Consider the following 230,686-nt stretch of genomic DNA (forward strand, 5'->3'; position numbering starts at 1 on the left):
TCCACCTGAAATGGGGGAGTTACATAAAGGTTGTCCCCTGTTTTCCCAAAAACTTGCCGTTCTAAAGCAACGATTGTTTCTTTTTCTTCAATCGGAGTATTATTGATTTTTTGGATAATCTTCTTGCCGTGGATGGATTTATTTTCTGGTAAAATATTTCCAGCAAGATATAAGTTGCCTAACAACATCTCTTGATAATCAAAATCAACTTCCAAAGCTCCTTACCCACTCTCTATTTTTTATGTTCTTCATCTAGCGTTGTCGTGAGTTCAATCAAATTCCCTTCAGGATCTTGAATAACTGCTTCATAATAGCCATCCCCCGTAGTACGAGGGCCGTTGAGTAATGGATATCCATCTTTTACAAATCTTTCAGCATATTTATCTACTGCTTGTTTATCACCTACTGCAATGGCGATGTGGGCATATCCTAAACTCTCAGCAATTCTATTTGATAAGAATTTTTTTGTTGTGACTTCCATTCGACTTCCTGAGTCAAAGGTTAAAAAGTAAGATTTGAAGCTTGTTTTTTGATTATGGTATAAATCACTTGAAGTGACATTAAAATATTTTTCATAAAAAGCTTTTATTTTTTCAATATCCTCAGCATAAATCGCTACGTGTTCGATGTGCATTCTGTTTCTCCATTTTCTAGCTAGCTTTATCCAATTGCTGGATAATCTTTTAAAAATAGTGGTATAATGATTCTAATGGCAATGATTGCTCCTTTTATTAAGAATAATAAGAGCAGGCCGATTTTTTTAAATAAACTTTATTAACAAACTTTAATAAGTTGATTTCATTATATCTTTTTTATCAAAATTAGTAAAGCGTTTTTATTTTGAAAAATGATCATATAAGGAGAATTATGAAAGCCTATAAACCTAAAAATATCAAAGAACACAATAAGGAACTAATTTCTGATTACATTAAAAATGCTCATTTACCACTTACAATTCGTCAAATATCAGACGGGACTCAACTAAGTGTTGTTACAATTAATAAACTTATTGTGGAACTGATTGAAAGTGATACCATTAAATCTCTTGATAAACATGCTAAAACTGGCGGTCGCTTCGCAACAGCCTATGAATTTAATACTACTAAAGAATTAATACTAATCCTTCAATTTATCGAAAATGATAAAAATTTAGTGGTCAATTATCATATTGTCGATCTTCTGGGAAATGTCATTGAACAAAAAAATTTAAAGACTAATAATTTAGACGAACTTCTGCTTAATATTAATCATTTTAGAAGTGTTTTTCCTCAAATCGTTTTAATTACTTGTGGTATTACTGGAGTTGAGATTGATGGAGAATTACGAATTATGGATTTTTCACCGCTTAAAAATATTAATCTCGCTAAAGAAATTAGAGATTCAACTCAGATTGAAACCATTATTGAAAATGATATTAACGCCGCTACACTAGGTTATGCTTTAGAGGATAATGAGGTTTTATCAGGCGTTTATTTTCCAGAAAAATTTCCGCCGGGTTCTTCTTTAATTATTAATCAAACTATTTTTAAAGGAAGCAATAATATTAGTGGGGAAATAAAATATCTTCCTACTTTTAGAAATGCTGAATTTCCATTGAGTCAAAACGAGATTTATCTAAAAGTATTTGATTCGATTCAAACAATTATCGCAATGTATGCCCCTCATCAATTAATCATCTTTATTCCTCAGGTTTGGGAGAAACTCTTAAATATAGACAAGATAAAGGATGAACTCAGAGAGATTTTTCCTAAAGGAACTCTTCCGCAAATGGAATTTTCTTCCAACTTCTCTAGTTTATATTTGGCAGGCTTAATTAAGTTGTCTTTGAGAAACTAAGGTTTTCTAAAGAAAGAGACAATTGATTTAGTCAACAAAAAAACATTAGGTATTTCCTAATGTTTTTTACTATTTAGAAATTATGATTTATTTTGTTCAGCAAATAGTTTGCCCATTTTTTTCAGTACTTTTGGTGCATCTTCTTTTGCCAAAATTAACTCAATCCAGTACATTCTATTTGGATCTGCTTGAGCTTCTTTCATGACAGACACAAATTCATTTTCAGTTCTAACGATTTTTGAGACTACTCGATCTTCTGTTGCCCCAAATGATTCTGGTAATTTTGAGTAATTCCACATTGGAATATCATTGTAGCTTTGATTTGGTCCATGAATTTCTCTTTCGACTGTATAACCATCATTATTGATAATAAAGCAAATTGGATTAATTTTTTCTCTAATTGCTAATCCTAATTCTTGCACAGTAAGTTGAAGTGAACCATCACCAATAAATAAAAGGTGTCTGCTTTCTTTATCTGCAATTTGGCTTCCTAATGCTGCTGGGAAAGTATATCCAATTGATCCCCATAAGGGCTGACCAATAAAATGACTCTTTGGTTTTAAGAAAATTGATGATGCGCCAAAGAATGATGTTCCTTGTTCAGCAACGATTGTTTCATTGCTTTGAGTTAGGTTTTCAACTGCTTGCCATAGGCGGTCTTGTGATAAAAGCGCATTTGATGGAACAAAGTTTTCTTGCTTTTTATCAATATATTTTCCTTTGTATTCTATTTCGCTTAGGTTTAAGAGAGAGGAGATGAGGGATTCAAAATCAAAATTTTGGATGCTTTCGTTAAATATTTTTCCTTCATTTATATTCAGTGAAATCATTTTATTTTCATTTAAATGATGAGTGAAGGCTCCTGTTGAAGAGTCTGTGAGTTTAACTCCAAGCATCAGGATGAAGTCGGCTGATTCCACGAATTCTTTAAGATTAGGCTCTGAGAGTTTACCATTATAGATTCCTAAAAATGAAGGGAGAGTTTCATCAACTGAACTTTTTCCAAAGTTTAATGTCGTAATAGGGAGTTTTGTCTTTGAAATAAATTGAGTGACTGTTTTTTCTAAGCCAAAACTAATTATTTCATGTCCTGTAATCACGATTGGTTTTTTGGCATTTTTCAAGCTTTCTTGAATTTTATTCAAAATCTCTTGGTCACTTGTATTTGAAGTTGGATTTTCTTTTTTCAAAGGGAGTGAGGGTTTCTCTGCTTTTGCAGCAGCAACATCAACTGGTAAGTCGATATAGACAGGTTTTCTTTCTTTTAATAGTGCAGAAAGTACTCGATCAATTTCAACGGTTGCATTTTCTGCTGTCAGTAAAGTTCGAGCTGCTGTAACAGGTTCGTGCATTTTCATAAAGTGTTTAAAATCGCCGTCAGCCAGCGTATGATGAACAAATTTTCCTTCATTTTGGACTTTTGATGTAGGTGATCCCACTATTTCTACTACTGGTAAATTTTCGGCGTAGCTTCCTGCTAATCCATTAACTGCACTCAATTCACCTACTCCAAAGGTTGTAAGAAATGCGGCAGCTTTTTTAGTACGAGCATAGCCATCAGCCATATATGAAGCATTTAATTCATTAGCATTTCCGACCCATTTCATATCCTTGCGGGAAATAATTTGATCTAAAAATTGTAAGTTATAGTCTCCAGGGACTCCAAATATTTCTTCAATTCCTAACTCGTGTAATCGGTCTAATAGGTAATCTCCTACTGTATACATCGCATTCCTCCATATTTTATTATATATTGGTCAATCAACTTGACATTTATAGAATAACGCTTTTCTTTAAATAAGTCAACGATATTGACTTATTTAAATTATCAAGTATAATAGACTAATAAAAGGAGTGGGTTATGACTAAAGAAAACTCAGAAGTAAACGATAACTTAAATTTTACTAGAGATTTGGCTTTATTTTACTTCGGATACCGTGCATTTATTAAACAAGAGGACGACCTAGTACTTTCTTACGGAATTCGTCAAGTGCATCGACGAATTATATTTTTCATTGGAAGACTTCCTGGCTTGACCGTTAATGAATTACTTGAAGTGCTTGATATTTCTAAACAAGCTTTGAACGGTCCTATGAATGATTTGAAAGAAAAAGAATTGGTTCATTTCAAGCCAAATGAAAATGACAAAAGAATCAAACAGCTTTATCTGACCGAACAAGGAAACATGTTAGATGAACGTATGAATGAAAATCAAATCAATAAAATGAAGCAATATTTTAGTGAATCTGGCGATAAAGAGGGCAGTTTTTGGACTAAGGTCATGGAATTATATGCCAATGAAATTGGTGAAAAATATGTCAATCGTTTATAAGGTCTTAATCAGACTTCTATCAATTACAAGTGAAAGTTAAATAGACATCAATGAATACACATCAGCTTGAAATTTTTTATCATGTCGCAAAATTTCAGTCAATATCAAAGGCAGCCGAGGCACTTTATATCAGTCAGCCAGCTGTCAGTAGCCAAATCAAAAAACTTGAGTCTGCTTATGGCGTTCACCTAATCGAAAAAAATGGTCAGGGAATCCAGCTGACAGCTCTTGGAATTCAGCTTTATGAAATTATTCGCTCCTTTTTTGAGAACGCAATTGTTTCCGCAGAATCGCTCTTAAAAAATTCTTCTGTTCTCCGGATTTCAGGAAATTTTTTAATGACAAATTTTGTGATTCCTCAAATTTTCGAGCATGAAACTAATCAGGCTAACATAATTATCAAAAGCACTTCTTCTTTTAATGCGCTGACAGAATTGAAAAATGGTTACTGTGATTTGGCACTTATTAGTGCTTCTAGTCAGCCCGTTCTGTCAGCAGATATTTCGGTCAAAAAAATCTTTGATGACGAAATTATTTCTGTCAGTAAAAATCCACTAGAAAGAGAAGTCACTTCTCTTATTGTCAGTAAAAGTAAAATTGATGTTTACAAAATATTAGTAAAAAATAATCCATTATATTCACATTTACCTTATACTGCAGTTGAGTCAACTCAAGATGCCCTCTCAAATATTAATATTAATAAAAATAGTGCAACTTTCATTTCTGCTCGTTTTCTAAAATATTTTGAAAAAGATTATAACTATCGCTATACTGGAGTTAAAAATGGTTTTTATGCCCTCTATAAATCAAATAATTTTCATACCGATGAGATTTTAAAGCTTATCGAAATGATAAAGTCTTCTACTAAAGAAATAAAAAAACAATCAACTACTGAGTTGATTGTTTTCATTATTAGATATAACGTTTCAAAAAGTTCAAAAGATTAGGCCAAATGTCATCAATATAAGCCTCTCCATGTCGTGAACCGCTAAGTAGGCAAGTTTCTACGGGAATTTGCTCTTGTCGCAATAGTTCTGCTAATTTTTGATGTTCATAAGCAGGAACAAGCTCATTCATTGAGTTGCAAAGCAAGCCCGGTCCACTCTTTTTAGTTACTTTAGAAAAAATAGAGGCCTTTTCTAAACTATCGTCATTTATTGACGTCAGTAAGTTTTCGATAATCCACTTATAGTAAGAATCATTGGCTCCTGCTTGGTCAATCTTCTTACTGGGTAAGTCTGGAGCAATGATTAATTGTTTAGGAATCGTTTCCTTATGATTTTCATAGAATCCCTTTAAATCTAAAAGTCCTGACAGGCTGACAAAGGGGCGACCTTTTGTCAATCCCAAATAAGCAGCTAAATGTCCACCTGTTGAGCCACCAATAAAAGCGATGTTATCAGCCTTGAAATCTGGGATATTTTTAAGAAGCCAAGTGTAGGCGGCTTCAACATCCTCATCTTGGGTTGGAAAAAGATTTTTAGCTTGTATGGCCAAACGATAATTCAGAGCTGCAACCTGATAACCTTCAGCAGCTAATCCTGTGGCACCTTCTTTTTCTTTACCTTTGTCTCCTTGCCACCAACCGCCGCCATGAATCAATACTAAAGTTTTTCCGTTCCATTCCTTTGGTTGATAGAGGTCAAGCGCTTGTAATTCATCTTCACCATAATTAAAAGTTTTCATCTTATTTCCTCCTAAATAAATTGTATTTTCTAATTTAACTATCACAAGACCTCCCCAAAGTTAGTTTGAGAAGGTCATTTTGTTTCTTAATTTCGTTTGTAAATAGATTATTTGTTTAATTTGAAGTACAAATCAGCAATATTTCCTGTAAAATCATAAGGTTTTTCATCGATAAGAACTTCAACTACTTTTGCAGAATCATCAATTGCTGGAATTTCAAGATTTTGTTGACGAATAAAGTCATTAGCATCAATAAATTCTTTGTTCAATGTGCGACCATCCAAAGTTTTAAATGTAATTTTCATTTTATTACCTCTTTCTAATCGATTATATTCCTAAAAAATGATGGAGTCAAATAATTACGAATATCTGGTTTGGAGAGAATATCCAACTAAATCTATAAGAAAATTATCGATAAGTTCTTGTGAAAATCTTAATTTTGGCTGTCATTTTGAAAAGGCATTCAAAAATGATAAAATATACTTAATATATTCAAGGAGGGATTATAATGGCAAGAGCTCAATCCAAAGAGGAATTAATTACTTTTTCTGAAGAAAGTTGGCAGAAATTATGTTCACTAATCAATTCACTAAACGAAGAAACAAAAAATGCAAATTTTACTTTTAATGATGAAGATAAAAAAGAAAAGCATTGGGCAAGAGATAAAAATCTAAGAGACGTCATGGTTCATCTCTATGAGTGGCATCAGTTATTAATCAACTTTGTCGAAAAAAATAAAAGAGGAGAGAAAACGTCCTTTCTGCCCTCTCCTTATAATTGGAAAAATTATGGTGAAATGAATGATAATTTTCAAATAAATGGGCAAAAAAAATCATTATCTGAGATAACACAACAACTTTCTGAAAGCCATATGAAGCTAATCACCCTCATTGAAAATTTTTCAAACAAAGAACTGTTCACCAAAAAATATTTTGATTGGACAGGTTCAACTAGTCTGGGGCAATATTTTCAGTCTTCTATGTCATCGCATTACGAGTGGGCTTATAAAAAAATTAAATTACACAAAAAAACCTCAGAACTATGAGGTTTTTTATCTTTATTATTAGTTTCTTGAATTTAATCATTTCTGTCAGTAAATTTTACTGACAAGAACAGTCCTGACAGTCTTCTTCACATCCAAGATTTTGAAAACTTAAGCCCGTGATTTCTGTCAAGTCTTCCACCGTTGGATAGTCACCAATCAATGTGATTTCTCCATCTACAAGGGTCAGAGGTAAAACATCCTTTTTTTCCAACATCTGTGTCACTTGAGGATAGTTTTGAAAAATTTCTGACTGATTTTTTAAATTGTAACGTGCCATTTGCAAGTCTTCACCACATTTAAAAGTGGCAAAAACTTGGGTTAATGTCATCATTTCATTACTAAATTCGGGAATATCTTCCTCAAAAAGTTCAATTTTCATCTTAATGTCCTGTCTTTTGTCATTAAAATTATTATATCAAAAGAGCAGGTCAAATTCACTAACGGAGACGCCAAGGAATAAAGGTCCGAATATCTTCGTTATTATAACCTATAAGTAAACGACGGTCATCAAAAGTAATTGGTGAACGTAATAATTGCTGATTTTTCAAAATAAATTGAATCATTTGCTCCGTCGAAATTTGGTCCATATCACAAGAACTTCTTAATTCTGAATAAAGTTTGGGTGCTTTTGATTCAGAAACAATAATTTCTTCAAAACCTTTATTTGAAAGCTCTAAAACTCTGACAATATCTTCTTTACACAATGACGTTTTGGAAATGACAACATAAGGAATATTTCGCTTTTTAAACCAACTGGTAACGCGCTCAGCTGACTGGTTTGAACTTGATTTTTGGTAGATTTTAATCATCTTCACGCTCCTCTCCTTTATAAAATCTATTGTAACTCATTTTTGCGATTAAAAATTCAGACTTGAGATGTATTTCTTAATTATAATTTATTTTTGTCAGTAAATTTTTAGAATATTTTTACTGACAGATTCTGTCAGTAATTTTTGTCCCAAAAAAGCCCTTGGTCAGTAAAACCAAGGCCTTATATTAGGAAATTCCGTCAATTTTAATTTCAACTAATCCTCTGACAGCATTTGTCATATAAAAACGGTCGTAAGTTTTCAAATCAGAAATCGCAATATCTTTATATATTAGCGTATGATTTTTCGCAAATAAATCTAAAAAAGTTCCTTTTAGGGCATATTTGGCTGGCGTTTCGTACTGATTCCCCTTTTTTGCCACAAAATTTCCGATTGATAATTCACTGACCAAACCATCTGTATGAAATAGAATATCTTGAAACCCTTCTTTTTTCGCTTCTAAGACTTCCTGACGAAAGACCTTTTGAAAATCTGGGCCTGAAAGTTTAAAGTTAGACAAAAGACTAGGTTTGTCATTAATTGACGACAGTTTAACTCGATAGACCTCATTTGAATGCGTCAGCTGACGAATCTCAGGGTTCAAAGTATCTCCGTCAGTACTGACACGTAAAACTCCGTCAGTAACATTTTGGGCAAATATTCTCAATTTTTCTTCCAAATCTGGATGATGGTATTGTTTTTTCAAGCGATTGACATGACCCTCTAAATTTAACAATTCACCATTTTTAACAAGACCTGTTGTAAATAAAATACTTGGAACATCTTTCAGGCCTAAAATATCTAAAAAGGGTTTTGCTTTTAGTAAGATCTCTGAAAACTCTGCTTCTGCTTCGCTCTCGAACGTAATTCCACCGCCTACACCAAGCTGATAATGCTCACCGTCATGAACTAATGTCCGAATCACGATGTTCATATCCAAATCCATTTCTCGACTTAACCAACCCTGCATCCCTGTATAAATTCCTCTAGGTTGTTTTTCAACTTCCTTAATAATCTCCATTGCCCGCTTCTTAGGTGTACCTGTGATTGACCCTCCCGGGAATAAAGTCGTCATAAATTCTGAAAAAGTCAAATCTTCTTTAATTCTACTTTTTATTGAAGTCACCAGTTGATGAACATGAGAAAAAGTTTCAATTTCTGCAAATTTAGGGACTGACAAAGAAAAAGGTTGGCTAATTCGGGCAATATCATTACGCAATAAATCCGTCACCATCAGTAACTCAGTCCGTTCTTTACTACTGTTGGAAAGTATTTCCTTTTGTAATCTATCAGTTACAACATCTTCTCCTCTGGCAATTGTTCCTTTAATTGGTTTTGAAATTAATGCTCCATCATGAATAGAAACAAAGCGTTCCACAGAACTTGATATTTGCGTCATTTTCCATTCAGGATATTGTAAAAATGATGAGAAAGGAGCAGGAATTTGTTTCCTTGTTTTCTTAAAAACATCAATAGGTTTTTGATCGGACCAAATTTCAAATTGTTGCGTCAAATTGGCAACATAAATATCGCCGGCCTTCATATAGTCTTGTAATTTTTTTATTGAAGCAATATATTCTTGCCTCGTTTGGTCAATAAAAACAGCTCCTATGCCATTCTGACCATCAAACTCAATCTCTGAATCCACTTCAATTTCTTCCGATTCAGTCAGCCAATATTGGCCATCAGTTTGTTCAAATTGCACGACACGTAACAGTTTTGTTCTATGGTCAAAAAGTAAAACTTCATCATAAACTGCAAAACAAGCCGGATCTTGCTCATAACTTACAAAACCCAATAATTCTGGATAAAAAGGCCAATTTTTAGGCCGTTCAACTCTCTCATCCTTCAGCAAATCTACCGCATCTAAAAAACTCAACTTCTTTTTTTCACCATTAAAAAACACTTGCCCCTTATATTTTGAAACCTTTTTATAAGGTTTATGAGCTAAAATACTATAATGCTCCTTTTCGGTCACTTGACTACTATGTAAAAAAACAATTTCTTCATCTGACCGATAATATTTTAGGAAAATTTTCCAAATATCCGTATTTTTTATTATAAATTCATTCAAAAGACTACACCACTTTCAAAAAATTATTTAACATTTCATGACCATATTCAGTAACTAAACTTTCTGGGTGAAATTGTAAAGCCCACAATTTTAATTTTGGCTGATGAATGGCCTGAATAACACCATCCTCACTCTGCGCATCAATTTCAAAATCATTAGGTAGTTTGTCAACAATCAATGAATGATAACGTGCAACTTTCAAATTTTGTGGAAGTCCTTTAAAAATTCCTTGACAATTATGACGAATGACAGAAATTTTTCCATGCATTGGCCTCTCACCAAGAACAACATTTCCCCCAAAACATTCAGCAATGACTTGCTGACCCAAGCAAATTCCCAACATAGTAATTTTTCCAGCGTATAGTTGAACTACATCCCTACTAAAAACGGCTTCTTTTGGTGTTTTTGGACCTGGAGAAATGATAATCGCATCATAATTTTCACAAATAAAATCCGGAGAAATTCTAATTTTCTGACTCATTTTATCTTGGTCATTAACCACTGTTACACTACAATCTAATTCCTCGAAATACTGTACCAATAGATAAGTAAATGAATCATAATTATCAATTAAAAGCAATTTCATTTCAGCCTCCTTCTTTAATTATACTAAAATATTTATTAAGTTAAGTATTTTAATCAGTCTAATTTCAAATCTATAAAGCGAATATTTCTTCATAAATTAATTAATTTACATATTTCAAAAAAGAACTTAAATAAGTTCTTTTTTGAAAGTATATGAATTTTAAAGACTATTTAGCAAGACCTTTATAAATTTGATCTAAATTCCATTTCATCATACTATAGTAGCTATCCCCATTTTCCCCTTTTTTCGCCACTGAATCTGTAAATATTGTTGAATAAATTGGAATTCCTGTATCCTTAGAAACAGTTTTCATTGGTCGATTATCAACACTACTTTCTACAAAAAGCGATTTGAGTTCAGTAGCTCTTAACTTTCTAACCAGATTTTTTATTTGGTCTGGCGTGCCTTCTTCTTCTGTATTTATCTCCCAAATATAAGCAGAGGGAATATTATAAGCCTTAGAAAAATATTTAAAACAACCTTCGCTCGTTACAATCATCTTTTCATTTTCAGGTATTAAAGAAAATTTAGATTTTGCTTGCTGATTAAGATCAGATAATTTTTTAACATATTTATCTAAATTATGTTTATAAAAATCCTTATTAACTGGGTCTTTTTTAGATAACTGTTGTTCAATATTTTTTGCATAAATAATCCCATTCTCTAAATTGAGCCAAGCATGCGGGTCTTCTTTTCCTTCAGTGTTCTTTCCTTCAAGATAAATGACCTCAACTCCAGTACTTACAGGAAAATAATCAATATTTTCTTTTTTATTTGCATTATTCACTAGTTTTGTAAACCATGCATTTCCACCTGTTTCCAAGTTTAAACCATTGTAAAAGATTAAATCTGCTCTAGAAGTTTTTTGAACATCTACAGGCAAAGGCTCATATTCATGCGGGTCTTTGCCAACAGGAACTATACTATGTAAATTGATTTTATCATCAGCAATATTTTTTGTAATATCTGCCAAAATTGAATTAGTCACGACCACATTTATTTTTTTATCTGTGACTTGGTCTGTTTTTTTATTTGAGCAACCTACTAGAAAAACGATAGCAGCTAGTGCTATAAAAGTTATCAATATGTTTTTATATTTTTTGATCATCAATTTTAACCTTCTTTTTTATAAAATTTTGTTTTGGTGAAACTAAAAAACTAATTGCAAAAATGATAGATGAAGTAATGACAATGCTTGAACCGACAGCAATATTAAAGCTGTAACCTATAAATAAACCTAAAACGGAAGAAACTGCCCCTAGTGAAGAGGAGAGAATTATCATTTTCCTCAAGCTATTTGTATATAAATATGCTGTTGCTGCTGGCGTAATTAACATAGCAACAATTAAAATAGTTCCGACGCTTTGCATCGCAGTTACGGATACTAACGTCAATAAAACCATCAAAAGATAATGATAAAAATTCACTTTCATTCCAATTGCTTTTGCCATCAATGGGTCAAATGATGTAATTAAAAGTTCCTTAAAAAAAAGAATGATTACTATTAAAACAATTCCTGAAACTCCTATTGTCAGCCATTTATCAATATCTTGTACAGCTAAAATATTTCCAAAAAGAATATGGAACAAATCTGTTGAACTATTGGCAACTCCGATTAATATAACACCTAAGGCTAGAAACGAACTAAATGTAATTCCAATTGCAGTATCACCTTTGATAATACTATTATTTTTTATGAAAGTAATAATTATTGACGACAATAATCCAAAAATAATTGCCCCTACAAAGAAATTTATTCCTAAAATATAGGAAATAGCAACACCAGGAAGTACTGCATGAGAAATCGCATCACCCATTAAGGACATTCCTCTCAAAATGATGAAACAACCAACTGCTCCTGAAACTACGCCTATCACAACTGCTGTAACTATAGCATTCTGTAAAAAATGGAATTCATATAAACCATTTATAAAATTCTGTATCATTTGATTCTTAATCTCCTATAAATATATTATCTCCATATGCCGCTTTTAAGTATTTTTGATTAAAACTATCTCTTACTGAACCATAAGAAATTAATTCTCTATTTAAAATAACAATGTCATCAAAATACTCTCTTACTTTACTTAGATCATGATGTACTATTAAAATAGTTTTCCCTTGACTTTTTAAATCTTGAAGAATATTCATAATAATCTTTTCACTTATTGAGTCTATCCCTACAAATGGTTCATCTAAAAAGATATAGTCTGCTTCTTGAACTAAACACCTTGCCAACAAAACTCTTTGAAATTGACCACCTGATAGTTCACCTATCTGCCTATTTTCATATTCTGATAAGTTAACTTTTTGTAAAGCGTTAGAAACCCTTGACCATTCTTTATTTCCAAGTTTTTGAAACAGCTTTAATCCCGTATAAGTACCAAGAGATACGCACTCCTTAACTTTAATTGGAAAAGTATGATCAATATCACTTTTTTGCTCTACATAAGCTATATTTTTCAGTTCCTTTTTACTTACCTTACCATTTATTAATATTTTTCCAGAATGTGGAACAATATTGAGAATAGCCTTGATTAAAGTAGATTTTCCTGCACCATTTGGTCCTATAATACCAGTGATTTTCCCAGGTTTAACTTCTAGTTGAATATCCTTCAGGACTTTATTTTCATTATAGAATACATCTAAATGTTTAGTACTTATCATCGTTCTCTCCTTATGCTAGTAAATAAAAACTTATAAATCTTTTCACAATTATAGCATATGCTAAATATTTAATCAATATATTTCGTCCAGGCTATTCATCTTTTAATATTAATTAATATATTTGAAAACTCACAGTTTTCTTTCCATACTAAATTGCAGATTTCGTTCTCAAAAAGTTTAAGTCATAAGTTTGGATTCCTGCACTATTATCTGTTATACTTCAAGTAAGATTGTTTAGAGAACGTTTTCATTTACACAAGGAGGCAAACAATATGACAACTATGGTTTTTGTAAATTTTCCAGTATCTGATATTGAAGCATCAACTAGTTTTTATGAAAAAATAGGTTTTAAAAAGAATCCCAATTTCTCAGATGAATTGGTTAGTTGCATGGTTTGGGATGAAAATTTTTTTATCATGCTACTATCACATGCTCGTTATAAAACATTCATTGGTGAAAAAGAAATTGCGGATACAAAATCATCAAGTGCTGCATTAATTTCATTTACTTTTTCAAGTGCGCAGAGTGTAAAGGACTTTGGTAAATTGGCAGATGAAAATGGCGGAAAAAGCCTTTATTTAGATAATGGTATTTCTGAAGAAATGATGTATGGTCTTGAAGTCCAAGATCTAGACGGCAACTGTTTAGAGCCTGTTTGGATGAATTCTGAGATGGGAAAAAATTGATTTCATGAAAAAATTTCTCTAACTAATAAAAAGGCTCTCACAAACGAGAGCCTTTTTTTTATTTTAAAAAAGAAATCTTATATTTTATTTTCAAAAGAAACTAGTTAATTATCTTTCAAATTATTCTTTCTCCATGCAATTCCTCCAATTGTCAATACTGAAAGCAAACCTAAGCCAAGTGCCATCAACTCTGAACTCATTAATTCATCTGAGCCTGTAGTAGGAAGTGAAGCTCCAAACGGCTCCGATACTATAGGCGTACTAAGAACATTCACCTTGTTACGAAGAGCTGAATTATTACCAGTTGATGTTGTAGGAACAGAGAGTGCAGTGTTCCCAACTTTTGAAAATGGTACTTTTTCTATTACTTTTACGCTCATATTATTTCCAAGAGTGTCATCTGTATTCACTCCATCTTTACCATTTTGACCATTGGCACCATCTTTACCCGCTACACCTGCTGGCCCTTGCGCTGAAACTCCCGTATCTTTTCCATTGATAAAGATATCTCCATTATTTCCAATTGTAAGTGTTGGACTTTCTCCATCTTTACCATTTGTTCCATTTTGACCATCAGCACCATCTTTACCTGCTACACCTGCTGGCCCTTGCGCTGAAACTCCCGTATCTTTTCCATTGATAAAGATATCTCCATTATTTCCAATTGTAAGTGTTGGACTTTCTCCGTCTTTACCATTTGTTCCATTTTGACCATCGGCACCATCTTTACCTGCTACACCTGCTGGCCCTTGTGCTGAAACTCCCGTATCTTTTCCATCAATATACCAATCACCATTTTCTCCAATGCTAATATCTGGCTCTTTACCCTCAGGACCTGTTGGACCAGTTACTCCTGGATCTATTGTTCCGGTAGGAGGGACAACCGTGAGTGATCCTTCACCAGGAAGTGTTACACCTCCTGTTGCAGCTGAACTACTTATAGAACTTGAGGAACTACTAGCCATACTTGAATTATTAGTTGCACTAGAACTTTCAGCACTGTTATTAGAACTAGATGCAACATTACTGCTATTACTTGTCGAGCTAGAACTATTTGAATTGTTTGGTGCAACAACCGTCAAGCTTCCTGATCCGGGCAGAGTAATTGGGTCGGCAAAAGTAACTGTACTTGTCAATATGTCTCCCACAGGAATACTTGAAGCATCAAAGCTATAAGTCAAAACAACATGACCAGCACCGATATTATCAACTACCATATTTCCATGGGCGGTAGCAATAATTTTACCTGTATGGGTGTCATAAAGGGTCCCTTCCGTAGGTTGAGAAGTATTTGCGTCCATCATATCATTTTCAACTTGAACAAAATCATAGGCTAGTTGGTTTCCATCCGCATAAATTTGTCCTTGTAAATACACTCCCGCAAGTTGGTGATTACCAGAAGCAACATAAACTGGCGCAGATGATTTATAAATTTTACCAGTTATAGGATCAATGTAACTATAATCTACTGTATAAGTTCCGACTGAGTTTGTATTAACGTATCCAGATACACTGAGTTCATCCAATGATAAACTATTACCTCCAGTGATAATTGCAGAAACGAAGCCAGCATCTGGAGAATATTGATCCCCAACAAATACGGTTTGAGATTGGGTCGTAATTGTTATAGCACTAGTTGGAGCAATTATAGGGTTAATATTTTCATTGTTCATTTGATAGACAATTGTTGTATAACCAGCCTGTGTAGGAGCGCTGTTTAAACTTACTCCCGCAGTATTCCCTCCTTGCGTAGATGCTGCAGCAGTCCCCATTGTTGTAGTTGCTCCATTTAAAGTTGGTTTAACTACAAACGTTTCGGGTACAAACATACCATCCTGATTTGATCCTGTAACAGCTTTTTGACCTTGATAATAATAGTTTTCGTATGCAAGGTTTTGACTAATCTGACTGCTTGGGTCTTGTGCTGTAAACCCAACTGTCATAGTTGCAGATGCTGTTATTGTAGGAATAGCAGCTGTTCCTGTACCATTTGCACCAACATTCCCACCAAGGCTGAGAACACCATCAATCACACCAATACCAAATTGGATAGCATCAAGTGGGCTGCTTAGATTTCCTTGTATTGAACCAGCAATAGCAGAATTTGATAAATTAGCAATATTGCCTATTCCTGCTAAAGTTTGACCTAAAGAATACCCTATACTATTAGTTCCGCTTGTTAAACTATTTGTAATATCTGCTTGTAATCCTTGGACAATAGAATTATATCCTTTTAAAGCGGTACTATAAGCTGCCGTGGTTGTATTGAGTATACCATTCAAAAAGTTATCTACAATAGCAAGCCCTGTATAAGAAGTATTACTTGAGTAATCATCAAATAGATTTGTAATCGAACTTGGTAGAGTAACAATCGTTCCCAGTTCATTACCTACTGATTGGGTATAATTTGTCACAAGATTAGTTGCCCAGTTAGCTACAGCTGTAATAAAGCCATGACCACTTCCTTGAACGGTAAAGGTACCATCACCGTTATCAACAACTGGTGCAAGATAATTTTCAGTAAATATTCCGCTCGTTGGGGAGCTAGCATTTGCCAATACCTTTCCAGATTCATTAATAGAATTTATTGCAAACTGAACATTATTACCATACTGTTGTAAAGCTGTCGCTGCAACTGTAGTTATAGACTGAATCTGAGTAGCAACATTATAAATTCCTTGTTCAAAACTAGTAGGATTAATTTTTAAAAGTTCACCAATAGTAGGTCCAGAGAAAAGTGCTCCTCCAGTAAGTGGATTTGGAATAGATATTTCAGTACCTAAAACTGTAGTAATTAAATTATTAAGTTGTTGTTGACCGCCATTTAAAATAGAATTAAATGATAACTGGTTAAAAGGCGAAAGAATAGTAGTTACTGAACTTGAAATAATTCCATTCACATAATCTGTTGCTGAGAGTCCAACATACTTAAGGACGTTGTCTGGAACACTTACAGCTGGATCAATAACAGCCTCTAAAGCACCAGTAAAATATGTTGCAAGAGAGGAAGCTAAGTTACCATTCAAAATTTGATTGATTGTATCAGTAGTTGAAACCCAAGCAGAGCCTGCACCTGCAGCTATATCATTTACAAGGGAAGCCACACTTCCTACTGCACCTCCAAGAGTATTAGCTAAAGCTTCTGTCGTACTTGAGTCAGCAGTATATTGAATGCTAACCATTGCAGTACTTGCTGCTGAAGTGACGATATAGCCAGTTTCTTCTGCGCTCATCATATTTTGCATTGAAGCAATGGCTGTACTATTTGCAGTAATACTAGTCAATAGATTCGTCATCTGTGTAAGTAAAGAAGCTGCACTTGCATTAAATCCACCCGCTGCAATTGCTTGTGATTCTGCGGCAGACAATGAAGCATAATCAATCGCCATAGAACTAGTAGTTTTTGACAAATCAGCAATTGAGGATGCAATAGCAGAATTTTTTGCAGTTGTAGAAGTTGATTGAACAAACCCTTCACTTCCCACCACATCGTTCGGATAGTAACTTTGAGCTCCTTCATTTATTATTTGATAAGAACCACCAATTGTTTGTGCCGTTGCATTATTTTTTACAGCGAGAGTTGTTGTAGTCCGTTGTAAATTAGCTGTCGATTCCTGATTTGCTACATAAATTACTTTGGTATCTGCTACTGATAGACCAGCCTCTACTAAATCAGAAGGGGCTTCAACTGTCCATGAATAATTTCCCCCAGACAGAATATCATTAGCTGGTTCTCCTGAAGGTATTATTTGAGTTTGCTTAATATCAAATGATGTTGAAGAGTTTGCACTACTACCAGCTTGTACTGCCCCATTATTATTCAAAGCTGTGCTATTTGTAACTCCTAAAGCTGGTGAGGCTGAGGAATCAACTCTGTTAACAGAACTATTAACACTATAAGTTCCGTCAGTATTAGTTGTATTTTTAGTTTCTGGAAGTCCTGTTGGAGCTGCAGTAGAGCCTAAAGTGTTTGAAATGACTGAAGTTCCATCTTGTCTTAAAACAACGTTACTCGTACTCGTTACAGTTGTAGAACTAGCCACACTTGAGGTAGCTGCTACACTACTTGCAACCACCATATTTGAAGAAGTGATTGAACTTTGCAATGAATTAGCATATGAGGCATTATCAGCGCCTGCGGTGGCATTAGATCCTAAACCTCCGGTTGCGGTATTTTCCGTCCCAGTAGCACCCGCTGAACTAAGAACTTGTCCATCTGCATGTACGTCTAGTTCAGTTCCTAAAGCACCTACTAATATAAATGCAATAACTGCAGAACTATAAAGCCAAGTTTTACCAGATTTCCAAGTACGAAATTGAGTGTTTACTTCTTTGAGATTTTCTTTCTTAAGTTTCTCCATAGTTTATTCCTTTTCGTTTAAAATAAAATTGTTTCACAATAACATAATACATTTAAATTAATAATAATTCAAGTCTTTGGAAGTATTATTCATGATTCACTTTTATAAATAGTTTCCTTTTTTGATATTTTTTCAAGACAAAAACCTTCTATTATAAACATTTATATATAGATTACACTATAGACAAATAGTTTCTATTCATCAAAAAACCCCACTTTCTATAATGTATAATTATTCATAATTATTAAAAAATCGAGTAACAGCCTAATATCAACCTAATAGTTGCTATAAACAAATTATTTTCTTTCATTAAGAATCCAATAGTACTTGTTGTATTTTTTTTAAAGCGAAATAAAAAGATTTCGACATACAAAAATTCTTATTTTTTGCCATCAACAGTAATTGTAGACAATGAAAAAAGCAAAAGATATAAAACCTCCTGCCTTTTCATAGAACTAACTCCATAATCTTTTCAATTAATTATCTAAAAAACCCATTTGAAAAATATAAACAACTTCTTCTTGATTAAAATAACGAATCGATTTGAGATTTTTATATCCTTCTGGTATTACTATTGCTGAATAGTCCAGCTCACTATTTGAATCTAACCCTACTTGCTTATAACCAATGATCATCAATTTTTCACTTCCCCCAGCAAGTAAAACTACACTCCCAAGTGGCAGAAAATCCTTTAACTCCCTCATAATTTACAATTTCCCTTATTGCTTCTTCCTATAACTCTTATACCTTAGAGTAATTATAACATTTACTTGAACACAAAGCTACAACTGAAATAGAAATATTACATCATTTTTAGTTAGCATAAAAAAATTATTTAATGACAGGTTTAATATTACTTCTACCATCCCCCATTTTATTTATGATAATTTGTTGTCCAATAGTTGCTTTCATTTCCTCTACATGGCTAATTACTCCAACTAATCTATTTTCACCAATTCGTTCAAGAGCTTGCATTGCTTTTTGTAATGTTTCTTGATCAAGAGAACCAAATCCTTCATCAATAAATAGTGCCTCTATTTGGACACCATTAGCTGTATTTTGAACTACTTCACTTAAAGCCAAGGCAATTGACAATGCAGCTATAAATGTTTCTCCACCCGATAAGGTATCAGCTGAACGAGCCGCCCCTGTTTCATTATCATAAATATTAATATCTAAGCCATGATCCATTCGTCGATTATTTCCTTCGCTAGCAAGTTCAAATCGATATCTATTGTTTGACAACTGATTAATAAAATGAAGGTTAGCATAATCAAGAATTTTTTCTAAATAATTTTGGACCACATATGTTTCAAGCCTTAGTTTATCTTCGGAAGCTCTACCTGAAATTGCATTATAAAGCTTAGTAATTGCAGCTTTTTTGCTAGCATCCTTATCTTGTTCTTTTATGACTTTTTTTAATTCACTAAGAATCAACTTCGCTTGCTCTACTTCATTTTCAGCAGATACCAATTTTTTTTGCAAAAAAACATAGTTTTCATTTGTCTGTTTCTTTTCTTCTTCAATCAATGCAAGAATTGGTCGCTTTTTATTTTGAATTATTTGTTGAATATTTTTAATTTCGACTTTCAATCTTGCTTTATCTGCTTTATACTGTTCGACTTCTTGGGAAATCTGGATTAAATCATCATCATAAGCCCACTCTTTTAATACTTGAAATTCTGTCGTGAATGCCTCTTGCTCAGAAAATTTTTCTTTTATTTTTTCTTTATTGGTGCTTATCCTTTCAAGTAATGTTGCTTCTTGACTTTCCAATGAATTTAAGCTGGCCGTTTGTGAAGAAATTTTTATTTTAATATCCGTAAGTTGGGCCATTAGTTCTGACAGATTTTTTTCAAATAAATCAGTTTCTTCTATTAGCTTATCTCGCTTCCTTATCAAATTATAACTTGTTTCAATAATCCCTATCTCTGTTATTTCGGCGATTAAATTTTCTATCTGTCTATTAAACTCTTGAGTACTATATTCAAAGTCTTTCACCTTTTCCTGTAATTCAAGTTTTTTTGACTCCAAATCAGCAAGCTTTGCTTTTATTTCATCATTTTTTACCTCTTCCAACTCTAACGATTTCGTTAAATTTAAAAGACTTTCCTCAATAGATACTTCATCAAAGGAATCCGGAAATATTTGTGAATAATCAGCAATAAATTCACTATAAAGAATTGAAAGTTCTTTTTCAAACTCATCTGCCTCTATTTTTTTCAAATCAAGACTAGTTTTAAGTTCACTCTTTAATTGTTGTAATTGTTTATCTTTCTCCAAGAGGACTGTTTGTTTCTTTTGTGATTCATCAATCTCTTTCAATAAATTTCCAAGTTCTTTATAAGAGCTTTCTTCAATAGTTTCTGTAAACGGATGTTCTAATGCACCACACACGGGACATGCTTCGCCTTCTTGCAACTCAGATTGCAACTGTGCGATCATCAAGCGCCTTCTACCTTTTAATTTTTCATTATAAGCAAATTTAGCCTTTTCTAGATTGTCCTTATTTTCAGAAAGCGCTATTGTGTTTTCTTTTAATTTTAATTCTAACCTAACAATATCATCTTTTGAATGTTTCACTTTCTGAAAGGTCGGAATTAATTTCCCACGAAATGTCACTTCTAATTGATTTCTCTCTTCTCTTTTATTAATAAAGTAATCATCAGAAATAACATCATTTTGAAGAGTTGAAATATTTTTGGCTGCTTGTCCCAAGTTAGCTTTAAAACTTTCTAGTAGTGTGAGATTATCAGCTTGCTCTAACTTTAATTCCTCTACCTTTGATTGCTTTCTTTCTACCTGAAGTGATAGCTGAATCTGGACAAATATTTTTTCTGCTTTTTTTTTATTCTCATTAATATTTTCTTGCTGTTTATTTAAGTCCTCTTTTTCTTTTGTTAATTTTTTCAAAAGAATTTCATCTTTTGCTTTTTCAGAAATTACCCCAGCAATATTACTTTTCAAGCTTTTTGACTGTTTTATATCTTGTTCTAATTCATGAATACTTTCTTTTAAGGGGGAGGCCCATTTCAATTTTTTTAAATATTCGGAATTTTCTTCAAAAATAGCTGACTTTTCAATAATATTCTGCTGGTAATCTTTTTCTAAATTATTTAGATTTTTAAACTGATTTTCTAATTCCAACGCGGATTTATAAGCTATTTCTAGCGAAGTTACTTTTTCTTCTTGTTCAAAAGTTTGACCTTCTATCTCATTTTTTCTCGCAACACGATCCTTCCATAGAGACGTGACTAGATCCAGTTTTTCTTGTTCAGCTGCATCTTCTAGTTCTTTTAACTCAAAAGGGTTCCAAATTGATGACTCATATAAATTTTGTTGTTTTCGATCATGTTCTAAATATACCGCGTTCATCTCTGAATTTTTAGCCTTTATCTCATTGCTAAAAGATGTAAAAATATAGGTGCCAAATATTCTTTTTAATATTGCCTCTTTATCTGGAGTAGAAGACTTCAAAAATCTCGAAAAGTCATTTTGTGGTAGAAGAATTATTTTTTTAAATTGTTCGGCATTCAGATGTAAAAGACGAGTGATTTCTTCTCCAACGTTTTTAGGATTTATTGCAATATTATTTTTCTCAATCCCTTTTACTCTATCTACAATAGCTAATTTCGCTGTTGATTTTTGAAGAGTTGATCCACTGCCTCGTTTCTTTGAGAGTTTTTGTTCAGGACTTCTTTCAATTCTGTATAAAAGATTTCCTTGTTCAAAATAAAAAGTCACGCTTGTCCTATCATCAGCTGTTGCAAACTGACTTCTCATTTCTTTGGCATCTCTATCACCCGTTGTTGTTCCAAACAACGCATATGTCATCGCGTCAAATATCGTGGATTTTCCAGCGCCTGTGTCCCCACTAATTAGAAATATAGGAGATTCATCTAGCAGTCGAAAATCTACGACAGAATTCTCATGGGGGCCAAAATAATTCATTTCCAAATATATAGGCTTCATTTTTATTTTTCTCCTTCTAATTCATTAAATGTACTTTCGATGATTGCTGTTTGTACATCATCTAGCGTTTCCCCTGTAGTAAATTTATAAAAACTAGAAAGAATTTCCACATTATCTAACGTTTCAATATCTTGACTCCTACTTCTTTTTAATTGTTTTTTTTCAAATTGATAGTCAAGTTCTATAATTGTTCCATAAATCTTTTGGAGTTGGGCACGTAAATTTTGTCCCACGAGTTTCGTCCGATCAAAATTTTTAATTGTAATCGCAAACCAAGATTTATTTAGTGGTTGCTTTTCATAAAAATCACGGTTTATGAGTTGCTCCCATTCTTCTTCAAGAACTACTAAATCTGTTTTTACTTGTAATGGAAGAAAGTTAGAGTTGAGCATTTTTTCTTTAATTTCAACAACAAAGATTCCTTTTTGCGTTGACGCTTCTTTGGTATTAAATTTTACTGGACTCCCCGAATACTGTACTTTATCACTTGGGGAAGCTAACCTAGTATGAATATGACCTAACGCAACATAATCAAAATCTGAAAATTGTGAAACATTTAAGGTCGATAATCCACCTACTTTAGATGGGGTTTCACTTGTTAAATCAATTTCTTCTTTATGAGGACTCACCGCAAAATGAGTGACTAAAACCTGATTTTTCTTATTATTGAACTGACTTTTCATCTTAGAAATTACCAACGTCATCGCATCATCAATTGTCTTAATTTGCTTTGTGTCTTCTTCATCTAATCCCTGATTCGAAAAATATATTCTTGCATCCATTGGGTCAAAAAAGGGGAGTAAAAAAATCTGAGTTTCTTTTGTTTCCACTGGAATAAAGGCTTCCTCAAGAGATGTTCGTAGATGTAAATTATTAAAATCCAACCAGTCCTTAGCGTAACTTAGTCTTTTGGCTCCATCATGATTCCCTGAAATCATATAAATAGGAAACTTTTCTATAATATTCATCTCTCTCAGCATCTGATTGAATGTTATAACTGATTCTGCACTCGGAACTGTTCGGTCATAAAGATCTCCAGCAATGATAATTCCATCAACTTGATTTTGTTTTGCCAAAGATAAAATTTGCTCAAATGCATATTTTTGTTCTTCCAATAAAGAAAAACCATTGAGTGTTCTTCCAATATGCCAGTCTGATGTGTGTAAAAATTTCATATCTCTATCCCCCAAAAATAATCTTAATCCTTGTAATATTCATCTTTCATTATAACATTATCAAATAGTTTTATATCATTCATTGATAGAATATCTGATAAAACAAAAATACTAGCATTAACACTAGTATTTCAATGAATCCAATTATTTATTATTTTGCTTTTAATAACTCTTCTTTGCTGTGAACTAATTGTGTTAAAAAATCACAATAAGGTGTGGCTACCTTATATTTTTTACCTTTACGTGAAACAGCACCATTAATATAGTCAATCTCTGTCAATCGATTATTTTTAATCAAATCCTGATACATGGAAGGGTAATGTAATCCAATTGTGTCACGATCAAAACAGGTTTCAACATGCTGAACTACTTCAGCAACATCAAGGTTTACATTCTCAAATTTTGCTACTGCTGAAAATTCATTAACAATAGTAACAACCATATCATGTGCTGGTTTTGTTTTACCTAATCCGGCCATATTAGTGTCTAAAATAGTACAAAGTCCATTCATTGTTCCATTAACACAAGCTTTTCTATAAATAGAATAATGAATATTGTTAGAATATTTAGCATTCAGTTTCGATTCTGATAATATTTCTGCTAACTTTTTAGCCGTTTCTTCCTCACCTGAAATAAGATTTTGCAGCTCAACCGAACCATTACCAAATAATTTAGCTTTACCTGGACCTTCTAATCCAGCAGTCCACATAGTATTACCAATAAATATATTATTTTTCGAAACATATTTTTCAATAGTATCTTCGTGGCCAATTCCATTTAGTAAGCAAAGTACCTTGGTATGCTCGTCAATTAACGGTTTAATATCTTGTAGCATCTTATCTAATTGCATGGCTTTTGTAAACAAAATAATTAAATCTGTTTTTTCTTTAGAAGAAATCTCAGATTGTAACTCAACCGATAGATGTGCGGTCAGTTCTTCTCCGTTGTAATTAGCATGCAAACCATGCTCTTTAATCGCTTTAACGTGTTCAGGCCATCCATCTATAAGGGTTACTTCATTGCCACCTTTATGAAGCATTAAACCAAAGCGACTCCCCATCGCTCCTGCACCGGCAATTGTAATTCTCATTTTTTCTCTCAATCTACATATTTTCCATAAAATAACTGAATTCGCTATTTTAAACGAGTTCAGTTATAGTAATTTATAGATAACAAATTATTTATAGTTAAAATTGTAGCTTTTTATTAGTCAAAAATCAAAAATTAACTTTTAAAAAATAAGATAGAGATATTCAGAAAATCCAACAAACCCTCACTAGATATTCTTATTTTGCCTGATCCCAAATTCGAACATTTTCAATAGCGGTCATCAGGCCAAGCTGCCTAACTTTTCGTGGAAGAAATTTACGAATATCATCTTCGTTATAGCCTACTTGCAACCGATGTTCATCCACCACAAGTGGACGACGCAGTAATTTTTGATTCTGAACAATTAGCTCTACGAGTGAATTTAGAGTGAGCGCATCAAAATCAATGGTTTTTGATAGTTTTTTATAAGCACTACTTCTTTTAGAAATAATTTCCTCAACTCCATTTTCCGTTAATGAGAGTATTCTTAAAATATCTTTTTTTAATAAAGTATTTTCTAAGATACTTATTTCCTCAAATTCTAATTTGTTTGTAATTAACCATTGTTTCATTTTTTTACTTGAGCTACAGTTTGTCGAAGAAAATAATTTAATCATGGCATAATTTCCTTTTTTGTTTTTTTGTTATTTTTTTCTCATTTATAAATATATTATATTAAATATTTAATTTTTTGTCAATATATATTATTTTTATTTAATTTTTTTGTTATTTAACTAAAGTTTGTATGCATACCCTATTAAATAATAAAAGCCATCATTTTGATGGCTTTTGTTTAATACTTATTTTCTCCCCCCAGAAGTTAATGTCTTAAATTTATGCTTCCATTCGTTTTGGAACCATCGATTTTCAAAGGTGTCTGCAAGCAGAGTATTTCTCTCTGTTTGTTGTTTACTATTTTTGACCACTTTTACTGATATTTTTTTAGACAATTGATTTCCTCCCATTAGTGCTCTTAGTTGATTAACCGAACAGGTCATCTCTAAAACTACTATATAGCTTAAAAAAATCTAAAGGATACAGAGAATCATTTCATTCTCTTAACGTAATTATACCAAAAAAATAACATTTTATGAAGAAAAAAGTTTACTTTTTGATATAGATAATTTGAATACCCCATTAAACAAAAAAGCCAGTCGAATGAACTGGCTCAATGTTTGTAATTTGAAAAGAATTTCAGAGATGTCAAGGTTGGATGTGCCTCGACTCTTTTATTCTATCGTATTTTATAAACTTTAACTAATTATTTGTTTGAAAAATTTTATTGATGTTAGCTTTCATCCTTCTTTTTATTCTTACGCCAGAACAAAAGACTACCAAGCAGAGATTAAATGACTGTTCCAATTACACCAAGCCAGCCAGTATTTGCATCATTTGTTACTGGTAATTTACCACTTGAAAAACACTTACTTCCATATTATTCCCAGTATTACCTATTGTCATTCTAGAAGTCAAGACCGGAATAATAAAGTTTGTTGGATCACTTACATTTCCCGAAGTATCAGTTGTGATACCTGAAAGTTAGGTCCTCGATTTAATCTCCATCGGAAGTTTGATGCTATAGTTTCCATTTCAAAATAAAAAAATACTAATGATAGCATTCTTTATTTTTGTATTTTTATTTTAGTTGATTTTATTTTGTATTTTATTTATTTCTCGGAACTTTCTTCTAACATTTTCATTCTTCGTAAAAGTTGATGTTCTCCAAATAAAATTAGCAATAAAACCAAGCTCCAACCTCCAATCAGTCCTGCCGAATCGATGAGCGGTCGCCCAGTCTTTGAAATAAAAATACGAGTAGGATGGTCTTCAACCACATATACTTTAATCTTTTCACCGGCGTTTCCTAATTTTCGAAAATAAACATCTAAAGGCCGCTTTTGATACTCTTTTCCTTCAAAAACATATGACACTTCATGAATGGCTTTAACCTCTGTTCCATATACAATTTGTCCTGAAACAGCTGTCTTTTCTAAGTTTTTATTCGTTTGATGAATACCTATTAAAAAGAGAGCTCCTCCAAGCATTGCTACAGCAACGACAAACATGACAATCCGTAGAATACGCTCAACTATGCCGACAATTTTATTCATTTAATTATCCTATATTTTCTAATTTACTAATTTTCCTGAACTTATTTCTATTTTATTTTAACATTTTTTACTGATAAAAGTTACTTTATCACTTATCCAAAGTTTTTTCAAAATTTTTTAAAGAAATACTAGCCCTTCTTCAATAATAGAAGAAAAATTATTTTTTTTTTGGTAAAATTGGCATAGAAATAATTATAAAACTCATCATATTTACTGACAGGTTTGTCAATAAATTGAAAAGATATAATCACTCCCTAATTAACAGTGAAAACTGCTTATAAGAATTATAAAACGAAAGAGGCACTTAATGTCCTTTGATGGTATTTTTTTACACCACATGACGGCTGAACTTCAACCGTTGGTTGGTGGACGTATTCAAAAAATTAATCAACCTTTTGACCAAGAACTTGTTCTAACAGTTCGGTCAGCTGGTAAATCTCATAAAATTTTACTCTCAGCCCACCCTGTTTTTGGTCGTGTTCAGCTGACCAAAACTGATTTTCAAAATCCACAAAATCCAAATAATTTTGTGATGATTTTACGCAAATATTTGGCGGGCGCTTTTATTGAACAAATTGAACAAGTGGGCAATGATCGTCAGATTATTTTCCATATTTCAACCAAAGATGAAATTGGTGACAGTTTAAAAATTGCTTTGATTACAGAAATTATGGGTAAACATAGTAATATTATTTTACTAGAAAAAACCTCGCAAAAAATTATTGAATCCATTAAACATATTGGCTTTTCACAGAATCAATATCGCACAATTCTACCAGGTTCAACTTATATTGCACCACCTTTAAATACTGCTATTGACCCTTTCAAAGCTACTGACGAAGAAATTTTTGAAGCTTTACAAACTGAACAATTACAACAAAAATTACAAGGAATCGGACGTGATTCTAAAAATGCGTTGACAGGTCTGTCAGTAAAAGAATTCAAAGAAAAATTACTGACAGTCACTCCATCAATTTATCCTAACGATACTTTTTCCAGTATCAAACTTGCTGACGAATTTGTAAGTTTTGACAGTCTCTCTGAAATGCTTGATACTTATTATGCGGATAAGGCCGAACGTGACCGTGTTAAACAGGTTGCTGCTTCTGTCATTAAAAAAATTCAAAATGAACTGAAGAAAAATCGTGATAAATTAAAAAAACAAGAACGAGAATTACTTGCGACTGACAACGCTGAAATTTTCCGTCAAAAAGGTGAACTGCTTAATACATTTTTAAATCAAGTTCCTAATGATAAATCAAATGTAACTTTGGAAAATTACTATACTAATGAACCAATTGAAATTGCTCTAAATCCAGCTTTAAGTCCTGTTCAAAACGCTCAACGTTATTTCCATCGTTATCAAAAATTGAAACAAGCCGTCAAATTTTTAGGAGAGCAAATTGCCAAGACCAAGGAAACGATACATTATTTAGAATCTGTTGAATCAAATCTTGAAAATGCTGACGTGGCTGAAATTGCTGATATTCGTGAAGAATTAATTCAAACAGGCTATATTAAGCAAAAATATCGTAATAAAAAGCAAAAAATGCTCCCACCAGAAAAATACCAAGCTGAAGATGGAACAATTATTTTAGTAGGTAAAAATAACTTACAAAATGAACAAGTCAGTTTCAAACTTTCACGCCGTGGCGATCTTTGGTTTCACGTTAAGGATATTCCGGGAAGCCATGTTTTGATTACAGGAAATACAAATCCATCTGATGAAACAATTACTTTTGCTGGGGAATTAGCAGCCTATTTCAGCAAAGCACGCTATTCCAACCTTGTCCAAGTGGATGTTTTAGATGTAAAAAAATTACACAAACCAACAGGAACAGCTCCAGGGTTCGTTACTTACGACCGTGAAAAAACGATTCGAGTGACTCCTGACGAATCTGTCATTAAATCTCGCAAAATTGGTAAGTAAATTTTACTGATAAAACTTAATTTTTATATTGGAGAACAAATGTCTGAAATCATCAGCTGCCCTGTATGCAGCCACTTGCTCATAAAGGAACAAAATACTTATAAGTGTGAAAATAACCATACTTTTGATTTAGCTAAGGAAGGTTACCTCAACCTTCTTTTAAATGCTAAAAAAACTTCTGGCGACTCAAAAGAAATGATGGCAGCCAGACGCGACTTTCTCGCCAAAGGCTATTATGAAAAACTATCAGATAGAGTTAATCAAAGACTTAAAAAATCTCATTCAATTGACCAAGCTATCCTTGATATTGGTTGCGGCGAGGGCTACTACCTTTCACGCTTCCAAAAAGAAATTGCTCCGGGAGCTTCTAATTTCTATGGAATGGATATTTCTAAATTAGGAATTCGCATGGCAGCTAAAAAAAATCCAATGATTCATTGGTTAGTCGCTAATTTTGCCAAACTTCCTTTCAAAGAAAAATCTGTCAGTACCGTTTTATCAATGTTTGCCGAATACTCTGTTCCAGAAATCGACCGAATCCTTACTGACGACGGAAATATTATTATTGTCAGAGCCGCAAACAATCATCTTATCGAATTAAAAAATATTATTTATCCTGAAATTCATGAAAAAATAAAAACTTCTTCTATCAAATCTTTTCCCGGTTTTTCCGTTGAACAAGAAAATTTTTCATATAATGTTACCATCCAATCTATCGAGGATTTATTAAGTCTGCTATTGATGACACCACATTATTGGAAAATCAAACCAGAAGGAATTGAAAATTTAAAGAAATTTGAATCCTTGGAAGTAACAATCAGTATTGAAATTGATTTATTAAAGCGACAAAAATAAATCTTTTTAACTGAAAAATAACTGTATTTTAACCAAGGATTTTTAAAAACCAATTATTAGGAAAAACACTCTCATTATTGGAATGACGGGGCTTTCATAAATTGGACAAATTTGATATAATTAAATTTGTAATTTTTACAATTTACATTATTATATTATTTTATAAGAAGGAGCCAATATGGCAAATGAAACTGTCATTCAAATGATTGATGTCACCAAACGTTTTGGTGATTTTGTCGCTAATGACAAAGTCAATCTTGAGTTGAAGAAAGGTGAGATTCATGCTTTGCTCGGCGAAAATGGAGCCGGTAAGTCAACCTTGATGAATATTCTCTCAGGACTCCTCGAGCCTAGCGAAGGTGAAGTCCACGTTAAGGGAAAGCTCGAAAATATCGACTCTCCGTCTAAAGCAGCAAACCTCGGTATCGGAATGGTTCACCAACACTTCATGTTAGTTGACGCCTTCACAGTTACTGAAAACATCATCCTTGGTAATGAAGTTACTAAAGGAATCAATCTCGATTTAAAGACTGCTAAGAAAAAAATACTTGAACTTTCTGAGCGTTATGGTCTTTCTGTTGAACCTGATGCGCTCATCCGTGATATTTCTGTCGGTCAGCAACAAAGGGTTGAAATCTTAAAAACACTCTATCGTGGAGCTGATATCTTAATTTTTGATGAACCAACAGCGGTTTTGACTCCAGCTGAAATTTCTGAATTGATGCAAATCATGAAGAATTTAATTAAAGAAGGCAAGTCAATCATCCTCATCACACATAAATTGGATGAAATCCGTGCGGTTGCTGACCGTATCACAGTTATTCGTCGTGGTAAATCAATTGATACTGTTGAACTTGGTGACAAAACAAACCAAGAACTTGCAGAATTAATGGTTGGACGCTCAGTTTCATTCATCACCGAAAAAGCTCCTGCTCAACCTAAAGATATTGTCCTCGAAATTAAGGACTTAAATATCAAAGAAAGTCGCGGTTCTCTAAAAGTTAAAGGATTATCACTTGATGTTCGTGCCGGTGAAATTGTAGGGGTCGCCGGAATTGATGGAAATGGTCAAACAGAATTAGTGAAAGCTATTACTGGTTTGACAAAGGTTGATTCAGGTTCTATTAAACTCCGCAACAAAGACATTACCAATCAACGTCCTCGTAAAATCACGGAACAATCTGTCGGGCATGTCCCAGAAGACAGACATCGGGACGGTCTTGTTTTGGAAATGACAGTAGCCGAAAATATTGCTTTGCAAACCTACTACAAACCACCAATGAGCAAATATGGTTTCCTTGATTATAACCAAATAAATAGTCACGCTCGCAAACTCATGGAAGAATTTGACGTTCGTGGTGCTGGTGAATGGGTTTCTGCTGCTTCTCTTTCTGGTGGTAATCAGCAAAAAGCAATTATCGCCCGTGAAATCGACCGAAATCCTGACCTCCTAATCGTATCACAGCCCACTCGTGGACTTGATGTTGGTGCGATTGAATATATTCATAAACGTTTAATCCAAGCTCGTGATGAAGGAAAAGCAGTTCTTGTTATTTCTTTTGAACTTGATGAAATTCTAAATGTTTCCGACCGAATCGCTGTTATTCACGATGGTCAAATTCAGGGAATTGTAAGACCTGAATCAACCACAAAACAAGAGCTCGGTATTTTAATGGTTGGAGGAAACATAAATGAATAGTAAAACGAAAAAAGTCCTTGTTCCTCTGGTAGCCATTGTTTTTGGTTTCTTATTGGGAGCAATTATTATGCTAGCCTTTGGCTACAATCCAATTTGGGGTTATGAAGACCTCTTCATTTCTGCTTTAGGAAATGCAAGAGCAATCGGTGAAACCTTACAAACAATGGGCCCACTAATTTTGACAGCTTTATCTTTTGCGGTAGCAATGAAAGTAGGGCTCTTCAATATCGGAATGTCTGGTCAAGCACTTGCTGGTTGGATTAGCTCGATGTGGTTTGCTTTGAGTTTCCCAGATATCCCACGTCTATTGATGATTCCTTTAGTTGTAATCATTGGAATGTTCTTCGGAGCATTTATGGGATTCATACCAGGTATTCTTCGTGCTCTCCTTGGAACATCAGAAGTTATCACCACAATCATGCTGAACTATATCATGTTGTTCTTCTCAACATTTATGATTCATAGCATGTTCCAAAAAAGTATCCTGATGGATAATACTACTGACCAAACAAAACTAATTAGTGCCAATGCTTCTTTCAGAACAAATTGGATGTCGTCATTAACTGATAATTCAACCTTAAATATTGGATTAATTATCGCATTGATTGCCCTTGTGATTATGGCGATTATCTTTACAAAAACAACTCTAGGATTTGAAATCAAAGCTGTTGGTTTAAATCCTGATGCTTCGGAATATGCTGGTATTTCAGCAAAACGTACCCTTATCTTATCTATGGTTGTTGCTGGTGCCCTTGCTGGTCTTGGTGGTGTTGTTTACGGATTTGGATACATGCAAAACTTTGTTTCTCAATCGGCATCGCTTGATATCGGATTCAACGGTATGGCTGTTGCCCTTCTTGGTGGTAATAGTCCTATCGGTATTCTCTTTGCCTCTCTTCTTTTCTCAGTTCTTCAAACAGGTGCTCCTGGTATGACAAATGATGGTATTCCACCAGAAATCGTTAAAGTCGTTACTGCATCAATTATTTTCTTCATCGCGGTGAAGTTTATTATTGAAGTCATGTTACCAAAAGCTAAAGAAATCAAAGCATCAGAAGCTGCTAAGAAGAAAGGAGAAAAAGCATGAATCTTGTAAATACTTTACAAATCATTGTCGCTAATATGCTCATCTATTCAACTCCTCTGATCTTTACAAGTATTGGTGGTGTCTTCTCTGAACGAGGCGGTATCGTCAATGTCGGTCTTGAAGGAATAATGACTATCGGAGCTTTCAGTTCCGTTGTATTCAACCTAACTACTGCCGGAATGTTTGGAAGTATGACTCCATGGCTCTCAATCCTTTTTGGAGCTTTAATTGGGGCACTCTTCTCTTCTCTTCATGCGGTGGCTACAGTAAACTTAAGAGCAGACCATATCGTATCTGGTACTGTACTCAACTTGATGGCTCCAGCACTCGGAGTTTTCCTACTTCAAGTTTTCTATCAACAAGGTCAAATTAATATCAATGAACAAATCGGTTATTGGAACGTTCCACTACTATCAAATATTCCTGTCATTGGTAAAATCTTCTTTAGTCAAACTTCTCTACCAGGGTTTCTTGCAATTGTTGTAGCCATTCTCGCTTGGTACGTTCTATTTAAAACGCGGTTCGGTCTTCGCCTTCGTTCAGTTGGTGAAAACCCACAAGCAGCTGATACCCTTGGAATTAACGTTTATGCCTACCGTTGGGCTGGGGTGCTTCTCTCAGGTGTCCTCGGTGGTGTAGGTGGTGCAATTTATGCTCAAGCAATTTCTGGTAACTTCTCAGTTTCAACAATTGCTGGTCAAGGGTTCATTTCACTTGCAGCTATGATTTTCGGTAAATGGAATCCTATTGGAGCAATGTTATCATCACTTCTCTTTGGGCTTTTTACCTCACTTGCTGTTGTCGGTGGTCAAATCCCTGGAATCAAAGAAATCCCTTCTTCATTCCTACAAATGGCTCCGTATGTCTTTACAATTATTGTCTTGGCACTCTTTCTTGGAAAAGCAATTGCGCCTAAGGCTGATGGTGTTAACTACATCAAATCTAAATAAATTTACAAAAATAAAAAAGTCTGTTCATCAACAACAGACTTTTTTATTATATTTTTAGCTTAAGAACAAATTTAATTTAAAATAAAAAAAGAACTAGTTGAAATCTCAACCAACTCTTTTTATTTTTAGTTTTTAACTGCAGAAGCAAATTCTTCTTTAGCAAAAGCTTCGTCAATGATTGCTTTCAATTGAGCACCAGAAGCTTCCATTTTTTGCATTTCAGCATCGTTCAATGGAATGTGGATTGGGTTAACAACACCCTCAGCACCAACTACTGCTGGTTGACCAAGGTAGCAGTCGCTTACGCCATATTGTCCATCTTGGAATACTGATACAGGAAGTACTGCATGTTCATCATCAAGAATTGCTTTAGTAATACGAGCAAGAGCTACAGCGACACCGTAGAATGTTGCACCTTTTTTAGCGATGATTGAGTAAGCAGCATCACGTACAGATTCAAACAATTCAACAATTTCAGCTTCGTTAAGGTAGTCATTTTCTTGGAACCATTGTTCCAATTTAACACCCGCAACGTTAGCATGTGACCAAACGGCAAATTCTGAGTCACCGTGTTCACCCATGATGTATGCGTGGATTGAACGAGCGTCAACATCAACTTTTTCTGCCAATGCTTGACGGAAACGTGCAGTATCAAGTGAAGTACCTGAACCTACAACGCGGTTTTTAGGGAAACCTGAGAATTTCCAAGTAGCGTATGTCAAGATGTCAACTGGGTTAGCAGCAACAAGGAAAATTCCTTTGAAACCTGAAGCAACAATTTTAGTGACAACATCTTTAGTAATACGAAGATTTTTTTCAACAAGGTCAAGACGAGTTTCACCTGGTTTTTGTGGAGCACCAGAAGTCAAGACAACGAGGTCAGCGTCGCTTGCATCAGAGTAGTCTGCAGAGTAAATCTTTTTAGGTGAAGTAAATGCCAAGGCATGAGAAAGGTCTTCTGCATCTCCTTGAGTTTTTTCTTTAAAAAGGTCAACAATTCCCAATTCTTGTGCAATCCCTTGGTTTACAAGAGCAAAAGCGTATGATGAACCTACAGCACCGTCACCTACAAGGATAACTTTTTTACGTTGTTTATCAGCCATGATTTTCTTTAATTCCTTTCAAATTATAAACGAGTATTTTATAAAATATAATCTTTTCAACAATAGGGCCTGTCGATAGCGGCAGGCATTATTGTTTTAAGATTCTTAATTGACAAATTATTTAACAGTACGGATACGCATTGTATTTGTGCGACCAGTACCAACTGGAACACCAGCAACGATGATGATATTGTCACCAGATTCAACTAAACCTGAAGCCAAAGCAACTTTTTCAGCGACTTCAAACATGTCATCTGTAGATGAAGGTTTTTCAGTCATCGTTGGGATTACACCCCAGTTAATCATCAATCCACGTTCAACTTTTTCGTCAAATGTAATAGCCAAGATATCAGCATTAGGACGGTGTTTAGAAATCAAACGAGCAGTGTTACCAGATTCAGTCAAAGCAACAATCAATTTGATATCCATAGCTTCTGCAGCATTTTTAACTGATGCAGCAACTACTTCTGTTACAGTTGATTTGTCGTAACGTTCTGGGTGAAGACGTCCGTATTCTTTCAACATTGTTTGAGCGTTTTTGTTAACAGTAGCCATTGTACGAACTGATTCGCGTGGGTATTTACCATTAGCAGATTCACCTGAAAGCATTGTTGCGTCAGTTCCGTCAATAACAGCGTTGAATACGTCTGAAATTTCTGAACGTGTAGCACGTGGATTGTAAGTCATTGATTCAAGCATGTTTGTTGCAGTAACAACAATTTTACCTGCTTTGTTAACTTTGCTGATGATCAATTTTTGGTAAACTGGAACCATTTCAAATGGAACTTCGATACCCATGTCACCACGAGCGATCATGATACCATCAGCTGCTTCGATGATTTCATCAAGGTTTTCGATACCTTGTTGGTTCTCAATTTTAGCCAAAAGTTGTACGTGTGGATTTCCAGTTTCTTCACAAATACGACGTACTTCGTTAACGTCATTTGCAGTACGTACGAATGAGATAGCGATAAAGTTGATTCCACCAGGTTGTGAAAGTCCGAAACGGATATCCGCATCATCACGTTCAGCAAGAGCTGGGAAAGGAATTTTAGTGTTAGGAATATTAACACCTTTTTGTTTACCAATAACACCATCATTTTGTGCTTCAACTTCAAATTCACGAGTTGCTGCATCTTTACCAGTCAATGACAAACCAAGCTTACCATCGTCAATCAAAATAGTTTGACCGATTTCAACATCATCAAAGATATCAAGACCACCAGCTACGTTCAAAGCAATCAATTCAGGAGTTGATTTAAGACCTTGTTTAGTTGCAACGCGGAATTTATCTCCAGTAACAACGCTGATTGCATCAGCACCGTCAGCAAAGAGTTCTGTACGCATTTCAGGACCTTTAGTATCAAGCAAGAAACCTACTTTATGACCAGCGATTTCTTCAGCGCGGTGAACTGTTGCCATACGAGCACCTTGTTCAGGATGGTCACCGTGTGAGAAGTTGAAACGGAAGACATTTGCGCCTTCTTCAATCAAAGCTGCAATGTTTTTTGCTGATGCTTCGACGTCAAGAGATTCTCCCCAATAGCCGCTTTCACCAAATTTTTTGCCACCACGAATTTCGACAGCAGGTCCAAGAGTTGAGACGATTTTTACACGTTTATTCATTTTGTGTTTTTCTCCTATAATGATTAATTATATATCTCTGCCCTAATTATGCGTTTAACACTTAACTAGAAACAGATTTGCAGTAACTTAGTTAAGGTTAAGATTGTTGAGTGCTGAGTTAAGACGGTAAAGTTCAAGACCAGCTTTATGCGGGTTATTTACTTTGATTCCACCTTCAGTAGTCAAACTAAAGAGTGCTCCTTCTTCAGCTGTTCCGAGAATTGGACTTTCTACAAGTTCTTCATTGCGGATACCAACGGCTACACCACCGATTCCATCACGAAGCAATTCAACAGCACGAGCACCCATACGTGAAGCAAGAACACGGTCACGAGCGGTTGGTGAACCACCACGTTGGATGTGTCCAAGGACAGAAACGCGAAGGTCTCCTTTATAACCAGCTTCTTTAAGTTTTGTAGCAAATTCTTCACCAGTCATTACACCTTCAGCAAGAACGATGATGTGGTGATTTTTACCTTTTTCGTAGCCTTTGTTAATGTTGTTAACTACGTTTTCAAACTTAAATTCTTTTTCTGGAATACAAATATCATCTGCACCAGCAGCGATACCAGCATTCAAAGCGATATCTCCAGCATTACGTCCCATTACTTCTACAACGAAAGTACGGTTATGTGATGATGAAGTATCACGGATTTTATCCAAGGCATCTACAACTGTTGAAACAGCTGTATCAAATCCAATTGTAAAATCAGTTCCTACGATATCGTTATCAATTGTTCCTGGAAGTCCGACAGCTGGGAAACCATGTTCTGTAAGACGCATAGCTCCATGATAAGAACCATCACCACCAATTACAACGACACCTTCGATACCGAATTTTTTAAGTTGCTCAATCCCAGCAAGTTGTCCTTCTACTTGAGCAAATTCTGGGTAGCGTGCTGAGTACAAGAATGTACCACCACGACCGATTTTATCACCAACTGAAGCTGACGTAAGCGGGAAAATATCTCCCGCAACCATGCCCGCATATCCGTGATTGATACCGTAAACTTCGATACCTTCAGAAATTGCTTTGCGAACAACTGCACGAATAGCCGCATTCATTCCTGGGGCATCACCACCAGAAGTCAAAACTGCAATGCGTTTCATTTAAATCTGTCCTCCGAAATTGAGATACATAGCAAAAATACGTAAACGTTATTAATATTTCTACCATGTTCATTTGTTGTCTAGTTCATTATATCACGTATTTATAAAAAAATCTCTTTACAAACTGTATGAAACGTTTTCATTGTTTCTTTTTTTCTAAGCCTTATTTTGCAAGGGTTTTCTAGCATTTTCAAATAAAATTTATAGACTTCATTTGCTCTTAATTCTTCTATAATATGACATAATAATAGCTATTCTACTCTTTTATATTTTAACAAAAAAGTAAATAATATTTTACCTTTTTGTTTATTTTTCTGATTATTCAACTTGAAAAATGAAATATTTTCATAAAAAAAATGAATTCCTTGCGAAATTCATTTTTTATATTACGCTTCGTAGCGTTTTTCACCATCAAGGTAAGTTGCAACTAAATCAAAATCATTGTCTAAAACGATAAAATCAGCTGACAAACCTGGTTTTATTTGACCACAAACATCATCAATGTTTACAGATTTTGCTGGTGTCAATGAAGCCATCATAATTGCTTCTGCTGGTGTGGCAATCCCCCAGTCAATGACATTTTTAACAGCTGTCTTAAGTGTTAAAATTGAAGCAGCAGGACGTCCTGTTGGAAGCCATGCGGCTCCATCACGAACTTCTACTTCGTATTCGCCAAGCATATAAGGTCCATCAGGAAGTCCTGCGGCACGCATTGAGTCTGTGATCAAAACAACATGGTCAGCGCCTTTCATTTTCATTACAATTTCAGCTGCTTCTGGACGAACATGGTGACCATCACAAATTAACTCAGCATAAGTGTTTGGTGTATTTAAAATTGCTCCAACCATTCCTGGTTCTTGGTGAGTCATCCCAGACATTCCGTTAAAGGTGTGAACCCAAACAGATGCTCCAGCTTGAACACCAGCAACCGCTTGTTTGTAAGTCGCATTTGAATGTCCCAATGCAATAACAACACCTGATTCAGTCGCTTTACGGATGAAGTCTTCTGAACCATCACGTTCTGGGGCAAGACCGATTTTTTTGAGCATTCCATGCGCTGCTTCTTGCCAATCTTCAAGTTCCCACATTTTGGCATCGCGCATGTATTTAGGGTTTTGAGCCCCTTTCTTTTCTTCTGTAAAGAATGGACCTTCAAAGAAAATACCACGTACTTTGGCTCCGCGAGCTTCTTGGTAATGTTCTCCTACGACCGTACAAACTGCTTTCAATCCTTCGTGGTCATCTGTCAAAGGACTTGGTAAAAATGAAGTAACCCCTGCTGACAACAAACCTTCTGACATTGTTCCCATAATTCCTTCAACTTCAGCATCTTGGGCATCAGCTCCTCCAAAACCATGGATATGTGTTTCAACAAGACCTGGGGCAATTGATTGACCTGAATAATCTAAAACATCAGCTCCTGCTGGCGCTTCTTCTGTCCACTCTCCAAATTTTCCATCAGTAATTTCTAAGAAACCACCTTTTTTTGTTTCATAAGCGTAGAAAAATTGATCTGCTTTAATATAGTAAGTCATAAATATCTCCTCTTCTTTTTCTTTAATTTTAGCACCCTTTATCTTTTTTGTCAATAAACAGTATATACCAATTAACGCTATAAAAATTACTGACAGATTTTGCCTGAGCCTATACAAATCATACTTTAGCAGATGAAAATAGCGCTCAATTTCTGTCAGTAATTTTAAAATTTAATTTAATTGTTTATTATTTGATAATTGTAACAATTTTTCTTTAATTTCTTCTTCCATTTTAGAAAGTTCAACTTCACCTTGTTGACGTTTTTGACGTCCTTCAGCCTGAATTCTCATAGTTTCTTGAATAGTATCAACTAAGTTTTGTTGAGTTAATTTTAATGTTTCAATATCTACTAAACCACGTTCATTTTCAGTTGCAGCCTCAATTGTTGATGCTTTAAGCATTTCTGAATTTTTACGCAACAAATTGTTGGTTGTTTCTGAAACAATACGTTGACTTGTCAAAGCATCTTTTTGCTTTAATAGGGTCAAAGCAATCGCAACCTGATTTTTCCATAGTGGAATGGCAGTGTTAATTGAAGTTTGGATTTTCTCAGCTAATTCTTGATTGGTATTTTGAATGAGACGAATTTGTGGCGCTTGTTGAATTGTCAGCTGACGAGCAAGACGCAAGTCATGAGCTCGTTTTTCTAAGCGATTTTTATATGATTCTAAATCATTCACTTTTTGAACAATCAAGGCATTGTCAGTAGAATCTTGAGCTTCTTTTCGAGCTTGCGGAATAATTTCTGTATCTAATTCCTGGACTTTTAATTCAGCACCAGCAATATAAACATTCAAAGCCTTGAAATAATTCAAGTTTTCATCGTAAAGTTTATCGAGCATTTCATTATCTTGCAAAAGTCCTTGTTGCTCATTGTTCAATTTTGCAGAAATTTTATCAATACCTGCTCCAATTTTTTGGTATTTTTGCGTCACTTCAAAAATTGAACGTTTAACTTTACCAAACATTTTGGTAAAAATCCCTTTATTTTCAGCTACCAATTCGTTTGGATTGGCTTGTTGTAAGTTAAACATCAAATCTGTCAGTGAAGAACCAACTTCACCCAAATCTTGTGCCTGAACTTTATTTAAGACACTTTGTGAGAAAGCCGAAATCTTATCTTGGGCGCTTGCTCCATAGTTAATGACAGATTGAGCACTTGATTCATCCAACTGTTTTGATAATTCTTTTGCTTTTTCTAATTCTTCAGTAGAAAGAACTTCTACTGCTGCTAAAGAGGCTTTTTCGTGCATTTTTACAATTTCTGACTTTTGTTGTTCATCTAATTGCTCTGCCTCTTTAATGACTTTATCATTGGTCATCAAATCATCTAAAATTGGATTATCCATATCTTTAATTTCCTTTGCTATACTTATATTTCTTTACTCTTAATTATAAATGATTCCTGCCAAAATTGACAGGAATATTTGTTTTTTTACTGACAGAATCATCAGTTTTACTGACAAGAATTTTAAAAATGTCTGTCAGTAAAATTATTTGTCAAAATCAACTTGATGTTTGATGACATTGACATCGTCCATCAAAATTTCATGGTAGTTTTTAGAAATTGAATGTGAGAGTGTTTTTATCAAAAGTAAGGTTTCATCTAAATCACGATTGATTTCTTCTGTCCTTACTGATTGTTTTTTCATTTCAATGAATTTCTCTGACAATTTGACCATGTTTGGCAAGTCTTTATATAGAAACTCATTTTGTTTTGTGAGTTCTTGTGGATTTTGAACAATATATTTAAACGTTTGTTTGCTGGCTTCTAAACCACCTGTCACTGATTCAACAACTTGTAAATCATCTTCTTTTTTCAGTAATTTTTCCCAAGTTTTGATATTTTCTTTTGCTTCTGACAAGTTTTCACGGAAAATTTTAATATCCGTATCTGAGAGTCCTGCTTCGTGGTAACGTTCAATATTTTCTTTTTTGCTCATTCCTTTATCCTTATATCCTTCTTCTCTTTCATCGGGGTTTTTTCGCATAAAACTAATTCCGATAATCATTTTTATAATTAAGAAAAAGAGAACTAATCCAAAAATCACATTCACGATTCCTAGATGACCATAACCGAACATCATGTCCTGATGATTCATAAATAAACTGACTGGCATATTTTTTTCCTCCCGCTTGCGTCCTGTTCTCACAAGTTTCTAATTTTTAAATTTCATTTTTAAGAATAACCTTTCGGATATATCTCTATTTTATCATAATATTTGAACCCTAAATCATACTTAGGGCTGATTTTTATTCTTGCTTATGTTAAAATGTAAAGGAAACCAAAACGAAAGAAAGGATCATTTCTATGAATCCACAAAAAATTGCAGTTTTAGGCCCAGGTTCGTGGGGAACTGCACTTTCACAAGTTCTTAATGATAATGGTCATGAAGTTCGTATCTGGGGAAATAACCCAGAACAGATGGCTGAAATTAATGAAAAGCATACAAATACACGCTATTTTAAAGATGTTGTTTTGGATGAAAAAATAAAAGCATTTGATCGTTTAGATTTAGCTTTAGAAAATGTTGACGCCATTTTATTTGTTGTACCAACTAAAGTGACACGTTTGGTCGCAAAACAAGTAGCCGAAGTCCTCGAACACAAAGTCCACATCCTTCACGCTTCTAAAGGGCTTGAACAAGGGACACATGAGCGAATTTCTACTATTCTTGAAGAAGAAATCCCCGCTCAATTTCGAGGAGAAATTGTGGTAGTTTCTGGACCTTCTCATGCTGAAGAAACAATTGTTCGTGATATTACTTTAATTTCTGCAGCTTCTAAAGACCATGACGAAGCGAAATACGCTCAAGCAATCTTTAGCAACGACTACTTCCGTCTGTATACTAATACTGATGTTATTGGTGTTGAAACAGCTGGCGCCCTTAAAAATATTATTGCCGTAGGCGCTGGTGCTCTTCACGGTCTTGGTTTTGGTGATAATGCTAAAGCAGCAATTATTACGCGTGGTCTTGCCGAAATTACTCGTTTGGGTGTGGCAATGGGAGCTGAACCTTTAACTTATAGCGGTTTGTCTGGTGTTGGTGACTTAATTGTAACAGGTACTTCAATTCACTCACGAAACTGGCGTGCGGGTGATGCTCTTGGTCGCGGCGAAAAGTTAGCTGATATTGAAAAAAATATGGGAATGGTTATTGAAGGTGTTTCAACCACTAAAGCTGCTTTTGAGCTTGCTCAACAGTTAGGTATCGATATGCCAATTACCGAAACAATTTACAAAGTTCTCTATGAAAATCTAGATGCAAAAACTGGAATTCTTGATATCATGCGCCGCGAAACTCGTGCGGAAAATGAATTCATTAATAATAAATAAAAAGTAAATACGATTTATCTAACTATAAAGGAGTTATTATCCATGAAACAAAACACTATTCCAACTAAAGCCAGAAAAGTACGTAAAGCTGTTATTCCTGCCGCTGGTCTAGGAACTCGCTTTTTGCCAGCAACTAAAGCGATAGCTAAAGAAATGTTGCCAATCGTTGACAAACCTACTATTCAATTTATCGTTGAAGAAGCCTTGAAATCAGGAATCGAAGATATTTTGATTGTTACTGGTAAAGCAAAACGTCCTATTGAAGACCATTTTGACTCAAACATTGAGCTTGAACAAAATTTGCTTGAAAAAGGAAAAACAGAATTACTTAAACTTGTTGAAGAAACAACAGATATTAATCTTCACTTTATCCGTCAATCTCATCCAAAAGGATTGGGACATGCCGTTCTTCAAGCTAAAGCTTTTGTTGGAAATGAGCCTTTTGTAGTCATGCTTGGCGATGACTTGATGAATATTACCGGAAATGAAACTCCTTTAACTAAAGACCTAATCAATGATTATGAAAAAACTCACGCTTCAACAATTGCGGTTATGAAAGTTCCTCATGATGATGTTGATAAATATGGTGTCATTGACCCTAACGGTGAAGTTTCTAAAGGCCTTTACAATGTTGAACGTTTTGTCGAAAAACCAAATGTTGATGAAGCTCCTTCTGACCTTGCAATTATCGGTCGTTACCTCTTAACTCCTGAAATTTTTGATGTTTTAGAAACACAAGTTCCCGGTGCTGGAAATGAAATCCAATTGACTGATGCTATCGAACGTTTGAATAAAACACAACGCGTTTTCGCTCATGAATTTACTGGAAAACGTTACGATGTTGGTGATAAACTTGGTTTTGTTGAAACAACAATTGAATATGGTTTAGAACACCCACAAATCGGTGCGAATTTGAAAAACTACATCATTGAAAAAGCAAAAGAGCTTTCTAAAGATGACTCAAAAAATATCACTAAAAAATAAGAAAGAGCCGAAAGGCTTTTTCTTTTTGATTTCGTGAATTTTTTCATTAATTTTGCTATAATTAATCTTAATGAACTTCTTTAAAAACACGGTTAATTTTTTTAAAAGCATAAAGACAAAACCGCTTGATTTTGTTATTATTTTTCTACTGTTCATCGCTTCTTTTTCAACTTTGTTCTTCTTCGCTACTGGTTCCAAAGGAGCTCAAGCCGAACTAAGAATTAGTGGTAAGGTGATTAAAACTTTTGATTTAAATAAAAATCAAACTTGGACCTACCGTGATAAAGATGGCGATTATAATAAAATACAAGTTAAAAATGGTGAAATTGCGGTTGTCGAAGCCAATTGTAAAGACCAAATTGACGTCCAAAGGGGCTATATTTCTAAGACTGGGGAAACTATCGTCTGTTTACCTCATAATTTAGTGATTGAAGTTATGAGTGGTCAAAAGGATGAACAGGTAGATTATAAAGTATGAATATTAAAGAATACGTTTATGTTTCTCTATTGACAGCTGCTGCGGTAGTTATGGGAATTATTGAAAGCTCTTTACCTCCTTTTTTTGCTTTTGCACCTGGAGCTAAAGTGGGCCTTGCCAATTTGGTAATGATTATTGCAGTTTTCACTTTAAGATGGCGACAAGTTTGGGTCATGCAAATTCTTCGTCTATTAATTACAGCACTTTTTACTGGTTTTTCCGTTTTTCTGTACTCTTTTGCAGGCGGAATCTTATCTCTATTAGCCATGTATTTGATGAAGCAATTTGGACCAAAACTGGTTTCAATGATTGGAATTTCGACTGTTGGTGGATTTTTTCATAATTTTGGCCAATTAGCAATGGCTTCTCTTTTAGCTAAGACAACTTCTGTTATGCTTTATTTGCCTTGGCTTGCCTTTTTTGGAATACTTGCTGGTTTTGCAATAGGCATTGCTGGAAATCAATTAATTACACGTGTTAAACCTATTCAAGAACTATTTATTAAAGAAAGTAAACAATGGACTTAAAAAATAACTTTTGGAAAGACTATCCAGAGCTTGAAAAAGAATTGGTTCAAGTTCAACAATTAATGAAAAGCCACGTTACCATCAAAAATTCAGATGTTAAATCGGCTATTTTTGATATATTTGATGCAGGCGGAAAAATGTTGCGTCCAGCTTATTTACTTTTATTTTCAGGATTTACTGATCTTTCTGAAAGTGAAAGATTGGCACTTGCGGCTTCTGTCGAAATGATGCATACAGCGACTTTAGTTCATGATGATGTCATTGACCACGCAGACACACGGCGTGGCGTAGCTACTTTGTCAGCAAAATACGGACCAGAAATTGCCGTCTATGCTGGGGACTATTTATTTATTGCTGTCTTTCGTCTAATGTCTGAACACTCATTAGAATTATCAAATTTAACCAAAAATATTGGTTCTATTGAGCGTTTATTAGGTGGTGAGCTTGGTCAACTTAATCATCATTTTAATCTGCAACAAACTTTAGATGATTATATTGAAAATATTTCAGGAAAAACAGGAGAACTTTTTGCGCTTTCTGCTTCTGTCGCTCCTTTAATTTCTAAAAATAATACATTGACCAAACGAGCTTATAAAATCGGAATGAATATTGGGATTTCTTTCCAAATTATGGATGATTATTTAGATTATGCATCGACTGCTCAAACGCTTGGCAAACCAGTACTTGAAGACATTAAACAAGGCATTTATTCTGCTCCTGTTCTCTTTGCTTTACAGGAAAACAATGCTCTTGTTTCTGAATTAATTAAAAATAAAAAATTTGATGAAGTTTATGATTTTATCAAAATTTCTGATGCCCTTGAAAAAACCAAAGCACTTGCGAAATCTTACACCCTTTCAGCATTAAATTTAATTGATAAATTACCAAAAGGTAAAAATCGTGAGCTGATTGCTGAAATTACTAGAAAACTTTTGGAGCGAACTTTATGACCCCTGATGAATTTTTGTCAGCACTGACAGAATTTGATATTCAACTCTCTGATAAACAAATCAAACAGTTTGAACGCTATTTTGAACTTTTGGTTGAATGGAATGAAAAAATTAATCTGACAGCAATTACTGAAAAAAATGAAGTCTATTTAAAACATTTTTATGATTCTATTGCACCAATTTTATATGGATTGATTACTGACCAACCTGTCAGCATTTTAGATATTGGTGCTGGAGCTGGTTTTCCTAGCTTACCAATGAAAATTATTTTCCCTGAATTAAAAGTGACTATCATTGATTCTCTCAATAAGCGAATTAATTTTTTAAGTTTACTGACAGAGGAATTAGGTCTCGAAAATGTGACTTTACTTCACGGACGAGCTGAAGATTTTGGTCAGGATGCTAATTATCGTGGAACATTTGATTTTGTTACTGCCCGTGCGGTTGCTAGACTTTCTGTTTTGACTGAATTTACGATTCCCTTTCTCAAGAAAAATGGTATTTTATTGTCATTAAAAGCAGCTCAATTTGAAGAAGAATTGAATGACGCTAAAAAGGCAATTGCTACACTTGGTGGAAAATTTATCAAAGAAGTCGCTTATGAATTGCCTAACGGTGATGAGCGTCACATTGCTCTGATTGAAAAGAAAAAAGAAACCCCTAAAATATACCCACGCAAAGCCGGAACTCCTGCAAAAAATCCAATAAAATAAAAAAATCGGCTAATCTTTGCCGATTTTTTTGCTGAGATTAATCACCAATACTGAAATAGAAACAATCGCAGTAAAACTATTCATGACCATTGCAGGTGCCGTCAGTGAAAGGCTAGTAAAGATTGAGAGTAAGATAAAAGTAATATGTATTGACCGATAGCGAAACCAAAATTTAGTAAATTTATTCTTCCACACTTTTTGACTTTGTTTTTGACTTTTATTTTGAATTTTAAACCATGACCTTACGACGACAACAACAATTAAGTCTAATAAAATCATGTAAGCAAAAACCATCGCAAAAGTAATCCCAACTGATAAATAATCAATCTCAGCTAAAACTTTATAGAGGGTGATTGTTTTATTATCAACTTGTAAATAAACATCACCAACAATCGTATAAATTTCTATGAATAATCGAGCCAGTATAAAAGCTACAAATATTCCAAGTAACACAACCAAAAAGTGAAGTAATTTTTTCATTTTATTGATTCCATTCTGCTTTTATCGCATGATAGCTAGCTACTGGATCTTTTGCTTGGGTAATTGGACGGCCGACAACAATATAATCTGAACCAATTGTTCTTGCTTCTTTAGGTGTCATTACTCGTTTTTGGTCGCCTTTACTTGCACCTTCTGGGCGAATTCCTGGTGTGAGACAAATGAATTCTTTCGATGTCGCTGCTTTAATTTTTTCAACTTCATGTGCCGAACAAACGACACCGTCAAGTCCTGCTTGAGCGGTTTTTTGTGCGTAATTAATAACCGATTCTTCAAGACTAGTCATAATTTTTTGGTCATTTTGCATAATTTCCTCAGAAGTTGAGGTTAATTGTGTAACCGCAATTAATTTTGGTCTTTGCCGTCCAAGAGGTGTTCCAGCTTCTAAACCACGTTTAGCTGCAACCATCATTTCAACACCACCAGCGGCGTGAACATTAACCATATCCACTCCCAATCGTGCTAAAACACGCATTGAAGATTCAACGGTGTTTGGAATATCATGGAGTTTTAAATCAAGGAATACACTGTGACCGAGCGATTTTACATAGTAAACGACTTGGGGTCCAGCCGTGTAAAAAAGTTCCATTCCTAGTTTAATATACAATTGTTCTGACGGGTCAAATTTTTCGAGAAAATCTTTTACGTCTGAGAATTCAGGGAAATCAAGGGCAATGACAGGTCTATTTTCTTGCATTTTTTCTACTTTCTTTTTTAATATTTACTGACAGAATTGACACTTTACTGACAAAAACTATATCTTATCAATTAATTACTGACAGAGCTGACGATGTTTTTAGCTACTGATATTTCATTCTCTAATTATTGACAGAATTAATTTTTGGATTTTTTAACTTCTTGAATCAAGTTTTCTAAGCTATCAATTCCATATTGGTCCATCACTTCTGGTAATTTTTCAATGATTTTTGGACAGACAAATGGATCAGCAAAATTGGCAGTGCCAACGGCAACGGCTGAAGCTCCTGCCATATACATTTCTAAAACGTCTTGAGCACTTTCAACCCCACCCATTCCAATGATTGGAATGTCAACCACTTGAGCCACTTGATGAATGAGTTTGAGTGCAACTGGTTTAATTGCAGGACCCGACAATCCACCTGTGATATTTGCTAAAACAGGTTTTCGTGTTTTCAAATCAAAACGTACACCCATCAGTGTATTTATCATTGTCAATCCATCTGCGCAAGCATGCTCAACTGCTTTTGCAATCGGAACAATGTCGGTCACGTTGGGTGAAAGTTTCACATACAAAGGCACCTTACTGACCGCTTTACAAGCTTTGACTAGCGCAGCTGCAACATCTGGATCTGTCCCAAAAGCTTGTCCGCCGTGTTTAACATTAGGGCATGAGATATTTAATTCAATGGCTTTCACATTGGGTGCATCTCCAATTTTTGCACAAACAGCCACATAATCATCTTCTTCAGAACCAGCTACATTAGCAATAATCGGAAGGTCTGGAAAATTTTCATTGAGCCAAGGCAATTTTTCGGCCATTATAACTTCTAATCCTGGATTTTGTAGTCCAATTGCATTAAGCATGCCACTCGATGTTTCAGCCACACGGGGTGTCGGATTGCCAAAACGAGGATGAAGGGTTGTTGCTTTGACCATGATTGACCCTAATTTGTTCAAATCATAATATTTGGCATATTCTTCACCAAAGCCAAAACAACCTGAAGCTGGAATGATTGGATTTTTTAAATCAAGTCCGGGTAATTTTACTGACAGACGATTATTTTCGGTCATTTTTTCTCCTAATTTTTTGTGACAATCATCAGCTCTACTGATGATTATTTCACTGATTGAATAGTCCAATTATAGTGATAGTTGTTTTCCTAAAAATACAGGACCATCTTCACAGACTTTAAGGGCATGATTCTCATCTTCTTTATCATGTTCAACGCAAGCATAACATGCTCCGATTCCACAAGCCATCCGACTTTCCATTGAAATATAAAGTCGTTCCAACTGGTCATATTTTTTTGCAACAGCTTTGAGCATGGCTGGCGCACCACAAGTATAAAGAGCATCAACTTCAAAATCAACTTCTTCCATTAACATCCCAACATGACCTTTTGTTCCATAAGAGCCATCGTCAGTTACAATTTTCAAGCTTACATTTTTTAATTCAGCAAATTTCTTCTCTAAAATCTTGACCTTTTCAGAAGCAAAACCCAGCAAAATGGTCATTTGGCAGTTTTTTTCTTCAAGTTGTTTAGCCAATTCATAGAGAGGGGGAACTCCAATTCCTCCGCCGACAATTAAAATTTTATCAGTCGAAACTACCTCATCTACTGGAAAACCATTTCCCAGTGGGCCCATTACATCAATTTTTGCACCTGTTTGTAATTTTGAAATTTCATAAGTTCCACTTGTTTCGTCACCACTTCGATAAAGAATCGTACAAGTTTTTGCGACTTTATCCCAACTGGAAATAGAGATTGGGCGACGTAAAAGCATACTAGCATTAGGTACAGCAAGATGTAAAAATTGTCCCGGCAAATTCATCTCTTCTACTAACTCTCCTTTAAGAACCATCTCGAAAATATTAGAAGCAACCTCACGTTGGCTGACAATCGTCATCATCTCTTGTAACTTAGGCATTATTTCTCCATTCTTTATTCGGACAGAAGCTACAGCTTACTGAACCTTCTTTTATTCACCAATAAAATGCTCATGTTAATCGCATTACTGACAGAAAGTTCAGATTGCTGAACCTTCTTTTATTCATCGATAAAATGCTCATGTTAATCGCATTTTACTGACAGAAAGTTCAGATTTACTGACAACTCCTTAATTGACACAAAAAAACACTTGTAAGAGAACTTACAAGTGTACTAAAAAACTGGTAATTTACTGACAGAATAAATGCGCTAAAGAGTAGTTCATCTTTAAGCTGTCAGTAAGCCAAATTAAATTTTCCGTATCCTTGCAAGCCTCTCTGGACTTAGTTAAAGGTTTTAAAATATTATAACGAAAAAAGTGTCATTCGTCAAAGATTTTTTTAATGATTGGCTCTAATTTTTTTCAAATTTGGGAAACTGACAATTAAACTCACGATAATCAAGATGAAAAATAGAGCTAAAATAATTGAAGTTCCATGACTCGTTCCAACTTTGAAGCCATTGAGTCCTTGGAAAATTGAAAGTGTCGTTGCGACAACTGCTGTTGCCACCGCACCGATAAATTGTTGCAAAGTATTGACCAAAGCATTTCCATCAGAAAGTTGGTCAGTAGCTAAAGTGCTCAAGCTACAAGTCATTAAGTTACTATATGAAATCCCAAGACCTAACATCAAGACAATATGTGCCACCAAGAGTAAAGCAAGACTTTTTGTTGGTAAAAAGATGAAGAGCAATGCAAGACCAAGAGCTGCTAAAATCAAACCAGTCGTAATTGGTTTTCTGGCACCAATTTGGTCCAAAACTTTCCCAGAAATTGGTGCTAAAACTGCGCCAATCAAAGCTCCAGGAAACATAAATAATCCCGCCACTGATGAACTAAATCCAGCAGAAACTTGAATAAAACTTGGTAAAACAAAAGATAGACCTAATAGCAAAGCTTGATATACCAAAAGACTGAAAATCAGTGCCACAAATCGGTGATTTTGCAAAATTCCTAAATCAATTAAACTTTCTTTGCGGTTGAATCGAACAAACAAGAAAGCTCCAACCAATCCTACAATAAAGAGTAAGGCGAAAGTCATTAAATGCTCTGCACTTAGAGCCGAAATGAAAGCAAAGAACATGATTGATAATGCAATAACTGGACGAAGCGCCAATTTCTTTGGCGTTTTTGCCCCTTCTCTTGGAAGACAAGCCAAACCAAGCACTAAAGAAATTACCACCAAAGGTAAAAGGAAAATATAGATATAACGCCAATCAAGCGAATTAGAAATAATTCCTCCATAAGTTGGACCAATAGCCGGAGCGATGGAGGTCGTTAAAGTCCCAATTCCCATCATCATTCCTCTTTTATGAAGTGGTGCTTTAGTCAAAATCAGGTGGAACATCAGAGGTAAGCCAATCCCAGTTCCCACCCCTTGTAAAAGTCGGCCCAGTAATAGCATGGCAAAATTTGGTGAGAAACAGTTGGTCAAAACCCCAACTAAAAAGATAAGATTAGCGACCAAGAAAAGTTTTCTTGCTGAAAATCGCTCATTAAAATAAGAAGAGAGCGGAATCGTAATCGCAATCACAAGCAGATAAATCGTCGTTACCCATTGTATTTTTGAGGTAGAAAGTCCAAACTCATTAATCAGCGTTGGAAAAGTCACATTCATCGCCGTTTCAATCAAAACGCCAGAAAATGACAAAATCCCTGTAGCAATCACTGCCCCTAATAAGTGGAAATGGTTGTTTTTATTCATGCAATAAAATCTCCTAAAACTAAACAAAAAGAGACGAAATTATTATCCTAAAATAATAATTTCGCCTCTGTATAATTCAACATAATTTATGTTATCTGTACGAAAGTTATAACTTGTCTATTATATCTATAAATCTGATAAAATGCAAGCCTTAACTTAAATTTAGTTTTTATGCATTAGAACTGTTTCAAAAGCGTATTTATCATAACGATGAACATTCGTCGAAAACTCAAAAGTTCTCCCATCTGATAGATAACCAACCTGTGATACTAAAACAATTGGATCTCCAGACTTTCCTCCTAACTCAGACAATTCTTCATCAGTCCCTTTTCGGGCTTCAATTTTACGATGAGCACTTCCAATCGTTAAACCAAGTTCATCTTCAATATACTCATAAATTGATCCTGAACAAATTTCAAAAGTTAAATTTTTGATTAAATCAACAGGCATATAGGTACTCTCAATAACATATGGATCTTCGTCTATCAAGCGAGTCCGAACGACATGGTATAAATCGCTAACTTCGCTTAGCCCCAATCGTTCCATTATTTCTGGCTCAGACTTTACTACTTCAAATACTAAAATACGACTTTCTACCACTTTATCAGCAAAGAATGCACTTGAACCCTGAAACTGATTGACCACCTTTAATTTTTCAATGTCCTCAGTACTTAATCCTTTAACAAATGTTCCACTTCCTCTTCGCTTAACAATTAAACCTTCATTGACAAGCTCATCCATTGCTTTTTTTATCGTTAATTTGGAAGCACTATATTTCATGATCATTTCCGATTCTTTAGGGAGCAAAGTTCCAGGTTTATATTTTCCAGAAATAATTTTATTTCTTACATCGTTTCGGATTTTTGCGTATTTATTCAAATACCTCTCCTTTCAAAACCTTCTCTATTATTAACCGAATTATAGCACTATTTACCTCAAAAACGAAATGTTTTATTAAATTTATCAAAGAATTCCTCAGAGAGCTCTAATCCCGAATTTTCTGTTAAATTTTTAAAGAAATGAGCCGATTTTTTCAAAGTCTTTTCTTGTGTATGAATATTCACCGAAATCAAACCATAACGATTACGATAAGAATTACGCCAACTAAAACAATCAATTGGTGTCCATAGATGAAAGCCAAAACAAGAACTTCCCTCCTCGATTGCTTGATGCAACCAATACAAATGTTCTTGAATAAATTGAATCCGATAATCATCATCAATCTGTCCCTCTTCATTCAAATATCGCTCCTCATTGCTAACTCCCATACCACATTCTGAGACAAACCAAGGAATATTATCATAATTTTTTTGGATATTTTTAGCAATTTCATATAATGCTCGAGGATAAATTTCCCAACCCTTATCAACATTCATTCGCGCACCATGCATTTGATAATTAGCAAAATATTTATTAGGTAACCAATCTACAGCTAAGCTATTTGGTGAATAATAGGGCTTTTGTGCTCGATTTGGATGATAATAGTTAACTCCAAGTCTATCGACTTTATTATTTTTTATAATGGCTAGTTCTTCTTTAGTTGATTCCCAAATCACTTTATCTTTAGTCAAGAGTTCAACCAATTCCTTAGGAAATTCTCCTTTGACAGAAGCATCCATAAATAGCTGATTTTGCCATAAATCCGCAATATGAGCCGCAGCAATATCTTCTTTAGCCTGTGACGCTGGATAATTTGGACTTAGATTTAATACAATTCCTATTTTACCATTAGGATTTTGATTGATTTCATGAAATTTTTGAATTGCTAAACTTGAAGCTAATTGCAAATTATAAGCTACTTGTACTGCAAGTTTTCCATCAACCAAATCTGGATAATGAAATTGATAGAGATAACCCCCTTCAACCACTACCATTGGCTCATTATGGGTAAACCAGTCACTCACTCGATCGCTAAAGAGTTTAAAACATTGCTCAGCAAATTTTACATACAATCCAATCACATGTTTATTTGTCCATCCTCCATATTTATGAAGCAAATCAACTGGTAAATCAAAATGATGTAGATTGATGACTGGGCAAATCCCATTGGCTATAAATTCATCAATGACAGCATTATAAAAGTCGACTGCATCTTGATTTACTGTTCCCTCTTCTAAATCATCAATTAAACGTGACCATTGAATGCTTGTTCTCACCGAATTTAAACCCGCTTTTTTCATCAACTTAATGTCTTCTCGGAAATCATTATAAAAATTACTAGCCATATCAGGACCAATCTCATGCCAAAAACGTTCAGGATTTTTTTCAAAATCATAATCAAAAATATTGGCGTGTTTCTTTTTAAAACGGCCTTCAGTCTGTGGACCACTTGTCGCCGCTCCCCACCAAAATTCTTTTGGAAATATTATTTTAGTCATTTACTTTCACTTTCTTTTTATCTAAGTGTTTAAAGGAAATATCAATCATTTTAAAGAATAATCCAGGAACAAAAAACAAGAACCAAACTCGATTAAAACCAGTCAAAAAAATGGCTAACAAAATGAGCATTAAGCTATAAATTGCCATTGACCAATTTTCCATTAGTTTTTGCATGACATCTGTAAATTTTTCAAGTCTATAATAGGTCTTGAAAATAATATATATCAAAGTCAGAACAAAATAAGCCGAACTAACCAAAATTAAAAATGTCCCTAAGTTACTTAAAGGAAAATGGCTAGCCAAAACAAAAACTCCAATTATAAAAAGAAGAATCAAATTGCTCCATTCAAATTTTAACTCAACCTCTTTTGTCCTTTCACGATATTTGTCATAATAATTCCCTCCAAGGTAAGCAAACGTCCTTTTAAAAGAAAAAGTTGTCCCTAAAAAAACAAAACCAAGCAGAATATTTAACCAGAACATTAAAGAGGCAATAATTATCATATAAACCTGTTGAATCAACCAAATAAAACCTGATACTTTCATTTAACAGCTCCTGTTACCCCATTATAAATATATTTTTGTAAAACGATAAAGACAATCAAAATCGGAATAATTACAATCATAACTCCGGCCAAAATGACTGGCCATTGCACAACTGATGAACCTTTGAAAGCAAAAAGTGCCGTCGAAATGACCTGTAAGCTAGGGTCAGGCATATAGAGATAAGGATTATAAAAATCATTATATACACCAACGCCAGAAATAATGACCATAGTCACAATCGGTGCTTTCAGATTTGGCAAAATGATTGACCAAAAGATTCTAAAGTATGATGCTCCATCTAGCAAAGCAGATTCATCTAAAGAATAAGGAATTTCTTGTAAAAATTGGAGAAAAATGTAAAGTGCAATCACATTTGTCCCAATATAAAGGATAATCACTGACCAACGTGTCCCTACTAAACCAAGTTTATTAACCAATTGAAAGACTGCAACTTGAGAAGTAATCGCTGGAATCAACATAGCTATTGTAAATAAAGCTAAAATAAGCTTTTTAAGCCGAAATTCAAACCGATTCATCACATAAGCAAATGATGAGGAAATCAAAAGTTGTCCAACCATTGATACCACGAAAATAATCACAGTATTCTTAAAGCCAGTCAACATATTCCCTTCGGTAAAAGCTTTAGTATAATTATCTATTGAAAAATGTTTTGGCAAGGTCAATACACCAGAATTAGTAAATTCTGTCATTGATTTAAATGACCCTATAAACACGACTAAAAGCGGTAAAACTGCTACAATAGCAGCTAAAACTAATGGAATATATTTTAGAACGTCACCAATATGAAAGACTTTCTTGTTCGTTTTATTCATCATGCACCTGCTTTCTTTTTAGCATCACTTCTGTCTTGCGTTAAAATAAATTGAGCTGCCGAAACGAGGACGACAATAATCAAAAGAATAACAGCCATTGCTGAAGCTAGTCCCACTTGATTATAATTAAAAGCTGTTTGTACCGTTTGAATGACGAATGTCATTGTCCCATTTGCACCTCCTGTCATGATGTATGGCACTTCAAATACTGAAAGTGATCCCGAAACAGATAAAATAATATTCAAAAATAAGATATTTCTGATTGCTGGAATAATGATATATCGAAATTGATTCCAACGATTCGCACCATCAATTTCTGCTGCTTCATAAATTTCAGGGTCAACTGATTGAATGGCACCAAGAAAAATTAAAAAATTAAATCCCATATAACGCCAAATAGATACAAATGATAAAGAAATATTATTGATTGATTGATTTCCTAACCAGAGCGGAAGGTGATGGATTCCAAACAGATGTAAAAGAGAATCTAATGTTCCACCAGTTTTATAAAAATATAAGAACATAAAACCAATCGCTACCCCATTAAGTAAGTAAGGGAAAAATAAAATTCCTTTCCAAAAATTTGTAAATTTAACTTTGAAAGATAAAATTGTCGCAAAAAGTAGGGCAAGTCCAAGTTGCGGAAAACTTGATAAAAAATAATATAAACTTGTCTTAAAAACACCAAAATAATTGGGATTTGAAAAAACTTTTTCATAATTAGCAAATCCGACATAGTTTGAGCTTGGCGAAATTCCGTTCCAATCGGTCAGCGAATATTGAACCATTTTCACCAAGGGATAGTAGGAAAACATTAAAAGCAAGACAATAGGGACAATAGTAAATGAAAAAATAATTAATCTTTTCTGCGCTTTTTGCGATAACTTACTCAAGATAAGAACCTCCAAAATGAAAGGTTGGAAAATAAATTTCCAACCCAGCACCTTTCTTTTTTCTAAAAATATATTTAAATTATGAAATTTTCTACTTTTTATCCGGATTATATTGTTTTACATTTTGTGACCAAGCAGTATTTAATCCATCCATAATAGAGGAAAAAGACTTCTTAGATGAGCCAACTCCTGAATCAATAATTTGTTGTTTAACAGTTTGAGTTGTACCAATTCCGACTTGCGAACCATTATTAATATTTGAGAATAAGTCTGCTTTATCTGCTGGTGTGGAACCTGCTTCAAAGAAGACGACGCCATTTTTCTTAGCATCATTTAAATCTGTTGGGTAAGGTTGATTTTTCATAGCTGTCATTCCACCATTATCTTTAGCGAAGTCAGATTTATCTACCAGCCATTTAACCCAATCCTTAGCCGCTTCTTGATTTTTACTGTTTTTATTAACTCCCCAGTTATAGTCGCCGCCAACAAGCATATATGTTTTACCATCAGGAGCAGTTTGTGGGAAGGGTTCGACGTTAATCGCATCTTTATTTGATGACATTTGAGCTTGAACTTGAGGAACAGCCCATGTCGCAAGCATCATCACTGCAACTTTATTTTTAGCCATTTGCGAAACTGAAGTATTCCAATCATCTGTCGTTGGATCATGATTAATCAAGCCATCTTTAGCCGCGGTGTAAAGTGTATTGTAAATCGTATACATGGGCTGACCTTCTGTGAAAGGTTTATCTGTTTTGGCAAGTGCTAAATCAAAGTTTGGATCTCCAGCTACTGATGAACGTTGGAAATCCCAATCAACTAATGCCCAACCACAAGCATAGTTGGTATACAAAGGAGTAACATCAGGTAATTTTGCTTTAATTGTTTTTAAATCTTGGATAAATTCATCTGTGGTCGTGGGCCATTTATCAATACCAGCTTTTTTGAAAACATTCCAATTGACGACAAAACCATTGGCATTGACTTCTGAAGGAAGTCCGTATTGTTCTCCTTTGTAAGTACGGTCTTGTAGACTAGTATATTTCTTTTCTAAATCCTTGGTTTTACCTAGTGAGCTAAAGAAATTAGGATAGTCTTTTGGTGCAACTGCTGCTGGAATCGCAACGACATCACCAAAATTTTTCGATGACATCCGTGTTTGCTCTGTTTGGTCATAGTTATTTAAGGCTTGTTCTTTAATAGTGATATTAGGGTATTCTTTATTAAACTCAGCAATATACTTTTTCCACATTCCATTGGAGTGCATGTCGGTTTTTTGATTAACAAAAGTAATGGTTGCCTTGATATTCTTTCCAGTCCCCGACGAAGAGGTTTTGCTACCGCAAGCTGCAAGCGTTAGTGCTGCCAGACCTGTAATAGCGAGTGAACCAAAAATATACCGTTTTTTCATGATGACTTTCTCCTTATCCGCTTATTTTGTAAGCGTTTTTATTTTATGGTATAAGTATATACTTTTAAAATATTTTTGTCAACACTTTTTTTGATTTTATTACACTATTCGTTCTTTAAGGTTTATCATAATAATCTTTGATTAATTTTTCAGCTGGTTTGTTGTAAAAAGCATAATCTTTGTCAAATCTTGCCTGATCCTCAGAATAAACTTGAGCTTTCCAATCCCAGAGACCAAAACCTAAGACAAAATCTACCTTGGCACAAGCGGTGAGCATTCCTTTATAATACCGCGTTTGAGCTTCAAGATTTACTTCTCCTTTGATGGTCCAATCATTTGGCAATAAATCTCCACCATCAATACTGGGAGCACCTGCTTCACAGAAGAAAAATGGTTTATCATATTTTTTTATGACTTTTTCGATTCGCCTTAGCTCTTTATCCCATTGATCAAAGGGATAATATCCAGAACTTGAAATGACGTCAACTGCATCCCACCAAGTCAAATGATTTTCTTGGTATTTGTCACAATTATAAGTAATCAAACCTTTATAAATCTCACGAACATCGTCAATCAACTTCCGCCATTCTTTTTCTCGATGGTCTGAGCTAACGAGCTCACAGCCTACAACAAACATTGTAGCTCCACATTCTTGAGCGATTTTAGCATAATGAAGCTGAAATTCAGTATAAGCTGCAAACCAATCTGACCATTTTGGCTCACAAATAACATCAATATCAAAAAAATTAATATAAGCTCGCCAAGTGCCATCAGTACAATTAATCATTGGTTTTAAAATGACGTCTAGTCCCAGACTTTGAGCATAGCGAATTGTCGCTTTTACTTCCTCATCTTTTGGTGGCATAGTCTGCCAATTAATGCTTGTTGTGTGAGCATTTGCTTGCTCAGCTACAATGGTTAAAACAATCGTATTAATATTTGTTCGTTCTTTCAGAATTTTCATCGACCGCTGAGCATTGCAATTATTTAACTCTCCTGGTTTAGCATAGTATCCAAAACTTGCTGCTTTGATTGCTTTCATTTTTCTTGCCTTTCTCTCATCAAAAGTATATACTTATATTAAACAAAATAAGCGTAAACCTTTTCAAAAAGAATTGCAAGACTAAATCGGAGAGTATTATGACAAAAATAAACAATTGGCAGGATTATCAAGGAAGTTCACTTAAACCAGAGACTTTTGAAAAATTTTGGGATGAAAAAATTAATTTGGTTTCGAATCATCATTTTGAATTTGAATTAATAGAAAAAACCCTTTCCTCTAAGGTAGCAAAGTTTTATCATTTATGGTTTACAGCTATTGATGGAGCTAAAATTCATGCTCAATTAATTGTTCCCAAAAATATGAAAGAGAAACACGCAGCCATCTTACAATTCCATGGTTATCATTGTGATAGTGGAGATTGGGTCGATAAAATAGGGATAGTGGCCGAAGGGAATGTAGTTCTTGCGCTTGATTGTCGAGGGCAAGGTGGTTTAAGTCAAGATAATAGTCAAACTTTTGGAATGACGATGAAAGGACTCATTGTTCGAGGAATTGATGAGGGATATGAAAACCTCTATTATGTTCGTCAATTCATGGACTTGATGAGTGCGACAAAGATATTATCCGAGTTTGATTTTGTTGATGAAACAGATATCAGTACACAAGGTGCTTCTCAAGGCGGGGGACTTGCAATTGCTTGCGCCGCACTTTCTCCACTTATTAAAAAAGTAACTGCCACTTATCCATTTCTTTCAGATTATCGTAAAGCTTATGAGGTTGGTGCCGAGGAATCTGCTTTTGAAGAGCTCTCCTATTGGTTTCAGTTTAAAGATCCACTTCATCTAAAAGAAGACTGGTTTTTTAATCAGTTGGAATACATTGATATTCAAAATTTAGCACCAAGAATTAAGGCTGAGGTCATTTGGATTCTAGGCGGCAAAGATACTGTTGTTCCTCCGATTACGCAAATGGCGGCTTACAATAAAATACAAAGTAAAAAATCTCTCTATGTCTTACCTGAATATGGACATGAATATCTTCCAAAAATTAGCGATTGGTTAAGAGAGAATCAATAAATTCCGACTTTAGTCTGATTTTAGTAAATTTTCAAATAATTGATAGGTTTCGTCAGAGAAATTTGATATAATTAAGTCAAATAGCTGAGCTATTCACTAAAGGAAAGGAAGGCAAATTCATTCTCTAAAATTTTGTTTTGAATTGAATTTGTTTGTAAAAGAATACATGGGAATTATTAAAGCTGCAACAGGTTCACTCGGTGGGGCGTTGGCTGACCAATGGCTTGAGGTCATTGAGCCAAATGAAATGTCAGACCAAACGGTTTTCACTAAGGGAATTAAAGTAAGAAAAGATGCAAAACGTGGTTCTAATCGTAAAGGAACCGAAGACGTAATTACTGACGGTTCTATCGTTCACGTTTATGAAAATATGATGATGATTCTTGTGGATGGTGGTAAAATTATTGATTACACCGCTGAACCTGGATATTATACTGTCAAAAACGACACTGCGCCAAGTCTTTTTAATGGTGATTTGCGTGATTCAATTCAAGAAAGCTTCTTCCGTTTCAAATTTGGTGGAACAACTCCTCAAAAACAAGAAGTTTATTATGTCAATCTTCAAGAAATTAAAGGCATTAAATTTGGAACAGCAACACCTCTACAATACTTTGATAATTTTTATAATGCGGAACTTTTCTTGCGCACACATGGAACTTATTCAATAAAAATCACCGATCCTCTTGCTTTTTACGCAAACGTCATTCCTAAAAATGCTGATCATGTCGAAATTCAAGAAATTAATGACCAATATTTGGCTGAATTTTTAACGGCTTTAAATACATCAATTAATCAATATTCTGCTCAGGGCGAACGGGTTTCATTCTTAACTTCAAAAAGTATGGAGCTCAGCAAATACATGGCCTCTGTTCTTGATGAAGACTGGAAACAGTTGCGAGGAATGGAAATTGTTTCTGTTGCTGTCGCTAGCATTTCTTACACTGATGACAGTCAAAAATTGATTAACATGCGTAATCAAGGCGCAATGCTTGGTGACCCTTCTATCCGTGAAGGTTTTGTCCAAGGAGCTGTTGCTCGTGGTCTTGAAGCCGCTGGTTCAAACACTGGTGGTGCGACAAATGCATTTATGGGAATGAATATGGGTGGACAAAATCTAGCTGGTTTTTCACAAACTAATCAAGCTCAAATGCAATCTCAAGCAGAGAACAAGGCCGATACTTGGACTTGTCCTGAATGTAATACTAAAAATACCGGTAAGTTCTGTTCAAATTGTGGGCAAGCGAAACCCTCAGCAACTCCTGTTATGCCTGAATTAAATATGGCTTGTAACGAGTGTGGAGCAGTCGTTAATTTGGCGAATGGTGTTCCAAAATTCTGTCCTGAATGCGGTAAACCTTTTGTGGCCAAAGCGCTCTAAAACATGTAAATAATGATTTAAGATAAAGTAGTTCTAAATTAGGGCTGCTTGTCTTTGCGTATTTTTAAGAATTTATTTCTGATGAAAATTCTTTTAGTTTCTAACTGAATTTCCCCTGCTAAAAAAGCAGGTTTCATAACTTAAAAGTAAGGAGTAACGATGAGCGAAAGCCAAGTTCTTACACATAAATGTCCCAATTGTGGAGGCCCACTGCTTTTTGAACCCAAAAATCAAAAATTTCACTGTGAGTATTGTGGTTCAACATTTACGGAACAAGAAGTTTCTGATTTCGAGGCCAAGCAAGAGGCAGTAAAAGTTACTGACAGTCCTATCAGCTCGGTCAGTAACGCTGAAACGACTGACGAAAAGGAAAAAATTACTGACAGCGACCAAAAAAAAGCTGACAAAAACACTGACGAAGAAATTGGACTATTTCTCTGTCCATCTTGTGGTGCAGAAATCGTCACTGATGCGACAACTGCTTCAACTTGGTGCTATTATTGTCATAATCCAGTTGTTCTGACCGAGCGATTGTCTGGTAAATTTCTTCCTGAAAAAATTCTCCCTTTTCAAATTGAGAGAAAAGCGGCTGAAGAACAATTTTTAGACTGGGTGGGCAAGAAAAAATTTGTTCCCAAGGCCTTTTTTGACAAAAAACAAATTCAAAATCTGTCAGGTGTTTATTTTCCTTATTGGGCTGTTGATGCTGAATTATCTGGCGGTATTTCGGCGCAAGCCACCAATTTACGCGTTTGGATAGTTGGAGACACTGAATACACTGAACATTCTCAATATGAGATTCAGCGGGGTGGAGAGACAAAATTTAAGAATTTAATCAAAAATGCCTTGAAAAAAAATCTGTCAGACAAAATGGTTGGCGCTGTTCAACCTTTTGATATGACTGCTGCTATTCCTTTTAAAAATCAATATCTTTCTGGCTTTTTAACTGAAAAACGAGATATTGAATTCCCTGATATGAAAGAAAATGTTGAACGGGAATTTCGGCAATATGCTGACGGATTAATGGAATCAACAATAGTCGGTTATACTTCTGTCAGTAATTTACAGAGTAATCAGCAGATTAAAAATATCGATGAAGATTACGTTTTACTCCCAATCTGGCTGGTTACTTATAAAGAAGCTGGCAATGACCGTCTCTTTTATTACGCGATGAATGGTCAAACTGGTAAAGTAGCCGGACTTCTACCCATTGATAAGAAAAAACTTTGGACAGTTGCCATTGGAATCTTTATTCTAGTGCTTCTTCTTGGAATTATTGTGGGGTATTTGCTATCATGAGAAAAAAATTAGTTATTCTTTCTTTATTTTTCTTAAGCTTCTTCTTTTTACTCATTGCACCAAAAACATCAGCGGCGACGTTCTCATCAGGAGTTGAAGATAATCTTCAACTTTTAGGTGGAAATGTAACCCTCCTTGAACAAGAAGCTCAGAAATTGGCCAATGAAACAAAAGCGGGTGTCTATGTTGTCACGACAGAAAGCTCTACCCCTGCTAGTCAAATGGCAAAAACTTATTTAGCTGATAAAGTAGGCGCTAAAAACAACGGTGTCGTTTTGGTCATTAACATGAACTTACGTAAAGTTTATATTTGGGCAACAGGAAATCTTAAATACTACCTGCCTTCAAGTCGAATTGAAAAAACCTTAGACATTGTCCAACCCGAATTGACTGACAATAATTATTATCAGGCTGTCAGTGGATTTTTTGACCAAGTTTCTAAGTATTATCAAGCAGGAATTCCAACATCAAGAAAGTATTCTATCAATTCCGAAACAGGAGCTGTAACTTTCCATCGCAGCTTTCAACCCTTATCAATTTTGATTGCTCTTATCATTTCTTTGCTTGCAGCTGGCGGCTTCGTTTGGACCATCTATCGTCGTTATCAAATGAAAGACGCTCATGCCGTATGGCGCTACGATTACGGCCGAAATGGTAATTTAGAACTCCATCAACGTGAAGATATTTTAGTCAACACATTTATAACTACAAGAATTATCCCTCGTCCTTCTTCTGATAACAATAATTTCAGTGACGGTTCTGGTGGCGGACGTTCTTTCTAAATAAAAAGGAATCACAAAATGATTCCTTTTTATTTTTGAATAATTTTATATTCCCCAGATTTTATATTTCCCAGTGAATATTGACCAATTGACCAACGAATTAATCGAAGCGTTGGGAAGCCAACCGCTGCCGTCATTCTTCTAATTTGCCGATTTTTTCCTTCTTTGATTGAAATTTCAACCCAGCTTGTCGGAATTGCCTTTCGCTCACGAATTGGTGGAGTACGCTCCCAAAGCCAATCCGGTTCATCAATTAATTTTACTTTCGCAGGCAATGTTTTTCCATCTTTTAATAAAAGACCTTTTTGCAACTTTTGCGCTGCTTCTGACGAAAATTCTCCCTCAACTTGAACCAAATAAGTCTTGTAAGATTTTGATTTTGGGTCTGTCAGTAAATGATTAAGCTTCCCATCATCTGTCAGTAAAAGTAGACCTTCACTATCTTTATCCAATCTTCCAGCAGCATAAACATTTGGTATTTTAATATAATCTTTTAAAGTTTTCCGACCCTCTCCGTCAGTAAATTTTGTTAGTACATCATAAGGTTTATTAAATAATATAATCATAATTTTTTTGCAAAAGTTCATCTTTCTCAAATCTATTTCTATTAATTATTTTACCAAAAAAAATTATTATTAGCTTACAAACAGAGTCATAGCTAAGACTGATGGAGGAATTTTAATTGATTTACTGCTTTAAGACCAATAATAGAATAAAATATTAGAATGTTTAATATTAATATAAGCCCCTAATAAAATAATAAAAAACTCTCCTTTAAAATGAAAGTTTTTTATTTTAGAGTAAAAGGAAGTTTTTTTACTAAGCATTCGTTTCTTCTCTTTTTGAGTTTTTTATGTTTCCACAACAAAATAATGAAAATAAGACAAGTAGTAATAAACTGACGACTAATAATCTCCTTGTTCAGGGATAGTAATCCTTAGAACATTCTTTCTTATAATGGTTTTGTTATAGACAAATTAAATTTTGAAACTTTTTATTCGTTAAATATTTTTTGTTGTGAAACTCCGGCTTTGCATCACTTTTAAAATTGCAGCAACAGTATCTAGTGATGTGAAAAGTGGAATACCGCGACTAATTGCTTCTTGACGAATACGGAAACCATCGGTAGCCGTTGTTAATGAGGCACGAGTATTTCCCATTGTGTTCACAACTGCTTGAACGCGTCCCTGACGAATATCTTCAACTAATGTTCCTTCTTCATCTTCTCCACCAGCTAGTTTTTCAACTTCACGGACATAAAGTCCATTTTCCTTAAAGAATGCAGCTGTTCCTTGAGTTGCTACTAGTGAATAACCTATTTCTGCGAAATCTTTAGCAAGTGCAAGCGTTTCTTTTTTATCTTCATCAGCAACTGTAAATAAGACCGAACCATAATCTGCCATGTGCAGTTTAGCGGCTTCAAATGATTTATAAAGTGCTTTTTCAAGGGTCACATCTGAACCCATTGCTTCACCTGTTGATTTCATTTCTGGACCAAGTAAACTGTCAACTTTTGCTAGTTTTGTAAAGCTAAAGACTGGTGCTTTCACGTGAACCATATCAGGAGTTTCCGCTAAGCCCTCTGTGTAACCTAAGTCCTTCAAGTTTTTCCCTAAAATCATTTGTGTCGCCAATTGCGCCATTGGAATGTTTGTCACTTTAGATAAAAAGGGAACAGTCCGTGACGCACGTGGATTTACCTCAATGACATAAACTTGTTCTTCAAAAATAACAAATTGAATGTTCATCATTCCGATGCAGTTCAAACCAATTGCTAATCGTTTAGTGTAATCAACAATTGTATCAATAATTTCTTGTGAAAAAGTTTGTGGTGGATAAACAGCCATTGAGTCACCTGAGTGAACCCCTGCTCGTTCAATATGTTCCATAATTCCTGGAAGAAGAACTTCTGTGCCATCACAGATTGCATCGACTTCGCATTCACGTCCTTGTAAATAAGAATCAACGAGTACTGGATGTTCAGGTGAAGCTTTTACCGCACGATTCATGTAATCACGCAGGTCTTTTTCATTATTAATGATTTCCATTGCTCGACCACCCAAAACAAAAGATGGGCGAATAAGGACTGGATAACCAATTTTATTAGCGTTAGCAACAGCTTCTTCTTCATTTGTTGCTGTAGCTCCTGGTGGTTGTGGAATCTCTAAATCTTGTAATGCTTTTTCAAATAAATCTCTATCCTCAGCACGGTCTAAATCTTCAACTTGCGTTCCTAAAATTTTAACTCCAGCTTTAGAGAGAGGTTCCGCTAAATTGATAGCTGTTTGACCGCCAAATTGAACAATCACACCTTCCGGTTGTTCTAGGTCAATGATATTCATCACATCTTCAAAAGTTAGTGGCTCAAAATAGAGCTTATCTGAAATTGAGAAATCTGTCGAAACGGTTTCTGGATTAGAGTTGATGACAATGGCTTCTTTTCCAAGGGCTTGAAGTGCTTTTACACAGTGAACTGTCGCATAATCAAATTCAACTCCTTGTCCAATACGGATGGGACCTGAGCCAAGTACAATTATTTTCTCTTTGCTTGAACGTTTAGATTCATTTTCCCATTCATAAGTTGAATAGAAGTAAGGCGTTGAGCTTTCAAATTCAGCTGCGCAAGTATCAACCATCTTGTAAACTGGAATAATTTGATTTTCTTGTCTACGACGTCTTACTTCTTCTGGACTAACGTTCCATAATTTGGCAATCTGACGGTCAGAAAATCCATTTTTCTTAGCCGTTTTTAAGAGTTCTGGTTCAAATATATTTACTTTTAATTGATCTTCAATTTCGACGATATGGAGTAATTTATCAAGAAAGAAAATATCAATCTTGGTTAAATCAGCAATTTCTTCAATCGGAATTCCACGACGAATCGCTTCTGAAACATAGAAAAGTCGGTCATCTTGTGTTTTAACCATTTTTTCATAGAGGATTTCATCATCTGCATCTTGTGCTTCTTGTAAATCATTATGAAAAACACCAATTTCTAATGAACGTACGGCCTTTAGAAGACTTTCTTCGATGTTACGTCCAATTGCCATGACTTCGCCTGTTGCTTTCATTTGTGTTCCTAGGTGGCGGTCACCATTTTCAAATTTATCAAATGGGAAGCGAGCGATTTTTGCTACAACGTAGTCAAGTGCTGGTTCAAACATGGCATAAGTTTTATTAGTGACTGGATTAATGATTTCATCTAACGTCATCCCAATCGCAATTTTAGCAGACATTTTTGCAATTGGATATCCTGTTGCTTTAGAGGCTAAGGCTGATGAACGACTTACCCGTGGGTTAACTTCGATTACTCGATATTCATAAGAGTGTGGGTCAAGGGCAAGTTGAACATTACATCCCCCTTCAATTTTTAGGGCACGAATAATATTTAGTGAAGCGTCACGAAGCATTTGATATTCGTTATCTGAGAGCGTTTGGCTTGGTGCGAAAACGATTGAGTCACCTGTGTGGACTCCAACTGGGTCAAAATTTTCCATATTGCAGACAACAATTGCATTGTCAGCAGAATCACGCATAACTTCATATTCGATTTCTTTATATCCAGCAATTGATTCTTCAATTAGGCATTGTGTTACTGGAGAAAGTTTTAGTCCATTTGCCACAATCTCACGAAGTTCTTCTTCGGTATCACAAATTCCTCCACCTGTTCCACCCATGGTAAATGCTGGACGGACGATGATAGGATAACCAATTTTGTCAGCAATTTCAACTGCTTCATCAACCGTTGTTGCAATATCACTGGCACAGAGTGGCTCACCAATTCTTTCACATAATTCTTTAAAGAGCTCACGGTCTTCTGCTTGGTCAATGGCGCTTAATTTTGTTCCAAGAAGTTCAACATTAAGCTCTTCAAGAATTCCTGTTTTGGATAATTCCATTGCCATGTTAAGTCCTGTTTGTCCACCAAGTGTTGGCAATAAGGCATCAGGACGTTCCTTACGCAAAATTTTACTGACAAACTCTAAAGTAATTGGTTCAATATAGACAGTGTCAGCTATTTCTCTGTCAGTCATGATTGTTGCCGGATTTGAATTGACTAAAACAACTTCGTAGCCTTCTTCTTTAAGTGCAAGACAGGCTTGTGTTCCTGCATAATCAAATTCTGCGGCTTGACCAATAATGATTGGTCCAGAACCGATAATCATGATTTTTTTGATATCATTGCGTTTTGGCATTTGTTTTCTCCTTTGTAGTAAAGCATAACTTCGTTGCAAATGATTCACAACCCGCTTCGCTCCTTGCGCACTTTATTTTCAACATTAAAATGTCATAAATAAAGCAAAAACATCTGCCAGAAACCTAGCAGATGTGTCCTAAAATGCCTTAGCAACTTACTGACAGTTCTGTCAGTAAGTTTTAAGGGTAATATTTCTTGTTCACAACCTTGCTAGCCTCTCTGGACTAGATTAAAAGTTTTATTGTTTATTAGTTTAGCAAAATAATTGAGCTTTTACAAGTTTTAAAACACTTTTCATTAAGAAATTAATTAAAGTAATTTTTGGATTTCTTCTTCCATTTCTTTAGGTTCCGTTTTTGGTGCAAAACGTTCAATAACATTTCCTTCTCGGTCAATTAAAAATTTTGTGAAATTCCATTTAATGGTCCCGCTAAGTGCCCCTTTTGCTTCTTTTTTCAAAAATTGATAAAGGGGATGTGCTTCTTTACCATTGACTTTAATTTTTTGAAACATGGGGAAAGTGACCCCATAATTTAATTGACAAAATTCATTGATTTCCGAATTTTCGCCAGCGTCTTGATTTGCAAATTGATTACAGGGAAAACCTAAAATTTCCAATCCTTGGTCTTTATAGTTTTCATACAACTTTTCAAGTCCTTCAAATTGCGGTGTAAAGCCACATTTACTTGCAGTGTTGACCACAATTACAACTTTGCCTTTAAAATCAGACATTGAAACAGTTTCGCCGTTCATTTTAACGGCACTAAAATCATAAAAATTCATTTGATTGCCTCCATGGCTTTTATTTAATTATTTATTGACAATACCGATTCTGTCAGTAAAAATTTATGGCTGTCAGTAAAATTTTACTGACAGAAATTTTATCGCTTACTTCTTAACTAATTTTAGTATAACAAATATTGATTTTTAAGCCAAGAACTTGAATTTTATGTTAAACTATTTTTATGAAATATAAAACTCGACGAAGAAAACCAAATCGACGTCAATCCTTGTTAAAACAGCTCATCTTTATTTTCCTAGTTATTTTAGGAATCTTAGTCTATAATAAAATTTTTAATAATCAAGCACAAAAGCCGTCTGAAGCACAACTTCAAGAAATTAATGAACATAAATTCATCAAAGAAATTGCTCCACTCGCTCAAAAATCACAAAAAGAAAGTCAAGTACTCGCTTCTATCACCATTGCTCAGGCCTGCCTTGAGTCTAATTTTGGCAAAAGCGAACTTGCAAGCAAATATCATAATCTTTTTGGTGTCAAAGCCTCTGGTGATGTGCCAAAGGTTTCGCTTGCTACGCAAGAATATGAAAATGGTCAGTGGGTCACTGTCCAAGGTGTTTTCCGTGTTTATCCTAATTTTGCTGACTCAGTTTCGGCTCACACCCAGCTTTTCCTTTACGGAACAACTTGGAATTCTAAACAATACGCTTCGGTTCTTAGTGCAACTGATTATAAAACTGCTGCTAAAGCCGTTCAAAACTCTGGCTATGCAACAGACCCCACTTATGCTGACAAACTTATCAATATGATTGAAACTTATCATTTAAATCAATATGATAAAAGTTCAAGTATTTAAAAATCACTGACAGATTTTTGTCAGTGATTTTTTTTAAAATTTTAATGTTTTTCAAAAACGCCTTTAATTGACTTGAGAATTTCCATACAGATTACAGCAATTACGGCAAGCCCTGCTGCTACAACCCATTGAGACCAACCAAAAGAGGCTGGAATTGAGAAAATTTCTCTGAGGAATGGAAGAGTAGTCAAGCTGTATAAAGCAAGACAGAAGGTCACAGCCATCAAAACATATTTATTCGTTGTAAAACCAAGTTTTAAAATATTTTGTGAATTTGAACGTGCAGCAAAAGTTTGCAAAGTACGTGCCAAAATCAATGTTGTAAAGGCCATAGCCACACCCATTTCAGGTGATGTTTTTTGTCCAACATATTGCGAAATAATCGCCGCAATCCCAATCAATGAACCCCGAATCAAAATAACCCGCATTAACCCATTGGCAAAGATTCCTTCATTTAACTGACGAGGAGCTTTTTCCATAACATCTGGTTCTGCTTTTTCCATCCCTAAGGCAATTGCTGGGACAGAGTCATTGACCAAGTTAATAAATAAAAGTTGCAAAGCAGTAAATGGATTGACCCAGCCCACGACCAAAGCAAAGACAATCGCAATAATCGCTCCTAAGTTTCCAGAGAAAAGGTAACTAATTGATTTTTTGATATTATCATAAACCACACGACCAATTGATACAGCAGAAACAATTGATACGAAATTATCATCAGTCAAAATCATACTTGACGCATCTTTTGCTACATCTGTCCCTGAACCCATTGCAATCCCAATATTAGCTTGTTTCAGGGCTGGAGCATCATTTACACCATCACCGGTCATCGCGGTTACTTGATGCTCATTTTGCCAAGCACGAACAATCCGAATTTTATTTTCAGGAGACACACGAGCATAAACTGAAATCTTTTCTAAGTTTTCACGAAGTTCTTCCTCAGTCAGTGCGTCAAGTTCTTGACCAGTGAGCGCCATATCTCCTTCGTTCATCAAACCAATATCTTTGGCAATGGCTTGTGCTGTCGTTTTGTGGTCACCCGTAATCATAATCGTTTTAATACCGGCTTTTTTTGCTTCAGCAATAGAATCATAAACAGCCTCACGCGGTGGGTCAATCATTGCTGACAGACCAATCAGAATCAAATCATTTTCGTCATTAAGTGTGAGTTCAGTCTTATCATCACTGACAGGTTTGTAAGCATAAGCTAATACACGAAGCGCTTTTTGACTGAAAGCTTCATTTTGAGCTTGAAATTTCTCTTTCAATTCAGGAGTAAATTCTTGCACTTTTCCATCCAAGAAAACTTGATTACAGCGATTAAAGAGTACATCTGGGCCACCTTTAACAAAAATTGTTTTCTGACCTTCAAAATCATTGATTGTACTCATTAATTTACGTTCTGAATCAAATGGAAATTCAGCCAGACGTGGTGATTTTTCTCTTAAATCTTGATATGGATAGCCGATTTTGTCACTGTAAGCAATTAAAGCCACTTCAGTAGGGTCACCCAGTGCTTGACCTTCTTGTGAAAATGATGAATCATTACAAAGCACCATTGCATTAAGTAACAATTTTTGGTCTGCCTGTGTTAAATCTGTCAGTTCTTTACTGCCTTGCGTTGGTAAGTAAGAATCAACAACGGTCATTTTGTTTTGAGTCAAAGTTCCAGTTTTGTCAGTACAAATGACCGAAGTTGAACCCAATGTTTCTACAGCTGGCAAATTACGCATAATCGCATGCTGTTTTGCCATTTTATTTGTTCCAACAGATAAAACAATTGTAACAACAGATGAAAGAGCTTCAGGAATTGCAGCAACCGCAACTGCAACTGCAAACATGAATGAATCAAGAACAGCCTTTTGCATATCAGCCGTTTGATTTGTCGTAAAGAGTCTCAGAATTTGAACAGCAAAAATTAAAGCACAGAGCGCTAAAATTGCCCAACCTAATTGTTTCCCAAATTTTTCCAATTTTTGTTGAAGTGGCGTTTGTTTAGCTTCTGCAGTCTCCAACATTTGAGCAATTTTACCAATCTCGGTTTGCTCAGCAATTGCTGTTACAAGAAAATCTGCCCGTCCATAAACAACAAGACTTGAACTGAAGACCATATTCTTGCGGTCACCAAGTGCAACTTCTCCCTCAATGACATCTGAAAATTTTTCAACCGGTTCAGACTCACCTGTCAGCATTCCTTCTTCAACACGTAAGTTTTGAACATCAATTAAACGTCCATCTGCTGGAATAAAATCACCGGCCTCAAGTGAAACAATATCACCGACAACAAGCTCACGCGCAGGAATTGATATTTTCTCTCCATTACGTAAAACTTTAGCTGAGGGTGCCGACATCTGTCTCAGAGCATCTAAAGAACTTTCTGCTCGTTTAGTTTGCACAACCGCAACCACTGAATTAATCATCAAAACAATGAAGATAACGAGTGATTCAACAAATTCCCCCAAGAAAAGTTGAACAAACGCAACTAAAAGTAAGATGATAACCATTGGGTCTTTCAAAGTGTCAATAAAAAGTTCCCAAGTTGAAGTCTTTTTCTTTTCTTTCAACTCATTAAAACCATCTTTAGCTTGACGATTTTCAACTTCTTTTGGACTCAAACCTTCGAATTGACTTTTAGTTTCCTCTAAAACTTCATTTACGGATTGATTGTAAGACTGCATAATGATTCTCCTTTATTTCTAACTGATATCATGAGAGGTTTTACAAAAAAAGACCTCTGCCAGATATCAAAACTGGCAAAGGTCTTGCTAAACATACATAAGTATGTCAACAAAGCCGGTGAGAATCTCACGAATTGACGACTTTGTTTCGGTCTTACCGACGCTACTCCCCTTTGGAATATTTAAGTTATTCCCATTTTATTAAAAATGGGACTTTTTGTCAAGTTATTTTCTTATTTTTTAAATACAAATCTATGATTATGTTTGATTTCTAATAAATTTAATAGCTTCTCGATTCTGTTCTTTTAAATCAATCCCTTGAGCTTTAGCCGCAAAAATACATCCACAATAGCATTGACGATAAACATCGTATTCTTTACACATCTCTACAGAACGTTTATAGCCATTATTCTTCTTAAAATCACTTGGAAGATAATTCACATCATAAATCTTTTGAATATCAAGACCAATTTCATTAATTAATTGACTATTCTTCTTTGGCGATAAAGTCAAAGCACTACCAAAATAATCAAAACCAAGTTCTAAAGCCTTCTCAGCAACTATATCCAATCGCATTTCAAAACAAGAGGTGCAACGTTTCCCACCCTCAGGTTCATTCTCTAAATGTTTTTGACGAACCATTTGTAAAAAGACATTTGGTTCATATTCGGCAGCAATAAATTGAACATTATTTCCTGTCCGTTCATTAAAATCTTTTACAAATTGTTCTTGAACCATCTTTCTTCTTGTATATTCAGTTGACGGATGAATATTTGAATTAGCAAAATAAATCGTCACATCGGCTGATTGTGTAAGGTATTCTAATGAATAAGTACTACAAGGGGCACAACAAGAATGAAGTAAAATTTTGGGACGAACAGAATCTCTTTCCCAACTTTCGCGAACTTTTTGAAAAACACGATCATAATTTATTTTTTGATTAGGATTCATTTTTTCAATGATATTTAAACTGTTTTCCATCATTACATCCTTAAATTCTCTCTATTTCTGTCAATTATTATATCATATTTTGAAATAAAAAATGGCCTCATTTAAGAGGCCACAATTGGTTATTATATCTGTTACATCAAATTCTTGGAAATTTGAAAAATCTAAGAGATATTGGATAAGATAATTCTACCCATTTTCGACTTTGCTTTCAATACCATTTATTGGTAACTTTTGTTAATCACAAAAATAATCTCCTCACTAAAAGAACTATTTTTTCTTCTTCTCGCTAAACTTTTTTCTAATTTTTTATTTTTACTTTTTATAAAAGCAGTAAAAGTTAAACTTGAAACTCCTGTTATTAACCAAATTTCCCAACCATCTTTAGCATTAAATCTGGCAAATATTGAAATTTCTTTAACTATTTCTTTCCAGAATTCCGTCACAACTTCTTCCACTTCCATGTGTGAATTTGAAAAAATGAGCACCAATTATATAATTCCGGTCTGGTAAATTTTTCAACTTCAAACAAATGTTTCGATAACCTAAAATTCAAAACGCTTCTCGAACTTTTGAATGATTCTCAGAAAAAATAACCTTAAATAATTTATGAAAATCTTAAAAATTATTTAGGTTATTTAAAAAATATTATAATCTATCAGACCGTAGAAGTATCCATATAGACTTTAGAAATAATTCTGTAACCAGCATCACTATTTACATCTTTAATTTCTAAATTACCATCAGAATTAATTCTAAATTCGTTAACTAATGTTTTATTAGCATTATCAGCACCACCATTAGACGTTGGTGAATAATCTATTTTAAAAACCTTCACATTTGCAATATTACCATCAGTAGCCGTTTCTAAATCATAGACCACATCAATCCCAGGTTTCAACCCCTTTTGTTCAAATAAAGCATCTTGAACAGCTACTACCCACATATTTATTTGATTCGTTGTTAATTGATTTTGTTTAATATCTGGAAAACTTTGTGATACAACTTTCATTGCCGGATAATGTTCAAAGTCAATCGCTTCAAGTTCTCCTGAACTATTAACTTCATAAGCGTTAACGGAATCAATTTGCGTCGCAGTATAATCTATTTTTGCTTGATACAAATTATTATCATTTTTAGAAACAGTAATTCGAAGAGGATGAGTATCTTTCATTTGATTGCTCTGTGTGATTGCTACCCATTGCTCAAATTGATTTTCAGTTAGATTTTTTGTATCCACACTCAACTGACTTTGAGTTGTTTCTTCTTGACTGCTACTTGATGGTTGGCTGCTTGAACTTTTCTGGCCTTCATTTATTTCACTAGTTTTTGAAGTGATTTCCTTTTTTGAGCTATTTTTTAAACTAGAAGCATTTGTTTTTACTCCACCAGTTTCATTATGTTTTACTAATGCAAAGCTTAGTCCACCAATAATTAAAACCGACACCACTCCAATAGCAGCAGATTGCCTTTTTGTTAACTTTTTCATCTAATACTCCTCCTAAAATCATTCTAACTTAAATTAATCTAAAAATCTATCATTTAGATGTATTTCTTTGTATTTCTTTTGATACAATTCTTTTAGTGGGACTTTATCAAGTTTTGCCAGATGGGAATTTCTATCTAGTCACTCGCGGTTCAACTAACAACACCTATATAAGATATTAATAAAAAGCTAATAAGCTCTTTCTATAACAAAGTTTATTAGCTTTTTTTTGCTATAATTATAAGTATGAATAAAAGCAGAATAGAGGCGCTTACCGACGGAATATTTGCCGTAGTAATGACCCTAACAGTTTTAGAATTTAAAGTTCCAGAAGACGGAAATCTTTTTTCACCAAATGTATTACTGATGCTCCTTATTTATATCACTACTTTTGTTGCCCTTGCTTCCATTTGGAACTCACTACACCATGTAATGACATTTATCAAATCAAATAAAGTTGATGAGTTAATTCTCTGGTCTAATCATTGGATTCTACTTATTGTTTGTCTCTTCCCCTTTTCAACTGTTGCACACGCAGAACATCCAAACTCTCTGACTGCAAGTTTAGCCTATGTTTCAACTTACTTAATTCCTTGGATTAGTTTGATTGTTTTCAGTCAAATGATTTATAAACAATACAATGGAAGTGCAACTCTTCGAAAGAGAAATCTGGAGAGAATTAAAATCTTTCTAGTCTTTTTACTACCTGGAGCTCTGATATCACTGGTTTGGTTGTATGCTCTACCAATAGTGACTATTTTAATGTCAATAAATTGGGGGAGACATAGTAATTTTGATTAAGCGTCTAAACAACGTTTTTTTTATTTCTGTTTTACGATTTATAGATTTCTTGACTCCAAACAATTTATTTTTGAAACATAAATGAGTATTTCTTCAAAACTGACCTTGCATAAACGTAAATTATCCCTTTTATTTTCCATGTTAAAATTGATAAGTAAAATATATTTTTGTGAGGTACTTTTTTGAAAAAACATTTTGGTTTATCTGGCTGTCAACTTAAAATAACAGCAATTGTAATCATGCTACTTGACCATATTTACCTAGAAGTTCTTCTAGGACTTCTTGGGATACCCGAAGTCGAAAAATAATAACACGCCTTCTAGTTGCTGGAGCAGTCATGACCCTAGGAAATTTAGTCATACATTATCTCATGAATGTCTCCATAAGCTTTTTTACTATCCTTAATCCAAATATCTTTCTGAGTTTAGCTTGTGGTTTTAATGCTGTATGGCTCCTTGATACTATTATAGAAAAGAAAAAATATTGCTAATTTTTCCGCTCATTTTCGTTTCAGCTCTTTCAATATTTACAGAAGCAAGTTTAGTTGTGCTAATCCTTCCATCTTTAATGTACTCATCACGTAAAAATAGAAAAGGTTGGATTCTTTATATTGGTAAAATACTTTTATCAATCTTATTTCTTCTATAGGTTTTTTCTTTTGATACTTCCATGTCGCTCTGGCAAAGTATTTCTCTTAACCCAGAATTCCTAATCATCACCGGTCTACTTTTTATTTACCTATACAACGGCAAAAAGGGTGGTCGCTCTTCAGCCTTTGAAAAACATTTTTTCTATGGTTTTTATCCAATTCATATCTGGATCTTGTTTATTATTGGTCACTTACTAAACAACAAAATAGATTTGAAATAAAAAACGCTAATCTAAGCGTTTTTTATCTTTAAAGAAGTTAATTTTAAGTTCAAAGCGATAGCAAAAGAGCTATTAAAGTTACAAGAGCCGGCAAAGCTTGGGCAAATAATATTTTTTTCGTCACTGTCAAAGCACCATAGATTCCAACTAAGATGACAAAAAGCATCGCAATAATAAAAACGGTAGTAGCTGCATTCATTATGGCTAGCACTATAATCATCAAACCAAAACCAAGATTATAAATTCCTTGATTGGAGAGCGCAACCTGCAATGTCTTATTTTTTAATTCAGATTCATCAAAACCAAAAGCATCAGCTTGTAACTTTGTTCCTCCAAACATCTCAATAAATCCAAACAATAAATGCTCTATTCCCACAATAATTATTAAAATAAGTGATATCATAAATTTCTCCTCAACTAGATTATATCAGCATAAATTAGATATAAAAAACAAAAAGAACTGTCACTAGTGATAGCTCTTTTTTTCAAAAACTAATTTTTATCCTTGTACAATAGTTACACCACAAGGTGCATGATTTACAACGTAGTTAGTCGTAGATCCTGCAAGTAATCTATCAAATGCTCCTGCACCAGTAGCTCCCATAACAATCAAATCAATATCATTATCTTTAGCGTACTGAACGATTTCTCGCTTTGGAGAACCTGATAAAATTTGAGTTTTAAAATTAAACTCAGCTGGAATAATAGAGCCTACTTTAAGTAAAATATCACTTGCCAATTGATCCAAGCCTGGTGTTTCAACTATACCATAGTTTGCAATACCATAATATCGCACCAAATCTTTAACAGTCAACACTATTAATTCTGCTTCGGACCACTGAGCTAGCATAACTCCTTCTCGAACTGCATTATAAGCTTGGTCAGAGCCGTCAACAGGGACCAATATTTTTTTATACTGTTTCGCCATAATAAAACCTCCACCTATTCTTATAATTTTATTATAATACTAACACTAAAAAAATGAAAGCGATAAACAAAATATTTTATGAAAAAAGAGCAACAAAAAATCCCTGATAAAAATCAGGAATAACTTATTTATTTTTTGTACTCTTTAAGTTCTTCTTCTTTGAGATATGATTGTTAACTTCCATTAGTTCTAACTAAGTTTCATGCTTTATTTTCAATGATTACCGTACCGATAATTCCTTTATATTTCGCATCTAATAAACTCAATAATTGTCCGATTTTATACTTCATTTCCCGTTTTTTTATAGATGAAACAAATCACTTTTGAATCATTTTAACTTGTTCTTTATTAAATCTCTTGTTTTTCCAAATTCAGACAAAATTACTGCTTCTGTTCCTAGAGCACTAGCTTGATCTTCTGAAACACAATGTTCATTCAGGAATCATCAGACGTTTATCCAAAGCATCTCTACAAAGAGCATTAATTAAATCACTCTCATTAAAACACTTCACATCAATTAAATCTGATTAATGGTTAGAGAGAGATCTACATCATCCTCAGCCATCACCTGGACTGCACGAGAGTTAAATCCATGAGTTTCTATCCTCACAGAATGAACTTCCCATCTTTTAGAAATTTATACCCATAGCCTTCTGCCATCTGAGAATGATAAGAATTCCCTGTCCAAAAAAAATAAACCTTTTTCAAAATGACGCTCCACTTCCTTTTTACTAACTTATTATATACTATTTTTATTTATCTATGTATAACTAGTTTTTGCTTACTAATTTTAAAAATTTAAAAATTAATACCCATTTATATTGATCCTCACTTTTTTATTTTTTCATCATCAAACTCTTGAAGTATTTTTTTCTTATTTTTTTAAATGATTCTATCAGAAGAAGACTGAAGAAAATTGGAAATAACTCCACCATGAACTGATAAAAACCTATTACTGAGCCCAAATAATTTATTCCAACACCAATAAGTGCCACACCAAAAATTAAGCCTGCGATTGATACTACTATACTTCTTTTTTCAGAATCATCTTCCATTAAATTTCTCTCCTTGTTACCTAATTATGTAGCAAAGTTTTACTATAATTCAAATCTCATAAACTTCGCTTTTGCTAACCTGCTGAACATGATAAGTTTGGCTTTAACTTGTTTGAGACCTTTTTAATCATTTAGTGTTTGGCAACTATTTTTATTTCTGTCTTTAAATATTATCTATCCACCAAACGGATATCTTTATATTATAAAATATAAAGATACCAATAAGATTAGGGCGACTACCACAAACCAAGCAAAATTATATTTTGTCGACATCAGTCAAAATTCAACCTGTGAGAATTTTTATTTGGTTACATTTAATTCAGAGAATTAAAAAAACCACTCCGAAGAGTGGCTAATATGAATAAATGGGAAGAGCCAACCGAAGCTCATCCTTGTAAAGAACTGACAGGACTGTGAGGACTTTACAGCATTTATGTAAGCGATTAAATTATACTATAGTAACCTATTTTTGTCAACCTATAAAAACGTCATCCTGTCTGAGGCATTTCTATCTATTATATCAATATCACTCGCATAAAATGATATGACCCTTGTTAGTATTTCCATTTATTTTGTCGTAAGCAATAATATTCGTTAACAAATTATTAATTGATAAAAAGAAAATATCAATGGACATCAAATACTCGAAGCAATAACAACAGCTCAATGATGGTTAAAGTATTTTCGAAATAATTAGCGTGAAAATTATAAAATGAATCATCTATTTTTGAATTTATAGTCTTCTTTTCTTCTAAATTTTTACACAATGCATTTCTTTTGACACCGTTATCATTTATTGGTATTCTTAAATTATCAATTAAGAAGGAAACCCGAAAATGGTTGGGAGAATATTAATATTTAGTGGGTTCAAATCCCACCTCCTTCATTATATACTCTGAAGTACTTTGCCATAATTACCCATTTAGATTAACCTACTAGTCCACAACTAGTAGGTTTTTTTGATAAAAAGAAATACCCGACGAAGCGAGGGTGATTCCTATAAAAAATTAACTTAAACTAACTAAATTAACTCGACAGATGGAGTTACATAATTTCATTTTTTATGCTTTTATAACTGCTTTAATCTGGTCTGGAGTATCATAGTGGTTACATGGAAATAAACAAATACAAATTGATGATGAAGCATTGCTAATATATTTTATTATAGTAAGGACATCGACAATTGTTAAAGCCCTGACCGAAGTCGGGATTGAATACCAACTACTATTTTTTATTCGAAACATCTTTTGCTGTAATCTTCTCCGACTCTTTTCTATCTTATTCTTTTTTGCCTCTTTTCCGCTTTCATAAATCGTAACAAGTACAAAAAAACTAGGAATGACATAAATATATCTTTAAAATTAAATCCTAATGTCCACTCCTATAAAAAGAAAGCTAAAAGCTCAGAAATATTATAGGAAGGATAGAACCAGATGTTTATTTCCAATATATCCACAAAATGTTTGAATAGCTATAATAGCAACAATTATTAAAATTTCTACTCAATTTTCATCGTTACTCTACTTATATTTTCTGACAGTTTTATCGTTTAAATAAATTTATTTACCTATCTAAAGATTTGCAAAATCATGTAAAACAACTTGGTAAGAATAAAATTTATGTGTATATGATTTGACAGCTGGGACTACATTAGTAATAAGCGTTATTGATTCTTCTATCAGAAGGATTAGAATCCTATGAATTTAGCTATGCATTGGAGGACTGGAAAGGAATGAATCATCCAACTGAAAATGTAAAATAATAGCCAACCTATAGAAATAATCCTAAGTCAATATAAATTTTTAAAAATAACCCTAACATAGTGATATACCTCTAATAACTAGACTTTTAAGTCTATTTATTAGGGGTCAAATCACTATGTCAGGGCTTTAATCATATGTTTTATTGTGCATCTTTAACAGCTTGGTCTGACTTTGCTCTAGTATCTTGTACCTCACGTAAAGCTTGGTCATTACTTTGACTGGACTGTTGACGCAAATCATTAAGTTGTTGATTTAATTGGGCAATTGTTTGATTTGCTGAATCAACTTCTTTTTGTTTATCGGCTACTTTTTGATTGCCTTCTGCAATTTTAGCATTGATTTCATTAATCTTAGCTTGAATTTCATTTTGTTTATCCACATTTGCTTGTGCTAACTGAGCTTGAAGTGCACTTACTTGTGAATTTTGAGAATCAACTGAACTTTTTAAGTTTGCAATTGTATTATTTAAATCAGAAATTGTTTGATTTTTTGTCTTAACTCGATTTGAAAGTGTATCGATGTTATTGTTAATGGTCTGAATTTCTCCATGTCCAGTCCAATAATTGTCTGCTAATGTTTTAACACCGATAGTTGCGCTAAATACAATAGCAAATGTTGCTGCTGCAATGATAATCTTTTTGATTTTCATTTTTAAAGTTTCCTCTTTTTTTCAAAATTTACACACAAAAAGTATTGTAGCATATGCATTACGTTTTAGCAATACCAATTATTAAAAAAACTGTATTTTTTAGTTATATAAAAAAACTATACCCCCAAAAACCGCTTAATAGCCCAACTTATCTAATTCATAGAATGAATAATTATCTTAATATACCAAAAATCGATTTATACAAGTGTAATAAAAAAATTACTAAACAAAAATCAAACTTAATTCATAATATTTGTAAGATTTGACCAATATAGAGTAAATTAGAATTTGAAATGCTGTTCTTGGTGAAGAAAAATTGTAGAATCTTTTTAAATTTGCAATAACATACCCTAAATCAAAACAAATTTTTGATCCGAAAATGGCTTTCAGAGATAACTACAGCTAAATATATTGCACTTATTAGTATTCACGCATTAAGACATACCCAAGCAAGCTTACTTATTGAATCTGGCATGAGTTTGAAATAAGTTTAATATCGCCTAAGCTATGAGAATTTAAAAACTACAGTGAACATTTAAACTCACATTACTAAATTTTCTAAAGATAAAAAAAGGACAATAATTTTCCGATTATATTGATTTTTAACCAGTGTATATAAACCGTTTTTTTATTTTCCACCTCCCTTTTATCAGATTGTATCGTATCATATCGGATTAGAGAAAAGAAAAACCGCTCTGTTGAGCGATTTCTAATACTATAGGATTCTATAAAATCCATTCAATGGAGGCGAGGGAAGTTTTTTATATAAGATAAAAATCATTCATTACGGTTTTTGGGTCTGTAATCTTCTATTTTGTGGTTTTTGCTGGTCTCAAACCAGGGACCGGTTATTTTTCAACCTGTTCAAGTAATTGTAAAAGAGACATACGTTCATATTCTCTTCCTTCTAATTTTCTAATTCCTTCTTTATAGTAAGTCATAACTTCCTCAAATTCTTCATCATTTGTATATAAATAGTCATCACGGTTAGGTTGGTCCGCATCCACATAGTCGATAAAGATATCCGCTTCTTCTTTACTCTTGATAGCAAACACTTTAAAACTTTTACCGTAACAAGCCATATCTTCAATTATATGCACTATTAAATTCCTATTACACATCACAGTACCTCGTGTTAAATTATAGTTTAATATGCTCAAAGAGGGACTTGAACCCTCACGGTTTAAATAACCAACGAATTTTAAGTCCGCAGCGTCTGCCAATTCCGCCATTCGAGCAAATCTCCGTCTAGACACTAAACGGAGACATTTATATTATAGCATATTATGTACTTAATACATTTATAAGTAAACGCATACAAAAAAACTTGACTATGATTAATTTTTCTGATAATATTACTTTTGTAGGTAAAAGATTTGGCTTATCCATTTCTTGGAATACGTTTACATTCCACTAGCGCTGGGCTAGTGGTTTTTTTGTAATCAAAAAGCTACTCCAAAGAGTAGCCATCATCTAATAAGGAGAAAACCTCCTCGCTTGTCCTGCTTCATTATATCATTCTTCGTATCCGTTTTCAATACTAAAAAACGCCTCCTAATAAGGGGAGAGACGTTTAAGGAAAATTTTATTATGAGCTTCTCATGGATGAAGAAAGCTCAAGGAAATAAAATATCAGGATGATTTATTATAGCGCTATCATTAATTTTTGTCAAGAAAAAAGCCGCTCCGAAGAGCAGCTTAACTCTAGAAATAGGATGAAATCACACAAACATCCCAAATATATTATAGCATATCTATATTGACAATTGTGTATAAAATTGTTAATATTATAACAGTTAGTGCAAGTTAATCTAGTTTTATACTATATTATTCATACCTTGTTCTAATCACGTTCCGGCACTGGCTTAATGCTAGTGCTTTTTGATATAAAAAAACCACTCCGAAGAATGGCTATACGAGGTGAGCAGGAGTTCTAAACCGCTCAAATTTATTATAGCACAAAAAAGCGCCCCAGTTAGGAGAGGGACGCTCGGAGTAAACTTTATGAAAGTTTTTTCGGAATAAATGTATTATAGAACTTATTTCTTAAACGAATAATAAAAAAACACCGTCACTTAATCAAAAACGGTGTTAGTTGCAAAACTACATACAGTATAACCTTTAATCAGAATTTTGTAAACAAAAACACCCTGCATGGCGGCAAGGTGTTCAAGCGTTTATAATTTGAATGTATTATTACTATACTCCTTGTATAATATAGTGTAAACTGAAACGACTTGTGAAATAAAAAACTACTCTATAAAAGAGTAGCATGAAAGTTATTATGAAAAAAACTTATTTTAAGGGGGAGACTATATTATATAATTTATACTTTTTGCTGTAAAGCAAAACGTCCCTAATTAAAGAAACGCTAACTCTAGAAAGTCACCTACAATATACCATAATCTCATTTTTTTGTAAATATAAAGAAGCCGCAGCGCACGACTTCTATAGTTATGAATAACAAGAGACTGTGACCTCTTTAATACAAATATACCAACAAAAAGGAAATATTACTAATTATTTGTTCCAAAATAAGAAGGCCTTACTTCTAAATAAGAAATGGCAGCTCAGCAATATATAGCGTTTTCACCTCTACTTGTCAATCTGCCAATCGTTTTAATCTAGATTCTAATAAAGAAAAACACCTTCGCCAAAAGGTGCTTTCTGAAACACTATTAAAATACTACTCGTAGAATTATTATATTACCATCACGTTATTTTGTAAAGAATATTGTTTTGATTAAAATACCTTGCATAATAATTTACATTTTGATATTCTTTTTAAAAATATACTTGGAGAACAATATGAAAAAAATATTATTTACAATTTTAGCTTTAGGTTTTAGTTTGATCGTATTGAGTGGTTGTCAAACTAGAGAAGATAGTTCGGATTGGTTACAAGGCGACTGGTATAGTAAGGACTGGAATGTAACTTACACTATCATTATGCAAAATGATGATGACTGGGTAATTAAGGATGGAGAGCATACCATTGCTAGATGTTCACAAGAATACACTGACGAAAACAATAAAAAAGAAATCGAACTTGTTAGTAAGAAAGGAACTGAATTTCATATCACTCCTATTGATAAAACTCATATAAAATTTCAACAAGTAAGTAAAGATGGCACATTAGGGACTACCGATGCAGTCGAGTTTGTAAAAAAACAATATTAGAAGACAGAATCAATCCCTGCTTTTTGTTGTAAAGAGGAACAGTGATTTATTTATAAAATATATCAATAATTCATATATACCAACCTTTCGTTGGTATTTTTTTCTTGTTAAAACGCACAAAAGAGTCAAAATAAAAAAACTCCTTTTAAGGAGTTTCTACTATGTATTCATGGTTCTTGCTGGACTCGAACCAGCGACCGAACGGTTATGAGCCGTTAGCTCTGACCAACTGAGCTAAAGAACCAAATCTCTGTATTATTGATCAATTTCTTTTGTATTTTCTAATTCATCATCAATCTCTTGAAGAAGTTTTCTTCTCTTATTTCTTTGTTTAAAAGATTCTATTAAGAGGAGACCAAAAATAACCATAACAGATAACACCATTACACATTGATAAAAATCTATAACTGAACCTAAATAAAATATATCAACAATAATAAATGCTACACCAATAATTAAAACTAAAATTGATACTAATATATTTCTTTTTACATCATCATCGTCCATTAAATTTTTCTCCTTATTACCTAATTATGTAGCAAAGGTTTACTATAATTCCAATCCCATAAATTCTGCTTTTGATAACTTAGTGAAATTATCAAGCTTAACCTTGAACTTTTTCGCTACCTATTCAATTCAATGGGGGAGTGACATTTATATTATAGCATATTTTGTATTGACAAAAATATTAAGGAAAATAAAAAAGCCACTCCGAAGAGCAGCTTAACTCTAGAAATAGGATGAAATCTCACAAACATCCCAACTATATTATAGCATACTACAATAAATAATTGACAATTATCTGAAAACTTGATAATATTTGAATAGTTAGTACATCCTATTTTTGCATATACGAAATTTTTTTCTGAATTTGTACTAACCCTCATCATCCTCTAGTTGGACTCCTTGAAGTCATCCAGCTAGAGCTTTTTTTATTTGAAAAAGCCACTCCAAAGAGCGACCATATGAGGTGAGCCGGAGTTCTAAACCGCTCGAAATTATTATAACATAAAAAACGCCTAAATTAATAGGCGCTTAGGAGTATTTATATTAACTCGAATTATCCTAAACTAAGGAACTTTCTAATCCCAATGTTTACAATAAATTTACTATTATGTTGTGCCTTAGTAGGGTAACCTATCCTATAAGCAAAAACAGTATTCTTCCCATTGATTTTTAAACCTAATATACTAGTGCTCGTCATAATTCCGAGAGTTTCAGATAAATTAGGAACTAATTGAAAACTAGTGGTATTGATATAATTTACTAATTGTTGTTCAGTAAAAGAAACATAGCCACGAGCTGAAATAATATCAATTACTTGAGCAATAGCTTCTTTATCTTGAGATATCGATAATTCATTAAGGATTTCATTATAAAACCATTTTGAATATTTCTGCTCAACCTTTAACAATTTTTTAATTATAATTTTTTCATCTTCAGGAAACTCATCCTTGTAGAGATTCAAATATTGGATAAGATCTCTGGGTCTTCCAAAGCTTCTATCCATTAGAAACTCAAATACATTTCTATCAAACATTTCTGTATAGATTTCTTCCAAATTCTTTGTATTATTTGGCTGACTTTTTTTTATTTTATACAAAATCATTTGCATGAGCGGGTGTTCCCAAGGTTCTGAATAAGCCGTATCAAACCAACTAATTTCTACTTTTGAGTCAGTTATTTGTTTGTTAAGATTATTTGCCTGGGCATTCATCATTTCAACAATATCTTCTCTAAAAACCAAACATATTTTAGAGGATTTAAAAGAGTAAAGCTCATGATTTAATTTATCAGCTGAATAAATCATGTGTTTCATTAGAGATTTGAAAGATAATAAATCCATAAATTCTTCAAATTGATCCATATCATCATAGAATAATATAATTTTTTGCTTCGATTTTTTTAAAAGCTCAAATACTAGTCTTTTTAGGTTAGGTTGTTCCTCATAGTAAATTGCTCTTCTTTTACTCAAAGTTTCTGAAGAAGTATACTTAGATTTCCCATTTAGTGTTAGGCTTGATTTTTTGCCAGCAGTAAAACCACTACTTACTTCATCTTCATTAGAAGTACTCTAAGTAATATTGTCAGTTCGAGTTTGTTCATTTTTAAGGATTTTTTCTAACTCTTTTATCTTATTACTTTGCACCAACTTATTAACTGATAAAAAACGTCTTTTTCTATAAAACTTCACTAACTCTGCTCCTAAATCAAGTAAGAAAACATATTCCCAAAATAATGAGGCTTCATCTTTGTTTATATCTTCTTGCGCAAAATTTAGTAATTTTTTTTGACTAAAGTCATTCGCAAATCGTTGGTCACATAATTCATTTTTATTTAGATTGGATTTATATTTATAATAGGAAGCTAATGTGGTCTTACCTGTCCCCTTTCTTCCGATAATAATATAATTCCTTGAATCTAATAATTTTTGATAGCTACCAGTATCCTCATAAAACATCTCGGAAAAATTAGGTTCTAAGGATTCATTATATCCATCTGATTTTCCAAAAGTTACATCTCTTAATTTCATTGAATTTCCCCCAAAAAAAACACTATCATCTACATATTGCCCTAACTTCGTTTAAATACTAACTATTTAACCTACTGACAACACGTATTGATAGTGCCTCAATACTCTAATTCTATACTATATTTATATTTATCTGTTCTATCATCTTTCATTCCAATAGTCAACAAAAAAACCCTGACCGAAGTCAGGGTTAATTTATTTTCTACTACTTAATTCTTCCAAAGCTGCTACTGGTACTTCTGATTTTTTTACTTCCTCCCAGCTGATCACATTTTCCTTCTTACTGTATGCTGCTTTTAGATATGCATCATGCTTGAGGATTCGGGATTCTATTAATTTTACCTGTTGGCTTTTTCCACTTTTGTCGTAACCTGTTAAATTATAACGATAGATAGTACCAGAAGTTCCGTCATTGTAGGTTATTTTCTCGCTCTTACCATCTTGGGTAATTTGAACATAATATGGAGTAGTCCCATAATTCACTTTATACCAACCACAACCAGCCCCAATAATCATTACTAACACTGCAACTAAACCAAAGAATATTTTTTTCATTGCTATTTACCTTCCCAAAAAGAATTATATTTAAATTTTAATGTAATTTTATAAGCATTTCCCTTAAAATTTTGTAGTAGTCCCCAAAGAGTTGGGGTTAATTTATTCTTTGATTTTGCGATAAGTATAGTAAACTATCCCAAATATAAAAGACATTATTATCCAAATAAATATCACTGTAGATATTGAAACAAATAATGCTAATACTAAATTATCAGTGGAAAATAATTGATGAAAATAATTCTTAGTTTCAGCATAATTAAACAGTAATTTATGAATCATTCTTAACACAAGCAGAGTAGCCGCAGCTAAACTCGAATCTTTTAATGACTTTTTAAATGTTATTGTATTGCTCGATTTTTCCATAAGTCTACTCCCAACCCTTTACAATTAGTTTATCAAAAAATATTAAACAAAAAAAGCCTGACCGAAGTCAGGGTTGATTTTATAGCTTATTCGAATTTAATAGATATTGAAATATTTATTTTAAGAACAAGACCATCAAATCTTCATCAAAATATTCGTCCCCTTCTTTCAAGGCATTTATTTCAACTCCATATTTTTCAAAACCTAAGTTACTATATAGTTTTCTACCCGAAGTATTATTTGAAACAACTGACAGCCTTATTTGTTCTAAATCCGGATAATCTTTTTTTACTTTATTAATTAAAGTAGACAATAAAAGTTTAACTAAACCTTTACCTTGGTAATCTTCATGAATGAACATTCCATATATATCGCCCTTATGTCTTTCCTTTTCTCCAATTTCTTTGTGAAATGAAACCATCCCTACTAATTCTTTTCTGTCAAAAATTCCCATAAAGAATTTATTTGAGTTTGGTGATATTCGTTCTATAATTTGCTGCTCTGTAAACTGTACTTCTCTTTCATAAGTAGAGCCGAATGATTCGTGGGCAACCTTTAATGCACTTAATCTCAATTTTTGATATGAAAACCGATTGCTTTTATCAATTATTTTTATTTCCATGCTATACCTCCTCAGCCTTAGAAGTATTTTAACACAAAATAAAAAGCCCTGACCGAATTCAGGGTTAATTCCTATAATAAATTAACTTATGCTATACTTAAAATAACTAAATTAAATCTATAGGTGGAATTATTTATGTTCATTTTTTCTCTTTTTGTTTCTGCTCTAATATGGGCTGGAGTGTCATACTGGTTACATGGGAATAGGCCAATCAAAAATGTTGATGAAGTACTGCAGATATATTTTATTATAGCAAGCGTATCGGCAATTATTATCGCATTAATTATTCTCATATTTTTTATTTACGTGATGATATTCAGCAAATCATTAGATAACTTACCATGGGCTATCATTTGTATATTAGTTATCGCTGTTGCCGCATTATTTTTCAAAGAAAATAAAATTTAAGAAAGCCCTGACCGGAGTCAGGTTTTTTTATATATTATGATTGTGATGTACTTGTAGAATATTGTGAGAAAATTGAAGAGAAAGATTTATTTTTAACTTCTACATCATTCTTTTTAAGATACTTAGTAATGACACTGTTGTTATATGTGGTATCGCTTTCTTTTTCAGTTTTTATAACATTTTGAAGTTCTTTTTTGTACTTGTTCATGTCAGTTCCCTTTTCAGATGTTTTTACCATTTCAACAATATAGTAAGAAGTAGCACCTGTTGATGAACTTGTAGACTCAATGACATCTGAAAACTCACCATTTTTCAATTTGAACGCAGCTGTTTGAACTTCAGCAGGAACACTTGTTGAAGCTGAGTTAAATGTTACTTTGCTTTCAGCATTTGTTTTTTCAAAGCTTGCTTTACCAGCATCATCTTTTTTAGCGGCATCCAATGCTTTTGCTGCTGCATCTTTTGATGTTTCAGAAACAACATAAGCCGTCACATCTGGGTGATAAGATTCCCAAGCTTTTTTAAGGTTAGCATCAGTGTACTGAGTTTTTTTGATATCATCATCAATTGCTGCATGTTCAAGCATTCCTGTACGAAGATACGCCTTTAAGTTCTCATTTGTTAACCCTGATTGTTGTAGCATTGAAGAAAATTGATCTCCGTATTGAGATTTTAAAGTATTTACTTGTTTAGTAAGCGCCTTATCATCAGCTTCTTTAGCAAAATCTTTACTCAATATCTTATCAAAAGTAAGGTTTTGAACTAAAACAGTTGATGATATATTAGGGAAAGTTTGCAACTCTTTATAAAGATCAGAAACTTTTACTGAATCTCCCTTCATTGTCACAATATCTTTGTTTGGCACCGCATTATTACTACTAGAGCATCCTGATAGAATTACTAACGTAGCCCCTAAAATAATTGTAGTTGCAATAACCAAACTTTTCTTTTTGAAATTCATTAAAAACCTTCATTCTTTTTTTATAATAATATTATTTATCTTATATTTTACTTCTTAACTTTCCCTTAAGAGTATCAAAAAAATCCTGACAGAAGTCAGGGATAATTTATTCATATATTTGGATTTTCATATTGTATTATCCAATGAATCTACAAGACATTTATCTTGTTCTCAAAGCATAAAAAGCAATTTTTTCATAACGCCACCCTGCAGATACTAAAGAATCTTTTTCGTAAGAACTTACTGTGTAGGCATGGCTCTCTTGAGTTCCTTTAGCATTTGGATTAAATAGACAGTAAACTGGTACAGTACCACCAGAGTAAAATGATACTTGTTCATAATTCCAACCTGCTTTTACCAAACTGTCTCTTTCATAAGAACTCATTGTGTAATAGTGTTCCCCACTAGTCTTATTGTACAATCGATAAACCGGTGATCCAGTAGTCGGTGCTACCCATCCACCTTTTTCTTCGTAAGTCCAACCTGCTTTTTGGGTTTGTGTCGCTTCATAAACGCTTGTCATATAAACATGTTGTCCTGCATTAGGATTATATAATCTAAAGACATATTGTTCTCCCGCTTTTTGACCGTCATTATTTGGAGTTGGAGCAGGTGTTGATGATAGAATTCTTCTAGCAAAATCTGGATAATAGTACTTTATATCAACAGTTGTAACATTTTGTCCAGGCTGTGGTGCATGTATCATTTTGTTATTGCCAATATAAATACCAACATGTGTAGTATTACCTCTCATTCCATAGAAAAGAAGGTCTCCTGGTTGCAAACTATTTAGTGATACTTCACTTCCCACTTTTTCCTGCGCAGTAGTCACTCGTGGTAGCGAAATATTCACTGCATGAGAATATACATATTGGGTTAAACCTGAGCAATCAAAGCCAGCAGGTGTGTTTCCACCCCATACATAAGGGACACCAAGGTACTTATTCGCTTCCTGAACCACCTTTTGTTGTTGCACCGTTTCCGCATGAACTTTTGAACTAAATATACTTATACCAAAAATAATACTAAGTAATGTGAGTAGAGACAACAGCCTTTTTAAATTTTTTTTCATAAAATCTCCAATGGTAAATTATTATATATCCTATATGTCATTCAAAAAGTTAGAATACAGGAAGATTATATCACTACATTTCAAAGAAAACGTTAACATTTGTTAACGATTTAAACTAACCATAGAAGTATTTTTTTATCTTACAATTTATTCGCATTTAATCGCAGTTGTAATTCTCTGACAGAATCAGAAACTGGACTAATTGTTCCATCTTGTGTGGTTCCAAGATGTTTTTGTAATGCTTTAATCGTAGCTTGTCCAAATAAGCCATCTTGTCCAATTCCCAAGAATCTTTGTAAGGCTTTAACTACGTTTGAGCCTGTCAGTGATAAATCAAACTGTGCAGCATAAATATTTTGATTAAAGCTTTGTTTGTACTGGTGACTAATTACTCCATCTTTGCCAGCTGTATCAAAGTATTCTTGCAATCGTTTAACAGTCGCATTTCCAAATTGTCCATCAACATTTAAGGTAACCATTTGAGGTTTGTTGTCAGTATTTCCTGAGCCTGAGCCAACGATTCGATAAAAGTGATGTGGTAAGCGAGTGCTCATGTATGCATCATTCGTATCAACCACAATTCCATTGTGAGTGTAAGAACAGTGAATGAATGAACCATTGCTTAGGAAAATACCTGTGTGTCCGTCTGAACCAGCCGAACCTCCTGGAGTGCCTGAGATAAAAATATCACCACGTTGTACTTCTCCACGACTAATTTCTTTGAGTTTCGTTCCTGACATTCCAAACAAAGTTTCAGTATTACCCATTGAGCTTGCTGACAGAAATCCTCCAGCAATCATGGCAAAGAAGACTGATGAGCTGCAGTCATAACTATCGGGCCCCATTCGTGAAGTCATCGAGTAAGTAACTTTGCCTTTTCGTGCTTGCATCCAAGCAATCATATTTTCAATACTTGACATTATTCGCCTCCTTTGACGTTTCTAGCAACTCCAGCATTAGCCCACATTACCGCTTCTTCAATCTTTGTTTTGGCCAATGATTGTTCACGACTAGCAGGAACAAGTTTATCAACTAGCTCTGAAAACTCTCGTGCTTTTGCACGAAGTTGGGTATATCTGTCTTCTGTTTTTTCATTTGGCTTATGATAAGTAAAAATATTATCGTTGTTATTTCCCATATTATTCGCCTCCCTCTGTGAATTCATGGTCAGAATCAGATGCCTTAACTACTTGAACACTATCTCCATTTTTTAAACTTTTTGTAAGTTCAGTTCCTTTTTTGGCTGCATGAGTGAAATCATTGTTCTTCCACCATGCCCAAAGTGCAAAAACTGTTGTGATGACTGTGCTGACAGTATTATCATCAAGAGGCAATGGGTTCATGTTTAACGCTGTTAAAATTTGATTTAAAATTGCTAACCAGAGTAAGATTGTTCTTGTAAGTGTTCCTTTATCAATTGTTTTCATGTTTTTTCTCCTTTATTTAAAAAATACTTTGATTATTTCAGTTAATGCTGCAAAAATTGCTGCTGCAGAACCTCCGATTCCAAGCGCCAACTTCCAAAAGTTTGTTTTATCAAGTAATTTCAACTGAAACTGACGTTCATCTGAGCTTTCATTCCCCTTGATAACAGCTTGCAAAATTTGCGCATTCTGTTCAGATTGACGAGTATTTTGCTCTCGCAAAAAGCGATTTGATTCATCAACACGAGCCAATCCCTCACTCATTTGCTTTTGCATTTCAACAGACATGTCACTAAGCCGAGCAATTTCTTTGCTGTGCTGTTTTATTTCCTTACTTTGTTGTTGAAGCTGACTTTCGTGCTGCTCAACAATTTTTTCTAACTCCATTACTCCTTCTTTCTAAATATCATACTTAAACTGTAATTAGAATCATTTAGTAATCATTTTTGTCTTTCTTTTTATACTGAAAATGTAAAGTGGCCTGTGTATCGTGTATTTGCTGCAGCGTTTAGAATACCAACTAAACCAGTATTTATGCTACTGTTCAATCCTGTTAACTGTAAAACTTTACTTGATGCCGTTGTGGTAGTCCAGTTGACAATAACAAACATGACGTCATTAGGTGGAATAAATCCATCTGGGAAAGTACCGACTATAGCAGTTCCAGATGCTGTTGTTGTGAAGTCGAACCAAAAACTAACAAGTCCATTTTTCTTTTTATAATGCAAGTTTTGAAGTGTGATCCATCCGTTAGTGTCATTAGGTAATGTAATGCTAGAAGCCACTAAATCCTTAATAATAACTTTTCCAGAATCATCAGCCATTACAGCCTTTGATAACTTTGTATCTATTTCCTGTTTTGAGTAAGCCCCAACTTGGCTTGCGGTTACTGCATGGGGGTTAGCTTTATTATTGACATGAGAATCCATTGCTTGTTTCTGAGTTGCTAGTTTGTCATCTGATTCACTTTTAGAATAAGAACCAACTTGTGAGGCAGTAACCTTATGTGGGTTAGATGCATCACTTGTATGAGAATCAAACTCTTTCTGCAGTCCCAATATCTCCTAGATAGGATTCTGCTGTCTCATAAGCTGGCGTCAACCTAAGGCCATCCCTCGTAACATGAGCCGCATTTTTTGAGCCAATAACACTTAAATCACCACCTACGGTTAATTTACCAAAGATTTCTGCTTGGTTTACCATTGTAGTTCGCCCAAACATTATTATTCTATTTGTCCCATATGTAGTGGTCCCAAGTTGTATACTAACAGTATCACCTTCCAAATTTAGATTTTTTGCACCTTTTAAATAAATACCAGGATTATCTTGATAGGCCCAAGGTTGCACGAAACCTATTTCTGTTTGATTAACATCATAAAAGGTAAATCTTCCGTATTGAACTTTAAATCCTGAACCTCCAGAACTAAATGACTGAAACAAGCTGTTATTTAAATCAAAGCGAATTAGATTATCTGCACCAGCAATATATCCCTTTTGAAATTGAACGGCACCAGTGTCAAGATTTATAGATAAATTTTTTCCACTAATAGTCCCTGCGCTCAAAGATTTAGCGTTCAAATTAATTACATCTATTGTTGCCGCATTCAAAGTTCCAGCGTTGATTTTCGAGGCACTAAGACTTCCAATCATAGCGTCCCGAATGATGGCATCATCTATTTTTGTTTGATCTGTCAACCAGATTTTGGCACCAGTTATCTTTAACCATTCTTTACCATCCATCTCTTGTGATAAATTGATTGTTTTTACAATTCCATCAGAAGGAACGGAATTATCAATTTTTTCTTGTATATCATCTGGTAATCGAGTAGAGGTTTGAAGCACCCAATCATAAGTTCCGTCCACGAGTTTCGTATAAACCCATATTTCATCATCTGGGCCATTTTTTTTGAACCAAATATCTCCTTCTTTAGGATAAGGAGGTTCTTCTGTTCCATCATAGACTGAATTTTTACCAGCTGCATCAACACGAGAATTAATATCTTTAATGATTTGATTAAGTGGTGGAGAATAAGCTGAGACTGTTTGAGCTGAAGAATTGGTATTAGCTGAGCTAGTTGCTGTCAACCCTCCTTTAAAGTTTAGAGTATAACTTAAATTAGGAGTCTTAAATGGTGTCCCATATCTATCAGTAAGCGTTAGCCAATCCCCTGTTTCTAAAGCTGGGTTGCCTCTCCAATTTAAAGTAAAAGGATAAAAATTGATATCTTTGACTTTCTGATAAATATTATCAAGTAAATCTTGGGTCATTACTTTATTTTCTAAAACAATCTGTGGCCCAGTATTACTACCAGCTGTATAAGTGACTTGTTCACTGCTATTCTCGCTTTGAACAGGTACTGTACAAGAGATACCACCAATTTTGTACATTAATTCATTTTTTGTTAGCCCCTTTTGAAAATATTCTGCTGGTGAAACTGCAAACTTAGGGTCAATTAATTGCATGATTTCTAATTGATTAATCCGGCTAAATCTCGCATAACCTGCTTCAAACTGTGCAATTAGCCCAATAGCTTTTCTGAAAGTATAACCCTCGAGTTTATTTATTTTCGAAGTGCTAATCATTAAAAAATTTGTTTCATTAATGATAGAACCACTTTTATTTGCAATTTCTAACGCAACATCTCGAATAGACGCAGGATAGGGCAGTTCAGAAACATATTCACTTTCCAAAAAAACAAAACGATCACTTGCTTCAAGTGTCGTTTTATTTTCGTTTCTATCTGGGTCACACTTAGTGACATAAAAAGTTCCAATTGAGACGTATTCATAAACCGTTGGTTTATAATGAATCAATTTAGCGTATCATATCGGAATATAAAAAACAAAAACCGCTCTGTTGAGCGATTTCTAATACTATAGGATTCTATAAAATCCATTCAATGGAGGCGAGGGGAGTCGAACCCCTGTCCAAACACCTTGCTACATCAACGTCTACAACCATAGGACTTTCTCAAATTTAACAAAATGCCAAAGCCAGTCTCAAACAGCGACATTTTGCGGGGCTTTAAATCTCTTTTGCTGCGTCAAGCCTCCACAACAACGTATCTGACTAAAAGTTTAGGCCGTCAAGTTGCCATCAGTGAGCAAAAATCAGGCACGCATGGTGCTGTTTAGGCTGCCATTGCGTAAGTTTGTGTATTATTTTTAGCAGTTATATTTATCTGCGGATGATTATCCTGATCCCTCAGCAGTTGCAGTTCATGCGCGACAATGCCTGTCGAATCCGTAACGCCCCCAAATTTTAGGAGAGAGCTACTGATTATTTTGTCAGTAAATCTTTGAACCTTGAAGTCTAATTATAGCATATTTCAACTTTTCTGTCAGTAAATTTTCATTAAAGTATGTATTTTCTATGAGAAAGGTGAGCTGACAGATTCCTTTATCATTTGATTCAAAGCTGTCAGTAATAAAAAAATTTCTGTCAGTAAATTCTTTAAAACTCTTCTTCATCAATTTGTTGAATTTCTTGTAATTTACTGATTAAATATTGGTCAGTAGAATACTTTGTCATCAGTTCTTCTAACAATTGATTACGAACCACATAATTACTAAAAAGATGTAATTTTTCTTCGTAACTTTCAAGTACTTTTTCTGTTCTTTTGATATTGTCATAGACAGCTTGACGACTGATATTAAATTCTTCAGCGATCTCTGCCAAACTATAATCATCAGCGTAATAAAGTTCAATGTAATTCATTTGTTTATCAGTCAAGAGTGTCGCATAAAACTCAAAAAGAGTATTCATCCGATTCGTTTTTTCGATTTCCATAAACTCTATTATAACAAAATTTATATCATTTTTTATGTTTATTCATTATTTTCTAATTGATGATTTAAAATAATAAAATGTAATTTTTTTATCTTTATCAAAGTCTAAATATCCATTATTTTTTTAGCTCAAAATAATAATTTATTCTATACAAAACTCCTTGTTTTCGTTATAATTGAAAGTATGAAAAAAATTTTAATTGCTGATGATGATCGGGCAATTTTGACCCTTTTATCTTATAATTTTCGGCAAAATGATTACGAAGTAACTATTGTATCGGACGGGAAAAAAGCTTATGACAAAGCTCGTAAAAATCCCTTTGATTTACTTCTACTTGATTTAATGATGCCCGAATATTCCGGAATTGAAGTCACCCAAAAACTTCGTAAAGAAGGTAATTTTACACCAATTTTAATTTTAACTGCTCGAGAGGATGATGAAATGAAACTGACAGGGCTGTCAGCAGGTTCTGATGAGTATTTAGATAAAACGACTCCAATGAAAGAAATCATTGTCAGAGCCGATGCGCTCATTCGCAGAAATCAAATGTATAACCAAGCACCCTCCGAAACTGTCATTGAATCTTTAGATGAGAGTCCTTCATCATTAGTTACTGACAGATTGGTCATTGATTTTATAAAAAAAGAAGTCACTTTTGACGAAAAAGTTTTAGATTTAACCAAACGAGAATTTGAAATCCTTGAACTCTTAGCTAAAAGAGAGGGGAAAATTGTCAGTCGTGAAGAACTCCTACAACATTTTTGGGGAATTTCAGACACTGCTGAAACCCGCACCATTGATGTGCTCATTTCTAAAATTCGTAAAAAATTAAATAATCATTATATCAAAACAAAACGAGGATTCGGATACTATTTTGAAGAAAATGAAACTTAAATACATCATGCTTATGACGGTCCTATATATTATTGCGACCTTAAGTTTGGTGATTCTATCGAACCAAAATATCTTAGAAAATGATACAAATCGAGTATTAAAAACAATAGATAAAATACAACTCTTTTTAGAAAAACATCCTGATAATCCTCTGCCAGATAATTTTGAACATCTTCCAAAGAGTACAGTAAATTCGGATACTAAAAAAATTAAAAAGGGTGCGACTTACGCACGTAGTTTAGATTCTCAAGAAATAACCGTGACTAGTCCCATATTTAGCGAGGGTCAAATTAACGGTTATCTAAAGGTTACAGAAAATCGTACCTCTACTTTCTTTACCGATTTTGCCATTATCATTTTTGCAATTTTATTTTACTTGGCTGTCGCCATCCAAGTTTTACGTTCTGCTCAGAGAGCTTATGTTTTTCGAGAAAATACCGTTGCTAAAATTAAAAATATCGAGCGCAGTCCATTAACTCAAAGCTATTTGATGAATGAGAACGACGATAAAATTACAACTGAGCTCAATAAACTGGGCGAAAAAATTCAGAAACAAGCACTTTCTCATACTGAAAAGAAAGAAAATCTCTACGAATTTATTGAATTTTTCCAATTTCCGATTTTCATTTATAATAATAAAGGAAAAATTCGTCGGACCAATGCTTCTTTCAAAAATGAATTTTCAGATACTGAAAATCTAGATATTTTCAGCCCCTATGCTGATTTCTTAAATTTTCTTGTTGATAAAATTTTACATCCTGATATTCAGGAAAAACTTTTCTATTTTGAAAAACTTGGGGCTTATTATCAAGTCCGTATCACTCCTTTACCTGATTTGGATAGTCGATTTATGGTGACTATGATGGATGTTAGCTCTTATCGTCGAACAGTGGATGCCCACAATGCTTTTATTGCTAACGTTTCTCATGAATTAAAAACTCCCCTTACTTCTATCAAAGGCTTCGCTGAACTTCTGGAAACAGATTCAATTTCAAGTTCTGACACCAAAAATTTCGCATCTATTATCAATAAGGAAAGTTCACGCCTGATGAATTTAGTTCAGGATACACTGCTTTTGACCAAACAAAATCATCGAATTGATAAAAAGAAAATTAATCTTACAGCTTTGATACAAAATATTCTCCAAAGCTCAGGACCACAAATTAATGAAAAATCACTTCATTTAGAATCCCAAATTGAAGAAATCACTTTTAAAACCAATGAACAAATGGTTCATAGCATTTTTGAGAATTTGATTGAAAATGCAATTAAATACACTCCAGCAAATGGGCAAATTTTTGTCAGCTTACATCTTGAACAAAATAAAATCATTTTCAGTGTAACTGACAATGGTCCTGGTCTTAGTGAAATTCAAAAAGAGCGAATTTTCGACCGCTTCTACCGGGTTGATGAAAGTCGAGCAGAAGTTAATGGAACAGGTTTAGGACTTGCTATCGTCGAGAAGAATGTTCAAGAGCTTCACGGAACAATTGACGTTGTATCCATTCTTGGAAAAGGAACAACTTTCACCGTCAATCTTTAATCGAAGCCTTCAACAAATTTACTTATCAAATTAAAAAAATATTATAACCAAAACTCTCCAATTAAGATAAAATCAATTTATCAAGATTGGAGAGTTTTTATGGCTAAATATACATTTCAGGGCATTCCTCGCCCACTCGTGCGTACTAATCAAACTTTTATTGTTCTCAGTGTCATTTTGGCAGTCATCACTCATTTCTATTGGATTCTACTACTTCCTATTCTCGCTGGACTATCTGGCATTCTTTTCGAGAAAAATTTTATTATTTTAATCGCCAAAAGCTTTCTAAAGAAGAAAGCTTCAGAATATGTGCTCGAAGATAAATCAGACCTTCGCTTCAATCAAATTATCGCTACTGTTCTATTAAGTGCTAGTTTGATTTTCTCAATCACTAATCATCCTACCTTAGCAATAATCTTTGCAGCATTTGTTTTTCTAGCCGCTTCCATTGCTTTAAGTGGTTTTTGTATAGGATGTTGGATTCATTTTCAACTTCGTCAGTACAAATATCGTCGGCAAGTAAAAAAAGGACTTCACTAAGTCCTTTTTATCTTTCCAAATAAAATTCAAAACGGTCACCGACATATTGAGATAAGACATATTCAAAAGCTGTACCGTCTGTTAAATAAGAAACCTGAGTTAAGCCAAGAATAGCAGCTCCAACTCTTGTTTTTAAATACTCTGAAACCTCTGTACTCACTCTTTTAGCTGAAACAATCTGTTCACTACGACCAATCACATGTCCATGACTCTCCAAAGTTTTAAAGAAGTTACTCGTAATTTCTTTTTTATCAAATGATTTGACCAATTTGAAAGGAATACTTGCCACTTCATAACAAATTGGAACATTATCCGCATAACGAATCCGCTCCATTCGGATGATGGAATCCTTTTTGGTGATATTTAGTTTTTCACATTCAACCTCATTTGGCGCCGTTCTAATATAACTCAAAACTTCTGTTGAAGGAACTTTACCTTGTGAGCTGATAATTTCTGTAAAGGAAGTTGTTCCACGCATTTTTTCACGAACACGTCGGCTAGCAACATAAGTTCCAGAACCTACTCGACGGTCAAGAATTCCTTCATCAACCAAAGCTGTTACCGCTTGTCTTGCAGTCATTCGACTGACAGTAAAGCGCTCGGCCAAATCACGTTCGCTTGGAAGACGTTGTCCAATTTTCCAGATGCCTTTTTCAACTTCATCTTTTAAGGCATCATGTATTTTTACATAATTCGGTACTGATTTTCTTACCATAGTTCCCCCTAACTAAATAATAACAATATATACCACTTTAATATCTGTCTACCATTATATCACAGTTCATATGACTTACAAATAAAGAACATTTAAAATAATCACAAATCTTATTTTCTATTTACGTTAAATTTATAAAAAAAGAATTAGCTAATATAACTAACTCTTTTTTATCTTTTATCAGTATTCAATTATTTTGAAGGAACAGTGATTTTTCCATCAATAATATCTGCTTTTGCTTTAGCAACTGCATCTTTGATTTCTGAATTTGCACTGTCAAGTCCTAAGTTAACCCCACCATTTTTAAGGTCATAAGTAACGATTGTTCCACCAGGGAATTTACCATCTTTAGTCTTGTCAGCGATATCTTTTACAACATTACCAACTTCTTTGATTGTTGATACAAGTACAAAGTTAGAATCTTTACCGTCTTTAGATTTGTATTTTCCAAGATATTCTTGGTCTTGGTCAACACCGATAACCCAAACTTTGTCAGCCTCATTTTTAGTTGAGTTCAATGCTTTAGCTTCACTGAAGACACCAGTTCCTACACCACCGGCACATTGATAAACTACGTCATCACCAGCACCGTACATAGCTGCAGCAATTGTTTTACCCTTGGCCGCGTCAGAGAAAGATCCCGCATATTGAACATCAACTTTAATATCTGGGTTTACAGATTTAGCTCCAGCTTCATAACCTTTTTCAAAACGTGTAATAACATCTGATTGCATTCCACCGATGAAACCAATTTTGTTAGTTTTAGTTGCTTTTGCTGCAGCTACACCAGCAAGGTAGGCACTTTCGTTATCAGCAAAAGTTGCTGATGCCACATTTTTTTGGTCTTTGATGACTGAATCAACGATTACAAAGTTAGATTTAGGATTATTTTTTGCTGCAGCTGATGTTGCATCTTGTAAAGAGAATCCGATACCAAACAAAAGTTTGTAGCCTTGTTGTTCCGCAGAGTTATAGTTAGTTGTATAATCTGAAGCAGAGTTAGATTGGAAATAAGTGTATCCTGTACCTTTTTTCAGGTTATTTTCTTTCCCCCAGCTTTGAAGACCTTCCCAAGCGGATTGGTTAAATGAACGGTCGTTTACACCACCAGTATCGGTGACGATTGCTGCTTTAAGGTCAGTTTTTGCTTTACCTGATCCGGCTGCGTCATGTGAACGGCATCCTGCAAGGACTGCGACTGATGCAAGTGCGAGAGCACTAACTGCGATTACACGTTTTTTCATGGAAAGGGTATCCTCCGAGTTTTGTTTGGCTAAATATAGCTTAAGACTATTTTAAGATATATTTAGTCTTTTTGCAAGTCCAAATAAGCTGAATATCCCTTTTTCTCACCAAACGTTCGGAAATAACCTATCAATTACTAAGAATTATTCATATTTATCAGTAATTACCATTTTTACGTTTTTTAAAAGAAAAAAGTTAAAGCGCTTACTTTAGTTACAAATTAATATGCTACCTGTTGATAGCATATCAATTTTATTTTAATCAAGATTTTTGAAAGAATATGGTAAAAGTTCCTCAACTGAAGTTTCTTTTACATTATCATTTTTGGAAATCAAAAAAACTGGCATATCTGCTGGACAAAATTCTGCAATAACTTGTCTACAAGCACCACAAGGACTAATTGGTTCTTCTGTTTCTCCGAATACATAAAGAGCATCAAAATCTTTCAGGCCTTCTGATATTGCTTTAAAAATAGCTGTTCGTTCAGCACAATTAGAAAGTCCAAAACTAGCATTTTCAATATTACAACCTGTGATAATTCGACCATCAGTTGTATGAAAAGCTGCTCCTACAGGAAAATGAGAGTAAGGAACATATGCCAAACTTGCCGCTTCGCGTGCGGCAGCAATCATTTTTTTAGTAGTTGTCATTTGAAGTCAGACCTTCCATAATTGCAACACCAGCCGAAACACCAAGACGTGCTGCACCAGCATCAATCATTGCTTTTGCTTCTTCAAGATTATGAACTCCACCAGAAGCCTTAACTCCCATATCTGGGCCAACCGTTTGACGCATTAATTTTATATCATAAACAGTCGCTCCACCTGTTGAGAAGCCTGTTGAAGTTTTGACAAAATCAGCACCAACAGCTTTAGCAATTTGGCAAGCTTTAATCTTTTCATCGTCAGTTAAAAGGCTTGTTTCAATGATAACTTTAAGAAGTTTATCACCTTTTACTGCGTTGACAGCTGCAATATCTGACTCAACAAGATCCCAATCCTTAGATTTGGCTGCACCAATATTAATGACCATGTCAATTTCATCAGCACCATTTTCAATAGCGTTTTTAGCTTCAAAAGCTTTGACTTCAGAAGTATTTGCACCTAAAGGAAAACCAATTACTGTACATACTTTAACGTCTGAGTCTTTAAGTTCTTCACTGGCATAATTTACCCATGTTGGGTTAATACAAACGCTCATGAAATCATATTTTTTTGCTTCATCAATTATTTGTTGAATTTTAGATTTTGGAGCATCGGCTTTAAGAATAGTATGGTCAATATATTTATTAATTTGCATTTTAAGTTCTTTCTATTTTTTTAATCTTAAGTAAATCATTCCAACGATGAGATAGACTACAACGAAGATAATGATAAAAGCAATAAGTTGAATAAGCCAACCAAAATTTTGTAAGTACAATTTGGTCGCTGCTCCAGCCAAAGCTGACAAGATGACTTGCAAGGCCTTGACAGGTGTTGGGATTTTTAAATCATTTTTCATCTTATCTGATAATTTCTAGAATTTCTTTTTGATGAACTTGTTGATCACTAATGACCAAGCTGTCACTAAATTCAGCAACTAATTCGTCAGTAATTTCGCGATTAGAATAAAGATGAGCAATGACTTCACCGGCACTCACTTTATCTCCTACCCTTTTCGTCAGAGTAACGCCTGCTTCAAAATCAATATCATCAGTCTTAGTTGCACGTCCTGCTCCTAATTTCATAGCAAGAAGACCAATTCCTAAGGCTTTTTCTTCACTAATAAATCCTGATTTATCTGCTTTAATTTCCACTTGATATTTTACTTGAAGAGGAGCTGTCAAATAATCAAAGGCAGTTGGGTCACCACCTTGAGCCTTGACCATTTCAACAAATTTTCCGTAAGCTAAACCATTAGTAAAATGCTCTAAAATTTCAGGAATTGATTTTTCAAGTCCCGCAAGTTGCAGCATAATTTGGGCGAGTTCCGCAATAAATTCTTGGAATTCCTTTGGCGCTTTTCCTTGTAGAGTATGAACTGCTTCAGTCATTTCATTTCGATTTCCGATAGCAAAACCAAGAGGCTGACTCATATTTGTGATGACAGCGACGGTTTCTCGTCCTACAGATTTACCAAGGTCAACCATTGTTTGAGCGAGAAGGCGAGCATCTTCAACTGACTTCATAAAAGCCCCATCACCTACAGTTACATCTAGTAGAATGGCGTCAGAGCCTGCGGCAATTTTTTTGGACATGACAGAACTAGCAATTAGAGGAATAATATCAACAGTTGCTGTGACATCTCGAAGAGCATAGAGTAATTTATCGGCTTTAACAAGTTCATCGGATTGCCCAATTATGGCAATTCCTGTTTCTTTGACCTGATCAATAAATTCTTTTTCCGTTTTTTCAAATTTGAAGCCAGGAATTGACTCCAATTTGTCCAAAGTTCCTCCCGTATGTCCAAGCCCACGACCAGACATTTTCGCAACAGGAACCCCAAATGACGCTACAAGCGGAGCTAAAATAAGTGTTACTTTATCACCCACTCCACCAGTAGAATGTTTATCAACCTTGATTCCGGCAATATCAGTCAAATCGAATTCTTTTCCTGAATGAACCATTGCCATCGTGAGATGAGCAGTTTCTTCTGTTGTCATCCCTTTAAAATAAATTGCCATCGCAAGTGCTGACATTTGATAGTCTGGCACGATTCCTTTGACATAATTTTCAATCATCCAATCGATTTCAGCTTGGCTAAATTCACCACCATCTCTTTTCTTTTGAATGAGATCAACCATCCGATAGGTCATAGGCTCCTCCTCGTTTTATCTTATCAATAATTATATATTTTTATAACTTCTTAAAATAAAGTATCCTTTATCTCTGGCTACAAGCTGACAATTACCAAATACTTCTTCCATTTTCTTTTGAGCAGACGGGGCACCCTGTTTCTTTTGGATAACAATTGTCAAATGCCCTCCATCATTTAAGTGACTAAAAGCACCAGCTAAAATTTTATGGACCACTTCTTTACCGGCCCTAATTGGCGGATTCGAGATAATCGCATCATATTTTTCACTGACAGACTCATAAATATTTGAAAGTTCAATTTTACTGTTACTGACAGCATTGTTAATCGCGTTTTGACGGCATAAATCAAGTGCACGACTATTAACATCAACCATTGTCACATCTAAATCAAACTTTTTAGCTAAGGTTAACCCTAATGTTCCATAACCACACCCAACATCTAAAAGACTTTTTGCACTTTCAGGTTGATAGTTTTCTAATAAAACACGAGAACCATAATCAATTCCATTTTTTGAAAAGACACCACGATCCGTTTTAAAACGCATTGACTGACCTAATAATTCAACTGTTAAGGTCTGGAAGTCATGCGATAAATCTTGATTGTCTTCATAATACATATTTGTTTTAACCATTAATTTTATTTTAACATAAAAGCCCTTTTTTATCTTAAAAAAATTTTTAGAACTTCTACTTATTTTGTAATCTCTTACACTTTTACTGACAGAAGTGTAAAAATCTTGTCAGTAACTTATTTAATACGCTTACAGATTTATTAGTTTTTTTACCTTGATAAGCCAAAAATATGATAAAATATTTGTCATGAATGAATTCATTAATTTTGACGAAATTAGCCGAAAAACATGGCAAAATCTTTATAATACTTCAATTGCTCCCTTAACACATGATGAGTTAGAGTCAATCCGCTCACTCAATGATGAAATCAGCTTACAAGATGTGGAGGACGTCTATTTACCACTGATTCATCTTCTTCGCTTATATAAAAAAAATTTAGAAGACATGAGTTACTCTAAGGGACTTTTCTTACAAAAAATTGTCAAAACTCCCCCACTCATCATTGGGATTTCTGGCTCAGTCGCCGTTGGAAAATCAACGACTGCAAGGCTTCTCCAACTTCTCCTTTCACGTGCCTTTCCAAAATTAACCGTTGATTTAGTGACAACCGACGGCTTTTTGTACACGACTAATGATTTAAAAAATATGGGGATTCTCGACCGCAAAGGTTTTCCAGAAAGCTATGATATGGAAAAATTAACAAGTTTTCTTTATCACGTCAAAAATGGTGAAAAATTTGAAGTTCCGATTTACTCACATGAAACTTACGATATTTTACCCAACCAAAGTCAAATCATTGACAGCCCTGATATTCTCATTGTAGAAGGAATTAATGTGCTTCAAAATCCACAAAATCAACTGCTTTATATCAGTGATTTTTATGATTTTTCAATTTATGTCGATGCTGACGAAAAACTCATTGAAAAATGGTACCTCGAACGTTTTGACAGCCTTTTAAAATTAGCTAAATATGACCAGACAAATTTCTATCATCAATTTACAAAAATGCCAGAAGATAAAGTAATCAATCTAGCCCGTGAAACATGGGCACGTGTCAATCGTGTCAATCTCAGAGAATATATTGAGCCCACAAGAAATCGGGCAGAAATTATTCTTCACAAAACAGAAAATCACTATATTGACAAAATTTACCTGAAAAAATTCTAAAAAAAATACTGACAAATCTGTCAGTATTTTTATTGTCTTCAATTTTACTGACAGAACTGTCAGGCAAGATTAGAAATAATCTGCTGTATCATCATTTGGAAAAACAAATTTCTTTAAGACAAAGACACCAATAATTAATATCAGAATAGCACTAGCAATCAATAATACTCCAACCAATCGTTCATGATAGGTTAACAACAGTCGAATCAGTGAAGTAATCCCGAGTGATAAGAGGAAAATTAATGACACATGTCCTTTATTTCTCAATGAAGTGATAATCAAAGTTAAAAATTCAAAGAAGATAAAGAAGGAGAGAATACTTTCCAAAATATCATAATAATGAACCTCACTCTCAGAAAGAAAAGCAAGTAAAACAAGATTATAAACTTCTCTAAATAGAAAATAAACCATCAAAAGCCCTACTACCATAAGCAACATAAAACTAATTTTCGATAGTAGATTGGCAAATTTCAGTTCAATATGATTAAAAAAATTTTTCATAGGCGCTCTCCTTCTTGTCTCATCTTTAAAATATTTCTGTCAGTAAATTAGGCTTATAAATCTGAAGATTGGACATAGCCCTGAACGAATTCGTCAATTTCAATATAAATATAGCACTTCTTATCACTAATTTTTTTTCTGATTTCCGCTTCAATTTGATTAATAATTTCATAATCTTCTAAGACAAGTTGACTCACCAAATCAATTTTTGCTGCAATCAAAATCTCTGTTGGGCCAAGGTGAACTGTTTTAACATTAATTACTCGTTCTACTTCAGGACGCTCAAAAGCTATCAAAATCTTTTCTAAATCACTATCTGTCACACGTTCACCAACAATTAAACTATAGAATTCTCTTGTCAAGAAAATCGCTGCTGCCATAAGCAAGAACCCAATCAATAACCCACTAATTGCATCAAAAACAGGATTTCCCGTCACCATCGTCAAAACAGTTCCTAAAAGCGCTAAAAGTAAACCAATAATTGCGCATAAATCCTCAGCAAAAATAACTAAAATTTCACTGTGACGACTTTCATGTAAAAACTTAAAGATTGGTAATTTTTCTGTATTCAATTCACTAATTTCTTTAAAAGCCACTCTTAATGATGAACCTTCAATTGCCATCCCAATCAACAAGATTCCAATAACAATGCCCGCATTTTCAACACTGTGTGCTGGATGAACCAACTTATCATAGGCCTCCATTACACCAATGACACCCCCACCAAAAAAGAGGAATGTTGCCACTATCATACTAAAGAAATATTTTGCCCTAGCTTCGCCAAATTGATGGAGATTAGTGCTCGCTTGTCTTGAACGACGGTCACCAAACAAAAGTAAAATCTGATTCCCACAATCCACCACTGAGTGAATACTTTCGTTAAGCATCGCTGCTGAGCCAGATAAACCAAATCCAATAAACTTACTGATTGCAACCAGAACATTAGCCCCAAGTGCCGCAAAAACCGCAAACATCCCTGAAGATTTTTTCTCTTCCATAACTTTCTCATTTCCTATTCAATATATCTTAATTATAACATAAGCCCTTATTTAAGATTTAATTTGTAACTTTTAAGTCAAAAATAAAGAAAACTAAAAGGCTCTTCCTACAAAGAAAGAACCTCTAAGAGAATAAATCATCAAAATCCATTCCCTAATACTATGTAAGAAAAGACGTCAAATAAATTTCAGTAATTAATATTCATTCAACTAGAATAATAATACAACATTTACAAAAAAGTGTCAATACCTTAACGCTAATGTTTTAGTGAAAAATTATTTCTAAAATTTCTTATTCTTTTTGACCCTCTAAAATCAAAATTTCAAGTTCTTTTTTCTCACGATTCAATTTTTCTAAACGATAAGCTAAACTATTTTTATTGTCTTTTTCTTCGATTCCTAACAAAAATTCAATTGACACATTAAAATAGTTTGCCATTTCAAAAACACGACCAACACTCGGTTTTTTCTTATACTTATAATTTTTCAAAGTATTCCGAGGATAACCAAGTTCCCGCTCAACTTGATTAAAAGATTTATGAGCATCTTTAATCAACAACTTTAATCTTGAGTAAACAAACAAATATTCATGTTCCATAATAATAATCCTTCTTTTTTAATTTTTTATAGATAAGTTTTCAATAAGTGAATAAAATAAATTCAAAGAAACATTCAAATTCACTCTTCACTAATTTCTTCATCCTCTTCCCAATTCCAAGCCCGAGAAAATTCCTGATTTTGGAAAAGTGAAGCCAAACCACTCAACTGTTTTAAACGAAGCAACTCTTCTTTATCCATTCCAATATGTTTCATAATCCACTGGTCACTCAACCCCGATTCTACCAATTGTTGAACAATTTCCGTCATCAATTCGATTGAATGTGTTCCCCTAGCACGATTATGTCGAATGGTACTAGCAATTCTATCTTCAAGTGGACGATCAATAATCGACACAGGTAAACAATTGCCTTCTCGTTTAGCAATTTCTTCAGAGTTTTTCATAACAAGATAACGATGAAAACCATCCACAATTTCATAAAAATCCTGTTCTTTATCGTAATAACAAACGATAGGCATTGTATAACCATCTTCCAAAATCGACCGTTCAAGTAGTTGAAATTCAGGAGGTGCTGTTCGGTTTGGATTATAAGCATTTGCTCTAATCTTCTCAATTGGTACTCGCCTGATATCATAAGCTGGACTTATAAAAATGTCTCCCATTTTTCCATTGCCTCTTGTTTTTTCTGTAATTCATCCTTTGTTTGACCAAACCCCATATACTGACAAGAAGTATCATTCTTTAAAATCGTGATACACATGCGTTTGTATGAAGGAACCAACCTAAAATTTTTAATTGGCACATCATCTGGATAATCTTTAAAACGAATCACTTCGTATCTTTGCTTATATTTGCGCTTATTTGTTGGTGGACCCAAACGTTCAAAGTCCGAGCCAAGCTCCTCTAACTCATCAATCACATTTTCTGGTAAAGCTCCCCCAGTTTTCATCCAATAATCCATTGAAGATTTAAATTTTTTAAGATAAACCTTTCGAGTTTCCTCTGGCAATGTCTTAAGTAAAAATTCAACATAAGATTTCCAAGTATGTCCTTTAGGGAGCACAGCTCCCCGGTAACCCATTGCTGCAGTTCCACCATAAAGCGCTGCAAAATTTGCTCCATTAACACGACCAACTAATTTTCCCCAAGTTGCTGGTTCTAAAGCCTGATAGAGTTTTAATGAATGCACCCCACACTGATGGAAAGGATTAGCAACCCTCATTGATTTATAAGGAACTCCCGCCTGATAGTACAAATCATAAAGATGATTATAATCAAGCTCAAATTTAGCATTAGCTCGCCAGATATCTTCAAATAACCAATCATACATTGGATAAAAATTAAAGACATCTTGACTAATACGATGGCTATAATTAGTCGTTCCAAAACGAGAAAAAGTCTCCTCGCGCGTCACCGCATTATAACGATTTAAACTTTCCTGAGCACGAATTCCTACCAAAACAGCCGTTCGTACGACCTCTTTTTCTCGATGAAGCCATTGGCAAAACTTACTTTGAAACTCATAATCAGACATTCCAACTTTAAAAAATGGAAATTCTTGATTTTCTAAACAAATAGCTTCTGGAGGAATTGAATTCAACCAAAGTTCATGATGTTCTGGGTCCCAAGGCAACCAAGTTGATTGTGACATCGAAATTCCACAAGAAGCCGATACAGGAAGACATACGTGATAGTAATCAAATTCTGGATATTTTCCCATTGAACGTTCAATATAATCTTTAGTTTCTTGATAATTTCCCTCATAATCCAAATAAAAAACAGAAACTTTTATCCCTTTTTTTATCCAATCATGACTTTCATAATAAAGCCGAACCAATTCCAACATCAAACCCGAATCCTTACCGCCAGAAAAGGAAATAATCAGATGGTCAAAATAACCACAAATATATTCTAGTCGATGATTAAATGCTTCATAAACATTTTCATTTTGATAAACTTTCACCTCGTCTTTCCTTTCCATTATTGATTTCATTTTCCCAAAGCGCTTCGTTAAAACTATCAACAATTATATATTACAAGAAAGCAAAGACTTTGTAAAAGTTTTTATGAAACTAAAAAATAATCAAAACAATTAATTTCTTAATAAAATAATGATATACTATTTCAAATACTAAAAAAATTATCTATAATAGATTATTTTTAATTATTGCCTATTAAGCAAATAATTTTAAAAAGAAAGGATTTTATACTCCTCCAAGTATAAAATAGAAGCATCATGACAAAAGATACGAAAGAAATTATTATTCGCACTCTCTTAAATATCGCCTCCGAATCTCAAAAAGTAACTATTGAAGAAATCTCTAAACGGTCACACATTACCCGTACAACGATTAAAAATAATTTTAAAACGGGCGTTCCCGGAATTGTCGAATACATCTATCTGAATATTGTAGATGAAGTTAATGAGCGTTTACTTCAATATAACTGTGAAGATGTTACTATGGAGCTATACTATAAAAGTGGACAGAAAATTGTGTGTTATAATCTGTCTATTAAGACACAAAAATGAAAGGACTTTTATGTCAGGTTTTAAACGTTACGACGAGGATTTCAAACAATCGCTCGTTAATCTCTATCAAACTGGTAAAACACAAACTGAACTCTGTAAAGATTATGGGGTATCTTCTTCTGCACTTGCAAAATGGATTAAGCAGTACTCTCAAGTGCGTCTTGAAGATAATACGGTGTTGACTGCTAAACAGATTCAAGAATTACAAAAAAGGAATGCCCAACTAGAGGAAGAAAATCTGATCTTAAAAAAAGCGAGTGCCATATTCATGCAAAACTCCAAATGAGATTAAAAGCCGTCTATCGACTCCGATTTGAACACACGACAGTTATGCTCTGTCGTGTTTTACATGTCAATCGTTCCACCTACTATAACTTCATAAACAAGAGGCCTTCGAAGCGTGAAGTAGAAAATCAACGCTTGAGAAAATTACTCCTTGAAATTTATATGAAAGCCAAGAAAAGAATTGGAACGAGAGCTTTTAAAATCATTCTTCTGCGTGATTATGGCGTTAATATTTCTGAAGGCCGTATCTTAAGACTTCTCAAGTCTATGACACTCCCTAAAATGTCAACCATCAAACCTCGTTTTAAATCAAATAAATCTCCTGTATTTTCTTCTGGTAATCTGCTTAAACAAGAATTTAACCCGAACTCCCCGAATCAAGTTTGGACAACTGATTTCACTTATATCTCTATAGGACCTAAGCGACATGTTTATCTCTGTGCTATCCTTGACCTCTACTCAAGGAAATGTATCGCGTGGAAAGTAAGTGATAGGATTGATGCCAAACTCGCCTGTGACACCTTAGAAACAGCTATAAATAAGAGGAAGCCTAAGGAACCAATTATCTTTCATTCGGATCAAGGAAGCCAATTTAAATCAGCTTCCTTTAGAAAGTTATTAGATGAGCATCAATTGCTTGCTTCTTACTCCAAGCCTGGATATCCTTATGATAATGCCGTCACCGAGGTCTTTTTCAAGTATCTTAAACAACGAGAAATTAATCGCAGAACTTATCACTCCATTCAAGAAGTTCAACTCTCTTGCTTTGAATACATCGAACAATTTTATAACAATTATAATCCTCATTCCGCCAACAATGGTTTAACTCCAAATCAGAAAGAAGAAAATTATTTTAAGAAAATATAGCTCATTTTGTGTCTAAATATTTGACATTAGTCCACTTTGGTTAGAAGCCGATATTCCCATTGCATATGAAAAATTCCGTCCAAAATTTATCTTTTTTATGAGCACTTCAATCAATGAGCTTATTTTTAAAGGAACAAAATAAAAAACGTAAATCTTTCGATTTACGTTTTTCTTATTATGTTTGTTAACTTAAGGGGCAATCCGTTTTCTGGCTGCTCGTTTTCTACCCATTTCAATTTGTTCTTCTTTTTTCTTGATAGGATTGATAACTTTTGTTTTAATGCCAATAGCAGTGGCAGCAAGTCCAGCTATCAAAAGTGCATTCCCTGCCAAAAAGCCTTTAATAAATGTACGATTCATTTGTCTCTCCTCCTAGTTTTATAGATAAACAGCCAAATAATAAAACTTTAGTAAAATTTCCTCATTCGACTCTACAAAATTATTTTAACATAAATGTTATAAATCTAAAAATAATAAACTTAGAATGAAATAATAAAAAACCTTCTAACTATAATGCTAGAAAGTTTTCATTAAATCTAAATCTTCGTTGATTATTTAAACCATTTATCAACTTCTTTTTGATGATCTTTAATCCAATTTTTGGCAGCTTCTTCTGGTGTTTTACCATTTTGAATATCAAGCATGACAGCTTCCATATCCTTAGTTGTCCAATTAAATTTATCTAAAACTTTATAAGCTTCTGGATTTTCTTTCTTCAAACCTTTACGAACAATGGTATTAATATTTTCTGAAGTTCCCATTGTTCCTTTTGGATCAGCCAAATATTTCAAATCATATTTGTTAAACATCCAATGAGGTGACCAACCAGTAATGACAATATCTTTATGTTGTTTGATTGCTTCACCAAGAGCTACAGTCATAGCACCTGATGATGAAGGAACAAGTTTCCAATCTTTAAGATTATCATAGCTATTAAGCGTTTTTTCACTCGCAGCCATTACACCTGCACCTGGTTCAATACCTGTGATTGTCTTATTCGCTTGATTTGTTAAATCTTCAATTGAATTAACATTCATATAACTTGGAACAACAAACCCAACTTTAGCGCCTTTAAGGTTAGGACCTAACAAATCAACAGATTTACCATATTTTTGCCATTGTGTTTTATGAGTATTTGGTAACCAAGCAGAAACCATTCCATCTGCTTGACCATTGGCTACCGTTTGCCAAGCCACTGCATTATCTAAAGCTGTCGTTTTTACATCAAAGCCATGTTCTTTCATCGCTTGAGTCAAAACATTGATTGATGCAACTTCTGAATCCCAGTTCATATAAACTAAGTCAACTTTTTTATCAGAGGCTGTTTTTCCAAAAGACATTCCTGAAAAGGCACCAACAATTAAAGCTAACAATGAAACTAAGGCAATTCCACGTTTCCATTTTTTAACTGTAGGATTTCCCTGTTTTTCAAGAGGAGAAACATTAAGTTTTTGTGTAAAGCGGTCAATAATAATAGCCAAAATAACTAATGAAATCCCACTTACAAACCCTTTACCAATATCAGCTGATTGAACGGCTGCAAGTACACCACGACCTAAGCCAGGCGCCCCAATCATAGAAGCGATAACAACCATAGAAAGAGCTAACATAATCGTTTGGTTAACACCGGCCATAATCGTTCCTTTAGCCAAAGGAAATTCCAATTTAAAGAGCTTTTGACGGGCAGTTGAACCAAATGAATCTGCCGCTTCAACTAATTCTGTTGAAACTTGACGAATTCCCAAGTTAGTCATTCTGACTGTTGGTGGAAGTGCAAAGATAACAGAGGCAAATACCCCAGGAACAACTCCAATTCCAAAGAATGCAACCGCTGGAATCAAATAAACGAAACCAGGCATTGTTTGCATAAAGTCCAAAATCGGTTGAACGATCTTAGCCACTAAATCAGATTTGGCCATCCAAATCCCTAAAGGAACTCCAATGATGATTGACAATAAACTTGAAAGTAAGACAAGTGTGATTGTACTCATCAAATCTGACCATAAGCCCTGGTTAGCAATTAAAGAAAGACCGATGAAAGTGAATAAAGGAAAGGCAATTTTTTTACCTGAAACCAAAATGGCAAGGATAGTAACAACAGCAATCATCAACCAGAATGGAACAGCAGTTAAAGCTCCCGTAATTCCATTCATCAATACTGTTCCGGATTTTTGAATCACATCAAATCCTGAACTAAAAGTACTAGTAATCCAATCTGTTGCCGATGACACCCAGTTTGCTATGGGTACTTGTCCAATAGCTAAATCAATCATTTATTCTCCTCCTCTTTTTCAATCTCCTCTACTTCGTCCTCATCAGGAATATCAGCTAAGGCCTCTAAAACACTTCCTCGAATCAATACACCTTTAAGGAATCCATTATCATCAACAACTGCTAAAGGCGTTGGGGCATCATAGATAATTGGCAAGATATCTCTTACAAGCATTTCTTTAGAAACTGTTCCAACATCTGTAGTCATCACATCTTTTAATGGTTGATTATTTTTTCTAGCAGCAATAGCTTGTTCACTCGTAACAACACCACGGAATTGACGCTTTTTGTCAACAGCCATTAGAGAGCTGACCTCTTCAGTCTTCATCTTCTTCAAGGCAACGCTAGGTCCATCAACATCAATGTTAGTAGTTAAAGCTGGAATCATAATATTCTCTGCTGTAATAACTTTTGCACGATCTACATCTTCTACGAAAGTTTTAACATAATCATTTGCTGGATTGGTCAAGATTTCCTCACCAGTACCAATTTGCATGATTTTACCATCTTTCATGATTGCGATGCGGTCACCAATACGAAGGGCTTCGTTCAAATCATGAGAAACAAAGATAATTGTTTTTTGAAATTTTGCTTGAAGTTCAAGTAGCTCATCTTGCATTTCGCGACGAATCAAAGGGTCAAGAGCAGAGAAAGCTTCATCCATGAGCAAAATCTCTGGGTCATTAGCTAAGGCACGCGCAAGCCCAACCCGTTGTTGCATCCCACCAGATAATTGTTTAGGATACTGATCTTTAAAGTCTAACAAGTTTGCATTTTCTAAGGCCTTCTCCGCACGTTTGCGACGCTCATCTTTTGGTACATTTTGAACTTCCAAACCATACTCAGTATTTTCTAAAATTGTTCGATGTGGAAATAGACCAAAATTTTGGAAAACCATACTCATTGTTTTACGACGAACTTGAAGCAAATCTTCTTTATTTAATGTAGCAACATCTTGGTTGTCAATAAATATTTTTCCGCTCGTTGGTTCAATCAATCGGTTAAGCAAACGCAACAAAGTTGACTTACCTGAACCAGATAGACCCATGATGACAAAAATTTCACCCTCATTGATTTCAAAATTTGTATCATAAACCCCTACAGTTGCACCGGTTTTTTTCAAAATTTCATTTTTGGGCTCACCTTTTTCAACCATTGTTAATGCGGTTTTAATCCGTTTGCCAAAAATTTTAGTTAAATGTTCAATTTTTATTTTTACTGGCAAAATAGCTCTCCTTTACTCTAACACAAGGAAGCTTAAAACTTTTTTAGAAATATAAATTCTAAATAAATAAGTTAATTAATAATTAGAAGTTTTAAGTTTCACAAGTGATTTTCTTATTTAAAGTGACCACTCAATAATAACAATATGTAGTCACTATGTCAACTAACTAAACTTGAACTTAAAAAAAGGCATCGTTTTGTAAACGATGTCTTAGTTGCCATAAAAGAAATTTTGGACAATTTGTCCTGTATCAGAAGCACCCACAAAATATAAGGTATCTCCTTGATTTAAAGTTGCGTACGGTCCTGGCGAAACAATTAATTCTGCATTTTGCAAAATGGCAACAACTGTCGCCCCTGTATTTTGCCAAAGATTCATTTCTCCTAGGCTCAGTCCGAACTTTTCAGAGCCTTTTTCCAGTTCAAATTCAATAGGAGTTAAAGGATTTGTTTTTTGAAAATGCTCAGTTTGGTCAACCAATTTATCCAAAATGGATGAAAAATTAGCTAATTCTCTTCTCTGACTCTCCACACTCTGCATGATTTGTGTCCGTAAATCTTGCATTGTTTCCACTTCTTGATATTGAGCCAGATATTCCTGTGCCTTTTGCTTTGAAGCAATATTCACTCCGCTCCCATGAACAGGGTCAACTATTCCCAAGTCACTTAGAACATTGATTGCTTTACGTGCCGTTTCGGGTGAGACAGCAAAAGTTGTTGCAAGAGTTGAACGAGCGTATATTTTTTGTCCAACTTTAAGTTCATTACGTACAATTCTTTCAGCAATTTGTAATGCAATCTGCTGATATCTTGGTTGTCTCGCTATGCGCATCTAATTCTCCTCATCACAAGTCATTAAAAATCTATTATTACCTGAACAAAATGAAATTCTTTCATATTATAGCGCTTTATCATTTATTTTTCAATCTATACCATTTAGTAAGTTTTCTCAAACTCCTAAGCCAAATATATTTTTAATAATCCTTTTTTTGCTGAAATTTTTAACAAAAAGAAGCTATAACAACAATTGTTATAACTTTTCTTTTTCTATTTAGATTTTTTTGCAGAATATATCCTTTGATCTCCTATTCCCTCTGTAATTGGAGAACGATAGTCAATATTCTTTTTGTTTGCATCGTCAATAAGGGCCTGCCAAGCTTTCCAGACATTTTCTTCAGAATAGCGTCTAGCTAATTCATAAGACTGAGTAGACATTTTTTGTAGTTTATCTTCCTGTGTAAACAGTTCAACTAAACGGTCAGCCATTTCTTGAATTCCCTCATAAGGTACAACAAAACCATTTTCTCCATCCACTATCAACTCATTTGGGCCATAGTTTACATCATAAGTGACACCAACCATCCCATGGCTTATTGCCTCCATGAGAGATAAATTAAACCCTTCCATGATTGAAGCTAAGGCATAGACTTGGAAATCTTTTTGCAGCTCCCCAACATTATTAGCATACTCGAATTGATGCACTGCTTCTTCCATATGATATTCTTTTATTGCAGCATTAATGGCCTTTTGTGCAGAATCATCATCTCGATGATCAACATAACCATAAAAATCTAGTGTAATATCTGGAACAGTTTGTCTTGCAATCCCTATCGCCCTAATAATATGATCAATTCTTTTTTCAGGTGCAACACGTGCAGTAACTAAAACGCTATGCACTCTACGCTCCTTCATATCAATCCGCTTTTCTGAAAAAACTTCATTTGGAACTACTCCAACAGGAATAGTAAATAATTTGCTTTGAGGATTAAATCGTTTTGAAACATCAAGTGTTTGTTTTTCTGTTGCTGAAACAATAGCATCGTAACCATTTGAATTCATCAATCCAAATTCATAAAAGTTATTCATAACCGAGTGCATCGGCTCTTGAGCATCACCAGCATGTGAGTTATGCAAATGAAGAACCGTATAGGCAGGACGATCCAAGTTCAATAAAGCCCAATCCGCCAAATGTGTTCTATCCATGATAAAAATATTTGCTTTATCATCTTGCCAATACTCTTCGTTTAATAAATTAAGAAAATGGAGCGTTAACTCATCAATATTAGTAAAATTATAAATTGCCCCATCAGCACCATTCAGACGCCAACCACTTTTGGTATACTTGTGATTTCCATCATATTTATTAAATGTTTCCAACACTGGCTTGCCGTTGATATCCATCCAAACTTCTGTGCCAATCTTGTTATCAGGTGTATACCATTGACTTAAACTCAAAAAACCTCGAAAATCATAAAAGTCAACTCGATAAAGATTTCCAAACCCATCGAAAAATTCTACAGCACTTACTCGTTCAAGAGGATCTTCGCCAAAATATCGAACACGAGCAATAAGTTGTTGTCCTTGAAAGACAAGATATCTAAATTGATTAGGTTCCTTATTATAAGTTAAAGAATCGACTCCAAAATCTAAATCTTCAACATGGAGGATTTTTTCCTCTACAAGTTCTGCTTTCTGAAAAAAATCAAACATACATAAAGTTTCTGAATTTGAGATGCCTACTTCACCTAAAAAGCGATGAATATTAGGATTCCATTCTCGAAAAACAAGTTTAAAAGCCTCATTATTTTTTCGAAATAATGCCGCACGTTTAAGCTGTGCATGCTCTATCCCAGAATTTTTTTGATTAAATGTTGAGTTAATAAAAAATAACATGATTCCTCATTCCTTTATTTGATTATCTTATGAATAAATTATCAGCAATAATCTTCTCATTAAGCCACTGTCCCCAAACAGCTTCTTCGCTATACTCTTTTGCCTTTTCGTAAGCAGAGCGAGAAAACTTGTCCCAATTTGCTTTTGATTGAATAATTTCTGCAATAGAGTCAGCAGCAGTTTGAATTGCTCCATAAGGAACGAGGTATCCATTCTCCCCATTCTCTATCTGTTCAGTCAGCCCATACTTAACCTTATATGCTACAACTGGCACCCCATGATTTAAAGCTTCTAAAACGTTCATCCCAAACGCTTCTCCTTCCGAAGTGTTAAGTAAAAGTCCTGCATTATTTAAAGCAATTTCTAGCGCTTCCTCTGATTGGTAACCTTTAAAGTTAACAACATTTTTTAAATTATTAGTTTCTACAAGTTTTTCTAAATCTTTTTGAATCTCTGAAGGAGATGAATAGCCATAAAAATCAAGGCTTGTTTCCGGTAATCTGCGATAAACATTCGCAAAAATTTCTACAACATCAGCTGGTTTTTTCTCTGATGATAAACGCCCAACATAAATAATCTTATTTTTATTTCGAGAAGCTGATTTTTTAACTTTTTTAGCAAAAGTATCAGTGAGAGCTATGACCTGCTTAAAATCATAAAATTTAGTGATTTCATCTTTTTGTTGCTTAGTAGCAACAATTAACCCATCAAAATTATCTTTATACACAGTAAATAAATCATTAAGGTAATCCACCACTGATCTTGAAGCTCCTGCTTGCTGATTATTTTTTGAATGAGAATTATGTAAAAATTGCCATTTTCCTACTGCACCTTCCACACCTGCAACAGCGGGGATGAGTGATGGTCGATCATTTATAAATACGCTTGCTTCTTGACTTGCTATCTCATTCATGAAAAAAGTAAAGAGTTCTTCTTCTCGATTAAATCGTCTATTCTTACCTTTATAATTCAATAATTTATACATTGTTGGATTTAGAATCCCTTGAATATTCATATGTATGATTTCCAATTTAGGAGTTCCATTGATATCAAAAAAGATTTGCGGCCCTTGAGTTCCGTCTGGATGAAAGTATTGTGTAGAAGAAAGAAAACCTCTACGATCCCAAATATCTTTAGCTACTACATGATTCATCGAATCATTATATTCCATTGAACCAACTAATCCAACTGTCGCTGGTGCAATCATTACTTTAGCAATAGTTTTTCCAGCATGCTTAATCAGTGATTCATTAGCATCAATTCCTTCAATATGATATTTTCTTTTATTAATCTTGTTTGTGTAACGCACATCAACATCTCTTCCAGAAACATTTATTACATCTTGAAAATAATCATACATATTTATGACATCATCATGAGTTAAACCTACCCTCTTTAAATCTCCAGATAGTTGAGGATTGTAATTTCTTGTCAAAATTTTAGCTTCAACACGATGATTTTTGAACATTTTCAATCGTTTAATCGCTGAAAATTCTGTCCCAGAATTCAGGGTAAAAATATTCTCATTTACAAAATAATTCATTATCAATACCTTTCAGTTAGATATATTATTAAAACTGATATTAAGCAAGAGCTTTTAGCGCTTCTTTTTTTTCTATGTTTTGGTGTTGCTTTTCTATTTTCTCTATTTCAAGAATATCTTCGATAAAACTTGGTTTCTCACTGAGAATATTTGGTTGTTCTGGCGTTGGATAAGAAGAAACCAACTTTTCTACCTTATTCGGAGCTTCAATATTTTTTACGCTAGCTACTACAAGTGAAAATTCTAGTTCCTTTGGATTAAAATTGATTGGTACTTCTGGAAGAACAATTGCAATTCCTCCTTCATTAACAGATAAGAGATTTTGAACTCGTTTAAATTGATTAACTTTTTTCACGCTATTAATAAATGATGAACTTCCAGTAATCGTAGAAAGTAATTGTTTTACATTATCATCTAATGCACTTTTAAAGTAGGTTTTTAAATCAAGATCATTTGGTAGGGAGCTTTCTATTACAATTTTTCTTGTCGGAATACCTGTCATTTTTTCCATTGAATCCAATCGTTTTCTTAAATTACTAATACTTTGATCGTAACTGGAACGAATTTTGGTAAAATGTGTAATTGTATCTTCTAGGTTTTCATCAATCAAAGCTTGAATATGCTCAAGATAAACTTTATGAATTGTCACTTTTAATTCATCAACACTTTGTAAATGCGTTAAGTCTGAAACCTCACTCCCAAGACTATTCGCCAACACTTCAACATTGCGGTAAGAAGCACTATAAATATCCATGTAATTTGGAAGTGAATTAATTGCATTCATAATTTCTTGCAAACCATTCTTAGAATCTGACATTTTAGCAATGTTCTCATTTAATTTAATTGATTCATCCAAATATTGACGATAATCTTTAACTAATAAGGCGAAAACGTGCTCTCTATTTTCATATTCTATCTGCCACTCCTTGAAGTTGGTTAATAGCCTATTTAAGTAGTTTTCAATGTTTGTTCCACGATAAGCTATATCACTATTTCCCAAATCGATAAGTCTTTTCCCTCCAAGTCGTATAAAAATTGAAACCTGTTTTTGATATTCCGCCAATGCTTTAACAAGATCCTTAGCTATTACCTCAGTTTGGGAATAAAATCTGTGAAATGTTTCTGTCCATTTTGATAGTTCGAATTTTCTGGTTAATCTTATTGATGATTCATTAAACTCAATTTCAGGAATATTAAATTCATCTATAAAATTAGAACCGGTTGCTTCATTAATTGGGAAAGTAAACATATCATTTTTAAAGATAAATTGATTCAAATTATGCAAAGCAGTTTCAAAGTCATTATCTTTTTTTAGAACAATATTTCTTAAATCTAAACAATGATTAAATTCTTGAGTCAATCGATTATATAATTCCTGATTGGAATTATATTTTCTCATTTCTTCTTGATATTGCTTTTGAGCAGCCTCTCTAGATTTATCTAAAAATTGATAATCACTATAAATAACTTTGTATTGTTGATTTAGCTTTTCGAGTTGATTACTCATATTTGTATACTCAGATAATATTTTTTTATAAGAACTATTATACTGAGGATATTCGTCATGCCAATTTTTTGACTGTTCTTTTAAGCGTAAATAAATTTGCTCACCATTTTGGTAAGTTTCCTCTAAAGCTGAGAAATTATTTTCTACTTCAAACTTTAGTCCATCTTTTATGTCTGTCAACTTCTTAAGTTCTTTTTCAGATTCTTTATAGTTTACTAGAATGGATTCTTTATTTGCCGTTGCAATTCTGAGGAGGCCTGCAACATCAGAATATGCTTTTTTAACAATTTCAATATTCTCCTCGCTTTGAGCAAGCTTTTCTTTAGCAGTATCATAAGATTCCTTAGTGGAGTTATACCGAGTTTCAAAAGCTATATAATCATCTTTTATATTTTTGAAAGACGTTTGCTCTTTCTGGAATTCGAGTTCAAGTTTATCGTACTCCTGAGAAATAACTTTAAATGCTTCTTGTGATTGTCCCCGTTGGTGGTTTAGAAGCCCATATTTTGATTTCAACACTTCTAAAACCATTGTAATTTTTTTCTGAGCAGCCAATGTTTGTCTCAAAGAATCATTATAAACTTTTGACTTATCTTTCTTCTCTTCAACAAGGTTTTTCACTAGTTGATAGCTAGCACTGACTTGCTCAAAAACGCTTTTTTGTAGTTTAAACTTTTCTTCCAAAGGATAAAAATCTTTCGCCAAATTATCCACCCTACTTTTGGCTACATCCCTGTCACGGGTGATATAACCAATGACAGCCTTACTCGGATTTTTCAGACTATTCATTTCTTCTAGATTTTCTTTAAGTTCAGCATACTTACCATACTCTGTATCATAGCTTTTTTTGGAAATATTATAAGCAATAGCTACTGCTTCATAGTTTTTTTTGTGTTCTTTATATTTTTCTTCCATTGCAGCCAAAGAAGGCTCAACAAAACTATAAATTTCTTTTGAGGTTTTCGCTTCTTCTTCTGTATTCTTTATTTTTTTATCAATAGATTGAAGGTTTTGCTCGAATTTCTGTTTATTAGCTTTAGTTTTTTCAAAATCTTTGACTAGCATCTCCCAATCATTTTTTATGGTATTTGCATGGTGATATTTCTTACGTGATTCTTCAAAAGTTTCTTTCTTTTCCTGATAATTTTTTTTAAGTAAATCATAGACAGAGACAATCCCGTTCAAACGACTTTGTGTTGCTTTAAATACTTCTCTCTCTATCACCAATTTACCCTTTAACTCAACAAAAATATCGTTTTTTTCAGACTTTTTATCAATTAACTCTTGTACCTCATCGTTAATTTTTTTTAGAGCTATAGAGTGTTCTTCAAACTTTCTTTGAACTACTTCTCTATCTTGAATAATATTTTCATATTCTTCAGTGATTTCTTGATATTCCTTAAGACTTTGCTCATACTTTTGCTTTATTCCTTCGTATTTGACCATTTCAGAAGTATACTCTTCTTTTTTATCAGCCATCTTTTGAGAAAGTTGATTAAAATCTTCTAAACTACGATTTAATACTAGATATCCTTTTTTATATTCAGCTAAATCATTAAAGTATTTTTCTGAATGTTGTAGATATTTTTCAAGTAGTTGTTTGTGTGTTCTCAATTCTGAAGAATAGTTACTCCTTCCCACCATATTACTCACTTCCTTTTGCCGTATTGCCACTCCTAATTCTTTACTAGCTTTCAATTCAATTTGACTGTCAGGAATCTCCCTTGACGACGATTTTTGCTCTTTCGAATTTTTCAAGAACAAACTATTCAAAATATTAAGTTGTCTGCCTTGTTTCTTCATTAACGAACCCAACCTCTCTAATAAATAAAGTTTAAAAAATAATAATAATAAATAATAACATTAGGCAGATAGATATTTTTATCTATCCGCCTAAAATTGGAAAGGATTCGTTTCAAAAGATTAACTTAACTTTTAAAAATCCTTTATGTTACCAGGGAAGAGTTTGAGCTATCCACTCCTTAAAACCATCAGTATTAATTCCATACCACTGATTATTAATATCGGCGCTTTTCTCATTAACCTGTTTTTGAAGTTCTGGAGTCCAGCCAGAGAAAATATCAGAAACATTTTCGATCAGTATACGCTGTTCCTTTAACCATTTTTCCTCATCTATTGGCGAAAATTTTTGGGATTTCAAATACATATCTGTTAAATAGTTTTCAAAATCAGATTGTAACCTTTCAGGCTTCCATTTACGAATCATTTCAAACCAATGCCTGTTTTCTCTTGCCCAAATATGAGCTTGATAATTAAACATATTTTCAGAATTTCTTGTAATGGATTTAGGATTACATAACCACATGTAAACGACTTCTTCAAGGTAACATTTATCAGTTGATAGTATACAAGCCAAACCAACAAAATAAGTATCTTCATAAATTGGTAAATCAACCAAAAATCTTAAATTTATCATTTCTAAGTAAGTACGTTTATACCACTTTCCATAAACAGCTTTAACATCTTTATTATTATGAACTATGTAAGTATAGGGATTTCCGGCAACTTGTTCCCAATAACCGGCCAATATCATTTGATGGCCTTTATTAGCCGCATTATAAAACGGCCATAGTGCGCCCACATAGTAGAGAACATCATCAGCATCAATAAACATAATATATTCACTCTTAGAATGATCTATACCGTACTGCCTAGCAACACCCGGCCCACTACTTGATATTTCATGATAATTAATTTCAAGTTTGTCTGCTAAAACATCAAACTTTTTTAAATTAATTGGTTCTCCCCCATCATTAACAAGATGGATATCCAGTTGTGAAAGATCAATTCCAATCTGATTATAAATAGATGCTAACGGAAGCATTAGTTCCGATTCCGTCTGCCCCTTGAAAGGAATGATAATACTTACTTTTTTCATATTTTTTAGTTTCTTCCCTTTATGATTTTCAATGGTATAATCTTTGAAATTTTAAATTTGCGCTCATAAACTATCTGCTTTAATCATAAGCAAATTAATTTTCTTTACGACGTTTTACCTCAGTAAGAGTAAGTACACCAAGTAAGGCACCAAATCCTAGAGCTAACGCTTCTTCGCTACTTAAAGAAACATCACCAGTTTTTGGTAATTTAGTATTACTTGTGCTGATTCCAACAGGAGTTCCAAGAGGAGTCAATGTTGAATTTTGAGTCTCATTAGAAGTATTTATTTTAGTATTTTTACCAGTAATGGTACCATCTGGATTAATTATTTCACCGTTTGGAAGATGAATTGTGCCATCTGGGTCAATAACAGTACCTTCAGGAAGATCAATAGTTCCTCCAGGCGTTTGAACTGTACCACCGCCAGGGAGCGTAATGCTTCCATCTGGGTTTGAAATAGATGGACCATTTGGTTTAACCTTACCGTCATCACCTGTGCCAGTTTTACCGTCTTGTCCAGGTAATGTAATAGTACCATCTGGGTTAACGACATTGCCACCTGGGAGATGAACTGTGCCATCTGGGTCTACGACACTTCCTCCTGGAACATTAATCGTTCCTCCAGGCGTTTGAACTGTACCGCCGCCAGGGAGCGTAATGCTTCCATCTGGGTTTGAAATAGATGGACCATTTGGTTTAACCTTACCGTCATCACCTGTGCCAGTTTTACCGTCTTGTCCAGGTAATGTAATAGTACCATCTGGGTTAACGACATTGCCACCTGGGAGATGAACTGTGCCATCTGGGTCTACGACACTTCCTCCTGGAACATTAATCGTTCCTCCTGGTGTTGTAACTGTACCTCCTCCGTCTGGGAGAGTGACGCTTCCATTATCACCTGGAATAATTGGGCCGTTTGGTTTAACCTTACCGTCATCGCCTGTACCAGTTTTACCGTCTTGTCCAGGTAATGTAACAGTACCATCTGGGTTAACGATATCACCACCTGGGAGATGAATCGTGCCATCTGGGTCTACTATTGTTCCTCCAGGAACATTGTATGAGCCATCAGGACGATCAACTTTTCTTCCATCACTTGGAAGTGTAACACTTCCGTCTGAACCTGGTGTCAATGGTTGATCCCCAGTTACAGTAACATCATCATCTGTACCTGGCTTACCATCTTTACCTGGTAAGGTAACGGTTTTACCGTCACTAGGAGTAGTTGGGTTTGTTGTTCCGCCTGAACTTGAGCCACCATCTGTACTTGATGTTGGGTTTGTTGTTCCGCCTGAACTTGAGCTACCATCTGTGCTTGATGTTGGATTTGTTGTTCCGCCTGAACTTGAGCCACCATCTGTGCTTGATGTTGGATTTGTTGTTCCGCCTGAACTTGAGCCACCATCTGTGCTTGATGTTGGGTTTGTTGTTCCGCCTGAACTTGAGCTACCATCTGTACTTGATGTTGGATTTGTTGTTCCGCCTGAACTTGAGCTACCATCTGTGCTTGATGTTGGGTTTGTTGTTCCGCCTGAACTTGAGCCACCATCTGTACTTGATGTTGGATTTGTTGTTCCGCCTGAACTTGAGCCACCATCTGTACTTGATGTTGGGTTTGTTGTTCCACCTGAACTTGAGCCGCCATCTGTGCTTGATGTTGGGTTTGTTGTTACGCCTGAACTTGAGCCACCATCTGTGCTTGATGTTGGGTTTGTTGTTCCGCCTGAACTTGAGCCGCCATCTGTGCTTGATGTTGGGTTTGTTGTTCCGCCTGAACTTGAGCTACCATCTGTGCTTGATGTTGGATTTGTTGTTCCGCCTGAACTTGAGCCACCATCTGTGCTTGATGTTGGGTTTGTTGTTCCGCCTGAACTTGAGCTACCATCTGTACTTGATGTTGGATTTGTTGTTCCGCCTGAACTTGAGCTACCATCTGTACTTGATGTTGGATTTGTTGTTCCACCTGAACTTGAGCCGCCATCTGTGCTTGATGTTGGATTTGTTGTTCCGCCTGAACTTGAGCCACCATCTGTACTTGATGTTGGATTTGTTGTTCCGCCTGAACTATCCGAATTAGCGTTTGAAGAAGCAACATAGCTTGAAGCTGCTGAAGCATCTGATTCAGCTTGACTTGCAGCATATGATGCGGCTTCAGCTTCACTTAATGCTTGTGAAGCAAGACTTGATGCTGCTATTGAGTCTGCCATAACTTCTGACCGATAAGAATCAAAGTCAGGATCACTACTAATAGCTGCAGATCCAGCTTGATTTGCTTCTGAGCTTGCTTTATCAACAAGTGATTGCGCTTGACTTGCATGATCGCTTGCTTGACTCGCTAATGAGCTTGCTGTGCTTGCTGATGTTGAGGCATCTGAGGCAAAGCTTTGGAGATTAGTATCATCTGGATATTGACTTGCAAGAGAACTTGCTGTTGAGGATCCAGATGAGGCTTCATTTGAAGCTTCAGATGCAATACTTACTGCAGATGAAGCTGTACTTTGTGTTTCATCCCAAAGAGGTGAGACATAAAGACCATTTCCTGAATTACCAGTCAAAGGATCCCCAACAGAAAAGTCAGAAGTCAAGAATGCATTTGCATATTGACTCAAATCAAGTCCAGAGAATTTAAAGATATTTTCTTTAGATACGCCATCAGCTCCAACTTTGATAGACACATTGATAGTGGCAATTGCTTTACCATCTGCGTACAAAGTAGCAGTTCCATCTTGAGTAGAACTTGGCATATCCGCATTCCAAACATCAAGAACAGCATAAACTGTTTGATTTGTGCTTGCTGGAAGATTTTCTCCTTGTTCGTAGGCAAGTGTATATCCATAAGAACCTGTGAACTCTTGACCAGTAGATGGATCAGTTGATTCGTAGGTAAATGTGATTGGGCTTCCAGCTGTATCAACTGTTGCCGAACTTGCAGTTCCAGTTACAAGTGCATATCCTGAAATTGTAGGTGCTGAAACTGTTTCTCCAGCATACTTATCATAGGTATATGAACCGATTGATGTACCATCAGAGGCTACAGCATTGATGACCCCTTGAATATCATCTGTATTTACTTGATAAACAACTGAAGTATATTGGGTTTGGCCTGGTGCTGCTGATACCCCTTGAACTGCTCCTAAAGCGTTTGCAGTAATTACTGTTGTTTCTGGAACAAAAGTATTATCTAATTGTCTATCAGTTATAGCTGCAGATTGACCTTCATAATAATAATTAGCTGTTTTTAAATTCTCTAAAATTTGTTCTGTTGGATCATTAAATGTCAAACCAACTGCAACTGTCGCAAGTCCAGTTGCTGAATAACCTGAACTTGTTAAAATTTGTTGAATAGCTGAAGACATAGCAACAGACATTGCACTAGAAGCTCCTGATAGAATGCCATTAGATTGAGTAACTACATTCATGGCGGACGTGTCAGCTGCTACTGAACCTGTTGCATTATTTGCAGTATTCAACATATTTTGGAAAATCGTGTTAATATTTCCTTGAGCCGTTGCAATATAACTACCTGCAACAGAAGCTGTATTAGTATTCGTTGATAAACCGTAAATTGCGAGGGCGCCTGATAATGCAAGATATTTTGCATAGGCAAGATTTACTCCAAGGTTAGATTGCAAATCACCTGCTGCAATTGCATTAGAAACTGCTGCAGAAAGATTGATTGGCATTAATCCAGCAATATTGGATGAAGATAAGGCTGCTGCGGAAACTTTTGTTGAAGCTTGGCTTGCTTGTGCTGTAGAAACAGCAATAGGAAGTGTAGATACGGTATTGGCTGCCAATGTCGCCTGACTAATTAAGTTAGCCATGATATTTGAAATATTTTGACTAACCGCTGTTGTATATGAAATCCCATCGGCATTGATCGTTAATGTACCATCAGTATTCATTGTTACAGGTGCCAAAATAGATTGTGTATAAATACCATTTGTTCCCTTAACTACAGCTTTAGCATTTGTTGCTAAACCATCCAAAGTCGTTTGTGCTGCATTTACTGTTTGTTGATAAGAAAGTAATGCGTTAATTAAAGCAGATAAGGGTTGCTGTGCTTGAGTTGCTGCTTGAGCTATCGAATTTCCAAGCACTGCTGTTGTCGCTTGAGTAATATCTTGATAGTTATTTAGTCCTAGGATATCGGAAATTTTAAAAGAGCCAAAAGTAGGACCTGTAATTGGGATTCCAACGTTCACAACATAATCCATCAAAGCATTAAGTTGATAGGTTTGCAAATCTTCTGAATAGATATTATATAATGCACCATTATTATAAACAGTAACTTGAGTCGTTCCTGTTCCTCCAGCTACTGGCGTTACATTTCCATTAATATCGATATTAAATGTGGTAGCATTATTTACTGCTCCTAATAGTGAATATGTTGGCGTTCCAATCAAAGCTTTGGTTGCTTGAGATGCTGCAACAACTGCTGCGGAATTCATCAATTTATTTGCTTGGGAAGCGCTCAATTGAGTTACAAGTTGTTGAGTATTGGTTGTATCAATTAATAGATTTGATGCTCCAACCATTTTAAGCATGTTATTTTCTGCTTGTTGAGCTGTATAAAGCTGTAATGCAAGGCTAAGTAATGTCGAATTCGTTGCCGTCGCTAAAGAGTCAACTGCTACTGCTGCCGCAGCATAAGAAGCAACTCCTGAACTAAAGGCTGTATTTACAAGTGATGTTGCTGATGAATTACCTGTAAACTGAACAGAAACTAAGGCTTGCGAATCTTGGGTCGTTTGATAATTTTTTCCATAAGTTGTTGTCAAAGCATTGTTAGAACCAAGCGAAGCAATTGTTTGATTGTTTGCAACTACAGCTGAGGATAGCGCAAGAATATTACCTAATTCAAGAAATTCAAGGGTTGACCCTGTTTGAGCAGTAATTAAAGCTGAAAGACTTGTTAAATTCGTGTTATTAGTGAAAACTGCAGTTGACGCGGTAGCTGCCGCTGTTGATGCCATATCATATAAAGATTGCGCAGTTTGTTGAACTGTAGCCAAACTTGAAGCAATTGTACTATAAGAGTTAGCAATATTAGCATATGATGAAGCTAAGCTTGTATTCGATTGTGTTTGATATGAGGATGCAATTATTGAATAAGAAGTTGCTAAAGAATTTTGCATTGCAATTCCAGCACTTGCAGAAGCTGCTACAACCGAAGCTGAGGAAAGTATCTCACTCTGTTCATCAAAAGTAGTATTTGCAGTAGACGCATTAGATGCAAATGTAGAAGCGTTAGCAAAATCATCTGCTTGTGATTTTTGTAAATCATTATATGCCGCTACAGATGACGCAATTGCTGTACCTGAATTATTAGTTGCAATGGAATCTGTAATTGAAGTAGCGATTGAGATATAAGCAGACTGTGCTCCATCAAGTAAGACTGACTCTGAATGAATAATAGTAATATAAGAGTTAGCAATACTATTAAAAGCCGATTGTGCTGCCGAAGCTGAATTCAATAGTGAAGTTGCCGAAGTTGCTACTGAAGTTGCAGATGAAACAATAGAACTCATAGATTTCATTGTGGCATTCGCTGAAGAATATGCATTTGAAGCTTGTACATAGGCCCCAGAGGCATTAATTGCTGCTGTACTATATGAATTAGCTATCAAACCATAAGAACTTGCAAGGGAAGCATAAGAAATATTGTTAGGATCAGAATCAGCGGCTACTTGGGCAGTTTTACTCGTGCTAGATCCTGTAATAAGATCTGATGGGTTGGGAATATAGACACCGGCAACAATGGTACCCCCTGCTGCTTTATAAGCGGAATCATAGGCACTTTGGGCGTATGATGAAGCTACGCTTGATGTATAGCTTGAAGCCAAACTTTCCCAAATATAATTACTCGTTGTTGCAAGATTTGCTGCCGATTGACCTGCGGCTACTTGAGAAGTAAAAGTGCTAGTAGCTGATGAAGTATAGCTTGATAAGCCAGCAGAGTTAGCCCCAATTGCTGCTACTGAAAAAGCAGATTGTTTATTCATTTCAGATGAATTCGAAATGGCATTTGAAGAAGCTACTGATGCTGTTGAGGTTGCTGATGAAACTACTGAACTTGCAGAAGAAATCGTTGTTGTAGCATTTGATGCAGCTATCGCATAAGAACCTGCAGAAGACATATTTTGTAATGCAAGCAGTGAACTTGCTGTATAGCTGGCTTGGATAGATGTCAGGGTTGCACTCAGTAGAGAATAAGCAGAGCTGTAGGTTAATAAATTATCAGATGTCGCTACAGCTGAAACCAGCGCAAAAGCTGATGAAACATTACTAGCTAAAGAAGATAATACTGTAGTGGCACCATCAGAAATTAATACTGCTGTTTCTGAGTAATATGCAGATTCGATAGAAGCATTTGATTTACGAAGTGCATCAATCATTGAATTATTTGCTGCTACTGAAGAAGCTGTAATTGTATTTGCTGTTGAAGTTGCTGTAAAACTTCCGGAAGATGGCTGACCGCTTGTAAGTTTTGTGTATGTCCCACCAGCAAGTTGAGCTGTCGCTCCTCCTGCAGAGGACTGACCAGAATCCGTACCTGGAGTTGTAATTGTTACAGCAGCTACAGAATAACCTGCTTGTGTTTGGTCAGTCGATGGCGAAACAGTCCATGAATAAGAACCATCAGAAAGCGTAGAACCTGAATTTGAAATTGACTGAGTTGCTTTAATATCAACTGTTGTTTGTGAAGCTGCTCCAGAACCAGCTGTTACTGCTCCATTTGAATTCAAGTTTGTCGAAGAGGTTGTATTAATCGTTCCTCCACTTGAAGCAGTAGATGAACTATTGATACCAATTGTTGTTGCTCCGCCAGTACCGTTTGTGTTTTGTGAGTTACTCGCTTCTGGTGCGCCAATTGGATTTCCAGAATTATTATCTTGCTTAAGTACAGCACTTGAAGAATTTACTTGTGCATCAGTATAACTACTCGGATTTGCTGAAGATTTTGCCACTGTATTAGCTGAATTTGCTACAGAAGCATTATCAGCCCCAGCTGTAGCATTTGATCCAAGTCCACCAGTTGCAGTGTTTTCTGCTCCAGTTGTTTTACCTGTTGAAGTTGAAAGAACTTGGTCAGCAAAAACGCCATGGGAAGAGGAAGCAATTGCTCCACCTGAAACTACTAAAGCAAGGATAGACGAGGCATAGAGCCATTGTTTTCCTGATTTCCAAGTTCTAAAATTTTCATGAACTTGCGCATTTTCAGGAATTTTGAATTGATTGTTTTTCATCAGTTCTCCTTTGTTCGTCATAATATTTTTTAGAGTAAATATTTTTATTATGACTAGTGAATATTCCAATAATTTAACATATGATAAGTTTCAACTAAAACTACTAAAAGTCATTGTGACTTCTTTCAATAAACAGGGAAGCCCCTAATGGTAACATTACTTATTCTCATCTTCACGCCTCTTTTCTTTTGACTTAGTTCAATGATTATTTCCATGAATAAATGTAAAATGATGTATTTTCAGCCTTTATGAAAGAATGAAAACCTTATCAGGAATATGTACAAATTCCTTTTGATAAATTATACAACTTTCTTTCTTTCTTTTATTTCATATATTTCTTTTAGATTTTTTGTTTTTGTTTTAAATAAACATAGTATTTCATAGAATACATTTTGATTTTACCTTTCATTTAATTATCTTTTGAGTTAACAATTAAAAAAACCTCATCATATTGATGAGGTTTCTACCTTTTACATGTTAGTACCGTTTGAAGCAATTACTTCTTTATACCAATCAAATGATTTTTTCTTAGAACGTTTTTTTGTTCCATTTCCTTCGTCATCTAAGTCAACGTAGATGAATCCATAACGCTTACTCATTTCTCCTGTAGATGCTGAAACTAAATCAATACAGCCCCAAGGTGTGTAACCCATTAGGTCGACACCATCTTCAACTGCTTCATTCATTGATTGAATGTGTTTTTTGAGATAATCAATACGATAATCATCTTGTATCGTTCCGTCTTCTTCTACTTTATCAATTGCACCTAAGCCATTTTCGACAATGAAGAGCGGGACTTGATAGCGACCGTATAAATCATTAAGGGCGTAACGAAGTCCGTCAGGGTCAACTGCCCAACCCCATTCGCTTTCTTTTAAAAAGGGATTTTTAACTCCTCCAAGAACCATATTTCCTGAAGCTTGAACGCCTTCCCCTGTTTTTGATTCTACAGTCGACATATAATAACTAAATCCTATATAATCAACTGTTCCTTCTTTTATTATCTTTAGATCTTCTTCGGAAATTTCAAGTGCATCTGCATTTACTCCATGTTTACGATGAAGTCTATTGGTAAATGCAGGATATGCTCCTCGAACTTGTACATCATTACAGAAATAATTAAACTCTTGAATGCTTTCTTGTGTTGCTAATTGATTTACTGGGTTTGCATCGAACGAATAAGTTGTTGAATAAATACTCATACAACCAATTTGTAAACTCTTATTCAAGTCATGCCCAAATTTTACAGCTTGAGCACTTGCAACAAATTGATTATGCCAAGCTTTGAAAACATTAGTTTTATCATCTCCACCATTAGATGGAACAAGTCCTTGACTTAAGCCTGAAAAGAATGTTGCTGAATTGATTTCATTAAAAGTCATCCAATATTTCACTTTGTCTTGATAACGTTCTAACAAAACTTTTGCAAAACGGACATAAAATTCGATTAGTTCGCGATTTTTCCATCCTCCATATGTTTTAGCTAAATTAAGTGGCATTTCATAGTGGGAAATTGTAACCACTGGTTCAATTCCATATTTCAAACACTCATCAATTAGTTGATCATAAAAAAGCAAACCTTTTTCATTTGGAGTTGTTTCATCTCCCATTGGAAAAATTCTTGACCAAGCTACCGAAAAACGGTAAGCTTTAAATCCCATTTCTGCAAATAATGCAATGTCTTCTTTAAAATGATGATAATGATCAATTCCATCATGATTTGGATAAGTAAAATGTTCAGTATCAATCGTCCAATCAAATTCCGGACTTGCAAGAATTGCCAATCTTTCTTTACCTCCTGGCATTGCATCTGCTACTGAGAGCCCTTTGCCATCTATATCATAAGCACCTTCTAATTGATTTGCTGCCGTTGCTCCACCCCATAAAAAGTCTGTTTTAAATGTCATTTTATAATTTTCCTATCTAATTTTTAAAGTTTTTCATCAATGCTATTTTAAACTGGATTTGCCACTAATTCAGTTGTTTGTGCATTAACTGCAGTTAGTAGCACTTCATTTTGATGAATCGTCGATTGATTTGTAACTAGAATGTCCATATAATCCTGAGTATTTGTTACAATGATTGGAACTTGAGTACTGTATCCCGCATTTTGAATACGCTCAATATCAAACTTGAGGAGTAAGTCACCTTTTTTTACACTCTGTCCTTGTTTTACAAAGGTTTCAAAGTATTTTCCTTCAAGTTGGACAGTATCTATTCCGATATGAATGAGAAGTTCAGTTCCCTCATTTGAAATTAAACCTACTGCATGTTTAGTTGGGAACAAAATCATAACCATTCCATCAAATGGAGCACGAACCTCACCTAGTGTTGGTTCAATCGCTGCTCCTTTGCCCATTACACCTGCAGAAAAGGCTGCATCTTTAACTTGTGATAGTGGAATAACTTTTCCTTCAAGAGGGCTTCCAATTATTTCTTTATTCGTTTTTTGTTTATTAAATTTTTTGTCAGGGATTGGATTTTCAATAACATCATCTTCAAATCCCACAAGATAGGTTACTACAAAGCCTGCTATAACTGCAACAGCTGATACAATCATCATTTTAATCGCGCCTGAAACTTCACCTGTAAGGGTAATATTAGATGTAAAACTGAAGATTCCCAAAGCTCCCATTGTATAGGCTTTAATTCCCAAGGCCATGGCAACAGCTGATAAAATTCCACTTACGATACATGAAACCCAAAATGGACGTTTCTTAGGGAGGGTAATTCCGTAAATTGCTGGTTCTGTAACACCAAACCAACCAGAAATAAAGGCTGGTATTGCTAATTCACGAAGTCGTTTGTCTTTTGTTTTTAACATCACTGCTCCAACAGCTCCAGTTTGCGCAAACGATGCAACACTTGCGGCAATTAAAAGCGCGGTTGGTTCTCCTTTTGCTAATGCGATAATTGCAAATGGAACAATTGCCCAATGTAATCCAAACATGACTAAGACTTGCCAAGCAAATCCTAGCACTAAACCAAAGATAATAGGATTAAATCCTTGTAATGCTAGTAAACCTTTACCTAAAGCATCTGAAGCAAGATTCATTACTGGTCCAATAACTAGGAAGCCTAGAGGAATTGAGATGATTGCCGTAAAGAATGGTGTCAAGAAAAGCTTTACTACATCAGGAATAATTTTCTTTAACTGGTGTTCTAAAAATGCTGCAAATGCTGTAATGGCAATAATTGGCATTACAGAAGACCCGTAGCCAGCAGTTGGTACTGAAAAAGGAATTCCAAAGAGGCTTAATCCACCACTTTCTGCAAATGTTTTTGCAACTGTTCCGTCTACGAAACCTGGGTAAACAAGTGCTGCGGCAATCATCATTCCAACAAATGGTGAGCCATTAAATTTTTTCATTGAAGTATATCCAATGAAAATTGGTAGGAAGAGAAATAGACCATCACCCATTGCATTAAAAACAGCATAGGTTGCAGACGCTTGAAAACTTTGTCCCAAGGCAAAGGATAAAATTGCATTAACCCCTTTAATCATACCCGCTGCTGCTAATGGAGCTAATATTGGTTGGAAAATTCCTGAGATCAATTCCACAAATTGATCGAAAAGATTTCCTTTTTGTGCCGAGTGTGATGGTGAGGTATCAAGTACCCCAAGGACAGCATCTACATCTGCACGCACTTCTGGTACATGATTCCCAATAACGACTTGGTATTGGCCACCAGATTGCATTACTGTAACTACACCATCCATATTTTTCAGGACATCGGTATTTGCTTTTTTCTCATCTCTGAGTTTAAAGCGTAACCGTGTAATACAGTTAATCACTGAGATGACATTTTCTTTGCCACCTACATTTGCTACAATGTCTTTTGCAAGAGCTTCATATTTGCCCATTACAAACCTCCAAAATAATATATTTTTTAGAGGTTTCGCCAACTTAATGTCACGATCCAATTGTTACCATAGTTGATGATGACTAAAGTCATCTTAAAAATTAATCTTGTATTTTTTCTAAAATACGTGCTAGATGAACGGTCATATATATTTGTTCATTTTGAGAAACTTCGTACGACCTTGTCTGTTTAAGAAACTCACTGACTTTCTTTGTTCCTATGTATGCTCTTGGGTATTTTCTGGTTATTAGAAGGAATAAATCTTCATCGGTGCTTTCATCACTTTTTGTATTAGAAAGTATTCTTTCGGTGAAAAATTTAAGGTGAGTAATGAACCTTTGAAAATAAATATCTTGCTCATTAAAGTTTACTTGTAAAGTATACTTTAGAGTTGTTAATATTTCTTCCATTAATTTTGTTAATTCCGTTGCATATTCATGACCACTTCCCAGGGTTCCATTAACAATGTGCATGGCCAGAAAACCTGCTTCATCTTCTGGAAGTGAGATATTAAGTTTTTCTTGAACTTTTTGAAGTGTTTCAAGACAAAGTGCGAATTCTTCTGGAAAAAATCTCTTAATATCCCATAAAAGAAAATTTTTAATAGTTATATTGTCTTTTTCACGAATAATTGCTGCATTTAAATGGTCAGCGAAAGCAACCAGAACGGTATCAGAAATTGTTTTATCAAATTTTGTTTTTGCTTTTGCTAAAGTTAAAATCGAAAGTTCTACAATTCCACTTGGAATTTCCGAAAGTAATTCTGAAAAATTCTGTTGCTCAGAAGTTACTTTCAATGCAAAAATTTTTTCAATTTTTTTGTCTTCAACAACTTCACCTGCTTTTTTCCCAAATCCTAAGCCTAATCCCATAAGAATGGTTTCTTCATTATCATTTTGAGCAATGACTACATTATTGTTCAGAACTTTTTTGATTTTCACATTCTTCTCCATTTCACAAAAATAGACCTTATCCCCCTATGACTATAGGTTTGATAAGGTCTAGCTTAACTTAATAATCACTATCCAATTTTTGTAACCGTTTTATTTAATAAAAGTATACCATTTGTAAAGTGGACTGTCAAGGATATATGGTTTTATTAATTTTTCAATTATTTTAAAAATTGATTGCGTTTTCAATAAATTTAATAACTTCGTTTTCTTTACCTTCATGTAAATCACGAACAATTTTTGAACCAACAATAACTCCTGAAGACACTTTATTAAAACGGTCCACATCAGATAATGTAGAAATTCCAAATCCTGTCAAAACAGGAACATCCGTCAATGAAGACAACGCTTTTAAATGTTGGTCAAGTTGGTTACTATAAGCATTTTCTTTCCCAGTTACTCCATTGATTGCAACGGCATAGATAAATCCTTCGGCCTCGCCTACAAGTTCTTTTTGACGAGAAAGTGGCGTGGTTAATGAGACCAGAGGAACTAAACAGATATCTTTATCATTGATAAATGGTTTGATATAGTCCTCATGCTCTTTAGGCAAATCAGGAATGATAAGGCCTTTAACTGGTGTTTCTTCAAGAGCCACAACAAACTTTTCAATTCCAAACTGATAGACGGGATTGAAATAGGTCATAATTACCAGAGGAACTTTTGTATCAAGTGTTTTTAAGGTTTCAAGAATACTTGAAAGTGACACTTTTCTTGCTAAAGCACGCAAACCTGCTTGTTCGATGACTGGGCCATCAGCAACCGGATCTGAAAATGGAACGCCAATTTCAATAGCGGAACTCCCGGCTTGTTCAAGAAGTTGAATGGTTTCTTTAAGACCTTCTAAGCCTTTTTCATGGTCGCCAGCCATGATATAAGGAACAAAATTATTTTTTTTATTGCTTAAAGTCATTTGTAAAGTTTTCATTTTTTCACCTCTTTTTCTGCTTCAAGTCGTTCTTTTACTTGAACCACATCTTTATCCCCACGTCCTGAAAGACAAACAATCATTGATTTATCTGCTCCTAATTCTTTTGCTAATTTAACTGCATAGGCGATAGCATGAGAACTTTCTAGTGCTGGGATGATTCCTTCAGTTCTAGATAAGATTTTAAAACCTTCAAGTGCTTCTTTATCTGTAATATCAACATATTTTGCTCGTCCAACAGCATTGAAATAAGAGTGTTCTGGACCGATTCCTGGATAGTCTAAACCGGCTGAAATACTAAAGGCTTCTAAGATTTGACCATTTTCATCTTGAAGGACGTCCATGAGTGTTCCGTGAAGAACACCGGGGCGCCCTTTAGTAATTGTCGCTGCATGATGTGGTGTATCAATTCCAAGACCAGCAGCTTCAACACCATACATGGCAACTGATTCATCATTAACGAAGGGATAAAAAAGTCCCATCGAATTTGAGCCTCCACCGACACAAGCTACTAAAGCATCTGGAAGTTTATTTTCTTTTTCTAAAAATTGGGCACGCGCCTCATTTCCAATAACAGCTTGATAATCGCGCACAATTTGTGGAAATGGATGTGGTCCAAGAACTGAGCCCATTACATAATGCGTGTCTTCAACTTGAGCAACCCATGCTCTAAGTGCTGCATTAACCGCATCTTTAAGTACGCGTGAACCATCAGTTACTGAATGAACTTTTGCTCCGAGTAATTCCATGCGAAAGACATTGAGAGATTGTCTTTTAACGTCTTCTTCACCCATATAAATCGTACATTCCATGCCAAAGAGGGCAGCAGCGGTTGCGGTTGCGACACCGTGTTGGCCTGCCCCTGTTTCAGCAATGACTTTATTTTTTCCCATTTTTTTGGCAAGGAGGACTTGTCCGAGGGCATTGTTAATTTTGTGTGCTCCTGTATGGTTTAGGTCTTCTCTTTTAAGATAGATTTTTGCTCCGCCCGCATATTCTGTTAAGCGTTTTGCATAATAGAGTGGGTTTTCTCGTCCAACATAGTCTTTAAGTAATTCTTTAAGTTCTGCTTGAAAGAGAGGGTCTTTTTTACTATCTTCGTAGGCTTCTTCTAATTGTTTTACTGCTGTCATTAGTGTCTCAGGTACGAATTGGCCCCCGAATTGGCCGTAAAATCCTTTGTTGTTAGGTTGGTTGTAGGTCATGTTGTTGCTCCTTTTGATTTTTTTATTTATTTTTTAGTTCTTCTCTTAAAATTCCATATTTTATTGAATCATACCAAGTTTCTTGCCAATATCTAACTTTTCTGATTTGCCCTTCAAGTTTCAGACCACTTTTTTCTCCTAGTCTCATCATTCCTTGATTTCCTGACCAAGTTGTAAATCCTATGTGCTGAATCCTCGGATAAGTTTCAAAAAGGTGCTTCAACCAAAAAGATAAGGCATCCTGTCCAATTCCACGTCCCCACAATTTACTATCATAAATCACTATACCAAACTCAAGCCATTTTTGTAATTTACCGTCTTCCCAATAAGCTGACAGCATTCCAATGATTCGATTTTGAAAGATAATAAGTGCAACATTTGGTTGATTTATTTTAAGAGATATTTTTCTTGAAAATTCTTCCCAACTCAGGATTGGCTCCTCAAAATAGGGAGCGTTGAAAGACATCCAATGTAAATCAGATTTAGGTCCATAACTAATTTGCCAAAGCTCTAATATATCTTCTTTTTGAATTGACTTAATAATGAGATCATTTCGAATCTCTACACCCTCTTCGATAATATTATCATTCATTGTCATTCCTCTTCTATTTCTTTATTAACTTATCTAAAATAAAGGAATCTTTTTGCTTCCCTCCTCGCCACTCATCTCTATTTGCTGCCTGATAGATTTTAAGGGATTGTTCTACATTTGGAAGATAATATTCTTCGCCATTTTCCATTCTTTCTTGTTGAATGGCCAAATAGTCAACCCCGGCATAGTTTTTAAGGGTCTCCACACTTGCAAAGCCAATATGAATGCTATCTTTTTCAAATTTATGCTCATGTAAGTCAATGAGCTGATAACCTAATTCTTCCATTAAACTTGTTAATTGCTCAAAATTTTCAAAATCAGGCGTTTTGAGTTGAATATCAATGTCATCAGGATTTGTTGGAAAATTGATTATTTGCTCAACTGCTAAACTTCCCATTAAATAAGGGATAATCTTATTTTCATTTAGCTTTTTTGTGATTCTTAAAAATTCTATAAATAATTGCTTTGATGAGCCAAGGCTTGCATTTTGAACAAAGTTTTTTATTTTTGTAAGGTTTTTAATTCCGTCAGTTTCTACTTCAGAAGAAACATCCACACCGTAGGCATCTGGAAAATGTTGAATAGCAGCTGCTACATTTTCTGGATTAAGTCCACCAGCGATGAAAAATTTATTTTTCAGACCACTAGTCACCAAAGAGTCCCAATCAAATGCTTGACCACTTCCAGCTTGTGGACTATCAAATAATAAAATTACATCTTCGTATTCTTTAAATTCTTGGTCTGGTCTTATTGCTTTAATAACCGAAATATCTAGTTGATTAATGTAATTCATATCTTCATTTCCGTGAAGCTGAACCAGATCAAGTTGAGCAACTTGAATGGCTTTTTTTACAAAATCAATAGGTTCATCAACAAAAACTCCTACTTTTTTGACTGTTTTTGGGACATCGTTTGTGATTTGAAGAATTTTTTCTGGTGTAACTTGGCGTTTTGAGGGACTAATAATAAAACCGAGATGTGTGGCACCAGACTCTACGGCTGTATCAACAGCTTCTTTTGTAGATAAGCCACAGATTTTAATTTTCATTCGTTTTCCTCTTGACTTTTAAATCTTTCAAAGATTTTTTGAGATTTTCTGATTGCATGAGTGCTGTTCCAACCAATATTCCATTGAAAGCATCGGAAACTTTTTGGGCTTCGTTTGCGCTAAAAATGCCTGATTCGGAAATGTAGATATTGTCTTCTTTAAAGTAGGGAATCAAATCTACTGAATTTTGTAAGCTCACTTCAAAGGTTTTTAAATTACGATTATTAACTCCAATAATTTTAGCCCCAAGCTGATGAGCAATCTCAAGTTCTGCTTTATTATGTGTTTCAACAAGAACTTCAAGTCCTAGTGAAAGTGCGTAGTTGTAGAGGTTTTGGAGTTTGGGGTATTGATTTTCAAAAACTGCGACAATGAGTAAAATAACTGTTGCTCCCGCATTAACTGCCCGATTGATTTGTTTTTTATCGATGATAAAATCCTTGTTCAAGGTGGGAATTTGGACATTTTCTGAAATTTCACGGAGATATTCAATATTTCCTTTAAAAAATACAGGGTCAGTTAAGACGGAAATCATAGCAGCACCGGCTTGTTCGTAATTTTTAGCTTGGTCAACGATATCTACTTCTAAATTAATATCACCTAGACTTGGCGAAGCTTTTTTTACTTCGGCAATCACTTGGAGTTGGTCAGTATGCTTTTTTAAGTAATCATAAAAATTATAAGTTTGACGAACTTTTTCTACTTGTTCTTCTGGCATTTTAGCAATTTCAAGTTTTTTTTCTGCTAGGATTGTTTCTAGAAATTTTCCTTTTTTTATGTTCATGTCTATCTCTTACTCTTTTCTTGTGTGGCAGACTGCCTCAATTCGATAACCGTCTGGGTCAATTATAAATGTTGCATAGTAAGTTTCTCCCCGATAAGCTGGTGCTCCATTATCTTTCCCGCCATTTGCCAGTGCTTTTTTATAAAATTCATCAACTTCACTATTTGTTCTTGCTTGAAATGCAAAATGAAAGGGATATGGTTTTCCTATTTCAAACCAAATATATCCGTCAGCATTTTCACCTGTTTGATAGGTCAGGCCTGAATTACTTTCATCAATTAAGTGACCGCCAAGTGTTGATAAAATAGCTGTATAAAAATTTTTTGTGCGTGACAAATCTTGAACGTGAATGTCTAAATGGTCGATCATTTTTCTCTCCATCTTTTCTCAACGAGCGTCAACCAGATTTTTAACCAATCTGTTCTGCTTGTAATTCATGCAACTTGGTAAGAGCTGCTCCTGTACTAATTACCTCTCTTGCAAGGTCAACTCCGGATTTTATGGAATCAACTTTTCCATTGGCATAAAATCCAAGTCCGGCATTTAAAACGGTCGTTTCTAAAAAGGCTGACGGTTGATTTTCAAGGACATTTTTTAAAATTTCAGCATTTTCTGGGGCCTCTCCTCCGCGAATATCATTGAGTTGAACTTCCGGAATACCAACGTCTGAGGCTCTAAATTCATGCAAAGTCACTTTGTCATTTTCTAAAAGGGCGTAATGATTAAGTCCAAAGGGTGTTGCTTCGTCCATTCCGCCTTCACCTGTGATGACTAACGCTCGCTTACGGCCCAAGCCTTTCAAAACATTTGCTGTTAATTCAAGTAAATCTGGACGTGAGGTACCAAGAAGTTGCGTATCAAGTGGAATTGGATTGATTAGTGGCCCAGTCAAGTTCATAATTGTTGGAATTTCGAGTTGTCTGCGGACTGGCGTGAAGTATTTCATCGCTGGGTGGAGATTTTGGGCAAAAAGGAAAACTAAACCAACTTTATCAAAAACTTGAGCTAACTTTTCTGCTGGTAAATAAAGATTGATTCCTAAGGCCTCAAGAACGTCTGCGGAGCCAGATTTACTGGTAATGGAGCGATTTCCATGTTTTGCCATATTAACTCCACCAGCTGCTAAAACAAAAGCGGCTGTGGTTGAAATATTGAAACTGAATGAGCGGTCGCCTCCTGTTCCACAATTGTCCATCGCATTTGTCAAATTTGTTGGGATAGGAATCGCTGCTTTCTGTAAAGCTCGAGCCAAACCAGTCAATTCGCTTGCTGCTTCACCTTTCATTTTTAATGCTACTAAAAAGCTGGCAATTTGGACCTCGCTTAATTCACCTTGGATAATTGAATTAGCAAGCATGTTCATTTCATTTTCAGTCATGTCACGGCCTGACATCACTTTTTCAAGTTCATTTTTCATTTGATGACTCCTTGTTTTCATTTACTTGGTTGACAAAATTTTCAATCATGGTCATGCCATCCAATGTGCCAATGGATTCTGGGTGAAATTGTAATCCATAAATCTGTTCTTTTTCATTTTCAATAGCCATAATCTCACCATCATCTGTCGCGACTGCTGTGATTGCAAAATCTGGTAAAGCGACTGCCTCGTCCATGACGATTGAATGATAGCGCATGACTAGAAATTTTGAGGGAAGATGATTGAAAAGTAAATTTCCTGAAGTCTGACGGACTTGTGAATTTTTGCCGTGCATGACTTGATGGGCTAAGCGCAATTTGCCACCAAAAACTTCAACGATAGCTTGAAAACCTAGACATATTCCTAAAATTGGTTTTTGACCTGCAAATTGCTGAATAAGTGTTTCCATTTTTCCAGCATCCGCAGGCCAACCAGGACCTGGTGAGAATATTAAGGCATCTGCTTTTTCTGCCATATTTTTTAAAGAATCATCGTCATTTTTCACAACTGCTACATCAGTCAAAGCACCTACATACTGCACTAAGTTGTAAGTGAAACTATCGTAATTATCTATTATTAAAATCAATTTTGTCTCCTATTTTTAACGACAAGGCCTGTCAGTAATTTTTTATTTTCTGTCAGTAAAAAATTACTGACAAAATTATCTGATGATGTTAAATTTTTTATCTCTACATCTTTTTGGGTCTATTTATTGACCAACTTTCAATAAGCCTTGGGCTTTGTTTAAGGTTTCTTGATATTCATGTTCGGGTACTGAATCGTAAACAATTCCGGCTCCTGCTTGAACATGTGCTTTCTTGTCTTTCAAGACCATTGTCCGAATGGCAATTGCAAAATCGCAATTTCCATTTTTCGTTAGATAACCGATAGCTCCTCCATAAATTCCTCGTTTTTGCGTTTCAAATTCATAAATTCTTTGGTAGGCTCGATGCTTCGGTGCTCCTGATAGCGTCCCCGCTGGCAATGTGGCGCGTAAGGCATCCATAGCTGTAAATTCAGGACGAAGCTCGCCGGTCACTTCACTTGTAATATGCATGACGTAGCGATATTTCTCAACTTTCATGAAAACAGGAACTTCGATTGAACCATATTTGGAAATTTTACCAATATCATTTCGTCCTAAATCAACAAGCATTTTGTGTTCAGCCACTTCTTTGGGATCACTTTCTAAATCTTCAATAAGAGCTTGGTCTTCAAATTCATTTTGCCCGCGTTTTCTTGTTCCAGCAATTGGATTGGTTGAAACTTGATTTCCATGAACAGCAACCAAACGCTCTGGTGAGCTGCCAATGACATGAAAATTATCGAATTCCATAAAGTACATATACGATGACGGATTTTCAACCCGAAGCTTTCTGTAATAATTAAAGGGGTTGTCAGTAAAATCGGCTGTTAAACGTTGTGATAAAACAATTTGGAACATGTCACCATTTCTGATAAGTTCCTTTGCTTTAGCAACTTTTTCTTCAAAAAGTTCTTGAGACATATTGCTGACGAAATTCAGTTTACTTAATTCTGTCAGTTCATTTTCTGCTTCTGTCAGTAAAGACAATGACTCAATATTTGCTGACAGCGCGTTTTGTAACTTTTTTTCTGAACGTTGACTGTAAGTATTGTCTTCAATAAAAATCAGTTTTTCACGTTTGTGGTCAAAAATTAGGGCTGATTCGTATAACATAAAATACATATCGGGTGTTCCAATCGAATCTTTCAGTTCAGGTTGAATGCCTTCAAAAATACCATAGGTATCAAATCCAGCATATCCAATCGCTCCACTTGTAAAAGGCAAGTCTAAATTTTCGTCAGTACTTTCTGGCTGACAAACTAATTTTTCCAGAAATTCCATTGGATTTTCATCGCTAATGATTTCGTCATTAACGCTTAAAATTCCGTCAGTAAATTTGATGTGCTTCACAGGATTTAACGCAATAATTGAAAAACGTGATTGGTCATTTTCTCTGGGAATGGATTCTAAAATTACTTTATTTTTCCCTTTCAGGCGAAGATAAACCGAAATCGGGGTCATGGTGTCTGCTGAAATCTCTTTAATTTTTCTCATGTTTTCTCTCTATCTATAGGTTTGAGGAAGTCTTTTCCATTGATACTGATTAGTTAAAATTTAAGCTTCGCCATCGTTGGTTCATTTTAGAAATCCTTTCAAAAAAATACAAAAAAGCCCGTAGAGTATTTGATACTCTACGGGCGTATGTCACGCGGTGCCACCGTAATTTAAGAGTCCCTAAAAGTATTACAAAAATACTAGAAAAAACTCTTCTTTTCCTCGTCTAACAACAAGTTGCTTGGTATCGGGAGCATCCGTGATTTTTATTGTTTCAAATCAAATTGCGAAAAACAAATCGTTCTCGACTTTCAAATCAGCCCATTCGCTCTGATGAATTTATCTGCTCGCACAACCGCAGACTTCCTGAAAAAATTCTGATATAGAGTTACTTTTCTGATGTTGAAAATAATTGTAAAACTTTTTATGAGACTTGTCAAGGATTTAAAAATATTTATTTAAAAAAATGAAGAAATGAGAGCTAAAATGGCTAAACCACCTTGGGTGAGAATAATCTTTTTATTACTGCTCAAAGAGCCATACAAAGCCACTAAAATAATATAAACAAGCAGTAATCTAACAATTTCAAGTGGAGCTGACGAGAAGAATATTGCATAAACTAATCCTAAACCAACCAAACCGTTATAAATCCCTTGATTTTTAAAAAGCGTTTGAACTGAAGAACGTTCTAGCTCCTCTTTTCCCATATTAAACACACGACTGGTGGTTTTTGAGCTTGTAGCAAAGGTTTCTAAATACATAATGTAGAAAAATTCCAAAGCAACCAAAAGCGACAGAATAATTGTTAAAATGGTCAAATTACTTCTCCTTTTTATTTAAAAGTAGTGATTTTATCAGCATTCATGCGGACAGATTCATAACCCTCTTCAACGGCTTTACCAATTGATAAAATCATAACTGGTACAAAACGTTCTTTGTCTAAATCAAAAGTTTCTGCTAATTGGTCTTTTTCAAAACCACCAATTGGATTTGTCTCATAACCGTGAGCTCTTGCCACCAACATCAATTGCATTGCTGCCAAACTTGAGTCAATTTTGACAACATCATTCATTTCTTGTTTAGAAAAACTCTTGTAATAAGGAATAATTGCTCCAATTTGTTGATCTCTGACTTCCTGAGGCATTTTTCCTTCAGCAACTGCTTGGTCATAGATTTCTTCACCTAATTCATAATTAAGCATGTCACCAAAAATTAAAATCATGGCTGATGAAGTATCATTTTGACGTGTGTTAAAGCGAATTAAAGGTTTCAATTTTGCTTTTGATTCTTCGGTTTCAGCAATGATAAAACGCCAAGGTTGCATATTTACTGATGAAGGTGCGGCTGTTGCTTCTTGAATCATTTCAAGCATTTCTTCGTGAGAAATTTTGTAGTTTTCATCATAAAGTCTGACAGATTTTCTACCAAATGTAATATCTGAGAAATCATTATTTTTAAAGTTCTTATTCATTTTTTCTTCTTTCATTTTGTTAATTTTGTGAGTAATTCTAAAAGTTGTTCTTCTTCTAAATCGCTGAGCCCAATATTTAATATTTGTTGACTTTCATCTAGAGAACCATCATGTTTTTTTGCACAAAGTGCTAAATCATTTTTAGCTTTTTCGGTAATTTCGACAAATACTTCTCGATTATTCTCTTTATTGCGCTCTCTTCTAACAAGATTTTTTTCTTCAAGTAGTTTCAAATGTCTTGTTACAGCAGCACTATCTATTTTCAATTCATTTTGTAATTGACTTTGAGAGCAACGACCTTTACATTTTAAAATCATCATCAATTGATAACGAGTAATACTATAACCCGTTGCCTTCTCAAATTTTGCCGTCATTTCTTGATTTACAATTTTGAGCTGATAGAGTAACTGGCTGACTTTTTCAAGCTTCATAATTTATTTCTCCTTTCTTAATTGATTGGTCAATCGTTGATTAGTCAATTATAGTACTAAAATAAATAAATTACAACTAAAAGAATTGAGAAATAAAAAAACTAGGATTCAACCTAGCATTTTTCCCAATATAATAACTCAAATATCACTAATCTTTCCATTTCTCGAATTTCTGTTTCACTAAAAAATAATTGCGTCAAAGCCGCTAATTCTGTAGCTGAAAGCTCATCAGAGAAATAATCAGAGAAAAACTGTGAACTTACTTTTTCTGATAAAAAGAATCTAAATTTCTTACTTTTAAATTCCCAACCTAATTCCTCTAACCATGCCTTATAAAGCAACATCTGCGTTTCTTTATTCTGTTCTTGATTGGGTAAATACAATTGTTCGACCTGACTAAAGAGATTATCCTCATCAAAAATCAAACGTAAAATTCCAACATTTCCATTGGCAATCCGATTTAATTCTACTAAGGCTTCTTTTGACTCCAATGCAGGATTCATGGCTGAAAACACAAAATCATAAGTATTTTCTTTTGTATTCTTTAAAAATTTATTTTGTTCTTGATGCGTAAAAGTGATTTTATTTGAATCAGCAGACTTATTCTTGGCAAATTCTAACATTTTTGCTGACAGATCAACAAGATGATAGCTGTCAGTAAAATTTGAAAAGTGTGGAATATATTTGCCGGTCCCACCAGCTAAATCTAAAAATTGACTTGTTGGTAAAAGTTTTTCAATCACCAAAAATTTCTGTAATTGCTGACCAATATCAACCAAGCTTTCATTTTGAATTTCTTCATATTCTTGAGAAAACTCATCCCAATATTGTTCTAATTCTTTAGTATTATCATCCATTTGTCAGCCTCTTTCTCAATAATTATCAGTCCTATCTATAATTATAACAAAAGCTTTTAACTAAGCCTAAATTCATTAACCTAAAATCCGACCAATAAAATAATGAATAAAAATTGTTAGTAAACCAATAATAATATTTCTAAGAATTGCTTTAATTACCAAGCCATCAGAAAGCTTAGCACTAATCATTCCAGTTAAGGCCATTGCAAGCATTGTTGCAAAAATTGTTGCTGGAAATTGCCAAGCACCCTTAACTAAAATCATGGTTAGTAAAGGAAAAAGTCCACCAATCGTGAATGAAATTAATGATGAACCTGCCGCTTGCCAAGGATTCATATAATGTCCTAAAGCAATATCATATTTTACTGACAGAACAGTTTCCAAAGGTTTTCGAGCAAGTAATTCATTAGCAATTGCTGTTGAAGTTTCTGGACTGATTCCTTTTTCAATATAAAAATCTTTCACTGCTGCTTTTTGATTTTTAAAATCTTTTTTCAGTAATATTTTTTCTTCTTGAACCACAACTTTCTCACTATCAGATTGAGAACTGACACTTGCATACTCACCAGAAGCCATTGAAAAAGCACCAGAAATCAAATTTGCCAAACTAGCAATCAGTAAAGCAAAGCTACTTCCAGAAGCTGCGGAAACCGAAAAGAGCACACCAACAACTGTAAGAATTCCATCATTTGAACCCAAGACTCCCGCACGGATACTATTTAATTTTTCATCTATTGTCATTGTTTGTTTTTTCATCACAAACCTCCTTGTTTAAAGAGCAAACCCACTACATAAGTAACAAGCATCGTTAAAATCCCAGCAATAATATTTCTAAAAGTTGCATGTTTTTTATCAGCACCATTTAAATAAGCGGCAGCATAACCTGTAAATCCTAGAGCGATTAGTACGGAAATAAATGTTGCCAAAGCACTCCAACTTTTAGGAATTAAAGAAATGGCTAGCATAGGCAAAAGCGCTCCAGTTGGAAATGAGAGCATTGAGGCAATTGCCGCTCCTTTAGCACTCAATTCTTGTCCAATTGTAAACCCGTGTCTTTCACGAACCGTTGTTGCTAAAGCATCCTTTTTCATCATCTCATCCGTTGCTTTATGAGCTAGTTCATTAGAAATCCCATCTGCTCTATATTTTTGATAAACAAAATCAAATTCATTTTGATAATTAGTAGCAAGTGCTGCTTTTTGTTCTTGGATAATTTTTTCCTGAGCATCACGTTGCGAACTGACCGAAACATATTCTCCCATTGCCATACTGACCGTTCCTGCTAAAGTTCCGGCAAAACCTGCCAGCAAAATTGTCCCAATATGAGAGGTTGCGCCAGAGACACCAATGACAATCCCTGCAATCGAAATAATCCCGTCATTTGCTCCCATAATACTTGCCCTGACAATATTATTTCTTTGAATTAAGTTATTTTTTTCTTTCATTATCTCACCCTTTTAGAATCATTCTAAACTATATTTTAGAATGATTCTAAACAAATGTCAAGTCATTGAAATGATTTTCTGTTGATGATATAATAAAATAAATAATAAAGATAGGAGTGCTGATTTTGGAACAAGACTTAAAAGAACTATTACAATCACATGGTTTAAAAGCTACACCACAGCGTCTCATTGTCTTAGAATACCTGATAAAACATCAAACTCACCCAACGGCAGAGCAAATTCACGAAGATTTGGAAAATATTAGCTTAGCAACGGTCTATAATACCCTTGATAAATTGGTTGATAGTGAGTTAGTGATTGCTATAAATGACGGTAGTAAAAGAAGATATGACTACTACGGAGAGCCTCATTATCATGTTGTCAATAAAACGACAGGTGAGATTATGAATGTAGATAATTTTGATTTTCGTCCACTGATAGAAGCTGCTCGAAAAGCTAGTGGTCTAAATATTACTGGTTACAAAGTTGAAATTTATGGAGTTGAAGATTAAAAAAAGCACTAATCCAATTAATTAGTGCTTTTTTTATTCTTTTATACCATTCCCAGTGAATATTTTACTCTGCCTTGTAATTTATATATAATGATTATAGGAAGATAATATATTTAGAAATTGAGGATAAAAATGTCAAAAACAAAAGAACTCAACACATGGTGCATATATGACTAAATTTAAAGGAATTATTTACGCTTCTTTGGGAGCCGCCTTTTTTGGGATTAGTAGTATTATTGCTGGACTCCTCTTTAATCGTTGTTCTATTGAGCCAGGTTGGCTAGTTACCACGCGCATGCTCTTTTCGGGCTTGTTGTTACTTGCTTGGTTAGCAATTACTAAGCACAACATCTTTAGTGTCTGGTCTTCTGTAAAATCAAGTCTAAGAATTGTAGCTTTTGGAATTTTCGGAGTACTTTTTGCACAATCTTCTTTTCTATTATCAGTTTATTACGGAAATGCAGCTATTGCGACTATTTTACAATCTCTAGGTCCCTCCATCATTATTATTATTTTAGCTATCAAAAGTAAAGCAATTCCACGTCGACTTGATATTATTGCCATTTTTCTTTCTTTAATTGGTGTTTTTCTGCTTGTGACTAATGGAAATATTGGAGAGCTTAGTTTTTCAGCTTCTGCTCTTGTTTGGGGGCTTTTATCCGCCCTTGGTGTTTGTGCTTACACTCTTATTCCATGTCCACTTATCAAAGAACACTCTCCTTTAAGCCTTGTCGCCTGGGCCTTATTAATTGGTGGTGTCATTTCTAATTTCTTACATCCAGTCACAAATTTACCTAAAAATTTTGATCAGACTGATTTACTTTTGGTCAGCCTCATCGTTATTGTTGGGACACTCTTAGCTTACTCTCTTTATATCAATAGTCTAAAATATACAGAACCTCATATTGTTGGTATGCTTGGAATGCTTGAACCTGTCACCGCTATTGTAATTTCCACTTTATTCCTAGGCGTTTCATTTTTAGGATTTCAACAGTTAGGTATTTTTATCGTCTTTCTGTCGCTATTTCTCATAAATTTTCCAGCTAAGAAAAAATAAAAAAACAAAGCGTAAAAAATACGTTTTGTTTTTTTAATATTATTTGAAAATATCTCTTATCTCTGGTTTAACTTGTGTTGTTCCCGGAATAAAGTGGATACTTTCAGTGCCTGCTTCTGCTGCTGTTTGATAGTACCAAATTTTCCATCTTAAAAAGGCCAAATTCATTTCTAAAACTTTAATTTTTTCTTCTAATTGCTCTTCGTGTGTTTTCATAAAGTCTAAACGTTCATCAAGTGTTGAGTCACCCTCCATACACCAATCAATAAATTGAGCAATATCTTTTATGGGTATACCTGATTTTTTTAAACAATCAATGACTTCAATATAGCCAAGATCGTCATCTGTAAATTCTCTTCGACCAGCTTTATTTCTTTTAGCAAAAGGGAGCAGACCCTCCTTATCGTAATAACGTACAGCATCGTTAGAAACGTTTAATTTACGTGAAATATCGCCAATTGTATATTTTGTCATTCTTTCTCCTTGACATGGAGTTAACTCCATGTTGTATAATCAGTATATCAAAAAAATACTCTTAAGGAGAAATAAAATGTCTAAACCACTTATTGTTATAACAGGAGCAAGTTCAGGATTTGGTGCTGAAATTGCAAAATTATTTAATGCTGATGGATTCCCAATGTTGCTTTTAGGTCGTCGTACAGATAAAATCAAAGCCTTGCCCCTTGATTTTACGAATGTCCTTGTGGAATCTGTAGATGTCACGGACAAAACATCATTTGAAAATGCAATTACTAAAGCTGAAGAAAAATATGGCAAAACTGATCTTCTAGTCAATAATGCAGGTGTCATGTTATTAGGAAATGTTCTAAATCAAGATCCAGCAGAATGGAAACAAATGATGGATACTAATGTTTTGGGTGTACTTAATGGAATGCAAATTGTTCTTCCACAAATGGTTGAACGCCAAGGAGGAACAGTAATTAACATGTCTTCTCTTGCTGGTAAAAAAACTTTTACCAACCACGCCGCTTATGTCGCTTCAAAATTTGGTGTCCATGGTTTAAGTGAAACTATCAGAGAGGAAGTTTCTGGTAAAAATGTTCGAATTTCACTTGTTGCACCTGGTGCTGCTGAAACAGAATTATTGACACATGTTACTGACGAAAGTGCCCTAAATGATTATAATCTTTGGAAAGAATCAATGGGTGGTACAACACTTGCTCCTGAAAGAGTGGCCCAAACCGTGAAATTCATTTATGATATGCCTCAAACGGTTAACATCAGAGAAATTGATATTGCTGCAACCAATCAAAATGCTTAATATTTAATATTTTAGATAAGAAAGACACTATTTTAAATTAGTGCCTTTTTTGTTTGCGGAAAATTCTGAAAATTCTATCTTTTTGTTGACAAAATAATTTAAAAATTGTATCATGTAACAAAAAGTGACATAAAAATATCTATGTTATCAAAAAAATCACAAAGATATTTAAATATGCCATTTCTAAGAAAAGGGGATAAAGTGATGAAAAAAATTATAATAACTAGCTTGTCTATTATCTGTATCTTGACCATTATTGTTATTTATCAAATTAGAAAACCAAAAAATCAACTCAATCTAATTATTTGGTCTTCTTATATGCCCCAATCCGTCCTTGATAATTATGAAAAGAAAACCGGAACTCATGTTAATATGACTACTTATTCTTCTCCTGATGAGATGATTGCTAAAGTTAGGGCAGTCTCTCCAGGAACTTATGACCTTGTTGTTGCTCCTGGAAATGACGTAGAAATTTTGAAAAAAGTTGGTTTGCTAGATAAATTAGACAAAAGTAAAATTCCAAATAGCAAAAATTATGCTAAAGATTGGCTAGGACTTTCATATGACAAGAAGAACAGCTATTCCTTACCCTATCTAGGTTCTTATTTGGCCCTTGCCTATAACAAGAAAAAAGTTTCACCAATCAACAATTATTCTGATTTACTTAATCCAAAGTTCAAAAATTCCGAGGTTGTTGTTTCCGATGCCCGAGCTGTGATTGATTCTGCTCTCATTAATTCTGATTTGAATGTTAATCAACTTACTAATGAAAATTTGAGAAGTGCAACAAATTTTCTAATTGCTTTACGTCCCAATATAAAAGCACTAGATTCAGATTCTCCTCATACATTATTGGCAAATGGCGAGGCTTCTGTCGGATTAGTCTATAATGCCGAAATAACAATGGCAAAAATGGCTAACAAAAACATTGTTGGCGTCTATCCAAGCTCTGGAATTGATTTACAAGTTGACAATTTTATGAAATTCAAAAATGCTAAAGGGGGGAAAAATGTCGAAAAGTTCATCAATTATGTAGAAAGTGCAAAAGTATTTTCTAGCATTGTCAAAGAATATCCCTATCTCAACCCCAACGAATCTGCATGGACTTATCTTCCCAATTCTTGGAAAACTGACCCTATGAGAAATTTGACAGCTCAACAATTACAAAAGGCTCAAATGCCACTTGATATTGGAAGTAAAACAAGAGTTTTAGATAAAATGTGGAACAATTTTGTCAATCAATAAAGGCAACTATTATGTGTATTCAGATTAAACATATTTGATAGGAGAATACGATGAAAAAGCGGAAAAGGCAAAAAATACCCTGACTTATCTCGAAAAACCAGAACAAGAAATAAGAAATGAGGACAATAATATGAAAAAAATGGAAATTACAATTCGTCCAGAATCACTCGAAAAATTAAAAGATATTCTTGCTAAAAATGGAGTGCATGGAATGACCGTCTACTCTGCAATGGGAGCCGGTAATCAAAATAGTGATATCTCCAAAATTGTAGAATTGAGTGGCGGACAATTCCATGTCAATCTTTTACCCAAAATTGCTGTAATCACCTATATCGAAGATGAACGAAGTGAAAAACTTATCTCAGAAATTGTAAAAGAACTTTCAACTGGGAATGTTGGGGATGGAAAAATTGCTCTTGTTCCGCTTGAAACCATCGTCCGTATTCGAACTGGCGAAAGTGGTTCTAAAGCCCTATAGTATTTGCAAAGTGTCAGGAGGAAAATTATGGCATCAATCATAAAAATCCGTAATCTCGACAAGTACTACGGAAAAAATTATATTCTAAAAAATTTGGATTTGGACATTGAAGAAGGAGAATTTATCTCAATTCTTGGACCTTCTGGTTCTGGAAAAACGACTCTTCTTCGGATGATTGCCGGCTTTGAACAGCCAACGTCGGGTCAGATTTTTCTGGATGGAAAAGATATTGCAGGTGTGCCAGCTTATGAACGTGCGGTCAATACTGTCTTTCAACAATATGCACTATTTCCCAATTTGACAATCGCTGAAAATGTAGCTTTCGGTCTAACCTTGAAAAAAGTTCCTGAAGCTAAAAAAAGAAAACAGGTCTCCGAAATGCTTCATCTCGTCCAACTCTCTGGTTTTGAAAATAGAATGCCCAGTCAACTTTCAGGTGGGCAAAAACAGCGTGTTGCAATTGCTCGCGCCTTAATCAATGAACCAAAGGTCTTAATTTTAGATGAACCTTTATCGGCCCTTGATCGAAAGTTACGCAAATCAATGCAGCTTGAACTTCGTAAAATTCAAAAAAATCTTGGATTAACCTTTATTTTTGTCACACATGATCAAGAAGAGGCGATGACAATTTCTGACAGAATTGCTGTTATGAATGGCGGAATGATTGACCAAGTCGATTATCCTTATAAGATTTATGAAAAACCCGCAACTGAATTCGTCTCCGATTTTATCGGTGAAAGCAATGTTTGGAATGGTTTAGTTAAACGTATTGAAGATGAATTTGTTTCTGTTGCTGTTGAAGCTGGCGAATTTATTATCCCAAGACCTGAAAACATTCGTGTAGGTGATTTAGTCTCCTTCGCCGTTCGTCCGGAATATATCGAAATTTCTCAAGACTCCGGTATCCCTGGAATTATTTCTGACCAAATTTTTGTCGGTGGGAGTACCCAATTGATGATTACAATTGCCAATGGTTATGTCCAAAAAACAATGACTGGTCATGTGGAAGACTATAAAACAGGTGAGACGGTTCTAGTTAATTTTAAACCTGAAAAAGTGGTAACTCTAAAAAATGAAGGTAATGATATCTATAATGCAATCTCCCATCCAGAATTTAGCTTTCTAGGGGGTAATCTATTTGGTAGATAAATCTAGATTAAAAAAGCCTATTGATTGGTTTAAATATATTTTAATTTTACCTCTCATTGTTTGGCTTGGACTTTTCGTTGTTTTTCCTTTGTTAGATGTTGCAGTCATGTCTTTTATGAAGTCAGGAACTTATGGTGGTGTGGAAGTTGGTTTTTCGCTAAATAATTATTTTAGCCTCTTGTCACCGCTCTATCTAAAAATTATCTTTCTCTCCTTTCTTTTAGCATTGATTGTCACTGTGATTTCAATTTTAATTGCCTACCCTTTTGCAATGTTTGTCTCAAAAAAATCTAATGCAAGTCTTTCTGTTTTGACGGCTTTAATTACTACTCCTTTTATGATTTCATCTATTTTAAGACTTTACGCTTGGATTATGATTTTACGAACAAACGGAATTCTTAATTCTTTCCTTATGAAAGTTCATGTGATTGGTAAACCTCTCGATTTAGTTTACAACAACTTTGCTGTTGTTCTTGGTATGGTCTATACGCTGATTCCTTTCATGCTTTTACCTCTGATTTCTGGTTTTCGTAATGTCGATGTAAGTTTGGTAGAAGCTACGCAGGATTTAGGGGGTAAAAAATTAGAAATATTTAAATATGTCTATCTTCCGACTACCTTGCCCGCAGTATTTTCAGGCTCTATCATGGTTTTTATCCCCACTCTTGGTTATTTCTTCGTTTCAGATATCATGGGTGGTTCAAAATCTATTCTCATTGGGAATTTAGTCCGTGACCAATTTATTTCTGCACATAACTGGCCTTTTGGTTCAGCTTTGTCAGTTTCAATTATTGTTTTCACCTTCCTTGTTCTCTCGCTCTATAAGAGAATGGGCGGTTCCCTTGATGATTTAGGAGGTAACTAATATGAAAGAAAAAACTTGGTACAAATCCTTTTATATTTGGCTTGTTTTTATCTTTTTATATCTGCCAATTTTCGTTATGGTCTTCTTTTCCTTTAACCAATCACGGCAAAATATCTTTTTTACAGGCTTCACTATTGATTGGTACAAAACTTTATGGTCAAATCAAGCTTTGATTAACGGTCTGATGAATTCTTTGATTGTCGGAATATCAGCAACTTTTGTCGCCACAATTATTGGGACTCTGGGTGCTGTAGGTCTCGCTAAATATGATTTCGTAGGAAAATCATTGATCAATCAAATTCTTTATGTTCCAATAGTTATTCCAGAAGTCGTTTTAGGTATTTCCTTACTTTCGATTTTTGCCTTCTTTAATATTCCATTGGGACTTTCAACATTATTTATTGCTCATGTCACTTTTTCCGTTCCTTTTGTCCTTGTATCAGTCAGGGCCGGATTCACGGAGGATACGCTCGCATTGGAAGAGGCGTCTATGGATTTAGGGGCAAATAAAGTAATTACTTTTAGCAAAGTAACAATTCCCGCTATTTGGCCTGCAATCATTTCTGGAGCTTTATTGGCTTTCACACTTTCACTAGATGATGTCATCATTTCCTTCTTTGTTGTTGGTCCTGACTCACAAACACTTCCACTAGCCATTCTTAGTATGGTTAGAGTCGCAGTGACACCTGATGTTAACGCTCTAGCAACACTAATACTCATAGTTACTGTCCTTCTTATCTTTAGTAATACTGTCAGAAATGTCAGGAAGATACAGAAAAATAAACTGTGAGTACTAAAATATTCAAACATTTAAAACTTAGAAAAGAGAAAATTTATGTCACAAGAACAATTTAATTTCGATAAAGAAGCAACTATTGCAAAGCTTGATGAAGTGATCGGCTATATCAAAAAAGATAAGTTTGATAGCGAAACAATTAAAAAAATCACCGATGATACTCTTGAAGGATTTGATAATTATGTCAGTCCTGGCTGGCTAAAATATCGTAAATCTGTCTCAACTGATGCTGCCGTCCTTGAATGGCATGACGAAGGAAGTATCGATTATGGTTTAAATGATGAAGAATTCATTGACTTTTTAGGTGGATTTGGAATTTATACTTTCGGTCACCGTAATCAAGAAATTTTAGAAACGGTAGAAGCTCAATTGAAACACCAAGCGCTTCATTCTCAAGAACTTCTTGATCCACTTCGCTCTTATCTTGCTAAGGCGGTCGCAGAAATTACTCCCGGCGATTTACAATACTCTTTCTTCACAAATGGTGGAGCCGAAGCTGTTGAAATGGCTTTAAAACTGGCACGTATCGCAACAGGTGGACGTTGGTATATTTCAACCGTTGGTGCCTTTCATGGAAAATCAATGGGAGCAATCTCAGTCGGCGGTAAAGGAAGCTATCGTGAACCTTACCTGCCAATGATTCAACAAGTGCAACACGTTGAATACGGAAATGCTGAAGATATGAGAAAAGCGATTGCTAATTTGCAAGAAGTCGGCGAAAAGGTAGCAGGAATTATCTTGGAGCCTGTCCAAGGAGAAGCAGGAATTAAATTACCACCTGAAGGCTATTTGCAAGAGGTGCGTAAAATTGCTGACGAATTTGGTGTAGCCTTAATTTTTGATGAAATTCAAACTGGAATGGGACGAACTGGAAAAATCTGGGCTTCGGAATGGTCTGGAGTTACCCCTGATATTATGACTTTTGGGAAATCATTTGGTGGTGGTATTATGCCAATTACAGGGATTGTTTTTACAAAGAAAATGTGGGTCCAACAGCTTATTGATAATCCTTGGCTTCTTGGCTCTCCAACTTTTGGTGGAAATCCACTGGCTTGTTCTGCTGCTCTTGCCGCAATTCGTTATATGATTAAACATGATATTCCTCAACAAGCTTTTGAAAAAGGAGAATATTTGATTCCAAAACTAAAAGAATATGCAAAAAAATATCCACAGCTTATTCAAGAAGTTCGCGGAATTGGTTTAATGATTGGTATTGAGTTTAATACAACCGATATTGGCTATGCTGTATCAAAAGGACTTTTTTCAAGAGGAGTGATGACCGCTGGAACTCTTGTTAATGCTAAAACAGTTCGAATGGAACCACCAGCAATCGTCACTTATGAACAAATTGATACTGTTTTAAAACGTTTTGGAGAAACACTTGAAGAAATTTCAAAAAGTTTATAATAAATATTTACTTTCGATTTTAAAGACACTAGCTAATCGCTAGTGTCTTTCTTATAAATTGTCATCTATTTTTTCTAAGAATCTCAAGAATTCAGCTTGTTCTTTCTCGGTCAAGGGTTCAATCAATTTCTTTTCAGATGCTTCAAATATTTGATTAATCTGATTAATAATTTTTAGCCCTTTGGGCAAAATATAGATATTTTTTTGACGTTCATTCTCTTTAGGAATTCGTCTTTCGATATATCCTTTTTTTTCCAACCCTTGGAGCATACTTGTAATACTTGCTCCTCGTCTATTAAATACTTCTGCTAAATCTTTTTGGATGAGACCTTTATCTTGATTTTCTGCAATATATGCGATTACTCTAGCTTGTTGATGATTCACTTCTAAATCTTTCATCATTTGACTAGAGGTCATCATTGATTTTTGTGAAATAGAACGAAATAAATTTGAATAGATTGTATCGGTCATCTGGGCTCCTCTTATTTGATTTACTGTTTCTTATCTTCTAGTATAGAGTTCTTTAGAATATTTGTCAAGACCTAATAATTAGAAACCTAACAGTTCGAGCTTGACTTTTATTTTATTTCGAGTTACAATAATTTCTATCAATTAGAAACCTAACTATTAGGTTTCTAGATTTGTAAAAACAGAAAGAAGAACAATAAAAATGAGTAAAAAATCCAACTCTTATTATCTTAAGGAAGCGCCCATCAGAAAAGCAATTGCTCACTTATCAATTCCCATGATGATTGGAATTTCCGCAACAACAATCTATAACTTAATCAATGCCTACTTTATCGGCCTTGTCCATGACACAAATATGATGTCAACAATCACTCTAGGTTTAACAATAACCATTGTTTTTATGGCCATCGGAAACCTTTTTGGTGTCGGAGGTGGAACCTTTATTACTCGTCTGCTAGGTTCTGGCGACAAAGAAAAAGGAAAGAAAATCGCTGGTTATTCTTTCTATATGAGTTTAATCATTGGTTTGCTTATTGGGCTTGTTTCTCTTTTCTTTTTAAGTCCAATCGCTCATATTTTAGGAGCAGACGCCGCAACTCTTACTTATACTAAAGAATATGCTGGAGTTTTATTAGGTGGTGGTTTTAGTATGATTTTAAACTATGGACTGGAACAATTAGTTCGTGCAGAAGGTGCCTCAAAAGAATCAATGTATGGAATGTTCGTTGGGGTTGCGACTAGTATTGTCTTAGATGCCCTCTTTATCCTAGTTTTAAATCTTCATGTCATTGGGGCTGGACTTTCAATGGTGATCGCAAATCTAGCTTCTACAGCTTATTATGTCTGGTTTTTAGAAAATAAAAGTGAATCGCTTAAAGGATTTTTAAAACATTTTAAAATCAGTTTAAAAGACCAATTTGAAATCTACAAAATTGGGATTGCAGAAGTTTTCAAATCAGCATTTATGATTGTCACAACACTTTTGTTAAATCACTTTTCTGTTCAATATGGTGATAATGTTCTTGCTAGCTTTGGGATTGCCCTTAGAATCACTCAACTGCCTGAATTTTTGACCATGGGACTCTTTTTGGGGGCCATTCCACTCTTTGCCTATAGTTTTGCTTCAAATAATACTCAACGATTAAAAGAAGCGCTTAAAGAGTTAACTCTTTGGATTGGCGGAATTTCTATTCTCTTTGCTTTAATTGTCTATCTTTTTAGAGTTCCTGTCATGCAACTCTTTACTGATGATAGTGCAGTAATCAAAGTGGGCTTAATCGTACTAGCCGCACAACTGGTTTCATCTGTCTTCAATGGTTTTTCTGGATTATTTACTGGAATTTTTGAAGCTTCTGGTCTAGGTGCGCAAACTGGGGTAATGTCAACTATTCAAGGGATTCTTTATATCCCAATCGTCATTATCTTACATCATTTTTACGGATTAACTGGCCTCATCTGGTCAATGACCCTAACTGAAGGAATTGCCTTTGTAGCAGGGCTCATCATGCTTATCCCTTATTTATTAAAATTAAACAATGGTAAACTTATGGAAAATCAACCTGAATTAGCTGTCGCTGAATAATATATTAAAAAACGAGGAAATTTATGTCCTCGTTTTTTAATATATTATTTTCCAGTCCAGACGAATTTATCATAATTTAAGCCTGATAAATTACAAGTTAATGGAATGAAAAAACGATAACAGTAATCTGCTATCGCTTTTTATTCTATTGCCACTCAACAGTTGCTGGTGGTTTGCTCGTAATATCGTAGACGATACGGTTGACGTGGTCCACCTCATTAACGATGCGTTTTGAGATTTTTTGGAGAAGATCCCAAGGAAGTTGGGCAAAGTCAGCTGTCATTCCATCGATTGAAGTGATGGCACGAATAGCTAATGTATAGTCATATGTTCGTTGGTCTCCCATGACACCGACTGATTTCACGTCTGTATTTACTGTGAAATATTGCCAAACATCACGTTCAAGGCCTGCAGCAGCAATTTCTTCACGAAGAATTGCATCTGATTCACGAACAGTTTCTAGTTTTTCTTCTGTTAAATCACCAAGGACACGAATGGCAAGTCCTGGTCCAGGGAAAGGTTGACGCCAAACGATTTCATCAGGCATTCCAAGTTGTGTTCCAAGCGCACGAACTTCATCTTTAAAGAGTGTGTTCAATGGTTCAATCAATTGGAATTGCATATCTTCAGGAAGTCCACCAACGTTATGGTGTGATTTGATTGTTTGAGCTGTATCTGTTCCTGATTCAATGACGTCGGTATAGAGTGTTCCTTGGGCAAGGAAGTCAACACCTTCTAATTTGTTTGCTTCATCATCAAAAACATAAACAAATTCGTTACCGATAATTTTACGTTTTGTTTCTGGGTCTGAAAGGCCAACAAGTTTGTCCATGAAGCGTTTTTGAGCATCTACTTTGATGATATTAAGACCAAATTTTCCGCCCAATGTCTCCATGACTTGGTCAGCTTCGCCTTTACGAAGAAAACCGTGGTCAACAAAGATTGATGTCAATTGGTCACCGATGGCACGTTGTAAAAGTACACCTACAACTGATGAATCAACACCACCTGAAAGTCCAAGAAGAACTTTTTTATCGCCAACTTTTTCACGAATATTTTTGATTTGCATATCAATGAAGTTTTCCATTGACCAGTTCCCTTTTGCTCCACAAATGTTAAGCGCAAAGTTTCTGAGCATTTCTGTCCCGTGAACTGAATGACGAACTTCTGGGTGGAATTGGATACCGTACAAGTTGCGTTCTGTATTTTCAACAGCAGCAAATGGACTGTTTGGTGAAGTTCCGACAACGTGGAAACCTTCAGGAATAGCTGTTACACGGTCACCGTGGCTCATCAAAACATCTTGAACTTCGGGAGTTCCTGCAAACAATGCTGATTTTTTAGTAAGTTGAAGTGGGGCAACACCGTATTCGCGTTCGCCTGCTGCTTCTACCATACCGCCGAGCTTGTAGCTCATTAATTGCATTCCGTAGCAAATACCAAGCACTGGCAAACCAAGTTCAAAGATTTCAGGATCAATATCGAATGAACCTTCATCATAAACTGAATTTGGACCGCCTGAAAGAATAATACCGATTGGATTAATCTCACGAATTTCTTTGGCTGTAACTTTATGACTCATGAGTTCTGAGAAAACACCGATTTCTCGGATACGACGCGCAATAAGTTGATTGTATTGTGAACCATAGTCGAGTACAATGATTTTTTCAAGTGTAGTGTCGGACAAGGGACCCTCCTCTAATAAGGTGCAAAAGTCCGAATTCCTGTTGGAAAGTTCGAACTTTTGTTCAATTATTTTATTAGATTTATTCTATCATAATTTATTGTTTTTTGCAGAGATATTTGTGAATAAATAAAATAAATTTTAGAAAAATCGTATGATAGTGATTACATTTATTTTTACTGACGAAAACGAAAAACTACTGACAGAGCTGTCAGTAATTTTTTTCATCTAATTCTTTTGCCAAAGCAAAATTTCCAATCGTTGCCGAACCATTATTTGCGACTGACGGAGTCATAATATAATCTGTCAGTAAATAGGGAACGTGGACATAACCTGCCATTAATTTTGTGAATTCCTTGCGCACGCGCTCAATCATGTGCGTTTGAGTCATAACGCCACCACCAAAAACAATTTTCTCAGGTGCAAGTGCTAAGGTTGTATTAACGGCGATTTGTGCAATGTAGAATGCTTGAATATCCCACACTTTGCTGTCAGCTGGAATATCTTCTCCACGAATTCCTAAGCGGGCTTCAAGGGAAGGACCGGCTGCCACTCCTTCTAGACAATCACCATGAAATGGACAAACGCCTGCAAAATTAAGATCGTCTGGATGACGCTTCACATATTGATGACCCATTTCTGCATGAGAGAATCCTCCAATAAATTTCCCATCTTGTACGGCTCCTCCACCAATTCCTGTTCCAATTGTGAAATAAACCAATGATTTTCCGCCAGTCACAATCATTTCACCGTAAGCCGAGCTATTGACGTCGGTAGTGAAAACCATCGGAATATCAAGTGCGGCTTTGAGTTTTCCTAATAAATCAACATTTGCCCAACCAGCTTTTGGCGTGGTTGTTATATAGCCATAAGTTGCACTTTCAGGCTTGATGTCAATAGGCCCAAAAGAACCAACTGCCAATGATTTAACAGGATTCTCCTTAAAAAATTCAATGGTTCTAGTAATTGTTTCTTCAGGACGAGTCGTTGGAATTTGATTTGTTTTTAAAATGTTAAACTGCTCATCACCAATCGCAAGTACAAATTTTGTTCCGCCTGCTTCGATTGAGCCATAATGATTTGTCATAATTTTTTCCTATAATTTGTTACTTTTTATGTTTTATTTCGTAGAGTATTAGTGAAGGAATTTTCTGTCAGTAAAAAATATTACTGACAGAAAACTTCTAGCCTATTTGTCAGTCTTATTTGCGTAAGTTTGTGAAAAATCTACCGCTGCACCAATTAAGTTGGCAGAATTTCTGAATTCACAAGTTACAATTTCTGGCATAAAAGTCGCTACTTCAATAATTCCCATGATTTTTTGAAGTTGTTTTTGCAATTCTGGAATTAACCATTCAGCTTGGGAAACTCCTCCGCCAATAATCACTAATTCTGGATCAAAAGAATAAGTCAGATTAAAAATTCCTTTTGCGACATTGTATAGAAAAATATTTTTTTCTTCATTAGCTATTTCATCACCATTAAAGGCTTTTTCAAAAATTTCGATGGCATCAAGAGTTTCTCCTGTGCGTTTATTATAGCGCTCAGCCATTCTAATCGTTGTTCCTAATGTCGAAAACGAATGTTCATCATCCATGAGCATAAAGCCAAATTCACCGCCAAAAAGATGTTTCCCATGATGAACTTTCCCATTCATAACTACAGAACCGCCAACACCTGTTCCAAGCACAAGGAGCAAAACATCTGACAAACCTTTTGCCGCACCAAATTTCACTTCGGCAAGCGCTGCACAATTGGCATCATTTTCGATAGAAACAGGTAACCCAAATCGTTTTTCTAATTCAGCATGAATATCAAATTCATGAATATAAGGGAGAGCACTTGCTCCTTCAATGACACCAGTCGCTTTATTTACTGCTCCTGGGGAACTAATAGCAACACCACAAACATCAGAATTTTCCTTAAATTGTTCAACGACTGCTGTCAGTGATTGATAAAATTGATCCAGATTATCCGGAGTTCCGAAAGCACCTTCTTCTCCTAATTTTCCGTCAGCAAATCTTGCATATTTAATGCTTGTTCCACCAATATCTATTGTTAATAATGACATATTTCTCCTCCAAATTTTCTTATATTTTAACAGAAATCATTGATTGTATTTTTCTAAAATCGAATCTGGAACTTGTAAAAGTGATGAGTCTGTTAAATTTTTATACCAATAAGCTGATTTTTTTAAAGTTTTCATTTGGGTATGGATATTCAAACTAATCAAACCATAACGATTTTTGTATGAATTCCGCCAACTCCAACAATCAATTGGTGTCCAAACATGGTAACCAAAACAATTTGAGCCTTCTTGAATCGCTTTATGGAGCCAAAAAAGATGTTCTGTTGTAAAAATAATTCGATAATCATCTTGGATTTGTCCATCAGCATTTTTGAAACGTTCTTCATTTTCTACGCCCATCCCATTTTCAGAAATAAACCAAGGAATATTTCCATAATCTTCTTGAATTCTCTTGGCAATTTCGTAAATGGTTTGTGGATGTATCTCCCAACCTCTGTCAGCATTCATCCGCACCCCACGTTTATTGAACGATGCGTAATATTTGTCGGGACGCCAATCTTGAGCCAAACTATTACTAGAATATTCAGGTTCTTGTACTCGACTCGGATGGTAGTAATTTACTCCCAAAAGGTCCACTTTGTTTTCCTTAATTCGTTTCAAATCTTCTGCTTCCGACTGCCACAAGACATTTTCTTCTTGTAAAAGGCTGACTAATTCTTCTGGAAATTCTCCCTTTATTGATGCATCTAAAAAGAGGCGATTTTGCCAAAGGTCTGCCATTTCTGCTGCTTTTAAATCTTCGATTTTTTCAGTTGCTGGATAGGACGGAGTTAAATTTAAAATGATTCCAATTCGTCCTTCAGGATTTTTATTGATTTTTCGGTATTGTTCAATCGCAAGAGATGAGGCGAGTTGCAAATGATAAGCCACTTGAACAGCTTTTTTTCCATCAACAATATCAGGATAATGGAAACCTAATAGATAAGCACACTCAACGACAACCATTGGCTCATTAAAAGTAAACCAATCACTCACTCGGTCGCTGAATTCAGCAAAACATTTTGCTGCAAAACCTGCATATAAATCAACAACATGACGACTTTCCCAGCCTCCATATGTTTTTAAAAGTTCAACTGGTAGGTCAAAATGATTTAAATTAATCATCGGACGAATCCCTTGCGCTATAAATTCATTAATTACAGCGTTATAGAAATCAACCGCTTTTTCATTGATCGTATTCTTTTCTAAATCATCTATCAAACGCGACCATTGAATACTTGTCCTTATTGATTTTAGACCAGCCGCCTTCATTAATTTTATGTCTTCTCGAAAGTCATTGAAAAAATTACTGGCTGTATCAGGTCCAATTCCGCCCCAAAAACGTTCTTGATAATGGTCAAAATCATAATCAAAAACATTGTCATGCTGCTTTTTAAAACGTCCTTCAGTTTGTGGGCCACTCGTTGCTGCTCCCCACAAAAAATTTTCTTGGAATTTTAATTCCATTTTCCACCCCTCTCAGTAACTCTTCTTTTTTACTCTGCTAACTGTTCTTCGACTTTCAAACGCCAAGTTTTTGTCACACTTAAAGAATAAACTTGTAAAAGGCCAATCAAACCAAAGAGAATCATGCCTTTAAATTGCCAAGTCAAAACAAAGATAAGGACAATCCCAAATAAAAGTTTTAGATAGGTTTTAAAACTAATAAAATTTGAAATAAAGCTCATTTTTAATAAGTTTCCAAAACTAATTTCAAATTGACTATCAAAAATCATTGTATATTCAAAAGCGGTCATAAGATAAGTTAAACCAAAGAATAGAATGAAATCAATCACCAAGAAAAGTAAACCTTGGATTTGTACTGAAAGATATAAATTATAAGCGAGCAAAAGGCTCAAAGACGTATAGAGCCAAAAAATGATATTTGCTCTTAAAAAGTCTCGCTTGAAAATTTGATAAGCCTGTTTCACTGAGATTGACTTATAGTCAAAACCATGTTCCAAATACAACTCTGTTACCACTTTAAAGGCAGGACCAAGTCCTAAAACAAACAGCCCTGTGAGCGCTAAGAGCCAAAATATCAAGGTCAATTTAACAACGACCCAAATTCGAATAAAGAATTCTTCTAGTGCTTTTCCAATCATTTTTCTATAACTTTCTAACTTTTATTACTTCATTATAACACTTTTCCAATGAAATGTTAGGGTTTTCATGATAGCCTTTTCTTTGCTTTTATGGCAAGTTTTTACAGTTCTTTGTCAGCTATTTTTTTGTCCTAATACTTGTATTTCATATAAACGAACAGCGGTATCTGCTCCTTGTGTTGGTTTAATGGCTGTGATTCTAACGTAACGCGCTTCTGTCTGTTTGAAAGAATCTTTGGTTTCTCCCAATTTATTTTTCTTAACGTTGACAACTTCTGTCCAATTTTGATTATCCTTTGAAATCTCAATGGTGTAATCAGAAGTATTCATGTCAGGCGATTCTCCTCCTTTTTGCGCATGGTCAATCAGGACTTGATTGATTTTTTCTGATTTTCCAAGGTCAATGTTAATATTGTGTTTACCTGGGCCAACGGCACACCATTTGGTATTTAATTTTCCATCAACTGCTTTTGGTCCTGATTCAGATTCATTAGTGAAACTGTCTACTTGAACGGATTGGTTTAATGCAAAATTTGTTAATTCTACTGGATGATCAATTACAGTAATCAGTTCAGTTTGAGTGACTGAATCTTCTTGTCCTTTTTCATTGATGACCGTTAATTTGACGGAATAATTCCCTGCTTTATCAAAGCTTACTTGAGGGTTCTTTTCTGTAGAAGTAGCGGGACTTGCACCGTCAATTTCCCATTTATATTTGACGGAAGCTAGATTAGATTGATTCATTAAAGTTACTTTTTCACCAATCGTAACTAGGGTTTTATCTGCTACAAATGCCGCTTTAGCTAATGAATTATCTGCCCATTTCACAGAGGTCGTAACTGAATGTCCAGATTCTCCAGCCTTATTAATTGGGACAATTTCAAATTTTGTTGAATTGATATTTTTGCCGCGTTTTAAGGCATTAACAAAGAAGGCATTGATATTGCTTGCTCCTAAAAATTCTTTACTTCCATCATTATTCAACTGATAAATTTCATAAGTAGAAAGATTATTTTTATTTGAATCTGATTTCCAAGAAAGTCTAAAACCACCTACTGTTCCTTCTTCTTCAAAAGCTTCATCAGTTACTTTTGCATCTGAAAGTGTGATTGGAGCGACTTTTTGACCATTGGTCAAAGTCATTTCTCCTAGATTAATGGCTTTAAAATCCATTGCTTGATCAGATTTTATGCTTAAACCGATTTTTTTGATTATTTGGCCTTCAAATTTCTTAACATCAAAACTTATTTCTGACCAATCCTCAGTCAGGCTATTATCTCCTGCAATGCTAACTTTTTGACCATTTGCCAGTTCTAAAATTGCTGAAACCTTAAGCGCTTGGTCTGAGCGCATACTAACAGAGAATTTTGCTCCCTTATCAATTTTCAAATCACTAGCAAACAATGTGATGTTTGAGCTTTTGCCTGCATCTAAATGTTCAGCCATAAATTTCAGTGAATTTCCACCGTTATAAGCATTTGCAAAGTCGAAGCTTGGACTTATTTTATTTTTTCCTTCGTTGTCAATAATCCAGCGGTAAGATGGTAAAATATCCGCTAAACTTCGGTCATTCCAATCCATTTCTGAGATTTTTTGGCCAGCTTTAAAATAGTTATAACCATTTCCTAAATTAAAATTAGTATTAAATTCATTACCGCTTATTGCTGATTTTTCCAGAACATATTTGGAAAGTCCTGTCCATGATTCATTGACGGAGTGATCAACTTGACGAGGGTCTGCTTTTTGATTGACCCAGAATGCTGATTCACGATTTTGAAAATCATCCCAATTACTTGCGTTAGTGTAGGTAGCGCTTGCTGCATAGAGTCCAATTGATGTTTGAGTGGCTTGATTGCCTTTTTCTAAAAGGTTCCATTTAACTGGAGTTTGGACGTCTTTGGCTTGCACATCTATTCCGGCATAAATATTATAAGGGTCAATATTGTGATTTTTAGCATAGAGATTCGATTTTTCAAGTAATTTTTGGTCTGCCAAATTATTTTGAGTCCACCAGAAATTTAAAAACATCGCGTCTGCTGCTTTATCTTGTACAAATGTCGCATTTTGGTCATTTAACTGATTTTGCCAATCCACTTTTCCATCTTTAGTCATGGCATCATACCACATGATTTGAAGACTAGAATCTTCTTTTTTTACTTGTTGAATCAAGGCTTTCATGTTAGCTGCATCATCAGCATTTAGCCCTTGGGTTTCTTCATTGATAAACCAGCCCTCAAATCCATAAGTCTTGGCAACCTTAACCATTTGACTGGCAAATGGATATTGTCCTTGCTCATCTTTTTTGAGCATTGTTTTGACCCAATCTACTTTTCCACCGTATTCTTTAGGCGGTAAGAAAATTGTTCCAAGTACCGGAATACCATTGCTGTGTGCTTCATCAATAACATCTGCTGATGGAGTTACAATTATTCCTTCACCAGATGAGCCACCCCAATAAACCAGTGTGTCAATGTATTGCCAATAATCAAAAGTATAGCTCTCAAATTTTGTTGTGCCTCGCGAAGGATTCCCAGAAGTTTGTGAGTTCATCATCGACAAGGCGACAATTTTTGTCTTTTTGTTTTGATTTTGATTGGATGGACTTAGTTTATCAGGAGAAATTCTTTTGGCAAGCGGCACTCGGGATTGATTGTAAACTAAATCTTTGTCATTTTCCGCTGACCATTCTAGAAATTTATCAGGCATCCAATAAGATGAAATGGGAGCATTCTTACTTTGGTAATCTGGAATTGCTTCTGCTGTCACTTTATAATTAGCTTTCACATGTTTTGCTGAAGTTCCAAAACAAGCTGTCAGTAAAGTTGCAGATGCCAAAATTCCTGTAGAAAGGCATATTCTAATAAAAAATTTTTTCGATTTTTTCATAAAATCCTCCAATAAAATTTATTAATCAAGATTTTTTATTTCTAAAGCAAAAGCTTGCCAAGGTTGAATTTCTATGTCTGTCAGTAAATTTGGAAAGCGGTCATTACTGATGATTTCATTTTTTTTGACAAAAGAACTTTCAAAACGTTGGCTTGAATTTGATAAATTGGCGACCACCAGAAAAGTTCTTGTTGTCGTTTTTCTCAAGTATGCGAAGATTGCGTCAGCACTTTCAAGTAATTCAAAATCTGCTTCTATCAGCCAATTTTCTTGGTGACGAAGTTTGATTAACTTTTGATAAGTATAAAATACAGAGTTAGAATCACTGACAGCTTGGTCAGCATTTATTATCTTAGTATTAGGATTGATAGAAAGCCAAGGTTTCCCTTTTGTAAAACCAGCTTTCTCATCACTGGTCCATTGCATTGGCGTCCTAGCATTATCACGACTCATTTCTCGCAAAACTTTGATAATTTCTTCTTCTGACTGTCCTTCTTTTTTTCTGTCAGTAAAATATTCATGTGATTCTACGTCATTTATTGCTGACAGATTTTCAAAAGGAAAATTGGTCATTCCTAATTCTTCGCCTTGATAAATAAAAGGAGTGCCACGCATCAAATGAAAGAGAATTGCAAAAGCTTTGGCTGATTTTTCTCTATATGTTCCCTCATCTCCCCAAAAAGAGACAATGCGTGGCAAATCATGATTGCCTAGAAAAAGAGAATTCCATGCTTCATTTGGCGTCAATTTCTGCCAAGCGGTCATTGCTTCTTTTAGCTTTGGAACATTTAAGGGGAGTTTTTTCCATTTGTCCCCGTTTCCTGCTGATGTCAATAGATGCCAGAAGCCAAAAACCATTGAAAGTTCATGACGATTGGGGCCACTATATAACTTTGCTAATTCTGGTGAACTTGACCAAGCTTCACCAACAGTGAGATAATCCTTTTTACCAAAAGTTGCTAAATTCATCTCTTTTAGATAATCATGCAGTTTTGGACCATTAACCGTGATTTCTTGATCTGGTTTTTTTCCAATCAAATCAATGACATCTAATCTAAAACCAGAAATTCCCTTAGCCAACCAAAAATTCATCATCTTATGAATTTCCTTACGCACTTCTTCATTTTCCCAATTTAAGTCAGGCTGCTGTGGACTAAAAAGATGAAAATAATATTGTTGAGTGCTTGAGTCATAAGTCCAATTTTTAAATTCTCCAATCGGTTGATCCCGCCAAATATAAAAATCTCTTCTCGGATTATTTTTAGATTTTTTGGATTCTTTAAACCACAAATGTTGGTCAGATGTATGATTGACAACCAAGTCCATAATGACACGAATATTAAGTTGCTTTGCTTTTTCTATGAGCGCTTCAAAATCAGCCATTGTGCAAAAAAGTGGGTCAATTTTATAGTAATCACTAATGTCATAACCATTATCAACCATCGGGGATTGATAAATCGGAGATAGCCAAATGGCATCCACTCCTAGTTTTTCAAGATAAGTTAATTTCTCTATTATTCCATTGATGTCACCAATTCCGTCATCATTTGAATCCTTAAATGACCGGGGATAAATTTGATAAATGACTGCTTTTTTCCACCAATTATTCATCATTTCCTCCATAAATTTTCATAAATACCGGAAGTATCTTGCTAAGATCGTCTAAAATTTCACTGACAGACTTAGCTGCAGCATTGTCAGCCCAAACCGAAAAGTAAGTTCCTCTGACAGCTTTCATCTCTTCTTGATTTAAATATTGCTGACCAGAAAATTTTTGAATTTTTCCTTCCCTTTCCAGTTTTTCAGCCGTTGGATAAGAATAGCCTGCTTCTTCACCTAAAACATAATAAAGGTCATTATCACAAAAATTTATTAAGGTATAACCCTTAGTTAACCATTCTTTGACTTCTGCCATCCCTTTGTCCCAGTTTGTCCAATAACAAACCTCCACATTTTTATTCAAAGGAACCAATGACTGAAGGTCTTTTCGTAAAAATCCATCATTCCAAATACGAACTTGTTTTCCTTTTTTCTGCAAATGCTCGGTCAATTGATTAACATAGTCATAATAAAACTCTAAACCACTTGCCTTATTTCCATATTTTTCCCGAGTTTTCTCCACTAAATAAGGATATTTTTCAATTTGCCGAAAATCAATAAATTCATCAGCCCCGATATGAAAAGTATCTGAATCTGGGAAAATATCGACTATCTTATCAATTATTCCGATAATCCAATCAATGACTGCTGGATTAGTAACATCTACCGCTTGTTGATTGCTGTCAGGTAGTGCAAATTCAGGATTTTGCTCTAACAAGGAGCCCATGTGACCTGGACTATCAAAATCAGGAATCAAAGTGATTTCGTGTGTTTTTGCAAATTCTTTCAATTCTTTGAGCATATTTTCTGAATATTTTTTACTGACAGGGCTGTCAGTAAAATTTAGCGCAAATCCTTCATTTTCATTGAGATGAAGTTGTAAATGAGTCAGCTTATGCTCTTGAAGTAAAAGAACTAATCTTTTTAACTCTGCTATTGACCAATATTTTCGTCCAATATCAACTAATAATCCTTTTTCCATAATAATTCCAATAAAATAAGACCTCCAAACTAGTTTCAAAATGAATTTAGAAAGGAGATCTTGGATTTGTTTACCTCTTATTTATTTTTTAGATAAGTATCATATTGACTTTGCATTTCTTTTTGAACTTTATCATAACCTGCTTTTTTCAATTCAGTTTTGAGTTTTGGTAAAGTTTGAACTGGGTCAACAGATCCTGTGTTCAATTGATCCAAATATTGACTCATGACATTTGATAAGTTTGAAATTTCAGATTTCACTTTTGATTGGTCAAAAGTAAAGCCAAGCAATGGTGAAACTTTTGCGTCTTTAATTGATTGGTCACGTTTAGTAATCATTTCATTGGTAACCGCATCAGTTGTATAAAGAATGGCATTATTTCCTGTATTCCAAGCAGCCATATGTTTTACCCCTTCACTGTATGAAGGAAGTAATTTAATTTTCTTATCACCAGTTTTTTCCCATTGTTGTCCTTCAACACCATAAACTAAACCATTTAAAAGTTCAGCGTCACTATTGATGATTCCAAGTGCTCTAACCGCTTCTTCTTTATGTTTAGAGGTATTTGAAACAACGAAGTTAGCCATACGAGCTTGGTCAGTTGTAATCAATGGATTAGTTACTGCTTTAGAGACAAGTGTTTGTCCTGCTGCTTGAGTCAAAATAGTATCGCCGTAATCGTAAGGACCTTGTGTTTCGACACGAGCGAACCAGTTATTTGAATTCAAGTCAAATGCAGTATTTGAAGTAGCTGCATCGGCCGGAATTAAACCTTTAGTATAGTAATCATGCATTTTCTTCAAATTATCAATATAGGCAGGAATGTCATAAACATTTTGGATTTTTTTACCATCCCCTGTTGTATCTACAGCAAATGGCAAACCATTTCCAAGGACATAGTCAACATTACCTGGTGTTTTGAAACCTTGACCAATGGCAAAAGCTGCAACATTAGGATCTTTTTTATGGAATTCTTCAATCACTTTTTCAGCAGAGGCAAATGAATCAACGCCGTCAATTGATAAATTATATTTATCCAAATATTGTTTGTTAAAAGTAATCACTTGTTGAGCATAAATATTACCATTTACAGGATATCCATAAAGTTTTCCATTGATTTTATTTCCCTCAATGTAAGCAGGATTAAGTTCATTATAAGCTGTCTTGGCATATTTAGGGGCTAAATCAGTTAAATCAGCAAAGGCACCTTTAGCGGCATTTGTTGCATAATCTTGGGCAAAAGCAATGTCATAAGCTTCACCAGATGAAACGATGACATTCATTTTTTGAGCGTAATCCCCCCAACCAATATAGCTAATGTCCAATTTCACACCAGCTTTTTTCTCAAGAATTTTATTAGCGTTAGCCATCAATTCTTTGTAATTGTCTGGCTTATCACCAATCTGGTACATGTGTAAAGTTGTTTTACCAGAACTACTTTTTGACTTCGCAGATGAACCACAAGCAACAAGTGTAAAGGCTGCAAGCACTGATACGGTACCGAGTGCAACTTTTTGATAATTTTTCATTAGAGTATGCTCCTTTAGGGTTTCCCCAATTTTTTTAACTTTATTAATGTTTGCGCTTTCTTTAAGCGTCTAAATTTACTCTGCTAAATAAGCAGAGACTCTTATTCTTTAACGCCACCAATGGTTAAACCTTTGACAAAATAACGTTGGAAGAATGGATAACTAATTGCAATTGGTAAAGTTGAAATGATAACAATTGCCATACGTGCTGATTCACCAGGGAGAGCCGCTAAACCTCCGGCAATTTGTGAGCCTGCTCCTGCATTTTGTGTTAAGAATTGTAAGTTGTTTTGAACTTTCATCAGCAAATATTGCAATGGAATCAATTTATCATTTGAGATATAAAGAAGAGCATTAAACCAGTCATTCCAATATCCTAAGGCTGCAAAGAGGGAAATGGTTGCAATCCCAGGTACTGCTAAAGGAAGAACAATTTGAGTGAAAATTCTAAGTTCACTTGCTCCGTCAATTCGGGCAGATTCAATAATTGAATCTGGAACTGAACGTTTAAAGAAAGTTCTCATAACAATGATGTTAAATGGCGAGACAGCCATTGGCAAAATCAAAGCCCAAATTGTGTCTTTCAATTGCAAAAGATTAGTCATTACCAAGTAATTCGCAATCATCCCAGGTGAGAATAACATTGTGATTAAACAAAAGATTGTGAAGAAGCGACGGAAAGGAAAGTTATTTCTAGAAATCGCATAAGCATAAAGTGAAGTTGCTGTAGAATTAATTGCAGTCCCTAGAACCGTAACAAGTACTGTGACAAACAATGATTGCAACATTTTATCTTTCATTTGGTCAAATAAGAATGTATAAGCATAAAAGCTCCATTCTCGTGGCCAAAAGCTATAACCGAATTGTTGCAAAGCCGATTCTTTTGTCAGCGAAATAGCTAAGACAAAGAGGAAAGGTAAGACACAAGAGATTGCAAAAAGTGCAATGACGATATTAAAAACAAAGTTAACTGGACGATTAAATCCTCGAACAGATAATGAGGCTATTTTTTTCTTTTTCATATATTATTAGCTTTCAAGTTTGATAAAAGGCTTGACCTACTAGCTTCCTCCTTTCTTAGAATAATGCTGAATCACTATCAAGTCTACGGGCAAAGAAGTTTGTAATCATTAGAAGAATAAATCCTACTACCGATTGATAAAGCGCTGCTGCCGTTGCCATTCCTAAGTCACCAGTGTTAGCCAATCCATTATAGATATAGGTATCAAGGACTTGCGTTACTGGTGTCAAAGCACCTGATTGTCGTGGAACATTATAGAAAAGACCAAAGTCAGCACGGAAAATATTTCCAACGGCTAAGATTGTCAAAATCGTCATCAGTGGAACAACTTGAGGAATGGTAATATTTTTAATCTGTTGCCATTTTGTTGCTCCATCGACCATTGCTGCTTCATAGTAAGTTGGGTTAATTCCCATTACTGTTGCAAAGTAGATAATCGAATTATAACCAATTCCCTTCCAAACACCAATGAAGAGGATGATGAAGACCCAATATTTTGGTTCTTGATACCAATTGACTGGCATTCCACCATTATGCATAATCATTTGGTTAAAAATCCCTTTGTTTCCTGGTGCCAAGAAGGCATAAACAAAGTAAGAAATAACGACCCATGAAAGGAAATAAGGAAGAAGTGACATTGTTTGATACACTTTTACCAACTTTTTATTCCGTAATTCACTCATGATAATTGCAAACGCAATAGAAATAATCAAGTTCAGTGTAATAAACCCAACATTATAAAGAACCGTATTTCTTGTAATATCAAAAGCAGCACCGGAAGAAAAGAGGAATTCAAAGTTTTTAAATCCTACCCAAGGACTATTGGTCAAACTGGCCAAAAATCCATCTGGGTCAATATGAAAATCTTTAAAAGCCACCACATTTGCAAATACTGGAATATAAAAGAAGAATATCATCCAAATTGCACCCGGTAGAGCCATAATTATCAGTGCTTTATAGCGCCAAATATTCCGAAAAAATTTTTTCATTGATTTTTCTCCTTAATCAACAAAGTCCGGATTTCGTGAGCTGCAATTTGTGTTTGTGAGTCTGCTTCAATTTCATCTTCGAGTAAATTAAGTAATTTCGCTTCTTCTTCAAGCGCTAAACTTAATGACTGACCAGACATATTGTAGCCTCGTAAAACTAGACCATTATCTGATTCGCGACGTTTCAATGCCGTGATAGCAAATTTATCAGTATCAATTTCTAATATTCTCCCAGCTGACGGTAAAGTTTTTTCTGCTGACGGATTTGTCAGTTCTACCGTTGAAAATGGAACTTGTGCAACATAAGCATGTTGATAAGTTTCATAACGTTCGTAAGCCGGTCCATGAAATTCTAAACTATAGTTAAAAGTATGACGTCCTAAAGTTTGAGCCTCTGGTGTTGGGAAGTAACCCCAATCACCAAGTTCTCCAACTCCTCTAAGTAAAGTTAGGGCAATATTTGCGCTGTCAGTAATTTCATATTCATTTAAACCAAAATTACCAACAGTTAAACCATATTCTTCATTGTGAAGATTAACGAAAGCTTGCTGATGCTGTGGATTTGTTGGATTTTCCCAAGTTTCAGGCATAACATTAGGTCTTGTCACTACTTCATAAATACTGTCAGCTTCGTGATTTTCGCTTGTTAATCCCGCTGGGAATAGTACACGAAGTCTGTGATCTTTCATTTGATTATCAATGCTTGTTTCAAAATCAACTTTTTTTGAATTTTTACGTACAGTGATTTTGCTTGTTACCTCTAAAGGCAAAAGTTTATCAGAACGACCAGCATTACGATAACGGAATTCCAAAACCTTTTTTTGTTCCTCATCCAATAATTCGTCAGCAGATTCAGGAATCATCAGCACTTGTTTAAGCTGAACTTCCGCAATTTCTGCTCTGTCAGTAATAATTGAAAATTCAACAGGACTGTCAGTAGAAAAAATTGCTTTGGTATTTTTAGGTTGGAAATAGATATATTCATTTCCAATATCACCAGTGTCTTCAAAGACAAGCAAATCTTTAAAAACTTTATTGAGCGACTTATCAAAAATACTCAATGTTCCATTATGATTAACTGTCAGTTTCAAACTTTCATTTTCAATTGTTTGACCAGAAATCATACTTTCATTATTACTGACAGAACTATTATCAAAGCTGTCAGCATCGTCAGTAAGTACCAAATCAAAACTTTCCCAAGAAAAAGCACTCATTTCATTTAAAAATAATTTCACTTTCACAAATCGTTTCATGTAAGGAACTCGGAAACGATCTTTCGGTAAATCATAATCAAATAAAACTTCTTCTTCACTGATTTCAGCTGGCACTTCTTGACCTTCACGATTGATTACTTTATAAGTTGCCTTGGGCTGTGCCTTTAGTTCATCATAAAGTTTTTCAGGAATTCCTTCTTTAAATAATTTGCGCTCAAGAACTACTTCAACTTCAGCCTCACCTGTTTTAGAATGTCCAGCTGTATTAAAAACGACAAAAGGATGTTGGCCTTCAAAGTCAATGACTTTAGCGAGTTCAAATAATGCATCATCAGCAAGATATTTCCCTACTTCATTCGCTTTTTCAAAACGTGTCATCATTTCACGATGAACTTCGTCAACAGAGCAACCACAGATACTATCATGTGGATGATTTTGCATCAAAGTTTTCCAAGCATAAGTCAATTTGTCGTGCGGATACTCTCCTGTCACCCGATAAGCTAAACTGGCGAGAGGTTCTGTAACATTTTCTAACTGACGCTCAACTTTTGTATTCCATTGTTTGAGATAAACTCGACTCGAAGCCGTATTTGCTAAAGTGTACCAGCCATCAGTTTCCTGTGAGGTTAGTTCCCCTGTTACCGTAGATAAGTTTTCAGGCAAATCTGACCTTACAGCTTCTAAATAAGTTGGCCAATTAGAATGAACAAACTCATAATCTGGGAAAAGTTCATTTGCCAAGCGAATCGCTTTGCTCAAATCTTTCTGAACTGGTTGATGATCCACGCCATTCATCATTAAGAGATGTGATGTCGAAGCAAATTTTTCAACATCTGCTAATTTTTGATTCCAAAATTCAAGTGCTGCTGCTTTTTCAGCAGGAATTTCATTTCCATTTGAATACCAATTGGCAAATAGAATTCCAAGAATTTTTGTCCCATCAGGACCTTCCCACCACATTTCTGAAAATTGTGAACTGTAGGCTTCCTCTGATTGTTCCAAAACTTGATTATCAAACCCGATTGGCTTCACTCCTCGACCAAAAGCTGCAGCGCTAAGTCCTGCCGCTTTCATCATTTGTGGCGTTTGGCCCATATTCCCAAAAGTATCAGGGAAATACCCCAACTCAACTGGAGCCCCCCAACGCTCCGATTCTTTACGCCCAACAAGCATATTACGAACGTTTGATTCAGAACTAATGAGGAAATCATCTTGTAAGATATAAAATGGACCAATTTTCAATTTTCCAGCTGAAACCGCTGCTTGTACTTCCTCACGACGCTCAGGACGTACTTGCAAATAGTCATCTAAAATAATCGTTTGTCCATCCAAATGAAAGCTATCAAACTCAGGATCTTTCTTGAATAAATCAAGTAAATCATCCACTAAATTGACTAAACGCATATGATGTTCTTCATAAGCCATATACCATTCTCGATCCCAATGACTGTGAGAGATGATATGTACCGTTTTCTTTTTCATAAAGCTCTATCTTTCTAAAACTAATCTCATTAACTTATTTTTCAATTTGGATATCAAAATAATCCATGACTAACTCACAAAACATCATATTAGCCCAGCTAAACCATTCTCTAGTGTAATTTTGTGGATTATTCACATCAAATCCTTCATGCATCAAATGCGTTCCAGCGTCTGTTTCGACCAAATGATTTAAGATTCGTTCTTTTTCGCTCTTATCATTTGTAGTCATTCCTTCCATTGCTAAAGCAATTGGCCAGACATAATTTTCTGGTGTATGACTAGAACCAATTCCTCGTGCATATTTTCCTTCATAGTAATAAGGATTTTCTTTACTCAATAAAGTTTGTCGTGTTTTCAAATAAACTTCATCTTCAGCCTGACAAAATCCCAAATATGGAGCTGCAATCAGATTGGGAACATTGCTATCATCCATTAAAGTTTTGTTCCCAAGTCCATCAACATCATAAGCCCAAACTTCTTCGCCTTGTTGATTTTTAGTTTTGGCAAATTTCTCAAGTCCCTCTTGAATTTCATCTCTAAGAATCTTTGCTTCATTTGCAATTTCTTCATTAGATAGAAGCTCAGTAAAAATTTCCTTGATATAATCCAAAATAACAACAGCAAACATATTTGACGGAACCAAATAACCATACTCACAAGCATCATCACTTGGTCTAAATCCTGACCAAGTCATTCCAGTGTAGGCTGTCTTGGCTCCTTTTCCATCTCTTATTAAAGTATCTTCATGTCGCTCAGTATCTCGAACAAAATGGTAGGGAGAATCCTCATGATTTTGTTCTGTTTTAAAGACATTCAAAGTGTTTTTGACTGCTTTGATAAATTCTTCATCAAAATGTTTGGTATAACCTGTGTTTTTATAGACTAAGTAAGCGAGTTGAATAGGATAACAAAGGGAGTCAATCTCATACTTTCTTTCCCAAATCCAGCCTTTGTGTTCATTAAAGTTGGTATGGTCTGTCTGATGCCCAGCAAAGTTTTCACTTTCGTTGAAAGCATTAGCATAAGGATCCAGATTAATATATATCATTTGTTTTTTTACTAAACCAACAATCAAATCACGAATTTCTTCATCTTCACGTGCGAGTACCAAATAAGGTCTCATTTGAGCTGTCGAATCACGTAACCACATTGCTGGAATATCACCTGTTAAAAGAAAGGTAGTCCTGTCATCATGCACTCTTAAAGTAGTTTCAAGTGTGTTTGAGAAAGAATGATTAAAATTTACAGCCCACTCTTTATGTTCTTCTCCACAAAGAATTGTTATGTCATTCATAAACTTTTTAACAGATTTTGGAATATTTGCTTTCACTGCATCTCCTTTTAAAATTAATTTGATATATCATTTAAGGTTATTTTAATATAAATTTTTATATTTTGCAAGCGCTTTTTTATTAAAATAAGATTAATTATGTTATCTTTTTTTATTTTTTCTGAATATTACAGAGATGAAAAGCTTATTTTTATCATTTTCACTTGTAAAAGACTTGTTTTTTTATAAAAAAAGAGTAAAATATGATATATCAAATAAAATACAAAGGGATACTTCTATGAGCTTACCACTCTACCAGCAGATTTCCGATGATTTAAAGCAAAAAATTATCACTAAAACATTTAAATCAGGAGACCAGCTTCCCACTGAAAAAGAACTCTCAGAGACTTATTCAGTTAGCCGCATTACCGCAAAAAGAGCTCTTACTGAATTAGAACAGCTTGGTCTTGTCAGTAGAACACGAGGAAAAGGAACTTTTGTTCAAGAATTAAATAAAAACCATACCAAACTATTAAAAAGAGTGCTCTTTATTATTCCTTTTGAAGGAATGTCATTTGGAGATTTCACACAAGGTTTAGTTCCTGCTTTAAAAGTTGAAAACACAACCGTATTTATCACTTATGCAAGTTACCTTAAAGAAAATACAGCAGATGATATTAAAGAAAATTTTGATGGATTAATTTACTATCCAATGTATACTGAAGATTATCTAGATATCTTATTAGAACTTTCACTACAAAACTTCCCTGTCGTTCTTTTAGATAAACAAATTTACGACCTCGGATTTCCTTGTGTTTCCTCAGATAACTTTAATGGTGGTGAGCAAGCTGCTCAAGCGCTCTTAAATTTAGGGCATAAACGAATTGCTTTTGTGGCTAGTAATGATACCCACCATCCCCAAACAACAAGAAATCGATACTTAGGATATGTCAAAGTTCTAAAAGAACAAGGAATCAAGTTTCACACTACTCTTGATGACTCACTTTATACCGAAAGTTCTGTTTTGGAACTTATTCATAATGAAAAAGTCACAGGACTTATCTGTGAAAATGACTTAGTCGCTCTTCAAACTATGAAGACTTTGCAAGATAACCATTTTTCTGTTCCAAATGATATATCAATTATTGGTTTTGATGATATTCAAGCAGCAAGCTTATCAAATCCGCCATTAACAACCATTGCTCAAGATTTCATTGGCATGGGAAGAATTGCTGGCGAACTGCTTTTAGACTGGATTAAAAGCGGGCAAACCCCCAAAGATGTCAAAGTTCCAATCAATTTAATTAAAAGAAAAACAACTGAGGAGTTGAAATGAAGATAAACAAAATTGATACCCGTCATGGTACTGCTAATCAATCCAATTTTTCACATGGAAATTGCCTTCCTTACACTGGTTTTCCTTGGGGAATGAATTATTTTGCCCCTTCAACCGGTGCTGCTCGTGGGGCTTGGTGGTTTCATCCAGAAGACCGCACCTTTGAAGGCTACCGAATCACTCACCAACCCAGTCCTTGGATGGGAGATTTCTCACATTTGACAATGACGCCTGTTGCGGGCCCTTTGCCTGAAACTTCCTTGTGGCACACAGTGAGTTCATACCGTCCAGAAGAATCAACTTTTAATCCAACCCAACTCAAAATTACTCAATTACGTTATCAGATTACATCTCAATTAATTCCATCAATGTATGGTGGAATTCTATCAATGAATTATCAAAATTTAGGCCTCAAAGATAATGGCTTGATGCTTCATCTCCCCGGTTCTTATGAACTTCAACAACTTGACGATTACAGCTTAGAGCTTTCAATTATTAATTTTGCTGGTTGTGAAGATGAAAATTTTACTTTCTATCTCAAATTTACTGCTGACCAACCTTTTGTTTTAAGTGGAAATTTATCTGATGAAGATTCTTCTGTTCGCTTAGATTTCAAAGCAGCCAAGCAGGTTCAAATACATTTTGCTACTTCTTTTATTTCCAAGGAACAAGCCGCTCTTAATCTGGAGCGTGAACAAGATAATTCAGCAGAAACATATTTGGAAAATGCGGAATCTGCTTGGAATACTCTTTTTTCACGTATCGAAATTGAGCATCATAATCAACAAGAAGTTTCCACTTTCTATCACAATCTTTATCGCTCATTTCTCTTTCCACAAACTTTTTATGAATTTGACCAAGAGCATCAAAAAATCCATTACGATACAGGCTCTAAAACTGTCAAGAAGGGCCCGCTCTATACAAACAATGGCTTCTGGGATACTTTCCGAACAGTTTATCCGCTTTATAGTCTAATAGCCGTTGACGAGTACGGTGATATGCTCGAAGGTTTCCTAAATTCTTATCGTGCGACTGGTTTTCTTCCAAAATGGCTTTCTCCTGATGAACGTGGTCTAATGCCCGGAACCTTGATAGACGCTGTCATTGCTGATGCTGCAAGCAAAAACATTCGTCCTGATTTGATGCCCGAGTTTTTGGAAGCAATGAAAAAAGGAGCCACAAGTCAATCTAAAAACTCTAATTACGGCCGTCGTGGCACAAAAGATTATCTAAAACTTGGTTATGTTCCGCTCACTCACCATGAATCAGTTAATCACACTTTAGATTACGCATTTTCTGATTATTGTATTTCTCAAGTGGCGAAACAAACCGGTGATAAAGAAATTTCGGACTTCTATGCCCATCAAGCAAAAAACTATCAAAATATTTTTGATTCTGAAACTGGTTTTATGCGAGCAAAAGATGCTGACGGAAATTTCAGACCTGACTTTTTAGATATTCGTTGGGGTCGTGATTATGCAGAAGGTTCTGCTTGGCAAACTTCTTGGTCAGTTCTTCATGATTTTGCTGGATTGATTAAACTACATGGCTCAAGAGAAAATTTTGAAAACAAACTCATCGAGCTTTGCAACCAACGACCAAATTTCAATGTTGAAGGATATGGTTTTGAAATTCACGAAATGAGTGAAATGGCTGCTATCGAATTTGGACAAGTGGCTATCTCAAATCAACCAAGTTTCCATTACCCATACCTTTTTAGCTACATTGGCAAACCTTGGATGGCTACGCCTTTAATCAAAAATTTACTGACAGAAACATTTAATGATAGTCCAAAGGGCTATCCTGGTGACGAAGATAATGGAACAATGGCAGCTTGGTATATTTTTTCAAGTTTAGGATTCTATCCAGTCACGGCTGCTTCTAATCAATATGTATTAGGAATTCCACTCTGGGACAAAGCTAGAATCAACCTTTCCTCTGGTCAGCAACTTACTATTCTTGCAGAACCAAATGCTCCGCAACAAGTTTTCGTCAACCAAATCACATTTACTGACAAAAAAGTCAATGATACTTTTATCAAGCACGAAGAATTGATAAAAGGCGGAACCCTAAAATTTGTTTTAGGAATCGTACCAAATCCACTTAAATATATGAACGAACAACTTCCTTATTCACTGACAGACAATTAATTACTGACAGACCAGACCTAATCATTCTGTCAGTAAAAAAAACACGCTTGATTGATTAAAATCAGCGTGTTTTTTTTATTTTATAAATTTAAGCCTATTTCTTTAAATCAGACCAAACCCATTCAGTAAACTCAGGAATATCAACTCCTTCATTTCTTGTCACTTCAAAGTGTTTAACTAGCGTACGTTCCATTCGGTCAATGAAAGCTTTCGCTAGACCTTGATTAACTTTTCGGTTGACATAAAGAACTTGCATGGCATCAATTGCTTGGTGGAAACGGTCAAGCTCAGAGTAAACCCGCATATCATAAGTCGTCGTAATGTCACCGTCTTCACGGTAACCATGAACAATCAAACCATCATGTCCTCTTTGATAGAAGATGGATTCGATTAAATCTTCATATCCATGGAATCCAAAAATTACTGGAGTGCCTGAAGAGCCAAAGTATTTTTCAAATTCTTCATCTGAGAGTTCACGTTCTTGATTTAGAGCGCCTTTTTTCTTTTGCAACCGCCCTAATTCAACCACATTCACATAACGGAATTTCGCCTGTGGGAAAACTTCGTTTACAAGATGTAAAGCTGCTAGTGTTTCAATTGTAGGCTCAGCTCCTGCTGAGGCAAAAACTAAATCTACTGCTTCTCCATTTTTAGCCGTTGAAGCCCAATCAATTGTTGCAATTCCGTCAGTCGCCAATTTTTCAGCTTCTTCTTTAGTAAACCATTGTTGGCGAGGTTGTTTAGAGGCTACAATATGATTAATTTTACTTCTATCTTGAAAAGCACGGTCAAATACGGCAAGCAATGTATTCCCATCAGCCGGCAGGTATTGTCTGATAAAATCAGATTTCTTTTCTGCCAAATGAGTCAACATTCCAGGATCTTGGTGAGTATAACCGTTATGGTCTTGTTGGAAAACAGTTGAAGTCGAAATCACATTAAGCGAAGGATAATCATGGCGCCATTTTTGGTCTGCTGCTTGACGAATCCATTTGAAATGTTGAGTTAACATTGAATCCACGACTCGCAAGAATGATTCATAACTTGCAAATACTCCTGTACGTCCAGTTAAAGTATAACCTTCAAGCCAACCTTCTGCTTGGTGTTCTGATAATTGAGAATCAATAATCCGACCCTCAGGTGAGATAAATTCATCATTTGGATTTTTTATGACTTGCATCCATTGACGATTCGTCACCTTAAACATTTCCCAAAAACGATTAGACATGGTTTCATCAGGACCAAACAAACGGAAACGCGTAGGATTAAGTTTGACTATTTCTGCAAAGTATTTTGACAAAACATTCATATCCATATTGTCATTTGTATCAGGGAGTAATTTTCCTCGATTATTTTCAGAAATTGGATTTGCAAATTCTTGCCAATCTGGTAAGATCAAATTAGAAGAATCAACTCCCCCATTTGTTACAGGGTTTGAAGCCATTCTCATCTCACCTTTTGGTGCAAAATCACGCAACTCTTCTTTCAAACTTCCATCGGCATTAAATAAAGTTTCCGGTTGATAGGAAGTCATCCATTTTACAAATTCTGGTAAAGTTCCCATATTTTTAGAAGATAATGGAAGTGGAACTTGGTGCGCACGGAAACTATGTTCAATCGGCATTCCTCTTCCGTCAAATTTAGGACCTGACCAATCATTATAACGTGGACCACCCCAACCTTTTGGTAAACGTGCGATAACAATTGGCCAAGCTGGAATCTCTCCATTTTGATAACGATTATCTTCACGCGCATCTTTCTGAATTTGATGAATGTCTTCAATCGCTTTATCAAAAACTTCAGCTGCTAATTTATGATAAGCCATGTAATCATGAATATCATCATTTTCAATATAACGAGGTGAGTAACCTAGTCCTTCAAAGAATTTACGAATATCAACATCTGAAGTTCGAGCGAACAAAGTAGGATTTGAAATTTTAAAACCATTTAAATCAAGAATTGGTAAAATCGCCCCATCATTCTTAGGATTAATGAATTTAATAGAGTGCCAACTTGTCATCAACGGTCCAGTTTCAGCTTCTCCATCCCCAACAACAGCAAAAGCAATTTGTTCAGGTTGATCAAGAATAGCCCCTGTTGCATGTGATAGCACATAACCTAACTCACCTCCTTCATGAAGTGAACCAGGGGTTTGCGCCGTCATATGTGACCCTATTCCTCCAGGAAATGAGAAACGTTTAAACAAACGCGACATCCCTTCCAAATCTTGGGTAATCTCTGGATAAGCTTCTGTATATGAGCCATCAAGATAAGAAGGAACAACCATGGCTTGTCCACCATGTCCGGGCCCCCCCATGTAAAACATCTTTTGATTATATTTATTGATTAAACGATTGGCATGAGCATAGAGGAAAGTTTGTCCTGATACCGTCCCCCAGTGCCCAATAGGATTGGCTTTAAGGTTTTCTGCTTTAATTGGAGTTCCTGTCACAGAGAACAAAGGATTTTCTTTCAAGAAAATCATTCCTGCTCCAAGATAAGTTGCTGCTCGCCACCATTTATCAAGCTTTTTCAAATAAGCTTCTGAATTATATTCTGTCATTTTTTCCTCCTGATTTTCCTTCATTATAGGTCAATTATGCTTAATATTCTAATAATTTGTTCATATATCCACTAGGAAACATTGCTATATATTTTTGTTTATTGAAATTAGCGAATACGAAAAGAGAGAGAATTCTCTCTCAAATTTTTCATCCAAGATTAATATAAGTTAGTCCAAACATTGCACACAAATCACCAATTTGTTCTGAATCAACCACAAAAGATAAAACAGTATGATGTCCCCCTCCTGCTTTTAACCATTGTTCAGCCCCAACTTTTAATCCTTGTTTAGGCGTCCAGAGCTGCTTAGCAACTGGTAAGAACGGAGTTTCTTCTTCTGGTTTATTTCCAGTAACCTCATAAGAAATTAACTTAAATTCATTTCCATAATCTGCCATAGTAATATCAACAGCTTCACCAATCATACCTGTGAATACTAAGCGTGCTGGATCTGACTTACCACCAATATCTAACGGATGGACCTCAACTCGTGGCTTGTCTGATGCTATTGAAGGATCAACTTCAAGCATGTGTGACCCAAGAATTGCTTCGTGTCCTTGACGCAAATCCAAAGTATAATCTTCCATAAAGACTGTTTCTTTATTATGTGCCATAATTTTGAACAGACGGACAAGTGCTGCTGTTTTCCAATCTCCTTCTCCAGCGAATCCATAACCATCAGCCAAAAGTAATTGTGCTGCAAGTCCAGGTAATTGTTCTAAGCCTACCAAGTCTTCAAAGTTAGTAGTAAAGGCACTATAGCCTTTATCGTCCATAAATTTCTTAATTCCTAAATATTCACGTAATTGATATTTAACATTTTTTTCGAATTTTTCCGAACTATTGTTTCCTTCAATATAATCATATTTACTTTGTAAATCTTTATAAAGCTGATTAATATCACTCTCTGCTACAGCATTAACATATTCTACTAAATCACCTACTCCCCAATAATCAACCGTCCAGCCAAATTTAATTTGCGCTTCAACTTTATCTCCGTCCGTAACAGCGACATCTCGCATTTTATCAGCAAATGTAACGATTTTTATTTTATAGGATTCATTGTAAGCCACCGCAACATTCATCCATTTAGCGATTTGTTGTCTAATTTCATCATCTTCCCAATGGCCAAATATAATCTTATTATTTTTTTTCAAACGTGCATTGATAAAAGCATATTCTCGGTCACCATGAGCTGATTGATTTACATTCATATAATCAAAATCAATCGTTTTGTAAGGAATATGGTTCAAAAATTGAGTAGCTAAGTGTAGTAAGGGTTTATTTAAAAGTTGTGACCCACGAATCCAGTTTTTGGCTGGAGAAAAGGTGTGCATCCATGTAATCACGCCCGCAACTTCATCCTGATAATTTGCTTCCTTCATAATTTGAGTAATATTTTCAGCAGTTGTTGCAACTATTTTAAAAATAATTGGATAAGGGAGGCTACCAGAATTATTCATTTCGTCAACTACTTTTCGAGCATTTTTTTCAACAGTCGCCAAAGCTTCTGGACCATATAAAAATTGAGACCCTGTAACAAACCAAAATTCTTTTTGAGTATTTTCTAACATTTTTCTACCAACTTTCTTCATATTATTTATTTTTTTGTCCATAATAAGCATCTTTACCATGTTTACGTAAGTAATGCTTATCTAAAATTCTTTGAGGTAAATCCGCTGCATAACTGTTAATTTGACGAGCAAAAATATTCATCTTACAAACATTTTCTAAAACTACTGCATTATATACAGCAGCTTCAACATTTCCCCCCCATGTAAAGGGACCATGCCCATGGAGTAAAACAGCTGGTATATCTAAGATATCAATCCCTCTTTCTTCAAAAGTTTCAATAATAAGTTTACCAGTTTCATACTCGTATCCTTTATCAATTTCCTCCTTTGTCAAGTAGCGAGTACAAGGAACCGGACCGTAGAAGGTATCCGCATGAGTTGTACCCATAGCCGAAACATCTACACCTGACTCTGCCCATGCAGTTGCCCAATTCGAATGTGTATGGACAATACCACCTAATTCCGGATATTTTTTGTAGAGTACGGCATGCGTTGGAGTATCTGACGATGGGTTTAATTCTCCTTCAATAACTTTCCCATCCAAATCAACCACTACCATGTCAGATGCTTTTAAGCTCCCATAATCTACCCCACTTGGCTTAATGACAAAATAGCCTGTTTCCTTATCAAAAGCACTCGCATTTCCCCAAGTAAATTCAACAAGATGATGTTCAGGAAGTTCAAGATTTGCTTTTAATACCTTTTCTTTTAAGTCTTCTAACATTTTTTTCCTTACTATTTAATTTATTTTTTCAGCAGCTTGACGCTCCAGATCAAGCCCTTCACGATAACGTTTAATGAACAAGTTATAACTTGTTTCGTCTGAAGGATTAGGATTTATTGTAATACTTTTAACAGCTGCAAAAACTTTTTCTTTTAAGAATTTATTTAAATTATCATTTTCACTAGAACTGAATGCTCCCAAGACAGCCATTCCCCAAGCACCACCTTCTCCTGCCGTTTCCATAACCGTGACAGGCTTTTGCAGTGCAGCAGCTAAAATCTGCTGCCCAACTTCTGGAGTTTTGAAAATTCCTCCATGTCCTACTAAACCGCTGATTTTGATTTTTTCCTGCTTTAGAAGATCCATACCAATGCGCATTGCGCCAAAAGCGCTATAAATATGCGTTTTCATAAAATTCGCTAAGTTAAAATTACCATCGGGTAATCGAACAAATAGAGGACGTCCTGCACTTACCTTTGTTATATTTTCACCAGAAAAATAACCATAACTTAATAGCCCTCCTAGATCATTATCCGCTTCCAAAGCTTTATTAAAAAGTATTGAAAATATTTTCTCACGATTAACAGTAATTCCTAAACTTGCCGTATATTCTTCAAAAAGCTTTATCCAGGCATTGATATCTGAAGTAGAGTTGTTGGCATGAACCATACCAACAACTTCTCCGTCGGGAGTGGTCACAATATCTATTTCAGGATAGACCTTTGAAAGAGACTTCTCAAGAACAATCATCGCAAATGCTGAAGTCCCAACAGAAACATTTCCCGTGCGAACTTCTATACTATTTGTCGCTACCATCCCGGTTCCTGCATCTCCTTCTGGCGGACAAAGAGGAATTCCAGCTTTAAGAGCTCCGGTAGGATCAATCAAAAACGCTCCTTGCTTTGTTAATGTACCTGCTTTTTCACCAGCTCGTAAAACTTTCGGAAAAATTTTTTCTAAACTCGTTGAAGTCTCTTTTTCAAAAAGATTAATAAATTTTTTATTATATGTTTTTGTTGCGCTGTCAATCGGGAACATTCCAGAAGCATCACCAATCCCCAAAACTTTTTCCCCCGTCAATTGCCAATGGACATAGCCAGCTAAGGTTGTTAAATATTCAACTTGATTGATATGCTTTTCTCGATTTAGTATCGCTTGATAGTAATGAGCAATAGTCCATCGTTCAGGAATATTAAAATCAAAAAGTTCTGTCAACATTCTTGAGGCTTCTGATGTCGTTGAATTTCTCCAAGTTCTAAAAGGAACTAGAAGTTTATCAGTTTTATCAAAGGCCATATAACCGTGCATCATTGCGCTAAATCCAATTGAAGCAACCTTTTCAAGTATTAGTCCATATTTTTTATAGACTTCCGTTGCCAGTTCTCTGTAGCTCCTTCGCAGCCCTTTCCATACTTCTTCTGTCGAATAAGTCCAGTAACCATCAATTAACTTGTTTTCCCATTCATAACTTCCAGATGCAATTGTCTGGAATTTGGAATCAATTAATACCGCCTTTATTCGCGTGGACCCAAACTCAATCCCCAAATTTGTGCGGACATCAACAATATCTAACATTTCTTCCGCTCTTAAAGAGACCATTTTTTCTCCTTTTTCTTAATTATTTGCTAATGAGTAGCGCTTACAGAACAAATATTACCACTTATGTACGGACATGTCAAGAAAAAAATAAATTATTTTTAAAAATCACTTGACTTGTCCGTACACAAGAGGTATAATGAAAACGCTTAGAACGTAACGCTTACATAATTACATAATTTTATAAGGAGATTTTCAATAGCATGAAAACTAATAAAAAAATTTCTGCTTCTTTTATCTACTTTTTTGGTGCATTTGGCGGAATACTATTCGGTTATGATATAGGAGTAATGACTGGAGCCCTCCCTTTTTTACAAACTAGTTGGGGCTTAACCAATAATGCAACAATTATAGGATGGATCACTTCATCAGTAATGTTTGGTGCTATCTTTGGTGGTGCAGCAGCTGGACTTTTGTCTGATCGTCTGGGTCGACGTAAAATGATACTGATTTCCTCACTAATCTTTATGCTAGGTTCGTTACTTTCTTCTATCTCGCCTCATGATGGTCAATATTATTTAATCATTGTCCGAATTTTATTGGGACTAGCAGTAGGAGCCGCTTCAGCTCTCGTTCCATCATATATGTCTGAAATGTCACCCGCTAATATTAGAGGACGGTTGTCAGGTATTAATCAAGTGATGATTGTTTCTGGTATGCTTTTATCTTATATCGCCGATTACTTTCTAAAAAATTTATCCACGGATATTGCTTGGCGTGTTATGCTTGGTGCTGCTGCAATTCCAGCATTAATTCTTTTCTTTGGGGTATTAGCTTTGCCAGAGTCCCCTCGATTCCTCATTAAATCTGGAAAAATAGATGAAGCTAAACAAGTTCTTAGCTTCATACGTAAACCTGACGAAATTGAAAACGAAATAAAATCAATCCAAGATACAGCTAAACAAGAATCAACTGCATTGTCTTCTACCAGTTGGGGAACCCTCTTCACAAGCCGCTATAGATATTTAGTAGTAGCTGGCCTAGGTGTAGCTGCCTTTCAACAATTTCAAGGGGCAAATGCAATTTTCTACTACATTCCACTTATTGTAGAAAAAGCAACGGGACACTCTGCTAGTGAAGCATTGATGTGGCCGATTATTCAAGGAATTATCCTCGTGATTGGTGCACTTTTCTTCTTAGTAATTGCTGATCGCTTTGATAGACGTACTCTCCTCCGATTGGGTGGAAGTATCATGGGGCTCTCCTTTATTCTTCCAGCCATCATCAATTTCATCATACCCAATTCGAGTCCTATGATGATTGTTTTCTTTTTGTGTATTTACGTCGCCCTTTATTCATGTACCTGGGCTCCATTAACTTGGGTGCTTGTAGGTGAGGTATTCCCTCTAGCTATTCGAGGACGTGCCTCTGGATTAGCCTCATCCTTTAACTGGATTGGTTCCTTCCTCGTTGGACTTCTATTTCCAATTATGACCGCATCAATGAGCCAAGAAGCTGTTTTTGCTATATTTGGTGTAATTTGTCTATTAGGAGTGCTCTTTGTCCAATTCTTCGTCCCTGAAACCCGTGGACGTACACTTGAAGAAATTGAAAAACATATAAAAAATTAAATTCCTACAACAAGGAGAGAATTATGAGCAATTATACAGCACCACTAATTATTCAAAGAGCGGATCCTTTTATTTATAAGCATACAGATGGTTATTATTATTTCACAGCCTCTGTTCCAGCTTATAATTTAATTGAACTTCGCCGTTCAAAAACTATTGAAGGACTAGCTTTTGCAATGCCTCGAACAATCTGGCGAAAACATGATTCAGGAACTGGGGCTCAAAGTGAGTTGATTTGGGCTCCAGAAATCCATTTCATCAGAGGTAAATGGTACGTTTACTATGCTGCTTCACATACAACCGAGTTTGATAAGAATGGAATGTTTCAGCATCGGATGTTTTGTATTGAATGTGAAAATAATAATCCTATGGAAAGCGAAGATAATTGGGTTGAAAAAGGACAAATTTTAACTCCAATGGATTCTTTTGCACTTGATGCAACTTCACTACAACTTAATGGAAAACTTTACTATATCTGGGCTCAAAAAGATCCAAACATCCGTGGAAATTCTAATATCTATATCGCCGAAATGAAAAATCCTTGGACTTTGAAAACTAAGCCTATTCTACTCAGTAAGCCTGAATATGATTGGGAAACCAAAATATTTTGGGTCAATGAAGGACCAGCTGTTTTACAGCGTAACGGAAAACTTTTCTTGACTTACTCGGCAAGCGCGACTGATGAGAACTATTGTATGGGAATGCTAACTGCTGACGAAAACTCCAATATATTGGACCCAAAAGCTTGGAAAAAATCAAGTCAACCAGTATTTGAATCTGATATTGAAAATGGATTATTCGGTCCAGGACATAATTCCTTTACACTTTCAGAAGACAATAAAACCGACTTAATGGTTTACCATATTAGAAACTACACTGATATCAAAGGTGATCCACTTTATGATCCAAATCGGCATACAGTTGTACAAGATTTTACTTATGACAAAAAGGGGGACCCAAGATTTGAGAAACCTCAGAAATTTACTATTCAATAGTCAAAAGGAGAATTATTAATAATGAAAAATAGTACAAAAAAAGGAATGTTTTGGTCATTCCCCGTCTCTCACTTTTCATACTTTTTTATTTGGGCCATTGTTGCTGGATATTTAACCCTATGGTTAGAACAAGTTGCACACCTCAATAGTGGTCAAGCTGGGATTGTCTTTTCTATGATGGCCGCCATGTCCCTTCTCTTCCAACCTTTCTTCGGTTTCTTTTCTGATAGACTAGTCATGAAGAAAAAACTAGTAATTATCATTCTGATTGCTGGTGCACTTATTGGCCCCTTTTTTCAATGGTTCTTTATTCCTGTCCTAAATGCAACTAATGGGTTCACTGTTGCAGTTTTTACGGGTTTATACCTCTCTTTTGTTTTGAACGGTGGTGTTGGTGTTATTGAGCAGTATATCCAGAGAGCATCTGTAACAAATAACTTTGAATATGGTCGTTCGCGCGTGGGGGGATCTATTGCTGGTATGGTAGCATCTTTTGTAGGTGGACGTATCTTTTTAATCAATCCTTATCTAATTTTCTGGGTATCATCTGCTTCTGCTATTCTTTGCTTAATAATGTTTGTTTTCTTTAATAAAATTAATTATGAAAATGTAAGTCAAGTCACAAATACTTCAGAAAAAATTTCATTATCGGATGTAAAGAAAATTTTTAAAATACGTAATTTTTGGATCTTAGGCTTCTTCTATATGGGAGCTTCGGCCATTTATGATGTGTTTGATCAACAGTTTGTCATCTTTTTTCAACAGTTTTTCTCCTCTGTATCTTCAGCGACCACCGTATACTCCAATACAGTTACCATTCAGATGTTTATAGAAATCATTTTAATGTTGATAATGCCTAAAGTCGTCAATAAAATAGGTCCTCGAAATGGTCTATTAATCTATGGATTTGTTACAGCCTTACGAATCATTGGAACAGCACTTTCGCCAAATTATGCGGTTGTTGTAGCTTTACGTTTATTAGCAGGTTTTGAGATGCCTTTAGTTTTAATTTCAATCATGAAATATATCGGCGTAGCTTTTGACAAAATGTATTATGCAACCGTTTATGCTTTAACAGCCAATTTTATGAAACAAGTTTCCGTATTTATTTTCTCAGCTCTAGCCGGAAATATGTATGATTCTCTCGGTTTCCAAACAACTTATCTTATAATGGGGAGCGTTGTCTTGATTATCTCAATTGTTGCTCTGCTTTTCTTAGAAAAGCCTAAATTTATTGATAATTTAAGTGATCACTCCTCCGAAAATTTAGCCAAAAATCCTAGCTAGATTAACCAAAGTCTCGTATAAAGCGAGGCTTTTATTAATCTACTTTTTTGTCCGTACCTATGATATAATATAGTATAATAGTAAATGTTTAAAGTAAGTTAAAATCTTTAAATATCACTAAAAATAAGTAAGAAAGGAGATCTTTCCATGAAACCAAAATACCAAGTAATCGCTGACTCACTTCGAGATAAAATTATTTCAACTGAATATGCCGTTGGTGGAGTCATTCCAACAGAGTTGCAATTGCAAGAAGCATATCATGCAAGTCGATATACCGTAAGACAAGCGGTATCGGTATTAGTAAGTGAAGGATATCTCCGAAAAGAAAAAGGTTCTGGAACCTATGTCAATGAACCCCCAACTTCAACTATTGAAACATCTCCTAAAAAAACAATTGGTGTCATAACAACTTATATCTCTGACTATATCTTCCCAACAATTATCCGAGGAATTGAAAAAGAACTGAAAGCTGATGGCTATTCTCTTCTTCTTTCGAGCACTAATAATGATTATCTTCAAGAGAAAGAGTGCTTGGATCGAATGATTGAATTTGGTGTAGATGGATTAATCGTTGAGCCAACAAAAAGTAATCAATATAATCCTAATCTGGCAACCTATGTCACTTTACGAGAACATAACATTCCAATTGTTATGATTAATGCAACTTATGAAGAACTAAGTACTCCATCGATCCATGTTGATGATGTTGAAACTGGCTATTTAGCAACAAAGGAACTTATTGATAATAATCACCAACGCCTCTTATTAATAACTAAAATTGACGACTTACAAGGTAAATACCGCATGAAAGGTTTTATAAAGGCATGCGAAGAAAAAGAAATTAAACTTTCTTCAAATTCCATTATTACTTATACTACTGAAAACGAAGTGTCAATCTATGACAAAATAATTTCCCACTTAAAAGAATTTACTGACATCAGTGGAATTGTTTGTTACAATGATAAGATTGCTAAAACGCTAATTGGAAAACTTTCTAGTCTTGGCTATAAAATTCCTGATGATTTTTCAATTGTTGGAAACGATGACTCTACTCTAAGTCAAATGGGAGAAGTTAGTTTAACAACAACTGTCCATCCTAAAGAAAAAATGGGAATAGACGCTGCAAAATGGATTGTTAATACCATAAAAAACGGGAAATTTGAGAAAGATATTCTTTACCCACCAAAATTAATTCGTAGAAATTCTGTAAAAAAACTAAAAACTGAAGATTGACACTAAGTTATATAAAAGAACTCCTCGCCTCTTATGCAAGGAGTTCTTTTAAATCTTTTATCCCTCTTCTTCTAAATGATGCACACGATGCAGTAATTCTGCTTCGATTTGTTCGAGTGTTTTACCTCTTGTTTCAATAACTTTTTTACTAGTAAACCAAATTGAGAGAAAACAACAAGCTGCATAAATCAGGAAAATTTTACCTGTTCCAAAGAATGATAATAATGGTAGGAATGTTAATGATACCACCCAGTTAGCAGCCCAGTTGACGGCAGCACCAAAAGAATTTCCTAAGCCACGAATTTTAAGTGGGAAAGATTCACCAATCATTACCCACATTACAGGTCCCCAAGTTGCTGAGAAGAAGGCAATGTATACCGTTAAAGCGATAACTGCTAAATATTTACCAAAGCCAATATGAGCATTTTCTGCTAAAATCATTCCTACTGACATCAATACAAGTGAAATTCCCATTCCCCAAGCACCAAAATTGAGCATCCACCGACGATTAACTTTATCCATTACTCTCATTGCAATATAAGTTACAATAACATTGAAAATACCAATCCCAATATGAGCAAGTAAAGCTGCGCTTGCTCCAAATCCTACCGCAACAAAAATTGATGGTGCAAAGTATAAGACCGTATTACACCCCATAACCTGTTGAAAAATTGCCAGACCAATTGCCATAATCAAAACTGGACGTGACATTTGACCAAATAATTCTTGTAAGCCACCTTGTTTTTCTTCCTTAGCCATCAATTGAATATCAGAAATTTCTGCTTCAATCGAGTTTGGATCGTCATTTATCATCCCTAATATTTCACGGGCACCTGCTTCATTATCATGACGAACAAGAAATCTTGGAGATTCTGGCAAAAAGAGTCCACCGATGAAAAGAAGGGCTGCTGGAACAGTGGCCAAACCAAGCATCCAATGCCAATTTCCTGAAACTCCCTTTAAAGCATAGTTTGAGATATAGGCTAATAAAATTCCAGTCATAATCATCAATTGAAACATAGTTGAAACTCCACCACGAATTTTAGCGGGTGAAAGTTCTGATAAATAAGTCGGCACCAAAGCTGAAGCTGACCCAACAGCCATCCCGAGAATAACCCGAGAGATGATTAGTAACTCAGCACTATTTGAAAGTCCTGAACCTAAAGCTCCAACAAAAAAGATGACCGCTGACAAAAGTAACAAACGTTTCCGACCAAAACGGTCACTCATTGGTCCAATCACGACCGCGCCAATTACAGCTCCCATTAAAACTGCCGCTGTAATCCATCCTTCCATCCAAGCCCAAGAACTCACCTGCCAGCTCTCTTTTTCAATAAAAAGTAGTGCTCCCGATATGACGCCTGTGTCATATCCAAATAATAAGCCACCTAAAGCACCAAAAAAATAGATGAAAGTGGGAGAAAGTTTTCTCATGATAGTAACTCCTTAATTTTTATTTGCAAGTCTTCTTGCCTTTTTTACTACCCACAAATGATACCGCTTTCTACAATTACTTTCTTGTAATCCTTGATATTTTAAAATGGAAATGTTGCTCATAATAAAGCTAAAAACTACTCTTATGTAAGAGTAGTTTTTATGAGTTTATTCATTTCTTATCAAGCGTGCCGGATTTCCAGCAATTATGCAGTGGCTAGGAAATGATTTGGTCACCACAGAGCCAGCACCAACGACAACATCATCTCCTAAAGAAACTCCAGGTAAAAGAATCACTGAACCGCCAAGCCAACAATCATTACCAATTACTATTGGCCCATCATATTGCCAGCCTTCACGTCTTAAAAACACATCCCTGGCATGATGATTAGGTGTAAATAATTGACAATTTGGTCCAATAAAACAGTTTTTCCCAATCTTAACCTTACCCGCACTAATAATCTGAAGTCCACTATTAATAAAAGTATTTTCTCCGACTTTAAAACGATTGGGATATTCCAAAGCAATTATTGGAAAATATATTTCTGAACTTTGAGGTAAATTTGGAAGAAAATCCTCCAAGAGTTTTCTTGCTTCATCAATATTTTCTTTTGCCTTATCATTAATTTCAGAAATTTTTTGACTAGAATTTTTGACTATTTTTTGTAGTTCTACTTCTTTGCTATATTGGTACCAATCACCATTATTTATTTTATCAAAAATAGATAGCTTTGCTAAACGTAATTTTTCTGCTTCATCTAACATTCTCATCGACTTTTTCCTTTACTAAAAATCCCTTACTACAAATAATGTAGGTAAGGGATTGTAGACTAATCAAATCTTGATTCACTTGCTTTCCAAGTATAAGAACCGTCTGGTAAGACCTTGTCTCCTAATTCTTTATAGTCAAAGTTATAAAATTCTGCAACTCTATCATATCCAGAATAATCAACGGCAGCAAGCCCAACAAATGCTCCAGTGAAGAATCCGCCATAAGTTTGTAAAACATAATCATCTGAAAGGACAGCCGCATCTAAGACTACAGGAATTTCTATGAATTTTTTGCCGTCAAAACTATATTCATAAGAATATGATTCTTTACGGACTTTAGTGCGGAACCAAACATATTCAGTCCCGTCAGGAATTTTAATGGCATTATCTTTTAAATAAGAAGTATAGTTTCCTCTGTTATTTTCAGCAACTTCAATGACAGCTCCATTGATTTCATTCCATGTGATAAAAGCGAAGGACCAATGACGGTCATTGTAATAGTTGGTTAATCCAGCCATTTGTTGGTAAGAAAATGGGTCAAATTTTACTTTGACTTCTGCATCAAAATAGAAAGCTTGCCAACGTCTAGCAATCAAAGATAAATCAAAATTATTTGCCAAAGAGCCCTGACCAATCAATGTTAACTTGCCATTTCTAACTGAACCCATTTTCTCAGTAAATGGGACACGCAATGTATTCCAGTTAATATCCAAAGTAGAACTTGCAAAATCGTCTTTTTGACTGTGGTCAGCAGGTGCATTAGTCTGAATTGCATCTTTTGGTCCTTCGACAAAAGTTGTCCCACCATGACCACCAACAATACGTGGCCAACCTTCTTCGTCCCATTCCACTTTTTGGATAGAAGTTTCACGACCTAAAGAGCTCCAACCACGAGGGTCTGTGCTTGATTCATTTTTATGATTCCATGGTCGAGCGCATAAGGAAGCATAATACCACTCACCTTTGGGTGTAGATACAAGACCTCCGTGTCCTTGTTTTTGAATATAATTATCAGGAGTATCGAAGTTTGTAATAAATGGATCACCGGGTTCAGTTTCAAAAGATAAAGTATCCAATGTTTTAGAGCGAGCCACGACTTCTTGGTGCGTAAAGACTGTTCCACCTTGAGCCGCAAAAAGATAATAATAATCATTAATTTGGTAGAGATGTGGACCTTCAACCAATTTGACATTTGTACCATTGTAAATCGTTTTAGATGTTTTAGGTTGTAACTTCATTGTTGTCACATCAAACTCAGTCAATGTGATTCCGTCAAATGGATGCTTGTATTCACGATGATCCCATGTTTGTTGAACTAAGTATTTTCGTCCGTCTTTATCATGGAAAAGTGAAGCGTCAAAGCCAAGACCATTGAGCTTGATTGGGTCTGTCCATGGTCCTTTGATATCTGTGGCTGTTGTTAAATAATTGGTCATATCTTTGAAAGCACCATTGACAACCTTAACATCTGTATAAACAAGCCAAAATTTACCATCCGCATAAGATAAATCAGGGGCCCAGATTCCACCTGAAGCTGAGTTTCCTCTCATATCCAACAAAGTGGTTGTTGACAATGGACTTGGAAGTAGGTTCCAATGTTCTAAATCTTTTGATTCATGTAAACGAACACCGGGGAACCATTCAAAAGTGGAGTTCGCGATGTAATAAGTATCTTCTACGCGAATAATGCTTGGGTCTGCATTAAAGCCGGGAAGAATTGGGTTTTGAATAAGTGACATGATTTTGTCTCCTTTTAATATAAATTATTCCGCTTCCTTAAGTTGAGCACGTTTTTCATCAAGCTGTTGATTAATCTCTGCTACATCCTTATCAGAAATTGGATAGAGTTGCATAATAATCATTGATACAAAAGCAAGAATGGCTGGAATCCAAATTGCTGTGAGATTTATACCAGCTAAGGCATTAGCATGTTGATGTGCTGCTGTTTCATTGAAACCATAAGCTGCCAAGAACCAAAGTGGAATCGCTCCACCCAATGTAAAACCAATTTTGAAGAAAAGTCCCATGATTGCGTTAATAATCGCAGCATTTCTTTTACCCGATTTGAGTTCTCCATAAGCGACAACTTCAGGGACTAATGCCCACATGAATCCTGTTGCTGATGTTAAGCCCCATTGTTTAATAAAGGTAGCAACATAAGCTAACCAGAGGGCATCATGCATTCCATTAAGTGACCAAATATATGTTAAAATTTCTCCAACAATGAACATTCCGATAAAAAGATGGAAGAAACCTTTTTTACCAAAAATTTTCTTTAAACGAGGCCAAAAGATTGGGAAAACAATTCCTGGAATTGAAGCAATGAGGCCAATGGCTCCCATCCATTCTGAATGTCCAACAACAAATTGATTAAAGAAACCATTTACAGTATTCATGAAAAACATGAAGGTGAAAGCTAACATGAAGAAAATCCCTAGAATTACAAGTGGACGATTGTTCTTTAATTCAAGGAAGAGGTCAGTTGTTTTAACTTCTGCCGATTGTTCTGCTGTTGCAACCACACGTTCTTTGGTCAATTTATAACATAGGAATAAAGCTATTGCACCAATAATCATATAAACTGAGTAAACTCCAAACCAAGCATGTCCCGCTGAGGGATCAGTATAATTCCCCATATGAAGTTTAAGGCCAAATAATCCAGTATCTTTAAGACTTCTTCCTTTCGGTGCTGCCATTTGAACAAACATTGGAAAGAGGGTATAGACTAAGAGATTTGCTCCATTTGCCAACATCATCCGTGTACTTGTCAGCTTATCAACGGATTCCGGATTACGAGTTAATGATGCATTAAGTGAACCATAAGGAATATTAACAACTGAATATACTAAGTCTAAGGCAAAATAAACGATAAAAGCAAAGGGGACAGACCCTTTAACACCTGGTAGAGGTGCAAAAAGTAAGGCAGCTAAAATCACTAGAGGAATACCTGCTCTTAAAAGCCAAGGTCGATATTTTCCTGCTTTTGATGTTCTTTTATCAATAAAAGTCCCAACCATTGGGTCCCAAAATACATTAATAATTCGAACGAACAGAAAAATAAAACCGGCTGTTGCAGTACCAATCGCATTGACCGTTGTCATATAGAGTGCTAAAAAGCCACCAACAGTCCCAAATACAAGGTTTTGTGCAAAATCCCCCATTCCATAACCAATACGTTCTCCAAGCGTTAATTCATGATATTCATCATGTTGAACTTGTTTGATTTCATTACTCATTTTTGAGTACATCCCTCCTATTATTTTATTAAAATTATTTTTACTGATGAGTTTGTCAGTAAATTTTTAATCTCTTGTAAATAGATATTCTGTTATAAAAGTCTTTTTTTGACCTGCTTTAAGCTCAATCTTTCCCCATTCAGGATGATGAACAAGGTCAGGTATTTCTTGAAATTCAATAGCAATTCCGCGATTTTTGGACATTGGTCTGCCATTAATCATTGACTCTGTTTCTGGATTTGTGGCTGTGTAAATCACGACCGCTTGTCTATCAGTTTGAGCTACTAGTTTCCGACCAGATAAAGGGTCATAAAGCATCAAACTTTTATCTCCTTTAGTATTAAAAACAAAGCAATCATCTAGTCCTTCGGAATTATCTTTTAAAAGTTTTTTGATTGAAACGCTTTCTTTAATTGAATAAGAACTGTCGTCAACAGTTAGAAGACGACCAGTTGGTATATTCTCTTGATTGGTTTCAACTAGAAAGTCAACATTTGCTTGAATGAAATGCTCATGAGTTGTTGATAATTCTGCTGACAGATTAAAATAAGGATGCCAAGCCGGATTAAAGACAGTATCAGTTGCTGACAGACCTGATATTGTCACTTCTAACTTATTGTCAGTTAATTTATAAGTGACTTCTGCTTGGATTTGACCTGGAAAACCAGACTCCTCATCTCTTAAACTTAGTTTAATGCCAAGAGACGATGCTGTTTCAAAAGTTTCATAAGACCAAAATTGTCTTTCCCACCCATGGCTTCCAGAATGTAAATTATTTTTTCCTTCATTTGCCTCTAAACTGACAGAATCATAAGTAGCACCTGAAATACGCCCGGCAACTGGACCGCAAATTACACCATAATATCCTCCATCATTTGCATAGGTTTCGGAATTGTTTTTGGATAAAAGAATATTTTCAAATGTTCCATTTTTGTCAGGAGTGAGGAGTTGATGGACTCTTGCTCCATAATCATGGACAACGATGGTGAGTCGTTCATTTGATAATGTAATCTGACTAATTGATTTGTCAGCTCTAAAAGTCAAAGATTCTTTGGAAATGGTAAATGTCATAATTAACCTTCGTCATTGAATTCTACTAATTGATGAGAAATTTCAGAGGTATTTTTATAAACTTGTTTCCAAATTTGATAAATTTGCTCATAACGTGCTACATTTTTCGGATTTGGTGTGAAACTGGCTTCCTTGTAATGAACAAAAGCTTCAGTGACCGCTTCTAAGCTATCAAAAAGTCCACAACCAAAAGCAGCAATCATACAAGCACCAAGTCCCGGTCCCTGCTCAACCGTTAAGCGAATCATTTCAGAATTAAAAATATCTGCTTGCATTTGCATAATGTCGGGATTTTGCGCACCCCCACCTACGGAAATCAAACGTTTAAACTTCTTATTTTTCGTTTTTTCCATGATATCTTTAGAATCGTGCAATGAAAAAGTAATTCCTTCAAGCACCGCTCTTGAAAAATGTTTTTGTTCATGATGAGCAGAAATTCCTATAAAACTTCCACGAATTTTTGAATCAAAATGTGGTGTTCTTTCACCTACAATATATGGCGTAAAGAGCAATCCTTCTGAACCAGGAGAAACTGTGTAAACTTCTGACAAAAGTTCATTGAAACTCAAGCCTTTTCCAAAAGTTTCCTTATACCAGTTTAAAGAATTTCCGGCAGCCAAGGTTACTCCCATTGAGTAATAAGCACCCGGAACCGTGTGATTAAAGAAATGAAGTTTTCCTTTATAATCTGCAATTTTAGGTTCATAAGCGGAAACGACTCCGGAGGTTCCCATTGAAATCAAGCCCACTTCTTCATTGATTAAACCAACACCCAGAGCGGCGGCAGCATTATCGGCTCCACCAGCAAATACTTTTACTTCATTTGTCAGTTTATAGCGTTCAGCTATTTCTGCTTTGACAAATCCTGTTCGGTCAGTGGATTCAATCAATTCAGGTAGAATTCCCCTATCAATATTGAATGCGTCAGTAATTTCCTCTGACCATTGTTTTTTCTCAATATCTAAAAGTAAAGTTCCTGCTGCGTCAGAAAATTCGGTATAAATATTTCCTGTCAGCCAAAGGCTCAAGTAATCTTTTGGCAACATTATTTTTTTAACTCTTGACCAAACCTCTGGTTCATTTTCTTGGAGCCAAAGAATTTTTGGTAAGGTAAATCCTTCAAGAGCGATATTTTTTGTAATCTCTAAAAGTCGCTGACCAAGTTTGTCAGTAATTTCTTGACATTGTTTGCTTGTTCTCACATCATTCCAAAGAATTGCTGGATAAACTGGTTTATTATTGTCATCTAAAACGACTAATGAATGCATTTGCCCCGAAAAACTAATGCCTGCAAGTTGCTGACCAAAGTCTGAAATTTCTACTGACAAACCGGTCAGTACTGATTCAAGTGCCACAATCCAATATTCTGGACGTTGTTCAGAATAGCCTTGTTTGGGCGTATCAATTTGGTATTCAGCAGATTTTGTTGTAATTAAATTACCAACTTCATCCATCAAAATCCCTTTAAGACTTGATGTTCCTAAGTCAATTCCTAACACGTAAGTCATTATTATTCCTCATAATAAAAGAGAAGGACGAGGAGGAATTCCTCGCCCTCTTTTAAGTTCTAAATTTTAAACAAGATAATCATTCAATACTGATTTGATGTATTCCAAGTGATTAGAATCAAGTTCAATATCGTCACCTTGTTCAAGTGCAAATGCGGCAAGACTTTCAAAAGTTGCTGTTCCATTTTCAATAGATTGTCCAACTTCTGTATTTTTGTATGAACTATAACGTTCGTCAACAATATCAGACAAGAATTTATCTTCAATGATTGCTGCTGCACCTTTCAAAGCACGCGCATAAGTATCCATCCCTGCAATATGAGCAAGAATTAAATCTTCTGCTTTGAAACTTGTACGACGTACTTTCGCATCAAAGTTAATTCCACCTTTGCCAAGTCCACCATTCAAAAGAATTTGGTGCATCGCAAGTGTGATATCAATAACAAGTGTTGGGAATTCATCTGTATCCCAACCAAGCAAGTAATTTCCTTGATTGGCATCAATAGAGCCCAAAGCATTGAAAGTACGTGCAGTATTTAATTCGTGTTCAAAAGTGTGCCCAGCCAACCAAGCATGATTTGTTTCAAGATTGAGTTTGAAGTATTTGTCCAAGTCATATTTTTGCAAGAAAGCAAGAGCTGTTGCTGAGTCAAAATCATATTGGTGAGTCATTGGTTCTTTTGGTTTTGGTTCAATCAAGAAAATAGGTAAGTGGTTGATTGATTTTGCATAATCAATTGCCAAATGGAAGAATTTTGCCATATGATCCATTTCAAGACCCATATCTGTATTCAAAAGTGATTCATAACCTTCACGACCACCCCAGAAGACGTAATTTTCACCACCAAGTTTTTTAGAAAGTTCAAGTCCTTTCTTGACCTGAGCAGCACCATAAGCAAAGACTTCAGCACGGTTAGAAGTTGAAACACCATTCATATAGCGGGGATTTGAAAACATGTTTGCTGTATTCCAAAGTAATTTAATCCCTGTTGCTTTTTGTTTTTCAAGAAGGTGGTCAGTAATTTCGTCCAAATTAGCATAAAATTCTTTCAAAGAATTTCCAGTAGGTGCAATATCAATATCGTGGAAACAATAATATTTAACACCTAATTTTTCAGCAATTTCAAAGAAAGCATCTACTCGACGGTGAGCACGGTCAAGTTCAGAACCACCTTCCAAATCCCAAGGACGTTCCATTGTTGCTCCCCCAAAGGGATCTGACCCATCCATTGTAATTGTATGCCAAAACGCAAGGGCAAAATGAAGTTGTTCTTCCATTGTTTTACCAGCAACTACTTCTTCTGGATTATAATGACGAAAGGCAAACATATTTTTAGTTTTTGTACCTTCGTATTTGATAGGTGCGATGTCGTTAAAGTAAGCCATTTTTATAGCTCCTCCTCTTTATGATATTAATATTATTTCCAAACTCGTAATTACTACTATACATTTTTTGTAATATATGTCATAATAATAGTGATTAGGAGAGAATGAACATGAAAAACGAATTAGAGAATATTTATCACTCAAAAATAAATAATCTTAATTTTCTACTTGTCGATATTACTTACAGAAAACCTCACCTTCATTTTGACATTGAATTAGCTTTTGTCTTAGAAGGGGCTGGTCAGGTAATAACACAAGAGCAATGCTTTGAAATCAAAGCTGGACATGCAATTATCTTTAATAGTTGCCAAGTTCACGAACTATCTTCAAGCGACTCTATGAAACTTTTGATTCTACAGTTTTCATCAGAAATTTTTAAAATTATCTTCCCTCAGCTGGATAAAATTTATTTTGAAAGTCATCCTTTCAATCTAAAAAATCAACCTGAAACTTTAAAATTACTCTTACAAGCGGCTTTAAGTTATTTTGCTGATGATAAGAATAATTCCTTACGTACTCACGGATATACTTCCCTTTTATTAGATCGCTTATTAAGTATTTCTGAATACAGTATTTTAAGCAGTTCTGAACAAAATAAATTAATGGATCTCCAAGAGCGAATGGAAAGAATTTCTTCTTACATTCATGAAAACTATGACCATAAAATTTCTTTAGAAATGATTGCTTCGCATGAAGGACTTTCCAGAACGTATTTTTCCCATTTCTTTAAAAGTAATTTTGGGATTAATTTCAACGAGTATTTAAATAAGATTCGTTCTGAAAAAGCAAGAACATTACTTTCTTCTTCTAAAGATAATTTATTAAATATTGCTTACATGTGTGGTTTCTCAGATATCAGAACGCTCAACACCGCTTTTCTTAAATCTTATGGTGTTCTACCGAAGGAATTTAGAAAAAATAGTGTACTCTTCCCAAATCTCAACTACATGACTTTCAATCAAGATAAAATTGATAATCAAGTTTTTTATTCTGATAGAGGCTCTTTTGATATTTTGCAATATTATTTAGAAAAAAACTTTGAAAAAAACAAGTAGTCATTTTTAGACTCTTTATTTTTAACAAGTTAATGATATCGCTTTCTAAGAATCTTATCTTACTGTTTTGTTCTATTTTTCAGGGGAAATGTTGTCATTTTATCATGCCTAAATCAAATAAAAAAAATACTTGGCTTTTACCAAGTATTTTTTATTAATCCCAAATTTTAGTTGCTTTAATTTCATTAATCGTTTGGTCAAAATCATTTGTTAAGATCGTAACATGTCCCATTTTTCGGTTATGTTTAGCATCTGCTTTTCCATAATCATGTTGATGCCAATCGGCATGCTCATGATTAAGTCTCTTAACTGCCTCAACGTGTTGCCCTAAAACGTTCAGCATAATGGCAGCTTTCAAAAGTTTAGGTTCTGGTAGGTCTTCTCCTAAAATCCCTTTAATATGCAAATCAAATTGGTTGAAATCACAAGCTTCAATTGTAAAGTGGCCACTATTATGTGGTCTTGGAGCTAGTTCATTGACATAGATTTGACCATCTGCTGTTAAAAACATTTCCACACATAAGGTGCCAGATAGCTCTAATTTTTCCGCAATTGAGGCCGCAATTTTATAAGCATTCTCTGTAATTTCAGCAGATATACGAGCCGGAGAAATCGTCTGATGTAAGATGTTTTCTCTATGTTCGTTTTCAGCTAGAGGAAAAACCACATATTCGTGACCATTTCCACTAATAATAACAGAAATTTCACGTTCAAAAGAAATAAAATCTTCTAAAACACATTCTGAAAGTTCTGTCAGTGATTTTGCAGCTGACAAGTTTTCATCAGCATTTAAAACCACTTGTCCATGACCGTCATAGCCTCCAGTTGTTGTTTTTAGAACTTGTTTTCTAGTTACTATCTCTGGGAGTTTTTCCGCTGAATCTACGAGTTGCCAAGGCGCAACATTAACTTTAGCTTCGTTGGTCAAAAATTCTTTTTCAAAGCGACGGTTTTGCGTAATCTCTAACAGACGTATTCCTTGAGGAATCCTTACACAGCCTTCAATTTCGTGCAAAGCTTTTGCTGATACATTTTCAAACTCATAAGTAATGACGTCACAAGCGTAGGCAAGTCTTAATAAATTTTCAACGTCATCATAAGGTGCAACAATCAGTTCATCAGATACTTTTGCCGCAGAACAGTTTGGATTTGGGTCAAGTGTAATGACTTTATGTCCCATGTATTGAGCAGCAATTGCCATCATCTGTCCAAGCTGACCTCCACCAATAATACCAATTGTTTGCTTTGTATTCTTTATCACAAGTCTTCCTACCCTTCATTATTTGAAATCCGACAACTTTTGAACTCTTTTTAAAGTAATGCTTTGTTTGATTCCTCGACCATTTCTTGTGCAGCAGCCCGATAGACCAACAATTTTTGGTATAAATTCTCGTTTGTATTTGCCAAAAGTTGCAAAGCAAATAAAGCAGCATTTTTTGCTCCAGCCTCTCCAATTGCCATTGTCGCTACAGGAACTCCTGCCGGCATTTGAACAATTGAATAAAGTGAATCCAAACCAGACAAAGCTCGCGATTTTATTGGAACGCCAATGACTGGGACGAGGGTCTGAGCAGCTACCATTCCTGGCAAATGAGCGGCTCCACCAGCACCCGCGATGATCACTTTATAACCTGCCTCATGAGCTTGGCTCGAAAATTCAGCCATTAAAGCTGGTGTTCGGTGTGCTGATACGACTTTTTTTTCATAAGCTAAACCAAATTCATCTAAAATTTTTGCTGTTTCTTTCATTGTCGCCCAATCTGAGCTCGAACCCATGATAATTGCTACTTCTGCCATTTTTCCTCTTCTTTTTTCTTAACCAAAATTTTTATATTGCTCGTGAACCGATATCATGACGATAAAAGAAACCATCATTTTCCAATTTATCAAGTTTTTCATAAAGCAATTTCTGTGTACTTTTTACATCTTCTCCCGTTTCAGAAACAAGATAAACTCGGCCTCCACTAGAGATTAATTGATTATTTTCATTTTTGGAAACTCCTGCATAATAAACATTTAATCCTTCAGGAATTTCTGGAAGAATAAGTCCTAGTTTTGCTTGACTAGGATAGCCTTCTGCAGCAACAACCACACCCAAAGTCACACCAGACTCAAGCCATTCTAATGTTGGCTCATTTCCAGCTAAAATATCAATAATTGCTTGAGCTAAGTCACTTTTTAAACGGGGGAGAACAACTTGGGTTTCAGGATCCCCAAAACGTGCATTAAATTCAATTGTTTTGACTCCATCTTCTGTCAAAATTAACCCTGCATAAAGAATGCCTGTAAATGACTTGCCTTCTTTTATCATTCCAGCTACTGTTGGTTTAACAACTTTTTCAAAAGCCTCATTCACAACCTCTTTAGAAATATGTAGGACCGGTGAGTAAGCCCCCATTCCCCCTGTGTTAGGGCCTTTATCTCCATCAAAAGCTCGTTTGTGGTCTTGAGCAATCGGCATCGGATATATTTTTCCGTCATGGACAAAACTAAATAAAGAAAATTCTTCACCGTCAAGAAATTCCTCAATCACAACTTTTCCTTGACTACCAGAAAAAATATCGGCCAGAGCTGACTTAGCGGTCTCGATATCAAAGGCAACTGTCACACCCTTTCCAGCAGCGAGCCCATCAGCTTTAATCACAAGGGGAACTCCTTTTTCATCTAGATATGCAAGAGCAGGCTCAAAGCTATCAAAAGTAGCATAATCAGCCGTCGGAACCCCATATTTTTTCATCATTGATTTTGCAAAATCTTTTGAACCTTCTAGCTCTGCGGCCATTTTATTTGGGCCAAAAATTGGTAATTCTGCTTTTCTAAAAGCATCGACAACGCCATTCATCAAAGCAGTTTCTGGGCCAACAAATGTCAGTCCAATGTTTTGATTTTGAGCAAATTCAACTAATTTATCATTAGATAGTTCGGAAATATCAACTATTTGAATTCCATCATTTTCCATTCCTGAATTGCCTGGAGCTACAAAGACTTCTTCAACTTGAGGACTTTCCATAAATTTTTTTGCTAAGGCATGTTCGCGGCCGCCAGAGCCAATTACCAAAATTTTCATCATTTCTCCGATATTCCCAAACGCTTTTTATATAGTATTCATCTAATTTATTTATTATTCAACAAATCTTGAACGAATAATAAAAGCCAAAGTGACGATAGCTCATCTATCTTTTCCTGCTTTATAAATCTTATAATTCTATCTTAAAAGATTTATGATAAAAGAAAAAGCCTGAACAAAAGTTTCAAGAAATAAGAAGAGAGATTGTTCGGTATTTACTCAATTCCAGCCGGAGTTTTTCCTTTGCGATTTTTAAATGACAAATTTGTTTATCAGCTTTTCTATCGCAATTTTCATTAAAAACATGTAAAATAAATCTAAGTAGAAAAAGAAAGCGAAAACTTATGGCGACTCAACCAACCAAAGATAAAATTATTAGTAGCAGCTGGGAACTTTTAGAAGAACTTCCTCTCACAGAATTTTCAATGCGTAAGTTAGCTAGTCGGCTAGGAATGACAGTGTCTTCTCTTTACTACCATTTTTCAAGTAAAGAAGCACTTTTTGCAGAACTTATTGATAAAGCAAGCCTTGAAATTATTTTTCCAGCAAATGAGAAAACGTGGCAAGACCGCCTTTTCGTCTATGGTAAAAATATTTATGCTGTTTTAGAATCTTATCCAAACCTCGCACAATTGATGATGGATTATCCACCAGAATCTGAGAACTATCTTCGGCTCTTTGATAAACTTTTAATGATTGTAGATGATCTCAAGCTTTCTGATGATCATAAATTTTACACCATTAACCTTTTTCTAAATTTTATTTACACCAGTAAAATAGATAGTGATCGTTTAGTAGAGCAACCCGAAAAACCTCTTTCTACTGTCAAAATTCCTCTGGTACAACTGGCTCCTTTTCTCGATAAATATTGGCGAACTGAAAGCCTCACCAGTCTTGGCTCTTCTGAAAGTTTTGAGTTTGGTTTACAGCTTATTATTTCAGGAATTGAAAAAATGCTTAAAATTAATTAATTTATAAAAAACTTCCTGAGGAAGTTTTTTCTTGACTTTGCTTTAGAACAATGGTATTATTTTTACCGAACACTGTTCTAAAAAATATAAACGAAGGTTCTTTATGAATAATACTAATGATTTTAATTTAAAAAAAGTCTTACCTGCAGTTTTAACAATTGCAATTGGAATGCTTTTAGTAATGATGGATACAACCATTATGAATGTCACTCTTCCGCATATCCAGTCTGCTTTCCATCAAAATCTCTCAAATAGTCAGTGGGTCATTACTGCTTATACTTTAGCTATGGCCACAGTTATTCCATTTGCTGGATTTTTGGGAGACCGCTTTTCAGATAAAAAAGTTTTTGCTTTAGCAATCATTTTTTTCACTATCGCTTCATTTCTTGCAGCTAATGCTCACTCACTGCAAAGTCTTATTATTTGGCGAATTGCTCAAGGCTTAACTGGTGGCGTTGTTGCTCCAATCGGAATTGGGATGTCTTTTAAAATTATCCCAATGGAAAAACGAGGTTCAATGATGGGCCTTCTAGGGTTACCAATGTTGCTCGCTCCAACAATAGGACCTGCACTTTCAGGTTTCTTAGTTAAACACTTCAATTGGTCAGCTGTCTTTTTGATTAATCTTCCGGTTGGAGTTCTAGCCCTAATCTTTGTTCTCCTCTTTCTCCCCAATTTTCCTGCAAATAAAGCAAGTAAAATTGACTTAAAAGGGACTCTTCTTTCTCCATTTGCCTTTCCAATTTTAATTTATGGTGTGCACGTTGGGGCAGATAAAGGCTGGTCAAATCCTACTGCCCTCTCTTTTGTAGGGCTTGGTTTTATCATGTTGCTTTTATTCATTATTGTTGAACTACGTGTTGAGAATCCTCTTTTACACCTTCGAGCTTTTGCAATTCCTGAATTTACAAAAGGAATTTCGCTCATGTGGCTTAATCAAATCGTTGTTTTTGGGGCCATGCTTCTTGTCCCACTTTACTTACAAAATGTCGTTGGACTTTCTTCTGAAAATACAGGACTAATCATGGTTCCGCAGGCAATTGCTAGTTTTTTAGGAATGACCATCGGTGGGCTTATTTTTGATAAATTTGGGACGAAAGCCGCAGTTCTGCCGGGCTTTACTCTGGGAGCTTTAAGTCTTAGTCTTTTTAGTCAAATTAAACCTAGTTCTTCTTTGGCTTTCACACTTTGTGCTATTGTTTTACTTGGTTTAAGTCAAGGTTTAGTCAATATGCAAGTTAATAATCACGCCCTTCAATCTGTTCCAATGAAAAATATCAGTCGAGTTACTCCACTAACAAATGAAATGATGCAAGTAGTCAACTCATTTGCCATTGCCTTTTTGACAGCTTTTTTAAGTGGTCAAATCAAAAAACAGACTGGACTTTCTCCTTTACAAGCAAATCTAACTGCCTTCCACCATACTTTCTACTTACTCCTTATTTTTGTAAGCTTTGGTTTCATTTTAAGTCTGTTTTTGAAAAAAAAGTGAAGGCATAATAAAAAAACACTGTTTAAATAAACAGTGTTTTTTTATTACCAATTTTTAACCAAAGCTGGAATTTCTAATAGGTCTTGAATTTGCACATCTGGTTGTGCTTCTCCACTAACTTCCAATTGTTTTGGATTATACCAAATTGTCTTTATTCCAGCTCTATTCCCTCCTAAAATATCAGTTGCTAGGGAGTCGCCAACGATTGTGAATTTCTTTTGATTGGCCGCTTCAATGTGGTCAAAGACGTAATCGAAGAAAGCAAGAGAAGGCTTATGATGACCCACTTCTTCACTAATAAAGATTTCTCTAAAGTGATCAGAAATTCCAGATTCAAATATTCGTGGACGGGAAACACGTGAAGTTCCATTACTAACCACATACATTTCTGCCTCTTTTGCTGACAGCTCTGTCAGTAATTCTTTGGCATGATTAATCAACTCATGCCCTTGTGATAAGTAAAGTTGATATTCATCATCAACAGCAACTGGATTATAATTTACTGACACATTTAAAGCCCTAAAAGCATGGTCAAATCGAGTAGATAGAAGTTCTTCACGTGAAAGTTTTTCTGATTCGTGTAAACGCCAAAGCGCTTTGTTTTCACGAGAGTAAGTCGCACGATTTTCCTGATTATCTTCAATTTGATAGTGGGTAAAAATTTTTCCCAAAGCATCATATTCTGCTTTATCAAAATCAAGTAAGGTGTTATCAATATCAAAAAGTAGTACAGTCATTTCTTTTCCTTTGCTTAATGTATTCTTTGCATTCTCTACATTATATCAGAAAAAAGTGTCGGAAATTATTTTTTAGATTATAGATGACAAAAAATCTACCCTAAAGGTAGACTTTTTATTAATGTCTAAAATGACGAAGTCCTGTGAAGACCATCGCAATTCCATATTTATCACAGGCATCAATCACTTCTTGGTCGCGTACAGAGCCACCTGGTTGAACGATTGCTTTAATTCCTGCCTTAGCAATTTCATCGATATTGTCAGCAAATGGGAAAAAGGCATCCGAACCAAGAACTGCATTTTCTTGAAGTTCTGCTGATTTCTCAGCGGTTGCCTCTAAGGCAATTTTTACTGAGCCCACACGATTAGTTTGACCAGGACCAACACCAAGCGTCTGGTGGTCATTGGTCACAATAATCCCATTTGATTTGACAAACTTAACTGCTTTCCAAGCAAATTTCATGGCCACCATTTGTCTGTCAGTTGGTTGAACTTTAGTCGCCACTGTCCATTCTTTTGGATTTTCAACAATGACATCTTGATTTTGAACAAGTAGTCCTCCAAGAACCCCTGTTACAAGCGCTTCTTTTTCTGAGGCTTCTTTTTTAGAAAAATCAACGGTTAAAAGTCGAATATTTTTCTTTTTACTTAAAACTTCTAAGGCTTCTTTGCTATAAGAGGGTGCGATAATAATTTCAAGGAAAATCTTACTCATTTTTTGCGCAGTTGCCAAAGTTACTTCTCGATTTAAAACAATAATTCCACCAAAAATTGAAACCGGGTCTGCTTCATAGGCGTAATCCCAAGCTTTTTCGATATCCGTTGCTGTTCCAATCCCACATGGATTCATATGTTTGAGGGCTACAACTGTTGGTTCTTCAAAATCTCTTGCAATTTGTAAAGCAGCATCTGCATCACGAACATTGTTATAGCTTAGTTCTTTACCATGAATTTGCTTACTTTGGGCAATTGAATAAGTCGTTGGTAAAGCTGACTCATAAAAATCTGCATTTTGTTGCGGATTTTCACCATAACGCATTCCTTGTTTAAGGTCGTAAGTCAAGGTTAATTTTTCTGGTTTTACATTTTCTACCGGAAATTCTTCTGTCAAATATTGTGCAATTAAAGCGTCATAACTTGCAGTGTGGCGAAATACTTTTGCTGCAAGTTGCTGACGAAAACTTAAACTTGTTTCACCTTTTACTGACAGCTCTGTCAGTACTTTTTCATAATCATATGGGTCACAAACGACTGTGACTGACGCATGATTTTTAGCTGCTGAACGCAACATTGAAGGACCACCAATATCAATCTTCTCAATCATTTCTGCTTGACTGCCCCCAGCAAGCAAAGTTTCTTTGAAGGGGTATAAATTCACAACAACCAAATCAATTGGAGAAATATGATGTTCTGTCATTGATTTCATGTGACTTTCCAAGTCTCTACGTCCAAGAAGGGCTCCATGAATTAGTGGATGCAATGTTTTAAGGCGCCCATCCATCATTTCTGGAAATCCTGTTACTTCATCGATTGCAATATTCGGAATTTTTTCTTGGTCCAGAACGGCTTTCGTTCCACCCGTTGAGATAATTTCCCAACCTAATTCTCGAATTTTCTTAGCAAATTCTACAATACCTTCTTTGTCTGAAACACTGATAAGTGCACGTTTTGACATGATTTCCTCCAAGTTTTCTGCTGACAATTCTGTCAGTAATATTTTTTCTTATAAAAGAACTGACAGAACTGTCAGTAAATATTTATCATGTCTTTATTTTACATTTATCGTTTGGAAATAAAAAGCACCAGTTTTAAAACTGGGCTTTTTTTATTATAATTGTTCGGAAATTACTTTTAATCTTTAATTAAAAACTCTTCATTGAAAATTCCAATATATGGCAACTGACGGTAACGTTCCGCATAATCAATTCCATAGCCCACAATAAAGGCATCCGGCACTTCAAAGCCAACATAATCAGCGTCAATATCAACTTTACGACCACTTGGTTTATCTAATAAAGAGATAATTTTTACTGAATGCGCTTGACGTCCTGTCAGCAATTTTTTAAGATAGAGCAGAGTATTTCCAGTATCAATAATATCTTCAACAATCAAAATATCACGTCCATGAGCCACGGTTGATAAATCTTTCAAAATTCTAACTTCTCCAGAAGATGAAATCCCATAACCATAACTGGTAACATCCATAAAATCAACTTCAGCATCAATTGATAATTCTTTAAGCAAATCAACCGTAAACATGATTGACCCTTTTAATATTCCAACAACAAGTGGATTTTTTCCCTCATAATCGCGTGAAACAACTTCTGCAAGCTCTTTGACACGTTCGGCAATTTGTTCTCTGGTAAATAAAACTTCTTTTAAATGTGGATGCATTTTTCTCTCCAATTTTTTTCACAATATGTTTCTATTTTAGACTTTTTTAGAGAGAAGAAAAAGACCAGAAGTCTGACTTTGGTCTTTTTTAGCTTACAACGTTCGGAAATAGAAAATTTTCAAAACCATAATTTTCTTAATCAACTTTAATAACTCCCAAGTCCAACATCGTTTGTGCCGTTTGAATAATCGCTGCTTCACCTAAACGTGGTTTCCAGCCTAAAAGTTTAACTGATTTTTCATTTGAACAAGCTGTGTTTTGCCCCAAAAATGTAGCTGGCATCGCCAAACTTTTATCAAATCGAGCTAAAGTTTTAACTAAAAAGTCGGGAATTACCTGAGTAGACACTTTTTTAGCTTTTGTACCAAATTCCTTTTTCAAAAACTCTGCTTGCTTTTTGTAAGTAATATTTTGGCCTGAAGTTGCAATGAAACGCTGACCAATCGATTCATCTTTTTCAAGAGCTAGCAAATGTAAATCAGCAACATCACGAACGTCAACATAATCAAATGCTAAATTTAAAAGTCTGGGCATTTTACCTTCAAACATCTTTTTTATAGCTGCACTAGAATGTGAAAAATCATTTCCAAGAATTGGACCCATAACAGCTGTAGGTAAAACCGATGCTCCTTCAATACCATAAGCTTCTGCAAGTTTCCAAAACTCCATTTCCGCCATCGTTTTAGAACGTTGGTAGGCATTAATTGGAGCATCAAGATTTGTCCAATCTTTCTCTGTGAAGATTTCTGGATGATGCTTATGCCCCGCTAAAACTGCTCCCGATGCTGAGTTCAAAACCACTCGTTTAACTCCTGCTTCTTTGGCTGCTTTCATCACAAACTTCACTCCATCTACAGCCATTTTCATCATTAAATCATCAGCGTCAGGACGTTGCAAAGGTGTTGGTGAAGCCACATGAATCACAGAATCAACACCAGTCATGGCCTGACTCCATCCTTCTTCTTTTGTCAAATCAGTTTGAACAAAACCTAAATCTGTAAAATCTGAAATTCCGCCTTGTGCCATCATTTTTTTCACTTCTTCTTGTCGAGCCATCGTCCGCAATGTCGCCCGTACTCGATAACCTTTTTTCAATAAAGCAATCATGATAAACATAGCAATATATCCAGAACCACCTGTTACAAGAATTGTTTTTTTATTTGTATTTGTCATTTAATTTTTTCCTCTATTTTTCCTAATCAACATCCGTTACACTTGAAACTTATGTAAAATTATTGTACGATAGAAGTGTAAAAAATACAAGCCTTTGAAAAGCTTGTGTGACACAATCAGGAGAAGTGTAATGGCAGCGACAAACTATTCCCAAACTATCAAAAACGATACAAAAGATTTTATTACTACAGCTATTTTGCAACTATTAGGAATTCAAATAACATCCGAAAAACCGAAAACTCTTGCTCAACTCACCGTTTCAAACGTTTGTAAAAGAGCCGGAGTTAGCAGAATGGCTTTTTATCGTAACTTTGAGTCCATTGACCAGGTCATTTATCAATACTATCAGCCTCAAATTTCTCAAAGTTTTGAAATCATTCGTCAGAATGTTTCTGCCAGTTCAAAAATTGAAAACCAATTAAAATTCTTTGAAGAATTCAAAAATGATCTCTTCCTTTCTGAAAGTCAAGGTTACGAACCAATTATTCGTCAGATTTATATTGAAGAAATTGAGAAATTTTATGAAAAGACAAATGACGAATATTTCATTACTTTTGTCGCAAATGGAGTTTATGCTCTTTGGCGCAAATGGTTAATGAACGGTCAAGATAAGCCAATTGAAGAAATACATGAACTCATTAGAAAAATTGTTACAATTTAAGTGAAAATAAAAAGACACTTGCTCGTGTCTTTTTAATATAAATTTATTTTTTAAGCAATTTCCTGTCCTAAATGAATCACCTCATCCAAATAACTTTGAGTTTCATCATATAGATGGTGTGTAATCATAATCACCGTCAAATCAGGATTTTCTAAAATATTTTTTTCTACAGCTAGAGCTGTTTTTTTGTCAACACTCGCCGTACTTTCATCCATCACTAAAATTGGCTTACTGCCCATTAATTCTCTAGCGACAGATAATCTTTCTTGCTGACCTCCTGACAAATTTTTATCATAAACAGTATCAAGTTTATTAAATACAAAGTCATCCGCACAAGCAATTCTAATCGACTTATCAAAGATATTTGGCGAAATTTTGCGCCCTAAAGTCAAATTTTCTTCTACTGTTTCCTTAAAAAGATAGGGAAATTGCATAATCACACTCATCACATGAGGCAAAGATTTTCGATTAATTCCTTTGTAATCTTTCCCGTCTAATAAAATTTCTCCTTCATAGTCTTGCTTATTCCCAACCAACAAATTAATCAAGGTTGATTTTCCACTTCCACTATCGCCAATAATCGCGTATTTTTTTCCTTTTTCAATGACAATTTCTGGATACTCAATTTTTTGCCCATCAGGAAATGCAACAGCCAGATTTTTTAATTCTAATTTACTTTCAAAAGCTGTCACTTCTTCTCCGTCAGTAACTTTTGATTCGTCAGTAATTTTTCCATATTTCTCTAACAGCTTTCCCGTTGCATTGAGCAATATTAAACTATTCGCTACACTTTTTGAGTAATTAGTTACTGTTCCTGACAAATTTCCGACACTCATGACAACACCAATGCCAATTTGTCCATTCATGATAAGAAAACCGGCAACAGCTAAAATCAAAAACTGCCCTAACATACTAGTCCCTAATAAAGAATACTGCATCCAAGCACGGGTAAAAATTAATTTCACATTCGCCGTAGCTAATTGATTAAATTTCCCCATGGTTCGCTCTTGCATAAGACCCAATTGTTTATTATGATAAAGCACTTCATAACCACGCAAGTAATCCGTAGATGTCGCTAAGGCATCATTTGCAAGTTCCGACACTTGTTCCGTATCTCGTTCCACTGATTGTTTAAACATTTTTGGAAAATAGAACAAAAGTGCTCCAACCAAAAGGGTTGTCAAAAGCAATACCCAGTGGAAAAAGATAATAGCAATTCCTGAGAATAGCATCGCAACAATTCCCGTATAAACAAAATAAATCTGGTGGAAACCATTATCATAAAGTAGTTTTGTATCATTATTTAACCACGAGTTATAATCTTCCTTACTATTTTTTTCAAAATCAGAATAAGAAATTTCCGTCAGAGGCTCAATGATATCACGGCGTACAGCATTAAGCTGTTTTTGTATGGCAATTTCTTTCCAAACATCACGCGCTCCTTGAACAAAACTATCGACCATCCAAAGGATAATATCAATAGCTAACCATAAGAAAAATTGATTCATCTCTTTTGCAATCAAAGAATTGAGCACATTTGCTAAAAAGACCGAACTCAAGACCGCAAGAGCAATATCAATCGTGATAAGTAAGAAAACCATAAAATTTTCAAATTTGAATTCTTTAAGATACTTTACCATTTTTCCTTCTCTTATTTTACTTAAGATTATGTTACCACTACATTGTAGCATTTAAATTTCAAAAGTAAATAGCGCTTACAAAAGTATTTTAGATGTTTTATTTCCTTAAAAGAACTGAAAATTTTCTCTTATTTTTATTAAGCTAAAACGTATAAAAAAACTTCATCATTGCTGATGAAGTATTATTTGGCGAACGACTTCTGGATAGAGCTTGTGCTCTGCTTCATGAACAGAACGCTCATAGACTTCTAAATCTTCGTGATAAGCGAGCGGGATTTGAGCAATCAATTCTCCAGTATCAACACCCTCATCAACATAATGAATACTGATTCCCAACCCCTTTTTTGCCTCATGTGATTCTTCAATCGCATGAGGTGAACCAGCGAAATCCGGAAGATAAGAAGGGTGAACATTGATGATCTTTCCTTTATATTTTGATAACATCGTCGCACCAATAATTTTCATATAGCCCGCCAAGAGAATTAAATCGATTTCTTTGTCTTCTAAAATTTCCACCAAAGCCTTTTCATAATCCACTTTTGAAGAAAATTCTTTTAATTCCAAACTTGCCTTTGCCACCCCTAATCGCTCAGCACGTTCAAGTACATAAGCATCGTGATGATCTGAAAAAACAAATTTTACTTGATTTGGAAATTGTTCGGCTAGTGTTTGAAAGTTAGAGCCATTTCCTGATGCAAATACTGCAATTTTCATGCTATCCCCTATTCTCAATGAAAAAAGATTATTTTTTAATCACTACTGCTGCATCTTGTCTTTTGACCATTTTACCAATTTCAAATGCATTCAAGACTTTTTTGAGAGTTTCAGCATTTTCAGGAGCAACAGCGATTACCATTCCAATTCCCATATTGAAAATTTCATACATTTCTTCATGTTTGATATCCCCATATTTTTCAAGAGCTTTGAAAATTGGTAAAATATTCCAAGAACCTTCAACAATTTCAGCTGACAAGCTATTTCCGAACATTCTTGGTAAATTCTCATGGAATCCTCCGCCTGTAATATGAGCAATTCCTTTTATTTTATTTTGTTTAATCAAGGGTAAAAGCTCTTTGACATAGATTTTTGTCGGAATTAAAAGAGTATCAATCAAAGATTGGTCAAGTTCAGGCAATGATTCATTCAAATCAAAGTCAGCAAAAACTTTCCGAACCAAAGAGTATCCATTAGAATGAATCCCAGATGAGGCAAGACCAAGCAAAACATCGCCCGCTTCCACATCTTTTTCACCATCAATTAATTGTGATTTTTCAGCCACACCCACAGCAAAACCAGCTAAATCGTAATCATCTTCATCATACATTCCGGGCATTTCAGCTGTTTCTCCACCAATCAGCGCTGCTCCTGCTTGCAAGCAACCTTCGGCCACTCCAGCTACAACTTGCTCCAATTTTTCAGGAATATTTTTCCCTGTGGCAATATAATCCAAAAAATACAATGGCTCAGCCCCAGCAGCAATAATATCATTGACGCACATGGCCACACAATCAATCCCAATCGTATCATGTTTGTCTGCTTGAATGGCTAACATCAATTTAGTTCCCACACCATCTGTCCCTGAAATTAATACAGGCTCTTTCACATCAAGCACAGATAAATCAAAACTTCCACCAAAACCACCCAGTGCCCCAAGTACACCTAAACGTTCGGTTTTAGCCACATGCTTCTTAATACGAGAAACCACCTCATATCCTGCTTCTACATCTACCCCAGATTTTGCATATGCATTCTCAGACACTGTCATTCTCCATTTTCTGATTTATTTTATTCTACTTCCATGTTAAATGATTTTCAAACATAAAAAAAGTTCCAGCGGGTAGTACTGAAACTTTTTAATTGAATTGTTCGGAAATAACAATTCATTCCAACTCTAACTGTCTATTAAATATAAAAAACCGCCAGCATCAGCTAACGGCTTTTTTCTATTTATTCAGCAATTTTTTGAATATCAAAGTCAATCTTGTTATCTATAAGCCTTACAATAACTTTTGATTTTGGCGGAATTTTTCCTCCGATAATCAGCTTAGCTAATGGATTTTCGATGACTTTTGTCAAATAACGTTTGAGTGGACGCGCACCATAAGCTGGTTCATAAGCATTTTCGGCAATCCAAACTTTTACTTCTTCACTCAACTCAAGTTGAACATCCATTTCTTCAAGACGATGTGAAAGTTGGCTAGTCATTTTAACGATAATATTCTTAATGTCCTCAAGTGCTAATGGTTTGAAAAGAATGGTATCATCAATCCGATTTAGAAATTCTGGTTTGAAATGTGCCCGAAGTTGAGCCATCACGTTTTCAGTTGTTTCTTCCGAAATTTCACCATTTTCTCCAACATTATCCAGCAAATATTGCGAACCGACATTTGAAGTCATAATCAACACTGTGTTCTTAAAGTCAACGAGAACACCTTTAGAGTCAGTCAGACGACCGTCATCCAAAACTTGCAACAAGATATTGAAGACATCTGGATGTGCTTTTTCGATTTCATCAAGCAAGATGATGGTATAAGGATTACGACGAACAGCTTCAGTCAATTGGCCTCCTTCATCATAACCGACATATCCTGGAGGTGCTCCGACTAAACGAGAAACTGAGTGTTTTTCCATATATTCACTCATGTCAATCCGAACCATATGTTCTTCTGAATCAAAGAGATTTTCAGCCAAAGCTTTCGCGAGTTCGGTCTTACCTACCCCAGTTGGACCGAGGAAGAGGAAGGAACCAAGTGGACGATTAGGGTCTTGAATTCCTGCACGTGCACGAATAATGGCATCAGATACGGCTTCAACCGCTTCATCTTGTCCAACGACCCTTTGATGCAGTGTTTCTGGTAAATGAAGTAATTTTTCACGTTCACCTTCAACCAATTTGGTAATTGGAATACCGGTCATACGTCCAACCACTTCGGCGATTTGTTCCTCAGTGACTGATTCTTGAACTAAGGATAAATCATCTGATTTTGCTTTTTCTTCAATAGCTTTGAGTTCTTTTTCAATTTCAGGAATTTTACCATAACGAAGGGCTGCTGCTTTTTCTAAGTTTCCTTCATTTTGAGCTTCTTCCAATTCGTGGCGAGCATGTTCTAATTCATTTCTTTTTTCAGAAATGTTGCCGACTTCTTTTTTCTCAGCTTCCCATTGAGCTTTGAGTTGATTATTTTCTTCTCGAAGTTCAGCAATTTCACCACGTATAATTTCAAGACGTTTCTTAGAAGCATCATCTCGTTCTTTTTTGAGGGCCGCTTCTTCAATTTCTAATTGCATCAAGCGACGATTAGCTTGGTCAAGTTCAGTTGGGAGTGAATTCATTTCTACACGAATTGTTGCACTGGCTTCATCAACCAAGTCAATGGCTTTATCTGGTAAAAATCGGTCAGTAATATAACGATTTGAAAGGGTTGCTGCTGCGACTAAAGCATTATCATGAATGGTCACTCCATGGTGAATTTCAAAACGTTCTTTAAGACCACGCAAGATTGAAATTGTATCTTCAACAGTAGGTTCAGTAACCAATACCTTTTGGAAACGACGTTCAAGTGCTTTATCTGTTTCCATGTATTTACGATATTCATCCAAGGTAGTTGCCCCAATCAAATGGAGTTCACCACGTGCAAGCATTGGTTTTAAAAGGTTCCCAGCGTCCATTGAACCTTCTGTTTTACCTGCACCAACAATCGTATGAAGTTCATCAATAAAGAGGATAATTTGTCCATCTGATTTTTTCACTTCATTAAGGACTGCTTTCAAACGTTCTTCAAATTCACCACGATATTTCGCTCCTGCAATCAGGGCACCCATATCAAGTGAAAAGATTGTTTTATCTTTCAGATTTTCAGGAACGTCTTTTCTGACAATCCTTTGTGCCAATCCTTCAACAATGGCTGTTTTACCAACCCCAGGTTCACCAATAAGAACGGGGTTATTTTTTGTTTTACGAGAAAGCACTCGAATGACATCACGAATTTCTTCATCACGTCCAATGACAGGATCTTGTTTACCTGATTTAACTTGAGCAACGAGATCTACCCCATATTTTTCAAGTGCTTTGTATGTTTCTTCTGCATTTTGACTGGTCACTTTATCACCTCCGCGTAATTTTTCAATTGCAGCTTGCGCTTTTGCTTTTGTTAGTCCATGGCTAACCAAATAACTGGTCAATGGATTTTGTTTTAATTCAAAGAGGGTAAGGAGAATAATCTCAGTTGATAGGTACTCATCGCCCATTTTTTGCGCAATTTTGTCTGCTTCAGTAAATACTTGGAACAAATCTGGACTTAGGTTTTGACCATAAGTAATATTTGAACCTTCTACTGAATTAATTTTGTCAATTTCTTTTTCAATTAAATTTGTAAAGTCATCTAGGTCAATCCCTAAATCTTTATAAAAGTTCGCCCCAAAACTATTAGGTTGAACAAAAATTCGCCATAAATGTGGAACTTCAATCACTTGGTGATGACGAACTTGCGCAATTTGTTGCGCTGAACCAAGTGCTTCTTGCATCGTTGTTGTCATTTTTTCGATGTCCATAAAAACACCTCATTTCGATTTCATAGTTAGTAGTGATTATTATCTTTTTCTCACTACATTCTAATTATAATACTTTGGTCAGTAATGGTCAAACTTTTTGATTCGTTATTTATAAAAAATTATTTACACTTTTTAAATGAATTATTTGCGCACTAATACTAGTGAAGCTGTCTTTTTAATACACTTTGCCTTATAATGGATTTAGATGTCAAAATAAAAAGATAGGAGAAAAATGACTCAACAACTAAATTCTTTGGGAAAGTCTGCCCTCTTAATATTAAGTAATACAATTATAGTCCTTCCATTCATGATTTTTATTCAAATTGCAAAAGGAACCTCGCTTCTTGCCCTCCTTCCTTTTTTGCTCTTTTATACTTTCAGAATGACTGGCGTATTCTTTATAAGGGGAATAAAAACAAGAATCAACAGCTATAGTCTTTTAAAAATTTCATTGTATGCCGGTTTACTCGGTTGCTTGCTTGGATTTATGGGTTCTTTCTACTTTCCTTTCTATACTTTATCCGGAATTCTTTTAGGAGTGAGTGCAGCTTGGTTGCCGATGTCAAACACTTCGGTAAATTATTATCTAAAAAATACTAACCAGCTTATCAAAGGAAAAACCTTAGTTAGCTTACTTTTATTTTTAGCCCTTGGCTTTTCTTTTGTCTTATCCCCTTCTCTAAAATATCCCCTGTTCTTTGTCTTCTATGGAATAGTTTATCTTCTCTCCTTCCAATTAGTTGGAAATTTGGACAATTACAAAGTTGATCCAAATGATTTAGAAAAAGCTTCATATAAATATCTTATTTTATTTGCTTTATTTTTTGTTTGCCTCTTTCTATTACGTTCAAGTCGACTACTTGCCAATAGTTTAGAATTTGATTATTTCATTTTCGGATTTTTCTTTTTGGTCACCCTCTATATTGTCGCTACGAATTTTTTCAAAAATAAAATTCAAAGAAATATCCCTCGTAAATTATCATATTTGACAGCTATTAATGGGGCGGTGGGAAATTATTTATTTCTTTTTTGTTCTTTGTATGTCGCTGGCTTTTATGGTCATCAGCATTTATTTTTACAGTTTTATCTTCCTTATGTTTTAGGGATTGTCTTTGCCTCTAAGGTCAAAAATTTACTTGGAAATAATGTCAAAACCTACTCTTTAATCGGCATTTTTCTAGGTTTACTTTTGATTGTTTTTAGTCCTCTATTTGCTCTAGGTTTATTCCTTACTAGTTTATTTAAAGGAAGTTTAAATTCAAGCTTAACTCAAGACTATGAAAGTACTGTTAATATCGTTGAAGATAAACGGATCTGGGTAAAATATACCATTCAAAATATCGGAAGTATTCTTCACCAATTTTTGTTGATGCTTTTAGGTTCACTTATCATCATGAAAAATGGCTTATCTATCAAGACCTTGTTCGTCATTACTTCAACTCCTATTCCTACAGCTCGAAGTATTGAACTAATGAAATCATGGAATCTTATTGCTACGTCATTGATTATCTTAATTATCATCGCCTATCTTATTTATCCAAAAATAGTTCCACTTCTTAAAAAATCAAAGTAAATTAGAAAAACTCATGTCTAAACATGAGTTTTTTATTTAATACGAGTGGTCAGTGAACTTTCTTTCCCTTCGATAATTTTATGAATCTCCTTAGCAAATTGGCTTCGTTTAATTGGACGATAACTTTTTAAGAAAGAAAAAATCGGAATTTTTATGAGTAGCTCCAATAGGCGTGCAGGAAAATAACTGCTTTTTCGTGAAGCATCATAGACAATTCCTGGAAAAACAGAAACAAATCTTGATTTCAAACGTTTTTGACCATAAGCCTCCACTTCTTTTTTAGCTCTCATATAGTCATTCATAAAAAAAGGACCATCATTTGCCGAAATAAAAAGACATTGATTTTTTGAGTTAACTATTGTATCAATGATTATTTTTGCTGGTTGAATACTATTTTTTTCATAAGTTATTCCCTTTGATTTACTTGGAAATAGAATTCCTACCGCATCAATCACCCAATCTGATTTTTGTAAAAGTTCTTGCCAATCACCGGTTTCATTTAGATTAGCAGCATGGTAAATAACTGGCTCAACTAGATTATCTTTAGATTTACCATTTCTTGATAAGCTGTGTAATTCATAATCTGCAACTTGGGCAAGTTCCTTGAAAATACCTTGACCAACTAGTCCTGTTCCTCCAACTATTGTAATAATCATTTGCTCACCTCACTTGCTTTTATTTCTTATCCTAACATATTAAAAGGAGTAATCTAAAATAATCGCTCTAGAATTTAGCTAAAAAAACTAGAGTGAGTCCTCTAGTTTTTCATTTCACGCTATTTTTCGCTAACGATTCCAAATAGTCAGCTTCATAATCATAAAGCGGTGTTGGATATTCGCCATCAAAATATGACAAGCACAGTTTATCATGACCAATCGCCTTGACAAGTCCTGTCTGGCTGAGATAGGTCAGACTATCCGCTCCGATAGCTTCTCTGATTTCATCAGTCGTGTGTGTGGCTGCGATGAGTTCGTCACGGTCTTGGATGTCAATGCCATAAAAGCAAGGATATTTGAGAGCAGGACTGGCAATTGCCACATGAACTTCAGCGGCGCCTGCGTCTTTGAGAAGTTTGACAATGCGACGGCTGGTTGTCCCACGCACAATACTATCATCAACCATAATGACGCGTTTTCCTTCTACAACACCTCGAACAGCACTCAATTTCATGCGAACGCCTTGTTCACGAAGTTCTTGAGTCGGTTGAATAAATGTTCTTGCCACATACTGATTTTTAATCAGACCCATTTCGTAAGGCAAACCAGATTCTTCAGCGTAGCCTGAAGCAGCACTGAGTGATGAATTAGGCACACCGATGACAATATCAGCATCAATTTTGGCTTCTTGGGCTAAAATTTTTCCTGAACGTTTTCTGGCAGTATGCACATTAACTCCAGCGATATTACTGTCAGGACGGGCAAAATAGATATATTCCATTGAACAAATGGTCATGTTGGTGCTGTCAGTAAATTGGTCCACATGAATGCCGTCGTCATTAATTTCAATGATTTCACCGGGTTGAACATCTTGAATCCAAGTGGCGCCAACGACATCAAAAGCACAAGTTTCTGAGGCCACAACAAGTGCACCGTTGCTCATTTTACCGATTGAGAGTGGTCGAAATCCATTAGGATCAAGGGCTGCGACAATTGAATTTTCAGTCATAATGAGATAGGCAAAGCCACCTTTGACCGTATTGAGCGCTTCTTTGACTCTGCCCATAAATTCTGGATGATGACTACGGCGAATCAAGTGCATGAGGATTTCTGTGTCTGAATTACTGGAGAAGATTGCCCCAGATTTTTCAAGTTCACAGCGCAATGATTGGGCGTTGGTTAAATTTCCATTGTGGGCAAGTCCAAGTGCTCCGTCATGAAATTCAAACTGGAAAGGCTGAATATTATTGATATTTGCTGAACCAGCCGTGGCATAACGGACATGTCCAATGGCTGCTGAGCCTGTCAGCTCTTCCAAATCTTTTTCGTCCCGGAAAACTTCTGTGACCAGACCCAGACCACGATGACGATTGAGTTTGCCATTATTATTGACCAAAATCCCTGCGCCTTCTTGACCGCGATGTTGGAGAGCATGAAGTCCAAAATAGGTCAGGCGAGCGGCATCAGGATGCCCCCAAACACCGAAAAGTCCACATTCTTCATTTAATGTCTTCGCTTCAAAATGCGACCACTCTTGCTCAGTAAATGTTGCGCTTGTCATTTCATCAGACATGGGAGGGCTCCTTCATAAATGCTGACAACTTCATCAGTAGAAATAGAAAGTTCATTCATTTCCAAAATTCCGCTGTCAGTAACTTTTCCGATTACTTCGCCACTGACAGAACTTTCTGTCAGTAATTTTTCAAAAGCAGCTTGATTTTCTGGTGAAATTGAGAGTACAAAGCGACCTTGCGTTTCTGAGAATAATTGGGCATTGGTTAAATCAACTTTCACATCAACGCCTAAGCCATTTGCAAAAGCAGATTCAGCTAGAGCAATCGCCAATCCTCCTTCTGCCAAGTCATGTGCTGAGCTGACCAATCCGTCAGTAATTGCTTTTAAAACAAAGTCTTGATTGAATTTTTCAGTTTCTAAATCAAAATCAATTCTTCCAGAAATTTCGCCTGTCAGCATTTTTTGAAGCTCAGAACCTGAAAAATCATCAAAGGTTTGACCGACTAGTACAATCAAATCACCCGCTTTTTTAAATTCTTGAGTCGTAATATTTTTTACATCCTCAATCAAACCAACCATTCCAATCATCGGCGTAGGTAAAATAGCTGAACCGTTTGTTTCATTGTAAAGACTAACATTTCCTGAAATAACTGGTGTATCAAGGGCCAAACAAGATCGTGAAATTCCGTCAGCCGCTGTTGTTAATTCCCAAAATTGTTCTGGTTTTTCCGGATTTCCAAAGTTCAAACAGTCAGTAATCGCGAGCGGTTTTCCACCAGAGGCCACGATATTACGAGCCGCTTCAGCAACTGCGATTGCTCCTCCTTTTTCTGGATCAAGATAGAGATAGCGAGCGTTACAGTCCGTTGTCATCGCAAGTGCCTTGTTAGTGCCACGCACTCGTAAAACTGCGCTATCTGAGCCTGGTGCAACAACAGTGTTGGTCATCACGCGCGAATCATAAGTTTCATAAATTGATTTCTTGCTAGCAATTGTCGGTTGAGCCAAAAGTTTTTTGAAAATTTCACTGACAGAGCTGTCAGTAATTTCTGGAAGATATTTTTCGCTGTCAGTAAATTTTTGAATTCGCTCAGGAACTTTTGCTTCACGGTAATAAGTTGGGGCATCTTCCGCCAATGAATCAACTGGAACATGAGCCACCATTTGCCCTTTATGATAAAGCGTATAAAAACCATCATCAGTTACTTGCCCAATATTCACAGCATCAAGGTCGTATTTTTTAAATAAATCAATAATTTCTTGTTCATGTCCTTTTTTGACACAAAGCACCATACGTTCTTGTGACTCAGACAACATCATTTCATAAGGAATCATTTCTGTTTCACGCTGAGGCACATTATCCAAGTTAAGACGCAGACCTGACCCAGCTTTTGAAGCCATTTCTGATGTAGATGAAACCAATCCAGCTGCTCCCATATCTTGAATTCCGACTAAAATATCGCCATGATTTTGGATGACTTCAATACAAGCTTCAAGCAATAATTTTTCCATAAATGGATCACCGACTTGAACCGCTGAACGTTGTGTTTCTGAACCAGAACCAAATTCTTTAGAAGCAAAAGACGCCCCATGAATGCCGTCACGTCCTGTTTTCGCTCCGACATAAAAAATAGAATTCCCCACACCTTTAGCTTGTCCTTTTTGTATGTGTTTATGTTCAATCAAGCCCACACACATGACATTCACCAAAGGATTTCCAGCGTAAGATTCATCAAAGGCTACTTCGCCACCAACCGTCGGAATTCCAATACAGTTTCCATATCCCGCAATCCCGGCTGTCACTTGGTCAACAATATGACGTGTTTTACCATTATCAATTGGTCCAAAACGCAAACTGTCCAAAATTGCAATTGGACGAGCTCCCATTGAAAAAATATCACGAATAATACCACCAGAACCAGTTGCTGCACCTTCATAAGGTTCAACGTAAGATGGATGATTATGAGATTCAGCTTTGAAAACAACCGCCAAATCATCACCAATATCCACAACCCCAGCCCCTTCACCAGGCCCCATCAAGACTTGTGGCCCAGTCGTCGGAAATTTTTTTAAGACAGGTTTTGAATTTTTGTAGCAGCAATGTTCTGACCACATCACGGCATACATCCCAGTTTCCGTAAAGTTTGGCAAACGGCCATCAAGAATCTCATCCTTGATTTTCAAATATTCTTCATCCGTCAGTCCCCACTCACGGTAAATTTTGCTTTCTTGAATCTGTTCTGGTGACATCTCCAAAGTCATGTTATTCTCCTATAAGATATGAGAAACGCTTGCTTAAAAACGTAGAAAACTACAGCCCAATTTACTGCATTAGTAGTCTAAAGAATATACGTTCCAATAGAAATGCAACTTGTATATTCTCTACTTTAAAAGCTTTCAGCGCTCTGAATTCAATTATTTCAAATTACAAATTTACTGACAGATTCGTTTTTTAAAATCTAAATTCTGTCAGTAATTTTTTTATTTTCCAACAAAGTTTTTCAAGACAGAAGCAAACAAATGTACTCCGTCAGCGCCACCAAGCAGTTCTTCCATGGCCCGCTCAGGGTGAGGCATCATCCCAAGCACATTTCCTTCTTTATTGACAATTCCAGCAATATTTTCAACTGACCCATTAGGATTTTCGTCAGCATAAGTGAAAATAATTTGCCCATTTGCTTTAAGTTCAGCAAGCTGAGCTTCATCAGCAACATATTGACCCTCACCGTGAGCAATTGGTAAATTAATCAAAGCGTCCTTGGCATATTCAGTCGTAAAATTACTTTGATTATTTTCAACTTTAAGAGCTTGCCATTTGGAAACAAATTTCAAACCCTCATTGCGAATCAATACACCTGGTAAAAGCCCAGATTCAACCAAAATTTGAAATCCATTGCAAGTGCCAAAAACCGGTTTTCCTTCTTTAGCTAAACGTTTGATTTCCGGCATAATATTGGCAAATGATGCAATCGCACCACAGCGTAAATAATCACCATATGAAAAGCCCCCTGGAATCAATACTCCGTCAAAACCTGCAAGCGAATTCTCATCATGCCAGACAAATTCTGCCTCAGCTCCCATAACATCACGAATTGCCCAAAGTAAATCAAAATCACAATTTGACCCTGGAAATTGAATGACTGCAAATTTCATTAATTAGCTCCTTCGCTTTGTTCATTCAAAATTTCAACTTTATAAGTTTCCATATTTGGATTTGCCAACAATTCATTGGCAATTTCAATTGCTTTTGCGCGAGCAATCTCAGCTTCTGCATCAAATTCAAAATCGAAAAATTTTCCAACATTTAATTCTGTAACTTCTTGATAACCCATTTTATGAGTTGCCGCTTTAATCGCTTGGGCTTGAGGGTCGAGAATTGAGGCTTTGTAAGCCACGTAAACACGTACTTTAGTCATTTTAAAATTCTTTCTATATAAGATGTGAGGAACTGTCCTAAAAACTAGAACTCATTTATTTCGTATTTTCTAACAAATTCAAAACTTCAGTATAAGTTTCAACTAAATCGCCAATATTACGTCTGAAAACATCTTTATCCATATGCTGACCATTCGCATCCCAGAGACGTGAAGTATCAGGTGAAATTTCATCAGCAAGAATAATTCTTCCGTCAGCAAGACGGCCAAATTCAAGTTTGAAATCAACTAAAGTCAAGCCGATTTCAGCCCAGATTTTTTTCAGAATCTCGTTGATTTTACGCGTTTCACTCTTTAAAAATTCAATCTCTGAATAAGTTGCAATGTTCAGGAATCTAACATGTTCATCATTAATAAATGGGTCATCTAAAGCATCATCTTTATAGTAAAACTCAACAATTGGTTCTTGTAAAGCAATTCCTTCTTCAAGACCAAATCGTTTGGCAAAAGAACCAGCAACAACATTTCTTAAAACAACTTCTAAAGGAATTATTGAAACCCTTCTATTCAATTGTTCGGTTTTTGACAACTTTTCTATGAAATGCGTTTCTAAACCTTCAGCATTTAATTTTTCAAAAATTAATGAAGTAATTTGATTATTGAGAGCACCTTTTCCCGTAATCTGTTCTTTACGAGCACCATTTAATGCAGTCGCTTGGTCACAATATTCCACCCAGAGCACCTCTGAATCATCAGTAAAATACAGTTTCTTAGCTTTTCCTTCATAGAGCAACTTTTCTTTTTCCACAATATCCTCCATCCATTTAAGGAATTCTTTATGCTTCTTATTCTATTCTAATGAGCCAAATAAAAAAAGCTCTAGCGGATAAAACTAGAACTTTTTCAATTTATTGTTCGGTTTTGCTGAATGTTCGGAAATACTCTTTTATTTTATAAGTTTTCATATTGTTCATCAGAAACTTCTTCTAACCAAACTGCTTCTCCCGCGGTAATGGCCACATGACTGAACCAGCTATCTTTTGTCGCTCCATGCCAATGTTTAACTCCTGCATGAGTAACAATCGTATCGCCCGCATGTAAAAGTTGGGCCTCCTTACCCTCTTCTTGATACCATCCCTCACCGGCTGTAACCAATAAAACTTGATAACCCTCTTTATGAACATGCCAATGATTACGACAGCCCGGCTCAAAAGTCACATTTCCCACACCAAAGGGCAAGTCTTTATCCGCAATCATTCCTTCTAAATAAGATTGACCAGTAAAATAAGCGCCATAAGGATTTTTTTCTCCTTGAGGAAAAATAAGTGCATTTTCTAATTCTTTTTTATTCATTTCGTTCTCTCTTTTCTAATCAATCTGTTGATAACGCGTTACCTTTAGGCGCAGTTGATATTTTTCTCTCAATTCAGCAATTTTTGCCATCATCGGACTTTTATGATGAATGTCTATTGCTTCTTGGTTTTCCCATTCATCAATCAATAGTATTGCTTGTTTATTATCCAAAGGAACAAAATATTCATAACGTAAATTTCCACTTTGTTGACGTATTTTATCGACAAGACCAGAACTTACCATTTCATCCGCAAAGAGGCGGGCCTTATCACCCTTACCTTGGTAAAAAATGTTGACCGTAATTGTCATATCTTTCCCTCTTATTCCCAAATTTTTTTTGCAATATTAAAAGCCGACCAAGCCTTTGGCCACCCCACATAAAAACTCAGATGAGTAATTATTTCTGAAATTTCTTCCTGACTTATTCCATTTTCTTTTCCTTTTGTCATATGAAAATTTAATTGTTCAAAATTTCCTCCAGCAATCAAAGCAGTAATCGTAATGACACTACGTTCATGTGCTGAAAGTTCTTTTTCACGACTCCAGACTTCTCCAAAAAGAATATCATCATTTAATTCAGCAAATTTTGGGGCAAATTCTCCAAGTTGTTCATGTCCTGCAGTTTGTTTTTCCATTTTAACCTCCAATTTTCTTCAATTCTCAAGGCATTCTATCTTGTGCTTTTTCCAAGTTCCTTCAAAAATTTTAGGCGCATCACTGTCGGTCTAAAATTTTTCTCCCAAGCAGGATCCCAGCTATAACCTGAACGTTGTCGATAAGAATCAATAAATTTATCAATATTTTCTTTATCTGTTACAGGTTCAAATTCCACTTGATAGACCTTCCCGTCAATGTGAATTTGAACCTTACGTGAAATCATTGCTGAATTCCACCAACTTGATGCCGTTCCGCGACCTGCTGCTACCGCTAAATCACCATCAATATAAGCAAACCAAATCCAAGCAGGACGATGTTCTTGCGGGTCTGGGCTAATATAAATATCTTGTATCTTAGAAAATTTTTTGACATCAATTTTCATTTTTTCTCCTTTTCTTACCAAGGTTGTGTTGTAGGTCCAACAGTAAACTCACTGACGTTAACATCTTCAGGTTGTTCAAGAGCAAAAGCAACAATGCGAGCAATTGCCTCTGGACTAATCCCATATTGTTCATAAAGAGCTGTCATTCCTTCTGCTGCTTCTTTGTCAGTGATTGTATTCAGTAACTCAGTATTTATAGCAGCGGGATAAATAGTAGCTGTCCGAATATGAGTTCCTTCTTGAGCAGATTCCATTCGGAGTACCTCCATTAATTCACGAACCGCCCTTTTTGTTGCCCCATAAACACCACCATTGGGATATGCTTTTAGGCCAGCAACTGAACTCGTTGTGATAACATGTCCTGATTTTTGAGCTGTAAATTCAGGCAGTACAGCAGCGAGCCCATTAAGTACACCTTTTAAATTAATATCAACCATATTTTCCCATTCTTCAACATGAATAGCTGATAAAGGGGAACTTGGCATGATTCCTGCATTCAAGAAAATAGCATCAATTTTGCCAAAATTTTCTTTCGCATATTGTACCAACTTTTTACTATCTTCTGGATTAGTTACATTTGTCACTTGATAGATTGCTTGTCCACCAGCCTTTTTAATTTTATCAGCCAGTTCCTGCAGACGATTTTTACGTCTAGCTGCTAGTACAATTTTGGCTCCTTTTTTAGCAAGTAATTCAGCAGTTGCTTGGCCAATACCGCTTGAGGCTCCTGTGATTAAGACGACTTTGTTTTCAATATTGTTTGACATTTTTTCTCCATTCATTTTTAACTTCTATTTTCATTATATTCCTTGAAGTTCACTTCAACTCAACTCAAAAGCTTCATATTGCTTTATCTTTTCGATGATTTTATTATAAAATATTTTTTACCTGCCGTGAAATGCTTTTTATATCAATAACTATGCTTTTTAAGCATACTATGTTAAATGATAAAAAAAGCTTCGTATCATTACGAAACTTTTTTTATCAAATTTATTTTATCTTCTTGTTCAAAATCAAAGTATAGAAGACAAAATTAAGCAAAGCAAGACAAAGGAAAAACATAAATACATGTTGAGTTCCTGTTGTTAAATTACTTGATTTTGTTGCAATAAGACTAGCTGTAGCCGTTCCTGCTGACGCTGCAAATTGAGAAGTTGTAGTAAACCAAGCATTACCAGAGGCAGCTTTATCATGAGGAAGTTGAGCTAAACTATTGGTCATGGTTGTTGCAAAACTTGAAGAACGACCAACAGTGAATACAACATAAAGTCCCATCACACCCAGTAAAGTCAGATTCTTAGTAAAAATCGTTAATAAAACAAGAGCGATAAAGAATACAGTATTTCCACTATATAAAATCCCCTTGGCCCCTTTGCGGTCATAGAGCGCACCAATTGGACCTTGAGCTGCTGAACCAATTAATGAACCAGGCAATAAAGCAAAACCTGCTAATGTACTTGTAGCTCCTAACGAAACTTGTAAGAAGTTAGGAATGATAAAATTAATTCCCAAATTGACAAATTGTAAAATACAATAAACAAGGACAGATAAAGTAAAGGTTGGACTCTTAAAGACATCGATATCAATAAAATTCAATGTACTTGTTTTTGAACGCCATATAAAAGCAATCAACCCCAAGATAAAGACCACTAACCAGATCCATGAAAATTGAGCACTTGAAAGTGAATCTAAAGCTAAAAGAGCACTGGTCATGACTAATGACAAAAATATAAAAGCAATAAAATCAAATTTGCCTGGACGTATTTTTTCACTTTTCTCAATAGCCCAAGCTCCTAAAGGAAAAAGACAGATTGGGATAATCAAAATAATTGCAAAAATCATTCGCCAACCTAAAGTCCCTGTTAGAAGTCCACCATAAGTTGGTCCAAGTGCTGGGGCAATACTCAAAATCATCCCAGCAAATCCCATCCAAAGTCCTACTCTCTCACGCGGAATTTTAGTTAAGACAAGATTAAACATCAATGGAATGGCAATACCAGTCCCGATTCCTTGAATTAAGCGTCCCGCCATTAAAATAGTAAAATTTGGAGAAATTAAACTCAGTAAATCCCCAAGGGTAAAAAAGATTAATCCTGAAAAAAATAAAGTCCTATTTTGAAAACGTTGACTAATATATGAACTTGTCGGCATAACAATCGCAACAACTAATAAATAAGCGGTTGTTACCCACTGAACCGTACTCAGTGGAAGTCCGAAGGTCTTTTCAAGCGTTGGAAACGTAACATTCAAACTTGTTTCTGCTAATATCCCCATAAAAGCCACAAGGGCCACGGCGACAATTGAAAAGCGCGTTTTCGCGCTAATTTTATGATTGGCTGTATTTGTTTCTAATTCTGTGTTCATTCTTTTCCTTTCTGCATGCTAAAATTATTAAGGAATTTTTCAACTGCAGCAATCTCCTCTGCTGACAAACCCGCCAAAGCTTTTTGATTATGACCTTGGATATATGTTCTAATTTCAGGTAGATATTGTTTACCTTCTTCAGTTAATTCAACTGATTTTTGACGAGCATCTGTTGGGCTCGCTTTTCTCTTAATCAACTGCCGTTTTTCCATACGTTGCAAAATTTCCGTTGTTGTAGAACGTCGGATATTAAATTCTAATTCAATCATCGTCTGACTGATTTCTTTTCCTGAGTCTTCTTCACTCTGGTTTCCAAGAAAATCTAATATTGACATTTGCTGACCCGTCAAATCAAGCTGAGCTGCAAAATTATCAAACTCTCGTGACATTTGATTGCTGGCAACTTTTAAAAGTCGTCCAATTGCTTCTTTTTTAGTTCGCATACGAATTATTATAACACAATCTTTTTTGTTCGTCAACGAACAATATTTAAATTTTTATCAATAAAAAAGTTACTGACAGTGTTCTGTCAGTAACTTTTTGGTTAATCTAAATTGCCAAATCAAATTTTAATTGAGGTTTTACCGGTTCATAGTCCACAAGCTCAAAATCTTCTGGTTTAATATCGAAAAAGTTTGTTCCGTCAGGAACATTAAGCACCAAACGGGGCTCCTTGTCAGAAGCTGTTCGCTTAACTAACTCATTTGCCTGTTCAAACTGATTATCATAAATATGCAAATTATTTACGAAATAGAAAAATTTTCCAACTTTCCAAGAAAAATGTTTTGCAATCATCATTTGTAAAGCAACATATTGCATGGCATTGATATGATGCGCAACAAGCATATCATTTGAACGTTGAATAAGAGTCGCATCCAAGTAAATCTGACCATCTTGTTCACGGCGAACATCAAACATTGTTTGGAAAGCACAAGGCAAAAGTCCTTCAGTTTCCTCAAAATCTTCATATTGCCAAAGATTAATGATATTACGGCGATTCCAAGGATTTTTTGCTAAACCATCCAATATTTTTCCAATAATATTATATTTTTTGACTGTTGCCCCATAGCGTTGTCCAATCGTACCGTCGCCAATTCCCCATTCGCCCCAGTATTTGACTCCATATTTTTCTTCAAGAACAGCAAGTTCACTTGTCTGATCTTGATAAATCCACATCAATTCTTTAATTGCCGATTTAATTGGAATTGGACGCAAAGTGGTAATTGGAAACTCACCTTTTTGCAAATCATAAGTAACGAAAGAACCTGTTACATACTTACTATTTGCGGTTTGACCATCCTTATACTTGGGACGTGCATTTTCTGAAAAAACACCATTATCAAGGATATTTTGGATATTTTGTTTAAAAATCTTGTCTGCGTAAGTCATGAAATTTCCTATCTTTTTATTCCTTTTATTATAACACAGTCTACTATTTTGATTCAATAGCATTTATCAAATATTTACTTGTAAAAAATAAGATACTAATTTGTATTCTTTCTTCTATTATCAAGAATATCAGGATAGAGTTTTCGCAATTTTCTTGCTGACAATAGTGCAAAAATAGCAGCTAAAACTTGTAAGATAAGCGTCACCAATCCCAATAAGACCCCTACCGCTAACTCC

Annotated in this window: 204 protein-coding genes, 2 tRNA genes, 1 other RNA gene and 3 pseudogenes (2 of these 210 cut by a window edge); 51 read left to right on the forward strand and 159 right to left on the reverse strand. The window is 35.0% G+C overall.

Annotated features, from left to right (window positions below; genetic code table 11):
• Positions 1-188: the start of a sugar O-acetyltransferase gene (locus ACRYLU_RS06470; protein WP_032948019.1), read on the reverse strand. 412 nt of this gene lie to the left of the window's left edge; 188 of the gene's 600 nt are visible here — the first part of the coding sequence; it begins with the start codon at positions 186-188; the stop codon falls past the left edge of the window.
• A gap of 44 nt (positions 189-232) precedes the next feature.
• A complete protein-coding gene (locus ACRYLU_RS06475) occupies positions 233-634 on the reverse strand; it encodes a VOC family protein (RefSeq protein ID WP_015426543.1) in 402 nt (133 codons plus the stop codon).
• A gap of 233 nt (positions 635-867) precedes the next feature.
• Between ACRYLU_RS06475 and ACRYLU_RS06480 the strand changes: the two genes are divergently transcribed.
• Positions 868-1,836, forward strand: a complete 969-nt coding sequence (locus ACRYLU_RS06480) for an ROK family protein (protein ID WP_095586305.1) — start codon at positions 868-870, stop codon at positions 1,834-1,836.
• A gap of 80 nt (positions 1,837-1,916) precedes the next feature.
• On the opposite strand, the gene ACRYLU_RS06485 is transcribed toward ACRYLU_RS06480, so the two are convergent.
• The gene (locus ACRYLU_RS06485; protein ID WP_260310372.1) at positions 1,917-3,563 is read right to left on the reverse strand and encodes an alpha-keto acid decarboxylase family protein; all 1,647 of its coding nucleotides are present in this window, start codon (positions 3,561-3,563) and stop codon (positions 1,917-1,919) included.
• Positions 3,564-3,697: 134 nt separating this feature from the next.
• Here ACRYLU_RS06485 and ACRYLU_RS06490 point away from each other — a divergent pair, with 134 nt between their 5' ends.
• Together ACRYLU_RS06490 and ACRYLU_RS06495 are read left to right on the forward strand one after the other, a co-directional pair.
• Complete coding sequence (locus ACRYLU_RS06490; RefSeq protein ID WP_081199790.1) at positions 3,698-4,168, forward strand: MarR family winged helix-turn-helix transcriptional regulator; 471 nt, start codon at positions 3,698-3,700, stop codon at positions 4,166-4,168.
• Positions 4,169-4,218: 50 nt separating this feature from the next.
• Entirely contained in the window at positions 4,219-5,115 is an 897-nt protein-coding gene (locus tag ACRYLU_RS06495) for a LysR family transcriptional regulator (protein ID WP_445080793.1), read from the forward strand.
• Here the strand turns inward: ACRYLU_RS06495 and ACRYLU_RS06500 are convergent.
• Positions 5,081-5,854, reverse strand: coding sequence for an alpha/beta hydrolase (locus ACRYLU_RS06500; RefSeq protein ID WP_256293863.1), 774 nt, complete (start codon positions 5,852-5,854; stop codon positions 5,081-5,083). The two genes, ACRYLU_RS06495 and ACRYLU_RS06500, sit on opposite strands and share 35 nt — an antisense overlap.
• A 107-nt stretch (positions 5,855-5,961) precedes the next feature.
• Complete coding sequence (locus ACRYLU_RS06505) at positions 5,962-6,159, reverse strand: hypothetical protein (protein ID WP_012897925.1); 198 nt, start codon at positions 6,157-6,159, stop codon at positions 5,962-5,964.
• 203 nt (positions 6,160-6,362) lie between these two features.
• Between ACRYLU_RS06505 and ACRYLU_RS06510 the strand changes: the two genes are divergently transcribed.
• Positions 6,363-6,899, forward strand: coding sequence for a ClbS/DfsB family four-helix bundle protein (locus ACRYLU_RS06510; protein WP_256293864.1), 537 nt, complete (start codon positions 6,363-6,365; stop codon positions 6,897-6,899).
• A gap of 55 nt (positions 6,900-6,954) precedes the next feature.
• Here ACRYLU_RS06510 and ACRYLU_RS06515 read toward each other — a convergent pair whose 3' ends face one another.
• The 7 genes from ACRYLU_RS06515 to ACRYLU_RS06545 form a co-directional block, all read right to left on the reverse strand.
• The gene (locus tag ACRYLU_RS06515; RefSeq protein ID WP_015426557.1) at positions 6,955-7,278 is read right to left on the reverse strand and encodes an arsenic metallochaperone ArsD family protein; all 324 of its coding nucleotides are present in this window, start codon (positions 7,276-7,278) and stop codon (positions 6,955-6,957) included.
• Between the two features lie 58 nt (positions 7,279-7,336).
• Positions 7,337-7,708 (reverse strand): ArsC/Spx/MgsR family protein, encoded by a 372-nt coding sequence (locus ACRYLU_RS06520; RefSeq protein ID WP_017864571.1) that lies wholly within the window; start codon positions 7,706-7,708, stop codon positions 7,337-7,339.
• Positions 7,709-7,895: 187 nt separating this feature from the next.
• Positions 7,896-9,782 (reverse strand): aminodeoxychorismate synthase component I, encoded by a 1,887-nt coding sequence (gene pabB, locus ACRYLU_RS06525; protein WP_445080794.1) that lies wholly within the window; start codon positions 9,780-9,782, stop codon positions 7,896-7,898.
• A gap of 4 nt (positions 9,783-9,786) precedes the next feature.
• Entirely contained in the window at positions 9,787-10,368 is a 582-nt protein-coding gene (locus ACRYLU_RS06530) for an anthranilate synthase component II (RefSeq protein WP_256293866.1), read from the reverse strand.
• 166 nt (positions 10,369-10,534) lie between these two features.
• Positions 10,535-11,476 carry a metal ABC transporter substrate-binding protein gene (locus ACRYLU_RS06535; protein ID WP_311317474.1) on the reverse strand — a complete coding sequence of 314 codons (942 nt, stop codon included), beginning with the start codon at positions 11,474-11,476 and terminating at the stop codon, positions 10,535-10,537.
• Entirely contained in the window at positions 11,460-12,314 is an 855-nt protein-coding gene (locus ACRYLU_RS06540) for a metal ABC transporter permease (RefSeq protein WP_260310375.1), read from the reverse strand. The genes ACRYLU_RS06535 and ACRYLU_RS06540 overlap by 17 nt, the downstream gene beginning before the upstream one ends.
• A 7-nt stretch (positions 12,315-12,321) precedes the next feature.
• On the reverse strand, positions 12,322-13,035 hold the full coding sequence (locus ACRYLU_RS06545) for a metal ABC transporter ATP-binding protein (RefSeq protein ID WP_033899005.1): 714 nt from the start codon (positions 13,033-13,035) through the stop codon (positions 12,322-12,324).
• A gap of 272 nt (positions 13,036-13,307) precedes the next feature.
• On the opposite strand from ACRYLU_RS06545, the gene ACRYLU_RS06550 reads away from it, so the two are divergent.
• A complete protein-coding gene (locus tag ACRYLU_RS06550) occupies positions 13,308-13,721 on the forward strand; it encodes a VOC family protein (RefSeq protein ID WP_033899008.1) in 414 nt (137 codons plus the stop codon).
• 104 nt (positions 13,722-13,825) lie between these two features.
• Here ACRYLU_RS06550 and ACRYLU_RS06555 read toward each other — a convergent pair whose 3' ends face one another.
• The 8 genes from ACRYLU_RS06555 to ACRYLU_RS06590 all read right to left on the reverse strand — a co-directional run bounded on the left by ACRYLU_RS06555 (position 13,826) and on the right by ACRYLU_RS06590 (position 26,429).
• Complete coding sequence (locus ACRYLU_RS06555; protein ID WP_445080795.1) at positions 13,826-18,082, reverse strand: bacterial Ig-like domain-containing protein; 4,257 nt, start codon at positions 18,080-18,082, stop codon at positions 13,826-13,828.
• A gap of 476 nt (positions 18,083-18,558) precedes the next feature.
• Positions 18,559-18,786, reverse strand: a complete 228-nt coding sequence (locus ACRYLU_RS06560; protein ID WP_033899013.1) for a DUF4176 domain-containing protein — start codon at positions 18,784-18,786, stop codon at positions 18,559-18,561.
• Positions 18,787-18,913: 127 nt separating this feature from the next.
• Positions 18,914-22,054 carry an SbcC/MukB-like Walker B domain-containing protein gene (locus tag ACRYLU_RS06565; protein WP_260310379.1) on the reverse strand — a complete coding sequence of 1,047 codons (3,141 nt, stop codon included), beginning with the start codon at positions 22,052-22,054 and terminating at the stop codon, positions 18,914-18,916.
• A gap of 2 nt (positions 22,055-22,056) precedes the next feature.
• Positions 22,057-23,229 carry a metallophosphoesterase family protein gene (locus tag ACRYLU_RS06570; RefSeq protein ID WP_058205250.1) on the reverse strand — a complete coding sequence of 391 codons (1,173 nt, stop codon included), beginning with the start codon at positions 23,227-23,229 and terminating at the stop codon, positions 22,057-22,059.
• Between the two features lie 151 nt (positions 23,230-23,380).
• On the reverse strand, positions 23,381-24,319 hold the full coding sequence (locus ACRYLU_RS06575) for a 2-dehydropantoate 2-reductase (protein ID WP_260310380.1): 939 nt from the start codon (positions 24,317-24,319) through the stop codon (positions 23,381-23,383).
• Between the two features lie 196 nt (positions 24,320-24,515).
• Positions 24,516-24,935: a Spx/MgsR family RNA polymerase-binding regulatory protein gene (locus ACRYLU_RS06580; protein ID WP_058205252.1), complete on the reverse strand. Its 420-nt coding sequence runs from the start codon at positions 24,933-24,935 to the stop codon at positions 24,516-24,518.
• 183 nt (positions 24,936-25,118) lie between these two features.
• Complete coding sequence (locus ACRYLU_RS06585) at positions 25,119-25,283, reverse strand: hypothetical protein (RefSeq protein ID WP_003131055.1); 165 nt, start codon at positions 25,281-25,283, stop codon at positions 25,119-25,121.
• A 702-nt stretch (positions 25,284-25,985) separates the two neighbouring features.
• Positions 25,986-26,429, reverse strand: coding sequence for a hypothetical protein (locus ACRYLU_RS06590; protein ID WP_038600633.1), 444 nt, complete (start codon positions 26,427-26,429; stop codon positions 25,986-25,988).
• 307 nt (positions 26,430-26,736) lie between these two features.
• On the opposite strand from ACRYLU_RS06590, the gene ACRYLU_RS06595 reads away from it, so the two are divergent.
• The 5 genes from ACRYLU_RS06595 (at position 26,737) to ACRYLU_RS06615 (ending at position 32,950) form a co-directional block, all read left to right on the forward strand.
• Positions 26,737-28,359, forward strand: coding sequence for an Rqc2 family fibronectin-binding protein (locus ACRYLU_RS06595; protein ID WP_260310381.1), 1,623 nt, complete (start codon positions 26,737-26,739; stop codon positions 28,357-28,359).
• A gap of 39 nt (positions 28,360-28,398) precedes the next feature.
• Positions 28,399-29,214 (forward strand): putative RNA methyltransferase, encoded by an 816-nt coding sequence (locus ACRYLU_RS06600; protein WP_256294082.1) that lies wholly within the window; start codon positions 28,399-28,401, stop codon positions 29,212-29,214.
• A gap of 178 nt (positions 29,215-29,392) precedes the next feature.
• Entirely contained in the window at positions 29,393-30,913 is a 1,521-nt protein-coding gene (locus tag ACRYLU_RS06605; protein WP_256294083.1) for an ABC transporter ATP-binding protein, read from the forward strand.
• Complete coding sequence (locus ACRYLU_RS06610) at positions 30,906-32,000, forward strand: ABC transporter permease (RefSeq protein WP_260310382.1); 1,095 nt, start codon at positions 30,906-30,908, stop codon at positions 31,998-32,000. Before ACRYLU_RS06605 ends, ACRYLU_RS06610 begins: the two co-directional genes overlap by 8 nt.
• The gene (locus ACRYLU_RS06615) at positions 31,997-32,950 is read left to right on the forward strand and encodes an ABC transporter permease (protein ID WP_012897956.1); all 954 of its coding nucleotides are present in this window, start codon (positions 31,997-31,999) and stop codon (positions 32,948-32,950) included. Before ACRYLU_RS06610 ends, ACRYLU_RS06615 begins: the two co-directional genes overlap by 4 nt.
• A gap of 125 nt (positions 32,951-33,075) precedes the next feature.
• On the opposite strand, the gene ACRYLU_RS06620 is transcribed toward ACRYLU_RS06615, so the two are convergent.
• The 6 genes from ACRYLU_RS06620 to ACRYLU_RS06645 all read right to left on the reverse strand — a co-directional run bounded on the left by ACRYLU_RS06620 (position 33,076) and on the right by ACRYLU_RS06645 (position 40,445).
• Entirely contained in the window at positions 33,076-34,053 is a 978-nt protein-coding gene (locus tag ACRYLU_RS06620; RefSeq protein WP_003131075.1) for an L-lactate dehydrogenase, read from the reverse strand.
• A 117-nt stretch (positions 34,054-34,170) separates the two neighbouring features.
• Positions 34,171-35,679, reverse strand: coding sequence for a pyruvate kinase (gene pyk, locus ACRYLU_RS06625; RefSeq protein ID WP_260310384.1), 1,509 nt, complete (start codon positions 35,677-35,679; stop codon positions 34,171-34,173).
• 87 nt (positions 35,680-35,766) lie between these two features.
• On the reverse strand, positions 35,767-36,789 hold the full coding sequence (pfkA, locus tag ACRYLU_RS06630) for a 6-phosphofructokinase (RefSeq protein WP_003131080.1): 1,023 nt from the start codon (positions 36,787-36,789) through the stop codon (positions 35,767-35,769).
• Positions 36,790-37,175: 386 nt separating this feature from the next.
• Positions 37,176-38,324, reverse strand: coding sequence for an N-acetylglucosamine-6-phosphate deacetylase (nagA, locus tag ACRYLU_RS06635; protein WP_278227971.1), 1,149 nt, complete (start codon positions 38,322-38,324; stop codon positions 37,176-37,178).
• 171 nt (positions 38,325-38,495) lie between these two features.
• Complete coding sequence (locus ACRYLU_RS06640; RefSeq protein WP_445080796.1) at positions 38,496-39,674, reverse strand: toxic anion resistance protein; 1,179 nt, start codon at positions 39,672-39,674, stop codon at positions 38,496-38,498.
• Positions 39,675-39,818: 144 nt separating this feature from the next.
• A complete protein-coding gene (locus tag ACRYLU_RS06645) occupies positions 39,819-40,445 on the reverse strand; it encodes a 5-bromo-4-chloroindolyl phosphate hydrolysis family protein (RefSeq protein WP_010905895.1) in 627 nt (208 codons plus the stop codon).
• A gap of 191 nt (positions 40,446-40,636) precedes the next feature.
• Between ACRYLU_RS06645 and ACRYLU_RS06650 the strand changes: the two genes are divergently transcribed.
• The 6 genes from ACRYLU_RS06650 to rsmG all read left to right on the forward strand — a co-directional run bounded on the left by ACRYLU_RS06650 (position 40,637) and on the right by rsmG (position 45,314).
• On the forward strand, positions 40,637-41,662 hold the full coding sequence (locus ACRYLU_RS06650; protein WP_038600613.1) for an NAD(P)H-dependent glycerol-3-phosphate dehydrogenase: 1,026 nt from the start codon (positions 40,637-40,639) through the stop codon (positions 41,660-41,662).
• Between the two features lie 42 nt (positions 41,663-41,704).
• Positions 41,705-42,646 carry a UTP--glucose-1-phosphate uridylyltransferase GalU gene (galU, locus tag ACRYLU_RS06655; protein ID WP_015426578.1) on the forward strand — a complete coding sequence of 314 codons (942 nt, stop codon included), beginning with the start codon at positions 41,705-41,707 and terminating at the stop codon, positions 42,644-42,646.
• A gap of 70 nt (positions 42,647-42,716) precedes the next feature.
• Complete coding sequence (locus ACRYLU_RS06660) at positions 42,717-43,124, forward strand: NusG domain II-containing protein (protein ID WP_012897960.1); 408 nt, start codon at positions 42,717-42,719, stop codon at positions 43,122-43,124.
• Positions 43,121-43,651, forward strand: a complete 531-nt coding sequence (locus ACRYLU_RS06665) for a Gx transporter family protein (RefSeq protein WP_003131089.1) — start codon at positions 43,121-43,123, stop codon at positions 43,649-43,651. The genes ACRYLU_RS06660 and ACRYLU_RS06665 overlap by 4 nt, the downstream gene beginning before the upstream one ends.
• The gene (locus ACRYLU_RS06670; protein WP_104141748.1) at positions 43,642-44,601 is read left to right on the forward strand and encodes a polyprenyl synthetase family protein; all 960 of its coding nucleotides are present in this window, start codon (positions 43,642-43,644) and stop codon (positions 44,599-44,601) included. Before ACRYLU_RS06665 ends, ACRYLU_RS06670 begins: the two co-directional genes overlap by 10 nt.
• Complete coding sequence (gene rsmG, locus ACRYLU_RS06675; protein ID WP_038600608.1) at positions 44,598-45,314, forward strand: 16S rRNA (guanine(527)-N(7))-methyltransferase RsmG; 717 nt, start codon at positions 44,598-44,600, stop codon at positions 45,312-45,314. Before ACRYLU_RS06670 ends, rsmG begins: the two co-directional genes overlap by 4 nt.
• 9 nt (positions 45,315-45,323) lie before the next feature.
• Here rsmG and ACRYLU_RS06680 read toward each other — a convergent pair whose 3' ends face one another.
• The 12 genes from ACRYLU_RS06680 to ACRYLU_RS06735 form a co-directional block, all read right to left on the reverse strand.
• Positions 45,324-45,794, reverse strand: coding sequence for a hypothetical protein (locus ACRYLU_RS06680; protein ID WP_260310388.1), 471 nt, complete (start codon positions 45,792-45,794; stop codon positions 45,324-45,326).
• Position 45,795: 1 nt separating this feature from the next.
• Positions 45,796-46,509, reverse strand: a complete 714-nt coding sequence (gene pyrF / locus ACRYLU_RS06685; RefSeq protein ID WP_038600602.1) for an orotidine-5'-phosphate decarboxylase — start codon at positions 46,507-46,509, stop codon at positions 45,796-45,798.
• A 137-nt stretch (positions 46,510-46,646) separates the two neighbouring features.
• Complete coding sequence (locus ACRYLU_RS06690; protein WP_038602825.1) at positions 46,647-47,582, reverse strand: dihydroorotate dehydrogenase; 936 nt, start codon at positions 47,580-47,582, stop codon at positions 46,647-46,649.
• Positions 47,583-47,651: 69 nt separating this feature from the next.
• The gene (locus tag ACRYLU_RS06695) at positions 47,652-48,440 is read right to left on the reverse strand and encodes a dihydroorotate dehydrogenase electron transfer subunit (RefSeq protein WP_445080797.1); all 789 of its coding nucleotides are present in this window, start codon (positions 48,438-48,440) and stop codon (positions 47,652-47,654) included.
• A 400-nt stretch (positions 48,441-48,840) separates the two neighbouring features.
• Positions 48,841-50,205: an MFS transporter gene (locus tag ACRYLU_RS06700; protein ID WP_260310392.1), complete on the reverse strand. Its 1,365-nt coding sequence runs from the start codon at positions 50,203-50,205 to the stop codon at positions 48,841-48,843.
• 162 nt (positions 50,206-50,367) lie between these two features.
• The gene (locus ACRYLU_RS06705) at positions 50,368-51,084 is read right to left on the reverse strand and encodes a GntR family transcriptional regulator (RefSeq protein WP_038600593.1); all 717 of its coding nucleotides are present in this window, start codon (positions 51,082-51,084) and stop codon (positions 50,368-50,370) included.
• A gap of 56 nt (positions 51,085-51,140) precedes the next feature.
• A complete protein-coding gene (locus ACRYLU_RS06710) occupies positions 51,141-52,583 on the reverse strand; it encodes a glycoside hydrolase family 1 protein (RefSeq protein WP_098393652.1) in 1,443 nt (480 codons plus the stop codon).
• Complete coding sequence (locus ACRYLU_RS06715; protein ID WP_445080798.1) at positions 52,576-53,130, reverse strand: hypothetical protein; 555 nt, start codon at positions 53,128-53,130, stop codon at positions 52,576-52,578. The genes ACRYLU_RS06710 and ACRYLU_RS06715 overlap by 8 nt, the downstream gene beginning before the upstream one ends.
• On the reverse strand, positions 53,127-53,963 hold the full coding sequence (locus ACRYLU_RS06720; RefSeq protein WP_260310394.1) for a carbohydrate ABC transporter permease: 837 nt from the start codon (positions 53,961-53,963) through the stop codon (positions 53,127-53,129). The genes ACRYLU_RS06715 and ACRYLU_RS06720 overlap by 4 nt, the downstream gene beginning before the upstream one ends.
• A complete protein-coding gene (locus ACRYLU_RS06725) occupies positions 53,963-54,856 on the reverse strand; it encodes a carbohydrate ABC transporter permease (protein WP_012897971.1) in 894 nt (297 codons plus the stop codon). Before ACRYLU_RS06725 ends, ACRYLU_RS06720 begins: the two co-directional genes overlap by 1 nt.
• A gap of 91 nt (positions 54,857-54,947) precedes the next feature.
• Positions 54,948-56,267, reverse strand: a complete 1,320-nt coding sequence (locus ACRYLU_RS06730) for an ABC transporter substrate-binding protein (protein ID WP_256294092.1) — start codon at positions 56,265-56,267, stop codon at positions 54,948-54,950.
• 115 nt (positions 56,268-56,382) lie between these two features.
• Positions 56,383-57,309 carry a glycoside hydrolase family 113 gene (locus ACRYLU_RS06735; RefSeq protein WP_038600580.1) on the reverse strand — a complete coding sequence of 309 codons (927 nt, stop codon included), beginning with the start codon at positions 57,307-57,309 and terminating at the stop codon, positions 56,383-56,385.
• A gap of 98 nt (positions 57,310-57,407) precedes the next feature.
• Here ACRYLU_RS06735 and ACRYLU_RS06740 point away from each other — a divergent pair, with 98 nt between their 5' ends.
• The 4 genes from ACRYLU_RS06740 (at position 57,408) to ACRYLU_RS06755 (ending at position 61,805) form a co-directional block, all read left to right on the forward strand.
• Positions 57,408-58,346 (forward strand): acetylxylan esterase, encoded by a 939-nt coding sequence (locus tag ACRYLU_RS06740; protein ID WP_445080799.1) that lies wholly within the window; start codon positions 57,408-57,410, stop codon positions 58,344-58,346.
• A 166-nt stretch (positions 58,347-58,512) separates the two neighbouring features.
• The gene (locus ACRYLU_RS06745) at positions 58,513-59,724 is read left to right on the forward strand and encodes an SPFH domain-containing protein (RefSeq protein WP_058205439.1); all 1,212 of its coding nucleotides are present in this window, start codon (positions 58,513-58,515) and stop codon (positions 59,722-59,724) included.
• Between the two features lie 159 nt (positions 59,725-59,883).
• Positions 59,884-61,023 carry a TFIIB-type zinc ribbon-containing protein gene (locus ACRYLU_RS06750; RefSeq protein ID WP_445080800.1) on the forward strand — a complete coding sequence of 380 codons (1,140 nt, stop codon included), beginning with the start codon at positions 59,884-59,886 and terminating at the stop codon, positions 61,021-61,023.
• Entirely contained in the window at positions 61,020-61,805 is a 786-nt protein-coding gene (locus ACRYLU_RS06755; RefSeq protein WP_058205437.1) for a TPM domain-containing protein, read from the forward strand. Before ACRYLU_RS06750 ends, ACRYLU_RS06755 begins: the two co-directional genes overlap by 4 nt.
• A 29-nt stretch (positions 61,806-61,834) precedes the next feature.
• Here the strand turns inward: ACRYLU_RS06755 and ACRYLU_RS06760 are convergent, their stop codons facing one another.
• The 3 genes from ACRYLU_RS06760 to ACRYLU_RS06770 all read right to left on the reverse strand — a co-directional run bounded on the left by ACRYLU_RS06760 (position 61,835) and on the right by ACRYLU_RS06770 (position 66,786).
• A complete protein-coding gene (locus tag ACRYLU_RS06760) occupies positions 61,835-62,371 on the reverse strand; it encodes an rRNA large subunit pseudouridine synthase E (RefSeq protein ID WP_038602816.1) in 537 nt (178 codons plus the stop codon).
• 435 nt (positions 62,372-62,806) lie between these two features.
• Entirely contained in the window at positions 62,807-66,001 is a 3,195-nt protein-coding gene (carB, locus tag ACRYLU_RS06765) for a carbamoyl-phosphate synthase large subunit (protein ID WP_260310398.1), read from the reverse strand.
• Positions 66,002-66,312: 311 nt separating this feature from the next.
• The gene (locus tag ACRYLU_RS06770) at positions 66,313-66,786 is read right to left on the reverse strand and encodes a glutathione peroxidase (protein ID WP_015426594.1); all 474 of its coding nucleotides are present in this window, start codon (positions 66,784-66,786) and stop codon (positions 66,313-66,315) included.
• Between the two features lie 182 nt (positions 66,787-66,968).
• Between ACRYLU_RS06770 and ACRYLU_RS06775 the strand changes: the two genes are divergently transcribed.
• Positions 66,969-67,598, forward strand: a complete 630-nt coding sequence (locus ACRYLU_RS06775; RefSeq protein WP_012897981.1) for a glycoside hydrolase family 73 protein — start codon at positions 66,969-66,971, stop codon at positions 67,596-67,598.
• Positions 67,599-67,639: 41 nt separating this feature from the next.
• Here the strand turns inward: ACRYLU_RS06775 and yoaB are convergent, their stop codons facing one another.
• The 4 genes from yoaB to ACRYLU_RS06795 form a co-directional block, all read right to left on the reverse strand.
• Complete coding sequence (gene yoaB, locus ACRYLU_RS06780; protein WP_038600560.1) at positions 67,640-70,276, reverse strand: cation-translocating P-type ATPase; 2,637 nt, start codon at positions 70,274-70,276, stop codon at positions 67,640-67,642.
• Between the two features lie 258 nt (positions 70,277-70,534).
• Positions 70,535-71,257, reverse strand: a complete 723-nt coding sequence (locus ACRYLU_RS06785) for an epoxyqueuosine reductase QueH (protein WP_038600558.1) — start codon at positions 71,255-71,257, stop codon at positions 70,535-70,537.
• A gap of 188 nt (positions 71,258-71,445) precedes the next feature.
• Entirely contained in the window at positions 71,446-71,688 is a 243-nt protein-coding gene (locus ACRYLU_RS06790) for a hypothetical protein (RefSeq protein ID WP_229049655.1), read from the reverse strand.
• 194 nt (positions 71,689-71,882) lie between these two features.
• Positions 71,883-72,713 carry a hypothetical protein gene (locus ACRYLU_RS06795; protein ID WP_445080801.1) on the reverse strand — a complete coding sequence of 277 codons (831 nt, stop codon included), beginning with the start codon at positions 72,711-72,713 and terminating at the stop codon, positions 71,883-71,885.
• Between the two features lie 243 nt (positions 72,714-72,956).
• On the opposite strand from ACRYLU_RS06795, the gene ACRYLU_RS06800 reads away from it, so the two are divergent.
• Complete coding sequence (locus ACRYLU_RS06800; RefSeq protein ID WP_038600554.1) at positions 72,957-73,511, forward strand: TMEM175 family protein; 555 nt, start codon at positions 72,957-72,959, stop codon at positions 73,509-73,511.
• A gap of 182 nt (positions 73,512-73,693) precedes the next feature.
• Positions 73,694-74,381 (forward strand): annotated as a pseudogene (locus ACRYLU_RS06805) (TraX family protein).
• Between the two features lie 49 nt (positions 74,382-74,430).
• Here the strand turns inward: ACRYLU_RS06805 and ACRYLU_RS06810 are convergent.
• From ACRYLU_RS06810 to ACRYLU_RS06835, 6 genes are all read right to left on the reverse strand, one after another.
• Positions 74,431-74,784 carry a DUF1304 domain-containing protein gene (locus ACRYLU_RS06810; RefSeq protein ID WP_038600549.1) on the reverse strand — a complete coding sequence of 118 codons (354 nt, stop codon included), beginning with the start codon at positions 74,782-74,784 and terminating at the stop codon, positions 74,431-74,433.
• 96 nt (positions 74,785-74,880) lie between these two features.
• Positions 74,881-75,309, reverse strand: coding sequence for a universal stress protein (locus tag ACRYLU_RS06815; RefSeq protein ID WP_038600546.1), 429 nt, complete (start codon positions 75,307-75,309; stop codon positions 74,881-74,883).
• An 836-nt stretch (positions 75,310-76,145) separates the two neighbouring features.
• Positions 76,146-76,364 (reverse strand): hypothetical protein, encoded by a 219-nt coding sequence (locus ACRYLU_RS06820; protein WP_260310400.1) that lies wholly within the window; start codon positions 76,362-76,364, stop codon positions 76,146-76,148.
• 1,902 nt (positions 76,365-78,266) lie between these two features.
• A complete protein-coding gene (locus ACRYLU_RS06825) occupies positions 78,267-78,776 on the reverse strand; it encodes a hypothetical protein (protein ID WP_311866525.1) in 510 nt (169 codons plus the stop codon).
• Between the two features lie 848 nt (positions 78,777-79,624).
• Positions 79,625-79,831: a hypothetical protein gene (locus ACRYLU_RS06830; protein ID WP_256294102.1), complete on the reverse strand. Its 207-nt coding sequence runs from the start codon at positions 79,829-79,831 to the stop codon at positions 79,625-79,627.
• 98 nt (positions 79,832-79,929) lie between these two features.
• Positions 79,930-80,014: transfer RNA gene (locus ACRYLU_RS06835), tRNA-Leu, on the reverse strand.
• 1,570 nt (positions 80,015-81,584) lie between these two features.
• On the opposite strand from ACRYLU_RS06835, the gene ACRYLU_RS06840 reads away from it, so the two are divergent.
• Complete coding sequence (locus ACRYLU_RS06840) at positions 81,585-81,956, forward strand: membrane lipoprotein lipid attachment site-containing protein (protein ID WP_038600538.1); 372 nt, start codon at positions 81,585-81,587, stop codon at positions 81,954-81,956.
• A 170-nt stretch (positions 81,957-82,126) separates the two neighbouring features.
• Here the strand turns inward: ACRYLU_RS06840 and ACRYLU_RS06845 are convergent.
• The 17 genes and pseudogenes from ACRYLU_RS06845 to ACRYLU_RS06925 form a co-directional block, all read right to left on the reverse strand.
• Positions 82,127-82,200, reverse strand: a tRNA-Ile gene (locus ACRYLU_RS06845).
• An 11-nt stretch (positions 82,201-82,211) separates the two neighbouring features.
• A complete protein-coding gene (locus ACRYLU_RS06850; protein ID WP_038600535.1) occupies positions 82,212-82,463 on the reverse strand; it encodes a hypothetical protein in 252 nt (83 codons plus the stop codon).
• Between the two features lie 553 nt (positions 82,464-83,016).
• Positions 83,017-83,964: pseudogene (locus ACRYLU_RS06855) on the reverse strand (P-loop ATPase, Sll1717 family); the annotation flags it as partial.
• A gap of 66 nt (positions 83,965-84,030) precedes the next feature.
• Positions 84,031-84,489, reverse strand: coding sequence for a hypothetical protein (locus ACRYLU_RS06860; RefSeq protein WP_260310403.1), 459 nt, complete (start codon positions 84,487-84,489; stop codon positions 84,031-84,033).
• A 195-nt stretch (positions 84,490-84,684) separates the two neighbouring features.
• Entirely contained in the window at positions 84,685-85,044 is a 360-nt protein-coding gene (locus ACRYLU_RS06865; RefSeq protein ID WP_038600523.1) for a YxeA family protein, read from the reverse strand.
• Positions 85,045-85,146: 102 nt separating this feature from the next.
• The gene (locus ACRYLU_RS06870) at positions 85,147-85,410 is read right to left on the reverse strand and encodes a hypothetical protein (protein ID WP_038600520.1); all 264 of its coding nucleotides are present in this window, start codon (positions 85,408-85,410) and stop codon (positions 85,147-85,149) included.
• Between the two features lie 115 nt (positions 85,411-85,525).
• Positions 85,526-86,032: a GNAT family N-acetyltransferase gene (locus ACRYLU_RS06875; protein ID WP_445080802.1), complete on the reverse strand. Its 507-nt coding sequence runs from the start codon at positions 86,030-86,032 to the stop codon at positions 85,526-85,528.
• Between the two features lie 442 nt (positions 86,033-86,474).
• Positions 86,475-87,401 (reverse strand): peptidyl-prolyl cis-trans isomerase, encoded by a 927-nt coding sequence (locus ACRYLU_RS06880; protein WP_038600511.1) that lies wholly within the window; start codon positions 87,399-87,401, stop codon positions 86,475-86,477.
• Positions 87,402-87,561: 160 nt separating this feature from the next.
• A complete protein-coding gene (locus tag ACRYLU_RS06885; RefSeq protein ID WP_052053848.1) occupies positions 87,562-88,377 on the reverse strand; it encodes an NlpC/P60 family protein in 816 nt (271 codons plus the stop codon).
• A 236-nt stretch (positions 88,378-88,613) separates the two neighbouring features.
• Positions 88,614-89,393 (reverse strand): peptidoglycan amidohydrolase family protein, encoded by a 780-nt coding sequence (locus ACRYLU_RS06890; protein WP_270220117.1) that lies wholly within the window; start codon positions 89,391-89,393, stop codon positions 88,614-88,616.
• Entirely contained in the window at positions 89,393-89,611 is a 219-nt protein-coding gene (locus ACRYLU_RS06895) for an Acb2/Tad1 domain-containing protein (protein ID WP_256294107.1), read from the reverse strand. The genes ACRYLU_RS06890 and ACRYLU_RS06895 overlap by 1 nt, the downstream gene beginning before the upstream one ends.
• 1 nt (position 89,612) lies before the next feature.
• The gene (locus ACRYLU_RS06900; protein WP_017864623.1) at positions 89,613-89,900 is read right to left on the reverse strand and encodes a phage holin; all 288 of its coding nucleotides are present in this window, start codon (positions 89,898-89,900) and stop codon (positions 89,613-89,615) included.
• A gap of 12 nt (positions 89,901-89,912) precedes the next feature.
• Entirely contained in the window at positions 89,913-90,284 is a 372-nt protein-coding gene (locus ACRYLU_RS06905) for a hypothetical protein (RefSeq protein WP_038600502.1), read from the reverse strand.
• 71 nt (positions 90,285-90,355) lie between these two features.
• Positions 90,356-90,955: a hypothetical protein gene (locus ACRYLU_RS06910; RefSeq protein ID WP_260310408.1), complete on the reverse strand. Its 600-nt coding sequence runs from the start codon at positions 90,953-90,955 to the stop codon at positions 90,356-90,358.
• A complete protein-coding gene (locus ACRYLU_RS06915; protein ID WP_445080803.1) occupies positions 90,933-92,711 on the reverse strand; it encodes a hypothetical protein in 1,779 nt (592 codons plus the stop codon). The genes ACRYLU_RS06910 and ACRYLU_RS06915 overlap by 23 nt, the downstream gene beginning before the upstream one ends.
• An 84-nt stretch (positions 92,712-92,795) precedes the next feature.
• Positions 92,796-93,154, reverse strand: a transfer-messenger RNA (tmRNA) gene (gene ssrA, locus ACRYLU_RS06920).
• Between the two features lie 197 nt (positions 93,155-93,351).
• Positions 93,352-93,687: a putative DNA-binding protein gene (locus ACRYLU_RS06925; protein ID WP_038600362.1), complete on the reverse strand. Its 336-nt coding sequence runs from the start codon at positions 93,685-93,687 to the stop codon at positions 93,352-93,354.
• Positions 93,688-93,870: 183 nt separating this feature from the next.
• Between ACRYLU_RS06925 and ACRYLU_RS06930 the strand changes: the two genes are divergently transcribed.
• The 3 genes from ACRYLU_RS06930 to ACRYLU_RS06940 all read left to right on the forward strand — a co-directional run bounded on the left by ACRYLU_RS06930 (position 93,871) and on the right by ACRYLU_RS06940 (position 96,664).
• The gene (locus ACRYLU_RS06930; protein WP_038600359.1) at positions 93,871-94,581 is read left to right on the forward strand and encodes a response regulator transcription factor; all 711 of its coding nucleotides are present in this window, start codon (positions 93,871-93,873) and stop codon (positions 94,579-94,581) included.
• Positions 94,571-96,124, forward strand: a complete 1,554-nt coding sequence (locus tag ACRYLU_RS06935) for a sensor histidine kinase (RefSeq protein ID WP_445080804.1) — start codon at positions 94,571-94,573, stop codon at positions 96,122-96,124. The genes ACRYLU_RS06930 and ACRYLU_RS06935 overlap by 11 nt, the downstream gene beginning before the upstream one ends.
• A 99-nt stretch (positions 96,125-96,223) precedes the next feature.
• Positions 96,224-96,664, forward strand: a complete 441-nt coding sequence (locus tag ACRYLU_RS06940; RefSeq protein ID WP_179884609.1) for a DUF4395 domain-containing protein — start codon at positions 96,224-96,226, stop codon at positions 96,662-96,664.
• A 7-nt stretch (positions 96,665-96,671) separates the two neighbouring features.
• On the opposite strand, the gene ACRYLU_RS06945 is transcribed toward ACRYLU_RS06940, so the two are convergent.
• From ACRYLU_RS06945 to ACRYLU_RS06975, 7 genes are all read right to left on the reverse strand, one after another.
• Positions 96,672-97,379 (reverse strand): GntR family transcriptional regulator, encoded by a 708-nt coding sequence (locus ACRYLU_RS06945; protein WP_260310410.1) that lies wholly within the window; start codon positions 97,377-97,379, stop codon positions 96,672-96,674.
• Between the two features lie 191 nt (positions 97,380-97,570).
• Positions 97,571-98,623: a BMP family lipoprotein gene (locus ACRYLU_RS06950; protein ID WP_012898057.1), complete on the reverse strand. Its 1,053-nt coding sequence runs from the start codon at positions 98,621-98,623 to the stop codon at positions 97,571-97,573.
• Positions 98,624-98,881: 258 nt separating this feature from the next.
• Positions 98,882-99,274, reverse strand: a complete 393-nt coding sequence (locus ACRYLU_RS06955) for a cytidine deaminase (RefSeq protein WP_003130469.1) — start codon at positions 99,272-99,274, stop codon at positions 98,882-98,884.
• Positions 99,261-99,923, reverse strand: a complete 663-nt coding sequence (gene deoC, locus ACRYLU_RS06960; protein WP_260310411.1) for a deoxyribose-phosphate aldolase — start codon at positions 99,921-99,923, stop codon at positions 99,261-99,263. Before deoC ends, ACRYLU_RS06955 begins: the two co-directional genes overlap by 14 nt.
• Before the next feature lie 12 nt (positions 99,924-99,935).
• Positions 99,936-100,124, reverse strand: coding sequence for a hypothetical protein (locus tag ACRYLU_RS06965; protein WP_195927505.1), 189 nt, complete (start codon positions 100,122-100,124; stop codon positions 99,936-99,938).
• 1 nt (position 100,125) lies between these two features.
• Positions 100,126-101,418, reverse strand: coding sequence for a pyrimidine-nucleoside phosphorylase (locus ACRYLU_RS06970; protein WP_195927506.1), 1,293 nt, complete (start codon positions 101,416-101,418; stop codon positions 100,126-100,128).
• Positions 101,419-101,448: 30 nt separating this feature from the next.
• A complete protein-coding gene (locus ACRYLU_RS06975; RefSeq protein ID WP_445080805.1) occupies positions 101,449-102,051 on the reverse strand; it encodes a class I SAM-dependent methyltransferase in 603 nt (200 codons plus the stop codon).
• Between the two features lie 187 nt (positions 102,052-102,238).
• On the opposite strand from ACRYLU_RS06975, the gene coaA reads away from it, so the two are divergent.
• Positions 102,239-103,159: a type I pantothenate kinase gene (gene coaA, locus ACRYLU_RS06980; protein WP_017864671.1), complete on the forward strand. Its 921-nt coding sequence runs from the start codon at positions 102,239-102,241 to the stop codon at positions 103,157-103,159.
• A gap of 69 nt (positions 103,160-103,228) precedes the next feature.
• On the opposite strand, the gene psiE is transcribed toward coaA, so the two are convergent.
• From psiE to ACRYLU_RS07005, 5 genes are all read right to left on the reverse strand, one after another.
• A complete protein-coding gene (psiE, locus tag ACRYLU_RS06985) occupies positions 103,229-103,660 on the reverse strand; it encodes a phosphate-starvation-inducible protein PsiE (RefSeq protein ID WP_010905975.1) in 432 nt (143 codons plus the stop codon).
• A 53-nt stretch (positions 103,661-103,713) separates the two neighbouring features.
• The gene (locus ACRYLU_RS06990) at positions 103,714-104,658 is read right to left on the reverse strand and encodes a cation diffusion facilitator family transporter (RefSeq protein ID WP_098393634.1); all 945 of its coding nucleotides are present in this window, start codon (positions 104,656-104,658) and stop codon (positions 103,714-103,716) included.
• Positions 104,659-104,950: 292 nt separating this feature from the next.
• Complete coding sequence (locus ACRYLU_RS06995) at positions 104,951-105,256, reverse strand: helix-turn-helix domain-containing protein (RefSeq protein WP_129880891.1); 306 nt, start codon at positions 105,254-105,256, stop codon at positions 104,951-104,953.
• Between the two features lie 80 nt (positions 105,257-105,336).
• On the reverse strand, positions 105,337-105,879 hold the full coding sequence (locus tag ACRYLU_RS07000) for an IbrB-like domain-containing protein (RefSeq protein WP_003130454.1): 543 nt from the start codon (positions 105,877-105,879) through the stop codon (positions 105,337-105,339).
• A complete protein-coding gene (locus tag ACRYLU_RS07005) occupies positions 105,861-107,180 on the reverse strand; it encodes a DUF3440 domain-containing protein (RefSeq protein WP_445081381.1) in 1,320 nt (439 codons plus the stop codon). The genes ACRYLU_RS07000 and ACRYLU_RS07005 overlap by 19 nt, the downstream gene beginning before the upstream one ends.
• 273 nt (positions 107,181-107,453) lie before the next feature.
• On the opposite strand from ACRYLU_RS07005, the gene ACRYLU_RS07010 reads away from it, so the two are divergent.
• Together ACRYLU_RS07010 and ACRYLU_RS07015 are read left to right on the forward strand one after the other, a co-directional pair.
• Positions 107,454-107,747, forward strand: a complete 294-nt coding sequence (locus ACRYLU_RS07010) for a hypothetical protein (RefSeq protein ID WP_445080806.1) — start codon at positions 107,454-107,456, stop codon at positions 107,745-107,747.
• A 10-nt stretch (positions 107,748-107,757) separates the two neighbouring features.
• Positions 107,758-108,915: pseudogene (locus ACRYLU_RS07015) on the forward strand (IS3 family transposase).
• 173 nt (positions 108,916-109,088) lie between these two features.
• Here the strand turns inward: ACRYLU_RS07015 and ACRYLU_RS07020 are convergent.
• The 27 genes from ACRYLU_RS07020 to ACRYLU_RS07150 all read right to left on the reverse strand — a co-directional run bounded on the left by ACRYLU_RS07020 (position 109,089) and on the right by ACRYLU_RS07150 (position 145,340).
• Positions 109,089-109,259 carry a DUF3042 family protein gene (locus ACRYLU_RS07020; protein ID WP_021722758.1) on the reverse strand — a complete coding sequence of 57 codons (171 nt, stop codon included), beginning with the start codon at positions 109,257-109,259 and terminating at the stop codon, positions 109,089-109,091.
• A 191-nt stretch (positions 109,260-109,450) separates the two neighbouring features.
• On the reverse strand, positions 109,451-111,172 hold the full coding sequence (locus ACRYLU_RS07025) for an ABC transporter permease/substrate binding protein (protein WP_012898065.1): 1,722 nt from the start codon (positions 111,170-111,172) through the stop codon (positions 109,451-109,453).
• Entirely contained in the window at positions 111,169-112,395 is a 1,227-nt protein-coding gene (locus ACRYLU_RS07030) for a quaternary amine ABC transporter ATP-binding protein (RefSeq protein WP_033901119.1), read from the reverse strand. Before ACRYLU_RS07030 ends, ACRYLU_RS07025 begins: the two co-directional genes overlap by 4 nt.
• Before the next feature lie 210 nt (positions 112,396-112,605).
• Positions 112,606-113,226, reverse strand: coding sequence for a GntR family transcriptional regulator (locus ACRYLU_RS07035; protein ID WP_445080807.1), 621 nt, complete (start codon positions 113,224-113,226; stop codon positions 112,606-112,608).
• A 215-nt stretch (positions 113,227-113,441) separates the two neighbouring features.
• The gene (gene asp1, locus ACRYLU_RS07040) at positions 113,442-115,067 is read right to left on the reverse strand and encodes an accessory Sec system glycosyltransferase Asp1 (protein WP_278227376.1); all 1,626 of its coding nucleotides are present in this window, start codon (positions 115,065-115,067) and stop codon (positions 113,442-113,444) included.
• A gap of 22 nt (positions 115,068-115,089) precedes the next feature.
• Positions 115,090-116,610: an accessory Sec system glycosyltransferase Asp1 gene (asp1, locus tag ACRYLU_RS07045; protein WP_109991055.1), complete on the reverse strand. Its 1,521-nt coding sequence runs from the start codon at positions 116,608-116,610 to the stop codon at positions 115,090-115,092.
• 40 nt (positions 116,611-116,650) lie between these two features.
• The gene (locus ACRYLU_RS07050; protein WP_445080808.1) at positions 116,651-119,920 is read right to left on the reverse strand and encodes a hypothetical protein; all 3,270 of its coding nucleotides are present in this window, start codon (positions 119,918-119,920) and stop codon (positions 116,651-116,653) included.
• 148 nt (positions 119,921-120,068) lie between these two features.
• Complete coding sequence (locus ACRYLU_RS07055) at positions 120,069-121,016, reverse strand: glycosyltransferase family A protein (RefSeq protein WP_445080809.1); 948 nt, start codon at positions 121,014-121,016, stop codon at positions 120,069-120,071.
• 94 nt (positions 121,017-121,110) lie between these two features.
• On the reverse strand, positions 121,111-128,268 hold the full coding sequence (locus tag ACRYLU_RS07060; protein WP_445080810.1) for a KxYKxGKxW signal peptide domain-containing protein: 7,158 nt from the start codon (positions 128,266-128,268) through the stop codon (positions 121,111-121,113).
• 470 nt (positions 128,269-128,738) lie between these two features.
• The gene (locus ACRYLU_RS07065; RefSeq protein ID WP_058206904.1) at positions 128,739-130,175 is read right to left on the reverse strand and encodes a glycoside hydrolase family 1 protein; all 1,437 of its coding nucleotides are present in this window, start codon (positions 130,173-130,175) and stop codon (positions 128,739-128,741) included.
• Between the two features lie 47 nt (positions 130,176-130,222).
• Complete coding sequence (locus ACRYLU_RS07070; RefSeq protein WP_445080811.1) at positions 130,223-132,133, reverse strand: beta-glucoside-specific PTS transporter subunit IIABC; 1,911 nt, start codon at positions 132,131-132,133, stop codon at positions 130,223-130,225.
• Between the two features lie 100 nt (positions 132,134-132,233).
• Entirely contained in the window at positions 132,234-133,073 is an 840-nt protein-coding gene (licT, locus tag ACRYLU_RS07075) for a BglG family transcription antiterminator LicT (protein ID WP_021722748.1), read from the reverse strand.
• A 175-nt stretch (positions 133,074-133,248) separates the two neighbouring features.
• Positions 133,249-134,010, reverse strand: a complete 762-nt coding sequence (trpA, locus tag ACRYLU_RS07080) for a tryptophan synthase subunit alpha (RefSeq protein ID WP_260311020.1) — start codon at positions 134,008-134,010, stop codon at positions 133,249-133,251.
• A complete protein-coding gene (gene trpB, locus ACRYLU_RS07085; RefSeq protein ID WP_311866502.1) occupies positions 134,007-135,215 on the reverse strand; it encodes a tryptophan synthase subunit beta in 1,209 nt (402 codons plus the stop codon). Before trpB ends, trpA begins: the two co-directional genes overlap by 4 nt.
• A gap of 22 nt (positions 135,216-135,237) precedes the next feature.
• On the reverse strand, positions 135,238-135,807 hold the full coding sequence (locus ACRYLU_RS07090) for a GNAT family N-acetyltransferase (protein ID WP_428923936.1): 570 nt from the start codon (positions 135,805-135,807) through the stop codon (positions 135,238-135,240).
• A 13-nt stretch (positions 135,808-135,820) separates the two neighbouring features.
• On the reverse strand, positions 135,821-136,855 hold the full coding sequence (locus tag ACRYLU_RS07095) for a phosphoribosylanthranilate isomerase (protein ID WP_445080812.1): 1,035 nt from the start codon (positions 136,853-136,855) through the stop codon (positions 135,821-135,823).
• On the reverse strand, positions 136,845-137,639 hold the full coding sequence (gene trpC, locus ACRYLU_RS07100) for an indole-3-glycerol phosphate synthase TrpC (protein WP_038600262.1): 795 nt from the start codon (positions 137,637-137,639) through the stop codon (positions 136,845-136,847). The genes ACRYLU_RS07095 and trpC overlap by 11 nt, the downstream gene beginning before the upstream one ends.
• 9 nt (positions 137,640-137,648) lie before the next feature.
• Positions 137,649-138,008, reverse strand: a complete 360-nt coding sequence (locus ACRYLU_RS07105) for a VOC family protein (RefSeq protein WP_038600260.1) — start codon at positions 138,006-138,008, stop codon at positions 137,649-137,651.
• Positions 138,009-138,048: 40 nt separating this feature from the next.
• The gene (trpD, locus tag ACRYLU_RS07110; RefSeq protein WP_038600258.1) at positions 138,049-139,056 is read right to left on the reverse strand and encodes an anthranilate phosphoribosyltransferase; all 1,008 of its coding nucleotides are present in this window, start codon (positions 139,054-139,056) and stop codon (positions 138,049-138,051) included.
• Positions 139,046-139,642 (reverse strand): aminodeoxychorismate/anthranilate synthase component II, encoded by a 597-nt coding sequence (locus ACRYLU_RS07115; protein WP_260311025.1) that lies wholly within the window; start codon positions 139,640-139,642, stop codon positions 139,046-139,048. The genes trpD and ACRYLU_RS07115 overlap by 11 nt, the downstream gene beginning before the upstream one ends.
• A 123-nt stretch (positions 139,643-139,765) precedes the next feature.
• The gene (gene trpE, locus ACRYLU_RS07120) at positions 139,766-141,136 is read right to left on the reverse strand and encodes an anthranilate synthase component I (RefSeq protein ID WP_038600254.1); all 1,371 of its coding nucleotides are present in this window, start codon (positions 141,134-141,136) and stop codon (positions 139,766-139,768) included.
• A 458-nt stretch (positions 141,137-141,594) separates the two neighbouring features.
• Positions 141,595-141,954 (reverse strand): DUF1304 domain-containing protein, encoded by a 360-nt coding sequence (locus ACRYLU_RS07125; RefSeq protein WP_058205459.1) that lies wholly within the window; start codon positions 141,952-141,954, stop codon positions 141,595-141,597.
• A gap of 14 nt (positions 141,955-141,968) precedes the next feature.
• Positions 141,969-142,607 carry a nitroreductase family protein gene (locus ACRYLU_RS07130; protein ID WP_098394125.1) on the reverse strand — a complete coding sequence of 213 codons (639 nt, stop codon included), beginning with the start codon at positions 142,605-142,607 and terminating at the stop codon, positions 141,969-141,971.
• An 11-nt stretch (positions 142,608-142,618) separates the two neighbouring features.
• A complete protein-coding gene (locus ACRYLU_RS07135) occupies positions 142,619-143,038 on the reverse strand; it encodes a MarR family winged helix-turn-helix transcriptional regulator (RefSeq protein ID WP_058205460.1) in 420 nt (139 codons plus the stop codon).
• A gap of 113 nt (positions 143,039-143,151) precedes the next feature.
• A complete protein-coding gene (locus ACRYLU_RS07140; protein WP_098393598.1) occupies positions 143,152-143,895 on the reverse strand; it encodes a methyltransferase domain-containing protein in 744 nt (247 codons plus the stop codon).
• Positions 143,896-143,970: 75 nt separating this feature from the next.
• On the reverse strand, positions 143,971-144,651 hold the full coding sequence (locus ACRYLU_RS07145; RefSeq protein WP_038600242.1) for a VIT1/CCC1 transporter family protein: 681 nt from the start codon (positions 144,649-144,651) through the stop codon (positions 143,971-143,973).
• Entirely contained in the window at positions 144,651-145,340 is a 690-nt protein-coding gene (locus ACRYLU_RS07150) for a VIT1/CCC1 transporter family protein (RefSeq protein WP_038600240.1), read from the reverse strand. The genes ACRYLU_RS07145 and ACRYLU_RS07150 overlap by 1 nt, the downstream gene beginning before the upstream one ends.
• 125 nt (positions 145,341-145,465) lie before the next feature.
• Between ACRYLU_RS07150 and ACRYLU_RS07155 the strand changes: the two genes are divergently transcribed.
• A complete protein-coding gene (locus ACRYLU_RS07155; protein WP_014572452.1) occupies positions 145,466-145,852 on the forward strand; it encodes a Fur family transcriptional regulator in 387 nt (128 codons plus the stop codon).
• Positions 145,853-146,021: 169 nt separating this feature from the next.
• A complete protein-coding gene (locus tag ACRYLU_RS07160; RefSeq protein ID WP_058205463.1) occupies positions 146,022-146,909 on the forward strand; it encodes a DMT family transporter in 888 nt (295 codons plus the stop codon).
• Between the two features lie 39 nt (positions 146,910-146,948).
• On the opposite strand, the gene ACRYLU_RS07165 is transcribed toward ACRYLU_RS07160, so the two are convergent.
• Entirely contained in the window at positions 146,949-147,383 is a 435-nt protein-coding gene (locus ACRYLU_RS07165) for a MerR family transcriptional regulator (RefSeq protein WP_010905994.1), read from the reverse strand.
• Positions 147,384-147,459: 76 nt separating this feature from the next.
• Here ACRYLU_RS07165 and ACRYLU_RS07170 point away from each other — a divergent pair, with 76 nt between their 5' ends.
• From ACRYLU_RS07170 to ACRYLU_RS07200, 7 genes are all read left to right on the forward strand, one after another.
• Complete coding sequence (locus tag ACRYLU_RS07170) at positions 147,460-148,191, forward strand: SDR family oxidoreductase (RefSeq protein WP_026138919.1); 732 nt, start codon at positions 147,460-147,462, stop codon at positions 148,189-148,191.
• A 204-nt stretch (positions 148,192-148,395) separates the two neighbouring features.
• Positions 148,396-149,436, forward strand: a complete 1,041-nt coding sequence (locus ACRYLU_RS07175) for a polyamine ABC transporter substrate-binding protein (protein WP_179884606.1) — start codon at positions 148,396-148,398, stop codon at positions 149,434-149,436.
• A 130-nt stretch (positions 149,437-149,566) separates the two neighbouring features.
• A complete protein-coding gene (locus ACRYLU_RS07180) occupies positions 149,567-149,914 on the forward strand; it encodes a P-II family nitrogen regulator (RefSeq protein WP_270224912.1) in 348 nt (115 codons plus the stop codon).
• A 27-nt stretch (positions 149,915-149,941) separates the two neighbouring features.
• Positions 149,942-151,063 (forward strand): ABC transporter ATP-binding protein, encoded by a 1,122-nt coding sequence (locus tag ACRYLU_RS07185; RefSeq protein WP_058205466.1) that lies wholly within the window; start codon positions 149,942-149,944, stop codon positions 151,061-151,063.
• Entirely contained in the window at positions 151,053-151,928 is an 876-nt protein-coding gene (locus ACRYLU_RS07190; RefSeq protein WP_081043212.1) for an ABC transporter permease, read from the forward strand. The genes ACRYLU_RS07185 and ACRYLU_RS07190 overlap by 11 nt, the downstream gene beginning before the upstream one ends.
• Position 151,929: 1 nt before the next feature.
• The gene (locus ACRYLU_RS07195) at positions 151,930-152,718 is read left to right on the forward strand and encodes an ABC transporter permease (RefSeq protein WP_058205467.1); all 789 of its coding nucleotides are present in this window, start codon (positions 151,930-151,932) and stop codon (positions 152,716-152,718) included.
• A 45-nt stretch (positions 152,719-152,763) separates the two neighbouring features.
• Positions 152,764-154,131 carry a putrescine aminotransferase gene (locus ACRYLU_RS07200; protein ID WP_058205468.1) on the forward strand — a complete coding sequence of 456 codons (1,368 nt, stop codon included), beginning with the start codon at positions 152,764-152,766 and terminating at the stop codon, positions 154,129-154,131.
• Between the two features lie 51 nt (positions 154,132-154,182).
• On the opposite strand, the gene ACRYLU_RS07205 is transcribed toward ACRYLU_RS07200, so the two are convergent.
• Positions 154,183-154,602, reverse strand: coding sequence for a MarR family winged helix-turn-helix transcriptional regulator (locus ACRYLU_RS07205; RefSeq protein WP_058205469.1), 420 nt, complete (start codon positions 154,600-154,602; stop codon positions 154,183-154,185).
• 199 nt (positions 154,603-154,801) lie between these two features.
• On the opposite strand from ACRYLU_RS07205, the gene ACRYLU_RS07210 reads away from it, so the two are divergent.
• Positions 154,802-156,181, forward strand: a complete 1,380-nt coding sequence (locus ACRYLU_RS07210; protein WP_038600219.1) for an MATE family efflux transporter — start codon at positions 154,802-154,804, stop codon at positions 156,179-156,181.
• A 145-nt stretch (positions 156,182-156,326) separates the two neighbouring features.
• Here ACRYLU_RS07210 and guaA read toward each other — a convergent pair whose 3' ends face one another.
• The 13 genes from guaA to ACRYLU_RS07275 all read right to left on the reverse strand — a co-directional run bounded on the left by guaA (position 156,327) and on the right by ACRYLU_RS07275 (position 175,034).
• Positions 156,327-157,868, reverse strand: coding sequence for a glutamine-hydrolyzing GMP synthase (guaA, locus tag ACRYLU_RS07215; protein WP_098393571.1), 1,542 nt, complete (start codon positions 157,866-157,868; stop codon positions 156,327-156,329).
• Between the two features lie 208 nt (positions 157,869-158,076).
• Entirely contained in the window at positions 158,077-158,952 is an 876-nt protein-coding gene (scrK, locus tag ACRYLU_RS07220) for a fructokinase ScrK (RefSeq protein ID WP_104141666.1), read from the reverse strand.
• Positions 158,953-159,054: 102 nt separating this feature from the next.
• Positions 159,055-159,936 (reverse strand): ROK family protein, encoded by an 882-nt coding sequence (locus ACRYLU_RS07225; protein WP_445080813.1) that lies wholly within the window; start codon positions 159,934-159,936, stop codon positions 159,055-159,057.
• 36 nt (positions 159,937-159,972) lie between these two features.
• Complete coding sequence (locus ACRYLU_RS07230) at positions 159,973-161,400, reverse strand: glycoside hydrolase family 1 protein (protein ID WP_311866477.1); 1,428 nt, start codon at positions 161,398-161,400, stop codon at positions 159,973-159,975.
• A gap of 29 nt (positions 161,401-161,429) precedes the next feature.
• Positions 161,430-162,038: a YesL family protein gene (locus ACRYLU_RS07235; RefSeq protein ID WP_012898106.1), complete on the reverse strand. Its 609-nt coding sequence runs from the start codon at positions 162,036-162,038 to the stop codon at positions 161,430-161,432.
• Positions 162,039-162,152: 114 nt separating this feature from the next.
• On the reverse strand, positions 162,153-164,924 hold the full coding sequence (locus ACRYLU_RS07240) for an endo-beta-N-acetylglucosaminidase (protein ID WP_445080814.1): 2,772 nt from the start codon (positions 164,922-164,924) through the stop codon (positions 162,153-162,155).
• Between the two features lie 21 nt (positions 164,925-164,945).
• On the reverse strand, positions 164,946-166,538 hold the full coding sequence (locus tag ACRYLU_RS07245; RefSeq protein ID WP_445080815.1) for a glycoside hydrolase family 13 protein: 1,593 nt from the start codon (positions 166,536-166,538) through the stop codon (positions 164,946-164,948).
• Entirely contained in the window at positions 166,528-167,505 is a 978-nt protein-coding gene (locus tag ACRYLU_RS07250; RefSeq protein WP_311866474.1) for a family 20 glycosylhydrolase, read from the reverse strand. The genes ACRYLU_RS07245 and ACRYLU_RS07250 overlap by 11 nt, the downstream gene beginning before the upstream one ends.
• A gap of 77 nt (positions 167,506-167,582) precedes the next feature.
• Complete coding sequence (locus ACRYLU_RS07255; protein ID WP_445080816.1) at positions 167,583-169,034, reverse strand: ABC transporter substrate-binding protein; 1,452 nt, start codon at positions 169,032-169,034, stop codon at positions 167,583-167,585.
• 101 nt (positions 169,035-169,135) lie between these two features.
• On the reverse strand, positions 169,136-170,056 hold the full coding sequence (locus ACRYLU_RS07260; RefSeq protein ID WP_003130090.1) for a carbohydrate ABC transporter permease: 921 nt from the start codon (positions 170,054-170,056) through the stop codon (positions 169,136-169,138).
• Between the two features lie 55 nt (positions 170,057-170,111).
• Positions 170,112-171,044 (reverse strand): ABC transporter permease, encoded by a 933-nt coding sequence (locus ACRYLU_RS07265; RefSeq protein ID WP_003130089.1) that lies wholly within the window; start codon positions 171,042-171,044, stop codon positions 170,112-170,114.
• Entirely contained in the window at positions 171,041-173,740 is a 2,700-nt protein-coding gene (locus ACRYLU_RS07270) for an alpha-mannosidase (RefSeq protein ID WP_445080817.1), read from the reverse strand. Before ACRYLU_RS07270 ends, ACRYLU_RS07265 begins: the two co-directional genes overlap by 4 nt.
• Positions 173,741-173,774: 34 nt before the next feature.
• Positions 173,775-175,034, reverse strand: coding sequence for a glycoside hydrolase family 125 protein (locus ACRYLU_RS07275; RefSeq protein WP_052053872.1), 1,260 nt, complete (start codon positions 175,032-175,034; stop codon positions 173,775-173,777).
• A 274-nt stretch (positions 175,035-175,308) separates the two neighbouring features.
• Here ACRYLU_RS07275 and ACRYLU_RS07280 point away from each other — a divergent pair, with 274 nt between their 5' ends.
• Both ACRYLU_RS07280 and ACRYLU_RS07285 read left to right on the forward strand, forming a co-directional pair.
• Positions 175,309-176,346: a GntR family transcriptional regulator gene (locus tag ACRYLU_RS07280; protein ID WP_038600190.1), complete on the forward strand. Its 1,038-nt coding sequence runs from the start codon at positions 175,309-175,311 to the stop codon at positions 176,344-176,346.
• Complete coding sequence (locus ACRYLU_RS07285; protein WP_445080818.1) at positions 176,343-178,496, forward strand: GH92 family glycosyl hydrolase; 2,154 nt, start codon at positions 176,343-176,345, stop codon at positions 178,494-178,496. Before ACRYLU_RS07280 ends, ACRYLU_RS07285 begins: the two co-directional genes overlap by 4 nt.
• Before the next feature lie 94 nt (positions 178,497-178,590).
• On the opposite strand, the gene ACRYLU_RS07290 is transcribed toward ACRYLU_RS07285, so the two are convergent.
• From ACRYLU_RS07290 to ACRYLU_RS07305, 4 genes are all read right to left on the reverse strand, one after another.
• Positions 178,591-181,059 carry a phosphoketolase family protein gene (locus ACRYLU_RS07290; protein WP_260311045.1) on the reverse strand — a complete coding sequence of 823 codons (2,469 nt, stop codon included), beginning with the start codon at positions 181,057-181,059 and terminating at the stop codon, positions 178,591-178,593.
• Between the two features lie 148 nt (positions 181,060-181,207).
• A complete protein-coding gene (araA, locus tag ACRYLU_RS07295) occupies positions 181,208-182,632 on the reverse strand; it encodes an L-arabinose isomerase (RefSeq protein ID WP_104142517.1) in 1,425 nt (474 codons plus the stop codon).
• A 22-nt stretch (positions 182,633-182,654) separates the two neighbouring features.
• The gene (locus ACRYLU_RS07300; protein ID WP_269889218.1) at positions 182,655-183,356 is read right to left on the reverse strand and encodes an L-ribulose-5-phosphate 4-epimerase; all 702 of its coding nucleotides are present in this window, start codon (positions 183,354-183,356) and stop codon (positions 182,655-182,657) included.
• Positions 183,357-183,371: 15 nt separating this feature from the next.
• Positions 183,372-184,955 (reverse strand): xylulokinase, encoded by a 1,584-nt coding sequence (locus tag ACRYLU_RS07305; RefSeq protein WP_104141655.1) that lies wholly within the window; start codon positions 184,953-184,955, stop codon positions 183,372-183,374.
• A 200-nt stretch (positions 184,956-185,155) separates the two neighbouring features.
• Here ACRYLU_RS07305 and ACRYLU_RS07310 point away from each other — a divergent pair, with 200 nt between their 5' ends.
• From ACRYLU_RS07310 to ACRYLU_RS07325, 4 genes are all read left to right on the forward strand, one after another.
• Positions 185,156-186,523 carry a sugar porter family MFS transporter gene (locus tag ACRYLU_RS07310; RefSeq protein ID WP_038600175.1) on the forward strand — a complete coding sequence of 456 codons (1,368 nt, stop codon included), beginning with the start codon at positions 185,156-185,158 and terminating at the stop codon, positions 186,521-186,523.
• A gap of 23 nt (positions 186,524-186,546) precedes the next feature.
• Positions 186,547-187,518: a glycoside hydrolase family 43 protein gene (locus tag ACRYLU_RS07315; RefSeq protein ID WP_256293894.1), complete on the forward strand. Its 972-nt coding sequence runs from the start codon at positions 186,547-186,549 to the stop codon at positions 187,516-187,518.
• Positions 187,519-187,539: 21 nt separating this feature from the next.
• On the forward strand, positions 187,540-188,805 hold the full coding sequence (locus ACRYLU_RS07320; protein ID WP_038600169.1) for an oligosaccharide MFS transporter: 1,266 nt from the start codon (positions 187,540-187,542) through the stop codon (positions 188,803-188,805).
• 147 nt (positions 188,806-188,952) lie between these two features.
• A complete protein-coding gene (locus ACRYLU_RS07325; protein ID WP_038600166.1) occupies positions 188,953-190,038 on the forward strand; it encodes a GntR family transcriptional regulator in 1,086 nt (361 codons plus the stop codon).
• 57 nt (positions 190,039-190,095) lie between these two features.
• Here the strand turns inward: ACRYLU_RS07325 and ACRYLU_RS07330 are convergent, their stop codons facing one another.
• The 7 genes from ACRYLU_RS07330 to xylA all read right to left on the reverse strand — a co-directional run bounded on the left by ACRYLU_RS07330 (position 190,096) and on the right by xylA (position 199,444).
• Positions 190,096-191,472 (reverse strand): sugar porter family MFS transporter, encoded by a 1,377-nt coding sequence (locus ACRYLU_RS07330; RefSeq protein ID WP_012898121.1) that lies wholly within the window; start codon positions 191,470-191,472, stop codon positions 190,096-190,098.
• Between the two features lie 168 nt (positions 191,473-191,640).
• The gene (locus tag ACRYLU_RS07335; RefSeq protein WP_058205489.1) at positions 191,641-192,243 is read right to left on the reverse strand and encodes a sugar O-acetyltransferase; all 603 of its coding nucleotides are present in this window, start codon (positions 192,241-192,243) and stop codon (positions 191,641-191,643) included.
• Between the two features lie 59 nt (positions 192,244-192,302).
• Entirely contained in the window at positions 192,303-193,982 is a 1,680-nt protein-coding gene (locus tag ACRYLU_RS07340) for a glycoside hydrolase family 43 protein (protein WP_098393539.1), read from the reverse strand.
• A gap of 24 nt (positions 193,983-194,006) precedes the next feature.
• Positions 194,007-195,491: an MFS transporter gene (locus tag ACRYLU_RS07345; protein ID WP_080739844.1), complete on the reverse strand. Its 1,485-nt coding sequence runs from the start codon at positions 195,489-195,491 to the stop codon at positions 194,007-194,009.
• 54 nt (positions 195,492-195,545) lie between these two features.
• Entirely contained in the window at positions 195,546-196,550 is a 1,005-nt protein-coding gene (locus ACRYLU_RS07350; protein WP_445080819.1) for an aldose epimerase family protein, read from the reverse strand.
• Between the two features lie 2 nt (positions 196,551-196,552).
• On the reverse strand, positions 196,553-198,058 hold the full coding sequence (gene xylB, locus ACRYLU_RS07355) for a xylulokinase (protein ID WP_445080820.1): 1,506 nt from the start codon (positions 198,056-198,058) through the stop codon (positions 196,553-196,555).
• Positions 198,059-198,124: 66 nt separating this feature from the next.
• On the reverse strand, positions 198,125-199,444 hold the full coding sequence (gene xylA / locus ACRYLU_RS07360) for a xylose isomerase (protein ID WP_058205495.1): 1,320 nt from the start codon (positions 199,442-199,444) through the stop codon (positions 198,125-198,127).
• 110 nt (positions 199,445-199,554) lie between these two features.
• Between xylA and ACRYLU_RS07365 the strand changes: the two genes are divergently transcribed.
• Positions 199,555-200,499: an AraC family transcriptional regulator gene (locus tag ACRYLU_RS07365; RefSeq protein ID WP_445080821.1), complete on the forward strand. Its 945-nt coding sequence runs from the start codon at positions 199,555-199,557 to the stop codon at positions 200,497-200,499.
• Between the two features lie 154 nt (positions 200,500-200,653).
• Here ACRYLU_RS07365 and purK read toward each other — a convergent pair whose 3' ends face one another.
• Genes purK through purD form a run of 3 tightly spaced genes read right to left on the reverse strand, consistent with a single transcriptional unit; the run spans position 200,654 to position 203,566 of the window.
• On the reverse strand, positions 200,654-201,760 hold the full coding sequence (purK, locus tag ACRYLU_RS07370) for a 5-(carboxyamino)imidazole ribonucleotide synthase (protein WP_445080822.1): 1,107 nt from the start codon (positions 201,758-201,760) through the stop codon (positions 200,654-200,656).
• A gap of 50 nt (positions 201,761-201,810) precedes the next feature.
• The gene (purE, locus tag ACRYLU_RS07375) at positions 201,811-202,296 is read right to left on the reverse strand and encodes a 5-(carboxyamino)imidazole ribonucleotide mutase (RefSeq protein WP_058205496.1); all 486 of its coding nucleotides are present in this window, start codon (positions 202,294-202,296) and stop codon (positions 201,811-201,813) included.
• A 31-nt stretch (positions 202,297-202,327) separates the two neighbouring features.
• A complete protein-coding gene (gene purD / locus ACRYLU_RS07380) occupies positions 202,328-203,566 on the reverse strand; it encodes a phosphoribosylamine--glycine ligase (protein ID WP_445081382.1) in 1,239 nt (412 codons plus the stop codon).
• A gap of 344 nt (positions 203,567-203,910) precedes the next feature.
• On the opposite strand from purD, the gene ACRYLU_RS07385 reads away from it, so the two are divergent.
• Both ACRYLU_RS07385 and ACRYLU_RS07390 read left to right on the forward strand, forming a co-directional pair.
• Positions 203,911-204,537, forward strand: a complete 627-nt coding sequence (locus ACRYLU_RS07385; RefSeq protein ID WP_017864721.1) for a TetR/AcrR family transcriptional regulator — start codon at positions 203,911-203,913, stop codon at positions 204,535-204,537.
• 103 nt (positions 204,538-204,640) lie between these two features.
• Positions 204,641-206,029, forward strand: coding sequence for an MDR family MFS transporter (locus ACRYLU_RS07390; protein ID WP_260311060.1), 1,389 nt, complete (start codon positions 204,641-204,643; stop codon positions 206,027-206,029).
• A 44-nt stretch (positions 206,030-206,073) separates the two neighbouring features.
• Here the strand turns inward: ACRYLU_RS07390 and ACRYLU_RS07395 are convergent, their stop codons facing one another.
• From ACRYLU_RS07395 to ACRYLU_RS07410, 4 genes are all read right to left on the reverse strand, one after another.
• Complete coding sequence (locus tag ACRYLU_RS07395) at positions 206,074-206,766, reverse strand: YjjG family noncanonical pyrimidine nucleotidase (RefSeq protein WP_428281329.1); 693 nt, start codon at positions 206,764-206,766, stop codon at positions 206,074-206,076.
• A 118-nt stretch (positions 206,767-206,884) separates the two neighbouring features.
• The gene (gene purH / locus ACRYLU_RS07400; protein WP_260311062.1) at positions 206,885-208,441 is read right to left on the reverse strand and encodes a bifunctional phosphoribosylaminoimidazolecarboxamide formyltransferase/IMP cyclohydrolase; all 1,557 of its coding nucleotides are present in this window, start codon (positions 208,439-208,441) and stop codon (positions 206,885-206,887) included.
• Between the two features lie 176 nt (positions 208,442-208,617).
• Positions 208,618-209,160, reverse strand: coding sequence for a hypoxanthine phosphoribosyltransferase (hpt, locus tag ACRYLU_RS07405; RefSeq protein ID WP_003130055.1), 543 nt, complete (start codon positions 209,158-209,160; stop codon positions 208,618-208,620).
• A gap of 136 nt (positions 209,161-209,296) precedes the next feature.
• Positions 209,297-210,334: an NAD-dependent epimerase/dehydratase family protein gene (locus tag ACRYLU_RS07410; RefSeq protein ID WP_445080823.1), complete on the reverse strand. Its 1,038-nt coding sequence runs from the start codon at positions 210,332-210,334 to the stop codon at positions 209,297-209,299.
• Between the two features lie 130 nt (positions 210,335-210,464).
• Between ACRYLU_RS07410 and ACRYLU_RS07415 the strand changes: the two genes are divergently transcribed.
• The gene (locus tag ACRYLU_RS07415; RefSeq protein ID WP_260311065.1) at positions 210,465-210,995 is read left to right on the forward strand and encodes a TetR/AcrR family transcriptional regulator; all 531 of its coding nucleotides are present in this window, start codon (positions 210,465-210,467) and stop codon (positions 210,993-210,995) included.
• Between the two features lie 50 nt (positions 210,996-211,045).
• On the opposite strand, the gene ACRYLU_RS07420 is transcribed toward ACRYLU_RS07415, so the two are convergent.
• The 4 genes from ACRYLU_RS07420 to clpB all read right to left on the reverse strand — a co-directional run bounded on the left by ACRYLU_RS07420 (position 211,046) and on the right by clpB (position 217,186).
• Positions 211,046-212,635, reverse strand: a complete 1,590-nt coding sequence (locus tag ACRYLU_RS07420; protein WP_195927541.1) for an ATP-binding cassette domain-containing protein — start codon at positions 212,633-212,635, stop codon at positions 211,046-211,048.
• Positions 212,636-212,800: 165 nt separating this feature from the next.
• A complete protein-coding gene (gene purN / locus ACRYLU_RS07425) occupies positions 212,801-213,349 on the reverse strand; it encodes a phosphoribosylglycinamide formyltransferase (protein WP_098393513.1) in 549 nt (182 codons plus the stop codon).
• Positions 213,350-213,377: 28 nt separating this feature from the next.
• Positions 213,378-214,400: a phosphoribosylformylglycinamidine cyclo-ligase gene (gene purM / locus ACRYLU_RS07430; protein ID WP_260311069.1), complete on the reverse strand. Its 1,023-nt coding sequence runs from the start codon at positions 214,398-214,400 to the stop codon at positions 213,378-213,380.
• A 182-nt stretch (positions 214,401-214,582) separates the two neighbouring features.
• On the reverse strand, positions 214,583-217,186 hold the full coding sequence (gene clpB, locus ACRYLU_RS07435; protein WP_445080824.1) for an ATP-dependent chaperone ClpB: 2,604 nt from the start codon (positions 217,184-217,186) through the stop codon (positions 214,583-214,585).
• A 232-nt stretch (positions 217,187-217,418) separates the two neighbouring features.
• On the opposite strand from clpB, the gene ACRYLU_RS07440 reads away from it, so the two are divergent.
• The gene (locus ACRYLU_RS07440) at positions 217,419-218,759 is read left to right on the forward strand and encodes a hypothetical protein (RefSeq protein WP_038600119.1); all 1,341 of its coding nucleotides are present in this window, start codon (positions 217,419-217,421) and stop codon (positions 218,757-218,759) included.
• A 32-nt stretch (positions 218,760-218,791) separates the two neighbouring features.
• Here ACRYLU_RS07440 and ACRYLU_RS07445 read toward each other — a convergent pair whose 3' ends face one another.
• The 15 genes from ACRYLU_RS07445 to ACRYLU_RS07515 form a co-directional block, all read right to left on the reverse strand.
• The gene (locus ACRYLU_RS07445; protein ID WP_038600116.1) at positions 218,792-219,415 is read right to left on the reverse strand and encodes an NAD-dependent epimerase/dehydratase family protein; all 624 of its coding nucleotides are present in this window, start codon (positions 219,413-219,415) and stop codon (positions 218,792-218,794) included.
• Between the two features lie 109 nt (positions 219,416-219,524).
• Positions 219,525-220,988 carry an amidophosphoribosyltransferase gene (gene purF, locus ACRYLU_RS07450; RefSeq protein WP_098393505.1) on the reverse strand — a complete coding sequence of 488 codons (1,464 nt, stop codon included), beginning with the start codon at positions 220,986-220,988 and terminating at the stop codon, positions 219,525-219,527.
• Entirely contained in the window at positions 220,973-223,192 is a 2,220-nt protein-coding gene (gene purL, locus ACRYLU_RS07455; RefSeq protein WP_445080825.1) for a phosphoribosylformylglycinamidine synthase subunit PurL, read from the reverse strand. The genes purF and purL overlap by 16 nt, the downstream gene beginning before the upstream one ends.
• 219 nt (positions 223,193-223,411) lie before the next feature.
• Complete coding sequence (purQ, locus tag ACRYLU_RS07460; RefSeq protein WP_445080826.1) at positions 223,412-224,083, reverse strand: phosphoribosylformylglycinamidine synthase subunit PurQ; 672 nt, start codon at positions 224,081-224,083, stop codon at positions 223,412-223,414.
• Positions 224,083-224,346: a phosphoribosylformylglycinamidine synthase subunit PurS gene (gene purS, locus ACRYLU_RS07465; protein WP_010906021.1), complete on the reverse strand. Its 264-nt coding sequence runs from the start codon at positions 224,344-224,346 to the stop codon at positions 224,083-224,085. The genes purQ and purS overlap by 1 nt, the downstream gene beginning before the upstream one ends.
• Positions 224,347-224,401: 55 nt before the next feature.
• Positions 224,402-225,112 (reverse strand): phosphoribosylaminoimidazolesuccinocarboxamide synthase, encoded by a 711-nt coding sequence (gene purC, locus ACRYLU_RS07470; RefSeq protein ID WP_058205509.1) that lies wholly within the window; start codon positions 225,110-225,112, stop codon positions 224,402-224,404.
• A gap of 143 nt (positions 225,113-225,255) precedes the next feature.
• The gene (locus ACRYLU_RS07475; RefSeq protein ID WP_311866442.1) at positions 225,256-225,657 is read right to left on the reverse strand and encodes a cupin domain-containing protein; all 402 of its coding nucleotides are present in this window, start codon (positions 225,655-225,657) and stop codon (positions 225,256-225,258) included.
• Between the two features lie 15 nt (positions 225,658-225,672).
• Entirely contained in the window at positions 225,673-225,966 is a 294-nt protein-coding gene (locus ACRYLU_RS07480; protein ID WP_311866440.1) for an antibiotic biosynthesis monooxygenase family protein, read from the reverse strand.
• 11 nt (positions 225,967-225,977) lie between these two features.
• Positions 225,978-226,292: a carboxymuconolactone decarboxylase family protein gene (locus ACRYLU_RS07485; RefSeq protein WP_260311080.1), complete on the reverse strand. Its 315-nt coding sequence runs from the start codon at positions 226,290-226,292 to the stop codon at positions 225,978-225,980.
• Positions 226,293-226,327: 35 nt separating this feature from the next.
• Positions 226,328-226,696: a DUF2255 family protein gene (locus ACRYLU_RS07490; RefSeq protein WP_445080827.1), complete on the reverse strand. Its 369-nt coding sequence runs from the start codon at positions 226,694-226,696 to the stop codon at positions 226,328-226,330.
• A 14-nt stretch (positions 226,697-226,710) separates the two neighbouring features.
• On the reverse strand, positions 226,711-227,463 hold the full coding sequence (locus ACRYLU_RS07495) for an SDR family oxidoreductase (protein WP_445080828.1): 753 nt from the start codon (positions 227,461-227,463) through the stop codon (positions 226,711-226,713).
• 223 nt (positions 227,464-227,686) lie between these two features.
• Entirely contained in the window at positions 227,687-229,060 is a 1,374-nt protein-coding gene (locus tag ACRYLU_RS07500; protein WP_058205511.1) for an MFS transporter, read from the reverse strand.
• Positions 229,057-229,503 carry a MarR family winged helix-turn-helix transcriptional regulator gene (locus ACRYLU_RS07505; protein ID WP_003130017.1) on the reverse strand — a complete coding sequence of 149 codons (447 nt, stop codon included), beginning with the start codon at positions 229,501-229,503 and terminating at the stop codon, positions 229,057-229,059. Before ACRYLU_RS07505 ends, ACRYLU_RS07500 begins: the two co-directional genes overlap by 4 nt.
• 106 nt (positions 229,504-229,609) lie before the next feature.
• Positions 229,610-230,449: a thymidylate synthase gene (locus tag ACRYLU_RS07510; RefSeq protein ID WP_038600088.1), complete on the reverse strand. Its 840-nt coding sequence runs from the start codon at positions 230,447-230,449 to the stop codon at positions 229,610-229,612.
• A gap of 95 nt (positions 230,450-230,544) precedes the next feature.
• On the reverse strand, positions 230,545-230,686 hold the 3' portion of the coding sequence (locus ACRYLU_RS07515; protein ID WP_021469838.1) for a hypothetical protein. It continues 311 nt past the right edge of the window; the window shows 142 of its 453 coding nt (coding positions 312-453); the start codon falls outside the window, past its right edge — the gene reads right to left on this strand; its stop codon occupies positions 230,545-230,547.

Source organism: Lactococcus sp. KTH0-1S, from assembly GCF_052544945.1.

Excerpts from the sequence above, each read along its gene's own strand:
- ACRYLU_RS06475 (WP_015426543.1), bottom strand. The coding sequence starts at position 634 with ATGCACATCGAACACGTAGCGATTTATGCTGAGGATATTGAAAAAATA.
- ACRYLU_RS06480 (WP_095586305.1), top strand. The coding sequence starts at position 868 with ATGAAAGCCTATAAACCTAAAAATATCAAAGAACACAATAAGGAACTA.
- ACRYLU_RS06485 (WP_260310372.1), bottom strand. The coding sequence starts at position 3,563 with ATGTATACAGTAGGAGATTACCTATTAGACCGATTACACGAGTTAGGA.
- ACRYLU_RS06490 (WP_081199790.1), top strand. The coding sequence starts at position 3,698 with ATGACTAAAGAAAACTCAGAAGTAAACGATAACTTAAATTTTACTAGA.
- ACRYLU_RS06495 (WP_445080793.1), top strand. The coding sequence starts at position 4,219 with ATGAATACACATCAGCTTGAAATTTTTTATCATGTCGCAAAATTTCAG.
- ACRYLU_RS06500 (WP_256293863.1), bottom strand. The coding sequence starts at position 5,854 with ATGAAAACTTTTAATTATGGTGAAGATGAATTACAAGCGCTTGACCTC.
- ACRYLU_RS06505 (WP_012897925.1), bottom strand. The coding sequence starts at position 6,159 with ATGAAAATTACATTTAAAACTTTGGATGGTCGCACATTGAACAAAGAA.
- ACRYLU_RS06510 (WP_256293864.1), top strand. The coding sequence starts at position 6,363 with ATGGCAAGAGCTCAATCCAAAGAGGAATTAATTACTTTTTCTGAAGAA.
- ACRYLU_RS06515 (WP_015426557.1), bottom strand. The coding sequence starts at position 7,278 with ATGAAAATTGAACTTTTTGAGGAAGATATTCCCGAATTTAGTAATGAA.
- ACRYLU_RS06520 (WP_017864571.1), bottom strand. The coding sequence starts at position 7,708 with ATGATTAAAATCTACCAAAAATCAAGTTCAAACCAGTCAGCTGAGCGC.
- ACRYLU_RS06530 (WP_256293866.1), bottom strand. The coding sequence starts at position 10,368 with ATGAAATTGCTTTTAATTGATAATTATGATTCATTTACTTATCTATTG.
- ACRYLU_RS06535 (WP_311317474.1), bottom strand. The coding sequence starts at position 11,476 with ATGATCAAAAAATATAAAAACATATTGATAACTTTTATAGCACTAGCT.
- ACRYLU_RS06540 (WP_260310375.1), bottom strand. The coding sequence starts at position 12,314 with ATGATACAGAATTTTATAAATGGTTTATATGAATTCCATTTTTTACAG.
- ACRYLU_RS06545 (WP_033899005.1), bottom strand. The coding sequence starts at position 13,035 with ATGATAAGTACTAAACATTTAGATGTATTCTATAATGAAAATAAAGTC.
- ACRYLU_RS06550 (WP_033899008.1), top strand. The coding sequence starts at position 13,308 with ATGACAACTATGGTTTTTGTAAATTTTCCAGTATCTGATATTGAAGCA.
- ACRYLU_RS06555 (WP_445080795.1), bottom strand. The coding sequence starts at position 18,082 with ATGGAGAAACTTAAGAAAGAAAATCTCAAAGAAGTAAACACTCAATTT.
- ACRYLU_RS06560 (WP_033899013.1), bottom strand. The coding sequence starts at position 18,786 with ATGAGGGAGTTAAAGGATTTTCTGCCACTTGGGAGTGTAGTTTTACTT.
- ACRYLU_RS06565 (WP_260310379.1), bottom strand. The coding sequence starts at position 22,054 with ATGAAGCCTATATATTTGGAAATGAATTATTTTGGCCCCCATGAGAAT.
- ACRYLU_RS06570 (WP_058205250.1), bottom strand. The coding sequence starts at position 23,229 with ATGAAATTTTTACACACATCAGACTGGCATATTGGAAGAACACTCAAT.
- ACRYLU_RS06575 (WP_260310380.1), bottom strand. The coding sequence starts at position 24,319 with ATGAGAATTACAATTGCCGGTGCAGGAGCGATGGGGAGTCGCTTTGGT.
- ACRYLU_RS06580 (WP_058205252.1), bottom strand. The coding sequence starts at position 24,935 with ATGATTAAATTATTTTCTTCGACAAACTGTAGCTCAAGTAAAAAAATG.
- ACRYLU_RS06585 (WP_003131055.1), bottom strand. The coding sequence starts at position 25,283 with ATGGGAGGAAATCAATTGTCTAAAAAAATATCAGTAAAAGTGGTCAAA.
- ACRYLU_RS06590 (WP_038600633.1), bottom strand. The coding sequence starts at position 26,429 with ATGAATAAAATTGTCGGCATAGTTGAGCGTATTCTACGGATTGTCATG.
- ACRYLU_RS06595 (WP_260310381.1), top strand. The coding sequence starts at position 26,737 with ATGTCCTTTGATGGTATTTTTTTACACCACATGACGGCTGAACTTCAA.
- ACRYLU_RS06600 (WP_256294082.1), top strand. The coding sequence starts at position 28,399 with ATGTCTGAAATCATCAGCTGCCCTGTATGCAGCCACTTGCTCATAAAG.
- ACRYLU_RS06605 (WP_256294083.1), top strand. The coding sequence starts at position 29,393 with ATGGCAAATGAAACTGTCATTCAAATGATTGATGTCACCAAACGTTTT.
- ACRYLU_RS06610 (WP_260310382.1), top strand. The coding sequence starts at position 30,906 with ATGAATAGTAAAACGAAAAAAGTCCTTGTTCCTCTGGTAGCCATTGTT.
- ACRYLU_RS06615 (WP_012897956.1), top strand. The coding sequence starts at position 31,997 with ATGAATCTTGTAAATACTTTACAAATCATTGTCGCTAATATGCTCATC.
- ACRYLU_RS06620 (WP_003131075.1), bottom strand. The coding sequence starts at position 34,053 with ATGGCTGATAAACAACGTAAAAAAGTTATCCTTGTAGGTGACGGTGCT.
- pyk (WP_260310384.1), bottom strand. The coding sequence starts at position 35,679 with ATGAATAAACGTGTAAAAATCGTCTCAACTCTTGGACCTGCTGTCGAA.
- pfkA (WP_003131080.1), bottom strand. The coding sequence starts at position 36,789 with ATGAAACGCATTGCAGTTTTGACTTCTGGTGGTGATGCCCCAGGAATG.
- nagA (WP_278227971.1), bottom strand. The coding sequence starts at position 38,324 with ATGACTTACTATATTAAAGCAGATCAATTTTTCTACGCTTATGAAACA.
- ACRYLU_RS06640 (WP_445080796.1), bottom strand. The coding sequence starts at position 39,674 with ATGGATAATCCAATTTTAGATGATTTGATGACCAATGATAAAGTCATT.
- ACRYLU_RS06645 (WP_010905895.1), bottom strand. The coding sequence starts at position 40,445 with ATGCCAGTCAGTTTATTTATGAATCATCAGGACATGATGTTCGGTTAT.
- ACRYLU_RS06650 (WP_038600613.1), top strand. The coding sequence starts at position 40,637 with ATGAATCCACAAAAAATTGCAGTTTTAGGCCCAGGTTCGTGGGGAACT.
- galU (WP_015426578.1), top strand. The coding sequence starts at position 41,705 with ATGAAACAAAACACTATTCCAACTAAAGCCAGAAAAGTACGTAAAGCT.
- ACRYLU_RS06660 (WP_012897960.1), top strand. The coding sequence starts at position 42,717 with ATGAACTTCTTTAAAAACACGGTTAATTTTTTTAAAAGCATAAAGACA.
- ACRYLU_RS06665 (WP_003131089.1), top strand. The coding sequence starts at position 43,121 with ATGAATATTAAAGAATACGTTTATGTTTCTCTATTGACAGCTGCTGCG.
- ACRYLU_RS06670 (WP_104141748.1), top strand. The coding sequence starts at position 43,642 with ATGGACTTAAAAAATAACTTTTGGAAAGACTATCCAGAGCTTGAAAAA.
- rsmG (WP_038600608.1), top strand. The coding sequence starts at position 44,598 with ATGACCCCTGATGAATTTTTGTCAGCACTGACAGAATTTGATATTCAA.
- ACRYLU_RS06680 (WP_260310388.1), bottom strand. The coding sequence starts at position 45,794 with ATGAAAAAATTACTTCACTTTTTGGTTGTGTTACTTGGAATATTTGTA.
- pyrF (WP_038600602.1), bottom strand. The coding sequence starts at position 46,509 with ATGCAAGAAAATAGACCTGTCATTGCCCTTGATTTCCCTGAATTCTCA.
- ACRYLU_RS06690 (WP_038602825.1), bottom strand. The coding sequence starts at position 47,582 with ATGACCGAAAATAATCGTCTGTCAGTAAAATTACCCGGACTTGATTTA.
- ACRYLU_RS06695 (WP_445080797.1), bottom strand. The coding sequence starts at position 48,440 with ATGCCTAAGTTACAAGAGATGATGACGATTGTCAGCCAACGTGAGGTT.
- ACRYLU_RS06700 (WP_260310392.1), bottom strand. The coding sequence starts at position 50,205 with ATGAATAAAAACAACCATTTCCACTTATTAGGGGCAGTGATTGCTACA.
- ACRYLU_RS06710 (WP_098393652.1), bottom strand. The coding sequence starts at position 52,583 with ATGACTAAAATAATATTTCCAAAAGAATTTTGGTGGGGAGCGGCGACA.
- ACRYLU_RS06715 (WP_445080798.1), bottom strand. The coding sequence starts at position 53,130 with ATGAAAGTATCAGGTTTTATTTGGTTGATTCAACAGGTTTATATGATA.
- ACRYLU_RS06720 (WP_260310394.1), bottom strand. The coding sequence starts at position 53,963 with ATGAATAAAACGAACAAGAAAGTCTTTCATATTGGTGACGTTCTAAAA.
- ACRYLU_RS06730 (WP_256294092.1), bottom strand. The coding sequence starts at position 56,267 with ATGAAAAAACGGTATATTTTTGGTTCACTCGCTATTACAGGTCTGGCA.
- ACRYLU_RS06735 (WP_038600580.1), bottom strand. The coding sequence starts at position 57,309 with ATGAAAGCAATCAAAGCAGCAAGTTTTGGATACTATGCTAAACCAGGA.
- ACRYLU_RS06740 (WP_445080799.1), top strand. The coding sequence starts at position 57,408 with ATGACAAAAATAAACAATTGGCAGGATTATCAAGGAAGTTCACTTAAA.
- ACRYLU_RS06745 (WP_058205439.1), top strand. The coding sequence starts at position 58,513 with ATGGGAATTATTAAAGCTGCAACAGGTTCACTCGGTGGGGCGTTGGCT.
- ACRYLU_RS06750 (WP_445080800.1), top strand. The coding sequence starts at position 59,884 with ATGAGCGAAAGCCAAGTTCTTACACATAAATGTCCCAATTGTGGAGGC.
- ACRYLU_RS06755 (WP_058205437.1), top strand. The coding sequence starts at position 61,020 with ATGAGAAAAAAATTAGTTATTCTTTCTTTATTTTTCTTAAGCTTCTTC.
- ACRYLU_RS06760 (WP_038602816.1), bottom strand. The coding sequence starts at position 62,371 with ATGATTATATTATTTAATAAACCTTATGATGTACTAACAAAATTTACT.
- carB (WP_260310398.1), bottom strand. The coding sequence starts at position 66,001 with ATGCCAAAACGCAATGATATCAAAAAAATCATGATTATCGGTTCTGGA.
- ACRYLU_RS06770 (WP_015426594.1), bottom strand. The coding sequence starts at position 66,786 with ATGAATTTTTATGATTTTAGTGCCGTTAAAATGAACGGCGAAACTGTT.
- ACRYLU_RS06775 (WP_012897981.1), top strand. The coding sequence starts at position 66,969 with ATGAAATATAAAACTCGACGAAGAAAACCAAATCGACGTCAATCCTTG.
- yoaB (WP_038600560.1), bottom strand. The coding sequence starts at position 70,276 with ATGCAGTCTTACAATCAATCCGTAAATGAAGTTTTAGAGGAAACTAAA.
- ACRYLU_RS06785 (WP_038600558.1), bottom strand. The coding sequence starts at position 71,257 with ATGGAAAACAGTTTAAATATCATTGAAAAAATGAATCCTAATCAAAAA.
- ACRYLU_RS06790 (WP_229049655.1), bottom strand. The coding sequence starts at position 71,688 with ATGGAAGTGGAAGAAGTTGTGACGGAATTCTGGAAAGAAATAGTTAAA.
- ACRYLU_RS06795 (WP_445080801.1), bottom strand. The coding sequence starts at position 72,713 with ATGAAAAAGTTAACAAAAAGGCAATCTGCTGCTATTGGAGTGGTGTCG.
- ACRYLU_RS06800 (WP_038600554.1), top strand. The coding sequence starts at position 72,957 with ATGAATAAAAGCAGAATAGAGGCGCTTACCGACGGAATATTTGCCGTA.
- ACRYLU_RS06810 (WP_038600549.1), bottom strand. The coding sequence starts at position 74,784 with ATGATATCACTTATTTTAATAATTATTGTGGGAATAGAGCATTTATTG.
- ACRYLU_RS06815 (WP_038600546.1), bottom strand. The coding sequence starts at position 75,309 with ATGGCGAAACAGTATAAAAAAATATTGGTCCCTGTTGACGGCTCTGAC.
- ACRYLU_RS06820 (WP_260310400.1), bottom strand. The coding sequence starts at position 76,364 with ATGGAAGATGATTCTGAAAAAAGAAGTATAGTAGTATCAATCGCAGGC.
- ACRYLU_RS06825 (WP_311866525.1), bottom strand. The coding sequence starts at position 78,776 with ATGAAAATCAAAAAGATTATCATTGCAGCAGCAACATTTGCTATTGTA.
- ACRYLU_RS06840 (WP_038600538.1), top strand. The coding sequence starts at position 81,585 with ATGAAAAAAATATTATTTACAATTTTAGCTTTAGGTTTTAGTTTGATC.
- ACRYLU_RS06850 (WP_038600535.1), bottom strand. The coding sequence starts at position 82,463 with ATGGACGATGATGATGTAAAAAGAAATATATTAGTATCAATTTTAGTT.
- ACRYLU_RS06860 (WP_260310403.1), bottom strand. The coding sequence starts at position 84,489 with ATGAAATTAAGAGATGTAACTTTTGGAAAATCAGATGGATATAATGAA.
- ACRYLU_RS06865 (WP_038600523.1), bottom strand. The coding sequence starts at position 85,044 with ATGAAAAAAATATTCTTTGGTTTAGTTGCAGTGTTAGTAATGATTATT.
- ACRYLU_RS06870 (WP_038600520.1), bottom strand. The coding sequence starts at position 85,410 with ATGGAAAAATCGAGCAATACAATAACATTTAAAAAGTCATTAAAAGAT.
- ACRYLU_RS06875 (WP_445080802.1), bottom strand. The coding sequence starts at position 86,032 with ATGGAAATAAAAATAATTGATAAAAGCAATCGGTTTTCATATCAAAAA.
- ACRYLU_RS06880 (WP_038600511.1), bottom strand. The coding sequence starts at position 87,401 with ATGAATTTCAAAAAGAAAAGTTTGGTTATTGCAACTACAATTATTTTA.
- ACRYLU_RS06890 (WP_270220117.1), bottom strand. The coding sequence starts at position 89,393 with ATGTCAAGTATTGAAAATATGATTGCTTGGATGCAAGCACGAAAAGGC.
- ACRYLU_RS06895 (WP_256294107.1), bottom strand. The coding sequence starts at position 89,611 with ATGGGAAATAACAACGATAATATTTTTACTTATCATAAGCCAAATGAA.
- ACRYLU_RS06900 (WP_017864623.1), bottom strand. The coding sequence starts at position 89,900 with ATGAAAACAATTGATAAAGGAACACTTACAAGAACAATCTTACTCTGG.
- ACRYLU_RS06905 (WP_038600502.1), bottom strand. The coding sequence starts at position 90,284 with ATGGAGTTAGAAAAAATTGTTGAGCAGCACGAAAGTCAGCTTCAACAA.
- ACRYLU_RS06925 (WP_038600362.1), bottom strand. The coding sequence starts at position 93,687 with ATGGAAATCGAAAAAACGAATCGGATGAATACTCTTTTTGAGTTTTAT.
- ACRYLU_RS06930 (WP_038600359.1), top strand. The coding sequence starts at position 93,871 with ATGAAAAAAATTTTAATTGCTGATGATGATCGGGCAATTTTGACCCTT.
- ACRYLU_RS06935 (WP_445080804.1), top strand. The coding sequence starts at position 94,571 with ATGAAACTTAAATACATCATGCTTATGACGGTCCTATATATTATTGCG.
- ACRYLU_RS06940 (WP_179884609.1), top strand. The coding sequence starts at position 96,224 with ATGGCTAAATATACATTTCAGGGCATTCCTCGCCCACTCGTGCGTACT.
- ACRYLU_RS06945 (WP_260310410.1), bottom strand. The coding sequence starts at position 97,379 with ATGGTAAGAAAATCAGTACCGAATTATGTAAAAATACATGATGCCTTA.
- ACRYLU_RS06950 (WP_012898057.1), bottom strand. The coding sequence starts at position 98,623 with ATGAAAAAACGTGTAATCGCAGTTAGTGCTCTCGCACTTGCATCAGTC.
- ACRYLU_RS06955 (WP_003130469.1), bottom strand. The coding sequence starts at position 99,274 with ATGACAACTACTAAAAAAATGATTGCTGCCGCACGCGAAGCGGCAAGT.
- deoC (WP_260310411.1), bottom strand. The coding sequence starts at position 99,923 with ATGCAAATTAATAAATATATTGACCATACTATTCTTAAAGCCGATGCT.
- ACRYLU_RS06965 (WP_195927505.1), bottom strand. The coding sequence starts at position 100,124 with ATGAAAAATGATTTAAAAATCCCAACACCTGTCAAGGCCTTGCAAGTC.
- ACRYLU_RS06970 (WP_195927506.1), bottom strand. The coding sequence starts at position 101,418 with ATGACCTATCGGATGGTTGATCTCATTCAAAAGAAAAGAGATGGTGGT.
- ACRYLU_RS06975 (WP_445080805.1), bottom strand. The coding sequence starts at position 102,051 with ATGGTTAAAACAAATATGTATTATGAAGACAATCAAGATTTATCGCAT.
- coaA (WP_017864671.1), top strand. The coding sequence starts at position 102,239 with ATGAATGAATTCATTAATTTTGACGAAATTAGCCGAAAAACATGGCAA.
- psiE (WP_010905975.1), bottom strand. The coding sequence starts at position 103,660 with ATGAAAAATTTTTTTAATCATATTGAACTGAAATTTGCCAATCTACTA.
- ACRYLU_RS06990 (WP_098393634.1), bottom strand. The coding sequence starts at position 104,658 with ATGGAAGAGAAAAAATCTTCAGGGATGTTTGCGGTTTTTGCGGCACTT.
- ACRYLU_RS06995 (WP_129880891.1), bottom strand. The coding sequence starts at position 105,256 with ATGGAACATGAATATTTGTTTGTTTACTCAAGATTAAAGTTGTTGATT.
- ACRYLU_RS07000 (WP_003130454.1), bottom strand. The coding sequence starts at position 105,879 with ATGGGAGACATTTTTATAAGTCCAGCTTATGATATCAGGCGAGTACCA.
- ACRYLU_RS07010 (WP_445080806.1), top strand. The coding sequence starts at position 107,454 with ATGACAAAAGATACGAAAGAAATTATTATTCGCACTCTCTTAAATATC.
- ACRYLU_RS07020 (WP_021722758.1), bottom strand. The coding sequence starts at position 109,259 with ATGAATCGTACATTTATTAAAGGCTTTTTGGCAGGGAATGCACTTTTG.
- ACRYLU_RS07025 (WP_012898065.1), bottom strand. The coding sequence starts at position 111,172 with ATGATTGATTTAGCTATTGGACAAGTACCCATAGCAAACTGGGTGTCA.
- ACRYLU_RS07035 (WP_445080807.1), bottom strand. The coding sequence starts at position 113,226 with ATGCGCATAGCGAGACAACCAAGATATCAGCAGATTGCATTACAAATT.
- asp1 (WP_278227376.1), bottom strand. The coding sequence starts at position 115,067 with ATGTTATTTTTTATTAACTCAACATTTAATCAAAAAAATTCTGGGATA.
- asp1 (WP_109991055.1), bottom strand. The coding sequence starts at position 116,610 with ATGAATTATTTTGTAAATGAGAATATTTTTACCCTGAATTCTGGGACA.
- ACRYLU_RS07050 (WP_445080808.1), bottom strand. The coding sequence starts at position 119,920 with ATGAAGAAACAAGGCAGACAACTTAATATTTTGAATAGTTTGTTCTTG.
- ACRYLU_RS07055 (WP_445080809.1), bottom strand. The coding sequence starts at position 121,016 with ATGAAAAAAGTAAGTATTATCATTCCTTTCAAGGGGCAGACGGAATCG.
- ACRYLU_RS07060 (WP_445080810.1), bottom strand. The coding sequence starts at position 128,268 with ATGAAAAACAATCAATTCAAAATTCCTGAAAATGCGCAAGTTCATGAA.
- ACRYLU_RS07065 (WP_058206904.1), bottom strand. The coding sequence starts at position 130,175 with ATGACATTTAAAACAGACTTTTTATGGGGTGGAGCAACGGCAGCAAAT.
- ACRYLU_RS07070 (WP_445080811.1), bottom strand. The coding sequence starts at position 132,133 with ATGGGCAAATATGAAGCTCTTGCAAAAGACATTGTAGCAAATGTAGGT.
- trpA (WP_260311020.1), bottom strand. The coding sequence starts at position 134,010 with ATGAAAACTTTACAAATGACTTTAAGCAATAAAAAAAATAATTTTGTT.
- trpB (WP_311866502.1), bottom strand. The coding sequence starts at position 135,215 with ATGACCTACAACCAACCTAACAACAAAGGATTTTACGGCCAATTCGGG.
- ACRYLU_RS07090 (WP_428923936.1), bottom strand. The coding sequence starts at position 135,807 with ATGAATGATAATATTATCGAAGAGGGTGTAGAGATTCGAAATGATCTC.
- ACRYLU_RS07095 (WP_445080812.1), bottom strand. The coding sequence starts at position 136,855 with ATGAAAATTAAAATCTGTGGCTTATCTACAAAAGAAGCTGTTGATACA.
- trpC (WP_038600262.1), bottom strand. The coding sequence starts at position 137,639 with ATGAACATAAAAAAAGGAAAATTTCTAGAAACAATCCTAGCAGAAAAA.
- ACRYLU_RS07105 (WP_038600260.1), bottom strand. The coding sequence starts at position 138,008 with ATGATCGACCATTTAGACATTCACGTTCAAGATTTGTCACGCACAAAA.
- trpD (WP_038600258.1), bottom strand. The coding sequence starts at position 139,056 with ATGAAAAATGAACTTGAAAAAGTGATGTCAGGCCGTGACATGACTGAA.
- trpE (WP_038600254.1), bottom strand. The coding sequence starts at position 141,136 with ATGAGAAAAATTAAAGAGATTTCAGCAGACACCATGACCCCGATTTCG.
- ACRYLU_RS07130 (WP_098394125.1), bottom strand. The coding sequence starts at position 142,607 with ATGAATAAGAACTTTAAAAATAATGATTTCTCAGATATTACATTTGGT.
- ACRYLU_RS07135 (WP_058205460.1), bottom strand. The coding sequence starts at position 143,038 with ATGAAGCTTGAAAAAGTCAGCCAGTTACTCTATCAGCTCAAAATTGTA.
- ACRYLU_RS07140 (WP_098393598.1), bottom strand. The coding sequence starts at position 143,895 with ATGGATGATAATACTAAAGAATTAGAACAATATTGGGATGAGTTTTCT.
- ACRYLU_RS07145 (WP_038600242.1), bottom strand. The coding sequence starts at position 144,651 with ATGAAAAAACAAACAATGACAATAGATGAAAAATTAAATAGTATCCGT.
- ACRYLU_RS07150 (WP_038600240.1), bottom strand. The coding sequence starts at position 145,340 with ATGAAAGAAAAAAATAACTTAATTCAAAGAAATAATATTGTCAGGGCA.
- ACRYLU_RS07160 (WP_058205463.1), top strand. The coding sequence starts at position 146,022 with ATGACTAAATTTAAAGGAATTATTTACGCTTCTTTGGGAGCCGCCTTT.
- ACRYLU_RS07165 (WP_010905994.1), bottom strand. The coding sequence starts at position 147,383 with ATGACAAAATATACAATTGGCGATATTTCACGTAAATTAAACGTTTCT.
- ACRYLU_RS07170 (WP_026138919.1), top strand. The coding sequence starts at position 147,460 with ATGTCTAAACCACTTATTGTTATAACAGGAGCAAGTTCAGGATTTGGT.
- ACRYLU_RS07175 (WP_179884606.1), top strand. The coding sequence starts at position 148,396 with ATGAAAAAAATTATAATAACTAGCTTGTCTATTATCTGTATCTTGACC.
- ACRYLU_RS07180 (WP_270224912.1), top strand. The coding sequence starts at position 149,567 with ATGAAAAAAATGGAAATTACAATTCGTCCAGAATCACTCGAAAAATTA.
- ACRYLU_RS07185 (WP_058205466.1), top strand. The coding sequence starts at position 149,942 with ATGGCATCAATCATAAAAATCCGTAATCTCGACAAGTACTACGGAAAA.
- ACRYLU_RS07195 (WP_058205467.1), top strand. The coding sequence starts at position 151,930 with ATGAAAGAAAAAACTTGGTACAAATCCTTTTATATTTGGCTTGTTTTT.
- ACRYLU_RS07200 (WP_058205468.1), top strand. The coding sequence starts at position 152,764 with ATGTCACAAGAACAATTTAATTTCGATAAAGAAGCAACTATTGCAAAG.
- ACRYLU_RS07205 (WP_058205469.1), bottom strand. The coding sequence starts at position 154,602 with ATGACCGATACAATCTATTCAAATTTATTTCGTTCTATTTCACAAAAA.
- ACRYLU_RS07210 (WP_038600219.1), top strand. The coding sequence starts at position 154,802 with ATGAGTAAAAAATCCAACTCTTATTATCTTAAGGAAGCGCCCATCAGA.
- scrK (WP_104141666.1), bottom strand. The coding sequence starts at position 158,952 with ATGACAAATCATTATGGCTCAATCGAAGCAGGCGGAACAAAATTTGTA.
- ACRYLU_RS07225 (WP_445080813.1), bottom strand. The coding sequence starts at position 159,936 with ATGTCATTATTAACAATAGATATTGGTGGAACAAGCATTAAATATGCA.
- ACRYLU_RS07230 (WP_311866477.1), bottom strand. The coding sequence starts at position 161,400 with ATGGAATTAAAATTCCAAGAAAATTTTTTGTGGGGAGCAGCAACGAGT.
- ACRYLU_RS07235 (WP_012898106.1), bottom strand. The coding sequence starts at position 162,038 with ATGATTGGAAAAGCACTAGAAGAATTCTTTATTCGAATTTGGGTCGTT.
- ACRYLU_RS07240 (WP_445080814.1), bottom strand. The coding sequence starts at position 164,924 with ATGAAAAAATCGAAAAAATTTTTTATTAGAATATGCCTTTCTACAGGA.
- ACRYLU_RS07245 (WP_445080815.1), bottom strand. The coding sequence starts at position 166,538 with ATGATGAATAATTGGTGGAAAAAAGCAGTCATTTATCAAATTTATCCC.
- ACRYLU_RS07250 (WP_311866474.1), bottom strand. The coding sequence starts at position 167,505 with ATGGAAAAAGGATTATTAGTTGATATTGGACGAAAATATTGGTCAATA.
- ACRYLU_RS07255 (WP_445080816.1), bottom strand. The coding sequence starts at position 169,034 with ATGAAAAATTATCAAAAAGTTGCACTCGGTACCGTATCAGTGCTTGCA.
- ACRYLU_RS07260 (WP_003130090.1), bottom strand. The coding sequence starts at position 170,056 with ATGAAAAAGAAAAAAATAGCCTCATTATCTGTTCGAGGATTTAATCGT.
- ACRYLU_RS07265 (WP_003130089.1), bottom strand. The coding sequence starts at position 171,044 with ATGAAAAAATTTTTTCGGAATATTTGGCGCTATAAAGCACTGATAATT.
- ACRYLU_RS07270 (WP_445080817.1), bottom strand. The coding sequence starts at position 173,740 with ATGAAAAAGAAAACGGTACATATCATCTCTCACAGTCATTGGGATCGA.
- ACRYLU_RS07275 (WP_052053872.1), bottom strand. The coding sequence starts at position 175,034 with ATGAATGACATAACAATTCTTTGTGGAGAAGAACATAAAGAGTGGGCT.
- ACRYLU_RS07280 (WP_038600190.1), top strand. The coding sequence starts at position 175,309 with ATGAGCTTACCACTCTACCAGCAGATTTCCGATGATTTAAAGCAAAAA.
- ACRYLU_RS07285 (WP_445080818.1), top strand. The coding sequence starts at position 176,343 with ATGAAGATAAACAAAATTGATACCCGTCATGGTACTGCTAATCAATCC.
- ACRYLU_RS07290 (WP_260311045.1), bottom strand. The coding sequence starts at position 181,059 with ATGACAGAATATAATTCAGAAGCTTATTTGAAAAAGCTTGATAAATGG.
- araA (WP_104142517.1), bottom strand. The coding sequence starts at position 182,632 with ATGTTAGAAAATACTCAAAAAGAATTTTGGTTTGTTACAGGGTCTCAA.
- ACRYLU_RS07300 (WP_269889218.1), bottom strand. The coding sequence starts at position 183,356 with ATGTTAGAAGACTTAAAAGAAAAGGTATTAAAAGCAAATCTTGAACTT.
- ACRYLU_RS07305 (WP_104141655.1), bottom strand. The coding sequence starts at position 184,955 with ATGGTCTCTTTAAGAGCGGAAGAAATGTTAGATATTGTTGATGTCCGC.
- ACRYLU_RS07310 (WP_038600175.1), top strand. The coding sequence starts at position 185,156 with ATGAAAACTAATAAAAAAATTTCTGCTTCTTTTATCTACTTTTTTGGT.
- ACRYLU_RS07315 (WP_256293894.1), top strand. The coding sequence starts at position 186,547 with ATGAGCAATTATACAGCACCACTAATTATTCAAAGAGCGGATCCTTTT.
- ACRYLU_RS07320 (WP_038600169.1), top strand. The coding sequence starts at position 187,540 with ATGAAAAATAGTACAAAAAAAGGAATGTTTTGGTCATTCCCCGTCTCT.
- ACRYLU_RS07325 (WP_038600166.1), top strand. The coding sequence starts at position 188,953 with ATGAAACCAAAATACCAAGTAATCGCTGACTCACTTCGAGATAAAATT.
- ACRYLU_RS07330 (WP_012898121.1), bottom strand. The coding sequence starts at position 191,472 with ATGAGAAAACTTTCTCCCACTTTCATCTATTTTTTTGGTGCTTTAGGT.
- ACRYLU_RS07335 (WP_058205489.1), bottom strand. The coding sequence starts at position 192,243 with ATGAGAATGTTAGATGAAGCAGAAAAATTACGTTTAGCAAAGCTATCT.
- ACRYLU_RS07340 (WP_098393539.1), bottom strand. The coding sequence starts at position 193,982 with ATGTCACTTATTCAAAACCCAATTCTTCCCGGCTTTAATGCAGACCCA.
- ACRYLU_RS07345 (WP_080739844.1), bottom strand. The coding sequence starts at position 195,491 with ATGTACTCAAAAATGAGTAATGAAATCAAACAAGTTCAACATGATGAA.
- ACRYLU_RS07350 (WP_445080819.1), bottom strand. The coding sequence starts at position 196,550 with ATGACATTTACCATTTCCAAAGAATCTTTGACTTTTAGAGCTGACAAA.
- xylB (WP_445080820.1), bottom strand. The coding sequence starts at position 198,058 with ATGACTTACGTGTTAGGAATTGACTTAGGAACATCAAGTCTTAAAGGG.
- xylA (WP_058205495.1), bottom strand. The coding sequence starts at position 199,444 with ATGGCTTACTTTAACGACATCGCACCTATCAAATACGAAGGTACAAAA.
- ACRYLU_RS07365 (WP_445080821.1), top strand. The coding sequence starts at position 199,555 with ATGAAAAACGAATTAGAGAATATTTATCACTCAAAAATAAATAATCTT.
- purE (WP_058205496.1), bottom strand. The coding sequence starts at position 202,296 with ATGGCAGAAGTAGCAATTATCATGGGTTCGAGCTCAGATTGGGCGACA.
- purD (WP_445081382.1), bottom strand. The coding sequence starts at position 203,566 with ATGAAAATTTTGGTAATTGGCTCTGGCGGCCGCGAACATGCCTTAGCA.
- ACRYLU_RS07385 (WP_017864721.1), top strand. The coding sequence starts at position 203,911 with ATGGCGACTCAACCAACCAAAGATAAAATTATTAGTAGCAGCTGGGAA.
- ACRYLU_RS07390 (WP_260311060.1), top strand. The coding sequence starts at position 204,641 with ATGAATAATACTAATGATTTTAATTTAAAAAAAGTCTTACCTGCAGTT.
- ACRYLU_RS07395 (WP_428281329.1), bottom strand. The coding sequence starts at position 206,766 with ATGACTGTACTACTTTTTGATATTGATAACACCTTACTTGATTTTGAT.
- purH (WP_260311062.1), bottom strand. The coding sequence starts at position 208,441 with ATGTCAAAACGTGCACTTATCAGTGTTTCAGACAAAGAAGGTATTGTA.
- hpt (WP_003130055.1), bottom strand. The coding sequence starts at position 209,160 with ATGCATCCACATTTAAAAGAAGTTTTATTTACCAGAGAACAAATTGCC.
- ACRYLU_RS07410 (WP_445080823.1), bottom strand. The coding sequence starts at position 210,334 with ATGACAAATACAAATAAAAAAACAATTCTTGTAACAGGTGGTTCTGGA.
- ACRYLU_RS07415 (WP_260311065.1), top strand. The coding sequence starts at position 210,465 with ATGGCAGCGACAAACTATTCCCAAACTATCAAAAACGATACAAAAGAT.
- ACRYLU_RS07420 (WP_195927541.1), bottom strand. The coding sequence starts at position 212,635 with ATGGTAAAGTATCTTAAAGAATTCAAATTTGAAAATTTTATGGTTTTC.
- purN (WP_098393513.1), bottom strand. The coding sequence starts at position 213,349 with ATGAAAATTGCAGTATTTGCATCAGGAAATGGCTCTAACTTTCAAACA.
- purM (WP_260311069.1), bottom strand. The coding sequence starts at position 214,400 with ATGACAGTGTCTGAGAATGCATATGCAAAATCTGGGGTAGATGTAGAA.
- clpB (WP_445080824.1), bottom strand. The coding sequence starts at position 217,186 with ATGGACATCGAAAAAATGACAACAACGATGCAAGAAGCACTTGGTTCA.
- ACRYLU_RS07440 (WP_038600119.1), top strand. The coding sequence starts at position 217,419 with ATGACTCAACAACTAAATTCTTTGGGAAAGTCTGCCCTCTTAATATTA.
- ACRYLU_RS07445 (WP_038600116.1), bottom strand. The coding sequence starts at position 219,415 with ATGATTATTACAATAGTTGGAGGAACAGGACTAGTTGGTCAAGGTATT.
- purF (WP_098393505.1), bottom strand. The coding sequence starts at position 220,988 with ATGTCTGATGAAATGACAAGCGCAACATTTACTGAGCAAGAGTGGTCG.
- purL (WP_445080825.1), bottom strand. The coding sequence starts at position 223,192 with ATGACTTTGGAGATGTCACCAGAACAGATTCAAGAAAGCAAAATTTAC.
- purQ (WP_445080826.1), bottom strand. The coding sequence starts at position 224,083 with ATGAAATTTGCAGTCATTCAATTTCCAGGGTCAAATTGTGATTTTGAT.
- purS (WP_010906021.1), bottom strand. The coding sequence starts at position 224,346 with ATGACTAAAGTACGTGTTTACGTGGCTTACAAAGCCTCAATTCTCGAC.
- ACRYLU_RS07475 (WP_311866442.1), bottom strand. The coding sequence starts at position 225,657 with ATGAATAAAAAAGAATTAGAAAATGCACTTATTTTTCCTCAAGGAGAA.
- ACRYLU_RS07480 (WP_311866440.1), bottom strand. The coding sequence starts at position 225,966 with ATGACAATTACGGTCAACATTTTTTACCAAGGTAAGGGTGATAAGGCC.
- ACRYLU_RS07485 (WP_260311080.1), bottom strand. The coding sequence starts at position 226,292 with ATGGAAAAACAAACTGCAGGACATGAACAACTTGGAGAATTTGCCCCA.
- ACRYLU_RS07490 (WP_445080827.1), bottom strand. The coding sequence starts at position 226,696 with ATGAAAATTGATGTCAAAAAATTTTCTAAGATACAAGATATTTATATT.
- ACRYLU_RS07495 (WP_445080828.1), bottom strand. The coding sequence starts at position 227,463 with ATGTCAAACAATATTGAAAACAAAGTCGTCTTAATCACAGGAGCCTCA.
- ACRYLU_RS07500 (WP_058205511.1), bottom strand. The coding sequence starts at position 229,060 with ATGAACACAGAATTAGAAACAAATACAGCCAATCATAAAATTAGCGCG.
- ACRYLU_RS07505 (WP_003130017.1), bottom strand. The coding sequence starts at position 229,503 with ATGCGAACTAAAAAAGAAGCAATTGGACGACTTTTAAAAGTTGCCAGC.
- ACRYLU_RS07510 (WP_038600088.1), bottom strand. The coding sequence starts at position 230,449 with ATGACTTACGCAGACAAGATTTTTAAACAAAATATCCAAAATATCCTT.